Consider the following 230,686-nt stretch of genomic DNA (forward strand, 5'->3'; position numbering starts at 1 on the left):
ACGACATGTTCCACCAGGGGTCCGCCGAGGCGTACGCGCAGGGGTGGAAGGACGCGCTGGAGCGTCCGGGGCGGTAGGGGTGGTGACGTCCGGGCCGGGTGGTGCGTCCGCGTCGGGTGGTGCGCTCGGGTCGCCGCGGGACGTCGTGCTGGTGGTCGACGCCGCGAATGTCGTCGGCTCGCGCCCCGACGGTTGGTGGCGTGACCGCGCCGGGGCGGCGACGCGGCTGCTGGGCCGGCTGCCCGCGCTCGTCGGCGCGACCCTGACGGCGCCGGACGGCGCCGGCGTGCGGGTCCTGCGCGTCGACGTCGTCCTCGAGGGGAAGGCGCGAGACGCCACCGATCCCGGTGCGCCCGGCCTCGTCGTCCACCTCGCGCCGCACGACGGCGACGCGGAGGTGGTCGTCCGGGCGCGCGCGGCCGGGGCGCACGCCCTCGTCGTCACCGCGGACCGGGGCCTGCGCGCACGGCTGGACGGTGCCCCGGTCGCCGGGCCGGGGTGGCTGCTCGGTGTCCTCGACGGACCGCTCAGACCGTCGTCGGGTGCCCGTACACCAGGCGCCGGTACAGCCACTCCGCCGGACCGCGACGTCCCGCCGCCTCCAGCGACACCGCGACCGCCACCGTGACCAGCCACACGCCGACGGCCCAGGCCACGACCTGTGCCGAGCCCAGGTGCGTCCCGAGGCCACCGGCCCACGCGGCCAGCGGGAGCACGAAGAGCACGGACTGCAGCAGGTAGCACGTCAGGGACCGGGTGCCGACGGCTCGCAGCGCCCGGCCCACCGGGCCCAGGGTCGTGAGCGTCGTGCCCCGTGCGGCGACGACCCAGCCGACCAGTGCGGCGAACGCGACGCCGCCCACGACCCCGGTCATCTCGTGGAGCATCGCCGACCCGAACGCGTCGAGCGCCGACGGGTCCCGCAGCCGCGCGACGGCGGTGGCGAAGGGCACCGCGCCCAGCACGCTGACGGCCAGGCCCACCAGGGTCGTGCGGCGGAGCAGCCGGACGTGGTCCGCGGGGCGCTCGAGGATCTCGCGACGGGCGGCCCACAGGCCCAGGAGCACGAGCGGCACGGCGACGACCGCCCCGAGGGGCGCACCGACCAGGCCGCTCATCGCGCGGGTGGCCACGGCCAGCAGCGGCGACTCCTCGGCGGGGAGCACGAACTCCGCGCCCCCGAACATCTCCTTCAGCACGATCCCGCCGCCCATCGCGCCGCCGATGAGCCCGGTGACGGGCAGCACCAGCGCCGCGGTGACCAGCAGGGTGCGGTCCGACGCGCGCACGAACGCCACCGCCAGCAGGCCGGCCAGCCCGTAGGCGCCCAGGATGTCGCCCTCGAACAGCAGGAGCACGTGCGCGGCACCGAACGCGACCAGCACGGCCGCGCGCCGCAGCAGGTCGGCGCGGCACGCCGGCCACGGCACCCACGCGGCGGCGCGACGGCGGACGACGACCCCGATGCCGTACCCGTAGAGCAGCGCGAACATCGGCATCGTGCGGCGGTCGACGAACAGGGAGACGACGAGGTCGACGGCACGGTCGACCGCCGACGAGTCGACGGGCCGCAGTCCCAGGCCGACCGCACCACCGGCGAGGTGGATCACGGAGTTGGCGATCGCGATGCCGAGCAGCGCCAGGCCACGCGCGACGTCGGGCGCGACGGCGCGCTGGGCCGTCGGGACCGGGTCGACGCGCACGGACGGGTGGGGGATCTGCTGCACCGGCCGGGCGTGCGGCGGCGTAGGCCGTGGCGGCGTGTTCTGCGTGGTCATGCCGTCATCGTCGCGCGCGGCGGCCGGACGTCGCCTCGGTCGCGCGGATGGTTCCCGGGTGGCCGTCCGGTGGACCCGCCGCGGGCCGAGAGGTCGGGACCTGGCTCAGCGCGCCTTCGCCGCGGCCTTGGCCGCCTTCTTGGTCGCGCGCACCTTGCCGAGCGACTCGGCGTCGCGGACGTCGGCGATGGACCGGAACTCGTCGTCGCCGTAGGCCCCCGCCGCCTCCCGCCACCCCGCCGGCTCGACGCCGCGCTGCTTGCCGAGCAGGGCGAGGAAGATCCGGGCCTTCTGGTCACCGAAGCCGGGGAGCGCCTTGAGCCGGCGCAGCACCGTCGCGCCGTCAGGGTCACCGTCGGTCCAGATGCGGGTCACGTCGCCGTCGTGCTCGTCGACGACCGCGCGCGCGACGGCCTGGATGCGTCCGGCCATCGACCCGGGGTAGCGGTGCACCGCCGGCGGCGTCGCGCACAGCGCCGCGAACTCCTCGGGGTCGGCGTCCGCGATGCGCTGCGCGTCCCAGCCGCCCATGCGGTCGGCGATCTTCGCGGGACCCGCGAACGCGGTCTCCATGGGTACCTGCTGGTCGAGCAGCATGCCGACGAGCAGCGCGAACGGGTCGTCGTCGAGCAGTCGGTCCGCGGCGTCGTCGCCCGTCATCCACAGCCTGTCGGTCATGGCCTCATCCTGACGCACGGCCCGCCACGGGGGCAGTCCTTCGTGGTGGGCCCTCGCCCAGCCGGCGTGCGGCGAACGAGAGCATCGTGGGGATGGAGGCGAACCAGCGCTCGTCGTCGGTCCAGTCGTGCTCCGGAGCGCGGTGGTGGGGGAGCGACGGCGGCTCGTCCAGGTCGACGACGGCCAGCCCGGCGTCGCGCAGGCGCTGGACGTACCAGGCGAGGGGTCGGTGGTAGTGGCGGTGCCCGCCGAACGAGTCGATCCACCACTGCTCGTGCTCGAGGTACCCGGTCACGCGGCGGTGCCGCTCGTCGTCGTACACCGGCTGCTGGCGGAAGAACGCCGGGTGCAGGACGCTCGCGACGAGCACCCCGTCGTCGGTCAGGCTCGCCGCGACGTCGGCCAGCAGGCGGTCGAGGACCGGGAGGTCCATCAGCACCATGTGGCTCACGACCACGTCGAAGGGCCCGGCCACCTCGCGCGGGAGACCACCGGTGAGGTCGCCCACCTCGAAGCGCAGGGTGGGGTGGTCGGCCCGTGCCCGGGCGACGAGCTCCTCGCTGCCGTCCACGCCGACGACCTGCGCGCCGCGCGCGGCGCACAGCGCGGCGAGCCACCCGTGCCCGCAGCCGAGGTCCAGCACGCTGGGGCTGCCCGCCGGCAGCCACCGGGCGAGGAACGGCTCGAACCGGCGCCAGAACGAGTCGTCGGTGCTGCCCACCACCGCGGCGTAGCTCGCCGCCGCTCGGTCCCAGGCCGCCCGGTCGGCGGTGGCGTCGCCCGCGTGCCACAGCGTCATGCGGCCATCGTCGCGCACCACGGCAGGTGGGCGCGACGCCACGAACCGGGCACCTGTGGACGAACCGGACGCGGACGCGCCCGAAGTCGCTACCCTCGGCCCGTCCGGCGGGTGTGACCGCGAGCACACGGACAGGCCGACGAGCGGGGGGAGCGACGTGCGGACCCGACTGACGTACCGCCGACCCGTGCGGGACCGGGACATCGACGTGGACGTCGTGGTGACCGCCGACGCCGGCGCGAGCGTCGCGGACGTCGCGGACGCCCTCGTCCGGGCCGAGCAGGTCGCCGGACGCGTCGTGACCGGACCCGTGACGCTCGCGATCGCGCCGCCCGACGGGGGCGCCCCGCGCACCCTGCCCCGCCGTGCGGGTCTGGCCGAGGCAGGTCTGCGCGCGGGCTCGACCGTGGGGCTGACGCCCGCCGACGACGACGACACGGCCGGCGGGGGCGTCGCACCGCAGGACGCGCACGCGCGGCTCACGGTCGTCAGCGGACCGCAGGCGGGGCTCGAGGTGCACCTGCCGCGCGGCACCACCACCGTGGGTCGGGGTGCCCACAGCGACGTGCGGCTCACCGACCCGATGGTCTCGACGACGCACGCGCGCATCGTGGTGGGGGACACCGTCGAGGTGGTCGACGCCGGCTCGTCGAACGGTGTCGTGATCGGGTGGGGTCGCGTCGACCGTGCGGCCGTCGGACCCCGGGACTACGTCGTGCTCGGCGAGACGATCCTCACGCTGACGCGCGTCCGGCCCGCCGACGCCTCGGGAGACGGTGCGGCCGTCGTCGCGTTCAACCGCTCGCCACGTGTCGTGCCCGTGCACCCCGAGCGCACGGTCGAGGCACCCGCGCCGCCCGAGCCGGCGCGACCGGGACGGTTCCCGCTGGTCGCGCTCGCCGCACCGGTCGTCATGGGGGCCGTGCTGTACGCGGTCTTCCCTCGGCCGACGACGCTCGTGTTCCTCGCGCTGAGCCCGCTGCTGCTGGTTGCCGGGTGGGTCGACAAGCGGTTCTCCGAGCGGCGCCGGCTGCGGGAGGAGACGGCGACGTTCCGGGCCTCGCTCGACGCGCTCGAGCAGGACCTGGCCGCGGGCGTCGAGGAGGAGAGGCGCGTGCGGCTGGCGGAGCTGCCCTCGACCGCGCAGGCGACCCGCGGGGCACGCGACCTCGGACCGGTCCTGTGGTCGCGGCGCCCGGGTGACGCCGCGTTCCTCGTCCTGCGGACGGGCGTCGGCACGTCGGCCTCCCGCACGACGGTGCGGCTCCCGCCCCGGGGGCGGGCGAGCGCCGAGCACTGGGGGCTGGTCGAGGGTCTGCGTGACCGGTTCTCCGACGTCGACGGTGTTCCCGTCGAGGTCGGGCTGCGGGACGTCGGAGCGGTCGGCGTCGCCGGCCCGCGGGGGCACGTCGACGACGTCGCGCGCGCCCTCGTCGCGCAGCTCGTGTGCCTGCACGCCCCCTCGGAGCTCGTCCTGGCGGGCGTCGCGTCGTCGTCGAGCCGCGACCGCTGGGACTGGCTGAAGTGGCTGCCGCACGTCGCCTCGCCGCACAGCCCGCTGCAGGGCCCGCACCTGGCGGCCGACCCGGTGACGTCCACGGCGGTCGTCACGGCGCTCGAGGAGCTCGTCGCGGCGCGCCGCGCGCTCGGGCGGCACGGTGAGCACGCCGAGCCGGCGGTGCTGCTCGTCGTCGAGGACGACGCGCAGGCCGAGCGCGGACGCCTCGTGCGGCTCGCGGAGGACGGCCCCGACGTCGGCGTGCACGTGCTGTGGTGCGCCGCGCACGTCGAGTCGCTCCCCGCCGCGTGCCGCACGTTCCTCGCCGCCGACGACGCGGGCGTGCGCGTCGGCCGCACGCGAGACGGCCGCTGGGACGCCGTCACCTGCGAGCGTCTCGACGTGCCGGCCGCGACGGACCTCGCGCGCCGGCTCGCGGCCGTCGTGGACGACGGGACGCCCGTCGTCGACGAGTCGGACCTGCCGCGCAGCGTCGCGCAGCTCAGCCTGCTCGGCCCCGAGGTCGCGGACGACGCGACCGCGGTCGTCGAGCGGTGGCGCGAGACCGGGTCGTCCTCGGCGCGGCGGCCGCGTGCGTCGTCGCGGCGGCGGGACCGCCGTCGTCGGGCAGGCGGACGACCGGCTCCGCGGACGCCTGCACGCCTGGCGGGACGCGCCCGAGCGTCCGCGGCGACCGCGCAGCCGGCGGTCCTGTTCGTCGCGACCGGGTGCCGCGGGCGGGCGCACGCCGCCGCCTCGGCGCTCGCCTCGTCGCCGCGCTCGAGCGCCGGCGCACCTGCACGCAAGCGCCGGTCGACGACGACCTCGCCGCGGCCGCGGCGCCGCCGTCGAGCGATCGCGCGACGCGGGCTCGCCGCGGACGTCGGCGCGCGGCGTCGAGGCGGTCGCGCAGCGCGGGCGTCGGGGCTGGACCTGCGGCCACCCACGGCTGCGCGGCACCCCGACGCGGGTCGCGCTGCGCATGGCGGACGAGGCGGACTCCGTCGACGTGCTCGGCACACCGCTCGCGGCGGGTTTCGACCCGGCCGTCCCCGGCCGGGGGGCCGTGCGCACCGGCCCGGGTCGTCTCGCGCTGTTCCAGGCCGGGTACGCCGGCGGGCGGTCGAGCAGCACGCCGCCGCGCGCCGGCGTCGCGCTCGAGTCCCTGGAGTTCGGCCCCGGCGAGCCGTGGGACGTCCCGCTGCCCGTCGACCACACGACGCCGGACGACGACGGGCCCACGGACCTCGCCCGCACGGTCCGCACGGTGCGGGCCGCCGCCCGCGTCGAGGCGATCCCGCCCCCGCGACGCCCGTGGCTGCCCGAGCTCGGCGCCCTGCAGGCGATCGAGGAGCTCGCCGACCCGGTGCGTCCCGGGGTCGTGCTGGGCGTCGTCGACCGGCCCGCACGCCAGGAGCAGCACGCGTGGACGTGGGACCCCGACGCCGAAGGGTCGCTGGTCGTGCTCGGCACGAGCGGTGCCGGCAAGTCGACGACGCTGCGCACGCTCGCGGTCAGCGCCGCCCTCGGCGCGCTCGGCGTCGGCGGTCCCGTGCAGGTGTACGGGCTCGACCTGGGGTCCGGCGGGCTCGCGATGCTCGACGAGCTGCCGGTCGTCGGGTCCGTGGTCGACGGCGCCGACACCGAGCGCGTGCAGCGCCTCATGCGCACGCTGCGCACCGCGCTCGACGACCGGGCGACGCGCTTCGGCGCCGTGCGCGCCGGGTCGCTCACCGACTACCGCACGCTCGCCGGACGGCCCGACGAGCCGCGGCTCCTGCTCCTGCTCGACGGCCTCGCGGCGTTCCGTGAGGCGTACGAGGCCGACGCCGGCCGCACCGGCGCGTGGTCCGTGCTGCAGCGGCTGGTCGCCGAGGGGCGGCCCCTCGGCATCCACGTCGCGATGTCGGCGGAGCGGCCGGGCGCGCTGCCCACGTCCCTGGCCGGCAGCGTGGCCCGCCGTCTGGTGCTGCGGCAGGCGGACGAGAGCGCGTACGGCGTGCTCGACGTGCCGAAGGACGTGCTCGGGCCCGACTCGCCGCCGGGCCGCGGTGTCTTCGCCGGGGAGGGGGACGAGCTGCAGGTCGCCGTGCCCGGCGGGCGCGCGGCGCCGGCGGAGCAGGCCGTCGCGGTCGCGGCCCTCGCCGCACGTTTGCGCGCCGCAGGGGTGGGCGCGACGCCCCCGGTGCGACGGCTGCCGACGGTCGTGGCGGCGGCGAACCTGCCGGCCACGGTCGCCTCGCTCCCGGTGCTGGGGATCGCCGACGACACGCTCGAGCCGTGCGGGTTCGAGCCGCGCGGCACGTTCCTGCTCGCCGGCATGCCCGGGTCGGGCCGCACGACCGCCCTGGTCGCGCTCGGCACGGCGCTGCGGCGCGCGCTGCCCCGTGCCTCCCTGTACTACGTCGGCGCGCGGCGGTCCCCGGTGCGTGAGCGCGTCGCGTGGACGGGCACGGCGTCGACCCCCGACGAGATCGCGGCCCTCGCGCGTGAGCTGCTGCCGACGCTCGCGGCGCCCCCGTCGGATGACGGGCCGGTCGTGCTCGTCGTCGAGGCGCTCGCGGACCTGCTCGGCGGCCCGGCGGAGCAGGCGCTCACCGAGGCCGTGCGCACCGCACGACGCAACGACCACTTCGTGCTCGCCGAGTCCGAGACGAGCACCTGGGGCTCGTCGTGGCCGCTCGTCGCGGAGGTGCGCAACGGACGGCGCGGGTTCGTGCTGCAGCCCGACCACCTCGACGGCGACGCGCTGTTCCGCACGACCTTCCCGCGCATGGGCCGCGCGGAGTTCCCGCCGGGACGTGGCGTGCTGGTCGAGCAGGGCAGGTTGCGGCGCGTGCAGCTGCCCGTCGCGGACTGAGCCCGGCTGCGCCGCCGAGCCTGTGGACAAACCCGGACGAGCACGGACGAAACTCGCTAGCGTCGGCGCCGGTGCGCGGCACCACGGCGGGGACGGACCCCACCGCACGATCAGCAGGGGAGTGCCAGATGGCGAACATCGACGTCAGCTACCAGGAGATGCGGGACGCGGCGACGCGCCTCACCGCGGGCCAGGACGAGATCACCAACCGCCTGGGGGAGCTGCGTGCCTTCATCGAGCAGCTCGTCTCGTCGGGCTTCGTCACCGACCAGGCGTCGGTGGCGTTCGGCGAGTCGTACCGCCAGTTCACGCAGGGCGCGACCGACACGGTCTCTGCGCTGACGTCGCTGGGCGAGTACCTGCGCGCGGCGGCGGCGACCCTCGAGGACGCCGACTCCCAGCTCGCGGCCGGCCTGCGCGGCTGAGCATGACGTCCGCGCGCCTCACCGTCGACACCGACCGCCTGACCGCCGCAGGGACGCGGCTCGCCGACCTGGCGCACACGTTCTCGACCGCGAACGTCCACGCACGGAACCTGGCCGGGGCTTTGGTGCACCAGGACCTGGTGAACGTGGTCGGGGAGTTCGCGCTCGGCTGGGACGACGTGCGCGTCGGTGTGGTCAAGGACATCGGCTTCCTCGGTGAGGCGTGCGGACGGATCGGCGACACGTTCGCCGACCTGGACGCGGCTTTCGCGGTGCAGCTGCGGGGTCTGGTGTGAGCCGGCCGTCGGACTGGTACCCGCTGGCCGTGATGGACCCGGTGGCGGGGGACCCGGAGCGGGTGCGAGCTGCCGGTGAGGAGTACCGGGGCGTGGCCCGGCAGATCGAGGCGGCGGCGGACGAGCTGCGGGCGATCGCCTCGGAGATGGACGGCGGTTCTGCGGCCGTGGACGAGGTGGACGCGAAGGCCACGCGTCTGGCGGACACCATCGAGCGGGCGCACGGCCGGTACGCGGCCACGGGTGAGGCGTTGCTGACGTACGCGGGTGCGCTGGCGCACGCACAGGAGCTGTCCCTGGCGGCGCACACCACGGCGGTGACGGCCCTGCACGCGCAGGACGAGGCGCTGGCGAGCATCGCCTGGTGGACGCGCATGGCGGACGGTGCGAGCGACCCGGCCGTCCGTGACCGGTACCTCGCTCTGGCAGACGACGCGCGGACGGACCTGCGGTCGGCCGACGGGCAGCTCGACGCGGCCCGCACCGACCTGCGCGTCGCGGTCGCGCAGCGCGACGGTGCCGTCAGTGCGGCGTGCGCGGCGATCCGCGGTGCGATGGACCGCGACGACCTGCACGACACCATGTGGCAGGACCTCGGCGGGGGCGTCCAGGAGGTCGGGCTGCACCTGTGGAACGGCGTCGACGAGGTCGCGACCGTGCTGGCGATCGCCGCGGTGCTGCTGTGCTGGATGCCGGGCGTCAACGGCGTGCTGGCCGCGGCCGCCACGATCGCCGGGGTCCTGCTGCTGTTCCGGGACTCGGTGGACCTGGCCAGCGGCAACGGCAGCGGCGAGGACGTGCGGGCCTCGGCGCTGGGTGTCGTGACGTTCGGGGTGGGTCGGTTCGCGCAGCAGGGGATCCGGTTGTCGGTCGCGGCGGCACGCGGCGGGCGGACGCTGCGGCAGGTGGACATGGCGGACGACGCGGCCGGAGTGGCAGCGCACTCGGCGGCGCACTCGTCGGTGGGCGCGGCGACCAGGAGTCGTCTTGACCAGGTAGCCGGCGGCCTGCGCAATGCCGACGTGCTCAGGTCCGCCGAGCTCTGGCAGCACATGAGGCCTGGCGTCATCGCGCGTGACACCTGGAACCAGCTGCGGGGCGGAGTCGACCTCGTCGCAGCGCCGGGGCTGTATCGGCCGAGTGCGAGCGGACATGTGTCGCGTCCGGTCGACACCGTGGCCAACCCACTCAGGGAGTACGGCGTCGAGGTGGCGACGACCTGGACTCAGCACAAGGGCGCCGGCGCCTTCACCGCAGTCGGCAACGAAGCAGCAGCACGCGCACTCACGGCAACCAGCGCGGGTGGCACCGCTCATGGCTGGGTCGCCCTGAGTGGTGGTGTCCAGGTCGTGGAGAGCGCGTGCGCGCTCGCTCCGGCCGCGTCCGCGGACGCGCTTCGCGACTCGTGCTCGCTCGACGTCAAGGAGGTTAGGAGATGAACCAGAACCCGACGGAGGGGGCGACGGGGACATTCCTTGTCGAGTTCGAGCTCACGAGCCCCGCGCAATGGATGGGGTGGACAGCGGGGAGTGCCATCGAGCCCTTGGCCAGGACCATCGCCGAGCAACTGGCGGACGAGGGTGCGGCGAGAGCGGTCACTGCCCGGTCCATCGAGGTGATCAACGCGGACTCCCTACGCAAGCAGGGGATCGTCGCGCACAACGCGATCTGGGTCCCGGACAGGTCTACGGGCGAGGTCGCAGCCGTTCTCGACCTGACGGTCATGCCTGCGGCGGGTGGTGCGGCGGCACCGGAGCGGCATCTGACCCGCAACCTGCGTCGAGCCTTCGGGTGGACCACGCGGATCGTGGAGTACGCGGCGCAGACGTCAGAGGTTCCGGCGGGTCGCATGACGATCGAACAAGTGCTGCTGCGGCGGTTCGGTGAGCGACAGGTACAGGCGTACCTCTTCCTGCACGTCTTCCCGCCGGGTGCGCATGAGGCGGCCTGCCTCGTGTTCAACACCGTGCACCTGGACCTGGTGACCGAGATCGCCCGGCAGGGCCGCATGTTCGCGGAGTCACTGGAGCTGACGCTCGGCGACATCCCCGGCGGACGGCGGACACGGTGAGCGGGGGCGTCCGCGCGCGTGGGGCGTCCGACGCAGCTGCGAGGAAGTCCGCGCCTCGGCGCGTGCTTGTCCGACTGGTTCACGTTGAATGGGTGCTCCCAGACGAGTCTTGGGGTGGTTGGGTGCCTGCGCCGAGCGTCGGAACCGTCGCGAGCGGCCTGTCCAGGGAGCTCGCGGACCAGGGGCCGGCGAGAGAGGTGACGCGGCGCTCGATCGAACTGGTGAACTCAGACTCGTTGCGCAAGAGAGGCATCGTCGCCGCGAATGCGGTGTGGGTGCCCGTTCGGTCCACCGGGGAGGTCGCTGCGATCCTCGACCTGACCGTGATCCAGGCGCCGGGTGGTGAGTCCGCTCCGGAGCAGCACCTGGCGCGCAGTCTGCGCAAGGACTTCGGGTGGACGACGCGGATCGTGGAGTACGCGGCGCAGACGTCGGAGGTCCCGGCGGGTCGGTTGACGATCGAGCAGGTGCTGCTGCGGCGGTTCGGGGAGCGGCAGGTGCAGGGGTTTCTGTTCCTCAACGTGTTCCCGCCGGGTGCCGCGGAGGCGGCGTCGTTGGTGTTCAACACGGTGCACCTGGACCTGGTGACGGAGGTCGCCCGGCAGGGTCGGATGATCGCGGAGTCGCTGGATCTGACACTCGGCGACATCCCGGGTGGACGGCGCAGAGGATGAGCGGGGGCGTCCGTGCGCGTGGGGCTCCGCTGGTCAACGTGAACTACTCCTACCCAGACTGCTGGGCAGGATGGACACCTGGATGGAGCTTCGCTCGCTTTGCACGCGAGATCGCCGGAGAGCTCGCAGAGCCGGGCCCCGCATCGGAGGTCACTGCGCGCGCGGTCGGACTGGTCAATGCCGACTCGTTGCGCAAGAGGGGCATCGTCGCGCAGAACGCCGTGTGGGTGCCCGACCGGTCGACTGGTGAGGTTGCGGCAATCCTGGACGTCACGATCATTGTGGCGCCCGGCGGTGAGTCCGCTCCGGAGCGGCACCTGGCGCGCAATCTGCGCAAGGACTTCGGGTGGACGACGCGGATCGTGGACTACGCCGCGCAGACGTCAGAGGTCCCGGCGGGTCGGTTGACGATCGAGCAGGTGCTGCTGCGACGGTTCGGGGAGCGGCAGGTGCAGGGGTTTCTGTTCCTCAACGTGTTCCCGCCGGGCGCTGCGGAGGCGGCGTCGTTGGTGTTCAACACGGTGCACCTGGATCTGGTGACGGAGGTCGCCCGGCAGGGTCGGATGATCGCGGAGTCGCTGGAGCTGACGCTCGGCGACATCCCCGGCGGACGGCGGAAGGGATGAGCGGGGGCGTCCGTGCGCGTGGGACGTCCGACGGGGCCATCGGGTTGGTCCTGCCGGCGGACTGGTGGGTCGTGCCGCTCGCCGACGAGACGCAGCGCGGCCGGGTCGTCGCGGCGCTCGTCGAGCACCAGGTCGGCGGTGGGGACGCGTCCGCTGCGCTGCGACGCCAGCTCCGGGTCGACATCGGCGCAGCGGCACGGCGTGCGGCGGCGTCGGGAGGCTGGGGGATGGCGTTCATGCTGATGCGCGCCGGCGACCACCCGCTGCCCGCGACGATGACCGGCTACCGGTCGCCCGGGTCCTTCCGGGACGAGGGCGGCGTGGCCGAGGTCCGCGGGGCGCTCGAGGCGGCGACCGTCGCGGCGGGCGGGCGGCTGGACGCGGGTGCGGGCCCGTTCGGCCTCGTGCTGCGGAGCATCCGCGAACGCACCGGCACGTGGCACGACGTCGTCGACCTGCCCGTCCTCGCGTGCGACTACTGGACGGACCCCGACGACGGCCACGGCCTCGTGCACCTGTCGTTCACCACGTCGCTCGTCGCGCTGCGCGACGCCATGTGCGACCTGTTCGACACCGTCGTGGCGACCCTGCACCGCAGCGACCACCCACCCGCACCCGACGCCGGTGCGAGCGACGACGATCTCGTGGCGGCGCGGGTTGCCGCCCCTACCGGCGATCCGTCGACCCGGCCGTGAGCGCGGCCTGGGCGAGGAGCAGGCGAGTCGCGTCCGCCGCCGGCATCGGCCGCGCGAACAGGAAACCCTGGGCGAACGGGCACCCCAGCTCGGCCAGGGTCGCCGCCTCGGCCTCGGTCTCGATCCCCTCGGCGATGACGTCCAGCCCGAACCGGGCACCCATCGTCACCATCAGGCCCACGAGCTCGCGGCTGCGGCGGCTCGTCTGCATCCGCTGCACGAACGACCGGTCGATCTTGAGCGCACCGACGGGGAGCTCGTGCAGTGCCGACAGCGACGAGTGCCCGGTCCCGAAGTCGTCGACGTGCATCTCGACGCCCTCCTCCCGCAGCTGGCCGAGGAAGCTCACCGCGACGTCCTGGTAGTGCATGATCACGCCCTCGGTCACCTCGAACACGATCGAGGACGCGGGCACGTCGAACCGGTCGAGGGCCGCGCGCAGCGTCGGGCGCAGGTCCGGGTCCCAGAACTGCCGGTTGGAGAGGTTGACGCTCACGGTGCAGTCCTCGAAGCCGGGGACGGCGTCCCGCCACTCCCGGATCTGACGGCACGCCTCGGCGATCGTCCACAGGCCGATCGGCCGGGTGTGACCGGTCGCCTCGGCGACCGGCAGGAAGTCGTCCGGTGGGACGAGCCCGCGCTGCGGGTGGTGCCAGCGGATCAGCGCCTCCAGGCCGACGATCCGGCGAGTGTCCAGACGCACGATCGGCTGGTAGTACAGCTCGAACTGGTCCTCGGCGATGCCCTGGTCCAGGGCGGACTCCATCTGCAGGCGTGCCATCGCTCGCGCGTGCATCGCGGTGTCGAACAGCACCACGGAGCCCGGTCCCTGTGCCTTGGCCCGGTACATGGCGGTGTCGGCGTCCCGGAGGTACTCGTCGGCGGACTCGTACTCGACGGCACTGACGGCGATCCCGGCCGCGGCGCTGACGGTCCGGGTCCCCTCGTTGACGACCACCGGCACGGACATCACCGACAGCAGCCGCCTGATCACCTCGGGCAGCCCCGGGATGTCCTGGACGTCGTCGATCAGCAGCGCGAACTCGTCGCCGCCGAACCGCGACACGGTGTCGGTGACGCGCACCTCCGACGACAGTCGCCTGGCCACCTGGATCAGCAGCTCGTCGCCGACCTGGTGCCCCAGACTGTCGTTGACGACCTTGAACCCGTCCAGGTCCAGGAAGACCACGGCGAACTGGTAGTCGGCGTGGCGCTGGGTGCGCAGGATCGCCTGGTTGAGCCTCTCCAGGAACAGCGCCCGGTTCGGCAGGCCGGTGAGCAGGTCGTAGTGCGCGTCGTGCCGCAGCTGTTCCTCCAGCTGCTGGCGCTCGGTGACGTCCGTCATGGACCCCACGAGCCGGGTGACGGTGCCGTCGGTGTCACGGACCGACAACGCGTTGGTGATCATCCAGCGGTAGGTGCCGTCCGCGGTGCGCAGCCGGTACCCCACCTCCAGCGCGGGGTCGCGGCCGTTCAGGTGGTGGGACAGCGCCCGGTCGACGGTGACCCGGTCCGCAGGGTGGACGCGGCTGAGCCACTCGTGGGAGGTGGCACCGATCTCGTCCTCCGTGAAACCCAGCAGGGCCTTCCAGCGCGCCGAGTAGTAGACGACCCCGGTGCCGAGGTCCCAGTCCCACATGCCGTCGTTGGCGGCCTCGGCAGCCAAGGCGTAGCGCTCCTCGCTGACCCGCAGCCGCTCGACCGCGCGGTCCTGGTCCAGGGCCACGGCCAGCAGCACGGCCCAGTGGTTGAACCGTTCGAAGACCGCCTCCTCCATGACGTCGAAGGGTCCGGTGAGGGCCAGGAAGCCGTGGTCGCTGCCGTCGAAGCGGAGCGGCACCACCAGCGTGAGCGCGTCGGGACCGATCTCCTCGTGCCGGGACGCCGGGGGGAAGGCGCGGACGTCGCACGGCTCGTCGCGGCGCCCGCTCCCGCCCTCGTCGGGGTAGACGCCCACGATGCGCAGCTCGTGGTTGTCGTTCCACAGCGCGAGGCTGCCGCGCGGCACGTCCGTGCCGCTCAGCCAGGTCAGGGACCGCACGTCCCGGTCGTGGCGGCGCACCAGCTCCGTGCTGACCCGGTGGTACCGGCGCTGCACCTCGACGTGCTGGTTCACCACGGCGCCGCTCTGCTGCCGGCGGTGGGACTGCAGCGCCCGAGCGGTGACGTCGACGGCACGCCGGTCCAGCGCCGCGGCGGCCGGGGCGTCACCGGGGGCGAGCAGCGCGGTCACCGCCACGGCCAGTCCCCGGACGGCCGCGACCGCGTTCAGCGGGGACGACGAGCGGCCCATCACGTGCCGCAGCGCGTCGGTGGCGGACTTCTCCGCTGCGCCGAGGTCCGCCTCCGGCGTCCGCAGCACCTGGCCGAACAGGGTGAGGAGGTGCTGCGCGGCGACCCGCAGACCGTCCTGCCGGGTCGGCGTCAGGTCCTGCTCGCCGTACAGCACGGCCCCGAGATCGCGCACGAACGGCGCGCTCAGGCCCTCGAGACCGGAGGGTTCGCCGTCGCCGTGGGCCTCGACGGTGCGGCAGCCGCAGGACTCCCGCACGACGAACGTGACGGGCATGCGGTGCAGGCCCGGTTCGACGACGTCGCCCCGCAGGGCACGCAGGGCGAGCGCGCAGGCCATCGATCCGGCGAGGGTGAAGCTCTGGGCGACGGTGGACAGCGGCGGGTGGTGCTCCGCGGCCTCGGGAATGTCGTCGAACCCGACCACCGCGACGTCGTCCGGCACGACGACCCCGTCGGCCGCGAGGGCCTCGATGAACGCCATCGCGGTCGCGTCGGTGCACGCCACCACGGCGGTGGGCAGCTCGCCCAGCTCACGCAGGCGGCGCACGGCGAACGCGCCGTCGTAGGTCTCGTCCAGCCGCCACGGCACCGGTACCTGGTCGGTGGGCAGCAGGCCGTGGGCGAGCATGGCCTGCCGGTACGCCTCGTAGCGGATCGAGTCGTCGGCGTTGGCGGGCTGACGGCCCACGAAGGCGATCCTCGTGTGACCGTGCCCGACCAGGTGGTCCAGCGACGCACGGACGCCCTGCTCGTTGTCGGGGACGACGGTGGGGCAGTCACACCCCGACGGCGCCTCGTACACGGTCACGACCGGCTTGCCGGTGGCGGCGAAGGCCTGCACGTAGTGGGAGTCCACGGCCGCCGGGGCCACGACCAGCGCATCGAGGTGGTCCCAGCTGACCTGCGAGGCGAACCGCTCGTCCTCGAAGTCCAGCAGACCGGCGTCGTGCGTCTGGATCGCCACGATCCGTGCGCCCTGCGCGCTCGCGGTGTCGATGACCCCGGTGAGTATGCTTCCGAAGAAGTAGCCGTGCACGTTGGGCGCGATGAAACCGACCGCGGGTGGCCGCCGCTGGGAGATGCCGTCGATGGTCGCCTCCTTCGTCGCAGTCGCCATCGTCACTGCCCTGGCATCGGCAGATCGAGGCCGGACCTGGAGCGCTGGCCACCCAGTCCGGGCGTCGGCCACCCCGGATCACCCCGGTCGGACGAGCTCCGCGAAGACCACGACGTTCGCCTCGTAGTGCCGCACGGTCGGGTCCCACGCGCCCCCGCACGTGATCAGGCGTAGGCCCGCGTGGTCGATGTCGCCGTAGACGGCGTCCGTCGGGAACTCGTCCTTCGGGTGCTCCTCGACGGCCGTCACCACGAACACCGGTGCCGTCCCGTCGGTCCGGGTCACCCGGACCTCGTCGCCGACGGACACACGCGCCAGGTCGTAGAACACACCCGGCCCGGCCCAGTCGACGTGCCCGGCGATGACCGCGGGACCGAGCTCACCCGGGGTCGGCGCCCGGTCGTACCACCCGGCGGGGAACCCGGCCGGCGGCACCTCCATGGTGCCGTCCGCCTGCAGTCCCAGCGTCATCAGCTCGGAGTCGACGCCGATCGACGGGATCGTCACCCGGAGCGGGACGGAGGGCGCCATCATCAACGGACCCGCGACCCGCGACGCGGCCGCCGATGGCGCCGCGGAGGCGGTCGCAGGCGCGGCCTCGGCCCCGTTCGTCGGGTCGAGCACGCCGGGTGCGGCCGGCACGGTGCCGCACGCGGCGGTCGTCAGGACGGCCGTCGTCAGGACGAGCGCGACCGCCCACGGCGGCGCGCCCGGCCGCCTCGTCACTCCGCGCGCGACCGGCGGGTTCGCAGTCGCGACGTCCCGGCGACGATGACGGCGGCCGCGCCCAGCAGGGCGAGGACGACGGCACCTGTCGTCCCGGCGCCGACGCTGCTGCCGTCACCGGTGGAGACCCCACCGGTGGGGACCTGCGGCACCTGCGGCCCGCGCCGCGCCGCGGACCCGGAGCCCGCGCCGGAACCCGTCCCGGGACCTGCGGTCGCGCCCACGCCGGCACCAGCGCTCGGGGCCGGTGTCGCGCCCTCGCTCGGGACGACGGTCGGACTCGCGGTCGCGCTCGCGCTCGCGCTCGCGCTCGGCGTCGGCACCGCGCACAGCGGGCGGATGATCGTGTTCGAGTCCAGGGTGACCGCGCCGTTGCGGGCCAGGACGCGGCCGGCGACCGTCGCCCCCGTGGTCAGGGTGATGGACGTCAGGGCCATGACGGTGCCGACGAACGACGTCCGCGTACCCAGGGTCGTCGAGCTGCCGACCTGCCAGTAGACGTTGCACGCCTGAGCGCCGTCGATGAGCACGACCGCGCTGTCGGTCGCGGTGATGAGCGTCGACGGGGTCTGGAAGACCCAGACGGCGTTCGGGTCGCCGTCACCGTCCAGCGTGAGGGTGCCGGTCAGACCCAGGGCGTCGCCGGAGGAGTACACGCCGGACGTCAGGGTCAGACCTCCGAGCTCGTTCGGGACCGCCATCACGGGCCCCTGCCCCGCGGCGTTGTCGTACGCCGTCACGAGGTCCGTCTTGGCCTGGTCGGCGACGTCGTCCGCGGCGTGGACGGCCCCGGCGTGCGTGATCGAGCCCGCCCCGGTGAACGACGCGGTGGGGGACGTGCCGATGTCCCCGGTGACCGTCGTCGACCCGGTGTTCGTGATGCCCGCTCCCGCGAGGATCGCGAAGCTGTCCGCCGTGGCGAGGGGCACCGCGACGGGGGCGGCCTGCGCGCTCGACGCCAGGGCGACGGCCAGGGTGACCGTCGCTGCGATCGCTGCGACAGCCGCTGTGCGCGGACGAGGGTGACGACGTACGCCGGTCGTGGCCTGCATGGTGATGTCCTCCGGTGGCGGGAGTGCCTCCGAGTGAACACCCCCTGCCGCGACACTACGGCCTGCACCTGCCCCGTGCCGACGGCTGCTCGACTCACCGGCGGGTCGCGCTGGACAATCCCTCAGGATCTGCGCATTTCCGCGCGACGAGGCCCGGAGGCGGGCGTCATCCGCGCCTCGTCGTCGTGCCCAGCAGCGCGGGCGGCATCGCCACGAGGTCGCCCGGGACGTCGACGTCCTGACGCGCGCCCGACGTCGCCGGCACGTCGAGCCGCACGTGCCCGGCGGCGGCGTGCCGCGCCGAGGACCCGCGCCCGAACGCCGGGCGCAGCGCGTGCGGCGCGGTCGCCGTCAGCATCGTCGTGCCGGTCCCGGCCGCGTCCGGCACGTGCGCGCGTGGCAGCGCACCGGCCGCCTCCAGCACGGTGTCGACCTCCCGCGCCACGAGGAAGGGCAGGTCGCCGAGCACCACGACCACGGGCGCCCGGGGCGCGACCGTGCGGACGTGCGCCGCACCGGCCAGCACCGCCGCGTCCAGGCCCCGCACCTGCGCGTCGGGGCCACCGGTCGGCTCGTCCACCACCGTCGTCCGGGGCCCGCGCAGCAGCGCGGCGAGCGCCCGGTCCGGGGTGACCAGGACGACATGGTCGACGCGGTCCGCGGTCAGCAGCGCGTGCACGGTCGCGGCCGCCATCTGCCGCACCAGGTGGGCGCGGGTGTCGTCGTCGAGCGCCGGGGCGAGCCGGGACTTGCCCCGACGCGCCTCCTTGACGGGCACCACCGCCCACCAGCCGCTCACGGGGCGACACCCACCAGGTCGAGCGCTGCCGCCGCCATGCGGGCGGTCGCGGCCACGTCCGTCATGAGGGTCGGTGCGGCCGCCGCGACCCACCCCTCGGCGCGCAGCGGTGCGACGGCACCCGAGTCCACGTCGTCGACGAGCCACGCGTCGAGCACCCCGCCCGTCGCGCGCAGCCCGAGGTGGCGGGCGACGGCGGCGGCGTCCGTCGCGACGCCGGTCGCCGTCAGGCACGCGTCCGCCATGCCGCGCACGGGCGCCCCGCCGATCACCGGGCTCACGCCGACGACCGGCGCGGACGTGGCGCGCAGCGCGTCGCGGACGCCCGGCACCCCCAGGATCGTGCCGACCGAGACCACGGGGTTCGACGGCGGGACCACGACGACGTCCGCGCCTGCCAGCGCCTCCAGCACCCCCGGTGCGGGCGTCGCGTCCTGCACCCCGACCTGGACGAAACCGCGTGCCGGGACCGCGGCCCGGTGCCGCACCCACCACTCCTCGAAGTGCAGCGTGCCCTCGTCGGTGACGACGTGCGTCTCGACCTCGTCGTCGGACATGGGCAGCAGCCGGACGCCCGGCGACCAGCGCGCGGCGAGCCGCTGGGTCACCGCGGACAGCGGCAGCCCGGAGCGCAGCAGGGCGGTCCGCGCCAGGTGGGTGGCCAGGTCCAGGTCGCCGAGCGTGAACCACTCCCAGCCCAGCCCGTAGGCGACCAGGTCGTCCGCGACGTGCGTCGACTCACCGCGTCGGCCCCAGCCCTGCTGCTCGTGCACCGCACCGCCGAGCGTGTACATCAGGGTGTCGAGGTCAGGACACACGCGGACCCCGTGCAGCCACATGTCGTCGCCGGTGTTCGCCACGACCGTGACCTGCGCGGTCGTCCCGCCCTCGCCGTCCGGCAGACGCTCGCGCAGCATCGCGAGCAGCCCGCGGGTGAAGCGCGCCCCGCCGACGCCGCCCGACAGCACCGTGACCCTCATGCGTGCGACGTCCCGGTGGGGCTGTACGCGATCACGGGCCGGCCGGTCACCGGGTGCGTCAGGACGTGCGCGTCGACGCCGTACACGTCACGGACCAGCGCCGGCGTCAGCACCTCGGCCGGGGGGCCGGCGGCCGCAAGCCGACCGCCCGACAGGACGAGCACGTGCTCGCAGTACGCGGCCGCGAGGTTGAGGTCGTGCAGCGCGGCCACCGTCGTCACCCCCAGCCCGCGGACGAACCCCAGCAGCGCGAGCTGCGCGCTCACGTCCAGGTGGTTGGTCGGCTCGTCGAGGAGCAGCAGCGCAGGCTCCTGGGCGAGCGCCCGTGCGATGTGCACGCGCTGCCGTTCCCCGCCCGACAGCGTCGCCCACCCGCGGTGGGCCAGGTGGGTCGCCGACGCGGCGTCGAGGGCCCGGTCCACGGCGCCCGCGTCGGAGTCCGTGCCCCACAGCGTGCGGTACGGGATGCGGCCCAGGGCGACGACCTCGCGCACGCTCAGCGGCACCGTCGCGTCGGACGACTGCTCGAGCAGCGCGACGTGCCGGGCACGGTCGCGGCGGGGCATCGTGTGCACCGGCACCACCGGCCGCGGGTCGTCGGCGCCGGGGTCGCTCACCAGCACGGCCCCGGCCTGCGGTGCCAGCACGCCCGCGACGAGGCGCAGGAGCGTGGTCTTCCCCGCGCCGTTGGGGCCCAGCAGGCCCGTCAGCGCGCCCGCGGGGGGCGTGGCGTCGATGCCGTCGACGACCCACCGCCCACCCAGCCGGGTGCCGACACCCGCGATCGTCAGCTCCACGCGCCACCCCGCCCCCGGCGCAGCAGCACCGCGAAGACGGGGACCCCGATGAGCGCGGTGACGATGCCGACCGGCAGCTCACGCGGGTCGAACACGGTCCGGGCGAGCGTGTCCGCCCACACCAGCAGCACCGCACCGGCCAGCGCGGCCACGGGCAGCAGGCGGCGGTGCGCGGGACCGGTCACGACGGACACGGCGTGCGGCAGCACCAGGCCGACGAACCCGATGGCCCCGGACACCGCGACCATCGCGCCCGTCAGCAGGGCGACCAGCGTCATCATCGCCCAGCGCGTGCGGTCGACGTCCACGCCGAGCGCCGCCGCGGCGGTGTCGCCGAACGCGAACGCGTCGAGCCGTCCCGACGCCAGCAGCACGACCGTCCCGACGACGAGCAGCGCCGCCCCGGCGATCGCGGCGGACGACCACGTCGCGCCCGCGAGCGACCCCATGAGCCAGGACAGGATCTCGCGGTACGAGTCGCCCGTGGCCGTCCAGAAGATGACGAACGAGGTCGCCGCGGCCGCGAGCTGCGACACCGCGAGACCCGCGAGCACCGCGCGCGTCGGGGTGAGCGTGCCGCCCGTCCGCGCGAGCGTGAGCGTCGCGACGAGAGCCAGGAGCGCCCCGGCGAACGCCGCGACGGGCAGCAGCAGGCCGACGCCCAGCACCAGGACAGCCACCGCGCCGAGCGACGCACCCGACGACAGCCCCAGCAGGTACGGGTCGGCGAGGGGGTTGCGCGTGAGGGACTGCATGACGGCACCCGCGACGGCGAGGCCCGCGCCGACCGCGGCGGCCGTCACGACGCGGGGGAGCCGCAGGTCCCACACGATCGCGTCGTGCAGCCGCGGCACGTCGGGGTCGCGCAGACCCAGGTGCGCGAGCACCGACCGCACGACCTCGCCGACCGCGAGGTCCGCCGGTCCGATCGTCACCGCGACCAGCAGGGTGGCGACCAGCGCGACCGACCCGATGCCGACCAGCAGCGCGAGCGGGGGGCGCAGCGGGGCCCGCGGTCCGGCGCTCCCCACGTCGACGACGCCCGCGTCGCGGGTGCCGGGCTTGGCCGGTGGTGCGTTCGTGCTCGGCATGGGCGCGGGTCAGCCCTCGGTCGTCGCGCCGGGCGCGGGTGCTCCGGCGTCGAGCGCGCGCACGGCGTCCGCGACGTCGGAGGCGGCCTGGGCGTTGCGCACCCCGGCCTCCGTCGCCGCGAACGGCACGACGACGTACCGCTGCTCGCGCACCGCGGCGAGCTGGGAGGCGGCGGGATGCGCCGCGAGGAGGTCCTTCTTCTTCTGCGCCGAGTTCCACGCCGAGTCCACCAGGACCAGCACGTCGGGGTCGGCCGCCACGATCTGCTCCCAGCCGACGGACGTCCAGGTGTCCTGCACGTCGGCGAACACGTTGCTCAGCCCGGCCGCGTCGAGCAGCATCTGCGGTGCGCCGATGCCGGCACCCACGTACGGGGTGTCCGTGCCCGACGACCACCACACGGCGGTCTGCCCGTCGGCGGGCTCGATCGCGTCGAGGGTCGCCTGCTGGTCCGCGACGACCTGTTCCGCGGCGTCCGGCACGTCGAAGACGTCGCCGATCTCGCGGATCTCGCTGAAGACGTCGTCGAAGGTCAGCGGGTCGGGCTGGTACCCCGGCGCCTTGCACGCGCTGGGCGAGACGTACGACGCGATGCCGAGCGTCGCCAGCGTCTCCCGCTCACCCGCACCGTCCGCGCTGAGGTTCGACTCCCAGCCCGCGTAGACGAGGTCCGGCTCGACCTCGAGCACGGCCTCCTGCCCGGGCACGTTGTCCGACAGCACGGGCACGTCGGCGACGTCCTCGGCCCACTGCTCGGGGACGGGACCGTCGGCGAAGGCGGTGCCGACGAGCACGTCGGACAGGCCGAGCGCCAGCAGCATCTCGGTCGTCGAGGACTTGATGGTGACGACGCGCTCGGGCGGTGCGTCGAACATGACCTCGGTCCCGCAGTTGTCGAGGGTCACCGGCGTGGACGTCGGGGCGTCGGTGGCGGACCCGGCGGTCGGGCCGGCGGCCGGCGCCCCGGTCGCGCACGAGGCGAGCAGCAGCGCACCGACGGTCAGGGCGGCACCGCGCGCGACGCGGTGGACGGACCGGGGTGCGGTCGCAGGGGTACGGGGACGGCGGGCGTGCGGCATGGTCGCTCCGGGAGGTCGCTGCCGCGCACGCCGTCGGGCGCGGAGGGATGGGGACGGGCGCACGTCGCGCCGCGGAGGACCGTCCCAGACCAGGGCGGTGCGACCCGGCCAAGGCGGCGGCCGGGTTCCGACCCGTCACCCTAGGCGCTCTACCCCGTCGGGGTGCAAGCGGCGTCCCACGACGCACGAGCGGCGCGGACAGGGCGGGGCCCCGTCCGCGCCGCTCGTCGGCGTCACCTCCGGTGAGGGTCGGGCGTCAGGACGCCGCGCACGTCACCGTCGCACCGGCACCGTTCCCGGTGCCCTGGAAGCCGAACGTCGTGCTCCGGCCGGCGTCGACGCGCCCGTTCCAGGCGGCGTTCGTCACGGTCATGCCCGCGCCGCCCGACGACTGCCCGTTCCACACCTGCGTGGCGGTCCCCGAGGGCAGGGTCACGGTGACGCGCCAGCCGTTGATCGCGCTGCTGCCGGCCGTGACCGTCACGTCCGCGACGAACCCGTTGGGCCAGCTGTTCGCCAGCCGGTACGCGGCCGTGCACCCGGTGCCCGTGCCCTGGGTGGGCGTCGGGGTGGGGGTGGGCGTGGGGCTCACGGTCGGCGTGGGGGAGACCGTCGGCGTCGGCGTCGGGGTCGGCGTCGGGGTCGGGGTCGGGGTCACGGTCGGCGTGGGCGTGGGCGTCGGGGTGAACGTCGGCGTGGGGGTGGGGGTCGGCGTCGGCGTGGGCGTGGGCGTCGGCTCGGCGTCCGCCCACGCGTCCTTCAGGAAGGCCGCGATGGTGTCCCAGCTGGGGTTCGGCGTGCCCTGCGTGACCGTCTCCCGGCAGTCCGTGGTCGTGCGGACCGTCTGCTGCCCGTAGCGCGACGCGCTCGTGACGTCGGCGTGGCTGTGCCCGGCGCCGGGCACGGAGAAGAACCGGGTGTCGACGCACGCGGCCTTGAGCGCCTCGTAGAGGATCTCCGTCTGGGCGTGGGGGACGACGTTGTCGGCGCGGCCGTGCAGCAGCAGCATCGGCGGGTCGGAGGGGTCCGCGTAGGTCAGCGGGTTGGCCTGCCGGACCTTGTCCGGGCAGGTCGGGGTCGCGCAGCCGAGCAGCTGGCCCTCGGGGGCGTTGATGCTGTCGTGGTCGAACATCCCGCCCTGCTCCTTGATCCGCGAGAAGTCGGTGGGAGCGAAGAAGTCGACGCCCGCCTGGACGTCGCTCGAGACCCCGTAGAGGCCGACCTGCCCCTCGAGGGACTCGACGCCGCCGGTCAGGGCAGCCATCGCGGCCACCCAGCCGCCCGAGGAGTCGCCCATGGAGGCGAAGCGGTCCGGGTCCAGGCGGTACCTGTCGGCGTAGGCGCGCAGGAACCGGATCGCCGCCTTGACGTCGTGCACCTGCGCGGGGAACTTCGCCTGCGAGCTGGACCGCACGCTGACGCCGGCGACGGCGATGCCGCGGGGGTTGAGCTGCTGGGCGATGGCGCTCGCCCCGGACTTCCCGTCGTCCGACGTCCAGGCCGACCCCGTCGACCACACGACGAGCGGCCAGGGGCCCGCGCCGTCGGGCACGTACAGGTCCATGAGGTGACCGCGGCTGCCCTGCGGCTCCGCCGGGGCGTAGGCGATGTTGGTGATGGTCTGGACGGCCTGCGCGGGGGTGCTCGCCACGGCGATCGCACCCGCCGCGACCAGTGCGACCGTGGCGACCCAGGCTGCTGTCCTGCTGCGTGTCCTCGACATGGCAATCGTTCCCCTCGACGGTGGATGACGATTCACACTCTGGTGCGGACGGCCCTGTCGGGGCGACGTACGAAACCATTCGGTTGGTATACCAACCTGTTTTCGTGCGTCAGGGAGCCGCGGCCGCGGCCAGGGCGGTGGCGACCGCCTCGGTGTCCTCGGGGCGCAGCACCCCGACGGTGACGCGCACGAACCCGCCCGCCCCGGTCGGGTCGCAGAAGAACGGTCGACCGCGCGCGACCCGGACGCCCGCGGCCTCGAGCCGCACGAGCGCCGTCGGCTCGTCGTGCACCGGGACCCACATGTTGATGCCGTCCCCGGGCGGCACGTGCAGGCCGTGCCGGGCGAGGGCGGCGCTCAGCGCGCGGCGGCGACCGTGGTAGACGCGGCGGGCGTGCGCGACCGCCTCCACGGCGTGCGCGTCGGTCAGCAGGTCCGTGAGCACGCGCTGCAGCAGCCGGCTCGTCCAGCCCGGCCCCAGCATCCGACGGGCGACGAGCCCGTCCAGCACGACCGCCGGCCCGCCCACGGCCGCGATGCGCAGGTCGGGGCCGTGGGACTTGGAGTACGAGCGCACGTGCACGACGCGGTCGGGCAGCAGCGCACCGAGGCTCACGTCCCGCGACGACGCGATCTCACCCGAGTGGTCGTCCTCGACCACCCACACCTGCCCGGCGACGGGGCGCAGCACCGCCGCGAGCTCGCGCGCCCGCGTCGGCGTCGTGCTGATCCCGGTGGGGTTCTGCGCGCGGGGCTGGAGCAGCACGACGCGGGCACCGGACCGGACGGCTGCGGCCAGCGCGTCCGGCCGTGGCCCGCAGGCGTCGAGGGGCACGGGGACGCGTTCGAGGCCGAGGTGGTCGAGCAGGTCCAGGACGGGGGGGAACCCGGGATCCTCGACGGCGACGCGCCCGCCGAAACCCACGACCTGCTCCAGGACCCGGCTGATCGCGTCGACGGCGCCGTCGACGACCGTGAGGCGCTGCGGCAGGAACGGCCACGACGTGCGCAGCAGCCGCTCGAGGTCGGGGATCACGGGGTCGTCGAGGTAGCCGGTCGTCCGCGCGTCGAGCCCGCGTGCGGCCACGCGGGCCAGGGCGGGCGCCAGGTCCGGGAGCAGCTCGGGGTCGGGCGTGCCGGCGGCGAGGTCGAGGCGTGCGGCCGGGACGTCGGCCAGGTCGCGGTAGTGCGGCGGCAGCCGGCTGGCCGGGCCCGGCAGCACCGACGTCCCCGCGCGGCCGCGGGAGATCACCAGTCCGGCGGAGGCGAGCGTCTGCCACGCGGACCCGACGGTCGCCGGGCTGACGCCGAGCGCACCGGCGAGCTGACGGACGGTCGGCAGCCGCGTGCCGGGCATGAGGTCACCGGTGTGGACGAGCCGCGCGATGGTCGCGGCGATCCCGCGCGGGGACCGGTCGGAGACGAGGGCGGCCAGCTCCTGCGGGGACATGCGCGCATCGTCGCCTGCCCGTGTTGCGCCGACGTGTCGCCGTGTGTCGCCGCCGCACCGGACGCGTGTCCAGGAAGTTCACGGGCCGCCGCAGGAAGTTCCCGGACGGCAAAGGGCGCGTGACGCCGCGGAAATGTCCAAGGTCGACAGTCACATTCCATCCGGGGCACGGCGCGAGCGACCGCACCCCGGCGCCACCAGCCGTCGTCGTGACACCGGAGGACCCATGACCGTCGTGCGCGTCGCCTTCACCCAGGCCACCTGGACGGGGGACAAGGAGTCGATGATCGCGCTGCACGAGGGCTGGACCCGCGAGGCGGCGTCCGCCGGCGCCCAGGTGATCTGCTTCCAGGAGCTCTTCTACGGCCCGTACTTCGGCATCACGCAGGACACCGCGTACTACGACTACGCCGAGCCCGTCCCCGGCCCCACGACGCGGCGCTTCAGCGCGCTGGCCGCCGAGCTGGGCATCGTCGTCGTCCTGCCGATCTACGAGGAGGACCAGCCGGGCGTCCTGTACAACACGGCCGTCGTCATCGACGCGGACGGCACGGTCCTGGGCACGTACCGCAAGCACCACATCCCGCACCTGCCCAAGTTCTGGGAGAAGTTCTACTTCCGCCCCGGCAACCTCGGGTACCCCGTGTTCGACACGGCCGCGGGCCGGATCGGCGTCACCATCTGCTACGACCGGCACTTCCCCGAGGGGTGGCGCGTGCTCGCGCTGAACGGCGCGCAGATCGTGTTCAACCCCAACGCCACCGCCCCCGGCATCTCCAACAGGCTGTGGGAGATCGAGCAGCCCGCCGCCGCCGTGGCCAACGGGTACTTCGTCGTCGCCAACAACCGCGTCGGGCTCGAGGACAACGAGTACGGCGACGAGGCCGTGAGCTTCTACGGCTCGTCGTACGCCGTGGGACCGGACGGCAGGTACGTGGGCGAGGTCGGCTCCTCGACCGAGAACCAGCTGCTGCTGCGCGACCTGGACCTCGACCAGATCCGCGAGGTGCGCGAGCGCTGGCAGTTCTTCCGCGACCGTCGCCCCGACGCGTACGGCCCGATCGTCGCCCCCTGAGCCCTCTGACCTGCTGCGGCACGGAAGGACCCCCATGGCCACCACCCTGATCCGCGGCGGCACGGTCGTCTCGGCGACCGGTCGCGGCGCGGCCGACGTCCTGGTCGACGGCGAGACGATCGCCGCCGTCCTGGCGCCCGGCTCGACGCTCCTGGGCCACGACCTCGCGGCAGCGGTCGACCACGTCGTCGACGCCACGGGCCGGTACGTCGTGCCCGGCGGGGTGGACGCCCACACGCACATGGAGCTGCCCTTCGGCGGGACCGCCGCGTCCGACACGTTCGAGACCGGCACCCGCGCCGCCGCGTGGGGCGGCACGACGACGATCATCGACTTCGCGGTGCAGCGCGCCGGCGAGCGCGTCCAGGACGGGCTCGCGGCGTGGCACGCGAAGGCGGCGGGCAGCTGCGCCGTCGACTACGGGTTCCACCAGATCATCGGCGGCGTCGACGACGACTCCCTCGCGGCCATGGCGTGGCTCGTCGACGAGGGCATCTCCAGCTACAAGCTCTTCATGGCCTACCCCGGCGTCTTCTACGCCGACGACGCCCAGATCCTGCGGGCCATGCAGAGAGCCGCCGACCTCGGCCTGCTCACGATGATGCACGCCGAGAACGGGCCCGCGATCGACGTGCTCGCCGCCCAGCTCGTCGAGCAGGGGAGGACCGACCCGTACTTCCACGGAATCGCGCGCGCCTGGCAGCTCGAGGAGGAGGCCACGCACCGCGCGATCATGCTGGCCGACGTCACGCACGCACCCCTCTACGTCGTGCACGTGTCCGCCAAGCAGGCCGTCGCGCAGCTCGCCTGGGCCCGCGACGAGGGCAGGAACGTCTTCGGCGAGACCTGCCCGCAGTACCTGTACCTCTCGCTCGAGGAGCAGCTCGGGGCGCCCGGCTTCGAGGGGGCCAAGTGGGTGTGCTCGACCCCGCTGCGCTCGCGCGCCGAGGGCCACCAGGACCACATGTGGCGCGCGCTGCGCACCAACGACATCCAGATGGTCTCGACCGACCACTGCCCGTTCTGCTTCAAGGGGCAGAAGGAGCTGGGGGTCGACGACTTCCGGGCCATCCCCAACGGCATCGGCTCGGTCGAGCACCGCATGGACCTCATGTACCAGGGCGTGGTGACGGGCGAGATCACGCTGGAGCGCTGGGTGGAGATCACGTCGACCACCCCGGCCCGCATGTTCGGCCTCTACGGGCGCAAGGGCGTGATCGCGCCCGGCGCCGACGCCGACGTCGTCGTGTACGACCCGGCCGGGCATACGTCCCTCGGGTACGGCGCCACGCACCACATGAACATGGACCACTCCGCGTGGGAGGGGTTCGAGATCGACGGGCACGTCGACCTCGTGATGTCCCGCGGACGTGTCCTCGTTGACGCCGACGGCTACCACGGGCGACCCGGCCACGGGCGCTACCTGCGGCGCGACCTGTCGCAGTACCTGGTCTGAGGGGGGTCGAGGAATGGACTTCGGGGTCGTCCTGCAGACCAACCCGCCGGCGTGGCGGACCGTCGACCTGGCACGCCAGGCCGAGACCCACGGGTTCTCCCACGTGTGGACGTTCGACTCCCACCTGCTGTGGCAGGAGCCGTTCGTCATCTACTCCGCGATCCTCGCCGCGACGCGCAAGGTCGTCGTGGGGCCCATGGTCACCAACCCCGCCACGCGCGACTGGACCGTGCTGGCGTCCCTGTTCGCGACGCTCAACGAGATGTACGGCAACCGCACGATCTGCGGTATCGGCCGGGGTGACTCCGCGGTCCGGACGCTCAACGGCCGCCCGTCGAACCTCGCGACGCTGCGCGAGTCGATCGAGGTGATCCGCGAACTCGCCAACGACCGGCCCGCGAGCGTCGGTGGGCGGACCGTGCGGTTCCCGTGGTCGACGGGCTCCGCGCTCGACGTGTGGGTCGCCGCGTACGGCCCGCTCGCGCTCAGGCTCACCGGCGAGGTCGGGGACGGCTTCATCCTGCAGCTGGCCGACCCCGACATCACTGCGTGGATGGTCAAGGCCGTCCGCGACTCCGCCGAGGCGGCGGGGCGTGACCCCGACACCGTGACGATCTGCGTCGCCGCCCCCGCGTACGTGGGCGACGGGTCCTCGCCGAAGGAGCGGGCGCACATGCGCGAGCAGTGCCGCTGGTTCGGCGGCATGGTCGGCAACCACGTCGCCGACATCGTCCGCCGCTACGGCACGGACTCCGCGATCCCGAAGGCGCTCACCGACTACGTCCGGGAGCGCGAGGGGTACGACTACAACGAGCACGGGCGCGCGGGCAGCTCGCACACCACGTTCGTCCCCGACGAGATCGTCGAGCGCTTCTGCCTCCTGGGGTCCCCGCACGAGCACGTCGAGCGGCTGCGCGAGCTCGAGGCGCTCGGCTGCGACCAGTTCGCCGTCTACCTCCAGCACGACAACAAGGAGGAGACGCTGCGGCAGTACGGCGAGCGCGTCATCCCGGCGATGGCCGAGCCCGTCGTGGCGACAGCGACCACCCTGGCCCTCGACGCCGCGGCGACCCCGACGGCCGCCACGCCATGAGCGCGACGACCGCACCCGAGGAGATCAGGACGATGGCAGCACCCCCGCACGACGACGGCCTCGCGCTCGACGCCGAGACGGTCGCGCTCGACCGCGCGCACGTCTTCCACTCGTGGTCCGCGCAGGCGCACGTCGCACCGTTCGTCGTCGCGGGAGGTGCGGGGTCGACAGTGTGGGACCACGCGGGCCACACGTACCTGGACTTCTCGAGCCAGCTCGTCAACACGAACATCGGGCACCAGCACCCGCGGGTCGTCGCGGCGGTCCGCGAGCAGGCGGCGCTGCTGACGACCGTCGCGCCGTCGACGGCCAACCTCACGCGCGGCCGGGCCGCCGAGGCGATCCTGGCGCACGCACCCGACCGGCTCACCAAGGTGTTCTTCACCAACGGGGGCGCCGACGCCAACGAGAACGCCATCCGGCTGGCGCGGCTGCACACGGGCCGCGACAAGGTCGTGTCGCAGTACCGCTCGTACCACGGCAACACCGGCGCGGCCGTCGTCGCGACGGGCGACTGGCGGCGCGTGCCCAACGAGTACGCGCGCGGCCACGTGCACGTCTTCGGGCCCTACCTCTACCGCTCGGAGTTCTGGGCGACGAGCCCGGAGCAGGAGTGCGAGCGCGCCCTGCGGCACCTCGAGCGCGTCGTGCAGTGCGAGGGGCCGGACTCGGTCGCGGCGATCCTGCTCGAGACCGTGCCCGGGACCGCGGGCGTCCTGGTGCCACCACCCGGGTACCTGGCCGGCGTGCGCGCGATCGCCGACCGGTACGGGATCGTCCTGGTCCTCGACGAGGTCATGGCGGGGTTCGGACGCACCGGGTCGTGGTTCGCGTTCGACCAGCACGACGTGGTCCCCGACCTCGTGACCTTCGCCAAGGGCGTCAACTCCGGGTACGTGCCCGCCGGTGGGGTCCTCATCGGCGCGGACATCGCCGCGACGTTCGACGACCGCGTGTTCCCGGGCGGCCTGACGTACTCGGGGCACCCGCTGGCGATGGCCGCGATCGTCGCGGCGATCGGGGCGATGGAGGACGAGGAGGTCGTCGAGAACGCCGCCGCCGTGGGGCGCGACGTCCTGGCCCCGGGCCTCGCCGAGCTCGCGGAGCGGCAGCCGCTGGTGGGGGAGGTCCGCGGCACCGGCGTGTTCTGGGCCGTCGAGCTGGTGTCGGACCGGCAGGCGCGCACCCCCGCGCCGGCGTCCGTCGTCGGTGCGGTCAAGGCGGCGTGCCTCGCGCGCGGCCTGCTGCCGTTCGTCGTCGAGAACCGCGTGCACGTCGTACCGCCGTGCGTCGTGACGCCGGACGAGGCCCGCTACGGCCTGTCCCTGCTCGACGAGGCCCTCACCGAGGCCACCCCCACCTGACCCCCCACCCCCCTTCCTCCCGCGAGAGAGCAATCCAGTCGCACCCCCGCGTGCCATGCTCGTCCGACCGCCGTGCACCGTGACCGCCAGGAGCTCGCATGACCCCGTCGTCCGACCGTCCCCGCCGCGCGCTCGTCACCGGCGCGTCGTCCGGCATCGGCGCCGCCACGGTGCGCCGGCTGCGCGCCGACGGCTGGGACGTCGTCGCGACGGCCCGCCGCGCCGACCGGCTCGAGGCCCTCGCGCAGGAGACGGGCGCGGACGCGTTCGCCGCCGACGTGACCTCCGACGCCGACGTCGCGGCGCTGCTCGCGCACGTGCGGGCGACCGGCGGGCTGGACGCGGTGGTGAACAACGCGGGCGGCGCGCTCGGGCTCGACACCGTCGAGGACGCCGACCTCGACGGCTGGCGCACGATGTACGAGCTCAACGTGCTCGGCACCCTGCGCGTCACGCAGGGCGTGCTGCCCCTGCTGCGCGAGCGCGGCGCGGGCGACGTCCTCGTCGTCACGTCGACCGCCGCGCACGCGCCCTACCCGGGCGGCGCGGGCTACACGGGCGTCAAGCACGCCGAGCGGATGCTCGCGACGACGCTGCGGTGGGAGCTGGTCGGCGAGCCGATCCGCGTCATCGAGATCGCCCCCGGCAACGTCGCGACCGAGGAGTTCTCGCTCGTGCGCTTCGACGGGGACGCCGAGCGCGCGGCCAAGGTCTACGAGGGCTACCAGCCGCTGCTGGCCGACGACGTCGCCGACACGATCGCGTGGAGCCTGTCGCGCCCCGCCCACGTCAACGTCGACCTGATGGTGGTCCGGCCGCGCGCGCAGGCGAACAACACGACGATCGCGCGGACGGGGGTGTGACGGCGAACGTCCGGTGAACGCCGGACGTGCGTCGTCGGTGGCCCGATCTACTCTGGGCGGGTGCCCCCCGCCGACGTCTCCACGACGCGTGCCCTCCTGCGCCTCGTGCGCTGGGCGCGCCCCGCGCTGCCCCGGGTCATCGCCGGCGGCAGCGCGACGCTCGTCGCCAGCCTGATCGCGCTCTCCGTGCCGCAGGTGCTGCGCGGCGTCGTCAACGGCCCGCTGCTGACCGACGGCTCCCGCGTCGCTGTCGTGCAGGCGGCGCTCCTCGTCCTGGTCCTCGGGGTGATCGAGGCCGTCCTGGTGTGGGCGCGCCGCGCGCTCATCGCGACGCCCGGCACGGGCGTCGAGCGCACGATGCGGATCGACCTGTTCCGTCACCTGCTCGACCTGCCCGTCGCGTCCCACGACCGCTGGTCGGGCGGGCAGCTCCTGCAGCGCTCGATGGGCGACCTGCACACGGTGCGGCGGTGGATGGTCTTCGGGCTTGTGCAGCTGGTCGTGTCCTCGACGACCGTGCTGGTCGGCGGCGCGCTGATGATCGTGACCAGCCCGCTGCTGGGCGTCGTGTACCTGCTGGGTGCGGTGCCGGTGATCTGGCTCGGCTTCCGGTTCCGGCAGCACTACAAGGTCGTCGCGCGGCGCGCGCGGGACCAGGCCGGCGACCTCGCCACCAGCGTCGAGGAGTCCGTGCACGGCATCCGCGTGCTCAAGGCCTTCGGACGCGGGGACGACGCGCTCGAGGACTTCGTGCGGCTCGCGGACGAGCTGCGCGGGACCGAGCTCGACAAGGCGCGCGCGCAGTCGCGCATGTCCTTCGCGCTCGCGTGGATCCCCGAGACGACGCTCGCCGTCGCGCTCGGCCTCGGCGGTTGGCTCGCCGCGACCGACCGCGTGAGCGTCGGCGCGCTGGTCGCGTTCTTCGCGACGGCCGCCGTGATGACCCGACCCGTCGAGAGCCTGGGCATGCTGCTGGCGATGACGCTGGACGCCCGCGCCGGGACCGACCGCTTCTTCGAGGTGATGGACTCCGTCCCCGCGCTCGCCGACCCCGCGCAGCCGGTGCCCCTGCCGCCGGCGCCGCCCGGCGGTACGCGCGTCGAGCTGAGGGACGTCCGGTTCGCGCACCGCGCGGGGTCGCGCGAGGTGCTGCGCGGCGTCGACCTGGTGCTCGAGCCGGGGGAGACGATGGCGCTCGTCGGCCTGACGGGCAGCGGCAAGACGACGCTCCTGCAGCTCGTGCCGCGGCTGTACGACGTCACGGGCGGTGCGGTCCTCGTCGACGGGGTCGACGTGCGCGCCGTGACGCGCCACGACCTGCGCGCCGCGGTCGCGGTGGCCTTCGAGGACCCGATCCTGTTCTCGGCGTCGGTCCGCGACAACGTCCTGATGGGGGTACCCGCCGAGCGTCTCGCGACGATGAGCGAGGCGGACGTCGACGACGTCGTGCGGACCGCACTCGAGGTCTCGCGGGCGGCGTTCGTGCACCGCCTGCCGCTGGGGGTCCACACCGTCATCGGCGAGGAGGGGCTCAGCCTGTCCGGCGGGCAGCGGCAGCGCATCGCGCTCGCGCGCGCCATCGCCGGCCGTCCGCGCGTCCTCGTGCTCGACGACCCGCTCTCGGCCCTCGACGTCGCCACGGAGGCCGACGTCACCGCCGGACTGCGGCGCGTCCTGGCCACCACGACGACGCTGGTCGTCGCGCACCGGACGTCGACCGTGGCCCTGGCCGACCGGGTGGCGGTCCTCGAGGACGGGCGCGTCACCGGGGTCGGCCGCCACGCCGACCTGCTCGCGACGCACCCGCACTACCGGTACGTGCTCACCGCCGAGTGCGGGGACGACCAGCCGGTCGACCTCGACGAGACGACCCACCCGGTGCCCGAGGGGGTGCGTCGATGACCGCCACGACGAGCCCGGGCGCCGCCGCGTCGTCCCCGGACGGCCCCGCGACCGACGAGCACGGGGACGCCGCAGCGGGCGAGGTCCGTCGCCGGTCGCTGGCGCTCCTGGGCACGCTGCTGCGTCCCGTCGCCCGCCGCACCTCGCTGACGGCCCTGGTCGTCGTGGTCGCGCAGCTGGCCCTCGTCGCCGGGCCCGCGCTGGTCGCCGTCGGCATCGACCGGGGCATCCCCGCGCTGCGCGACGGCGACGCCGGTCCCCTCCTGCTCGTCTCCGGCGGCTACGCGCTGACGGCGCTGGTCGCGGGCGTCTTCACGGCCGCCACCGTGCGCATGGCCGCCACGGTCAGCCAGACCGTCCTGCTCGACCTGCGTCGCCGCGTCTTCCGGCACACGCAGCGGCTCAGCCTGGAGTTCCACGAGCGGTACACGTCGGGGCGCATCATCTCGCGGCAGACGTCCGACCTCGAGGCCCTGCGCGAGCTGCTCGACGGCGGTGTGACGACGCTCGCCGCCAGCGGCCTCGCGATGGTCTTCACGGCCGTCGGGCTGACGCTGCTCGACTGGCGCAGCGGGTTGGTGCTGCTCGTCGCCGTGGTGCCGGGCATCGTCCTGACGCGCTGGTTCCAGAAGCGCTCGCAGGCGCAGTACCGCCGGTCCCGCACGGCGGCCGCGCGCGTGATCGTGCGGTTCGTCGAGACGATGACGGGCATCCGCGCCGTGCAGGCGTTCCGCCGCGAGGGCCAGGTCGCCGACGTCTACGCCGCCGACTCCGAGGAGTACCGGGCCGCTAACGCCGAGGCCATCCGCGTGAACGGCGTGTTCGACACCGGTCTCGTGCTCATCGGCAACGTCACCGTCGCGGGCGTCCTGCTGGTCGGTGGGCTGCGCGTGCTCGACGGCGCGCTCGACGTCGGTGTGCTGGTCGCGAGCGTGCTGTACGCCCGCCGGTTCTTCGCGCCGCTCGCGCAGATCGGCATGTTCTACAACTCGTTCCAGTCCGCGACGGCGGCGCTGGAGAAGCTGTCGGGCCTGCTCGCGCAGGAGCCGACCGTGCCCGACCCGGCGCACCCCGTGCGGCTGCGCGCGCCGCGCGGCGACGTGCGCTTCGACGACGTCGAGTTCGGGTACGCCGACGGGCCGACCGTGCTGCCGCACCTCGACCTGCACATCCCGGCCGGGCAGACCGTCGCCCTCGTGGGGGAGACCGGCGCGGGCAAGTCGACGGTCGCCAAGCTGCTCGCCCGGTTCTACGACCCCCGCGCCGGGGCCGTGCGCCTGGACGGCGTCGACCTGCGCGACGCCGACCCCCGCGACCTGCGCACCGCGATGGTGATGGTCACGCAGGAGGCGTACCTGTTCTCCGGGTCCGTCGCGGCCAACATCGCACTGGGACGTCCGACCGCGTCCCGGGACGAGATCGAGCAGGCGGCGCGGGCCGTCGGCGTCCACGACCTGCTGGCGTCCCTGCCGGACGGGTACGACACGGACGTCGACACCCGCGGCGTGCGGCTGTCCGCCGGGCAGCGCCAGCTCGTGTCCTTCGCGCGCGCGTTCCTCGCCGACCCCGCCGTGCTCGTGCTCGACGAGGCGACGAGCTCGCTGGACATCCCCGGCGAGCAGCTCGTCCAGGAGGGGCTGCGCACCCTGCTGACCGGCCGGACCGCCGTCGTCATCGCCCACCGCCTGTCGACCGTCATGCACGCCGACCGCGTCCTGGTCGTCGACGACGGCCGCATCGTCGAGGACGGCAGCCCAGCCGCCCTCGTCGCCGCCGGCGGACGCTTCGCGACGCTCCACTCCCAGTGGCAGGACTCCCTGCGCAGCACGTGACCGGACGCCCGGGCCGCAGCGCGCCCTGGGTCTCGGCGCGTCGGGTACGTCCGCGGGTCGCCCCGGGCGGTCGGCCTCGTCGAGCAGCACGCGCGACTGGTCGAGGTCGGCTGCACGAGCGTGCGCGACTAGCAGCCAGCCGAATGGGCCGCGCACCCGGTGCTCGACGAGCTGCTGCGCAGGGTGCTGGTGCGCGGGGACGTCGGTCTGACACCGGCTGGCAGATGAAGTCGGCGTTGGCCGACTTCACCCAGAGCGGAACGCACGATGACCGTCCCGCTGGCACATGTGGTCGATAGCCTGCGGGCGCCGCGCGGTTCGAGCGGGTGACCAGCGCGGATAGGACACCGAGCAGGCTCCGGGCCCTGGCGTCCTTGCTCGACAAGTCGTTGGAGAACCTGATGCCGAACCTGCGCATGGCTGTTCCGATCCTGATCGCTCTGGCGCTCGGGCTCGCCGGGTGCGGCTCGGGTGAAGGTCCTGTCATGCCCGACGTCGTGGGGGCGCAGCTTGATGTTGCATTGAGCGACACCGATCGCGCGGGGATCGACCCGGACGAGGTTGAAGTGGTTGGCGGAGGGCTCCTCGGCGTCGTCGATGAGTCGAACTGGACGGTCTGCGAGCAGCTGCCTGCTGCTGGGACGGCGGTCTCGGGCAAGCCTCGCCTGGTCGTCGACCGGTCATGCGGTGATGGCATCGCGAAGGCGACGGAGTCACCGACAGAGCCGGCTGAGGCGGCCGGCGAGGAGGCAACGAAGGAGCCACCCACTGAGGCCACGCCGACGGTGCCGGCAGATGGCCCGCCGCTCACGGTGGAGTCGAACGCGGACTTCGCGGCGATCATGCAGTTGAGGGATGGCTGCAGCGCTGACCTCGGCACGTTCGCGGCCAGGTACGCCGGCGCGACGGTCGCATTCGACGGGGCGATTGTCGCGATGAACCCCCACGACGGGGCGACAACCCGATACGACATCCTCGTCAACCAGGGTGACTTCAGCGAGGACGTCGCAGCGCCTGGCCCGGATTTTCAGTTCCGCGACGTGAACACAACGTTTGACGTGCACTACTCAGGTGCCGTGTCGGACTCGATCGGCGTCGGCACGAACATCCACGTCGTCGCCACCGTCGACGAGTTCGTCGCGCAGCAGTGCCTCTTCCTCCTGGAACCTGTCGAGACCTCGTTCAGGTAGCCGCGTCCAGGCCAACGTGCGCTGGTCAGCCGGAGGCAGGGGTCGCGCGAAGGTAGCTGTAGAGCGTCTCACGGCCGATGCCGAACTCCTTGGCAAGCGCGGACTTTCTGCTCGCCGGCGGCTGCGCGCTCGCGCAGCTGCTGCGCGCGCTCGGGGGTGAGGGCAGGTCGACGCCCGGTGTACACCCCGCGCTGCTTGGCCGCGGCGATGCCCTCACGCTGGGCGCTCCAGGATCGGGGAACGCTCGAACTCGGCGAACGCGCCCATGACCGACAGCAGCAGGTTGGACATGGGGGAGTCCTCGCCGGTGAAGGTCAGGTGCTCCTTGATGAACTCGACCTGCACGCCCTTGGCGGTCAGGGTCCGCACGAGGCTCCGCAGGTCGTCGAGGTTGCGGGCCAGGCGGTCCATCGAGTGCACGACGACCGTGTCGCCTTCGCGGACGAACGCGATGAGCTCGGCGAGCTGGGGTCGGGTGGTGTCCTTGCCGGACGCCCGGTCGGTGAACACCCGCTCTACCTCGACGCCGTCGAGTTGGCGGACCGTGTTCTGGTCCAGGGTGCTCACCCGGATGTAGCCGACGCGCATCATGCCGCCTCTCCACCCACCTGTCAGGTTGGACTCTAAGAAGGCAGGCGACAAGCGTCAAGAAGCGCCGATTCAGACCCTATCCGGACGTCTCCCGTGGCGGTGCAAGGGTGTCGACTTTGGGTGTACCCCACATGGACACGCAGGCCGACCCGCGGCGCCAGGAGCCGCCGTGTCGGTAACCGCAGGGAGCCGAGCCTGGCGATCGTGATCGCGAGCGGCGCATCGGGTACAACGAGCACATCACCTCCTACCGTCGTTCCGTGGAAATCCGCCGTTGGGCGGGGCGCCACCGGGCTGCTCAGTCCTCGCTCTCGTACTCTCCCGCACCGGGGTACTCGCCCTCGGGGACGAGGTTCGCATCGAGCTCGGTGGCGAGGGTGCGCAGCGGGGTGATCAGCCGCCTCCAGGACGCCGGTGTGGGGTTCGCGGCCTCGATGTGCAGGGCGCGCAGGGCACCGTCGTGGACGATGGTCATCACCCGGGCGACCTGCTCGGGGTGGTCGAGCTCTTCACCGGTGAGCAGGACGGACGCAGTGACGTCCTCGAAGCCGCCGGCGACCAACGCCGCGGCGACGCGGTCGGCCGGCAGGGGTGTGAGCAGCCACGGTTCGTCCTCCAGGCCCAGGGCGTTGCCCTTGGCCAGGATCATGTCCTCCCAGACGTCCTCCCCGGGTGCCCAACGACGCTCGGGCGTGGGCGGCGGCGACGGGTTCTGGAACCACTGCAGCAGCGGGGAGGTGCGGGCGATGTCCGGCATCGGCGGCAGGTCCAGGTCCAGGTAGGGACGCAGGACCGAGGGCCCGCGGTCCTGGTGCTCCGGGACGAAACCCTGAGGCGCGTCGACCAGAGCAATCCGGTGCAACCATCCAGGGTCGAACGGCTTGTGCTTCTGGTGGAACGAGACGAGACCACCAGTCCGTCCGAAGAAGACGTCGCAGCCGTCCTTGTGCCGTCGCGTGCCGGGCCACCCTGGCAGGAAGACGGCCGGTTGCTGGTGGAGGTTGTCGATCATTCCCGCGTCGTACACACCCCAGTACGTTCCCGGCGCGATTCGGTCCAGGACCAGCCGCACGTAGTGGACGAGCCGGTCGGCGCCGATCTCGGACCGCAGGCGGTCCTGCAAGCGCAGCGCGTCTGATTCCTCTGCCGGCTCCCCAGCCGGCAGAACGAAAGCCGATGCGGCCATGCCGTCGGTCAGACCACGGAAGTCGGCCAGCGCCAGGTCCCAGTACCACTGCCACAGCTCGTCCAACGAGTCGACCGACGCGTCCATCGCGTCCAACGGCCCCCCGGTCACCTTCATCCACGAGGCGAGCTCGCGCAGCATGTAGGGCTCGCGAGCCGCGACGTGCTCGCAGAACCTCGCCGCCAGATCAGACGACAACTGGTGGTATTCCATGCTCACCCCGGGAGATGCACGACGTAGGGAATGTTGTACTTGGCAAGTTCATCCAGGATTTTTTGGGACGCGCCGATCTTACCAGTCGTAGCGCTGGCGTAGAAGTGCCATATTATTTGGATTTCCGAGTCGCCCAGCATGAGGGCGACGTCCTTTTTGATCTGGGCGTGGGCAAACATGTTGTATGTGTACCCCACCTTCGATTCATGAAGCACCCTAATGTTGTCGACGAGCAACTGGATGGTATCGGGGAATCGGCAGGGGACAGTCTTTGATAGGCGCAAGCATGGGTTGTATGTCTCCGGGTCCTGACCAAAGCTCCTTCGCAGCGACTTCTCCCCGGCCCTGCCTGACAGCATGAACCCATCGACTGCCTCTTCTGCCACGTTGCCCGCGGAGTTGCTGAGCCGGCTGACCGTGGCATTCGGTCGCGATAGGAGATTCTGCAGACGAGCGGCCTGGTTAGGGCCCACGAGCCGCGAGATGGTCTTCGCGCTCACGTTGAGGTCCTCGAGCTGCTGAATCAGGGCAGGGTGCTTCCCCCGGAGGACCTCGACGATCTCGGCAGGGTCGTCGTTCGAGATCTTCTTCAGGAAGGAAAGAGACGCGACCGCCTCGTCGGTGCCCTCATCGACCCTGGTGATGAACTTTGCGGTCTTCATGACCGCCTGGGAGATCTCTGTAATGGGTAGTGGGATAAAGCTGCTCGCAGCGAGCATGGCGTCGTCGCGCCGATTCTCAGAGGTTGCGGAGACGACATCACGAACGTCCCCAAAGATCAGGAAGCTCGAGGTCAGGTTTCCTGCCAGCCAAGGAATAGAGTCACGCCGACAAACATTATTGTCGCCGCAGAACATGCCAAGGTAGACGTCCTTGACGTATTGGTCATCTGACATGACCTCGTTATAGATCGTGGGTTCGAAGCCGGAGTCGGCGTTCATCGCCTCCTGACCATCCGGAAATCCGTCGTGGTCGAAATCGGCGACGTACGGGTTCGTCCCCCAGTCCACCTCACCGCCATCGAGTAGGCCGTCGTCATCGGCGTCGCCGTTCAAGGGATTGAAGTTGGTGGATTCCACCTCTTCGGTGTCCCTGATGCCGTCGTGGTCGCCGTCGACCTGGTCAGGGTCGGAGAGCATGACGTAGCTGGTGATGGGCAGGGTTGAGGACCAGCCGCCCATCTGCGCGGGGCTCATCGGAGCGCCGGCTTCCTCGCCGTCGAGCATGCCGTCGTCGTCGGTGTCGGAGTCCTGCGGGTCGCTGAAGAAGACCTTCTTCTCCACGTCGACCTCGGTGCGGACACCGCTGGCGTTGGCTGCTCGGATCCCGATCAGCTCGACCCAGTTGCTCAGACCGTCGTTGTCGTCGTCCGTGGTCATATGGGCGTCGCTCAGGTCGCCCAGGTCGACCCCTCGCGACCACGAAGGGTTGGACTGGGAGGTGGGGACGTGGGTGTAGGTGCCGCCGGTCTGGGTGGCGACCTGACGCAGCCAGTCAGCTTCCTGCCCGCCGGTGCCGACGTCGAGGATGTGCACCGGGGGCTCGGTGCGCTCGAGGAACGGCACAGGGCCGTCGCCGAAGGGATCGTCCTCGGGCTTGAGGGTGCCGTCGGTGACCAGGACGACGGTCGCGCTGCGGCACTCACCCAGCAGGGGTGCTCCGCCCGGGGGCAGGAACGGGCTGGTGGGGCGGGTGGGTGCCCCAAAGCCGAGGCCGCCGAGGGCTCGTTCGGCCATGTCCATCTGGGTGTCGCCGTCGACGTCGGAGTAGTTCTGCTGGAGAGTCAGGGCGGCCAGCTGGGCCTGGACCCGGTCGATCGGGGTACCGCCCTGGGGCACCTGGGGGCCGTCGGTGTAGGTGGCTTCCCAGAATCCTCCGAATCCGAAGCTCACCAGCGTCACACCAAAGGTGCGCATCCGGGCGTTGTCGCCCGGGGCCAGCGTGGCCAGGACGCGTGCAGCGGCGGTGTACCGCTCACCGGTCGGATCGGCCCAGCCCATGCTGGGGGTCTCGTCCATGACGACCTCGACGTCGAGTGGCGCGTTGCCGGTCGCGGCGGCGTCGCACTCACGCGCTCGCGCCGACCACTCGTTCAAGTCGACGACCGTGTAGGTGGTACCGAGCTGCGGACTGTAGACACTCACCGTGGTGCCCGACACGCTGAGCGTGTTCGACACCTGCTGCCAGGAACCTTGACCAGACTCCAAGGCGAAGACGCCCAGGTGTCGGCCGGACAGGTTCTGGACGTTCGGGGCGTCGAACGTGAGTACCCCGGTCACCGCGTCGGTGGTCGCTGTTGAGGCTCCCCGGGACAGCACTGTGGGAGGCTCCTCCCCGGCGTCCTCCTCGGTGCTCTCGTCGAGCGGGGGGCCGGTGATGATGCCGGTGCCGGTGATGGCGCCTTCGAACGGTCCGATCTCGGTGGCGGTCAGCTGCACCGCCAGGACCGCACCGGGAGTGCCGGTGACCTCGATGGCGGCAGCGCCCTGGCTGAGCTCGGTGGTGACAGGTGCGTCCGCGTCGAGCACACCGTCGTCGTCGGTGTCGCCGACCGCGGCGTCCAGTCCAAGACGCAGCTCGTCGCCGTCGTCGATCGAGTCGGCGTCGGTGTCGGCGTCGGTCGGGTCGAGGCCTTGCGCGACCTCGTCGCCATCGAAGATGCCGTCGCCGTCGGTGTCCCGGTTCGTCGGCTGAAGGCCGGCGACGACCTCCTGGGCGTTGGTCAACCCGTCGCTGTCGGAGTCGGCGTCGGCGTCTGCGATCCCGTCACCGTCGGTGTCGGCCGAGGTCGGCGAGGTGAACGAGATGAGCTGCAGGACCTCCACGACGTCGTCCAGGCCGTCGAAGTCGCTGTCGGCCAGGGCGCTGTTGGAACCGGCGCGCTCCTCGAGGATGTCGGGCAGGCCGTCGGCGTCGGCGTCGGCGGTCTCGGGTGTCGGCGCTCGGGGCGCCGACGGGGTCGAGGGGTCGCTCTCGCCGACCTCGTTGACGGCGGTGACGGTGAACGAGTACTCGACACCGTTGGTCAGCCCGTCGAAGTTCACGGACCTCGCGCCCCACAGGGCGGTCTTCTGCATGCCGCCAGGGGAGGCCGTGACGACGTAGCTGTGGGCGGGGGTGCCGCCGTCGAATCCTGGCTGCCACGACACGTCGAGCGACTCGTCGCCCAGCAGCACCGTCACGTCGGTAGGTGCGTCCGGACGTGCGACCGGCATGAAGCCGATCCCGTCACCAAGACCGGGCCCCACGGCGTTGTGCGCACGCACCAGGGCCACGTACCAGGCTCCGACCGTCAGGTCGGTCAGGGTCGCGTGGTGCTCCGTGGTCGTCTGCGTCGGGAAGTAGTCCGACCACGGGTAGATCTCGTAGTGCGTGATCGGTGCGTCGCCCTCGTCCTGCGGTGGGTCCCACGTCAGGGTCGCTGTGGTGCCGTCGAGCTCGTACTGCACGTTCTGCACTGCCGTCGGCTCGGCGGGCCACACCGTGACCGAACGGGTCGTGCTCGCAGGGCTCGAGCCACGCTGGTTACGCGCCGTGACCTCGACCGTGTAGTCGCCCGGCGGTAGATCTGTGACCTCAGCCGTGGTCTCGGTTGCCGGCACCACGACCGTGTGGTTCCCCGGGTTCACCCGAACGGTGTAGTCCAGGATCGGGTCGTCCTGGCCGGTCGACGGCGGGAACCACCGCGCACCGACGGTGTTGCGGCCGCTGTTGGACACGCTCCACAGGGTCGGTCCGGTCGACGGCGGCAGCGAGATCGTGAACGCTCGCCGCGGTGACCAGTCCGACTGAGACACGCCGTCCCAGGCCAGAACCTGCCACTCGTATTGCCCGGTCGGCAGCGCGAACGGGACGGTCCAGGACACCGACCCGTCGGCACCGACCGCCTCTGGGTAGCTCTGAACCAGGGAGACGCCGGTCCCCGCCTCAACCACGTTGAAGACCGCCTGCAGCGACTCACCGTCGCGCGGGTGTGTTGTGGCGGTCAGGGTCGGCTGGACGTGCGTCACCGCCTCGCCGGGCGCGGGGCTTGTCGGGTCAGGCACGACAGGTCCGTAGGCGACGGACAGGGGCATCGGCGCCGTCCACTCGCTGACGACGCCGTCCAGCGTCGAGCGCGCACGCACGCTGTACTGACCGCCGTCAGCCAAGCTGCCCGCAGGCAAGCGCCAAAGGGCGTACACGCACTCGGTGTCGTACTCGACCGCGTCGATGCTGCTCTGCGCCACGAGCGACGCGGCCGCGTCGCCGGTCAGGACCTGGAAGTCGAACCCGTCGACCTGCTCGCAGACGAACGCCTCGAACTCAGGGTCCGACCAGACGGCCACCGTGCCGTTCTCCGTCCAGATGTGACCTCGAGCGGGCCCCAGGTCCGGCACCACCAACGGCGTGCTCGTACTCGACGAACCAGACGGCCCCGGATCCTCTGGTTCCGATGCCGCCGCCGGCAGCGGCAGCAGCACCACCGCCGTCACCAGAGCGACCGACACCTTCCACCGAGCGACAACCCGCCCGTGAGCCGTCGTCATCGAACGCATGAGCCCCCCACTCCACAGCCAGTGCCGTACGCAGCCCTCTTCGGTCCCTTGCGCGTGAAACATGAGCCATCGCCAGAAACTGGCCGCGATCGGCCGCATACGGCACATCAGACGTCAGACGGCCGTAACGCCCAAACCAGCCATTCGGGAGATTACGTCCGGTTCTCCGGAGGCCGCGGGAGCGCCAGCACCGCGAGGTCGCACCTGTCCCGGGAGCAGGCGCTCGAGGAGCAGACGCGGTGGCCGTACGTGTCAGGGGACCGGGGTGACGGGGTCGACTGGATGTCGCGCCGGCTGGGGGAGTTCGAGGAGACGGTCGGCAAGGCGGTCGACCACGGGTTGATCGACGGCGAGATGTACGACGAGCTGGGGCGGGGCCAGGCGAAGTCGCCGCAGGCCTAATAGGCCCGGCGGCCGGTCGACCGACGAGCTGCGCCCCTGGCGCGGCGTGGTGGATCACCTGCGGTCACGGCCCTGTTCCGCCGGGCAAGGTGTACCCCCAGCCTGACGCCGCCGCCGGGCGACGGCACGCGCTGGGCACGGCAGGGTAGACCGGATCGTGCGCACGCGTCGTGACGGCCCGACCGGTCCAACGGCTCAACGAGACGCCCTTAGCCTCGGCTCAGTCTCCCGAGGGCTCGGGGAGGTGGTGCACCGAGCGCATGGCCCGGTCCGGGGTGGTGACCTTCATCTGGAGCGTGCCGTCGGGTAGAAGCCTGCGGGAGTGCACCGTTGGGTCGTCGAGCTCTATTCGTACCTCTCCTAGGCGCAGAGTGTCCGGCCCGACGACGACGTTCAGCGGAGTCACGAAGCGGATACTGCCCCCTGTGAGGCCATCAGGAGCCGCCTCGCCTGCCTGGGCGAGTTCGACGATTAGGCACTGGTCCTCGGGATAGCGGGTCGTAAGAGGCTCGCCCGTCAAGAGCTGTGCGGCCCTCTCCCACGAGTGGAACTGATTCCGGTACGTGGTCAGGTCTGGGACGCGGATCACTTGGAGTGTGTGCTGCTGGATGGTGTTCAGCGCCTCGACAGCCTTCGCGATGCGGACGAAATTGCTATGAGGGGTGGCGCCCGTAAGCGGTTGAACCCCACCGCGTACCGCCGGGACGTGCCGCAGGCTGAGGCGCAGTTGGTTCGGTTCGTGGACCTCGGCTAGGAACCGCGTCGCGGCGGCGACGGCGGCGACGGCGGCGCCGGTGAGCGGGTTCATCTTGAGTCGCATCGTCATATGCGCAGTTGGTGTGGGCGTTTCAGGGTCGGCTGTGGCGGGCCCTGCGCTCAGAGTCGCGGTCATGTTCAGGGTGAAGACGTTGTTGACCTCGCGCAGCGTGGACGACAGGCCCTTGGTTCCCGAGCCGCGGTCGACACGGTCGGCGTCCACCGTGGCAACTACCCCGCCTTCGGGATCGAGCACCTCCAGACGTAGTTCGACGTTCTCTCCCAGGTCAGCACTCGCCAAGGGGAAGACCTCGACGGTCGCGTCGGTGAGCGTCGTTGCGAGACCTCCGGGTGCGTCGAGGTCTCCGGTGAACGAGAAGGGCACGTCAGGGGGGTCCCCGTACTCGACGAACCTGCGCAGCGCGTCTTCGGCCGGCGTGCCCCTGGGCGCTGAGAGCGTGCCGGTGCTCGTGATCGGGCGCGCTTCCGCGGACGCGGCGCATCGCGCGAAGACGTCGACGGCGAACCATCCGTGCTCGTTGCCTTCGATGGCGGACATGACGAGCCAAGGGACGGGTGCCGGAGGGGGGAGGGGACCCGTCCCGAAGCGGAATTCGTAGCGGTAGTGCGGGTCTTCAGTGAGCGGCCCTTTTAGTGACTCGTTCACTCTTTCGGCGAGAGCACGTACGTCTACGCCCTCCATCTCCCGAGGTGATAGGGACGTCAGCGCCAGCATCTGCCGGTAAGCCCCCTCGATCCGCTCACGTCCGCCGTGGATGTAGTAGTCCACGACCTCCGGGTAGGCGGCGCACCACCGGTCGATGACTGTCAGCCCGTCCCAGATCACCGGTACCTGATGCTTGACACCAAGGCCCTGCAGCCAGGTCCAGGCTTCCGGCGTCGGGTCCCACGGCGTGACCAGCCGCCACTCCGTGACGTTCAGCGCGGTCCACCGCTCGTCCTTCTCGGTGCCGAGCAGCCGCGCGAGAGACGCTTCGATCTCGCCTTGCTGCTTCTTGCTCAGTGGCCGGGCGTACCGCTTGACCTGATACACGACGTCGCCGCCATTGGGGCCAGCATCAGCGTCGAGGATGTCGACCCCGCCGTCTCCACGAGAGGGTGTGACCCTCACAGAGTTCGGGTGCTCGCGGTTGACCATCATCGCGACGACCGCCTCCACGTCGTCGCCGCCGTACCGCCCCCACTCAATGCGCCTCAAAGCGTCTCCCTGGATCAGGCGGCACGCTCGCGACGCCGGGCCGACGAGCCTGCTCCTGCATAGCGCCTCTGCCACTCCTTGCGCTGTTCCTCGGGGGTCGCACGCTCCAACCACCCTTCGCGCCACGCGCGGCGTAGCTCACGCGACAGCAGCAGGCGAAGCGCACGCTCCAGCGTGGTCACCGCGATCGTGGGCTCAAGCGTCACGGCCCGATCTTGGCAGACCGGGGAGTCCAGGGGGGTGACGCGGGCGATGAGGTCGTCGCGGCTGGTGGCCGGCGGCTGGTGTCCGGCCAGTGCGGCGCTGGCGGCGACGTCGGGCAGTCGGCGTGGTGCGCGCCACCAGGGTTCGCCGTGTCGGGTGGTCGTGATGCGGTCGGCGGCGACGTTGACGTCATCGACCGTGCCCTACGACGGGCCGGTGGTCGTCCTGGCGTGCGAGCACCCCGCGACGTACGGGCACAGCCGCCGGTGGGAGCAGAGGTCAGCGGGTGGGCAACCAGGTCCGCACGGCTGCCACCAGAGCGGTGACGCCAATACTCAGCGTCGGCTCGATCACCGGTGCGTACCTCGGCGAGTGGTTGGACGGCACGGTCAGCAGCGCGGGGTCGGACATGTCGCCCGTCGTGAACAGGGCGGGATCTGCGCCGCCCAGCAGCCAGTACGACAGGGGGGCACCCGCGTTCGTGGCGATGACGCCGACGTCCTCGCTGCCCGCGCCCGCTCCGGGGTCGAACACCTTGCCCTCGCCGAGCCACTCCGTGAAGACGGAGAGGTTCCGCTGCAGGGCGTCGGCGTCGTTGACCACCACCGGGAACCGCTCGACCGGTGTGATCGTCGGCTCCTCCGGGGCGCCCGAGGCCGCCGCCTCGCTGCGGACGACGCGTTCGACGGCGGCGAGCACGCGGTTGCGCACGGCCTCGTCGTAGGTGCGGATGTTCAGGCCCAGGTCCGCGTGGTCGGGGATCACGTTGGCCGCGGTGCCGGCGTGGATCGATCCGACGGTGAGCACGACCTTCTGCTCAACCGGCACCTCGCGCGACACGATCGCCTGCAACCGCTGCACGGTCGCGGCGGCCATGACGACCGGGTCGACGGAGGCCTCCGGCCGGGAGCCGTGCGCGCCCCGGCCGACCAGACGGACGTGCAGGGTGTCGGACCCGGCGTAGGAGGCGCCCGGGTGCCCGGTGATGGTCCCGGCCGGCAGCGGGGCGACGTGCTGACCCAGGACGACGTCGGGACGGGGGAACCGGTCGAGCAGCCCGTCGTCGACGAGTGCCTGCGCACCCGCACCGAGCTCTTCGGCAGGCTGTCCGACGAGCACGAGCGTCCCGGACCAGCTCGCGCGGTCCTGCGCCAGGGCCTGCGCGGCGCCCAGGAGGCACGCGACGTGCACGTCGTGGCCGCAGGCGTGCGCCACGGGCACGGTCAGTCCGTCCGCGTCGGTCCCGGTGTCGGTGCTCGCGTAGTCGAGCCCCGTCTCCTCCTTCACGGGCAGCGCGTCCATGTCGGCCCGCAGCAGGGCGGTCGCGCCGGCCCCGTTGCGCAGGACCCCCACGACACCCGTGCCGCCGACCCCGGTGGTCACGTCGTAGCCCAGGTCCGTCAGCCGCTGCGCGATGATCCCGGCTGTCCGGTGCTCCTGGAACCCGAGCTCCGGGTGCCGGTGCAGGTCCTGGTAGAGGGCCGCCAGCCCCGGATCCACTGCGATGTCGTCGTAGACAGCCACGGTCGTCCCCCGCCCCCGAGTGTGGCCGGCCCGACGGGTGGGCTGGGCCGACCGTCTTGTCAACTCAACCCGGGTCGGGACGGATGTCACCACGTCGACCTGGATCGCCCTCTCACCGGGGGTGAGAGGGCGATCCGGCCCGGGGCAGCCGAGCGTCGACGGGGCGTGCGCCCGTCAGAGGTGGCGGGACGCGTACTCGTGGAGCGCGTCGCGGACGAACGTCGCGCCCGTCAGGTCCTCGCCGTAGTTCGCCGCGAACCGCGGGTCCGCGACGTACATGTCCGCCAGGCCCGTGACGTACTCCTTGGCCGGTCCGCCGTCGTGCCGTGGCGTGCCGGGGACCGAGCCCAGCCACTCGACGTGGCGCCGGGCCAGGTCCTGCGCCTCCGCCGAGGCCGGGTCCGTGCCGGCGGCCGCCGCCGTCGCCCAGTCACGGGCGAGGGTCGCGCTGCGCGCCTGCCACTCGCCCCGCTCGGTGTCGGACATGCCGCGCCACCACCGGTCGCCCGACGCGTACGCCTCGGCGCCCCAGCGCTCCTCCACCTCGTCCTTGTACTGCGTGTGGTCGAACCCGTCGAACATCTTCTCGGCCATGACCGAGCTCCCTTCCTGTCGTGCGGCGATCGTCCGGCGCACCGACGCGGCCTGCCGTGCGAGGCGGTCGAGCTCGCTCGCGAGCCAGCCGAGGTGTCGGCTCAGGGCCGCCACCTCGTCGGTCTCGCGGTCGAGCACGCGGCCGATGTCGGCCAGGCCGAGCCCGAGCTCGCGCAGCAGCAGGATCCGCTGGAGGCGCACGAGCGCGTCGTCGTCGTACCAGCGGTACCCGTTGTGCCCGACGCGGCTGGGGACGAGCAGCCCGATGCGGTCGTAGTGACGCAGCGTGCGGCTCGTCGTGCCGGTCAGGCGGGCGACCTCCTGGATCGACGCCTCCATCGCTCCTCCTCGTGGTGCTCCGGTGTGGACCCGACTCACGGTAGGAGTTGACGCTGCGTCAAGGTCAAGCGGTGCCGTCACGCGCCGGCGGCGTGCTCTGCAGCCACCCGGAGTCGTCGTTGACGTACGCGTAGTACAGGCCGATGAGCAGGCCACCGCCGATGAAGTTGCCGATCAGCGCGAACCCGATGTTGCCGGCCGCGAGGCCCAGGTCGATGCCCTCGCGCAGCCCCACCATGGTGAACAGCACGGTGTTGGCGACCGAGTGCTCCAGCCCGAGGAACGCGAACACGAACACGGCGACGATCATGACGAGCGACTTGGTCAGGTCGTCCTTGATGAGCCCGTTGTATACCAGCAGCATCGCCAGGTTGATGCAGAAGTTGCACAGGACGGCGCGCACCAGCAGGTCCGCCCAGCCGGTCGGCCCGTCGGCGACGAACGCGAGCTTGTGCTCCACGGAGGCGACCATCTCGGCGAGGACCGCACCCTCGGCGAGCGTCGAGAAGCGCACGAGCACCGCCACCAGCAGACCGCCGACGAGGTTGCCGAGATAGCACAGCCCGAGCAGGCGTACCGCCCGCCCCCACGAGGTGCGCCGGTGGTACGCCCCGATGGTGACGATCATCATGTTCGACGTCAGCAGCTCGGAGCGCGTGTAGTAGATGAACACGAGCGCCCAGCCGAACGTCAGCGCCCCGGCGATGCGCCCCAGCGGGCGCAGCGTCGTCCCGTCGACTGCCGCGATCTGGTCGAACGCCGCGATCACCGCGTAGTGCGCGCCGTACAGGACGCCGATGACGATGCCGGCCATGGCGGCCCGCATGAGGTACCGGCGGGCGAGCACCCCCGACATTGCGGTCTTGGTGTCGAGCGCCTCGAGCACGGTGCTGATGAAGTGCTTGCCGGGGAACAGCCCGGGCGGGGGCGCAGAGGGGGCAGGGGGAGGTGCGGGGTCCACGGCGCCAAGATCCCACATCGCGACGTGGTCGGCGCGGGACCCACGTCGTCCGCCGACACCGCGCGACGTCGTCGCCTCTCCGGGCACGGCGGTCGACCCCTCACCCGGGACGAGTGGGCAACCTCCCCGCGACGCGCGCGGGGGACGATGGGCGCATGACGACGACCGAGACAGCACCCGGCCAGGAGCTGCCGGAGGACCGCGAGGTCCTGGAGTGGGAGACGTTCGGCGCGGCCGTCCGCGAGATGGCGCAGGCCGTCGTGGACTCGGGGTTCGTGCCGGACGTGGTGGTGTCCGTGGCGCGCGGCGGGCTGCCCCCGGGCGGCGCGATCGCGTACGCGCTGGGCACCAAGGCGGTGGGGACGATGAACGTGGAGTTCTACACGGGCGTCGGCAGCACGCTGCCGGAGCCGCTGCTGCTGCCCCCGCTGCTGGACACCGCCGCGGTGCAGGGCCTGCGCGCCCTGGTCGTCGACGACGTCGCGGACTCGGGGGAGACGTTGGCGCTGGTCCAGCGGCTGCTGACCGAGCACTGCGCGCAGGTGCGCACCGCCGTGCTGTACGCCAAGCCGCGCTCGGTCGTCCACCCGGACTACGTGTGGCGCCGGACCGACCGGTGGATCACGTTCCCGTGGTCGGCGCTGCCGCCGGTCGAGGCGACGCGCTGACCCCGGCGTCACCGCGCGGGGTGAGCGCGGCCAGGACCGCGGCGGCCAGCCCCTCGACGTGGGGCACGACGGTCGTCGCAACCGCGTCCTCGAGCTCGCGCTCCCGCGCGTAGCCCCAGGCGACGCCCACGCAGTCGACGCCGTGGGCGCGCGCGCCGTGCACGTCGTGCTCGCGGTCGCCGACCATGACCACCGCACCGACCGGGGCCAGCGCCGCCAGCGCGGCCGCGACGACGGTCGCCTTGGACGACGGCACGTGGTCCAGCGGGGCACCGAACACGCCGTCGAGGTACGGGGCCAGGCCGAAGCGCTCGCAGATCGGCCCGGCGAACACCTCGGGCTTGCTCGTCGCGACCGCGAGCCGCACCCCGGCGTCGCGCAAGGTCGCGAGCTGCTCGGGGATGCCGGGGTAGACGCTGTTCTGCCACATGCCGGTCGTGCGGAAGTACGCGCGGTACGCCTCGACGGCCTCGGGGACGCGCGCCGCCGGGACGTCGAACAGCGCGAACGACTCGATCAGGGGTGGCCCGACGAACCGGCGAAGCGCGCTCGCGTCGGGCACGGGCAGGCCGAGCGCGGTGAACGCGACGCGGGCGCTCGCGGCGATGCCCGGGTAGGAGTCGGTGAGGGTGCCGTCGAGGTCGAGCAGGGCCAGGGGTGGGGGAGTCATCGCCCCCATCCTCCCAGCCGTCGGCCAGTCGGCCTGCTGTGCCCACGGCTGCTCGCCCGTCAGAGCGTGATGCGGGCCAGCACCGCGGCCGGCACGTCGGCGGGCGACGCGAGCACGTCGACGGCGCCGGCGGCACGCAGCTCGCCGTGGGCGCCGTAGCCCCACCCGGCACCGAGGCACGCGACCCCGTGCTCGGCGGCGCCGTGCACGTCGTGCTCGCGGTCGCCCAGCATGACGGCCGTGAACCCGTCGTCGCCGGTCGTCGCGCGGACCCACGCCAGCGCGCGCCCGACGATCTGCCCCTTGGACTCGGACTCGTCGTCGGGCGCACCGACCAGGTGGTCCAGCAGGGGTGTCAGCCCGACCTCGGCGCAGATCGGTTCGGCCCACCGCGTGGGCTTCGCGGTCGCGACGACGAGCAGCACGCCCGCGTCGCGCAGCGCGGCCAGCGCGGCCGGGATGCCGTCGAACACCCGGGTGTCCCAGACGCCGACGCGTCCGAAGTGCTCGCCGTACACGCGGACCGCCTCGTCGACGCGGTCGGCCGGCACCCCGTGCTCCGGGAACGACCAGCTGATCGGCGGCCCGGCGAAGGACCGCATGGCGGCGGTTCCCGGCGCCCGCAGCCCGAGGTGCTCGTAGGCGTGGCGCACCGAGGACACCACGCCGGGCGCGGAGTCCATGAGGGTGCCGTCGAGGTCCAGCAGGGCGACGGGGCGGGTCATGCGTCGATCGTGCCCCGGAGGCGGGGCGTGCGACGAATCGCGCGTGCCGCACGCCGGGCGCGTCGTTACACTGACGAGCACAGGCATCGACCCGGCCATCACCGGTGAGCCTCCGGAAGAACGGGACGTGTCGTCGCACGACGCGGCGTCCTCAGTAGAACCGGACGGGGCAGGCCCGTCACAGCCGCAGGTGAGTGGTCGGGGACCCGTCCCCGGCAAGCGAGGTGGTACCGCGGTGAGCCCCGGCCGGTCCGGGTCCGTCGTCCTCGTGGCCGTACCGCGCCCGGACCGGGTGCGCGAGACCAGGAGCACCGACCGTGGCGTACCCGCTGCACCGCACGTCCGACGGCACCCCCGCGACCGTCCCCCCGAGCCCCGACCTGCCGACGCTCGAGCAGGACGTGCTGCGGTACTGGGAGGCGGACGACACGTTCCGCGCGTCGGTCGCGCTGCGGCCCACGGGTGAGGACGGCGCGAACGAGTACGTCTTCTACGACGGCCCGCCGTTCGCCAACGGCCTGCCGCACTACGGCCACCTGCTGACCGGGTACGCCAAGGACGTCGTGCCGCGGTACCAGACGATGCGCGGGCGCCACGTCGAGCGCCGCTTCGGCTGGGACACCCACGGCCTGCCGGCCGAGCTCGAGGCCGAGCGGGTCCTGGGCATCACGGACAAGGCGCAGATCGACGAGATGGGCATCGCCGCGTTCAACGAGGCGTGCCGCCGCTCCGTGCTGACGTACACCAAGGACTGGCAGCAGTACGTCGAGCGGCAGGCCCGCTGGGTGGACTTCGAGCACGACTACAAGACGCTCGACCCGTCGTTCATGGAGTCGGTCATCTGGGCGTTCAAGCAGCTGCACGACAAGGGCCTGGCGTACGAGGGCTACCGCGTCCTGCCGTACTGCTGGCGCGACGAGACCCCGCTGTCGAACCACGAGCTGCGCATGGACGACGACGTGTACGCGTCGCGCCAGGACCCCGCGCTCACCGTCGGCTTCCGCATGGACGGCGGCGAGCTGCTGCTGATCTGGACGACGACGCCGTGGACGCTGCCGTCGAACCTGGCGGTCGCGGTCGGTCCCGGCGTCGAGTACGTCGTCGTGGAGCCCGCCGAGGGTTCGCCGTTCGCCGGCGCGCACCCCGGCGAGCGCGTCGTGCTCGCGGCGGCCCGGCTGGGCGCGTACGCCCGTGAGCTGGGCGACGAGCCGACGGTCGTCGAGCGGCTCACCGGCGCGGACCTCGTCGGCCGGCGCTACACCCCGCCGTTCGACTACTTCGCGGGCCAGGAGAACGCGCACCAGGTGCTCGCGGCCGACTTCGTCACGACCGAGGACGGCACGGGTGTCGTGCACCTCGCGCCCGCGTTCGGCGAGGACGACATGGTGGCGTGCGACGCCGCCGGCATCGCGCCCGTTGTGCCCGTCGACTCCAAGGGTCGGTTCACCGAGCAGGTCGCGGACTACGCGGGCGTGCAGGTCTTCGAGGGCAACAAGCAGGTCATCGCCGACCTCAAGGCCGGCACCGGGCCGCTCGCCCGCGTGGCCGCCGGGCAGCGGGCGCTCGTCGTGCGGCACGAGACGTACGAGCACTCCTACCCGCACTGCTGGCGGTGCCGCACGCCCCTGATCTACAAGGCCGTGTCGTCGTGGTTCGTGCGCGTCACCGCGTTCAAGGACCGCATGGTCGAGCTCAACCAGGGCATCGAGTGGATCCCGGGCCACATCAAGGACGGCCAGTTCGGCCGCTGGCTCGAGAACGCGCGCGACTGGTCGATCAGCCGCAACCGGTACTGGGGCACCCCGATCCCCGTGTGGGTGAGCGACGACCCGACGTACCCGCGCGTCGACGTGTACGGCTCGTTCGCGGAGCTCGAGGCGGACTTCGGTCGCGTGCCCACCAACGAGGCCGGCGAGCCGGACCTGCACCGACCCTTCATCGACGACCTCACGCGCCCCAACCCTGACGACCCGACGGGCCGTTCCACCATGCGGCGCATCCCCGACGTCCTGGACGTCTGGTTCGACTCCGGGTCGATGCCGTTCGCGCAGGTGCACTACCCGTTCGAGAACCGGCAGTGGTTCGAGCACCACTACCCGGGCGACTTCATCGTCGAGTACATCGGCCAGACGCGCGGCTGGTTCTACACGCTGCACGTGCTGGCGACCGCGATCTTCGACCGCGCGGCGTTCCGCAACGTCATGTGCCACGGCATCGTCCTGGGCGACGACGGGCGCAAGGCCAGCAAGTCGCTGCGCAACTACCCGGACCCGGTCGAGATGTGGGACAAGTACGGCTCCGACTCCGTGCGCTGGTCGCTGATGTCGTCGACGATCCTGCGCGGCGGCAACCTCGTCGTGCACGAGGAGGGCATCCGCGACGGCGTGCGCCAGGTGCTGCTGCCGCTGTGGAGCACGTACTACTTCTTCACGCTGTACGCGGGCGCGGCCGACGAGGGACGCGGCTACACCGCCCAGCGCGTCACGGCCGAGCGCGCCGCGGGGCTGGCGCCGATGGACCGGTACGTGCTCGCGCGCACCGCGGACCTGACGGCGACGATGACGGCCTCCCTCGACGCGTACGACATCCCCGCCGCGTGCGAGGCCGTGCGCGAGCACCTGGACCTGCTGACCAACTGGTACGTCCGCACGCAGCGCGACCGCTTCTGGTCCGAGGACCCCGCCGCGTTCGACACCCTGTGGACGTCGCTCGAGGTGCTGACGCGTCTCATGGCGCCGCTGGCACCGCTCGTGACCGAGGAGGTGTGGCGCGGGCTGACGGGTGGCCGGTCGGTGCACCTGACCGACTGGCCGGAGCTCGGCTACCGCCGCGCGGACGACTACCTCGTCGGCTCCTTCACGCTCGTCGCCGCGATGGACGAGGTCCGTGCCGTGGTCTCCGCGGCGCTCGGCCTGCGCAAGGCGCACCAGGTGCGCGTGCGGCAGCCCCTGCGCCGGCTCACGGTGGCCGTCGCGGATCCCGGCGCGCTCGCGCCGTACACCGACCTGCTGGCGGCCGAGCTCAACGTCAAGCACGTCGACGTGGTCGAGGCGGACGCGGCGACGACCGAGCGGTTCGGCATCACGCAGCGGCTCGCCGTCAACGCGCGCGCCGCGGGTCCGCGCCTGGGCCGTGCCGTGCAGCAGGTCATCAAGGGCGCCCGCAGCGGCGCCTGGCGCGTCGACGGCGGCACGGTCGTGGTGACGACCGACGACGGCGACGTCACGCTCGAGGGCGCGGAGTACGAGCTCACGACGGTGGTCGGCGACGGCACGCAGGACGACGCGGCCGCGGCGGTCCTGCCGGGTGGCACCGTCGTCGTCCTCGACCTGACGCTCGACGACGCGCTGCGCGCCGAGGGCTACGCGCGCGACGTCGTGCGCGCCGTGCAGGACGCCCGCAAGGCGGCCGGGCTGCACGTCGCCGACCGCGTCGACCTCACGCTGGCCGTGCCGACGGCGCACGTGGCCGACGTGGAGACGCACCGCGCGTTCGTGGCCGCCGAGACGCTCGCCACGTCCGTGACGCTCGAGCCGACCGACGCGGCCGAGGTCGCCGTGACCGTCGTGCGGGCCGGCGCATGAGCGCCGGACGCGGTGGCGCCGACCACCTGAAGGACGCCGCGGCCCAGGCCGCGCGGCAGGCCGCCGACGAGGTGTACCGGGGGATCCTCGAGCGCGCGCCGGAGCAGGAGATCGACCCGACGCTCGACCGTGTGCGCGCGGTCCTGGAGCTGCTGGGCGACCCGCAGCGGGCATTCCGGACCGTCCACCTGACCGGGACCAACGGCAAGACGTCGACCGCCCGCATGGTCGAGCGGCTGCTGCGGGAGCACGGGCTGCGCACGGGCAGGTTCACCAGCCCGCACCTGACGCGCGTCACCGAGCGCATCAGCATCGACGGCGAGCCGATCAGCGACGAGCGCTTCGTCGAGGTGTGGCAGGACGTCGCGCCGTACGTGCACATGGTCGACCAGCAGCACCTGGAGGCCGGGGGCCAGCGGCTGTCGTTCTTCGAGGTGTTCACCGTCATGGCGTACGCGGCGTTCGCCGACGCGCCGGTCGAGGTCGCGGTCGTCGAGGTGGGTCTCGGCGGGCGCTGGGACGCGACGAACCTCGTCGACGCCGAGGTCGCCGTGATCACCCCGGTCGCGCTGGACCACGAGCGTTACCTGGGCAACACGCTCGTGGAGATCGCGTCGGAGAAGGCGGGCATCGTCAAGGACGGCGCGACCCTGGTGCTCGCGCAGCAGACGGACGACGTCGAGGGCGTCGTGCTGGCCGCGGCGGCCGAGCGCGGCGCGCGCGTCGTCCGCGAGGACGTCGACATCGCCGTGGTGGACCGTCAGGTGGCGGTCGGTGGGCAGCTCGTCGCGCTGCGGGGGCTGGGCGGCGTCTACACCGACGTCTTTCTGCCCCTGTACGGCGAGCACCAGGCCCACAACGCGCTGCTCGCCCTCGTCGCGACCGAGGCGCTGCTCACGGGTGGCGCGGCGCTCGACGGGTCGGTCGTGGAGGCGGCCTTCGGGGACGTGACGTCACCGGGGCGCCTCGAGGTCGTCCGGTCGAGCCCGACCGTCCTGGTCGACGGCGCGCACAACCCCGCGGGTGCCGAGGCGCTGGCCGACGCCGTCGCGGAGGCGTTCGACTTCACGCGCCTGGTGGGCGTCATCGGCGTCATGGCCGACAAGGACCCCGAGGGCATCCTCGCGGCGCTCGAGCCGCTGCTGGCCGAGGTGGTCGTGACGCAGGCGTCGTCGTCGCGCGCGTTCGACGCGGACGACCTGGCCGAGATCGCGATCGACGTGTTCGGCGAGGACCGGGTGCACGTCGCCGCGCGCCTGCCCGACGCCATCGACCTGGCCGTGCAGCGCGCGGAGAGCGAGGAGGAGCGTGGCGCCGGCGTGCTGGTCACGGGCTCGATCCTGCTCGTCGCGGAGGCGCGCATCCTGCTGGGTCGTCCCTGACGGCCGGCCCGTGCGGGCGCCGGGTGCACGCATGTGCACCCGGCGCGCAGCGGCTCGCCTTGACGGCCGTCCGGGCCCGGGGTGGAGTGGCAGCACACTGGCGTGCACGTCGAAGGAGCCGAGCATGAAGAAGCTCATCAACGACCCGCAGGACGTCGTCGCCGAGTCGGTCGAGGGCTTCGGCCTCGCGCACGCCGACGTGGTCACGGTCCTCCGCGACCCGATCGTCGTCGTCCGTGCCGGCGGCGTGGTGCCGGGCAAGGTCGGGCTCGTGTCCGGCGGCGGCAGCGGCCACGAGCCGCTGCACGCCGGGTTCGTCGGCGTCGGCATGCTCGACGCGGCCGTGCCGGGCGCGGTGTTCACGTCCCCGACGCCCGACCAGATCGCGCCCGCGATCGCCGCGGCAGACGGCGGCGCGGGCGTCCTGACCATCGTGAAGAACTACACGGGCGACGTGCTGAACTTCGAGACGGCCGCCGAGCTCGCCGAGGCGGACGGCATCACCGTGCGGCAGGTGCTCGTCGTCGACGACGTGGCCGTCGAGGACTCGCTGTACACGGTGGGCCGCCGCGGCGTGGCGGGCACGCTGGCGGTCGAGAAGATCGCGGGCGCCGCCGCGGAGCGCGGGGACGACCTGGACGCCGTCGCGGCCGTCGCACAGCGGGTGGTCGACAACGTCCGCACGATGGGCCTGGCGCTGTCCGCCTGCACCGTGCCGCACGTGGGCCGGCCGAGCTTCGACCTCGCCGACGACGAGATCGAGATCGGCATCGGCATCCACGGGGAGCCCGGTCGTCACCGGGTCGGTCTGGAGAGCGCCGACGCGTTGACCGAGAAGCTGCTGACGCCCGTCGTCGACGACCTGGGGCTCACCGGCGGCGACCGGGTGCTCCTCCTCGTCAACGGGATGGGCGGGACGCCCGCCTCCGAGCTGTACGTCGTCTATCGTCGGGCACGCGCGTTGCTCTCCGAGCGCGGGGTCGAGGTGACCCGCTCGCTCGTCGGCAACTACGTGACATCGCTGGAGATGCAGGGTGCGTCGGTCACGGTCCTCCGCCTGGACGACGAGCTGACCGCCCTGTGGGACGCGCCCGTGCACACGACCGCGCTGCGGTGGTGACCGACGTCGGTATCTCGGGGAGGCTGGGCGGATGACGCTGGACGCGGCGTGGGCCGTCGACTGGGTGCGCCGCAGCGCGGCCACGGTCGTCGAGCACCGGGACGAGCTCGTCGAGCTGGACCGGCAGATCGGCGACGGCGACCACGGGGAGAACCTGGCGCGCGGCTTCCGGGCGGTCGTCGCCAAGCTCGACGCGCTCGACGCGCCGCCCGCCAGCGTGGGGGACGTCCTGCGGCTCGCCGCGACGACGCTCATGTCGACGGTCGGCGGCGCCGCCGGGCCGCTCTACGGCACGGCCTACCTGCGCGCGTCGAAGTCGGGCGCCGCGAGCGAGCTGGGCGCCGACGGCGTCGTCGCGCTCCTGGAGGCCGCGCTCGACGGCATCGTCACGCGCGGCAAGGCGCGCGTGGGGGAGAAGACGATGGTCGACGCGTGGACGCCCGCGGTGGCGGCCGCCGTCGAGGCCGCCGACCACGGGGCGCCGCCGTCGCAGGTGTTCGCCGCCGCGGCCCGGGGGGCGCAGGAGGGCGCGGCGTCCACCGTGCCGATGATCGCGACCAAGGGCCGGGCCAGCTACCTGGGGGAGCGGTCCGCGGGGCACCTCGACCCGGGGGCACGGTCCAGCGAGCTGCTCCTGGTCGCGGCGGCCGAGGCCGCGGCGGCCGCGGACTGATCGACGACCCCGTCCGCGCGGACGGGGTGAGACGCACGGCAGCGCGACGAGGACGTCGCGAGGGAGGCAGGACTTCGGTGGGGGACCAGTGGGCGCCGGTGGCGCTCGTGCTCGTGTCGCACTCGCGTGCGCTCGCGGAGGGCGCGGCGCGGGTGGCGGCGCAGATGGCGCCCGGTGTGTGCATCGTGCCGGCGGGCGGCACCGACGACGACGGCCTGGGCACGAGCTTCGACCGCGTGGACGCGGCACTGCGGCTGGCGACGGACGACCGCCGGTCGGCGGTGGTCATCGGCGACCTCGGGTCCGCCGTGCTCACGGCCGAGTCGGTGCTGGAGCTCCTCGACCCGGACGTCGTCGCTCGGGTGCGCATCGCCGACGCCCCGTTCGTCGAGGGCGCGGTCGCGGCCGCGGTGACGGCGCACGGCAAGGCGGACCTGGCGACGGTGCTGGCGTCGGCGCAGTCGGCGGGCGGCACGTTCGGTCCGCCTGCGGCGGCACTCGCGGCGGTCGCGCCGGTGGCGCCGGAGCCCGGGGTGACCGGGCGGGCGGACGTCGCGCCGCCCGTGGCGGGGGACGACGGCACGGTGCGGGCGACCGTGGTGCTGCGCAACCCGCTCGGCCTGCACGCCCGCCCGGCGGCGCTGATCGTCCGGATGCTCGCGCCGTACGACGCCAAGGTGCAGGTCAACGGTGTGAACGCGGCGAGCGTGCTCGACCTGATGAAGCTGGGGGCGGTGAAGGACGACGAGCTCCTCGTCGCCGCGCAGGGGCCGCAGGCGGCCGAGGCCGTGGCGCGCCTCGTCAGGGACGTGGAGGCGGGCTTCGGCGAGGTGTGAGGGGGTGAACCGCGTGCCCGCCTGAGAAAGTGCATTGACTGCAAGTTTGCACGGGGTGCAAGATTCAGCCGTGCCCACCGTGCCCGCTCGACCCGTGCCCGCGCCACCGGCGTCGGCCGACGGGCTGCGCGCGCGCAAGAAGGCCGCCCGGCGCACGGCGCTCGTCGACGCGAGCCACCGGCTCGTCGCGGAGCACGGGCTCGACGGCGTCACGGTCGAGATGATCTGCGCCGAGGTCGGTGTGTCGCCCCGCACGTTCTTCAACTACTTCACCACCAAGGACGACGCCGTCCTGGGTCACCCGCCCTGGGAGCTCGACGAGGCCGCGGCCGCGACCTTCGTCGCCGGGGGGCCCACCGGCGTCCTGCTGGACGACGTCGTCGAGCTCGTCGTCGGTCTGCTGTCCGCACCGCCCCTCGGGCAGGAGCGCATGCGCCGCACGCTGGACCTGGCGACGACCCACCCGCGCCTGATGGCCCACCACCTCGCGTGGATGGACCGCCAGAAAGCCCAGGTCGAGCGCCTCGTGCGGGAACGACTCGGCGACGCGCCGGCGCACCCCCCGGACACCGTGACCGCGCTGCTCGTCATGTGCGCGCACGCGACGCTCCTGCGGTGGGACCACGCAGGCGGCGTGGGCGACGTGCGCGAGCACGCCGTCGCGGTCGCGGCCGAGCTGCGCGCCGTCGTCGCCGGCTGACCACCGGCCGCCCCGAGCCGCCCCCGCACCACCATCACCGCCCCGGCACCGTCGCCGGCCACCACCCACCACCGAAGGACGAGGCACCCCCATGGCCGGCACCGGCACCACCGCGCCCCCGCGCGCCGACGACGCACCCGTCGTCGTCCTGACCCCACGCACCGTGTGGCTCATCTTCGGCGCCCTCATGGCGTCGATGTTCCTGTCCTCGCTCGACCAGTCGATCGTCGGCACCGCGATGCCGACGATCGTCGGCGAGCTCGACGGCGTCGCGCACCAGGGCTGGGTCGTCACGGCCTACATCCTGGCGATCGCGATCGTCATGCCGCTGTACGGCAAGTTCGGCGACGTGTGGGGCCGGCGCTGGCCGTTCCTCGTCGCGATCAGCCTGTTCACGGTCGCGTCGGCGGGCGCCGGGTTCGCCGGGTCCTTCGGTGAGCTCGTCCTGTGGCGCGGTGTGCAGGGCCTGGGTGGCGGCGGCCTGATGATCCTGTCGCAGGCGATCATCGCGGACATCGTCCCGGCGCGGGAGCGCGGCAAGTACATGGGTCCCATGGGTGCGCTGTTCGGCGTCGCGGCGGTCATCGGCCCGCTGCTCGGCGGCCTGTTCACCGACCACGCCGACTGGCGCTGGTGCTTCTGGATCAACATCCCCGTCGGCATCGCGGCGTTCGTCACGGCGTGGTTCACGCTCAAGCTGCCCTCGCGCCGCTCGACGCGCCGCATCGACGTGGCCGGGGTGTTCCTCGTCGTCGTCGCCACCTCCGGGCTCGTGCTCGCCACGAGCTGGGAGTCCTGGAGCGGCAACCGCGGGTACGACTGGTCCGACCCCGGCCTCCTCGCCCTGGTCATCGGCACGCTGGTCGCGGCCGTGGCCTTCGTGCGCGTCGAGCTGCGCGCGGAGGACCCGCTGCTGCCCATGCGCCTGTTCCGCAACCGCACCTTCACGATCGCGACGCTCATCGGCCTGATCCTCGGCATGGGCATGTTCTCGGCGCTCGCGTTCCTGCCGACGTTCCTGCAGATGGCGACGGGCGCGGGCGTCACGGAGTCCGGGTTCCTGCTGCTGCCCATGATGGCGGGCGTCATGATCACGGCGATCGGCTCGGGCATCGCGATCACGCGGACCGGCCGCTACAAGGTCTTCCCGGTCGTGGGTCTGGCCCTGACCGCCGCCGGCCTGGTGTGGCTCACGCGCCTGACGGGCGACATCTCCATGTGGCTGTTCGGCACGATGATCTTCGTGCTCGGCGCGGGCATGGGCCTGGTCATGCAGACGATCGTGCTCGCGGTGCAGAACTCCGTCGACCCGCACGAGATCGGGACGGCGACGAGCGCCAACAACTTCTTCCGCGAGATCGGCGCCGCCGTCGGCACGGCGATGTTCTCCACGATCTTCACCGCGCGTCTGACCGACCGGCTGGCGGACGTGTTCGCCGACGTGCCCGCCGGGACCGTGGACTCCTCGACGGCCGGGCTGACGCCCGCGATCGTGCAGGACCTGCCCGAGCCGCTGCGCTCCGGGGTCGTCGACGCGTTCGCCTCCGCGCTCGCGCCCGCGTTCTGGTACCTCGTGCCGCTCGTCGTCGTCGGCTTCCTGCTCGCCCTCGCGCTGCGGGAGGTGCGCCTGTCGGACGTCGCGGGCATGGTGGCGCGCGGCGAGGCCGTGGCCGACGTGCCCGCGGGCGCTCGTGCGGGCGTGGCGGCCGAGCCCGCGGACGGCGACCCCGTCCTCGTCGACACCCTCTCGGCACCCGCGGCACCCGTGGCGCCCGGCGACGCGCCCGGCGAGCGTCCCGTGCGCGGCTAGCCTGGTGCGATGAGCGCGCAGCAGCCGGCCCCGACGCGGCCCAAGCGACCCGCGAAGCCGCAGTTCACGCAGGCGACGCTGATGCTCGAGGCGTTCCTCGTCGGGTTCGCGACGCTGGTCGCCTACGGGCTGCGGGTCGCACCGCCCGCCACCGTGTGGACGCTCGGCGGTGTGACGTGCGTCGTCCTGATCCTGCTCTCCGGGTACGTGGGGAAGCCGGGTGGCTACGTCGCCGGGTCCGTCGCGCAGCTCGCCGTCCTGGCGTTCGGCGTCCTCGTGCCGCTGATGTTCGTGGTCGGTGGCGTGTTCGTCGTGCTGTGGGTCGTCGCGCTGCGGCTGGGCGGCCGGATCGACCGGGAGCGCGCGGAGTGGGACGCGGCGCACCCCGACGGGCCCACGCCTGCCTGACGGACGGGGCGGCGCGCGACTCCCCGCCGCCCCTAGGGTGAGCCCATGACCGACGCACCCGCCCCGCAGCGCACCCTCGTCCTCGTCAAGCCCGACGGGGTGCGGCGCGGGCACGTCGGTGAGGTGCTGCGCCGCATCGAGGCCAAGGGCTACACGCTCGTGGCCGTGGAGCTGCGCCACGCCGACGAGGCCCTGCTGACCGAGCACTACGCCGAGCACGCGGGCAAGCCGTTCGTCGGTGCCCTCGTCGACTTCATGCGCTCCGGACCGGTGCTGGCCGCCGTGGTCGAGGGGCACCGCGTCATCGAGGGCTTCCGCTCGCTCGCCGGCGTGACCGACCCGACGGTCGCGGCGCCCGGCACGATCCGCGGCGACCTCGCGCGCGACTGGGGCAAGAAGCTGATCGAGAACATCGTGCACGGCTCGGACGGCGAGGAGTCGGCCGCGCGCGAGATCGCGCTCTGGTTCCCGGCGCTCTGACACTTCCCGGCGCTCTGACACCCGCCGCAGGCGCGCCGCCCGCGCCCGCACCGGTCCCCGCGCACACGCCCGGGCACCGGTGCGTCCGCGGCCCTGCGCCCGGCGTTGCCTAGGCTGCCCTACGTGCACCTCAAGACCCTGACCCTGCGGGGCTTCAAGTCGTTCGCCTCGGCGACGACGCTGAGCTTCGAGCCGGGGATCACCTGCGTCGTCGGGCCCAACGGGTCCGGCAAGTCGAACGTCGTCGACGCGCTCGCGTGGGTCATGGGCGAGCAGGGCGCCAAGTCCCTGCGCGGCGGCAAGATGGAGGACGTCATCTTCGCCGGCACGTCCGGCCGTCCGCCGCTGGGCCGCGCCGAGGTGTCGCTGACGATCGACAACGCCGACGGTGCGCTGCCGATCGAGTACTCCGAGGTCACGATCTCGCGCACGCTGTTCCGCAGCGGCGGCTCCGAGTACGCCATCAACGGCCAGGGCTGCCGGCTGCTGGACATCCAGGACCTGCTCTCGGACACCGGCATGGGCCGCGAGATGCACGTGATCGTCGGACAGGGCCAGCTCGACGCCGTGCTGCGCGCGACGCCGGAGGAGCGGCGCGGCTTCATCGAGGAGGCGGCGGGCGTCCTCAAGCACCGCAAGCGCAAGGAGAAGGCGCTGCGCAAGCTCGACGCGATGCAGGGCAACCTGACGCGCCTGGGCGACCTCACCGCGGAGATCCGCCGCCAGCTCGGCCCCCTGGGTCGGCAGGCCGACGTGGCCCGCCGGGCCGCGGTCGTGCAGTCGGACCTGCGCGACGCCCGAGCCCGGCTGCTCGCCGACGACCTCGCCCAGCTGCGCGCCCGCCTCGAGCAGGAGATCGCCGACGAGTCCGCGGTGCGCGAGCGGCGCGACCAGGTCGAGGCCGAGGTCACCGGTGCCCGTGCGCGGCTCGCGGCGCTCGAGCGCGAGGCGGCCGAGGCGGCGCCCGCCGTGAGCGAGGCCGGCGAGGTCTGGTACCGGCTGTCGTCGCTGCGCGAGCGCGTCCGCGGCACCGCGTCGCTGGCCGCCGACCGCGCCCGGCTGCTCGGTGCCGCGTCGACCGAGCGCACCGGCGGGCAGGACCCCGACGACCTCGACGCCCAGGCGGAGCGGGTGCGGGCAGCGGAGGCCGAGCTCGCGGCCGAGGTCGAGCTCGCGCGCGCCGCCGTCGCGGCCGCCGCGACGACCCGGCAGGAGGCCGAGGCACAGGCGGTGGCGGCCGAGCGCGCGCTGGCGGACCTGCAGCGCAGCGCCGCCGACCGCCGCGAGGGTGTCGCCCGCCTCGCCGGGCAGGTCGCCGCCCGCCGCAGCCGGGTGGAGGCCACCGAGGCCGAGATCGGACGCCTGCGCGCGAGCGTCGCCGCCGCGGAGGAGCGCGCCCGCGACGCGACGACGCAGTTCACCGCGCTGGAGTCGCAGGTCGCGGGCGTCGAGGAGGGCGAGGAAGGGCTCGACGCCGAGCACGAGGCCGCCGCCGAGGCTCTGGACGCCGCGACCGCCCGGGTCGCGACCCTCGAGGACGAGCTGCGCACCGCCGAGCGCGACCGCGACCAGCAGACGTCCCGGGCCGAGACCCTGGAGATGTCCCTGAGCCGCAAGGACGGGGCGGGGGCGCTGCTCGCCGCCGACGGCCTGCCGGGCGTCGTCGGGTCGGTCGCGGCGCTGCTCAGCGTCGACCCGCGCGACGAGGAGGCGGTCGTCGCGGCGCTCGGAGCGGTCGCCGACGCCGTCGCCGTGGACTCCGTGGACGCCGCGGTCGACGCGATCCGGCACCTGCGCACCGAGGACGCGGGCCGCGCGACCCTCATGGTCGCCGCCGACGGGTCCGTGCCCGGTCCCGAGCTCCCCGCGGGCGTGGACCGCGCGGTCGACCTGGTGCAGGCTCCCGCCGCCGTGCGGGACGCCGTGCACGCGCTGCTCGCCGACGTCGTGGTCGTGGACGACCTGGCGGCGGCGCGTCCCCTGGTGGCCGCCTACCCCCACCTCGTCGTCGCGACGCGCACGGGCGACGTGCTGTCCCGCTTCCGTGCGTCGGGCGGCTCGGCGTCGGCACCCAGCGCGCTGCACCTGCAGGCGGCGCTGGACACCGCGCGCGCCGCGGCCGCCGCGGCGACGTCCGCGACCGAGCGCCTGCGGTTCGAGCTCGCCGCCGCCCGCACCGCCCGCACGGCGGCGCAGGCGGACGTCGACGCGACGCTCGACCGCCTCAACGAGTCCGACGCGGCGCTCGCCGCCGTCGCCGAGCAGCTCGGGCACCTGGGGTCGACGTCGCGCGCCGCACGCGCCGAGGCCGAGCGTGCGCAACGGTCCCTGGAGGCCGCGGGGACGACGCTCGCCGAGGACCACGCGACGCTCGCCGCGCTCACGGAGCGGCTCGCGGCGGCGCAGGACACCCCCGAGGACACCGAGGCGGCCGTCGCGGACGCCACCGCCGTCCGCGACGCGACCGCGGCGGCCGCGACGGCGTCCCGCGGACGCGAGACGGAGGCGCGGCTGACCCTGCGCACCGGCGAGGAGCGCGCGCGGGCGCTCGCCGGTCGCGCCGAGTCCTCGAGCGCGCCGCGGCGGCCGAGCGGGCGGCGCGCGAGAAGGCGGCGCGGCGCGTGCAGGAGCGCGCGCGGCTGGCCGCGGTCGCGCGCGCGGTGCACACCGGTGCCGCGCACACCGAGGGCCTGCTCGACCGCGCCCTGCGCGGGGCGTCGGAGGAGCGCGACGCCGCGGAGGCGGCGCGCGCCGAGCGGGACTCCGCCCTGAGCGCGGTCCGTGGTCGGGTGGACGTCCTGGCGCGGGACCTCGCCGAGCTGACGGACGTCGCGCACAAGGACGAGGTGGCGCGCGCCGAGCAGCGGCTGCGCGTCGAGCAGCTCGAGACGCGCGCGGTCGAGGAGCTGGGGCTCGACCCCCAGGTGCTGCTCGAGGAGTACGGACCGCACCGCGACGTGCCCGTCGTGCCCGCGCCCGGCACCGAGCCCGACCCCGGCGCGCCGACCGCCGTGCCGTACGTGCGTGCCGAGCAGGAGAAGCGCCTGCGGGCGGCCGAGCGAGGGCTCGCGCTGCTCGGCAAGGTCAACCCGCTGGCGCTCGAGGAGTTCGCGGCGCTCGAGGAGCGCCACCAGTTCCTCGTCGAGCAGCTCGCGGACCTCAAGCGCTCCCGCTCCGACCTCCTGGAGATCGTCAAGGACATCGACCAGCGGGTGGAGCAGGTCTTCACCGAGGCCTACCGCGACACCGCCGCGGCGTTCGACGTGGTGTTCCCGCGGCTGTTCCCGGGCGGCGAGGGGCGCCTGGTGCTCACCGACCCCGACGACATGCTGACGACCGGCATCGAGGTCGAGGCGCGCCCGGCCGGCAAGAAGGTCAAGCGCCTGTCGCTGCTCTCGGGCGGCGAGCGCTCGCTGACGGCCGTCGCGCTGCTCGTGGCGATCTTCAAGGCCCGCCCGAGCCCCTTCTACGTGATGGACGAGGTGGAGGCCGCGCTCGACGACGCGAACCTGGGGCGCCTGCTCGGCATCTTCCGCGAGCTGCAGGAGGACTCCCAGCTGATCGTCGTCACGCACCAGAAGCGCACGATGGAGATCGCCGACGCCCTGTACGGCGTGACGATGCGCGGGGACGGTGTGACGACCGTCATCAGCCAGCGCATGAACGAGGACGTGCCCGCCTGACCTGCGGTGTCGCACGCGGACGCGCACCGTCGCGGCGGGCGCGCCCGGCGGGCGGGTGACGCGGTGTGAAGGTTGTGCGCGGGTTCGCCCCCGGGCCCGCGGGTCGGCGAGCGGCGGGCGCGGGGGGCCGGAGAATCGTCGTGTGGCTGTCGTGATCTGGACCTTCGTTGCTCTCCTCGCCGCCGTGGCGGTGTTCGTCGTCGTCTCGGCGAGCGCCGGTGCGGGAACCTCCGTGACCGCGTTCCGACGCGGCCTGCGCGGACACCGGCACCCCGACGCCGACCAGGCCGAGGCGGCTCGTGCCGCCGCCGAGCGGCCCGTCGACCTCTCGCTGGCGGACTTCCTGCGCGCGACGGCGTCGGAGGGCGACGGCTACCTGCACCCGGACGAGCTGGCCGGCGACCTGCGCAGCGCGCGCGAGCGTGCCGCGCACGTGCTGCGCCCGCGTCGCGAGGCCGAGCCGCAGGGCGCGTCGCGCTGACGGTGCGCCGACGGTGGACTGACGGCGGACTGACGTCCGCCTGACGTCCGCAGTCGCCCACCGGCCGCGCCGCCCCTCAGACTGTCCACGTGGACCTCACCGACCTCCTGCCCTACCTGATCGGCGTGCCCGTGCTGGCCGCCGGTGCCGCCGCGGCCGTCGGGCTGCGCCGCCGTCGCACACCGCCCGCGGCCCCGCCCGCCGCCGAGCCGCCCGCGTCGGGCGCTGCCGGCGGTACGGCCGTCGCGGAGCGCCCGACGCGTGACGACGCGCCCGACGCCCCCGCCGCGGGGACCGACCTGCTGCCTGCCCCCGAGGACGTGGCGGCGGCCCCGCCGCGCGAGACCCCGGCCCCCACCGCCGGCCGGTTGCGCGGTCTGCGCGAGCGGCTGGCACGCTCGGGCTCGCCGCTCGGTACGCGCCTGCTGGGTGTGCTGACCCGCGACCACCTGACCGAGGACGACTGGGACGAGCTCGAGGAGACCCTCCTGCTCGCCGACGTCGGCGCCGGTCCCACCGACGAGCTCATCGCGGCCCTGCGCACGCGCGTGCGGGTCGACGGCCTGCGCGACGGCGACCAGGCCCGGACGGTGCTGCGCGAGCAGCTGCTCGCCCTGGTCGACCCGACGCTCGACCGGACGCTGCGCACCGCGCCGACGACGGGGGAGGACGGGCAGCCCCTGCCGGCGGTCGTGCTCGTCGTCGGCGTCAACGGGACGGGCAAGACGACGACCGTCGGCAAGCTCGCGCGGGTCCTCGTCGCGGACGGCAGCACGGTCGTGCTCGGCGCGGCCGACACGTTCCGCGCGGCGGCCGCCGACCAGCTCGAGACGTGGGGGTCGCGTGTCGGCGTGCGGACCGTGCGCTCGGACCGGGACGGCGCCGACCCCGCGGCGGTCGCGTTCGACGCCGTGCGCGCGGGCGTCACCGACGGCGCCGACGTCGTCCTCGTCGACACGGCGGGCCGGCTGCAGAACAAGGCGGGCCTGATGGACGAGCTCGGCAAGATCACCCGCGTCATCACGCGGACCGCCCCGCTGTCCGAGGTGCTGCTCGTGCTCGACGCCACGACGGGCCAGAACGGTCTCAACCAGGCGCGCGTGTTCAGCGAGGTCGCCGGGGTGACCGGCATCGTGCTCACGAAGCTCGACGGCACCGCCAAGGGCGGCATCGTGGTGGCCGTGCAGCGCGAGCTCGGCGTGCCGGTGAAGCTCGTGGGGCTCGGCGAAGGGCCGGACGACCTGGCGCCGTTCGACCCCGAGGCGTTCGTCGACGGGCTCCTGCAGGCCTGACGGTCGGGCGGTGGCGGTCGCGCAGCAGGCCCGGACGCTGGACATATGCCCAGCACGAAACCCAACGTTTACGCGGCAGTGGCGTCTGTCACACGCCCGTAACGCCCCCGCCGGTCCTGCGAAACCACCTCGCTCCACAGTTGTCCCCGACCGGCCGCCTGGCTGGCGAGGGGAGAAGCGATCCGCATGGAGCTGGACACGGGAGCAACTGCCTGGATGCTGACCTCAGCGTCCCTGGTGCTGCTCATGACGCCAGGACTGGCGTTCTTCTACGGCGGCATGGTCCGCGGCAAGTCCGTCCTCAACATGATGATGATGTCCTTCGGGGCGATCGGTGTCGTCGTCGTCGTGTACGTGCTGTGGGGCTGGTCGATGTCCTACGGTGCGGATGTCGCCGGGATCTTCGGCAACCCGTTCGACCAGTTCGGCCTCAGCGGCACGCTGTGGGACGACGCCGGTGAGTACGCCATCGACGGGTTCGGGGTGCCGACAGCGGTCGGCGTCGCCTTCCAGGTGACGTTCGCGATCATCACCGTCGCCCTCATCAGCGGGTCGCTCGCCGACCGCGTGAAGTTCGGTACGTGGCTGACGTTCGTCGCCCTGTGGGTGACGGTCGCGTACTTCCCGATGGCCCACATGGTCTGGGGCGGCGGGCAGCTGTCCGGCGCCGAGGGCTCCATCGCGGCGGCGATCTTCGGCACCACGGACGGTGTCGCGAACACGACGCCGATCGACTTCGCCGGTGGCACGGTCGTCCACATCAACGCCGGTGTGGCCGCGCTGGTCCTGGCGCTCATCATCGGCAAGCGCAAGGGCTTCGGCACCGAGGCGATGCGTCCGCACAACCTGCCGTTCGTCATGCTGGGCGCCGCCCTGCTGTGGTTCGGCTGGTTCGGGTTCAACGCCGGCTCGGCCTTCACCGCCGACGGCACCGCCGGTCTCGCCTGGGTCAACACGACGGCCGCGACGGCCGCCGCGATGCTCGCCTGGCTCGCCACGGAGAAGGTCCGTGACGGGCACGCCACGTCGCTCGGTGCCGCGTCCGGCATCGTGGCGGGCCTGGTCGCCATCACGCCGGCCGCGGGCGCGCTGCGTCCGGTCACCGCGATCATCCTGGGTGTCGTCGCGGGTGTGCTCTGCGCCCTCGCGGTGGGCCTGAAGTTCCGCTTCGGCTACGACGACTCGCTCGACGTCGTCGGCGTCCACCTGGTCGGTGGCCTCGTCGGCACCATCCTCATCGGCTTCCTGGCCGCCGACGGTGGCCTGTTCTTCGGTGGGGGTGCCGACCTGCTGCTCATCCAGGTCATCATTGCGGTGGTGGCGATCGTGTTCTCCGGCCTGGTCACTCTGGTCATCGGGCTCATCCTGAAGTCCACGCTCGGATGGCGTGTCTCGCAGGACGTCGAGGTCGGCGGCATCGACCTCGCGGTGCACGGCGAGACCGCGTACGAGACCCTTGGCGGAGCCCGTGTCGTGTCGGAGGTGAAGTGATGACGAAGCTCGTGACGGCTGTCATCCAGCCGCATCGGTTGGATGACGTGAAGTCGGCGCTCGAGGCTGCCGGGGTCCGCGGACTCACGGTCAGCGAGGCCAGCGGCTACGGCCGCCAGCGCGGCCACACCGAGGTGTACCGCGGTGCCGAGTACACGGTGGACCTGGTGCCGAAGGTGCGCATCGACGTCCTCGTCGCGGACGAGGACGTGGCCGGGGTCACCGAGGTGATCGTGCAGGCGGCGCAGACCGGCAAGATCGGCGACGGCAAGGTCTGGGTCGTCCCGGTCGAGGACGTGGCTCGCGTCCGCACCGGCGAGCACGGCGACGACGCCCTCTAGCGGGACGGTCACGCCGACGACATGACGACTGGACGGCCGCCCGCGGGGGGCGCGGCCGGGTCGCCGCAGCAGCCGCAGGTCCCGCACCCCGCCGGGGTGCGGGACCTGCGTGCTGCCCGGCTCGACCTGGCCGCACGGATGATGGGTCCGGGCAGCGACGGCGTGGCACGCCGCCGCGCGATCTCCGACCTCGTGGTCGGGGCGCTCGCACGCCTGTGGACGGAGGCGACGGAGGGGCGCGACGTGCAGGGCGTCGCGCTCGGCGTGGTCGGGAGCGTGGGTCGCGGTGACGCGAGCCCCGTGTCCGACCTCGACCTGCTGCTCGTGCACGAGGGTCGGGGGCACCCGGCCGAGGAGCTCGCCGGGCTCGCCCAGCGCCTGTGGTACCCGATCTGGGACGCGGGCCTCGACCTGGACCACTCGGTGCGCTCGCTCGCGCAGTGCCGGCAGGTCGCGTCGAAGGACCTGCCCGCCGCGGTCGGCCTCCTCGAGCTGCAGCCCGTCGCGGGCGACGGCCTGGTCATCGCGCGGGCCACGTCGGCGCTGCTCGCCGACTGGCGCTCGGCGGCACGCCGACGCCTGCCCGAGCTGCTGGCCTCCACCCGGCAGCGCGCGGACCGCCACGGCGAGCTCGCGTACCTCATCGAGCCGGACCTCAAGGAGGGCCGCGGCGGGATCCGCGACGCCGTCGTGCTGTCGGCGCTCGCGGCGACGTGGCTCACCGACCGACCCCACGGGGCGGTCGACCACGCGTACACCCACCTGCTGGACGTCCGGGACGCCGTGCAGGTCGTCACGCGCCGGCACACCAACCGCCTGCTGCAGGCCGACCAGGACGAGGTCGCCGCGCTCGTCGGCTTCGACGACCGCGACGACCTCCTCGCGTCGATCGCCGAGGCCGGCCGCGTCATCTCCTACGCCCTGGACACCACGGCGCGCAACGCGCGGCAGGCGCTGCAACGCCCCGCGCGCGCACCGATGCTGGTGCGCGGCCGACGCACCCCGCCGCGCCTGCGCGCGATCGGCGAGGGTCTCGTCGAGCACGACGGCGAGCTGGTCCTCGCGGTCGACGCGCGCCCCGCCGAGGACCCCGTGCTCTCGTTGCGGGCCGCCGCGACGGCCACCCGCACGGGGCTCGTCCTGTCGCCCGTCACCGTGGCGAGCCTGGAGGCGACGCCTCCGCTGCCGACCCCGTGGCCGCGGGCGGCCCGGCAGCAGCTGCTGCACCTGCTCGGCTCGGGCCCGGCGCAGGTGCCGGTGTGGGAGGCGCTCGACCTCGCCGGGGTCGCGACCACCTGGATCCCCGAGTGGGCGGGCGTGCGCAACCGACCCCAGCGCTCCGCGATCCACCGGCACACGGTCGACCGCCACCTCATCGAGACGGTCGCACGGGCGAGCCGGGACCGGCGCACCGTCGAGGCACCGGACACGCTCCTGCTCGCGGCGCTGCTGCACGACATCGGCAAGCGCGCCGGGGCCGGTGACCACTCGATCGAGGGTGCGCGCCTCGCCGGCCCGATCGTGGCCCGCATGGGCTTCGGCCCCCAGGTCGTCGCGGACGTGACGCGGCTGGTGCGGGAGCACCTGACGCTCTCCGAGCTGGCCACGACCGCCGACCCGGACGACCCGGCGACCGTCGAGCGGCTGCTCGACGCCGTCGACCGTCGACCGGACCTCCTCGTGCTGCTGCGCACGCTGACCGAGGCGGACGCGTCGGCGGCGGGCCCGGCGGCGTGGACGGCGTGGCGGGCGACGCTCGTCGACGACCTGACGGCCCGGGCCACCCGTGCGCTGGCGGGTACCCTGGGACGTCCGTAGCCGTCCCGCCGATCACCGCGAGGCCCAGGTTGTTCGCCACCCTCTCCGACCGTCTCACGTCGACGTTCAAGAACCTGCGTGCGAAGGGTCGCCTGTCCGAGGCGGACATCGACGCCACGATCCGCGAGATCCGGCGTGCGCTGCTCGACGCCGACGTCGCCGTCCCGGTCGTGCGGCAGTTCACCGGTGCCGTGCGCGAGCGCGCGCTGTCGGCCGAGGTGTCGGGGGCGCTCAACCCGGCGCAGCAGGTCGTCAAGATCGTCAACGAGGAGCTCGTCGCGATCCTCGGCGGGCAGACGCGCACGCTCGCCTTCGCCAAGCAGCCGCCGACCGTCATCATGCTCGCGGGCCTGCAGGGTGCGGGCAAGACGACGCTCGCGGGCAAGCTCGCGCTCTGGCTGCGCGAGCAGGGGCACACCCCGCTCCTCGTCGCCGCGGACCTGCAGCGCCCCAACGCGGTGACACAGCTGCAGGTCGTGGGCGAGCGCGCGGGAGTCCCGGTCTACGCCCCGCACCCCGGCAACCAGGGCGCGGACGACGTGCTGCCCTCCGGTGCGGACCCCGTGGCGGTCGCCCGCGCCGGGCTCGAGACGGCACGGCAGAAGCAGTACAGCGTCGTGGTCGTCGACACCGCGGGACGCCTCGGCGTCGACGCCGAGCTCATGGCGCAGGCCACGGACATCCGTGACGCCGTCGACCCGGACGAGGTCCTGTTCGTCGTCGACGCGATGATCGGCCAGGACGCCGTCACCACGGCCCAGGCCTTCGCCGACGGCGTCGGGTTCACGGGTGTCGTGCTGTCCAAGCTCGACGGCGACGCGCGCGGCGGCGCGGCCCTGTCGATCGCGAGCGTCACCGGCCGGCCGATCATGTTCGCGTCGACCGGCGAGAAGCTCACCGACTTCGAGGTGTTCCACCCCGACCGCATGGCGTCGCGGATCCTCGACATGGGCGACGTGCTGACGCTCATCGAGCAGGCCGAGAAGTCGTTCGACACCGAGCAGGCCGAGAAGATGGCCGGCAAGCTCGCGTCGGGTGAGGACTTCACGCTCGAGGACTTCCTCGTGCAGATGCAGCAGCTCAAGAACATGGGCTCGATCAAGAAGATGTTCGGCATGCTGCCGGGCATGGGCCAGATGCGCGAGGCGCTGGAGAACTTCGACGAGCGCGAGGTCGACCGCATCGAGGCGATCATCCGGTCGATGACGCCCGGGGAGCGGCAGAACCCGAAGATCATCAACGGCTCGCGGCGTTCACGCATCGCGCGCGGGTCGGGCACCACGACGAGCGAGATCAACCAGCTGCTCGAGCGCTTCGACGGTGCGCGCAAGATGATGCGTCAGATGGCCAAGGGCGGGGGCATGCCCGGCGGGATGCCCGGCATGGGCAACCTGCCCGGCATGGGGGGCAAGAAGTCGCGCGGACGCCAGGCGCCGCCGGCGAAGCGCGCCAAGGGTGCGCGGTCCGGCAACCCCGCCCGGCGCGCCGAGCAGGAGCGCGCGGCCGCCGCCCGTGCCGCGGGGGAGGCGCCCGCCGCGCCCGCGGGCTCCGCGTTCGGCCTCGGCGGCCAGCCCGCCGCGGATGCGAGCGGCACGCTCGACCCGAGCGACCTGCCGGCCGGGCTGGGTGACCTGTTCAAGGGCCGCTGAGGTCGTGATCACGCACCTGCGCGGCACGATCGTGCTCGACGACGAGCACGAGGTGGGCGAGGCCTGGATCGTGGGGGACCGGCTGACGCTCGAGCAGCCGGTCGAGCCGCCGGAGGCCGTGCTGGACGGCGTCGTGCTGCCGGGCCTGGTCGACGTGCACTGCCATGTGGGGCTCGGGGCCGACGGCCCGGTCGACGGCGCGACCGCCGAGGCGCAGGCGCGGGCCGACCGCGACTCCGGGGTGCTGCTCGTCCGCGACGCCGGCTCGCCCGCGGACACCCGGTGGATCGACGCGCGTCGGGACCTGCCGCGCCTGCTGCGCGCAGGCCACCACCTGGCGCTGCCCAAGCGGTACCTGCGTCACTACGCGCGCGAGCTCGCGGACCCCGCGCAGCTCCCGCAGGCGGTCAGCGAGGAGGCGGCGCGGGGTGACGGCTGGGTCAAGATCGTCGCCGACTGGATCGACCGGGACCTGGGCGCCGACGGCGACCTGCGCCCGCTGTGGCCCGCCGACGTCCTGGCCGAGGCGGTCGCCGCCGCCCACGCCGCCGGGGCCCGGGTCACGGCCCACACGTTCAGCCACGAGGCTCTCGACGCGCTGCTCGACGCGGGCGTGGACGGGCTGGAGCACGCGACCGGCGCGACCCCCGAGCAGGTCGCGCGCATCGCGGCCGCCGGCATCCCCGTGACGGCCACGCTGCTGCAGGTCGGCCAGTTCGACGCGATCGCCGCGCAGGGCGAGGCCCGCTACCCGCGGTTCGCGGCGCGCATGCGCCGGTTGCACGCGCGCCGTCACGACCACGTCCGTGACCTGCACGACGCGGGCGTCCCGGTGCTCGTCGGCACCGACGCGGGCGGCACCCTCGGGCACGGGCGCATCGCCGACGAGGCCGCCGAGATGGTGCTGGCTGGCATCCCGGCGCACGACGTCGTCGCGGCGGCGTCCTGGCGCACCCGCGCGTGGCTCGGGGTGCCCGGCATCGCCGAGGGCGCGAGCGCGGACGTGGTCGTGTACGCCACGGACCCGCGCACGGACATCCGCGCGCTGGCCGACCCGCGCGCGGTCGTGCTGCGCGGCGTTCGCGTGCGCTGAGCGGTCGCTCGCGTCAGCCGTCCTGGGACGCCGAGCTCAGTGCGACCGCGCCCCGCTTCGACCTGACGACGCCTGGCGGCAACGCCGCGAGGAATCGTCCCCACGGGCGCTCGGTCCGACGGAAGTGCCTCGGGTTGATGACCACCGACGCGCCTGTGCGGGTGACGAGCTCGACATCGCCGTCGTCGTCCTCTCCCACCAGGACGACGTCCTCCACCTGCACCTTGACACCCGTCGACACCAGGACGAGCTGACGTGGACCGAGGCTGATCTCGAGCCCGCGCTGCGGACCGAAGTACCGGCCCTTGTGAAACGTGCCCTTCGGCGTGACGAGCGCCGAGGCGAGGTCGTGGCGGACACCCCCACCCGCGAGATCGATCATGACCTCGCGGTGCGACATGTCGGCGTAGGTGCGCAGGGGCACACGCATCGTGAGCCCCAGCTCCTTCTCCAGGAGCTCGAACGCGTCGGGGTCGTCGACCAGGTGACGCGGGTACGTGACGAGCATCGTCGGCAGGAGGCGGGCGACGGCATCGCGGACCTCCGCGGCGTCCAGCCCGAGTCCGGTGTCGACCGGGGGAGGTGCCGGCAAGCCGCGCGCCTCCGACTCCGCAGCGGTGAACAACCAGTCCCGTCGCGTGTCGACCAGTGAGGCGTCGGCGGCGAGCGTCTCGGTCACGTGCACGAGGGCCTCGGGGTCCGGTCCGTCGGACGCGAGGGCGCGCAGGATGCGGACGGTTTCCCGGAGCACGTCGCGCGCGCCGGCGGGTGTCGGAGGGTCGGAGGCGAACGTCCAGCTGCTTGTCGAGCTGTCGACCTGGAAAGCGGCGACGTCGACGCCGTACACGCTGCCGTTCGCGCGCCGCAGCCGGCGCTCGAGGGTCTCGCGGACCACGGACCCGACCAGCCGGCGGTGCTCGGGCGGGAGGTCGACCAGGAAGGACACCGCCACCTGGGAGTCGTCGGCGTACGCGATCCCGGGCGCCGGCAGGGCCAGGGGAGCGGGATGCTCGCCGCGGACCGACGGTCCGGCAGGGAGTCGCGGGTCGAGGTCGGGCGTCGGCGGGCGGGTCAGCGCGAGCCGGCTCGCCCCGGTGACGAACGCGCGGGCGGCGAACCCGCGCACGTCGGAGGCGTCGAGGGCGAGGAGCGGGGCGTGGCCGAGGTCCGACAGCCCGAGGCCGGCCGCACCCCACCGCGCCGCGAGCGGCCCGATGCCGGCGTACAGGCCGCTCAGTCCGACCTCCGCGAGCACGGTCGCGCGGTCCACGCGGAGCTCGGCGTCGGTGATGTCGTGCAGCGAGGTCGCCGCAGCCGCGACCCGGTGGAGGAAGTCGTGGACGCGAGGTTGGTCCCCGGTGGCCCAGAACGTGATCGAGTCGGGGCTGGACACCGCGTTGTGCTCCACGGTCACGTGCCCGACACGCGACATCACGACATGCTCGACGAGGTGGTGCAGACCTGCCGTCGTCGGGGTGAGGTCTCGGGCGCCGATACCCACGACCAGTGCCGCGGTGTAGTCACCGGGCAGGTCGCACCACAGCGTGGGGATGCCAGCGATGGTCGTCCGGTCGATGGTCGTCGAGAGCGTCACAGCATCCGTCGCAGGGGTCGTGGTGGGCAGGCGTGAGCGGACGGTATCGGACCGCGGCGCGGGTCGGGAACCGCGATTGGGTGCAGGAGCGGACCGTCTGGCACAATGATCGGTTGTACTCGGTCCGTGCAGCCCCTCTACCTGCCCGGTGCCGTGTCCTTCGGCCGGACCGGCGTGCCCACCCCACGGGACGCGCCGCGAGGCCACCCCAGCAGACCTCAGGAGAACACCACCTCGTGGCCACGAAGATCCGTCTCAAGCGCATCGGCAAGATCCATGCGCCGTACTACCGCATCGTCGTCGCCGACTCGCGCACCAAGCGCGACGGTCGCGTGATCGAGGAGATCGGCAAGTACCACCCGACCGAGGAGCCCTCGTTCATCGAGGTCGCGTCCGAGCGGGCGCAGTACTGGCTCGGTGTCGGCGCGCAGCCCAGCGAGCAGGTGCTCGTGCTGCTCAAGATCACCGGTGACTGGCAGAAGTTCAAGGGCCTGCCGGGTGCCGAGGGCACGCTGCGGACCAAGGCCGCCAAGGTCGACCCGAAGGCGGCCGTCGAGGCTGCCGCGCTGGACGCCGAGAAGGTCAAGGCGAAGGCGTCGGAGAAGAAGGCTGCCGCAGCCGTGGAGGCGCCCGCCGAGCAGGCGGCTCCCGCCGAGGACGAGCAGGCCTGATGCTCGCCGACGCGCTCGAGCACCTGGTGCGCGGCATCGTCGACCACCCGGACGACGTGCACGTGCGTGCGACGTCGTTGCGCCGTGGGGAGATGCTCGAGGTGCGCGTGCACCCCGAGGACCTCGGGCGCGTCATCGGTCGCGGCGGCCGGACCGCACGTGCGCTGCGCACGGTGGTCGGGGCGCTGTCGCCCGACGGTGCCGTGCGCGTCGACGTGGTCGACGTCGACCGGCGCTGACCGCAGACACCCGACGGCCCGGTCCCTCGCGAGGGACCGGGCCGTCGTCGTCCCCGACACGTCGGGGGAGGGAGTGAGCATGCTGCTGACCGTCGCCCGGATCGGGCGCCCGCACGGGTTGCGGGGCGAGGTCGCGCTCGACGTGCGCACCGACGCCCCCGAGACGCGGTTCGTCGTCGGTGCGCGCTTCGTCACCGAGCCGGCGGGCCCAGGGCCGCTCGAGATCGAGGGCCTGCGGGAGGCCCAGGGCCGCTGGTACGCGACGTTCGTGCGGGTCCCGGACCGCTCCGCCGCCGAGGCCCTGCGCGGCGTCGCCCTGCTCGTCGAGTCCGACGACGACCCGGACGACGACGACGGCTGGTACCCGCACGAGCTCGTCGGGCTGCGCGCCGAGCACGCGCTCGACGGGCGGGTGCTGGGCGAGGTCATCGGGCTCGAGCACCTGCCGGCCCACGACGTGCTCGTGCTGCGCGAGCCGGACGGGGCGCGCACGCTCGTGCCGTTCGTGGAGGCGATGGTGCCGGTCGTCGACGTCGCCGGTGGCCGGGTCGTGCTCGACCCGCCGGGGGGCCTGCTCGCCGCGGACGCCGAGAACCTCGTGGTCAGCGACGAGACGCGCGGCGACGACTCCCCGGGCCGGGCCTGAGCCGTGCGCATCGACGTCGTCTCGATCTTCCCGGAGTACCTGGCCCCGCTCGAGCTCTCACTGGTCGGCAAGGCGCGGACCACGGGCCTGCTGGACCTGCGCGTGCACGACCTGCGCACGTGGACGGACGACCGGCACCGCACGGTCGACGACACACCCGTGGGCGGCGGCGCCGGCATGGTCATGCGACCCGACGTGTGGGGGCGTGCGCTCGACGACGTCCTGACCCCGCAGGCGCACCTGCTCGTGCCGTCGCCCGCGGGTGCCCCGTTCACGCAGCGCCTGGCCGAGCAGCTCGCGGGGGAGGCGCACCTCGTCCTGGCGTGCGGCAGGTACGAGGGCATCGACGCACGCGTCGCCGAGCACTACGCGCAGACGGGTCGCGTCACCGAGGTCTCGCTGGGCGACTACGTGCTCAACGGCGGCGAGGTGGCCGCGCTCGTCGTCGTCGAGGCCGTCGCGCGCCTGCTTCCGGGCGTGGTCGGCAACCCGGAGTCCCTCGTCGAGGAGTCGCACGGGGCGGCAGGGCTGCTCGAGTACCCCGTCTACACGCGGCCCACGTCGTGGCACGGGCACGAGGTGCCGGAGGTGCTGCTGTCGGGTCACCACGCGCGCATCGAGCGGTGGCGCCGCGACGAGGCGCTGCGGCGGACCGCGGCGCGGCGCCCCGACCTGGTCGCGGCGCTCGACGTCGCGGGGCTGGACCGCCACGACCGCGACGTCCTCGCGGCGTGCGGGTGGGAGGTCGCCGACGGGCGGCTGGTTGGGTCCACGACGGCCGCTGTGGCAGAATGACCCCTCGGTGTGCGTCCGCCGCCTCTCTGCCGCAGGGGAGAGCGCCCGTGACGCGCGGACCGGAACGGCCCTCGGCCGTCTGCCCGGTCCGGACCGAACGAGACCCGAACCACGGGCGTCCGCCCTGCCCCGGCAGCGCGTGCGCCCGTCGATCACGTACCTGACCTGCGGCAGGACGGGGAAGCGACACCACATGCAGACGCTCGACGCGGTCGACGCAGCATCGCTGCGGAACGACCACCCGGACTTCCGTCCCGGCGACACCCTCAAGGTCAACGTGAAGGTCGTCGAGGGCAACCGCTCCCGCATCCAGGCGTTCCAGGGTGTCGTCATCGCACGCCAGGGTGCCGGCGTGCGCGAGACGTTCACGATCCGCAAGATCAGCTTCGCCGTGGGCGTCGAGCGGACCTTCCCGCTGCACACCCCCTCGATCGACACGATCGAGGTCGTGACGCGCGGTGACGTGCGCCGCGCGAAGCTGTACTACCTGCGCGCGCTGCGCGGCAAGAAGGCGAAGATCAAGGAGAAGCGCGAGAACGCTCCGGCCAAGAAGGCCTGAGCACCGCACCCCCTGCACGTCGCGACGGGCGGTCACCCTCGGGTGGCCGCCCGTCGTTCGTCCCCGGTGCGGGCCTCCTGGCGGGCGCCCAGGTGCCGTCCAGGTCGGGTCTCGCGGGGTGGCTCACCCACCCGTGGGCTGCGTGTCCGTGCCAGAGTGTGACGGTGACAGAGTTCCGAGCCGACGGAACGGGGACGACGCCGTCCCCGGGCCCCGCCACCCACGCACCCTCCAGCGCCGCGCGCCCACTGTGGACCCCCACGGGCGCCCAGAGTGGCGGAGCGGGCCAGGAGTGGGCGTCGCGCGCTCGGGACGACCAGGCCGACGACGCCGACGCGTCCCACCGCCAGCGCGACCGCGACGCCGTCCGCCGCCGGCCCAGCACGGCGTGGTCCTGGGTGCGCGAGACCGGGATCATCCTCGTCAGCGCGCTGGTGCTCTCCCTGGTCGTCAAGACCTTCCTCGTGCAGGCCTTCTTCATCCCGTCGCAGTCCATGCGCGAGACGCTGGTCGAGAACGACCGGATCCTGGTCACCAAGCTGACCCCCGGCCCGTTCGACCTGCGACGCGGCGACGTCGCGGTGTTCAAGGACCCGGGGGGCTGGCTGACGCCCGAGATCGTCGAGCCGCGGAGCCCGTTCGCCCAGGCCGTGAACGACGGGCTGACCTTCATCGGCCTGCTCCCGCAGGACGCCGGCGAGCACCTCGTCAAGCGGGTCATCGGGCTGCCGGGCGACCACGTGGTCTGCGCGGGTCCGGGGCAGCCGATCACGGTCAACGGCGTCGCCCTGGACGAGCCCTACCTCGCCCCGGGCTCGCAGCCGAGCGAGCGGGCCTTCGACGTGGTCGTGCCGGCCGGCTCGCTGTGGGTGATGGGCGACAACCGCCAGCACTCAGCGGACTCGCGGTACAACCAGGGCCGGGCAGGGGGCGGGTCCGTGCCGGTGGCCAACGTCGTCGGTGTGGCGTTCGTCACCGTCTGGCCGGTCGACCGGTTCACGACGCTGCGGAACCCGACCGAGACGTTCGCGAACGTGCCCGACGCGGGATGACGGATCTGGTGACGGGCGTCGCGCCCGGCAGCACGGCCCGGTCGGCCGGGACGCCGGTCCGCCGGGGCGTGGCCCGCCCGACCCCTCACCTGCGGCACGAGCGCGCGCTGCTGCGTACGGGCCTGCGCTACGTCGCGGGCATGGACGAGGTGGGACGGGGTTCGTTGGCCGGTCCGGTGTCGGTGGGCGTGGTCGTGGTGGACGTGGCGACGCGCTCCGCACCGCGCGGCGTCGCGGACTCCAAGCTGCTGCGTCCGGCCGCCAGGGAGGCGCTGCTGCCCGCGCTCGGACGCTGGGGCGTCGCCCGCGCCGTGGGGCACGCGTCGGCCGACGAGATCGACGAGCGCGGCATCGTGGCGTCGCTCCGGCTGGCCGGGACCCGCGCCCTGCTCGCGGTCCTCGCCGTCGTCGACCGGGTGGACGCGGTGGTGCTCGACGGCTCGCACGACTGGTTGACGCCGCCCGCACCGGACCTGTTCGGGACGCAGGACGACCTGTTCTCACCGCCGCGGGACCTGCCGCGGCCGGCCGTGCACCTCAAGGTCAAGGCCGACCGGTCGTGCGCCAGCGTCGCCGCCGCCAGCGTGCTCGCCAAGTGCGAGCGGGACGCGCTCATGGTGCGGCACGCCGCGTCCCACCCGCAGTACCGGTGGGACGAGAACAAGGGGTACGCCGCGCCGGAGCACCTCGCCGCGCTGCGGGTGCACGGCCCGAGTCCGCTGCACCGCCGGTCCTGGCGCCTGCCGGGGCTCGAGGAGGCGCCCGTGGTGACGAGCGGACCGGGGTGGGAGTCGGGCACGCTGCTGCCGGACGAGGTGCTGCGCGGGCCGTCGTGACGACGCGATGGGGGATGATGGTGGCGTGAGCGCCGAGGACCTGGAGAACTACGAGACCGACATGGAGCTCGCGCTCTACCGCGAGTACCGCGACGTGGTCGGGCTCTTCTCGTACGTCGTCGAGACGGAGCGACGGTTCTACCTGGCGAACCACGTCGACCTGCAGGTGCGGTCGGCGGCGGGCGAGGTGTACTTCGAGCTGTCGCTCGTCGACGCGTGGGTGTGGGACGTCTACCGGTCCGCGCGATTCGTGAAGTCGGTGCGTGTCGTGACGTTCAAGGACGTCAACGTGGAAGAGCTCGCGAAGGCCGAGCTGGACCTCGGGTCGGGGTCGGGCTTCAGCCGCTGACGTCGTCCCGCCGCGCGGGTCGTCGTGCGTGCCGACGACGGTGCGCGCCGGCGTCGAGCCGACCACAGCCCCCGCCCGCGGACGGCCCGTCCACGGATCACGCCGCTGCCGCCCCGCGCCCGACCGCCGACCGGCAGGGTCGGTGCCGGAGGTGGTCGACGTGCGAGCGAAGGACGCGGTCGGGCGGTACGGGGAGGACGTGGCGGCGGCATTCGTCGCACGAGCGGGGTGGACGGTCCTGGCGCGCAACTGGCGCTGCTCGGAGGGGGAGCTCGACATCGTCGCCCTCGACGGCACCGAGGTCGTCGCGGTCGAGGTCAAGACGCGCCGGTCGGCGACCTACGGGCACCCGGCCGAGGCGGTGACCTACCGCAAGCTCGCACGGCTGCGACGCCTGACCGCGCGCTGGTTGCGGGAGCACGACGTGCGCGCCACCTCGGTCCGCGTCGACGTGATCGCCGTGGTCCTTCCACGGCAGGGCGCCGCCCAGGTCGAGCACCTCGTCGGGGTGGTCTGAGTGCTGGGCCGTACGCGCGCCGTGGCCCTCGTCGGGCTCGTCGGGCACGTCGTCGACGTCGAGTCGCACCTGGCACCGTCCCTGCCGGCCTTCACCCTGGTCGGCCTGCCGGACGCCTCGCTCGCGGAGGCGCGGGACCGGGTGCGGGCGGCGGTCACGTCCTCCGGGCTCGCGTGGCCGACGCGCCGCATCACGGTGAACCTGTCGCCGGCGACCCTGCCCAAGACCGGCTCGTCGTTCGACCTCGCCGTGGCCGTGGCGACCCTGGCAGGAGCCGGCCTGGTCGACACGGGCTCGGTCGCCGCCTGGGTGCACCTGGGCGAGCTCGGGCTGGACGGGCGGCTGCGGCCCGTGCGGGGCGTCCTGCCGTCCGTCGCCGCCGCGGTCGCCGCCGGCCACGCGCGGGTCGTGGTCCCGCGTGGGAACGCCGCCGAGGCGGAGCTCGTGCCCGGCGCGCAGGTGCTGGCCGCCGACAGCCTCGCGCAGGTCGCCGCGCACCACGGCGCGGACCTCGAGGTGCCGGACGTCGAGCCCGTGCGGGACGTGGTCGCCGCGCCGCCGCTGCGTGCCGTACCGGACCTGGCCGACGTGCTCGGCCAGGACGAGGCGCGGTACGGCCTGGAGGTCGCCGCCGCGGGCGGCCACCACCTGCTCATGGTCGGACCACCGGGTGCGGGCAAGACGATGCTGGCCGCGCGTCTGCCCGGCCTGCTCCCGGACCTGGAGGAGTCCGACGCCGTCGAGGTCACGGCCGTCCACTCGGTCGCCGGCACGTTCGACCCCGGGCGCGGCCTGGTGCGTCGTCCGCCGTTCGAGGACCCGCACCACACCGCGACGCCGGCGAGCATCGTCGGCGGCGGCTCCGGCCTGCCGCGGCCGGGCGCTGCGTCCCGTGCACACCGCGGCGTGCTGTTCCTCGACGAGGCCCCCGAGTTCACCTCCGCGGTCCTGCAGACCCTGCGCCAGCCCCTGGAGCACGGCGAGCTGGTGCTCCACCGAGCCGGCGGCACGGCGCGCTACCCGGCGCGGTTCCAGCTGGTCCTCGCGGCCAACCCGTGCCCGTGCGGCAACTCCGTCGGCAAGGGGCTGGCGTGCACGTGCCGCCCCGAGCAGCGGCGCCGGTACTTCGGCAAGCTGTCGGGTCCGCTGCTCGACCGCGTGGACCTGCAGCTCGAGGTCCCGGCGGCACGCGCGGCGGACATCCCCGGGGAGGGCTCCGCGGTCGTCGGGCGGCGTGTCGCGGCGGCACGCTCGGCGCAGCTCGACCGGTGGCGGGGGGCGGGGTGGCGCACGAACGCGGAGGTCCCGGGGCGTGAGCTGCACACGCGCCTGGGTGCCGACCGGCGGCTGGTGGCCGACCTGGACCGCGCCGTCGACCGCGGGACGCTGAGCCTGCGGGGCGCCGACCGCGTCCTGCGGGTGGCCTGGACCGTGGCGGACCTCGACGGGCGCCCCGCGCCGCAGCGTGCCGACGTCGCCCACGCCCTGGTGCTGCGGACGCGGGGGCACGGCGCATGAGCGGGGCACGCGACGGCGAGGTGACGCTGCCGCCCGGGGCGGCGCAGTCGGTCCCCGGCAGCGCGGAACGGCCCGGCTCGGCGCTGCACGACGACCCGCGCCGTGACGAGCGTGACGCGCGGGCGGTCTGGAGCGCCCTGGCCGAGCCCGGCGACGCCGTCGCGGGAGCCCTCGTGGATCTGTGCGGCGCGGCGGCCTCCCTGGCCTGGGTGCGGACGGCCGTCGCGGCGGGGTCCCCGGACTTCCCGGCGCTGGCGGAGCAGGTCGGGGACCTCGACGACGACCTGCGACGACGGGTCGGTGCGGCGGTGCGCCGGTGGGCCGTGCGGTTGGGTGCGCTCCAGCCGACGCGGGACCGCGAGGCGGCCGCCCGGTGCGGTGCGCGGCTCGTCGTGCCGGGCGACGACGCGTGGCCGGTCGCGCTCGACGACCTGGGTGCGCTCGCCCCGTTCGCGCTGTGGGTGCGCGGGGGCCCACCGCGCACCCACCGGTCGGTCGCACTGGTCGGGGCGCGCGCCTGCACGACCTACGGCGAGCGGGTCGCGGTGGACCTGGCCGCCGATCTCGCGCGGCGCGGGTGGACGGTCGTCTCCGGTGGGGCGTACGGGATCGACGCCGCAGCGCACCGCGGCGCGCTGCTCGGCGGCGGCGCGACCGTCGTCGTGCTCGCCGGCGGTGTCGACCGGGCCTACCCGGCGGGCAACGCCCGCCTGCTGGAGGAGGTCGTGCGGACCGGAGGGAGCCTGCTCAGCGAGGTACCACCCGGATCCACGCCCACCCGTGGTCGTTTCCTGCAGCGCAACCGGCTCATCGCCGCGGCCGCGCGGGCGACCGTCGTGGTGGAGGCGGCGTGGCGCTCCGGCGCGGCGAGCACGGCGCACCACGCCGCCCGGCTGCTGCGCCCTGTCGGTGCCGTGCCCGGGCCGGTGACGTCGGCGGCGTCGGCCGGGTGCCACCGCCTGCTGCGGGACGGGGTGGCCGTGTGCGTCACGGACGGTGCCGAGGTCGTCGAGCTGGCGGGTGACGTCGGTCCCGACACGCCCCCGGAGCGGCCGGAGGTCGACACGCGAACGGTCGACGGGCTCGACCCGCTGGCGCGCCGGGTCCACGACGGCCTGTCGCGCCGCACGCCCCACGACACGCAGCAGGTGGCCGAGCGTGCGGGGACGACGCTCGGGGAGGCCCGTGCGATGCTCGGCCTGCTCGAGCTCGAGGGTTACGCGCAACGGATCGCGTCCGGTTGGGTGGTCGGAGCCCGACATGAGCCGCAGATGGGTGAAAAAAAGCGGCGTTCGTAGGAATCCGCACCCGCGGATCGGACATTGTCGGTCAATACGTCCGGAGCCTTTGCCGGGTGAGCAGAACCACCCTTGTCCAACTGCGTGTCGCACGTCACCTTAGGGGCATGTACATGGCGGAGATCACCACAGGAGCGCACCAGCGCGTCCTCCTGTGCAGCGACTTCGCCCTGCACCTGCGCGCGCAGCGGGGTGTTTCGGAACACACGGTCCGCGCCTACCTGGGCGATCTGGACCATCTCCTGGACCATGCGGTGCGCCAGGGAGTCACCCAGCTGGCCGACGTCGACATCACAGTTCTTCGTGGTTGGCTCGCGTCGATGGCGAATGCCGACCGCAGCCGCGCGACGCTGGCGAGGCGCGCCGCCGCCGTGCGGACGTTCTTCCGGTGGGCGACCCGCACGAGCCGCGTGGGCGTCGACCCGACGCTGCGCCTCGGCACGGCGCGTGCCGCCGGCCGGCTGCCCACGGTGCTCGCGGTCGAGCCCGTCACCCGCCTGCTCGACGCGGCACGCGAGAGCGCCGCCGGTGGCGACCCCGTCCTCCTGCGGGACTGGGCCGCGGTCGAGATGCTGTACGCCACGGGCGTCCGTGTCGGCGAGCTCTGCGGCGCCGACGTCGACGACCTGGACCTGGGAGAGCTGACCCTGCGGGTCGTCGGCAAGGGCGACAAGGAGCGCGTCGTCCCCTTCGGCCGCCCCGCCGCCCGCGCGGTCGACGCCTGGCTCTCGACCGGCCGCCCCCAGCTCGCCCGCGCCGGGTCGCCCGCCGCGCTGCTGCTCGGGCGTCGCGGTGGACGTGTCGACCAGCGCCAGGTGCGCACGGTCGTCCACGACCTCGCGTCGCGGGTCGGGGTCGACGACGTCGCACCGCACGCGCTGCGCCACACCGCGGCGACGCACCTGCTCGAGGGCGGCTCCGACCTGCGCACGGTCCAGGAGATCCTCGGCCACGCGAGCCTGTCCACCACGCAGCGGTACACCCACGTATCGGCCGAGCGGTTGCGCTCGGCCTTCGAGCTCGCCCACCCACGGGCGTGACGGCATGACCAGCACCCGGGGCGGGGCCCCTACCTCCCGCCTGACGACCAGCACCACCAGCACAGAGACGGAACCGACGATGACGGCACTGCACGAAGCCCTCGCCGGCCACGACGCGCACATCGCGACACGTGGCTACCGCCCGGGCACCGCGCCTGCCGGTGTGATCCCGCAGCAGCGGACCGCACCGAGTGACACCGTCGAGGTCGTCGAGGTCGCCCCCGCGCCCGTCGCGCTCCCCGTCGAGACCCAGTCGCCGGTCGGTGCCGCGTGGACGGAGTTCACCACGACGCACTGCCAGCAGGCCCGCGAGCAGCTGATCCTGCACTACGTGCCGCTGGTGACCGCGGTCGCGGGTCGGATCGGCATGCGCCTGCCGTCGACGGTCGAGCACGCGGACCTGGTCTCGTACGGGATGTTCGGTCTCATCGACGCGATCGAGAAGTACCGCATGGACCGCGCGGTGAAGTTCGAGTCGTACGCCTCCTCGCGGATCCGCGGCGCGATCATCGACGAGCTGCGCGCGATGGACTGGGTGCCGCGCTCGGTGCGCACCAAGGCACGTGCGGTCGACCGTGCCTTCGGCGAGCTCGAGGCGACGCTGCACCGTGCGCCGACCGAGGCCGAGGTCGCGCAGCGGCTGGAGGTGCCGGTGCACGACCTGCGCGCGGTGTACTCCCAGCTGGCGTCCGTCAACATCGCCGCGCTCGACGAGCTGCTCGCCGGCAGCGACGACCGTCCCGGTGCTGCCACCCTCGCCGACACCCTGGGCGACCGCCGCGCCGAGGACCCGGCCGGGTCCGTCGACGCGCAGGAGACCAAGTACCTCCTGTCGCGCGCGATCGAGTGCCTCGGTGAGCGGGAGCGCCTCGTCGTCGTCCTGTACTACTACGAGAGCATGACGCTCGCCGAGATCGGCCGTGTCCTCGGGGTCACCGAGTCGCGCATCTCGCAGATCCACACCGCTGCCATGGCCCGCCTGCGCACGCGCCTGATGGACGCCGAGCGCGCCTGAGGGTGCTCGGCGGAGGCCCGGTCACGGGACCGGGAGCAGCACGACGGGCCCGCGCCCGGGGAGCAGCGCCCACGGATCGACGTACCGGTCGTCCGTGCGCACACCCCAGTGCAGCGCCGGGCCACCCGGCACGCCGCCGTGCGCGTCGCCGCTGAGGGTGCCCACCTCGTCGCCCGCGCCGACGCGCGTCCCCACGGTGCGCGACGGGCGCACGGGCTCGAGGCTGCTGCGGAGCCCGTCGTCGTGCAGCACCGTCACCACGCCGCGCCCGGCCACCGGGCCGGCGAAGGTCACGACGCCCGCCGCGGGTGCGCGCACGCGCGCTCCGGCGGACGCGGCGAGGTCCACGCCTCGGTGACCCGCCAGCCACGGCTGCGGCGGCGGGTCGAACGCACGCAGCACCATCACCGGTGCGTCGAGGGGCGGTCGGTAGTCGACGGCGACCGCGGCACCGTGGGCCGGCGGCGTCCCGGCGGACCCCTCGTCCGCCGAGGCGGACGAGGACGAGGCCGCCAGGACGAGCGCGGTCATCAGGACGACGCGCAGCCGCACACGTCGTGCGGTGGCATCGCGGGGCAGGATGTCCATACGTGCAGCCTGCCGCCGGCGCGGACCGGACGCAGCCGTCGCGGATTGGGTCCGTGGACGAGCCTGCCGGCCGCGGGGGCTGTGGTCGGCTGAGCTGTCGCGGGTACGCGCCGGGGCGGACCGAACCTGCTCAGGGCATGCGCGCGGTGGGCTAGACTGCCACCACGACCGGCGTCCGCTGGTCGAATTCGCGTGCCACGACCCCGGTCGTCCACGTCCGACGTCTCGCGTCGATCCCCACCCGCCTGCGGGTGCACGGGCTCGTCGGGCGGCGCCGGTGGTGGCGGTGGGGACCTCGTTCCGCAGCGGTCCGGGCCTCGTGCCCGGCGCGGGCGTCGTGTGGCACCAGGGGCGCGGCCACCGGGCCGGGCCGACAACCGAGACCGCGGGCCCCGGGGGGTCCGCACGAGTGCGTGCGCCTCACGGTGCGCGCCGGAAGGACGTGCCATGGCCGTCGTGACCATGCGCCAGCTGCTCGAGAGCGGTGTCCACTTCGGGCACCAGACCCGCCGCTGGAACCCTAAGATGAAGCGCTTCATCTTCACCGAGCGCAACGGCATCTACATCGTCGACCTGCAGCAGTCGCTGTCGTACATCGACCGCGCCTACGACTTCGTCTCGCAGACGATCGCGCACGGTGGCTCGATCCTCTTCGTGGGCACCAAGAAGCAGGCGCAGGAGCCGGTGGCCGAGCAGGCCGCCCGCGTCGGCATGCCCTACGTGAACCAGCGCTGGCTGGGCGGCATGCTCACCAACTTCTCGACCGTCCACAAGCGCCTGCAGCGCCTCAAGGAGCTCGAGCAGATCGACTTCGACGACGTCGCGGGCTCGTCCCTGACGAAGAAGGAGCTGCTCGTCCTGCGGCGCGAGAAGGACAAGCTCGCCAAGACGCTCGGCGGCATCCGCGACATGGCCAAGGTCCCCTCGGCCGTGTGGATCGTCGACACGAACAAGGAGCACCTCGCGGTCAACGAGGCGCGCAAGCTCGGCATCCCGGTCGTCGCGATCCTCGACACCAACTGCGACCCCGACGTCGTCGACTACCCGATCCCGGGCAACGACGACGCCATCCGCGCCGTGCAGCTGCTCACCCGCGTGATCGCGGACGCCGTCGCCGACGGCACGCTCAAGCGCCACTCGGGTGGTGCGGCCGCCGCACAGGGTGGCGACGCCGCCGCCGAGCCGCTCGCCGAGTGGGAGCGCGAGCTGCTCGCCGGCGCCGAGGCAGGCCTGGCCGACACGGCGCCCGCAGCCGGCGACACCGCCGCTGCGATCGCGGGTGACGCGGAGTCCGCTCCCGGAACCGCCCGTCCGGAGGAGTCCGCTGTCGCCCCCGGCGACGACGCCGCGCCCGCCGTCGAGGCTGCTGCCGCTGCCGAGGCACTCGAGGAGGCCGCGGTGGCCGAGGTCACCGAAGCCGAGCCCGCCGCCGAGGCCGAGGTCACCGAGCCGGCCGCCGAGGCAGCCGAGCCGGCCGCCGAGGTCACCGAGCCGACGGCCGAGGCAGCCGAGCCGGCCGCCGAGCCCGCCGCGACCGAGGGCTCCGACAAGGCCTGACGCCGGCGCCCCCGGGCGCCCGGCACGACCCCACGGGTGCGGCGCGGACCACCGCGCCGCACCCGGCATGCCGAGGACGTCGGCATGACGCGACTCCAGGACGGACGGAACTGATGGCGAACTACTCGCTGGCAGACATCAAGGCGCTGCGCGAGCGGACCGGTGCGGGCATGCTCGACGTGAAGAAGGCGCTCGAGGAGGCCGACGGCAACGCCGACAAGGCCCTCGAGATCATCCGCGTCAAGGGCCTCAAGGGCGTCGGCAAGCGTGAGGGCCGCTCCGCGTCCGACGGCCTCGTCGCCGCGCACGTCGGCCCGACGGCCGACGGCGAGGGCCAGACGGGCGTGCTCGTCGAGGTCAACTCGGAGACCGACTTCGTCGCGAAGAACCAGACGTTCATCTCGCTCGCGGACCGCGTCCTGGCGACCGCCGTCGCCTCGGCCGCCGCCGACGCCGACGCGCTGCTGGCCGCCGAGTCCGACGGGACGCCCGTGCAGACCGTGGTCGACGAGACCGCGGCCACGCTCGGCGAGAAGATCGTCCTCCGCCGCGTCGCGCGCCTCGCCGGCGAGCACGTCGAGGTGTACCTCCACAAGGTCAGCAAGGACCTCCCGCCGCAGGTCGGCGTGCTCGTCGCGACCGACGCGGCCGGCGCCTCGGTCGCACGGGACATCGCGACGCACATCGCCGCCTTCTCGCCGACGTACCTCACGCGCGACGAGGTCCCGGCCGACGTCGTCGAGAACGAGCGACGCATCGCCGAGGAGACGGCCCGCAACGAGGGCAAGCCCGCCGGTGCGCTGCCGAAGATCGTCGAGGGTCGACTGAACGGCTTCTTCAAGGAGTCGGTCCTGGTCGAGCAGGCCTTCGCGAAGGACAACAAGAAGACGGTCGGGCAGGTGCTCGCCGAGGTGGGTGGCACGGTCACCGGCTTCGTCCGCTACCGCGTCGGCGCCTGATCGCGTGACGACGACGGTGGTCCCGGCCCTCGCGGGTCGGGACCACCGCCGCACCGGGTGCCCGCGGTCCGCCGGGCGACCCGCGCCGACCCAGCGGTCACGCGCCAGCCGGCGCACGAGCGAGGTGGAGAACACGTGAGCCAGCAGCCGTCGTCGCAGGAGCCGCACCGCAACGCGCCGAGCAGTGCCCGTCGCGTCCTGCTCAAGCTCTCCGGGGAGAGCTTCGGGGGCGGGGCCGTCGGCCTGGCCGTGCCGGTCGTGCGCCGCATCGCGGAGGAGATCGCCGCCGCCGTGAACGCCGGCGTGCAGGTCGCGATCGTCGTCGGTGGCGGCAACTTCTTCCGTGGGGTCGAGCTGCAGGTCAGCGGCATGGACCGCGCCCGCGCCGACTACATGGGCATGCTGGGCACGGTGATGAACTGCCTCGCCCTGCAGGACTTCCTGGAGCAGGCGGGCGTCAGCACCCGCGTCCAGACCGCGATCGCGATGGGACAGGTCGCGGAGCCGTACATCCCGCTGCGCGCGATCCGGCACCTGGAGAAGGGCCGCGTCGTGATCTTCGGCGCCGGTGCCGGCATGCCGTACTTCTCGACCGACACCGTCGCCGTGCAGCGCGCCCTGGAGACCCACTGCCAGGAGGTCCTCATGGGCAAGAACGGCGTCGACGGCGTCTACACCGCCGACCCGCGCACCGATCCCGACGCGCGCAAGCTCGACCACCTGACGTACACCGAGGCCATCGTCGGCGAGCTCGGGGTCATGGACACCTCTGCCCTGAGCCTGTGCCGTGACAACGACGTGCCGATGCGGGTCTTCGGTCTCGAGGCGCACGGCAACGTCACGCGCGCGCTCGAGGGTGAGAAGATCGGGACGCTCGTCACCGCGAGCTGAAGCCCGAGCCGGGTGGAACGCACGCCCTGGTCCGTACGACATCAGACGAAGGAGCACCGGTGATCGACGACACACTCCTCGAGGCCGAGGAGAAGATGGACAAGGCCGTGGAGGTCGCGAAGGAGGACTTCTCGGCGATCCGCACCGGCCGGGCGAACGCGGCGATGTTCGCGAAGGTGTTCGTCGACTACTACGGTTCGCCGACCCCGCTCCAGCAGCTCGCGTCGTTCAACGTCGTCGAGGCGCGCACGATCCTCGTCTCGCCGTTCGACAAGTCGTCGACGACGGCCATCGAGAAGGCGTTGCGCGACTCCGACCTGGGCGTCAACCCGACCAACGACGGCAACGTCGTGCGGGTCGTCCTGCCGGCCCTCACGGCCGAGCGTCGCAAGGACTTCGTCAAGCTGGCGAAGTCGAAGGCCGAGGACGCCCGCATCTCGGTGCGCTCGGTGCGTCGTCGCGCCAAGGAGGAGCTCGACCGCATCGTCAAGGACGGCGAGGCGGGCGAGGACGAGGTGGCACGGGCCGAGAAGGAGCTGGAGTCGCTGACGAAGCGGCACGTCGAGCTCGTCGACCACCTCCTCGCCTCCAAGGAGAGCGAGCTGCTCGAGGTCTGATGACGCAGCTCGCCGCCCCGCGCAAGACCGGCGCCGGCCGGGACCTCCCCGCCGCGATGACGGTCGGCGTCGTCCTGCTCGGCATCGTCGGGGCCTCCCTGTTCGTCCGCAAGGAGGCGTTCGCGGTCTTCGCCGTGCTCGCGGTGACCGCGGCGATGTGGGAGCTCGCGCAGGCGTTCACGCGCCGCTCGATCCACGTGCCGCTCGTCCCTCTGATCGTCGGCTCCGCCGGCATCCTCGTCTCGGCGTACGTCGCGGGGACCGAGGCGCTGTTCGTCGCGTTCCTCCTCACCGTCGGGGGGGCCGTCGTGTGGCGCGTGCTCGACGGCAGCGGCGAGGCCGCGCTGCGCGACGCGTCCGCCGCGACGTTCGCCGCCGCCTACCTGCCGTTCCTCGGCGGGTTCGTCATGCTGATGCTCGCGGAGCCGGACGGGCCCGCGCGTGTCGCGCTCTTCATCCTGCTGGCCGTCGCGTGCGACACCGGGGGTTTCGTCGTCGGCACGCTGCTCGGTCGCCACCCGCTCGCGCCGTCGGTCAGTCCCAAGAAGTCGTGGGAGGGGCTCCTCGGCTCCCTCGTCCTGACCAGCGTGGTCGGCGTCGTCGGGGTGCAGACCCTCTTCCAGGGCGAACCTCTCGTGGGGGCGCTGCTGGGCATCGGCACCGTCGTCAGCGCGACGCTCGGCGACCTGGCCGAGTCGATGATCAAGCGTGACCTCGAGCTGAAGGACATGGGGCGTCTGCTGCCCGGTCACGGTGGCGTCCTCGACCGCCTCGACTCGCTCCTGCTCACCGCCCCGGCCGTGTGGGTGCTGCTCACCGTCCTGCAGCCGCCCGCCGGCTGACCGCCCCCGCCCACTCCTGGAAGGAGGCGCCGCCCGTGAACACCACCCCCGTGCGCCTGCAGCTCACCGCCACGGACCGTGGCGCCCGTGGCAAGCCGCCGCGCCACTTCGTCGACCTCTCGCCCGACGAGCGCGTCGCTGCCGTCACGGCGCTCGGCGAGAAGCCGTTCCGGGCCAAGCAGCTCGCGACGCACTACTTCACGCACCTCACGGCCGACGCGGCCGCGATGACCGACCTGCCCAAGGCGAGCCGCGACGTCCTGGTCGCGGACCTGTTCCCGCAGCTCCTGACGACCTCGCGCACGCTGACGGCCGACCACGGGACGACCGTCAAGACGCTGTACCACCTGTTCGACGGGGCGAAGGTCGAGTCGGTCCTCATGCGGTACGCGAACCGCACGACCCTGTGCGTGTCGTCGCAGGCCGGGTGCGGGCTCGCGTGCTCGTTCTGCGCGACCGGGAAGATGGGCCTGCTGCGCAACCTGTCCACGGCGGAGATCGTCGAGCAGGTCCGCCAGGCGGGACGCGCGCTGGCCGCCGGTGAGGTCCCGGGGGGCGTGACGCGCCTGAGCAACGTCGTGTTCATGGGCATGGGCGAGCCGCTGGCGAACTACAAGGCCGTGATGGCGACGGTGCGCATGCTCGTCGACCCGGCACCCGACGGGCTGGGCATGTCGGCGCGCAACGTGACGGTGTCGACCGTCGGCCTGGTCCCCGCGATGGACAAGCTCGCCGGCGAGGGCATCCCGGTGACGCTCGCGCTGTCGCTGCACGCGCCCGACGACGAGCTGCGCAGCGAGCTGGTCCCGGTCAACACGCGGTGGAGCGTCGACGAGGCGCTGGACTCGGCGCGCCGCTACTTCGACGCCACCGGCCGCCGCGTGTCCATCGAGTACGCGCTCATCAAGGACGTCAACGACCACGCCTGGCGTGCGGACCTGCTGGGGGAGAAGCTGCTCGCGCGCGGCGGGGCGGGGTGGGTGCACTGCAACCCGATCCCGCTGAACCCGACACCCGGCTCACGCTGGACGGCGAGCGATCCGCAGGTCGAGCGCGAGTTCGTGGCACGCTTGCGTGCGCACGGCATCCCGACCACCATCCGGGACACCCGCGGCAGCGACATCGACGGCGCGTGCGGCCAGCTCGCGGCGGAGGAGGACGAGTGAGCGACGGCATGTTCCGCACCGTGTCCGGCCTGCGGCGTGGCTACGACCCGGACGAGGTCGACGAGTTCTTCTCGCACGCCCGCGCGGTGTACGAGCAGGGACCGGCAGCGGCGCTGTCGGGCGCCGACGTGCGCAGGGTCGCGTTCGACCTCGTGCGCGGCGGGTACGTGACGGCGGCGGTCGACGCCGCGCTCGACCGGCTCGAGGTCGCGTTCGTCGCGCGGCACCGCACGCAGTTCGTCGCCGAGCGCGGCCAGGGCGCGTGGATGGAGCAGCTGGGGACGCAGGCGCGGTCCCTGTACGGGCGCCTGGGCCGGCCGGACGGCGACCGGTTCGCCCCGCCCGAGGGTCGGAAGGCCGGTTACGAGCCGGCCGACGTCGACGAGCTGTGCCACCGGCTCGTCGCGTACTTCGACACGGGCGCCCCGCTCACGGCGGGTGAGGTGCGCGCGACGACGTTCCGGCGCCGCAACGGGCGCAACGGCTACGCGGAGGGACCCGTCGACGCGTTCGTCGCGCGCGCGGTCGAGGTCCTGCTCGGCGTCGAGTGAGCGCCCCCGTCCCGTCCCCGGGCGACCGGCGATGAGCCGCTCGGTGACGGTCCTCGGATCGACGGGGTCGATCGGCACGCAGGCCCTCGACATCGTCGCCGCGCACCGCGACCGCTTCACCGTCGTCGGCCTCTCGGCGGGCGGTGCGCACGTCGACCTCCTGATCGAGCAGGCCCGCACGCACGCCGTGCCGGTCGTGGCGGTCGCCGACCCGGGCGTCGCCGCCGTGCTGCGCGACGCCCTGCCCGGCACGCGTGTCCTCGCGGGCCCCGACGCCGCCGCCGAGCTGGCCGGTTCCGGCGCGGACGTCGTCCTCAACGGCATCACCGGGTCCGTCGGCCTGCTGCCGACGCTCGCGGCGCTGCGCGCGGGGAGCACGCTCGCCCTGGCCAACAAGGAGTCCCTCGTCGTGGGCGGTGCGCTCGTGCACGCCGCCGCGGTCCGGGCCGAGCAGATCGTGCCGGTCGACTCCGAGCACTCCGCGATCGCGCAGGCGCTGCGCTCGGGGACCCCCCGCGAGGTGCGTCGACTCGTGCTGACGGCGTCGGGCGGCCCGTTCCGCGGCTGGACGGCCGAGCAGGTCGCGACCGCCACGCCCCAGCAGGCGCTCGCGCACCCGACGTGGTCGATGGGTCCGGTCGTCACCGTGAACTCGGCGAGCCTGATGAACAAGGGCCTGGAGCTCATCGAGGCCCACCTGCTGTTCGACGTCCCCGTCGACGACATCACGGTCGTCGTGCACCCGCAGTCGGTCGTGCACTCCATGGTCGAGTTCGCGGACGGCTCGACGATCGCGCAGGCCTCGCCGCCCGACATGCGGCTGCCCATCGCGCTGGGGCTGGCGTGGCCCGAGCGGGTGCCCGGCGCGGCGCACCCGTGCGACTGGTCGACGGCCACGTCCTGGACGTTCGAGCCCCTCGCGGAGGACGTGTTCCCGGCGGTCGGTCTGGCACGGTCGGCGGTCGCGGCGTCCGCGACGCACCCGGCCGTGTACAACGCCGCGAACGAGGAGGGCGTCGCCGCGTTCCTGGCGGGCCGGATCGGGTTCGGCCATGTCGTGGCGACGGTCGCGCGAGTGCTCGGCGAGCACGACGGGACGCCCCGGGACGCACTGACGCTCGACGCCGTGCTCGACGCCGAGCGGTGGGCGCGCGCCCGCGCGCGCGAGGTGCTCGCGGCCGGCTGACCTGCGTCCGCGTCGACCCGGCGGCCGACCCGCGTCAGCGGCAGCCCCGCGTCAGCGGCCGAGCAGCGGCGCCAGACCCTCGGCCAGCCGGCTGCTGCGGCCCGTCCGCCGCTCGACGCGGTCGGACCACGCCGTCGCCCACCGGGCGGCGGTGATCCCTGCCCAGCGCAGCGGCTCGGGCTCCCAGTCCGGTGACCGGTGGCCGACCCAGGGCAGCCGCGTCAGCGGTGTGTCCGCGCCCGTGACCAGGTCGGCCAGGGTGCGCCCGGCGAGGTTGGCGGCGCCGACCCCGTCGCCGACGTAGCCGCCGGCCCAGCCGATCCCCGTGCCCTGGTCGAGCCCGACCGACGCGTGCCAGTCGCGGGGGACGCCCAGCGGCCCGCCCCAGGCGTGCGTGACCTCGTGGTCCGCCACGGGGGGCAGCAGGTCGACGAGCGTGCGTCGCAGGTGCTCGTGCACCCGCGGGACGCGGTCGTAGGACGCGTCGACGCGGGACCCGGCGTGGTACGGCGCGCCCCGGCCTCCGAAGGCGATGCGGTCGTCGGCCGTGCGCTGGCCGTAGACGACCAGGTGCCTCGCGTCGGTGAACGTCTCGCCCCGCTCCAGGCCGATCTGCGCCCACACCGACGCCGGCAGCGGCTCCGTCGCGATCATCAGCGAGTACACGGGGGCGATGGCCCGGTGCGAGTCGGGCAGGGTCGCGGTCCACGCCTCGGTGGCGCGCACGACCCACCGGCAGCGCGCGGTCCCGTGGTCGGTCACGACGGCCCGTGGGGAGATCCGCACCGCACGGGTGCCCTCGGCGATGCGCGCACCGCGCTGCTCGACGACCCGCGCAAGCCCGCGCGCGAGCCGGGCCGGCTGGACGCGCGCGCAGTCGGGCGTCCACGAGCCGGCGAGCACGCCGGAAGCGCGAACGTGTTCCGCGACGCCGTCGGGGTCGAGCAGGTGCGCCTCGTCGCCCCAGCGACCCGCCTCGGCGACGTCCGCCGCGAGCCGGTCCACCTGCGGGGACGTGCGCGCCAGCGAGACGGTCCCGCCGAACCGGAAGTCGCAGTCGATCTGCTCCGCGGCGGTCACGCCGCCGATCTCGACGACGGTGTCGCGCAGGGCCGCGCGCATCGCGTGCGCGGCGTCCGGCCCGTGCCGGCGGGCGAGGGCGTCGGGCCCGACCGGGAACAGCGCCGAGCACCATCCGCCGTTGCGGCCGCTCGCGCCGTACCCCGCGACGTGGGCGTCGACGACGAGCACGTCGAGCGAGGGGTCTGCCTCGAGCAGGTAGTACGCGGTCCACAGGCCGGTGTAGCCCGCGCCGACGACGACCACGTCGGCCGTCGTGTCGCCGTCGAGCGGGGGCCGCGGCCGGGCCTCGTCGGGGTCGTCGGCGACGACCTGGTCCCACCACAGCGAGGCCGCGTCGTCCCTCACAGGCGCGCCCACGCCTCGGTCAGGACGCCCCGCAGGATCTGCTCGATCTCGTTGAACTCCGCCGGGCCGCACGTCAGGGGCGGCGCCAGCTGCACGACCGGGTCCCCGCGGTCGTCGGCCCGGCAGTACAGGCCGGCCTCGTAGAGCGCCGGCGTCAGGAACCCGCGGAGCAGCCGCTCGGACTCGTCGTCGTCGAACGTCGTGCGCGTCGCGGTGTCCTTGACCAGCTCGATGCCGTAGAAGAAGCCCTCCCCGCGGACGTCGCCGACGATCGGCAGGTCGAGCAGGCGTTCCAGCGTGCGGCGCAGCACCGGGGCGTTCTCGTGCACGTGCGCGACGACGCCCTCGGACTCGAACAGGTCGAGGTTCGCCATCGCGACGGCGGCCGACACCGGGTGCCCCCCGAAGGTGTAGCCGTGCGCGAAGCTCGTGGCGCCCGTCGCGAACGGCTCGTACACGCGGTCGGACACCAGGCACGCGCCGATGGGGGAGTAGCCGGACGTCATCCCCTTGGCGCACGTGATCATGTCCGGGACGTAGCCCAGGTCCTCGCAGGCGAAGATCGAGCCGATGCGCCCGAACGCGCAGATCACCTCGTCGGACACGAGGAGCACGTCGTGCTCGTCGCAGATCTCCCGCACGCGCTCGAAGTACCCGGGCGGCGGCGGGAAGCAGCCGCCGGCGTTCTGCACCGGCTCGAGGAAGACCGCGGCCACCGTGTCGGGCCCCTCGAACTCGATGGCCTCGGCGATGCGGTCGGCGGCCCAGAGCCCGAACGCCTTCGGGTCGTCGCGCAGGTGCTCCGGCGCGCGGTACGCGTTGGTGTTGGGCACCTTGTGCGCGCCGGGGACCAGGGGCTCGAACGGCGCCTTGAGCTCCGGCAGGCCGGTGATGGACAGTGCGCCCTGCGTCGTGCCGTGGTACGCGACGGCCCGCGAGATCACCTTGTGCTTGCCGTGGCGTCCCCGGAGCTTCCAGTACTGCTTGGCGAGCTTCCACGCCGTCTCGACGGCCTCACCGCCGCCCGTCGTGAAGAAGACCCGGTTGATGTCGCCCGGCGCGTGCGCGGCGAGCCGCTCCGCGAGGTCGATGGCCTGCGGGTGCGCGTACGACCACAGCGGGAAGAACGCGAGCTCGCGGGCCTGCGCCGCCGCCGCGGCGGCCAGCTCCTCGCGCCCGTGCCCCAGCTGGACGACGAACAGGCCGGACAGCCCGTCGATGAGGCGGCGCCCGTCGGCGTCCCAGATGTGGTGCCCCTCGCCGCGCACGATCGTGGGGACGCCGTGCTCCCAGGCGCTCTGGCGCGTGAAGTGCCCCCACAGGTGGTCGCGGGCGGCGGTCTGGCGGTCGGTGCCGCGCGGCGTGGTCCTCATCGGGTTCCCCAGTTGTAGAGCTGCTTGTGCAGCCGCAGGTAGACGAACGTCTCGGTGCTGCGGACCCCGGGCAGGGCGCGGATCGTGTCGTTCAAGACCGCCAGCAGGTGCTCGTCGTCCTCGCAGACCACCTCGACGAGGACGTCGAACGAGCCGGCCGTCACCACGACGTAGTCGACCTCCGGGATGGCCGCGACCTGCTCGGCCAGGACGTTGAGGTCGCCGTCGGCGCGCAGGCCGATCATGGCCTGCCGCCGGAAGCCCACCTGCAACGGGTCGGTCACCGCGACGATCTGGATCACGCCCGACTCCTGCAGGCGCTGCACCCGCTGGCGCACGGCGGCCTCGGACAGGCCGACGGCCTTGCCGATCGTCGCGTACGGCCGCCGGCCGTCCTCCTGCAGCTGCTCGATGATGCCCTTCGCGGCCGCGTCGAGCGCGACGGTGCTGCGGTCCCGCTGCGTCATGGACCCGATCGTGGCGCGCCCCGACGCACCGGGGCAAGTGATTCCGTGTTGCGATCGCGTGTCCACGCACGGATCCGCGGAACGGGTGCGCGCGGGCCGACGGATCCGGGGGTGCGGCGCGCAGGGTCCTTCCGGTGCGCGACGTCGTCCCACTAGCCTCGCGGCATCCGACCGCACGCACGCCGGGCCCCCGGTCGCCCGGGCGCCCCGAGGAGGACCGTGACCGACATCGCGCCGCTCGAGCTCACCAACGTCGTCGACGGCCGGGACACCCCGGCGCGCGAGGGCCGCACCACCGCGGTCGTCGACCCCAGCACCGGCCAGGAGTACGCGCGGGCGCCGCTCAGCGGCCCCGAGGACGTCGATGCCGCGTACGCCGCCGCGGACCGCGCCGCGGTGGGCTGGGGACGCACGACGCCGGCCGACCGGCAGACCGCGCTGCTGGCGCTCGCGGACCTCGTCGACGAGCACGCCGACGAGCTCGTCGCGGCGGAGTCGCGCAACACCGGCAAGCCCCTGCACCTGACCGCGACGGACGAGGTGCCGCCGTGCGCCGACCAGCTCCGGTTCTTCGCCGGGGCGGCGCGCGTGCTCACCGGCCTGTCCGCCGGGGAGTACCTCGAGGGCCACACGTCGTGGTTGCGCCGCGAGCCCGTCGGCGTGGTCGGCCAGGTCACGCCGTGGAACTACCCGCTGATGATGGCCGTGTGGAAGATCGCCCCGGCGCTCGCGGCCGGCAACACGATCGTCCTCAAGCCGTCGGACACCACGCCCGTCACGACCGTGCGGCTCGCGCAGCTCGCGGCACAGGTGCTGCCACCCGGCGTGCTCAACGTGGTGTGCGGCGACCGGGACACCGGACGCGCCCTCGTCGCGCACCCGCGGCCGGACCTGGTCGCGATCACCGGGTCCGTGCGGGCGGGCGCGGAGGTCGCGCGCGCGGCGGCCGACGGGCTCAAGCGCGTGCACCTGGAGCTCGGCGGCAAGGCGCCGGTCGTGGTGTTCGACGACGCGGACGTGGCGGCGGCCGCCGAGGGGATCGCGGACGCCGGCTACTACAACGCGGGGCAGGACTGCACGGCGGCCACGCGGGTCCTGGTGCACGCCCGCGTGCACGCCGACTTCGTCGCCGCCCTGGCCGACGCGGCGCGGTCGCGTCGCACGGGGCTGCCCGACGACCCCGACGTGGCGTTCGGGCCGGTGAACAACGCCGCGCAGCTCGCCCGCGTCACCGGCTTCCTGGAGCGGCTCCCCGGCCACGCCGAGGTGGTGGCCGGCGGGGCCCGTCCCGACGGGCCGGGGTTCTTCCTGGAGGCGACGGTCGTCGACGGGCTGCGTCAGCAGGACGAGGCGGTCCAGGAGGAGATCTTCGGGCCCGTGATCACAGTCCAGACCTTCACGGAGGAGGACGAGGCCGTGCGCCTGGCGAACGACGTGCGGTACGGGCTGTCCTCCTCGGTGTGGACCCGGGACCACGCACGCGCGCTGCGCGTCTCGCGCGCGCTCGACTTCGGCGTCGTGTGGATCAACACGCACATCCCGTTCGTCGCGGAGATGCCGCACGGCGGGTTCAAGCACTCCGGTCACGGCAAGGACCTGTCCCTCTACGGGCTCGAGGAGTACACGCGGCTGAAGCACGTCATGTCCTCGTTCGGGTGACAGGACGGATCAGGACGAACCGGGAGGGGTCCGACCTGTGGGCGGTCCTGTCACCCCGTCCGTGGACGCCCGTAACATGTGGCCGCCGTCACGTCACGTGCACGTTCTTCGTCGTGAATGTTCCGGTACTGGAAACTTTTCGTTGCGAGCGGTGTGCGGCGCCACGAATTCCTTGTGCGGCCACCTTCGGGTGCGCCACGATCCAGCCGGGCCGGGTCACGGTCCGCGCGAGAGGAGCGAGATGAGCAGCGACCGACGTCCGCTCCCGGGGGACCCCCGGGTGCGCGAGCTCGTGCGGCAGGCCCGCGGGGTCTCCCGCCGACGCTTCCTCGCCGGGGCGGCAGGCACTGTCGGCACCGGCGCGCTGCTCGCCGCCTGCGGCACCGGCGGCTCGGCCACCGCGGGTGGTGGGGCGGCGTCCGACGGTCCGCTGCGCTGGGCGAACTGGACGGCCTACCTCGACCAGGACGAGGACGGCACCCGCTTCCCGACGCTGGAGGCGTTCGAGGAGCAGAGCGGGATCGCGGTCGAGTACGCCGAGGACATCGAGGACAACGACACCTTCTACGGCAAGATCTCCGGCCAGCTCCGCGGCGGGCAGGACATCGGGTACGACGTCGTCACGCTCACCGACTGGATGGCGGCGCGCTGGATCCGGCAGGAGTTCGTCGCCGAGCTCGACCGGTCCCGCATGCCGAACGCCGAGAACATCCTGCCGAACCTCGCCGCGGTGGACTTCGACGACGGCCGCCACTACTCGCTGACGTGGCAGTCCGGGTTCGCGGGCATCGCGTGGGACACCGAGGCCATCCCCGGTGGGCTGCGCAGCGTCTCGGACCTGTGGAACCCCGAGTACCGCGGACGGGTCCAGGTGCTCTCGGAGATGCGGGACACGATCGGCCTCATCATGCTCGAGAACGGCACGGACCCCGCCGGCAGCTGGACCACCGACGACTGGTCCGACGCGCTCGACGTGGTGCAACGCAACCTGGACAGCGGTCAGATCCGCCAGGTGCGCGGCAACTCCTACCTGCAGGACCTCGCGTCCGGCGACGCGATCGCGTGCCTCGCGTGGTCGGGCGACATCACCTCGCTCAACTACGAGCACGACGGCCGGTTCGCGTTCGCGATCCCGGACGCCGGCGGCACGCTGTGGAGCGACAACCTCATGGTGCCCAAGGCCTCGCCGCGCCGCGCGCAGGCCGAGGACCTCTTCAACTACTACTACGACCCGGTCGTCGCCGCCGAGGTGGCTGCGTGGGTCAACTTCGTGACCCCCGTCCAGGGCGCGCAGGAGGCGATGGCCGAGGTCGACCCCGAGCTGGCCCAGGACCCGATGATCTTCCCCACCAAGGAGCTCCTCGAGCAGGTCCACGTCTTCCGCACCCTGACCGCGGAGGAGGAGGAGCAGTACAACGGCCGGTTCCTCGCCGCGATCGGCGCCTGAGATCGTGTCCGCGCTCGAGACCGGCCGTGGGCCCCTGCGAGAGGAGCAAGATGAGCAGCGTCCGACGTCCGCGACCGGCTGACCCTCGGGTGCGTGAGCTGGTCCGGCAGGCCCGGGGCTTGTCCCGGCGCCGCTTCCTCGCCGGGGCGGCAGGCACTGTCGGCACCGGTGCGCTGCTCGCCGCCTGCGGCACCGGCGGCACGGCCACCGCAGACGGTGCGGCGACGTCCGACGGTCCGCTGCGCTGGGCGAACTGGACGGCCTACCTCGACCAGGACGAGGACGGCACCCGCTTCCCGACGCTGGAGGCGTTCGAGGAGCAGAGCGGGATCGCGGTCGAGTACGCCGAGGACATCGAGGACAACGACTCCTTCTACGAGAAGGTCTCCAGCCAGCTCGGCAGCGGGCAGGACATCGGGTACGACGTCGTCACGCTCACCGACTGGATGGCGGCGCGCTGGATCCGGCAGGAGCTCGTCGCCGAGCTCGACCGGTCCCGCATGCCGAACACCGCGAACATCCTGCCCAACCTCGACGCGGTGGACTTCGACGACGGCCGCCACTACTCGCTGACGTGGCAGTCCGGGTTCGCCGGCATCGCGTGGGACACCGAGCTGATCCCGGGGGGGCTGCGCAACGTCTCCGACCTGTGGAACCCCGAGTACCGCGGACGCGTCCAGGTGCTCTCCGAGATGCGGGACACGATGGGCCTCATCATGCTCGAGAACGGCACGGACCCCGCAGGGAGCTGGACCACCGACGACTGGTTCGACGCGCTCGACGTGGTGCAACGCAACCTGGACAGCGGTCAGATCAGCCAGGTACGCGGTAACTCCTACCTGGAGGACCTCGCGTCCGGCGACGCCGTCGCGTGCCTCGCGTGGTCGGGCGACATCACCTCGCTCAACTACGAGCACGACGGCCGGTTCGCGTTCGCGATCCCGGACGCCGGCGGCATGCTGTGGAGCGACAACCTCATGGTGCCCAAGGCCTCGCCGCGCCGCGCGCAGGCCGAGGACCTCTTCAACTACTACTACGACCCGGTCGTCGCCGCCGAGGTGGCCGCGTGGGTCAACTACGTGACCCCCGTCCAGGGCGCGCAGGAGGCGATGGCCGAGGTCGACCCCGAGCTGGCCCAGGACCCGATGATCTTCCCCACCGAGGAGCTCCTCGAGCAGGTCCATGTCTTCCGCACGCTCACCCCGGCCGAGGAGGAGCGGTACTACGGCCAGTTCCTCGTAGCGATCGGAGCCTCGGGGACGTGACCGCCCTCGACGCCGACAAGAGCGAGGCGCCCGCGTCCGCGCAGGCTGGCGGCGCGGCCCTCGAGATCGTGCGGGTCACCAAGCGGTTCGGCACCTTCGCCGCCGTCGACGACCTCACGCTCACCGTGCCCTCGGGGGCCTTCTTCGCGCTGCTGGGCCCGTCGGGCTGCGGCAAGACGACGACCCTGCGGATGGTCGCAGGCCTCGAGCGGCCGTCCGCGGGGACGATCCGCCTCGCAGGGCGCGACGTGACGGGCGCACCCGCGCACCGCCGGCCGGTCAACACCGTGTTCCAGTCGTACGCGCTGTTCCCGCACCTGAACGTGCTGGAGAACGTGGCGTTCGGGCTCCGGCGGCGCGGCGTGCGCGACGTGCGGGCACGTGCGATCGACGCGCTCGCACTCGTCGAGCTCGCGCACCTCGCCGAGCGCCGCCCCGCCCAGCTCTCGGGCGGTCAGCAGCAGCGCGTCGCGCTCGCGCGGGCGGTGGTCAACCGGCCCGCGCTGCTGCTGCTGGACGAGCCCCTCGGAGCCCTCGACCTCAAGCTGCGCCGCCAGATGCAGCTCGAGCTCAAGCGCATCCAGGCGGAGGTCGGCATCACCTTCGTGCACGTCACGCACGACCAGGAGGAGGCCATGACCATGGCCGACACGGTCGCCGTGATGAACGGCGGCCGGATCGAACAGCTCGGCGCCCCCGCCGACCTGTACGAGCACCCCCGGACGTCCTTCGTCGCGAACTTCCTGGGTCAGTCGAACCTCGTCCCGGGCACCGTGGTCGAGCGGTTCGACGGGGGCGCGATGCTCGGCGTCGACGTGGCGGGCTCCCGCGTCCTGGTGCCCGCCGCCCGCAGCGTGGCCTCGGGACCGCGGGTGCTGGTCGGTGTGCGTCCGGAGAAGGTGCGGCTGGTCGACGGGCCCGTCGTCGGCAGCGGAGACAACCACCTGGGCCCCGGCACCGTCGTCGACGCGTCGTTCGCCGGGGTCAGCACGCAGTACCAGGTCGCGGTCGACGGGGTGGGCACGTTCGGGGTGTTCGCGCAGAACGCCGGCAGCGCCGCCCTGCACGCGCCCGGCAGCCGCGTCCACCTCGCCTGGTCGCCGCCCTTCACGTTCGCGCTCGACGGTCACGAGGAGCCGGCGGCCGGGACGCTCGACCTGGACGACGAGCCGTGAGCGTCGTCGCCGCCCTCGTCCGGCCGGCGACGCCTACCGGTCCCGCCGGCACCGACCGCGCCGGTGCGCCCGCGCGACCCGGGCGCGGCTACCGGGGACTGCTCGTCCCGGGGCTGCTGTACCTCGTCGCGTTCTTCGTGCTGCCCGTCGGCACGCTGCTCGCGATGTCCCTGTACGCCCCCGTGCCGGGCGGCGAGCTCGGTGACTTCACGCCCGCGCTCCGGTGGCAGAACTACCCCGACGCCCTGGCGCAGTTCTGGCCGCAGCTCGCGCGTTCCTTCGGGTTCGCCGCCGTGGCGACCCTCACCTGCCTCGCCATCGGGTACCCGATGGCGTACGTCATCGCGGTCCGGGCCCGCGGGCGTCCGGGCCTGCAGGGCCTGCTCGTCGTCCTCGTCGTGGCGCCGTTCTTCACGAGCTTCATCCTGAGGACCATCGCCTGGAAGCAGATCCTGGCCGACGACGCCGCCGTGGTGACCGCGCTGCGGTGGCTGCACGTCCTGGCCCCGGACGGGCGGCTCTCGGCGGCACCGGCCGCGGTCGTCATCGGCCTGACGTACTCCTTCCTGCCGTTCATGGTGCTGCCGCTCTACGCGGCGCTGGAACGCCTCGACCCCCGCATGCTCGAGGCCGGCGCCGACCTGTACGCGACGCCGCTGACGACCTTCCGCACGGTCACGCTGCCGCTGTCGATGCCCGGGGTGGTCGCCGGCACGCTGCTGACGTTCATCCCGGCCACGGGTGACTACGTCAACTCCTCGCTGCTGGGCAACAACACGACGACCGTCATGGTGGGGCAGGTCGTCGACGCCAGGTTCTTCCGCGTGCTGGACTACCCGACGGCCGCCGTCCTGTCGGTCGTGCTCATGGTCTCGATCCTCGTGCTCGTCACCGGGTACGTGCGGCGCGCCGGTACCGAGGAGCTCCTGTGAGCAGGGCGCGGCTGAGCGCCGCGGTCGTGCCGGTGTTCGCGTCCCTGGGGTTCGTCTTCCTGCTCGTGCCCGTCGCCTACACCGTGCTCTTCTCGTTCAACGACGCGGGCAAGACCAATCTCTCGTGGCAGGGGTTCACGCTCGACGCGTGGCGCAACCCGTGCGGGGCGCCGCGGGTGTGCGAGGCGCTGGTGGGGTCGCTGCAGGTCGGCCTGGTCTCGACACTGGTGGCCACGACGCTGGGCACGCTGCTCGCGATCGCCCTGGTGCGTGCGCGGTTCCGCGGGCGTGGGCCGGTGAACCTGCTCGTCTTCCTGCCCATGGCCACGCCGGAGGTGGTGCTGGGCGCGGCCCTGGTCTCCCAGTTCCTGTCGCTGCGGCTGCCGCTGGGCTTCTGGACCGTGGTCGTGGCGCACGTGCTTTTCTGCCTGAGCTTCGTCGTCGTCGCCGTCAAAGCCCGCGTGGCGACGCTCGACCCCGCGCTCGAGCAGGCCGCCGCCGACCTGTACGCCACCCCCTGGCAGGCGTTCTGGCGGGTGACGTTCCCCCTGCTGCTGCCCGGCATCGGGGCGGCGGCGCTGCTGGCCTTCAGCCTCAGCTTCGACGACTTCATCGTCACGAACTTCACGTCGGGCGGGTTCGCGACGTTCCCCAAGTTCGTCTACGTCTCGGCCACCCGCGGCATCCCGCCGCAGGCCAACGTCATCAGCTCGGCCATGTTCGTCCTGGCGCTGCTGGTCGTCGCGGTCGTCGCGATGGTGTCCCGGGCGCGTCGGCGCGGCTGAGGCGCCTGAGGGGCGTCACCCGCCCCGGCGGTCCGTCGCTGCGCCGACCGGGCGATCCTCCCAGCGTCCTCCCAGGTGCCCGGCCGACGATGTCGCCGCGCGGACGTACCCTGTCGGCGCAGGGACGGGCCGTCCGGCCTGCGGGAGGTGGGAGTCGTGGAGACGTTCGTCGGGGTCCTCGTCTTCGTCGTCGTGCTGCTCGGGTCGATCGCCCTGCACGAGGTCGGGCACATGGTGCCCGCCAAGCGCTTCGGTGTGCGCGTCAGCCAGTACATGGTCGGCTTCGGGCCGACCCTGTGGTCCCGCACCCGCGGTGAGACGGAGTACGGCGTCAAGGCGCTGCCGCTCGGCGGGTACGTGCGCCTGATCGGCATGTACCCCACGGACGAGGCCGTCGGGGCGCGCGAGCCGCGCGGCTGGTGGCAGCGCGTGGCCGCAGGTGCCCGCGCGGCCAGCGCGGAGGAGATCCGGCCGGGCGAGGACCACCGCGCGTTCTACCGTCTGTCGACGCCCAAGAAGCTCGTCGTCATGCTCGGCGGACCGGTCATGAACCTGCTGATCGCCGTCGTGCTGGTGCTGGTGGCGTACGTCGGCATCGGGGTGCCCGTGGCCGGGACGACGGTCGCGAGCGTGTCGGAGTGCATCGTGGCCATCGACGCCCCCGCCGGCACCACCTGCAGCGCTGACGACCCCGCCGCGCCCGCCGCCGCCGCGGGGGTGCTGCCGGGGGACCGCCTGGTGTCGTACGACGGCGTCGAGGTCACGTCGTGGGCGCAGGTCAGCGGCCTGATCCGGGAGAGCGGGGACCGCACCGTCACGATGGTCGTCGAGCGTGACGGGCAGCAGCAGGACCTGAGCGTCACCCCCGTGGTCGCCGAGCGCCCTGTGGTCGACGAGGACGGGGCGGCCGTCACCGACGAGTCCGGCGAGCTCGTGACGCGCGAGGTCGGCTTCCTCGGGGTGGGTCCCACGTCGGTGGTCGAGCGCCAGTCCGTCGGCATGGCGCTCGAGGTCGCGGCGTCCGCGACCTGGCAGACGGTGCAGGTCGTCGCGACCCTGCCGCAGCGCGTCGGGGCGCTCGTCGAGACGACGTTCACGGGCGGCGAGCGTGACCGGACCTCCATCGTGGGCCCGGTCGGGGTCGGGCGGTTCGCCGGCGAGATCGCGGCGATGGACACCGAACCCGTCGCCGTCCGCGCCGCGGGCCTGCTGACCACGCTCGCGATGCTCAACCTCGCGCTCTTCGTCTTCAACCTGCTGCCGCTGCCCCCGCTGGACGGCGGGCACGTCGTGACCGCGCTCTGGGAGGGCGCCCGTCGCCAGCTCTCGCGGCTGCGGGGCGTGGTCCGCACGCGCCCGGCGGACTCGGCGCTGCTCGTCCCGCTCGCGTACACGGTCTTCGCCGTGCTGGGCGGCGTGGGGCTCCTGCTCCTCTACGTCGACATCGTCAACCCGGTGCGGCTCGGCTGACGGTCGACACGGGCGAGACGCGCCCCGGGGCGGTCGGTCCGTGGACGTCCGGTGACGGGCCGGTGAGCATGCGGGTGCCGCCCGCCCGGGGGCGGCCTGCGGGGCCGGGGGGGTGGGATGATGGAGCGGTGAGCACCTCGATCAACCTCGGCATGCCGCAGCCTCCCGCACAGGTGCTGGCTCCCCGGCGCGTGTCCCGCAAGATCCGCGTCGGCAAGGTCGCGGTCGGCGGTGACGCCCCGGTCTCGGTGCAGTCGATGACGACGACGCCCACGACCGACATCAACCGGACGCTCCAGCAGATCGCCGAGCTCACCGCGGCGGGCTGCGACATCGTGCGCGTGGCGGTCCCGACGCAGGACGACGCGGACGCGCTGGCGACGATCGCACGCAAGTCGCAGCTCCCCGTGATCGCGGACATCCACTTCCAGCCCAAGTACGTCTTCGCGGCGATCGACGCCGGGTGCGCCGCGGTGCGGGTGAACCCGGGCAACATCCGCAAGTTCGACGACCAGATCAAGGAGATCGCGGACCGCGCGACCGCGGCCGGGGTCTCGATCCGGATCGGCGTCAACGCGGGATCGCTCGACCCGCGGCTGCTCGCCAAGTACGGCAAGGCCACCCCCGAGGCGCTCGTCGAGTCGGCCGTGTGGGAGGCGTCGCTGTTCGAGGAGCACGGCTTCCGCGACTTCAAGATCAGCGTCAAGCACAACGACCCGGTCATCATGGTGCGGGCGTACGAGCTGCTCGCCGAGCGTGGGGACTGGCCCCTGCACCTCGGCGTCACCGAGGCGGGCCCCGCCTTCCAGGGGACCATCAAGTCCGCCACCGCCTTCGGTGCCCTGCTCAGCAAGGGCATCGGCGACACCATCCGCGTGTCCCTCTCGGCCCCGCCGGTGGAGGAGGTCAAGGTCGGCCTGCAGATCCTGCAGTCCCTCAACCTGCGCCCGCGCAAGCTCGAGATCGTGTCCTGCCCGTCGTGCGGTCGCGCGCAGGTCGACGTCTACACGCTCGCCGAGAAGGTGACGGCCGGTCTGGAGGGCATGGAGGTGCCGCTGCGCGTCGCCGTCATGGGCTGCGTCGTCAACGGTCCCGGCGAGGCACGCGAGGCCGACCTGGGCGTGGCGTCGGGCAACGGCAAGGGGCAGATCTTCGTCAAGGGCGTGGTCGTCAAGACCGTGCCCGAGGCGCTCATCGTCGAGACGCTCATCGAGGAGGCCATGCGCCTGGCCGAGACGATGGACCCGGTCGAGGCCGGCGCCGGCTCGCCCGTGGTCTCGATCAGCTGAGCCCACGGGGTGAGTCCTGCCGAGCCGCACCTCTCCCCGGCGACATCGCAGTGTGACGTGGGGCACAATCGGAGGATGGCGGCACCGCACGCGACGACGCTCCCGGGACGAACCGGCGCGCTCGTCCTCGCCGATGCCGACGTCCCGGCCGCGCTGGCGCTGTGCGCCGTCGACCCCGTGGCCTCGGTGCTCGCCACCAGCCGGCTCGAGCACGCCGCCGTCGGCGGGCTGCGGCGCGCCGGCGGTGAGCTGTGGGGCTACGCCGAGGACGGCGTCCTGGTGGCGGTCTGCTGGGTCGGCGCGAACCTCGTCCCGGTCGTCGGGGCCGTCGACGCCGACGTGACCGCGCGGGCGCTGGCCGCGTTCGCCGACCTGGGACGCGCCCGCGGCCGGCGCTGCTCGTCGATCGTCGGGCCGGCCGACGCCGTGCTGGGCCTGTGGTCACGGCTGCGCGGCGCGTGGCCCGTCGAGCGCGAGGTGCGGGCGCACCAGCCGTCGATGGTGCTGGCGGGGGACCCGCTGGTCGCCCCTGACCCGCGGGTGCGGCGGTCGCGGCCCGAGGAGTACGACGTGGTGCTGCCGGCGTGCATCCGCATGTTCACGGAGGAGGTCGGGTACTCCCCGGCCAGCGGGCCGGGCGGGCCGTACGAGATCCGGGTGCGCCGCCTCCTGGAGGAGGGCCGCTCGTTCGTCCTCGTCGACCGCGAGGGCAGCTGGCGGCGCCCCCGCGTCGTGTTCAAGGCCGAGGTGCCCGCTGTCGCCGGCGGCGTCGCACAGGTGCAGGGCGTGTGGGTCGACCCGGAGCGTCGCGGCGAGCGGCTCTCGGAGGGCGGCATGGCCGCCGTCGTCCAGGCGACCCGCGCCGAGATCGCACCGGTGGTCTCGCTGTACGTCAACGGCTACAACACGCGCGCCGTGCGCGCGTACGAGGCCGTCGGCTTCCGCGAGGTCGGGACGTACGCGACCGTCCTCTTCTGACGGGCCCGTGCCACCCGAGCGCCCGTCAGACCGGGCTGAGCACCGGTCGCAGCTGCCACCAGCGCAGCAGCCCGGCCGTCGCCGCGCCGGTCGCCAGGGCGACGAGCACCGCGAGCCACGGCGCGCCGACCACCACGGCGCGCGCGCCCAGGGCTCCGACCCCGAGCAGCGCGAGGAGCGCGAGCATCACGCCGGCCGTGCCGAGCGACGTGCCGAGCGGGTGGCCGTCGACCCGCCGCCGCCAGTGCAGGTGGGACGCCACCGACAGCAGGCAGCCGGCCATCATCAGCGCCCACGCGGCGATGCCGTGGCCGAGCGTGACGAGCGCGAGCCCGCCGACCGAGCAGGCCTGCGTCGCGCCGCCCAGCACGGCGTACCTCGCGGGCAGCGCGTGGTCCCGGACCCGTGCGCGTGAGGTGCTCATGGGCGTGATGGTAGTGCTCGCCGGGGCGACGCGGGCCGGTTCGCACGACGTCCCCCAGGTCAGCGCAACAAGCGCGACATGCGCCGGTCGGCCAGCGGCTTGCCGCCCGTCTGGCACGTGGGGCAGTACTGCAGCGACGAGTCGGCGAACGACACCTCGTGCACGGTGTTGCCGCACGGCACGCCGTCCCAGCCGGGGCACGGTTCGCCGGTGCGCCCGTGGACCCGCATGCCGCGGCGCTTGGCGTCCTTCAGCTCGGCGGCCGGCTTGCCCGTCGCGGTCGTGACCGCCTCGGTCAGCACCGTGCGGATCGCGGTGTGCAGCGTGCGGGTCCGCGCCGCGTCGTACGAGCGCGTCGGCGCGAACGGGCTGGTCCGCGCAACCAGCAGGATCTCGTCGGAGTACGCGTTACCGATGCCCGCGATCGTCCCCTGGTCGCGCAGCAGGCCCTTGACCTGCTGGTTGCGCGCGGCGAGCAGCTCACCGAGGCGCTCGGGCGTGAACTCGTCGGACAACGGCTCGACGCCGAGCGAGGCGATCGGCGGCACGTCGGCCGGGTCGGCGACGACGTGCACCGCGAGACGCTTGCGCGTCCCCGCCTCCGTCAGGTCGAAGCCCGTGCCGTCGTCGAACCCGACGCGCAGCGCGATCGGTGACTTGCCGGGCCGTGCGGGGCGCTCGGGAAGCACGTCGTACCACCGCACCCAGCCGGCACGCGAGAGGTGCCAGACCAGGTGGAGCGTCCCGTCGGCGGGGGAGTCCACGACGGCGTCCACCCACTTGCCGTGCCGCGCCACGTCGGTCACCACGCCGTCGCGCAGCGCCGTCGGGGCCGGCCGGAACGTCTTGAGCGCGCTGATCGCGGCGACCTCGACGCGGGTCACGGCACGTCCGACCGTCCGCCCGCGCAGGTACTGCGCGAGCGCCTCGACCTCGGGCAGCTCCGGCACGGGCACATCCTCGCACCGCGCACCCACGGCGCGCCCGTGGCTCGTGACCTCCCGCGGCGCGCACTAGGCTCGCCCCCATGCTCCTGCGCATGTCCACGCTGTTCGTCCGCACCCTGCGCGAGGACCCCGCCGACGCCGAGGTCGCCAGCCACCGGCTCCTCGTGCGCGCGGGGTACATCCGCCGCGCCGCCCCGGGGATCTACACCTGGCTGCCGCTGGGCCTGCGGGTCCTGGCGAAGGTCGAGCGGGTCGTCCGCGAGGAGATGGCGTCGATCGGCGCGCAGGAGGTGCACTTCCCGGCGCTGCTGCCCAAGGAGCCGTACGAGGCGTCGGGACGCTGGACCGAGTACGGGCCCAACATCTTCCGGCTCCAGGACCGCAAGGGCGGCGACTACCTCCTCGCGCCCACGCACGAGGAGATGTTCACGCTTCTGGTCAAGGACCTGTACTCGTCGTACAAGGACCTCCCCCTCGCGCTCTACCAGATCCAGACGAAGTACCGGGACGAGGCACGGCCGCGCGCCGGACTCATCCGCGGTCGCGAGTTCGTCATGAAGGACGCCTACTCGTTCGACGTCGACGACGAGGGGCTCGCGGCCTCCTACGAGGCGCAGCGCGGCGCGTACCGACGGATCTTCGAGCGCCTCGGTCTCGAGTACGTCATCGTCGCCGCCACGTCGGGTGCCATGGGCGGGTCGCGGTCCGAGGAGTTCCTCACGCCGACGGCGATCGGCGAGGACACGTTCGTCCGGTCGGCCGGCGGGTACGCCGCCAACGTCGAGGCCGTGACGACCGTGGTGCCCGAGCCGCTGGACTGGACCGACGCGCCCGCCGCCCACGTCGAGGACACCCCGGACACGCCCACGATCGCCTCGCTGGTCGCTCTCGCGAACGAGCGCCTGCCCCGCGCCGACCGCGCCTGGACGGCCGCCGACACCCTGAAGAACGTCGTGCTCGCGTTGCGGCAGCCGACGGGGGAGCGCGAGCTCGTCGTCGTCGGGCTGCCCGGCGACCGCGAGGTGGACCTCAAGCGGCTCGAGGCGGCCGTCGCGCCGGCCGAGGTCGAGGCCGCGGGTGACGCCGACCTCGCAGCGCACCCCGAGCTCGTGCGCGGGTACATCGGGCCCGGCGCCCTGGGTCCGAACGTCCCGGTCGCCGACGGCGCCGAGCGGACGGCCGTGCGGTACCTGCTCGACCCGCGCGTCGTGCCCGGGACCCGCTGGATCACGGGTGCGAACGCGCCCGGTCGGCACGTGTTCGACCTCGTCGCCGGCCGCGACTTCACGGCCGACGGCGTCGTCGAGGCCGCCGAGGTGCGTGCCGGCGATCCCGCCCCCGACGGCTCGGGCCCGCTCGAGCTCGCCCGCGGCATCGAGATCGGCCACATCTTCCAGCTCGGACGCAAGTACGCGCAGGCGCTCGGGCTGACGGTCCTGGACCAGAACGGCAAGGCCCGGGTCGTCACGATGGGCTCCTACGGCATCGGGGTCACCCGCGTGCTCGCGGCGCTCGCCGAGGCCAACCACGACGAGCGTGGCCTGGCCTGGCCCGCCGACGTCGCCCCGGCGCACGTGCACGTCGTCGCGACCGGCAAGGACCCCGCCGTGTTCGAGGCGGCCGAGGCGATCGCCACGACCCTGGCCGCCCGCGGGGTCGAGGTGCTCTACGACGACCGCCCCAAGGTCTCGCCCGGCGTGAAGTTCGCCGACGCGGAGCTGCTGGGCGTCCCGCTCGTCGTCGTGGTCGGACGCGGGCTCGCCGACGGCGTGGTGGAGGTCCGTCCGCGCGTGGGCGGCACGGCCGAGCAGGTCCCCGTGGGGACGGCCGCGGACCGCGTCGCCGAGCTGGTCGACGAGCAGCTCGCCGGCTGACGGCACGTCGCCCCCGGGGCGCGCCCCGCAGGGGGCGCGCTGCCGGTGGGTCCGCTCAGCCCTCGGGGACGGCGGCGAGCTCCGGCATCCCCGGGAACGGCACCGGCGCGGCGCCCCACGCGACGGCCGCGGTCGTCGCGGCGCGCAGGCCGGCGACGGCATCGCGCCGCTGACCCTGCGCCGCGCCCGCCACGACGTTCGCGCTGGCGTCGGCGACCGCCGTCTCGAGCGTCCGCGGGAGCGCCTCGGCGGCCGCCGGGTCGTCGACGGCGGCCGGCAGCGCGTACGCCGCGCGTCGGGGGTCCGTCGGCTGGCCCACGACCCCCGCCACGTGCGCCCAGGCGTCGGAGGCCGCACGGTGACGCGCGGCCTCGCCGAGCAACGCGGCACGCCGGTCGTCGGCCACCCGCGCGGCCAGGACGGTGAACGTCCACGCGGCCTCGTCGTGCGCCAGCGCGAGCGCCGCGGCGCCCTCGGGCGCGCCGCCGGGCTCGGGCGTCGTCGCGGGTGCGGGTGTCGGCGTGCCGCCTTCCACCCCGTCCCCCGCCGCGGCCGCCGTGCTGCCGTCGTCGGCGACGTCCGGGGCGGCCCCGTCCGGGCTCGCCCCCGCATACTGGGCGGCCGCCGGCTCGGGCCGCGACTGACCCGTCGCGCTCGCAAGACGGTCGGCGAGACCGTCGCGCGCAACGGCGATCGAGGCGACCAGGCGAGCGAGCTCCGGGTCGGGCACGGCGTCCGCGTCGCCGCTCGCGCGCGCCGCGTCGTCCACGAGCTCCCGGAGCAGCCCCGTGACGTCCGTCACCGCAGGCATCGCACGGTGGGGCGTGGCTGTCGGCGTGGTCTCGGGGAGGCCGGAGTCGTACACACCCCCGAGCTCCTGCGCGTGCCGGGTCGAGAACTCCGCGACGTCGTCGAGCACCGCACGCACGGGCTCGACGACGTCCGCCGCCGACAGCGCGAACGCGGCGTCGACCAGGCCGAGCGCGTCGTCCACCGTGCGGGCGCGGACCTGCTCGACGGGGTCCGGGGACGGCTCCGCGGGCGGCGGGGTCTCGAGCCGCAGGCCGCACGCCCCCAGGGTGAGCGCGACCGCGACGAGCAGCGCGGCGGCCCGGACCACCCGCCGACCGGACGTCGTCGGTCGGGGGAGCGGCTGCGGGGCGAGGTGGTGATGCATCGGCGCGATCCTGCCATGCCCGTCCACGTCCGCCGCGCACGTCGGCGGGGGCGCCGGGAGTCGTTAGGCTGGAGGGACAACGACACAGGGTCGCCGCCTGCGCCCACCGTGCAGGAGAGCCGAGGAGGAGGCCAGGTCATGGGCTCGCCAGCTCCCGCACCTCGCGTGCGGCAGGTCGTGGAGGCCGCCGTGACGGGTGCCGGTCTGGTGCTCGACGGCCTGGAGGTCTCCGGCAGCGGGCGCAGCACGGTCGTGCGCGTGGCCGTGGACCTCGACGACGCCGACGCGGGGACGCTCGACCTCGACCGGGTCGGCGACGTCACCCGTGCCGTCTCGGACGCGCTCGACGACGCCGACGTGCTGCCCGACGCCTACACGCTCGAGGTCGGCAGCCCCGGCGCCGAGCGCCCGCTCACGGTCGCACGGCACTGGCGGCGAGCCCGGGGGCGCACGGTCGTGGTGCGGCTGACGGACGGCAGCACGCTGACGGGCAGGCTCGAGCAGGTCGCGGACGGCGACACCCCGGATCTCGTCGTGGTGCCGGTGCCCCCGCCGATCAAGGGCCGCCGCGCCAAGCCCGCGCCGCCGGTGACCCTGGCGTGGGACGCGGTGCGCGACGCACATGTGCAGGTGGACCTCGCCGCGGTGCGCGACGACGAGGCCGATGACGACGCCGGCCCGCGGGACGGCGCAAGGAGAGACTGACGTGGACATCGACATGCAGGCGCTACGGCTCATCGAGCGCGAGCGGGAGATCGGGCTCGACGTGCTCGTCGAGGCGATCGAGCAGGCACTGCTCTCGGCGTACCACCGCTCGCCCGGCGCGCAGCCGCGCGCGCGGGTCGAGCTGGACCGCCGCAGCGGTCACGTGACCGTGTGGGCGCGGGAGCCCGAGCCGGAGGACGCCGAACCGGGCACCCCCGAGCAGCCCGAGTACGACGACACCCCCGACGGGTTCGGGCGCATCGCGACCGCCACCGCGCGCCAGGTCATCGTCCAGCGGCTGCGGGACGCCGAGGACGACCAGGTGCTCGGGGCGTTCCGCAGCAAGGCCGGCGAGATCATCGGCGGCGTCATCCAGCAGGGGCGGGACCCGCGCACGGTGCTGGTCGACGTCGGCGGCGTGGAGGCCGTGCTGCCGGCGCACGAGCAGGTCCCCGGCGAGAAGTACGTGCACGGTGAGCGCCTGCGCGCGTTCGTGCTCGACGTGGCTCGCGGGCCGCGCGGCGCGCAGATCACGCTCTCGCGCACGCACCCGCACCTCGTCCGCAAGCTGTTCGCGCTCGAGGTGCCCGAGATCGCCGACGGCACCGTCGAGATCACCGCGATGGCGCGCGAGGCGGGCCACCGCACCAAGATGGCGGTGCGCTCCCACGTGGCGGGCGTCAACGCGAAGGGCGCCTGCATCGGGCCCATGGGGGGCCGCGTCCGGGCCGTCATGGCCGAGCTGCACGGCGAGAAGATCGACATCGTCGACCACTCGGACGACCCGGCGGAGATGATCGCGCACGCGTTGTCCCCGGCGCGGGTGCTCGACGTCACCATCGTGGACCCCGTGGCGCGTGCCGCGCGCGTGGTGGTGCCGGACTACCAGCTCTCGCTCGCCATCGGCAAGGAGGGGCAGAACGCCCGCCTCGCCGCGAAGCTCACGACGTGGCGCATCGACATCCGGTCGGACGCCGAGCAGGGTCCGGGGGAGGCCCCTGGACCGTCCGCCGACCCGGCGTCCCGCGGCGCCGACGACGCGGCTGCGGGGGCGTCCGGTCACGTCCGGTGAACCGGCGCGCTAGACTCAGCAAGGCTGAGCCGCGCGCTCGGCTCTCCTCGCCGAGCAGGCGGACCCCCGATCCCGTGCCTCCCGTACCCGATCCGGGTCCTGTTCGCACGTGCGTGGGGTGTCGCGCGACCGGCCGGAGATCTGCCCTGCTGAGGGTGGTGCTGACGGACGTCGGCGCGGGGGAACCCGTGCTCGTCGTCGACGAGCGCCGCCGGATGCCGGGCCGGGGTGCGTGGCTGCACCCCGACCAGCGTTGCCTCGAGCTCGCCGTCACACGGCGGGCACTCGGCAGGGCGCTGCGGTACACGGGCCCCCTGGGGACCGAGACCGTGGCCCGTGCCGTGGCGCGGCACGTCGAGCAGCAGGACCAGCCACAGCTCAGCAGCACGGTGCCGGGGATGCCCCCGGTACCGACCGTCGAGAAGGAAAGCGGGTTGGAAGCCGATGGCGACCCGATGAGCACCCACCGATGAGTACCCAGCGATGAGTACCCAGCACTAACGACGGTCCGACCCTGTCCGGGCGGACCAGGACAGGAGAGATGTGGCCAAGGTCCGCGTCTACGAGCTCGCCAAAGAGCTCGGGGTCGACAGCAAGACCATCATGACCAAGCTGAACGAGCTCGGTGAGTTCGTCCGGTCGGCGTCCTCGACCATCGAGCCGCCCGTCGTGCGCAAGCTGCGCGACACCTACCCGGCGGGGGGATCCGGCAGCGCCAGGTCCGCCGCGCCCGCACGCCCCGCAGCGCCCGCGCCGTCCGGCGGCACGACCGCACCGGCGTCCGCGCGTCCGGCGGCGCCCGCACCGGCCGCCCCCGCGCCGGCTGCTCCGCAGGCATCCGCACCGCAGGCTGCTGCTCCGCAGGCGCCCGCACCGCAGGCCGCTGCTCCGCAGGCGCCGGCACCCCAGGCTCCCGCGCCGCGGGCAGCCGCCCGTCCGCGCCTGCGGCTCCGGCGAACGCCGGCGCACGTCCGGCGCAGTCGGCGCCCGGCGCGCAGGGCGCCCGTCCCGGTGCACCTCGCCCCGCCCAGTCCGGTGGCTCGTCGGGCGGTGCCCGCCCGGGTGCGCCCCGTGCCGCGGCCCGGCCCGGCAACAACCCGTTCGCGCCCGCCCAGGGGATGCCTCGCCAGGGCGAGCGCCCCGGTGGCCCGCGCCCCGGTGGTCCGCGTCCGGGCAACAACCCGTTCGCGCCGTCCCAGGGCATGCCTCGCCCCGGCGACCGCCGCCCGGCCGAGGGTGCGCCCGCGGCTGCCGCGGGGGAGCGCCCGGGCGGTCCGCGTCCCGGCGGTCCGCGTCCGGGCGGTCCGCGCCCCAACCCGGGCATGATGCCCGGTCGCACCCAGAGCGGCGTCGGTCGTCCCGGTGAGCGTCCGGCCCCTGCCGGCCGTGGCGGTGCTGGTGGCGGTGGCGGTCGTGGCGGCTTCGGCGGCGGCGGCGCTGCCGGTCGTCCCGGTGGCGGCACCGGCCCCGGTGCCGGTGGCGGCGGTTTCGCCGGTCGTCCCGGTGGCGGCGGTGGTCGTCCCGGTGGTGCCGGTCGCGGCTCCACTCAGGGTGCGTTCGGCCGTGCCGGCGGGCGTCCCGTCCGTGGGCGCAAGTCGAAGCGGGCGAAGCGTCAGGAGTTCGAGCAGATGCAGGCGCCGTCGCTGGGCGGCGTGTCCGTCCCGCGCGGCAACGGCAAGACCGTCGTCCGGCTGCGTCACGGCTCGTCGCTCAACGACTTCGCCGACAAGATCGACGCCAACCCCGCGTCGCTCGTCACGGTGCTGTTCCACCTCGGCGAGATGGCCACGGCCACGCAGTCGCTCGACGAGGACACGTTCGGCACGCTCGCGGTCGAGCTCGGCTACATCATCGAGATGGTCTCGGCCGAGGAGGAGGACCGCGAGCTGCTCGGGGCCTTCGACATCGACCTGGACGCCGAGCTCGAGGCCGAGGGCGACGACGACCTGTCGGAGCGCCCGCCGGTCGTCACCGTCATGGGTCACGTCGACCACGGCAAGACCAAGCTCCTCGACGCCATCCGGTCCACGGACGTCGTCGCGGGCGAGGCCGGTGGCATCACGCAGCACATCGGCGCCTACCAGGTGCACGCGATGCACGAGGGTGTCGAGCGTGCGCTGACCTTCATCGACACACCGGGTCACGAGGCCTTCACGGCCATGCGTGCCCGTGGTGCCCAGGTCACCGACATCGCGATCCTCGTGGTCGCGGCCGACGACGGCGTGATGCCCCAGACGATCGAGGCGCTCAACCACGCGCAGTCGGCGAACGTGCCGATCGTCGTGGCCGTCAACAAGGTGGACCGCGAGGGTGCCAACCCCGCCAAGATCCGCCAGCAGCTCACCGAGTACAACCTCGTGGCCGAGGAGTACGGCGGCGACACGATGTTCGTCGACATCTCCGCGCTCCAGCGCACGGGTATCGACGCGCTGCTCGAGGCGGTCCTGCTCACGGCGGACGCCGCCCTGGACCTGCGTGCCAACCCGGACAAGGACGCGCGAGGGGTCGCCATCGAGGCGAACCTCGACAAGGGCCGCGGTGCCGTCGCGACGGTGCTGGTCCAGTCCGGCACGCTGCACGTCGGTGACGCCATCGTGGCGGGCACCGCCCACGGCCGCGTACGCGCCATGCTCGACGAGCACGGCGACACCCTGAGCGAGGCCGGTCCTGCCCGTCCCGTGCAGGTGCTCGGCCTGTCCTCGGTGCCCCGTGCAGGCGACACGTTCCTCGTGGCGCCCGACGAGCGCACCGCGCGGCAGATCGCCGAGAAGCGCGAGGCGGCCGAGCGTGCCGCCCTCCTGGCCAAGCGCCGCAAGCGCATCAGCCTCGAGGACTTCACGCAGGCGTTGCAGCTGGGCAAGGTCGAGACCCTCAACCTCGTCCTCAAGGGCGACGTGTCGGGTGCCGTCGAGGCGCTCGAGGACGCGCTGCTCAAGATCGACGTCGGCGAGGAGGTCGAGCTGCGCGTCATCCACCGCGGGGTGGGTGCCATCACGCAGAACGACGTCAACCTCGCCACGGTCGACAACGCGATCATCATCGGCTTCAACGTCAAGCCCGCCCCTCGTGTCGAGGAGCTGGCGGACCGCGAGGGCGTCGACGTGCGCTTCTACTCGGTCATCTACCAGGCCATCGACGACGTCGAGGCCGCCCTCAAGGGGATGCTCAAGCCTGAGTACGAGGAGGTGCAGCTCGGTTCGGCCGAGGTGCGCGAGATCTTCCGCTCCTCGAAGTTCGGCAACATCGCCGGGTCGATCGTGCGCTCGGGCGAGATCCGCAGGAACTCCAAGGCGCGCGTGCTCCGCAAGGGCAAGCTCGTCGCGGAGAACCTCACGATCGAGTCCCTCAAGCGGTTCAAGGACGACGCGACCGAGGTCCGCGAGGGCTACGAGTGCGGCATCGGCCTCGGGTCGTACAACGACCTGCAGCTCGAGGACCTCATCGAGACGTACGAGATGCGGGAGAAGCCGCGGTCGTGACGTCCGTTGCTCGGGGGTGAGTCGATCGGCTCACCCCCGGGCGGCCTCCGGGAGCGGTGCGGCGGGCCTACCGCGGGCCTGGCGGCCCGTGCCAGGCCCACCACGGCCCGCCGCACCGCTCCCTGCGGCCACCCTCGTCAGTCGTCGCGCCCTCACGCCCCCGGTGGGGGAGGGCTGGAAGAAAGGCATGACACATGGCCGACTCAGGGCGGGCGCGGAAGCTGCAGGAGCGGGTCCAGCAGGTCGTCGCGCAGATGATCGACACGCGGGTCAAGGACCCGCGGCTCGGGTTCGTGACGGTGACGGACGTGCGTGTCACCGGTGACCTGCAGCACGCGGACGTGTTCTACACGGTGCTCGGGGACGAGGACGCGCGGCTGGGGTCGGCGAAGGCGCTCGAGAGCGCCAAGGGCCTCATCCGCTCGGAGGTCGGCAAGCAGACGGGCATCCGCCTCACACCGACCTTGGCCTTCCACCTCGATGCGGTGCCGGAGACGGCAGCGCACCTCGAGGAGGCGCTCTCCGAGGCAGCCCGGCGGGACGCCGAGGTCGCCCGGCTGGCAGCCGGTGCGGCGTACGCCGGCGAGGAAGACCCGTACCGTCGTCCCGACGAGGACGACGACGCGGCGGTCTGACGCATCGCACGGACGACACGGGCCCCGTCCCGCGACCTCGGTCGCCGGACGGGGCCCGTCGTCGTACGTGGGGTGCGTCAGACGCGAGCCGGCTACGCCTGCGCGGTCGCCGACGCCGGCACGGACGTCGGCAGCGCTCGTCCGGTCGACCGCGGCATCGCGAGCGCGACGACGGCGCCGGTGGCGACGACCGCCGCTGCGACCAGCGCCGCGGGGCGCAGCCCGACCGCGAACGCGTCCGGCGTGAGCTCACCCCCACCGGCGCGGAACACCGCCACGAGCACTGCGATCCCGAGAGCGCCGCCGACCTCGCGCAGGGTGGCGTTGACGGAGCTCGCCGTCCCGTGGTCCGCACCGGCGACGTCGGCCAGGACGGCGGTCGCGGACGGTGCGAACGTCAGGCCCATGCCGACCCCGGCGAGCACGAGCCCCGGGACGAGCCCGGCATACGTCGTGGCGTCGCCGACGAGCAGCCCCAGCCACGCCAGGCCCGCGGCCTGCAGCGCGAGCCCCGTCGCCAGGAGCGGGCGCACGCCGAGACGGGGTGCGAGCGCGCCGGCGAGGGGGGCGACGAGCATCGGGGCCGCCGTCCACGGCAGCGTGCGCAAGCCGGCCTCCAGCGCGCTGTGGCCCAGGCCGATCTGGAGGTACTGCGAGAGCAGGAACACCAGCCCGAACACGCCGACCGAGAACGGCACGACGCTGGCGTTGGCGACCGCGAACGAGCGGATCCGGAACAGCCGCAGCGGCACCAGCGGGTCCGTGGTGCGGCCCTCGTGCCGCACGAAGGCCACGAGCAGCGCGACACCCAGCACGAGCCCGCCGACGACGGGGCCGGAGTCCCAGCCGTGGTCGCCGGCGCGCACGATCGCCCACACCGTGGCGAGCACGCCCGTCGCGGCCAGGGCCAGCCCGCGCAGGTCGAGGCGCTGTCGCCTGCCGTGCGACTCGGGCAGCGCGCGCAGCACGAGCGGCACCGCGACGATCGCGACGGGGACGTTGATCCAGAAGATGGCCTGCCACGACAGGCCGTCGACGACGGCACCGCCCACGACGGGGCCGAGGGCGATGCCCATGCCCGACACGGCGCCCCACACGCCGATCGCCATGGCACGACGTGCGGCGGGGACGGCGGCCGCGAGCAGCGTCAGCGACAGCGGCATGACCGCCGCGGCGCCCGCGCCCTGCACGGCGCGTGCCGCGATGAGCATCTCCGCGGTGGTGGCGAGCGCGGACGCGACGGAGGCGAGCGCGAACACCGCGATCCCGCCGACGAACACGCGACGCCGGCCCCACCGGTCACCCAGGGTGGCGGCGGCGATCATGAGCGACGCGAACGCGAGCGTGTAGGCGTTGACCATCCACTGCAGCTGCTCGAGGGACGCGGACAGCTCGGTGCGCAGGACGGGCAGCGCGGTGGTCATCACGAGGTTGTCGAGGGTCGCCATGAACATCGGCAGGGACGCGGCGACGAGGGCGAGGGCGGTGCCGACGGGTGTGCGCACCCGCGAGGCAGGCGGGCGGACGACGGGTGGCGGCAGAGGCGGGCTGACGGTCACGACGGGCTCCTCGGTTGGCATCGAATGATTACTTACTGCGAGACCGTAGGCATCCGCTGATAACATGTCAACATGTCCACCGCACCGAGCCGCGACGAGGCGGCCACCCGCATGACCGGTGACCAGCGTCGGGAGCAGATCCTGCTCGCGGCACGTCACGTCTTCGCCGAGCACGGCTACGCCGCAACGACCGACGAGATCGCCCGCGCCGCCGGCGTGTCCCAGCCGTACGTCGTGCGGCTCTTCGGGTCCAAGCGCGAGCTGTTCGTCGCCACGCACCGCCAGGCCACCCAGGAGGTGCTCGACACCCTCGGCGCCCCGGCGCCGGGACCCGACGCCGGGGGCGACATGGCCGGGGCGTACGCGGCGATGCTCGAGGACCGGGACCTGCTGCGGCTGGTGATGCACGGCTTCCTCGCCGACGACGAGGAGGTCGCCCGGCGTGCCCGGCAGACCCTCGGCGAGGCGTTCGAGCTGTTCCGTGAGCGCACGGGTGCGGGCGAGGACGAGGCGCGCACGTTCGTCGCGCAGGGCATGCTCCTCAACGTCCTGTACGCCGTGCGGACGCCCGAGCACCGGGGTGAGTCCGCGGCCGTCGACGCCCTGCTCGAGTGCGTGACGCGCGCCCTGTCGGCCGCCGGGTCGCGCGCGTGAGCGCCCCCGCGCACCGCACCGGGGAGCGCCCGGCGCCCGGTCCGCGTCGCCCGACGGCGCAGGACGGCGTGCTCGTCGTCGACAAGCCCGCCGGGTGGACCAGCCACGACGTCGTCGCGCGCGTGCGTCGCCTCGCCTCGACCCGCAAGGTCGGTCACGCCGGGACGCTCGACCCCATGGCGACGGGCGTGCTCGTCCTGGGTGTGGGGCGCGCCACCCGGCTGCTCACGTACGTGACGGGCGCCGACAAGGACTACACCGCCACGGTGCGCCTGGGCGTGGTCACGACCACCGACGACGCCGAGGGGGAGGTGCTCGAGCAGGTCGACGCCGCGCACCTGGTGCGCGGCGACCTCGAGGCCCCCGTCGCCGCGCTGACGGGCGACATCCAGCAGCGGCCCAGCGCGGTCTCCGCGATCAAGGTCGACGGGCAGCGCGCCTACGCGCGCGTCCGCGCCGGCGAGGACGTCGTCCTGGCGTCGCGCGCCGTCCACGTGGCGCGCCTGGCGGTCCTCGACGTGCGACCGGCGGTGGTCGACGGCCACGCGGTGCTCGACGTGGACGTCGAGGTGACGTGCTCCTCCGGCACGTACGTCCGCGCCCTCGCCCGGGACCTGGGAGCGGCGCTCGGTGTCGGGGGGCACCTGACCGCGCTGCGCCGCACCCGCGTCGGGGGGTTCGGGATCGCGCAGGCGCGCACGCTCGACGACCTGGCGACCACACCCGACGACGAGGCCGTGACCGTGCAGCCGCTCGCCGCCGCGGCGAGGTCCGTCCTGCCGGTGCGGGAGCTCACGGAGGCCGACGCGCGGGCGCTGTCCTACGGGCAGGGCGTGGTGCCGGCGGACGAGCCCGACGGGCCGGTCGCGGCGCTGGGGCCGGACGGCGGGCTCGTCGCGGTCGTCGAGCGGCGTGGCCCGCTGCTGCGACCGGCGGTCGTGTTCGCGCCGGCGACCTGACGGCTCCGGTGGCGACGGCACGAAACGATTCGACCCGAAGTGGGACGATCGACCTACTTCCGGTTCGTCGGGTTCGCACCTAGCCTGACGGTCGCAGGACGAGCGCACCGCACGCCGAGGTGTGGGAGCGCTCCCTAATCGACGGGGAGACGACGTGGTTTCTCGAGGGAACCGCCGCGCGCCACGCGCGGCGACAGCGATCATCAGTGCCGGTGTGCTCGTGGGTGTCGGGCTGCTGCCCGCGGCCGCGGTCGACGTCGGCTTCGACGACGGGCCGGGCGCGTGGATCGCGTACGGCACGGACGGTGACATCGACACCAGCACTGGTGCGCTGTGCGTCGACGTGCCCGCGGGCTCCGCGCAGTACGGCGTCGGCGTCGTGCTCAACGGCGTGGCCGTCGAGCAGGACGCGACCTACACCTTCTCCTACACGGCCAGCGCGTCCACCGACGTCACGATCCGTGCGCTCGTCGGCCAGAACGGCGCGCCCTACGGCACGGTCCTCGACACGAGCCCCGCCCTGACGGCCGAGCCGACCGCGGTCGAGGAGACCTTCACCGCGACCGCGTCCTACCCCGCAGCACCCACGGACGAGTCGCCCGAGGGGCAGATCGCGTTCCAGCTCGGCGGGTTCACCGCCGAGGCCTGGACCTTCTGCCTCGACGACGTGGTGCTGAGCAGCGACAGCGAGCTGCTGCCCCACACGTCGTTCGCCGAGAGCCTCGGCCCCTGGGGCCTGTACGGCACGGGCGACCCCGTCTTCGCGGACGGCGAGATGTGCGTCGAGGTGCCCGGCGGCAACGCCAACCCCTGGGACGCCGGTCTGTCGTTCACCGGTCTGCCGATCGAGGAGGGCGAGAACTACGTCCTGTCGCTGACCGGACGGACCGAGCCCGCGACGCCCGTGCGTGTCATCGTCGGCGAGGGCGGCGGGGCGTACCGCACGGTCCTCGAGCAGGCGGCCGCGCCGCTGGCGGCCGAGACCACCACCCTGACCTACCCGTTCACGTCGGCCCTGACGTTCCCCGCCGACGGTGAGGCGCCCGGTCAGGTCGCGATCCACCTCGGCAAGACCGACGGGTACACGTTCTGCCTCACGGAGGTGTCCTTGACCTCGACCGCCACACCGCCGCCCCCGTACGAGCCGGACACCGGCCCGCGGGTCCGCGTCAACCAGGTCGGCTACCTGCCGCACGCCCCCAAGCGCGCGACGCTGGTCACCGAAGCGACCGACGCCGTGGCGTGGCAGCTGCTCGACGCCGCGGGCTACGAGCTCGCCGCGGGCGAGTCGCAGCCCGTGGGCGCGGACGCGTCGTCCGGCCAGGACGTGCACGTCATCGACTTCTCCGACGTCACCACGACCGGCTCCGGGCTCACGCTCGTCGCCGACGGCGAGACGAGCCACCCGTTCGCGATCGCCGAGGACCTGTACGCGCAGCTGCGCTACGACGCGCTGAACTACTTCTACCTCGCGCGCTCGGGGATCGACATCGAGGCCTCCATCGTGGGCGAGGAGTACGCACGCGAGGCAGGGCACGTGGGCGTCGCGCCCAACCAGGGCGACACCGAGGTGCCGTGCATCGGACCGCGCGACTACTACGACGGCTGGACGTGCGACTACACGCTCGACGTCACCGGCGGCTGGTACGACGCGGGCGACCACGGCAAGTACGTCGTCAACGGCGGCATCTCGGTCGCCCAGCTGCTCTCCACCTACGAGCGCACGCTGCACGCACCCGGCGCCACCGCGGGAGCGCTCGACGACGGCACGCTGGACCTGCCCGAGCACGGCAACGGCGTGCCCGACGTGCTCGACGAGGCACGCTGGGAGCTGGAGTGGATGCTCAAGATGGTCGTGCCGTCCGGCGAGTACGCCGGCATGGTGCACCACAAGATCCACGACGAGGGCTGGACGGGGCTGCCGCTCATGCCGGCAGACGACCCGCAGGTCCGCTCGCTGCACCGGCCGTCGACCGCCGCGACCCTCAACGTCGCCGCGGCCGCTGCCCAGGGTGCCCGGCTGTTCGCCGAGTACGACGAGGAGTTCGCGGCGACGCTGCTCGAGGCGGCACGCTCGACGTACGAGGCCGCGCTCGCGCACCCCGACGTCTACGCGCCCGCCGCCGCGGGCAGCGACGGCGGCGGTCCGTACAACGACTCCGACGTGTCGGACGAGTTCTACTGGGCGGCTGCCGAGCTGTACGTGACCACCGCCGAGCAGCGCTTCGCGGACGAGCTCACGGCGAACGAGCACCACACCGGTGACGTGTTCGGCCCCGGCGGCTTCCACTGGGGTGGCACGGCGGCCCTCGGGCGCCTGACGCTCGCCACCGTGCCGAACGCCCTGCCGGACCGCGACGCGGTCCGCGCGTCGGTCGTCGCCGGTGCGGACGCCTACCTGGAGGCGCAGGCGGCCCAGCCCTGGGGCTCGGTCTACTCGCCGACGGGCGGCGCGTACGACTGGGGCTCGAACTCCTCGGTCGCCAACATCCTCGTCGTGATCGCCACGGCGTACGACCTCACGGGCGACGAGCAGTACCTGCACGGCACCCTCGAGGGCCTGGACTACCTGTTCGGGCGCAACGCGCTCAACCAGTCGTACGTGACCGGTTGGGGGACCGTGTCGTCCGAGAACCAGCACTCCCGCTGGTTCGCCGCGCAGCTCGACCCCGCGCTGCCGCACCCGCCCCCGGGATCGCTCGCCGGTGGGCCGAACTCGATGACCGGCACGTGGGACCCGACGATGCAGGCGACCCTGTCGCAGGGCTGCGCGCCGGCCATGTGCTACCTCGACGAGATCAGCTCGTGGGCGTCCAACGAGATCACGGTCAACTGGAACTCGGCGATGTCGTGGGTGGCCTCGTTCGCGGCCGACCAGAAGGACGGCGCGCTCGGCGCGGTCGCACCCGCGATCACGGCCGAGCCCACCGACGCCACCGTGGCGCTCGGTGCGACGGCGACGTTCACCGCGGCCGCGTCGGGGGCCCCGGCTCCCACCGTGCAGTGGCAGGTGCGCGACGGCGCGAAGTGGCGTGACGTGCCGGGGGCGACGTCCACGACGCTCTCGGTCGTCGCGACGTCGAAGACCGCCGGCGCGCAGTACCGCGCGGTCTTCACCAACGCGTCCGGCACGGCGACCACCCAGGTCGCGCGGCTGGTCGTCACGCAGCAGGCACCGGTGGTCGTCCGACACCCCACCGACGTGACCGGGCGGATGGGCACGTTCGTGTCCTTCACGGCCGCCGCGAGCGGGCAGCCCGCGCCGACGGTGCGCTGGCAGGTGCGCTGGGGCGGCGGCCAGTGGATCACGGTGCCGTTCGCGACGAGCACGACGCTGCGGGTGCTCGTCACACCGCTCGCGTACGGCACGCAGTACCGCGCGGTGTTCACCAACACGGTCGGGACGGTCGCGACCGACGGTGCGCGCCTGACGCCGCGGTTCCGCTGAGAGCACGCACCGCCCGTCCCCGCGCGCTCGCGTCGGGGACGGGCGGTGCCGTGCGTCGGCGCCCGGCGTGGCAGGCTTGTCCGCCGGGCCCCGCGACGGGCGGGCCGACGTGGACGGGAGCGGGTGTGCAGGTCTGGACCGACGTGTCGCAGGTGCCCATCGGGTGGGGGCCGTCCGTCGTGACGCTCGGCAACTTCGACGGCGTGCACCGCGGACACGTCGCGGTGCTCACGCGCATGGTCGAGGATGCGCGCGCCGCGGGTGCGCACGCCGTCGCGGTCACCTTCACCCCGCACCCCGCCCAGGTCCACCGCCCCGAGGAGGCACCCCCGCTGCTGCTGGGGGACGCCGACCGGCTCGACCTGCTGGCGGCCACCGGGCTGGACGCGGTCCTGCTGGTGACGTACACGCTGGACTTCGCCCGGCAGAGCCCGCAGGAGTTCGCACAGCGGTACCTCGTCGACGGGCTGGGCGCGCGCACGGTCGTCGTGGGCCGTGACGTCCGCTTCGGATGGCAGAACTCCGGCGACCTGTCGACGATGCGCACCCTGGGGGAGCGCCACGGGTTCGTCGTCGAGGTCATCGACGACGTCCGCCCCGGGGACGGCCCTGACGCTCCTGCGCACCGCCGCTGGTCGTCGACCTGGGTGCGCGAGCTGCTCGCCGCGGGCGACGTGCGGGCTGCGTCGGACGTGCTCGGCCGGCCGCACCGGGTGCGGGGGGTGGTGGTGCACGGCGACGCGCGCGGGCGCGAGCTCGGCTACCCGACCGCGAACCTGGGTCCGTCGGTCGGGATGGTGCCTGCCGACGGCGTCTACGCGGGGTGGCTGCGGCGTGGTGCGGAGCGTCCCGACGGCACACCGGTCCCCGCCGCCGACCGGCTGCTGCCCGCCGCGGTGTCGATCGGCACCAACCCGACGTTCGGCGGGCGCGTCCGCCGCGTCGAGGCCTACGTGCTCGACCGCACGGATCTCGACCTCTACGACGAGGAGGTGGTCGTCGAGCTGGTCGGTCGGCTGCGCCCGACGCTGCGGTTCGACTCGGTCGAGGGTCTGCTCGAGCAGATGGCGGCGGACGTGGACGACGTGCGACGGGAGCTGGGGCTCGCGTCGCCGGACCCGGTGTGACGGCATGAACGGCGGGCACTGGTAGGGTTGTCCACGCCGTACGACCGGCCGCGGACCGAGAGAGCCCGGGTGGACATGCCCCGGCGCACCGCGCAACGAGACACCTGAGGAGCACCGTGCCGCTCGACCTTGGCATCAAGCAGTCCATCATGACCGAGTACGCCACCCACGAGGGTGACACGGGCTCGCCCGAGGTCCAGATCGCGGTCCTGACGCATCGGATCAAGGACCTCACCGAGCACCTCAAGGTGCACAAGCACGACCACCACAGCCGGCGCGGCCTGCTGCTGCTGGTCGGGCGCCGTCGCCGTCTGCTGGGCTACCTGCAGAAGGTCGACATCAACCGCTACCGCGCCCTCATCGAGCGGCTCGGCCTGCGTCGCTGAACGACCCGCACCAGCCCGGACCGTGTCGGTCCGGGCTGGTCCTGCGTCGGGCCCGCCCCGTCGGGGCGGCCTGACGTGCACCACCGCACCACCAGCTCAACCACCGCGCCGACCCCGCTCGTCCGGTCCTCGGTAGTGGCCCTCGGAACACGTGTCCGGGTACCACGGTCGAAGACCGCCGCGGGGCAGGGCGGCGCCTTCGAGAACAAGGAGGGCACCCGTGGAGGGTCCCGAGATCCAGTTCGCCGAGGCCACGATCGACAACGGTCGCTTCGGCACCCGCACCATCCGCTTCGAGACGGGCCGCATCGCCAAGCAGGCCGCCGGCTCGGCCGTCGCCTACCTCGACGACGACACGATGCTCCTGTCGGCCACGACGGCCGGCAAGCACCCGCGTGAGCAGTTCGACTTCTTCCCCCTGACGGTCGACGTCGAGGAGCGCCAGTACGCGGCCGGCAAGATCCCCGGCTCGTTCTTCCGCCGTGAGGGCCGTCCCTCGACCGAGGCGATCCTGGCCTGCCGGCTGACCGACCGCCCCCTGCGTCCCCTGTTCGTCAAGGGCCTGCGCAACGAGGTCCAGGTCGTCGTGACGGTCCTGTCGATCAACCCCGACGACGCGTACGACGTGCTCGCGATCAACGCGGCGTCGATGTCGACGCAGCTGTCCGGCCTGCCGTTCTCCGGCCCGGTCGCCGCGACGCGCCTCGCGCTCGTCGACGGCCACTGGATCGCGTTCCCGCGCTACTCCGAGCGCGAGCGCGCCACGTTCGACCTCGTCGTGGCCGGCCGCGTCGTCGGCGACGACGTCGCCATCGCGATGATCGAGGCCGAGGCGCCCGAGGGCGCCTGGAACCTCATCCACGGCGGCGGCGGTGTCGCGCCGACCGAGGAGGTCGTCGCCCAGGGCATCGAGGCGTCCAAGCCGTTCATCCGCGCGATCTGCGAGGCGCAGCAGCAGCTCGCCGCGTCGTCGGCCAAGGAGACCAAGGTCTTCCCGACGTTCCCCGAGTACCAGCCCGACGTGTACTCCGCCGTGGAGCAGGCCGCCACGACGCGCCTGTCCGACGCGCTGACGATCGCCGACAAGCAGCAGCGCGAGACGCGCCTCGACGAGATCAAGGGCGAGGTCCAGGCCGAGCTCGCCGAGGAGTTCGAGGGTCGCGACAAGGAGGTCTCGGCGGCGTACCGGTCTCTCCAGAAGACGCTGATCCGCCACCGCATCCTCACCGACGGCTTCCGCATCGACGGTCGCGGCCTGCGGGACATCCGCACGCTCTCGGCCGAGGTCGAGGTCCTGCCCCGCGCCCACGGCTCGGCCCTGTTCGAGCGCGGCGAGACCCAGATCCTGGGTGTCACCACGCTGAACATGCTGCGCATGGAGCAGCAGATCGACTCGCTCTCCCCGGAGACGCGCAAGCGCTACATGCACCACTACAACTTCCCGCCGTACTCCACCGGGGAGACGGGCCGCGTCGGTTCGCCGAAGCGTCGCGAGATCGGCCACGGCGTGCTCGCCGAGCGTGCGATCGTCCCCGTCCTGCCGGCCCGCGAGGACTTCCCCTACGCGATCCGTCAGGTCTCCGAGGCGCTGGGCTCCAACGGCTCGACGTCGATGGGCTCGGTCTGCGCCGCGACGCTGTCGCTGCTCAACGCCGGTGTCCCGCTGCGTGCGCCCGTGGCGGGCATCGCGATGGGTCTGGTCTCCGACACGGTCGACGGTGAGACCCGCTACGCGGCCCTCACCGACATCCTCGGTGCCGAGGACGCCTTCGGCGACATGGACTTCAAGGTCGCCGGCACGCGGGAGTTCGTCACCGCGATCCAGCTCGACACCAAGCTCGACGGCATCCCGACCTCGGTCCTCGCCGGCGCGCTGACGCAGGCCAAGGAGGCGCGCCTCGCGATCCTCGACGTCATCGCCGAGGCGATCGACGTGCCCGACGAGATGAGCCCGTTCGCTCCTCGCGTCATCTCGGTGAAGGTGCCGGTCGACAAGATCGGCGAGGTCATCGGCCCGAAGGGCAAGATGATCAACCAGATCCAGGAGGAGACCGGCGCCGACATCTCCATCGAGGACGACGGCACGGTCTACATCGGCGCCACCGACGGTCCGTCGGCGGAGGCCGCGCGGGCGGCGATCAACGCGATCGCCAACCCGCACATGCCCGAGATCGGCGAGCGCTTCGTCGGGACCGTGGTCAAGACGACGACCTTCGGCGCGTTCGTGTCGCTGTCGCCGGGCAAGGACGGTCTGCTGCACATCTCGCAGATCCGCAAGCTCGTCGGTGGCAAGCGCGTCGAGAACGTCGAGGACGTCCTGGCGATCGGCCAGAAGGTCCAGGTCGAGATCGGCGAGATCGACCCGCGCGGCAAGCTGTCGCTGCACGCGGTGCTCGACGAGGCCGAGGGTGAGGGCCAGCCGGCCGCCGAGCCGGCGACCGCCGACGCCTGACGTGCCGCAGATCCTGCCGCTCGTCGCACCCGGGGCACCGGGTGCCGAGCTCGTCGTCGGGCAGGACGGTGGCGCCGCCGTGCGGCGCTCCGTCCTGCCCGGCGGGGTCCGGGTCCTGACCGAGGTCATGCCCGGGCTTCGCTCGGCCACCGTCGGTGCGTGGGTCGGCATCGGGTCCCGTGACGAGACGTCGGGGCACTTCGGCTCGACGCACTTCCTCGAGCACCTGCTGTTCAAGGGCACCGCGCGCCGGTCGGCCATGGACATCGCGGAGGCGTTCGACGCCGTCGGTGGCGAGGCCAACGCCGCGACCGGCAAGGAGCACACGTGCTACTACGCACGGGTGCTCGACACGGACGTGCCCATGGCCCTCGACGTCATCGCCGACATGGTCACGTCGGCCCGGCTCGACGTGGACGAGCTGGAGACCGAGCGCGGGGTCATCCTCGAGGAGCTCGCGATGAACGACGACGACCCGTCGGACGTCGCCCACGAGCAGTTCGCCACCGCGGTCTTCGGCGACACCCCGCTCGGCCGCCCCATCGGGGGTACCCCGCACACCATCCGCTCGGTGCCGCGCGACGCCGTGTGGGAGCACTACCGCGAGCACTACCGACCCGACACGCTCGTCGTGACCGCTGCCGGCGGCATCGACCACGACACGCTGTGCGCGCAGGTCGAGGCGGCGCTGCGTGCCGGGGGCTGGGCGCTCGACGCCGCGGCAGTCCCGGCGGGCCGTCGACCTGTCGGCGCGCCCGGTGCGGCGACGCCCGGTGTCGAGCTGACGGTCCGGCGTCCCACCGAGCAGGCCAACGTCATCGTCGGTGGCACGTGCCTGAACGCGACCGACGAACGTCGGTTCGTCCTGTCGGTGCTCAGCGCGGCGCTCGGCGGCGGGATGTCGTCCCGCCTGTTCCAGGAGATCCGCGAGAAGCGTGGTCTGGCCTACTCGACGTACTCCTTCGCCAGCGGCCACGCGGAGACGGGCATGTTCGGCCTGTACGCGGGGTGCACGCCCGGCAAGGTCGACGAGGTCACCGCGCTCATGGTCGCGGAGCTCGAGCGCATGGCCGACGAGCCGATGGGCGCCTCCGAGCTCGCGCGCAGCATCGGGCAGCTCTGCGGCGGTCTGGTGCTCGGCATGGAGGACACCGGGTCGCGGATGAGCCGCCTCGGTCGGGCCGAGCTGGTGCACGGCGAGCTGCTCGACCTCGACGAGTCGCTGGAGCGCATCCGGGCCGTCACCGCACCGCAGGTGCAGGAGCTCGCGGCCGAGCTGGCCGGGGCACCGCGCAGCGTCGTGCGGGTAGGACCGTTCGGCGACTGACCTGCCCCGTGCGGGCCCCGCGCGCGGCATGATGAGGCATGGTCGTCGCCGTGGACTCGTACCGCCGCTTCCCCGTGCCCGCCGCGCTGGCCGGCATCGCCGAGCACGCCTGGGTCGCCCGCCACGACGGTGGGAGCCCGCACACCGAGGTGCTGCTGCCCGACGGCCGGGGACTGGTGCAGGTCGTGCGCGGCACGGGAGGCCAGGTCGTCGACCCGTTGACGGGGGAGCGCACGCCCGACCGGGACGGCCTGCGCAGCGCGTGGACGCGCGTCGTGGTCGCCGAGCAGACCGGACCGGTGGCCCGGCTCGGCGTGCAGCTGCACCCCCTCGGCCTGGCGCGGCTGCGCGAGGCGCGCCCCGTCGCCGACACGTGGCTCCCGCTCGGGGAGGTGCTCGGCACCGAGGTCGTGACGTCGGCCGGTGAGGTGCTCGCCGCCGGCGACGACGACGCCGCGGTGGCCGCGGTGCTCGCCGGGCTCGCGGCGCTGCCCCGCCGCTCGGGCGCGGACCTCGACCACCTCGAGGACGCCCTGCGGTACGTCGACGAGCGGCGCGGGCTGGTCCGCGCCACGGACGTGGCCCGCGAGGTGGCCACGAGCCTGGGCGAGCTGCACCGCTGGTGCGCGCACCTGCTAGGCATGGCGCCCGCGCAGTACCTGTCCGCCGTGCGGTTCAGCACGTTCGTGCGCGAGTCGGTCGGCGCCGGGCCCGTCGACGCCGCCGCCACGGTCGCCGCGATCGAGTGGTTCGTCGGTGCCGGCTACCCGCCACGCGAGGTCGAACGGTTCAGCGGCCTGCCCCCGGTCGAGCTGCGGCGTCTCGCCGAGCACCTCGCGCAGCGTCTGGCAGCGGGCGGCCGCTAGGGTTCCGTGCCGTGAGCGAACCGATCCGCGTAGCCGTGCTGGGAGCGTCAGGGCGCATGGGCGCCACCACCGTGGACGCCGTCCGCGCGGCCGACGGCCTGGAGCTCGTCGCGGCACTCGACGTCGGTGACGACCTGCGGGCCCTCGTCGACGCGGGTGCGCAGGTCGCCGTCGACTTCACGGTGCCGTCGGTCACCGAGCAGCACGTGCACACGCTCGTCGACGCGGGCGTGCACGCCGTCGTCGGCACGACCGGGTGGGACGACGCCGCGCTGGGTCGCGTGCGCGACCACCTGACGCGCGTGCCCGGGGTCGGCGTGGTCGTCGCCCCGAACTTCGCGCTCGGCGCGGTCCTGGCCATGTCGTTCGCACGGCAGGCCGCCCGCTGGTTCGAGTCCGTCGAGGTCGTCGAGCTGCACCACCCGGACAAGGTCGACGCACCGTCGGGGACGGCACGCCACACCGCGCAGGGCATCGCGGCGGTCCGCGCCGCTGCAGGCCTGGGCCCCGTGCCGGACGCCACGACGCAGAGCCTCGACGGCGCGCGCGGCGCGGACGTCGACGGGGTGCGGGTGCACGCCGTCCGGCTGCGGGGGCTCGTCGCGCACGAGGAGATCCTGCTGGGCAACCCGGGCGAGATGCTGACGATCCGCCACGACTCGTTCGACCGCGTCAGCTTCATGCCCGGCGTGCTGCTGGCCGTGCGGCGCGTCGCGGACGTCCCGGGCCTGACGGTGGGGCTGGACGAGCTGCTGGGGCTGCAGGCGTGAACGAGCAGCGGCCCGCGCGACGCCGTCGCACCGGCCTGGTCGCCGCCCTCGCGCTGACGGCGCTGCTCGCGATCTACGTGTGGCTGGTCGCGCTGCGGGCGGTGCAGCTCGTCCGGACGGGCGAGACCATCGGGGTCGTGCTGGGCCTCGCGCTGCTCGTGGGGCCGCTGCTGGTGCTCGGGCTGATCGCACGCGAGTGGTTGCTGGCGCTCGACGTGCAGCGCATGGCCGACGTCCTGGCCGCGGCCGGTGAGCTGCCGGTGGACGACCTGCCGCGCTCACCCGGCGGACGCGTCGACCGTGCGGCCGCGCGGGCGGCGTTCGACCCGCACCGCGCACGCGTCGAGGAGGAGCCGGGGGAGTGGCGCGCCTGGTACCACCTGGCGTTCGCGTACGACGCGGCGGGGGACCGCTCACGTGCGCGGGCGGCGCTGCGCACCGCGAGCCGCCTGCACAAGGGGCGTCCCGCGAGCCCCGACCTGCCCTGACCTGCTCCGACGGGATCTGACCTGCTCGACGGGACCGCCCCGGGGTCAGATGCCCGCGTACCAGCGGTGCTCGGTGACGACGTGCGCCTCCTCGTCCGGGCCCGGACCGGTCGCGAGCCGGCGGGTGCGGCCGTCCGGCCCCAGGCCCGACCCGGACAGGAACTGCTCGCGCGCCGCGTCGCCGTCGACGACCCACGTCTGCACCTGGTCCGCCCCGTCGGCCCGCAGCAGGTCCACGGCAGCGGCCAGCAGGCGGGACCCGTGGCCGGAGCGCTGGTCCGGCGGGTCGACCTCGAGCGCGAGGACCACACCGCCCGGGGCCTGCATCGGATCGGAGGGCGCGACCGGTGCGACCGAGGCGACGCCGACGACGCGGGGCCCGTCGCACGCGACGAGCACGTGGTAGCCCGGTCCGGGCGGCGCGGTCACGGCCTGCCGCCACTGGGCGACGAACGCCTGCTCGTCGAGGGAGTCGAGAACGACCTCACCGAGGACCTCGGCGTGGGACACGCGCCAGGCCGCGAGCTGGATGCGGGCGATGCGGGTCTCGTCACCCGGGATCGCGGGACGGACCGACACGTCGGCGGTGGGCAGCACCCGGTGAGCCTAACCCGGTGCCCGCGGGCCACGTACGGACCGCGACTGCCCCCGCCCGGCCCTGCCCAGCTCGACCTTCGGCGGCATCCGCGCCACCAGGAGCCGCCGACGTGCGCGCTCGCCGGCCAGCGACGTCAGGGCATGCCGAGCAGCCGCAGCCCGGCGGCCGTCACGGCGCCGAGCAGCACGACCACGATGAACGGTGCGCGCAGCACGAGCGCCACGGCCGCGACGGCCAGCGCGGGCAGCCGCGCGTCCACGACGACCTCGCCGCCGCTCGTCGCCGTCTGCACCGCCACGAGCGCGGACAGCAGCGCGACCGTGACGAGCGCCGCGACGCGGGCCACCCGCGGCTGCGCGAGCCAGTGCTCGGGCAGCACGTGACCTGCGAGCTTGATCGCCAGGCAGGCCAGCCCCGCCAACAGGACGGCGCCCCACAGCGCGGTCATGTCGTCTCCGTCGCGGGGCGGTCGGACGTGACGAGCCCGACGACGACGGCCACGAGAGCGGCCAGCAGCACCGGGACGCCGGTCGGCAGCACGGGTGTCGTCGCGAGCGCCACCACGACGGCCGCAGCGGCGACGCCCTGCGCGGCGCGACCCGCGAGCCGCGGCCAGACGAGCGCCAGGAACGCCGCGCCCGCCGCTGCGTCGAGGCCGTAGGTGCGCGGGTCGCCCAGGCGGTCACCGGCGAGCGCCCCGAGCAGGGTGAACAGGTTCCACAGCACGAAGACGCCGACCCCGGTCCACCAGAACCCGACGCGGGCGGCGACCCGCGTCGGCTGCGCGGTGGCGACGGCCGTCGACTCGTCGATCGTCAGGTGCGCGGCCGGCCCGCGCCAGCGCCACGGCAGGTCGAGCAAGGGCGTCAGCTGCGCGCCGTACAACGCGTTGCGTGCCCCCAGCAGCGCGGCGGACGCGACGGCGGCGCCCGCGGCTCCGCCGGCGCCCACGACCCCGATGAACGCGAACTGCGACCCGCCGGAGAACATCAGCAGGCTCAGCGCCATCGTCTGGGGGACCGTCAGGCCCGCCGCCACCGACAACGCACCGAAGGAGACGCCGTACAGGCCCGTCGCGAGCGACACCGAGACCGCCTGCCGACGCACGACGGGCAGCGGGTCGGGCGGCGTCACGCGGTCACTGTCGCACACCCCCGACGCCCGCCGGTGCCCCGGACCGGGCGGTCGCGGTGGGCATCACAGGGCGACGTACACGGTCTCCAGGTACTCGTCGAGCCCGGCCTCGCCGCCCTCGCGGCCCAGCCCGGACATCTTGACCCCGCCGAAGGGTGCGCTCGCGTCCGACACCATGCCGCGGTTGATCCCCACCATCCCGGCCTCGAGCTCCTCGGCCAGCCGCATCGCCCGCCCGACGTCCCGCGTGTAGGCGTAGGCGACGAGCCCGAACGGGGTGCCGTTGGCCAGGCGCAGCGCCTCGTCCTCGTCGCCGAAGGTGACGACGGGGGCGACCGGTCCGAACGTCTCCTCGGTGACGACGCGGGCGTCCGGGGCGACGCCCGTGAGCACGGTCGGCCGGTAGAAGTAACCTTCGCGCGCCGGAGCCGAGCCACCCGTACGGACCGTCGCCCCGCCGTCGGCCGCCTGCTGGACGACCTCGGCGACCCGGTCGACCGCGCCACGCTCGATGAGCGGGCCGACGGTCACGCCCTCGTCGGCGCCGTGCCCCACGACCAGGCGGTCGAACGCCACGGTGAGGCGCACGGCGAACTCGTCGGCCACGGACGCGTGCACGAGGAACCGGTTGGCGGCCACGCACGTCTGGCCGGCGTTGCGCATCTTGGCCTGCAGCGCGCCCTCCACGGCGGCGTCGAGGTCGGCGTCGGCGAACACGAGGAACGGGGCGTTGCCACCGAGCTCCATGGACGTGCGCAGGACCGACGGCGCGGCCGCGGCGAGCAGCGCCGCCCCGACCTCGGTGGAGCCGGTGAACGACAGCTTGCGCAGCCGCGGGTCGGCGAGCAGCGGCTCGCTGATGCGCCGCGCGGACGACGAGGGCACGACGTTGAGGACGCCGACGGGCAGGTCGCGCGCCTCGAGCTCGGCGCGGATCAGCTCGGCGACGTAGATCGTCGTCAGCGGCGTCAGCTGCGCCGGCTTGACGACGCACGTGCAGCCCGCGGCCAGCGCCGGCGCCACCTTGCGCGCGATCATCGCGATGGGGAAGTTCCACGGCGCGATGAGCAGCGCGGGCCCGACCGGCCGGCGCAGGACGAGCTGGTGGTGCGTCCCTGCGGGCGCCCGCCGGGCGAGGCCCTCGACGCGGACCGCCTGCTCGCCGTACCAGCGCACGTACTCGGCCGCGTACGCCACCTCGGCACGCGACTCGGCCAGCGGCTTGCCCCCCTCGGCGGTGACGAGCGCCGCGATGTCGTCGGCGCGGGCCGTGATCGTGTCGAACACGGCGCGCAGCAGGTCGGCGCGTACGCGGGGCGCGGTGCGGCGCCACGGCTCGGACGCCGCGACGGCGGCGTCGAGCGCGTCGCGGGCGTCCGCCTCGGCACCGTCCGCGACCTCGGCGATCGGGCGGGTGGTGGCGGGGTCCTCGACCTCGAACGTCGCCCCCGAGCGTGCGGGTCGCCACCGGCCGCCGACGAGCACGCCCGTGGGCAGGTTCGCAGCGACGGTGGACGGCGGCGTCGAGGTCATCCCCCCATCCTCGTGGCCCGTTTACGATGGCGCCATGACGGACCCGGCACACGGCACTGGCGACCTCGCGCCCGACGTCCCGACGCCCTACGAGGACCTCCTGCGCCTCGTCCTGGCGTCCGGGACGCCCAAGGCCGACCGCACCGGCACGGGCACCCGCTCGCTCTTCGGCCACCAGCTGCGCTACGACCTGAGCGCCGGCTTCCCGCTCGTGACGACCAAGCGCGTGTTCTTCCGTGGCGTCGCCGAGGAGCTGTTCTGGTTCCTGCGCGGGGAGTCGAACATCGCGTCGCTCGTCGAGCGGGGCGTGCACATCTGGGACGACTGGGCCGACGACGAGGGCGAGCTCGGCCCCGTGTACGGCGTGCAGTGGCGCTCGTGGCCGACACCCGGCGGCGGCCACGTCGACCAGCTCGCGCGCCTGCTCACCGAGCTGCGGGCCGACCCCGACTCGCGCCGGCACGTCGTCTCGGCGTGGAACGTCGCGGCCCTCGACGACATGGCCCTCGTGCCGTGCCACGCGTTCTTCCAGCTGTACGTCGCCGACGGGCGCCTGTCGTGCCAGGTGTACCAGCGCTCGGCGGACCTGTTCCTCGGGGTGCCGTTCAACATCGCCTCGTACGCGCTGCTCACGCACATGATCGCGCAGCAGGTGGACCTCGAGGTGGGCGACCTGGTGTGGACCGGCGGCGACTGCCACGTCTACGACAACCACGTCGAGCAGGTGCGCGAGCAGCTCGCCCGTGACCCCTACCCGTACCCGACGCTGCGGCTGCGCCGCGCGCCCTCCCTGTTCGAGTACACGTGGGACGACGTCGAGGTGGTCGGCTACCGGCACCACCCGACGATCTCCGCCCCCGTGGCCGTCTGACCCGTGGTCGCCCTGGTCTGGGCCCAGACGCCCGACGGCGTCATCGGGGACGCCGGCACGATCCCGTGGCACGTGCCGGAGGACATGGCGCACTTCCGCGAGCTCACCGCCGGCGGGACGGTCGTCATGGGCCGCGCCACCTGGCAGTCGCTGCCGGAGCGGTTCCGACCCCTGCCGGGGCGGGCCAACGTCGTGCTGTCGCGCGACGTGTCCTTCGAGGCGCCGGGGGCCGCGGTGGTCGACGACCTCGACGCGGCGCTCACCGACCATCCCGACGCGTGGGTCATCGGCGGGGGAGCGGTCTACGCACAGGCCGTGGAGCGTGCCGACCGGCTCGAGGTGACCGTCGTGGACCTCGACGTGGCAGGCGACACGCGGGCCCCGGACGTCCCTCCCGGCTGGCGGCTCGTCACCGGCGGGCCGCAGGCCCCGTGGCTCGTCTCGCGGACCGGGACGCGGTACCGGTTCGACACCTGGCGGCGCTGAGCCGGTCCCGGCGAGCCTCCGACGCGTCCGGTGCGGACCGGGTGAAATGCCACCACGCGGGCACCGGTCAGGGCGGTACCGTGTGCCCATGCCTGCCGTGACCTCCGCCACCCACCCGTTCGGGTCGCTGCTGTCCGCGATGGTCACGCCGATGACCGCGGACGGTGCCGTCGACCTCGCGGCCACCGTCCGCCTGGCGCGGCACCTGGTCGACGCCGGCCACGACGGGCTCGTCCTGAACGGCACGACCGGCGAGGCGTCGACGACGCACGCCCCCGAGAAGGCCGAGATCGTCGCCGCCGTCGTCGAGGCGGTCGGCGACCGCGCGTACGTCGTGGCGGGCGCCGGCTCCAACGACACCGCGCACGCCGTGCGGATGGCCGAGCAGGCGGCCGAGGCGGGCGCGCACGGCCTGCTCGTCGTGACGCCCTACTACTCCCGGCCGTCGCAGGCGGGGATCGTGGCGCACGTGACGGCCGTCGCCGACGCGACGGACCTGCCGGTCATGCTCTACGACGTCCCCGGCCGCGCCTGTGTGCGCCTGGCCCCCGCCACGGTCGACCGCCTCGCCGCCGACGACCGCGTCGTCGCCATGAAGGACGCGACCGGCGACGTCGTCGCCGCCGCGGGCGCGATCGTCCGCACCGGCCTGGCCTGGTACAGCGGCGACGACAGCCTCGCCCTCTCCTTCCTCGCCCACGGTGCCGTGGGACTGGTCGGCGTCGCGACGCACGCCGCGCCCGAAGGGTTCGCTCGGCTGTTCGACGCGTGGCGCGACGGCGACGCCGCGACCGCGCTCGACGTCTACCGCTCGCTGCTGCCGGCGATCACGGCGCTGAACGACGCAGGCTTCCAGGCGACCGCCGCGAAGGCCGCGCTCGTCGAATTGGGCGTCCTCGACAGCCGCGCGTGCCGGTTGCCCCTCGTGCCCTTCACCGACGACGAGGCGGCCGACGTGCGTGCCGGTCTGGCGGCCTCCGGCCTGCTCGACGTCGTCGCGGGCACCGACCGCGCGTGACGCACCGGTCGGCCCCCACCGATCTCCCAGGAGCTCCATGAGTCACCCGCACCCGGACCTGACGCTGCCCCCGCCCCTGCCGGAGGGCGCGCTGCGCATCGTCGCGCTCGGCGGCCTCGGCGAAGTCGGACGCAACATGGCCGTCCTGGAGCACGCCGGGCGGCTGCTCGTCATCGACTGCGGCGTCCTGTTCCCCGAGGACCACCAGCCCGGCGTCGACCTCATCCTCCCGGACTTCGACTACATCCGTGACCGCCTCGACGACATCGACGCGATCGTCCTGACGCACGGCCACGAGGACCACATCGGCGCGGTCCCGTACCTGCTGCGGCTGCGGCGCGACATCCCCCTGGTGGGCTCGCGGCTGACGCTCGCGTTCGTCGAGGCCAAGCTCAAGGAGCACCGCATCGCCCCGGTGACGCTCCCGGTCAGCGAGGGGCAGGTCGAGCAGCTCGGGGCGTTCGAGTGCGAGTTCGTCGCCGTCAACCACTCGATCCCCGACGCGCTCGCGGTCGCCGTGCGCACGCCCGCCGGGACCGTGCTGCACACGGGCGACTTCAAGATGGACCAGCTGCCGCTCGACGGACGGATCACCGACCTGCGGGCGTTCGCCCGACTCGGTGAGCAGGGCGTCGACCTGTTCATGGTCGACTCCACCAACGCCGAGGTGCCGGGGTTCGTCACCCCGGAGCGTGAGATCGGCCCCGTGCTGGAGCAGGTGTTCGCCGAGTCGGTGGGGCGCGTCGTCGTGGCGTCGTTCGCCTCGCACGTGCACCGCGTCCAGCAGGTCATCGACGCGGCGGTCGCGAACGATCGCAAGGTGGCGCTCGTGGGCCGGTCGATGGTCCGCAACATGGGCATCGCCGCCGAGCTGGGCTACCTGCGGGTGCCCGACGGCGCGCTGGTCGACCAGAAGCGGATCGAGAACCTCCCCGACGAGCGCGTCGTGCTGATGTGCACCGGGTCGCAGGGCGAACCGATGGCGGCGTTGTCGCGGATCGCGAACGGTGACCACCCGGTGACCGTCGGGCCCGGCGACACCGTCGTGCTGGCGTCGAGCCTCATCCCCGGCAACGAGAACGCGGTGTTCCGCGTCATCAACGGCCTCATGCGGCTGGGGGCGCGCGTCGTGCACTCGGGCAACGCGAAGGTCCACGTCTCCGGGCACGCCAGCGCGGGCGAGCTCATCTACTGCTACAACATCCTGCGTCCGCGCAACGTGATGCCCGTGCACGGCGAGGTGCGCCACCTCATCGCCAACGCCGCGCTCGCGGTGCGCACCGGCGTGCCGGCGGACCGCGTGGTCCTCGCGGAGGACGGCGTCGTGGTCGACCTCGTCGACGGGCGCGCGCGCGTCGTCGGGGCGGTGCCGTGCGGCTACGTGTACGTCGACGGGTCGAGCGTAGGCGAGATCACCGAGGTCGAGCTCAAGGACCGTCGGATCCTCGGCGACGAGGGCTTCGTGTCGATCTTCGCGGTCGTGTCGTCCGCCGACGGCAAGGTGCTCGCGGGTCCGCAGATCCACGCGCGCGGCGTCGCGGAGCAGGACGACGTGTTCGACGAGATCCTGCCGGTGCTGACGGAGGCCCTCGAGGACGCCGTCCGCGGGGGCGCCACGGACACCCACCAGCTGCAGCAGGTGATGCGCCGCGTCGTGGGCCGCTGGGCCTCCAGCAAGCTGCGCCGCCGGCCGATGATCATCCCCGTCGTCGTGGAGGCGTGAGCCGGAGCGGAGCGGACGGTGGGGGCGCGCCGGCGCACGCGCCGGGAGCGCAGCGCAGGCTCACGCCGACCGGACGTATCGGGCGTGAGCCGGAGCGGAGCGGACGGTGGGGGCGCGCCGGCGCACGCGCCGGGAGCGCAGCGCAGGCTCACGCCGACCGGAGGTATCGGGCGTGAGCCACCGCTACGCCTGGCGGACACCGCGGAACGCGGCGAGCAGCGCGTGCTGCTCGTCGACCGCGGCGCGGAGCGCGTGGTCCCACGGCACCCAGGGGTCGAGCACGAGCGCGAGCCGACCGCCGCTGGTGCGGGGCCGCCACGTGCCGACCACCTCGCTGCCGGCGAGCACGGCGCCGGGTCGGCCGAGCACGGGCCACGTCGCGGAGCGCCGGGACTGGTCGGGGACGAGCAGGTCACGGTCGCGCGCCTGCAGGATCGGGTCGTAGGGGCCGAGCAGGCGGGCGGCGGGGCCGACCAGGGTCGCAGCGGAGACGAGCTCGTCGAGGTCCTCGGCGAGCACGTGGGACGGTCGACCGTCGACGTCGACGGCCACGGCGTCGGACGGCCACCGCGCGGTGACGTCGCGCACGGGGGAGTCGAGGTACGCGGCGACGTGCTGGGGGGTGGTCGGGCCGAGCAGGTGCAGGGTCGTGCGCACCAGGTCGAACGGCGTCCCGGGGGCGGCGGGCGTGGTGGCGCCGATGCGCGTGGACGGCCAGCCGGGGATGCGACGCAGCACGGGCGGTGACGTGCCGGCGTCGAGCTCGAGCCCTGCGTGCAGCGCGGCGAGGCGGAACGTCTGCTCGTACATGTGCGTCGTGCCGCAGGGGCGGCACGCGCGCAGGTAGGCCTCGGGCATCGCGGCGGTGAGCGCCGTCGAGAGGTCTCCCTTGACGGTGGGCTGCACGACGATCTCCCGCATCGCGCGGGCGACCTGCGCGAGCGCCTGCGTGGGCGCGATGCCGGCGGCCTTCAGGGGGCGTGCCGCGTCGAACATGCGCTTGGCCGCGTCGGCGTCGGACCAGGGGCGCACGGCGTGCTCGACCTCGCGCAGGTCGGCGCGGCGGTACGCGTGCGGGGCGCCGCGCAGCGTCCAGGCGTAGGCGAGCGTGGGGGGCCGGTCGGCAGCGGTGACCGCCACCCCGCGCAGGGCGAGGGCCCAGAGCGCGCCGTCGGGCCCGGTGTCCTGCGCACCCCCGTCGAGGACGGTGGCGTCCGTGGGGTCGGTGGCGGACCCGGGTGCCCGGTCGAGCTGCTGCACCCGGACGCGGTGCCGCAAGGCCGTCGTGCGGTCGACGGCGACCGTCGCCTTTGTCGCGGGGCTGGACGCCATCGGGGAATCGTGGGACGGGGCACCGACACCGGGCCGTGCACCGGGTGCGCCGTGGGCGTTGCGCCGCGACGCCGGGTGCCCGTGCCACCGGAGGGTGACGGAGGGCGCCGTCGGGCGACACGGGCACCGCCAGCACCGACTCGGGCCGCGGCGAGGCTAACGTGAGGACCATGGCGACCCGTACGACTCCCGGCCCCGCGCGCCCGACGCGTGCCTCCGGTGCGTCCCCCCGGTCGACCAAGGGTGCGCAGCCGCGCGGCGGTGCCCGGCCCGCGGGCCGCGCGCCGGCCCCCGCGCCGACGCGCCCCGCCCTCCCGCTGCGGATCGTGCGGGGCATCTGGATGGGTGCCGCGCACCTGGTGGGCGGCACGGCCCGGCACGTGGGCGCGGGCGCGCGCGACCTCGACCCCGCGCACCGGCGCGACGGTCTCGCGTTCACGCTCGTGGGTCTCGCGGTCGTCATCGCCGCGCGGGAGTGGTGGGACCTGTCGGGGACGGCGGGCGACGTCATCCACAACATCGTGGCCGGGACGTTCGGCGTCGTCGGCGTGGCCGTGCCCGTGGTGCTCCTCGGCCTGGGCGTGCGGCTGATGCGGCACCCGGACCGGGTCCAGGCCAACTCGCGCATCGGCATCGGCCTGACGGCGATCACGGTCGCCGTCTGCGGCATCGTGCACCTCACGCAGGGGCTGCCGGGCACGCAGGACATGGCGGCCGTGCGCGTCGCGGGGGGCATCGTCGGCTTCGGTATCGGGACCCCGCTGGCGACGTTGCTGACGACCGTGGTCGCGGGCGTCCTGCTCGGGATCCTCGCCTTCTTCGGCGTGCTCGTCGTCACGGCGACGCCCGTCCACCTCATCGGGCCGCGCCTCGCGGCCCTGTACCGGCGGCTGACCGGGCTGCACGAGAGCCCCGACGCCGAGCCGGACGCGCCGCTGGTCATCGAGGCGCTGCACAGCGCCCGCCCCGAGGCCACCACCCGGCCGACGCGCCGTCTCCTCGGTCGTCGCCGCGCCGCGGAGGTACCGCCCCCCGACGACGGCCGCCTCGACGGGTACGAGGGGGACGAGGCGTTCGAGCGCGCCGCTGTCGTGCAGCGCGAGGAGGAGGAGGCCGCGGCTGCCGCAGCCGCCGCCGTGGCCGTGACGGTGCCCATGGCGGCCGTCGAGGCCGACCTGCCCGCGCCCCCGACGAGCGGCGTGCCGCGCGGGGAGCAGCCGATGCTCGGTGGCGACGTCGTGTACATCCTGCCGACCGAGGACGTCCTGTCGAAGGGCCCGCCGCACAAGGTGCGCTCGGCGGCCAACGACCGGGTCGTCGAGTCGCTCACGTCGGTGCTCGAGCAGTTCGAGATCGATGCCCAGGTCACGGGCTTCACGCGCGGGCCCACCGTGACGCGGTACGAGGTCGAGCTGGGCCAGGCGGTCAAGGTCGAGCGGGTGACCGCCCTGAGCAAGAACATCGCGTACGCGGTCGCGAGCGCGGACGTGCGCATCCTGTCGCCGATCCCCGGCAAGTCCGCGATCGGCATCGAGATCCCGAACACGGACCGCGAGACCGTCGCGCTCGGCGACGTGCTGCGCTCCTCCGCGGCCAAGCGCAGCGAGCACCCGATGGTCATCGGCGTCGGCAAGGACGTCGAGGGCGGGTACGTCGTCGCGAACCTCGCGAAGATGCCGCACCTGCTGGTCGCGGGCGCGACCGGCGCGGGCAAGTCGTCGTTCGTCAACTCGATGATCGTCTCGATCCTCATGCGGTCGACGCCCGACGAGGTCCGCATGATCCTCGTGGACCCCAAGCGCGTCGAGCTCACCCTCTACGAGGGCATCCCGCACCTCATCACCCCGATCATCACTAACCCGAAGAAGGCCGCCGAAGCCCTCGAGTGGGTGGTGCGGGAGATGGAGGCGCGGTACGACGACCTCGCCAACTTCGGCTACAAGCACATCGACGACTTCAACGCCGCGGTGCGCTCGGGCAAGGTCAAGCCCCTGCCCGGCTCCGAGCGCAAGATCGCGACCTACCCGTACCTGCTGGTCATCGTCGACGAGCTGGCCGACCTCATGATGGTCGCCCCGCGCGACGTGGAGGCGTCGATCCAGCGCATCACGCAGCTGGCCCGCGCCGCCGGCATCCACCTGGTGCTGGCGACCCAGCGCCCGTCGGTGGACGTCGTCACCGGCCTGATCAAGGCCAACGTGCCGTCGCGACTCGCGTTCGCGACGAGCTCGCTGACGGACTCGCGCGTCGTGCTGGACCAGCCGGGAGCCGAGAAGCTCATCGGCCAGGGCGACGCGCTGTTCCTGCCGATGGGTGCCGCCAAGCCGATGCGCACGCAGGGGGCCTGGGTCTCCGAGTCGGAGATCCACGCGGTCGTCGAGCACGTCAAGACCCAGCTCAAGCCGACCTACCGTCAGGACGTCGCCGTCCAGGCCGTCAAGAAGCAGGTCGACGAGGACATCGGCGACGACCTCGACCTCCTGCTGCAGGCGGCCGAGCTCGTCGTGACGACGCAGTTCGGCTCGACGTCGATGCTGCAGCGCAAGCTGCGGGTCGGGTTCGCCAAGGCCGGCCGGCTCATGGACCTGCTCGAGTCGCGGGAGATCGTCGGGCCCTCCGAGGGGTCGAAGGCCCGCGAGGTGCTGCTGCAGCCGGACGACCTGCCCGCGACCCTCGCGATGCTGCGCGGCGAGCCCGGACCCGCGGCACCAGCGGGCGTGGACGAGGAGAGCGACGGCGTTCGCCCTCCGGTCGACGCCGACTGAGCGGCCGCGGCGTGGACGCAGGTGTCGTGGGCCCGTACGGCGTGGTCAGCACGGTCATCGCCGTGGTCGCGATCGCTGCGCTCGCCACGGTGCTGGTGCTCCTGCGCCGCGAGCGCGCGCAGGCGCGACGCAACGCCGACCTCGTCCGTGTGGCCCGTGACCTGAACCGGCGCTACGACGCGCTCCAGCGCGTCACGAGCGAGGGCGTGCTGGTGCAGTCGAGGGACGGCGTGGTGCAGGACCTGTCCGAGCGCGCGGCACAGGTGCTCGGCCTCACGCGCGAGTCGGTGGTCGGCGTCCACGTCGGACGGTTGCCGGTGGTGCTGCTCGACGACCGCGGCCTGGCCGTCAACCCCGCGCTCGTGCTCGGGCGGCGTGACGGTGAGGACGACCGCACGACGGTCGTCACCCTCGTCCCGCCGGGGCCGGGCGCCCGACCGTCGGTCGTGCAGGTGACGAGCCGTGCCATGCCCGCGGACGAGAGCGGCGAGATCGCCGTGCTGACGACCATCGTGGACATCACGGCGCGGCACGACGTCGAGGTGGCCCTGTCGCGCAGCGAGACGCAGTTCAAGGTCGCGATGGAGAACGCGCCGATCGGCATGGCCCTCGTCGACCTCGAGTGGCGCATCACCGAGGCCAACGTCGCGCTGGCCGAGCTGCTGGGGACCCACGCGACGGCGCTGCGTGGCTACCGGGTCGACGAGCTGAGCGCACCCGAGGACCGCGCCCGGCAGCGCATGGAGGTGGACAAGCTCCTCGGTGGCGGGCAGCAGCGGTTCTCGCTGGAGATGCGGTGCCGGCGCGCCGACGAGCAGCTCGTGTGGGTCGTCCTCGACGCCGCGCTGGTGCGCAGCGCCGACGGTCAGGCCGACCACTTCGTGGTGCAGGTGCGCGACGCGACGGAGTCGAAGATGCAGGCCGAGATGCTGACGCACCGGGCGATGCACGACCCGCTCACCGGTCTCGCGAACCGCACCCTGCTGCAGGAGGTGCTGCAGGCGTCGCTCTCCCAGCCGGGTGCGGTCGACCGCATCGCCGTGCTCGCGTGCGACCTCGACGGGTTCAAGGCCATCAACGACCGCTACGGTCACGCGGCCGGGGACGACATCCTCGTGCACGTCGCGGGCGTGCTGCGCGCGGCGACCCACGGTGGGGGGACGGTCGCGCGGCTCGGGGGCGACGAGTTCGTCGTGGTGCTGCAGGACGTCCACGCCGCCAAGGCGGTCTTCGAGGTCGCGAACGAGATCCATTCCGGCCTCGCGGAACCCGTGCGGGTGGGGCGCCGACGCCTCGGCGTGGGCGCCAGCGTCGGCATCGCGCTCGCCGAGCCCCACCTCGTCGAGGCGGGGGCGCCGACCCTGCTCGCCGCCGCCGACGCGGCGCTGTACCGGGCCAAGCAGTCCGGCCGGGGCCGCACCGAGGTCTACGACACGTCGATGGAGCTGGCCGCACCGTCCAACGTGCACCGCGAGCTCGTCCAGGCCATGGAGTCCGGTCAGCTCGTCGTGCACTACCAGCCGATCGTCGACCTGTCCGACGGGCACGTCGTGGGGTACGAGGCGCTGGTGCGGTGGGAGCACCCGCACCGCGGCCTGCTGCTTCCCGGCGCCTTCCTGCCGCAGATCCAGGAGGCGGGCGTCTCGGTGATGCTCGGTCAGCTCGTGGCGTCGCGGGTCGTGGAGTTCCTCGCGACCACCGCGGACGACGGCCGGTGGGTGTCGGTCAACGTGTCTGCCGACCAGCTGGGGGACTCCGAGCTCGCCACGCGCCTGCTGCAGGACCTCTCGCGCCACCGCGTGACCGCCGGGCGTCTCGTCCTGGAGCTCACCGAGTCCTCGCTCGTCGCGTCCGGCACGCGGATCCGGCACGAGCTCACGCAGCTGTCGGCTGCGGGCGTGCCCATCCTGCTCGACGACTTCGGGACGGGCGTCTCGCCGCTGTCGTACCTGCGCGACCTGCCGGTCGCGGGCGTGAAGCTCGACATGTCGTTCACGTCGGGGATCCCGCACGACCCCACGGCGGGCAAGGTGGTGCGCGCGCTGGGTGCGCTCGCGCGGGAGCTCGCGATGGTGACCATCGCGGAGGGCATCGAGAACGAGGAGCAGGCGGACTTCCTGCGCCGCAACGGGTGGCGGTACGGGCAGGGCTGGCTCTACGGGGGCGCGCGGCCGTTCGAGTGAGACGGCCGCGTCAGCGGGTGCGGGGGACCACCAGGGGCGGTGCCCCGGTCGCGGCGACGGGCGTCGTGCGCTCGGGCGCCTGCGCACCTGCCGCCGCACGGACCAGGGCGAGGCGGTCGGCGACCTGCGACGCCGTGAGCGTGGCGGTGCCGTCCGGCACGTCCGTCAGCGCGTGCACCTGGTGGCGCCCGCGCCGGTCCACGGTCACCGGCGTCCACTGCACCCCGACGACGCGCGGGGGTCCTGCCGGCGTGCCGGTCGCGGGGTCGGCGCCGGTCGCGACGACCTGGGCCGTGAGCAGCAGCCCGGACGCGGTCTCCGCGGCGCAGCACGCCTCGTCCTGGTTCGACAGGTAGTTGCCCAGCCCGTAGGCGACCCACATGCCCGCGCCGCCGGGCCCGCCGGCGAGCCGCTCGACCGGCTGCGGGACGTGCGCGTGGTGGCCGATCACGAGGTCGACGACCCCGGAGTCGGCGAGCCGCCGGGCGAGGGTGCGCTGCGTGTCCGTCGGCGCGGTGCGGTACTCGGTGCCCCAGTGCAGGCTCACGAGCACGAGGTCGGCCCCCGCGGCGCGGGCGGCGGTCGCGCGGCGCACGACGTCGTCACCGTCGAGCAGCTGGACGGACCAGGGTGCGTCGGCGGGGACCGGCATGCCGTTGGTGCCGTAGGTCGCCGCCAGGTGGGCGACCGTGACCGTCCGGCCCTCGCGCTCGAGGCGGTAGACCTGTGGCTGCGCGTCCTGCTCGGCGGACCGCGCGGTGCCCACGTGGCCGAGCCCGGCGGCGTCGAGCGCGTCCAGCGTCGCGACGACCCCGGCAGTCCCGCGGTCCACGGAGTGGTTGGACGCGGTCGAGCAGCCGTCCCATCCCTGGTCGGCGAGGCCGGCGGCGATCTGCGCGGGCGACCCGAACAGGGGGTACCCCGACGGTGCGGTGCCCGGCGGCGCGACGGGTACCTCCAGGTGGCACAGGGCCAGGTCGGCCGCCGACACCCACGGGTCGAGCGGGTCGAGCAGCCGCCCGAAGTCGTAGCCGTCGCCGTCGCGCGCCGACCGCACGACGGGCAGGTGGGGCAGGACGTCCCCCGTGGCGACGACGCTGAGCGCGACGTCCGGCTCACGGGTCGGGGCGGGTGCCGGCGAGGGCGCCGCGGAGGCGGGCGCGGGCGCCGACGTGAACGCACCCGCGACCGTCGGGGCGAGGCCCGCCGGTGTGCGCGGGACGGCGCCGAGCGCACCCGCCGCGCCCGCGGCCCCGACGACGACGAGGCCGGTCAGGGTGCACGCGATCACGGCCGGGAGCACCGGTCGGTGCAGGTCACGTGCGTGGCGGGGCACCCGGGGAGGCTAGTCGGTCATCCGTCCAGGTGACGCCGCCGGACGGGTGATGTCGCGGGCGAACGTGCCGCCGTCGGGCGTGGCCCGCCCCGGCCCGTAGGCTGGGCGCGTGGTCGACGACGCACCTTCCGCATGGAACCCGGCCAACGTCGTCACGGTCCTGCGCATCGCCGTCGTGCCCGTGTTCGCCGTGGTCCTGCTCGCCGACGGCGGGCACACCGTCACGGGCCGTCTCCTCGCGACCGGGCTCTTCGTCCTCGCCGCCGCGTCGGACCGCCTGGACGGCTGGCTCGCGCGCCGGTCGGGTCAGGTCACCGACATCGGCAAGATCCTCGACCCCATCGCCGACAAGCTGCTGATCGGGTCCGCCCTGGTCCTGCTGTCCTGGCTGGGTGACCTGTCGTGGGCGGTGACGGCGGTGGTGCTGGTCCGCGAGCTCGGCATCACCGTGATGCGGTTCTTCCTGCTGCGGTACGTGGTCCTGCCCGCCTCGCGCGGCGGCAAGCTCAAGACCGTCCTGCAAGCCGTCGCGATCTCGCTGTACCTGCTGCCGCTCGCGCACCTGCCCCCGGCCGTGGCGGTGCTCGCGGCCCTGGCGATGGCGCTCGCGGTCGTCGTCACCCTCCTGACGGGATTGGACTACGTGCGCGACGCGCTGCGCATCCGACGCGCTGCCGGGCTCCCGCCGTCAGCAGGTCGGTGAACCCGTCCCGCGGTGACGCAGCCGCGCTGCTGGACACCCTGCGGCGCCGCGGCTGGACGCTCGCGGTCGCCGAGTCGCTCACGGGCGGGCTCGTCACGGCGACGCTCGTCGACGTGCCGGGCGCCTCGGACGTCCTGCGGGGCGGTGTCGTGCCGTACGCGACCGACCTCAAGGCCACGCTGCTCGGCGTCGAGGCGGACCTGCTCGCGCAGCGTGGTGCGGTCGACCCCGACGTCGCGCTCGCGATGGCCGACGGCGTCCGACGCCGGCTCGGTGCCGACCTGGGTCTGGCGACCACGGGGGTCGCCGGGCCGGACCCGCAGGACGGTCGGGCACCCGGCACGGTGCACGTCGCGGTGAGCACCGGCACCGTGCGCGAGGTCCGCAGCCTGGAGCTGGCCGGCGACCGCGCAGCCGTGCGCGCCGCCGCGTGCGCGGCGGTGCTCGCGCTCGCCGCGGACGTGCTCGACCGGGCGGACGGGGCCCGTCCGGGAACACGCGGCACGGGTGCCGCGTTGGGTGGGGTGTGAACAGCACCCGGACGCCCGAGCGCGGGACAGGCGCACGCGTCGGCGGTGCGCGGTACGGTGGACGTCTCCCGGCTCCACGGCCGGGAGCAGCAAGTTCGACGGCCGCGCGCACCGCGGGACCGTCCGGTGACCGAGGACGTGACGTGAGGGGAGGAGCCCAGATGGTCGTTCTACGACGAGAGATCGGCGACGTCCTGCGGGACGCACGCCAGCGCCAGGGCCGGACCCTGCGCGAGGTCTCCTCAGCCGCTCGCGTGTCGCTCGGGTACCTCAGCGAGGTCGAGCGTGGGCAGAAGGAGGCGTCGTCGGAGCTGCTCAGCAGCATCTGCGACGCGCTCGACCTGCCGTTGTCCCTGGTGCTGCGCGAGGTCAGCGACCGCGTCGCCGTGGCCGAGGGCCTGCTCATCCCGGACACCGTGCCGGTCGACCTCACGGTCGGCGGGGACGCCGGTTGGGCCATGTCCCGGTCGGCGCTCGCTCCGGTCGGCTGACCAGGCGCACCCGCCTCGATCGCGCCCCGGCTCAGGTGCGTCCGCGCACCTGGCAGCCCGGGCACCAGAACACCCGGCGCTGCGTCGGTGGCTCGCCCACCTCACCGCGCGCGACGCGGGCACCGCAGCGTCCGCACGTCCGGCCCTCGCGGCCGTAGACCGTCGCCGGGGGGCGGCCCGAGGCGACCGCGGCGCGGAGCTGCGCCCGCGCCGCGCGCAGGACCTCGTCGGCGTCGGTGACCTGGTCGGCCGGTGCCCAGGGCCACCAGCCGCGCGCGAACAGCGACTCGGCCATGAAGATTGTGCCGAGTCCGGCGACCACGCGCTGGTCGAGCAGCACCTCGGCCACCGGTCGAGGACCTTGGGCGGACCAGCGGCGCAGCGCCTCGTCGATCCCCGGCGTGGGCAGGTCGAGCACCGGGGGCCCCGCCCACGGGACGCCCGGGCTGGTGTCGAAGTCGCCGTCGAGGACGTCCGGCCCCAGGTGACCCAGCAACGTGCGTTCGGCGCTCGTCGGGACCACGTCGAGCATCCCCAGCAGATACCCGACGGCCGTCCAGCGCTCGTCACCCAGCACCGCGCGGACCTGTGGTGAGCGGGCGGCGGCGCGGCGTTCCGCGGTCGGGACGATCCGCCACGTCCCGTCCATCCGCAGGTGGGTGTGCAGCGTGCGGCCGTCGTCGAACCGCGTCAGCAGGTGCTTGCCGTACGGGCGGGTGCCCAGGACCGTGCGCCCGGTGAGGTCCACGGTGGCGGCCGTCGGCCACCGCAGGTCCGCACGCACCAGCCGGTGCCCCGCCAGCGCACGGTCGAGGTGCGCGGCCGTGCGCCGCAGCACGTCACCCTCCGGCACGGCGCTCCCCGTCGCGTGTCACGACGCCTGCAGACGCAGGCCGCGGGGCGTCGTGAGGAACCCGGCAGCCGTCAGCGCGGCCGCGGCAGGCCCGGCGAGCACCTCGGACGAGAGCACCTGCACGCCGTCGATGCGCTCCACGGTCAGTCGCCCGGAGCGGCGGTCGCGAGTGGTGGTGACGAGGGCAGCGGCCGCGGCCGCCAGGACCGCCGGGTCGTCGGTGAAGGTGAGCAGCGTGCGTCCGCCGCGCTCGAGGTACAGCACGAGCGCCCCGTCGACGAGGGTGACCAGCGCCCCGGCCTTGCGCCCCGGGCGGTGGCGTGCGCCGTCGCGGCCGGCGGGCGTGTCGGGCCAGGCCAGCGCGGCACCGTAGGGGTTGGCCGGGTCGGTCGCCGCGAGCACGACCGACCACGGGAGGTCCTGCCGCGAGCCCCCGCGGTCGCTCACCCCGGGGGACCACGTGCCGGGTCCCGACGGAGCGCCCCACGCCGGGGGCGGGACGTCCTGCCAGGGCAGGGAGGGGCCGGCAGCGGGTGCCGCGTCGCGCCGGTCGGCGGCACGCTCGCGCGCCCGGTCCACGACCTCCGCGTCGGAGCGCAGACGGTCGACCGCGCCCGGAAGGGCGAACTGCGACCCACCGAGACGTTCCACGAAGTAGCCGCGCCGCACCTGCCCGGCCTGCTCGAGCGCGCTGAGGACGCGGTACACGCCCGCGAACCGCCCGCCGATGCCCTCGGCGGGTGCGACCGCGCGCGTCAGCACGCCGTGGCGGTCCAGCAGCTGTGCCGCGAGGGCGTGCGCGCGCACGGTCACGTCGGGTTCACGCGGCGGCAGCAGGGACCAGCGCCCGGCGCCCGGGCCCGACGACCGGGCCCCGCCCCGCGCGCCGGCGACGTCGAGGGACGCGCCGGGCAGGCCGAGGCGGCCACCGGCCCGCAGACCCAGACGGGGACGCAGCGGGCGACCCCGCACGGGTGCGCTGCGCGTGCGGTGCGCCGTCGCGCCGCCCGCGAGCCACGCGCGCAACGGGCCGAGCCCGTCGTTCGTCACCCGACCGGCCCACACCAGGTCCCAGAGCGCCGCCTGGACGCCGGCCGCGTCGGGTGGCGCGTCGTCGTCGAGCCAGACCGCCGCCACGCGGTCGGCCAGGGACGCGAGGAACCAGGCGCCGCCGTCCTCCAGCGCCGTGAGCACGGCACGGTGGGTGCGCTCCGCGGCCGGGGCGTCGGGGTCGTCGAGGTCGGGCACGGGAGCGAGCGTCAGGTCGGCGACGGCTGCCGGGTGCAGCGAGACGAGGCCGTCGTGCCCGGCCAGCGGCGCGTGCCCCGCCCACAGCACCTCACCCGCGGACGTCAGCTCGTCCAGCATCGCCGGCACGTAGTCGGGGACGCGTGCGGGGAGCACGTGGGTCTCCAGCGCCGACGCCGGCACGGCGAACCCGGCGAGCTGCTCGACCGCCCGGGCGACCGCGTCGACGCCGCGCAGCCCGCTCGGGCGTCGTCCGACCGCCTGCACGCCCTGCCACTGCGGCAGGAACACCCCGAGCGCCTGCGGGTCGACCGGCTCGACCTGCGCGCGCAGCGCGGCGAGCGAGCGCTGCCGCAGCCGGCGCAGCACGTCGGCATCGCAGAACTCGTCACCCGTGCCGCCGAGGACGTCCGGACGCAGGCGTCCCTGCACGAGCACGCCGGACGCCTCCAACCGGCGCAGCACCTCGGTGACCACCGCGATGCCGAGGCCGAAGCGCGCGGCGGCCTGGGCGGCCGGGAACGGGCCGTGCGTCCGCGCGTGGCGGCGCAGCAGGTCCGCCAGCGGGTCGGGGAGCACCTCGGTGAAGACCTCCGGCACGCCGACGGGCAGCGCCACGCCGAGCGCGTCCCGCAGGCGACCGGCGTCCTCGACGGCCGCCCACTGCTCCGCGCGCCCCGCGGGCTGCCCGCCGAGCCGCACGCGGATGGCCCGGCGCGCGGCGGCGAGCTCCTCGAGCCACGCGGGCACGTCGTCGCGCACCTCGGGACGCGTGCGCGCCGCCACCTCGTCGGCGGGCAGCGGACCGTGGCGACGCAGCACGTCGGCGAGCTGCTCGATCGTGCCGGCCTGCCGGTCCGGTGCCGTGCCCGCGAGCTCGGCCTCGGTGCGCTCGACCGCCTCGGGGTCCAGCAGGTCGGCGAGCTGCGACTCGCCCCCGGTGCCGAGCAGCTCGGCCAGGAGCGTGGGGTCGAGCGTGAGGGCAGCGGCGCGACGCTCCGCGAGCGGGGCGTCGCCCTCGTAGAGGAACTGCGCGGTGTACCCGAACAGCAGCGACTGCGCGAAGGGGGAGGGGTGCGGGGTCGTCACCTCGACGACCCGCACCCGGCCCGCACCGATGTCGCGCATGAGCGTGATCAGCGCACCGGTGTCGAAGTCGTCCTGCAGGCACTCGCGGACCGCCTCGAGCAGGATCGGGAAGTCCGGGTACCGCACCGCCACCTCGAGCAGCTGCGCGGCGCGCTGGCGCTGCTGCCACAGCGGTTGCCGGCGGTCCGGGCGTCGCCGGGGGAGCAGCAACGCGCGCCCGGCGGCCTCGCGGAACCGCGCCGCGAACATCGCGGACGCCCCGAGCTCGTCACGGACGGCCGTCATCACCTCGTCCGGGTCGAGCAGCAGGTCGTCCAGCGTGAGCCGCGGCCCGCGGTCCTCGCCCGACGCGTCCTGCCCCCACTCGGGGTCGACGGCGCCGTCGAGCACGTCCGGCAGGCGCAGCACGATGCCGTCGTCGGCGTGCATGGCGGCCGCGTCGACGCCGTACCGCTGCCGCAGGCGCGCCGCGAGCACGAGCGCCCACGGCGCGTGGACCCGCGCGCCGTGCGGCGAGTGCAGCACGATGCGCCAGTCGCCCAGCTCGTCACGGAACCGCTCGACGACGACGACCGTGTCGCTCGGCAGCTGACCGGTGGCTGCCTGCTGGTCGCGCAGGTACGTCAGCAGGTTGTCGGCCGCCCACGCGTCCAGCCCGGCGTCCTCCACGCGCGCGCGGGCACCGGCGTCGGGCAGGGCGCCGATCTCCCGGACCCACGCACCCACGGCCCGCCCGAGCTCGGCGGGCCGCCCCGGGGCGTCGCCCTTCCAGAACGGCAGGCGGCCCGGGACGCCGGGCGCGGGCGTGACCAGGACGCGGTCCGGCGTGATGTCCTCGATCCGCCACGTGCTCGACCCGAGCGTGAACGTGTCGCCGACCCGCGACTCGTAGACCATCTCCTCGTCGAGCTCCCCGACGCGCTTGCCCCCGCGGATCCGGCCGCCGGAGCGCTCGGCGTCGGCCGCGACGTCGCTCGACTCGCCCCCGCCGGCGAGGAACACGCCGAACAGCCCGCGGTCCGGGATCGTGCCGCCGCTCGTCACGGCGAGCCGCAGCGCGCCCGGCCGCCCGGACAGGACGTCGGCGACGCGGTCCCACACCACGCGCGGGCGCAGCTCGGCGAAGTCCTCCGACGGGTAGCGGCCGGCGAGCATGTCGAGCACCGCGCGCAGCGTTCCGTCCCCGAGCGTGGCGAAGGGCGCCGAGCGCCGCAGCACCCGCGCGAGGTCGTCGAGCGGCCAGTCGTCGACCGCCACCATCGCGACGACCTGCTGCGCGAGCACGTCGAGGGGGTTCGCGGGCACCGTCAGCGACTCGAGCTCGCCGGAGCGCATCCGCAGTGCCGTCACCGCGGCGGGCACCAGCTCGCCGCGGTACGTCGGGAACACCACCCCGCGCGAGACCGCGCCGACCTGGTGCCCCGCGCGCCCGACCCGCTGCAGGCCGCTGGCGACCGACGGCGGCGCGCCGACCTGCACCACCAGGTCGAGCGCCCCCATGTCGATCCCGAGCTCGAGCGAGCTCGTCGCGACGACGGCGGGCAGCCGGCCCGCCTTCAGCTCGGACTCCGTGCGCGTGCGCTCGGCGCGGCTCATCGAGCCGTGGTGCGCACGCGCGATCACCGACGTGGCGTCGCGCGTGTCCACGCCCGCCGACGTGCCCGACTGCCCCGGCACCGCCGCCGCACGCACCGCACCCGGGTCGGGGACGTCCGCGCCGTGCCGCTCGGCCCACACCTCGTTGATGCGCGCGGTCAGCCGCTCGGCGCCGCGCCGCGAGTTGGTGAAGACGAGCGTCGACCGGTGCGCGGCGACCAGGTCGACGACCCGTTCCTCGACGTGCGGCCAGATCGACGCGCGCGGCGGGCGCTCGCCCGGTGCGACGGACGACGGCGCCGTGCCCGGGGCCGGGGCGCCGAAGCCCGCGAGGTCCGGGTCGATGCCGGGCCCGCCGTAGCGGTCGACCGAACCCGGGACCGTCCCTGCGGCGCCGGGCCGCGCAGCGGCGGCGAGGTCGCCCAGGTCGGGGACCGGCACGACGACCTGGACCTCGATGACCTTCTGCGACGGGGGCTGCACGACGACGACCTGCCGCCCCCCGTCGGCCGGGGTGCGCGCCCCGCCGAGGAAGGCCGCGACCGCGTCGACGGGCCGCACGGTCGCCGAGAGCCCGACACGCTGCGCCGGGCCCGGACCGCCGTCGGTCTCGAGCAGGTGGTCGAGGCGCTCGAGGCTGACGGCGAGGTGCGCGCCCCGCTTGGTGCCCGCCACCGCGTGGATCTCGTCGACGATCACCGTGCGGACGCCCGCCAGGCCGCGGCGCGCACCGGACGTCAGGACGAGGTACAGGGACTCCGGCGTCGTGATGAGGACGTCGGGCGGCGACGTCGCGAACGCTCGACGCTCGGCGGGCGGGGTGTCGCCCGTCCGCAGGCCGACGCTCACCTCGGGCAGCGTCCGGCCCTGGCGCGTCGCGGCCTGCCGGATGCCGACGAGAGGTGAGCGCAGGTTCCGCTCCACGTCGGTGGCCAGGGCCTTGAGCGGGGACACGTACAGCACGCGGCACCGCTGCGTCGGCTCGGCCGGGGGCTCACCCGTGAGCAGCCCGTCGAGAGCCCACAGGAACGCGGCCAGCGTCTTGCCCGAGCCGGTGGGCGCGACCACCAGCGCGTGGTCCCCTCCGGCGACGGCCTCCCACGCACCCGTCTGTGCGGCCGTGGGCGCGTCGAAGGCACCCGTGAACCACGCACGGGTCGGCTCGGAGAAACGGTCGAGCACCACCGGGCCATTGTGTCGGCAGGCACCGACACGCGCGCGTCCCCCGTTGCCGGTGGCAGGCTGGGGGGCGTGAGGTATCGCGAGCTGACGCACCTGGTGGACGACGTGCTGGGCCCCGTCCAGGGCCGGCTGATGCTCACCGAGCTCGTGCTCGGCGAGCTGGGGGACCGCACGGGCGCGGCGGCGCTCGCGGACGGCGCCGAGCCGCGTGACGTCTGGCACGCCCTGTGCGACGCCCTCGGTGTCCCCGAGGCCGCGCGCTGGGGCAGCGACCCGCACCGCCAGGCCCCGCCGCGGCACGCAGGACGCTGATCGACGGGGTGGGCGAGCGCGTGGGGGCGGGGACGTGACACCGGACGGCACGGCGCGGACGGGGGACGACGCGCGACGTCCGGCGGCCGGCGCGCGGCGGCTGCCGCGGGGGGTCGACGTGACCGACGCGCTGCTCTCGCTCGTGGTGACCGCCCTCGGCCTGGGCGTCGCCGTCGCGGTCGTCGACGGCGTCTCCGCGAGCGCGTGGGGTGTGCTGCTGGCGGCGCTCGCCGTCGCCGTCGGCGACCTGCTCCTGCGGCTGCCGCTGCGGATCCTGGCCGGCGCCGCGGGGGCGGCCGGAGCGCTCCTGGCCGGGCTGGCCGCGCAGGTGCTCGTCGCGTGGGCCGCGCTGAGCGTGGCCCCGGGCGTGACGGTGACGTCCGGCTGGGCGGTGCTGTGGGTGCTGCTGCTCACGTCCGTGGTCATGGCCGCCGGACGCCGGTTGTGGGGCTCGAGCGACAACTCCTACGTCGTGGCCGACGTCGTGCGCCGCGCGCGGCGTCACGCCCGCGCCGCGGGTGCGTCGGGCACGGGACAGCGACCCCCCGGGCTGCTCGTCGTGCAGCTCGACGGCGTCAGCGCGCCCGTGCTGGTCCAGGCGGTCGACGCAGGGCTCGTCCCGACGATGCAGCGGTGGGTCGAGTCCGGGACGCACGTGCTCGACGCGTGGTGGGCGACGGTGCCCTGCACGACGCCCGCCGCGCACGCCGGCCTGCTGCACGGCGCGGCGGACCAGATCCCCGCGTTCCGCTGGTGGGACCGCGACCTGGGCCGTCTCGTCGTGACGAACCACCCGTCCGACGCGGCGCTGGTCGAGGAGCGCCTGAGCGACGGTGCGGGCCTGCTGTCCGGCGGGGGCACGGCGGTCGCGACGATGTTCTCCGGCGACGCCGCGTCGGCGTACGTCGTCATGAGCCGCGGACGCCGGCACGGGCTGGGTCCCGGCCCCGGCTACGCACGCTTCTTCGCGCGGCCGTTCGTGCTCGCGCGCGCCGTGACCGTCACCGTCGGCGAGGGGGTCAAGGAGCTGTACCAGGCCCGGCGCCAGGCGGTGTACGACGTGCGGCCGCGGGTGGCGCGCGGGGGCTGGTACGTGATCCTGCGGGCCGTGACCAACGTGCTCCTGCGCGACCTGGCGACGTCGCTCGTCGCGGACGCGCTCGTGCGCGGGGACCCGACCGTGTTCGTCGACCTCGTCGACTACGACGAGGTCGCGCACCACGCGGGGCCGACGCGGCCCGAGTCCCTGCGCTCGCTCGAGGGCCTCGACCAGGTGCTGCGCGTCCTGGACGAGGTCGCGCGGGTCGCCCCCCGCGACTACGACGTCGTGGTGCTGTCGGACCACGGGCAGACCCTCGGTGCGACCTTCGAGCAGGTCGAGGGCAGGTCCCTGCTGGACACGGTGCGCGCGCTCATGGCGGAGCCGGGGCTGCGCGGCGTCGAGAGTGCCGACGGCGAGGAGTGGGGTCCGCTCAACACGCTGCTCAGCAGCGTCCTGGGCCGCCCCGGGGACCCGGTCGTGCTGGGGCCGGACGCCGCCGCGGACCGGCGCCGGCGGCGCACGCGCCGGGCGGACGGCCAGCCGGGCGGCGGCGAGCGCGGGCGTGCCGCGGACGCCCGTGAGCCCGAGCAGCCCGTGCCCGACGTCGTCGTGGTGGGATCGGGCAACCTCGGGCTCGTGTGGTTCCCGGACGCTCCCGACCGGCTCCTCCTGGAGGACCTGCAGGAGCGCTGGCCGGGCCTGGTCCCGGGACTGGCCGCGCGGCCCGCCGTGGGGGTCGTGGTGGTCGACACGCAGGCCCGTGGCCTCGTCGCCGTCGGTGCCGGGGGGCTGCGCCTGCTGGAGGCCGACGGCGACGTCGTCGAGGGCGACGACCCGCTCGCGCCCTACCCGTCGCGGGCGCGTGCCGACCTCGTGCGCGCGGCCCGGCTGCCGCACACCGGCGACCTGCTGCTCGTGTCCTCCGTCGGGCCGCGGGGCCAGGTGCACGCGTTCGAGGGGCAGGTCGGCTCGCACGGGGGCCTCGGCGGCGACCAGAACCTCGCGTTCCTGCTGCACCCGGCCGACCTCGTGGTCGACGACGCGCGCTGCGAGGACGTCGACGGGCGACGCGTGCTCGTCGGGCCGGACGCCGTGCACGCCCAGCTCGTCGCGTGGCTCGTCGAGCGCGGGGTGCGTGCGGCAGCCGTCGCCGACGTGCGCCCGCGGGAGGACGCGTGAGCGTGCACGCGCGGTGGCTGGGGCACGCGACGGTCGTCCTGGACGTGGGCGGTGTGCGGATCGTGACGGACCCGCTGCTGCGCAGGCACGCGGGGGTGCTGCGGCGGCGCGGCGACCGCGCCCCGCTCCCGTCGGAGTGGCGCGGGGCCGACGCCGCGCTCGTGTCGCACCTGCACCACGACCACGCCGAGCTGGGCTCGCTGCGGATGCTCGGACCGGTGCCGGTGCTCGCGGCGCCGTCGAGCGCGCGCTGGCTCGGCGACCACGGGCTGCACGGCGTCGGTGTGGCGCAGGGGGAGTGGCACACGCTTGCTGCCGGGGACGTGCAGGTGCGCACGGTGCCCGCCGAGCACGGGCACCGGCCCATGCCGCACCGCCCCAACGCCGCGACGGGGTTCGTCGTGCGTGGCGGCGGGCTCACCGTGTGGTTCGCGGGGGACACCGGCCCGTTCCCGGGTCTGGCGCGCGTGCCGGAGCTCGCCGGTGCGCCCGTCGACCTCGCGCTGGTCCCGGTCGGGGGCTGGGGGCCGCGGCTGTCGGGCGGCCACCTCGACCCCGTCGAGGCGGCGCGGGTGTGCGCGCTGGTCGGCGCCCGCGTCGCGGTGCCCGTGCACTGGGGGACGCTGCACGCGCCGGCGTCGCGCCGCCTGCCGCCGGGTTGGATGGACCGGGCGGGCCGGGCGTTCGAGGCGGCGGTCCACCGCGTCGCGCCGCACGTGGAGCCGCGCGTGCTCGCACCCGGCGAGGTGACCGAGGTGACCGAGGTGACCGAGGTGGACGCGGGGCGACCCGGACGGACATGACGACACGCCGCGTGTCGGGTTGCGTGATCGAACACCTGTTCGGCTACCGTGGTCACTGGTGACGCGGTCGAACCGACCACAGCCCCGCCCGGCGACGAGCCGGTCCACGGGTCCGCGGGCGGTCCGGTCGAGATGTCGGTGGTCGGGCATAGCGTCGCCGCGACAAGACCAGCCCCCGCAGGAGCAGCACGACGCTGCACGAGACGACGAGGTGGACCATGCCCGCTCCGGACCGCGCGAAGGCCCTCGAGGCCGCACTCAGCCAGATCGACCGCCAGTTCGGCAAGGGGTCGGTCATGCGCCTCGGCGACGACGGCCGTGCGCCGGTCGAGGTGATCCCGACCGGCTCCATCGCGCTCGACGTCGCGCTCGGCATCGGCGGCCTGCCGCGCGGGCGCGTCGTCGAGGTGTACGGGCCGGAGTCCTCCGGCAAGTCGACCCTCGCGCTGCACGCGGTCGCCAACGCCCAGAGGGCCGGCGGCATCGCCGCGTTCATCGACGCCGAGCACGCCCTCGACCCCGAGTACGCCAAGAAGCTGGGCGTCGACACCGACGCGCTGCTCGTCTCGCAGCCGGACAACGGCGAGCAGGCGCTCGAGATCATGGACACCCTGATCCGCTCGGGCGCGATCGACATCATCGTCATCGACTCGGTCGCGGCCCTGGTGCCGAAGGCCGAGATCGAGGGCGAGATGGGGGACTCGCACGTGGGTCTGCAGGCGCGGCTCATGTCGCAGGCGCTGCGCAAGATCACCGGCGCGCTCAACGCGTCGGGGACCACGGCGATCTTCATCAACCAGCTGCGCGAGAAGATCGGCGTGTTCTTCGGCAGCCCCGAGACCACGACCGGTGGCAAGGCGCTCAAGTTCTACGCGTCGATCCGCCTGGACATCCGCCGCATCGAGACCCTCAAGGAGGGCACCGAGGCGGTCGGCAACCGCACGCGCGTCAAGGTCGTCAAGAACAAGATGGCCCCGCCGTTCAAGCAGGCCGAGTTCGACATCCTCTACGGCGTCGGGATCTCCCGCGAGGGCTCGCTCATCGACATGGGCGTCGAGCACGGCTTCGTCCGCAAGTCGGGTGCGTGGTTCACGTACGAGGGCGACCAGCTGGGCCAGGGCAAGGAGAACGCGCGCAAGTTCCTGCGCGACAACCCGGACCTGGCCAACGAGCTGGACAAGAAGATCCTCGAGAAGCTCGGCATCGGCGCGAAGGTCGACGCCCCCGCCGACGCCCCGGTCGCCGTCGACTTCTGACCGGCATGGGAGAGCTCACCGGCCGGCCCGCGGCACGTCGCCGCGGCCGGCCGGTCTCCGAGCCACCGGAGGACGGCCCGACGGCGCAGGACGCCGAGCCTGATCCGGAGTCCGTCGCGCGGGCGATCGTGCTGCGGCGCCTCACGGGCGCGCCACAGTCGCGGGCACAGCTCGCGGACGCTCTCGCGCGGCGCGACGTCCCGGAGGGCGTCGCCTCCCGCGTGCTCGACCGGTTCACGGCCGTCGGCCTGATCGACGACCAGGAGTACGCGCGCATCCTCGTGCGATCGCGGCACACCGAGCGTGGCCTGTCGCGACGGGCACTCGGTGTCGAGCTGCGACGCAAGGGCATCGACGACGAGATCGCGGCGGTCGCCCTCGAGGACGTCGACGACGCCGACGAGGAGCGAGCCGCGCGCGACCTGGTGCAGCGACGGCTGCGCTCCACCGCCGGGCTCGAGACGGCGGTGCGCATCCGGCGCACCTACGGCGCCCTGGGCCGCCGCGGGTACGCCTCCGGGCTCGTGGCACGGCTGGTGCGCGAGGAGCTCGCGCGCGAAGGCGCCGACGTCGATCCGGAAGGCGCCGACGACGGACGCGGGTGACATCCGGACCGGACCTGCCGGGATCACCCTGTGCGTGCGACCGTCCCCGACGTGAGCGGACCGGCGATCTCCGAGGTCGGCGTCACGCGTGCCCACCTGGCCCAGGAGGTCGTCGCGGGGGAGCAGGCGCGGTGCAGGTGCGGCCCGGTGGGGGACCCGCCAGGGGGACCGTCGACGCCTGACCGGGCGCGGCGGCACGGGACGGACGGGCCGACCACCCACAATGGGGGTGACGGCACCCAGCGCGGGCGCCACGTCGGGAGGTGCTGTGGAGCCGGGTGCGTTCGCGATCGTCGTCGGGCTGCTCGGCGCCTGCCTGGTGGCGCTGATCCTCGTGCTCACCGCTCGGCGCGAGGCCGACCAGCAGCGCCGCCACGCGACGGACGAGGTCGCCCGCATCCGCGACGACGCACGGGCGATGCTCGCCGACGCCGAGCGCCGCGAGCGCCGGGCGGCGGACCGTGAGCGGGAGCTGGCCACGGAGCGCACCCAGCTCAACGAGCTCGAGCGCCGCGTGCGCGCCGACGCGGACGCCCTGGCCGACCAGCAGCGGTCGGGTGCGCGAGCGCTGGACAAGGCGGAGCGAGCGGCCGCTCGGACGCTGGCCGACGCGGACCGCGCGGCGGCGGAGCGGCTCAACGACGCCCGGGCGCAGGCCCGGTCCGAGCTGGAGTCGGTCGGCGGGCTGACGCAGGAAGAGGCGCTCGCCGAGCTCACGCGGCGGATCGCCGACCAGGCCACGAACGACGCCGCCGGTCAGGTGCGGCGTGCGGAGGCCCAGGCCCGTCGCACGGCCGACGGCCGCGCCCGGCGCATCGTGGCCTCCGCGGTGCAGCGCCTCGCGGTGCCGACCAGCGCCCAGGTCGTCGTCTCGATCCTGCCGCTGCCGTCGGACGAGCTCAAGGGGCGGATCATCGGCAAGGAGGGCCGCAACATCCGGCACTTCGAGGCGCTCACGGGCGTCAACGTGCTGGTCGACGAGACCCCGGACGCGGTCGTGCTCTCGTGCTTCGACGCCGAGCGGCGCGAGGTCGCGCAGGTCACGCTCGAGGCCCTGATGGCCGACGGGCGCATCCATCCGCAGCGGATCGAGGCGGCGTACGCGGAGGCGCTGGAGGGAGCGGACGAGCGGCACGACGCCGCGGGCCACGACGCCGCTGAGCGCGCGGGCGTCGACCGGCTGCACCCGGAGCTGGTACGGACCATGGGGCGCCTGCGTCTGCGCTCGTCGTACGGGCAGAACGTGCTCGAGCACCTCGTGGAGTGCGCCCAGCTGGCTGCCGGCATGGCGGCCGAGGTCGGCGCGGACGTCGCGGTCGCCCGCCGCGGCGCGTTCCTGCACGACATCGGCAAGGCCCTGACGGGGCAGGTCGCCGGGACGCACGCGGCGGTGGGTGCCGAGCTCGCGCACCGGCACGGCGAGTCGGTGGCCGTGGTCAACGCCATCGCGGCGCACCACGACGAGGTGCCCCCGGCGACCGTCGAGGCGGTGCTGGTGCAGGCCGCCGACGCGGTGTCGGCCGCCCGGCCTGGTGCCCGCCGGCAGGAGATCGACGTCTACGTCGAGCGGATGGGCGAGCTCGAGGCGCTCGTCGCGGCGCACCAGGGCGTGCGACGTGCGCTCGCGATGTCGGCGGGCCGCGAGGTCCGCGTCGTCGTCGAGCCGGACGAGGTCGACGACCGTGCGCTGCCGCAGCTCGCCACCGCGATCGCGAAGCACATCGAGGCGGACCTGACCTACCCGGGGGAGATCCGGGTCACCGTGGTGCGCGAGCTCCGGGCGAGCGCGACCGCAGGCTGACCCGCCGCCACCCGGCGGCTCACCGCGAGCTGCCGGTGCCCCCCGTCGGGAGGACCCCTGCCGTGACGTCGACCGCAGGCGCCGCGGTGCGTCGCGAGCGTCCGCGGAGCCGGAGCGCCAGGCGTGACAAGGAGATGTTGACGACGAGGTAGATGCCGGCGCCCACCGCGAAGAGGGCGACGAGGTAGGAGTTGCCGAAGTACTGGCTGTTGTTCTGGATGGCCTTGAGCAGCTCCGCGTACCCGACGATGAAGCCCAGCGACGAGTCCTTGAGCAGGACCACGAGCTGGGCGACGAGGCTCGGCGCCATGGTGCGCAAGGCCTGCGGGAGCAGCACGAGGCGCAGCGTCTGGGACCGCGACAGCCCGACCGCGTAAGCGGCCTCCGTCTGGCCCTTGGGCAGCGAGGCGAGGCCCGCACGCACGATCTCCGCGATGATCGCCATGTTGTAGACCGTCAGCCCGAACACGACGGCCGCGAACGCGCTCCAGCCGAACGCGAGCAGCGCGAAGAACATCATGAGCAGTACGGGCAGGCCGCGGAACAGCTCGATGACGGCCGTGGCGGTGAGGCGCACGGGGGCGATGCGCGTCGTGCGGAACACCGCCAGCACCAGGCCGAGGACGAAGGCGAGAGGTGCGGCGACGGCGGCGGCGCGCAGCGTGGCCCCGAGGCCCACGACCAGCAGGGAGCGCCACACGTCGGCGGCGGACTGGTCCTTGGGCGGGTCCCACAGGACGTCCCAGCGGTCGAGCGCGAACACCCCGCGCCCGGCGGCGTACCAGACGCCCAGGCCGAGGAGCGCGAGCACGACGAGGGCGGCGATGCCGGAGCCGATGCGTTCGCGCCGCCGCGCCAGAGGTCCGGGGGCGTCGTACAGGATGGAGATCGGGGAGGTCATCGTGCGAACGCCACCTTCCGCTCGAGCAGGTTGGCGAGCTGGCCCGCGGGGATCGTCACGACGAGGTAGAACAGCGCGACGCCGACGAGGACCAGGACGACGTCGGAGGGGTTCTGCTGCGCCACGCGTCGGCCGGTCGCCATCAGCTCCACGACGGCGAACCCGGCGGCCACCGACGTGTTCTTGGCCAGGGCGATGATGACGTTGATGAGCGGCGGGATGACCGACCGGACGGCCTGCGGGAGGATCACGCTCGTCAACGACTGGCCGAACGTCAGCCCGATCGCCCGCGCGGCCTCGGCCTGGCCGATCCCCACCGCGTTGATGCCCGACCGCACGGCCTCGGCGACGAACGCCGACGTGTACGCGGTGAGGCAGATGACGGCCGTCCAGTACCCGAAGGGGAGGATGACGCCGAACTGCGGGAGGACCAGGACGGCGAAGAAGAAGATGAGCGTCAGCGGCATGTTGCGCAGCAGCTCGGTGTAGACCGCGCCGAAGGCGCGCAGCGAGCCCAGCGGTGACACGCGCATGGCCGCGATGGCCAGTCCGATGACCAGCGCACCGGCACCCGCGACGAGGGTGAGCTGCGCGGTCATGCGGAAACCCGCCAGGTAGGCCGGCATGTTGTCGGCGATGACCATGAGGTCCACGCGTGTCCTCCGGAACGTGCGACGGGCGGTCGGCACGCCACCGGGCCGCCCCTGACGGGTGCGGCCCGGTGGCGGGGTGGCTCAGTAGCGGTCGACCGTGGGGGGCTCGGGCGTCGGCAGCACCGTGCCGGCCGTGGACTCCCACGCCTCGACCCAGCTGCCGTCCTCGAAGCTCTCCTCGAGCACGTCGTTGATCCACATCCGGAAGTCGGTGTCGTCGAGCGCGAGGCCGATGCCGTACGGCTCCTCGGTGAACGGCTCGCCGCGCACCTCCAGGTCGTCGTACTGGTCCGCGAAGCCCGCGAGGATCACGTTGTCGGTGCTGATCGCGTCGACCTGGCCGTTGCGCAGCGGCTCGATGCAGTCGGAGTACGCCCCGAGCGCCTGGACCTTCGCCTCCGGGAAGTTCGCCAGCAGGTTCGCCTCGGGCGTGGAGCCCGACACGGTGCAGACGTTCTTGCCCGCCAGGTCGTCCGGCCCCTGGATGTCGGAGTTCGACGCCAGGGTGAGGATCGACTGGCCCGCCAGGTAGTACGGCCCGGCGAACGAGACGACCTCCTTGCGCTTGTCGTTGATCGTGTACGTCGCGACGACGATGTCGACCTCGGCGTTCTGGATGAACGGCTCGCGGTTGGCCGAGATCGATTCCTTCCACTCGATGTCCTCGGGCGCGATGCCGAGCTTGTCGGCGATCATCGTGCCGATCTCGACGTCGAAGCCCTCGGGCACACCGTCGGGGCCGACCAGGCCGAACAGCGGCTGGTCGAACTTGGTGCCGATCGTGATCGATCCGGCCTCGGCGAGGCGGGCCATCGTCGACCCCTCGGGGAACTCCGCCATCTCCTCCTCGACGGCCGTGGCGTCGTCGGCCGGCTCGGCGGTCTCCGCGGGGTCGGCGTCGCCCGCGCAGGCGGTGAGCACGAGCACGGTGGCGGACATCAGGGCGATGAGCCCGGTGCGGACGGGTCGCATGGTGCGTCTCCTTCGATGGCGTCGGCGCGGGTGGCGCCTGGGTGAGGGTCGGAGCGTCGGCTCAGTGGGTGAGGATCTTCGACAGGAAGTCCTGCGCCCGGTCGCTCGTGGGCGCGGTGAAGAACGTCTCGGGGTCGGCCTCCTCGACGATCTGACCGGCGTCCATGAACACCACGCGGTGGGCCGCGCGACGCGCAAAGCCCATCTCGTGCGTGACCACGACCATCGTCATGCCGTCGCGGGCGAGGCCGACCATGACGTCGAGGACCTCGTTGATCATCTCGGGGTCGAGCGCCGACGTCGGCTCGTCGAACAGCATGGCCTTCGGGCGCATCGCCAGCGCCCGCGCGATCGCGACGCGCTGCTGCTGCCCGCCGGACAGCTGCGCGGGCAGCTTGTCCGCCTGGTCGGCGACCCCGACCCGCTCGAGGATCTCCATGGCCGTGGTGCGCGCGTCGGCCGGCTTGACCCGCTTGGCCTTGATCTGGCCGAGCGTGACGTTCTCGAGCACGGTCTTGTGCGCGAAGAGGTTGAACGACTGGAACACCATGCCGACGTCGGCGCGCAGGCGCGCGAGCTCACGCCCCTCGGCGGGCAGCGGCTTGCCGTCGAGCGTGATGGTCCCGGAGTCGATCGTCTCGAGCCGGTTGATCGTGCGGCACAGCGTCGACTTGCCCGACCCGGACGGTCCGATCACCACCACGACCTCGCCCCGGTGGACGGTGAGGTTGACGTCCTTGAGCACGTGGAGCGCGCCGAAGTGCTTGTCGACGTGGTCGAGGACGATGAGGGGCTCGCCTGTCGGACGCGTGTCCACGTCCGCGGGTCCGGGCTCCGCCGTGATGCTGTCGGCCATGTGCCGAACCTACGGGTGCGATGTTGCGAGCGCCATGGATGCGCGTCACGGACCGGTAACACCCTGTTCACATGATGGGCAGACCCCCTGCCTCGTCCGGGCCGCGACGGGCCCGACGTACCCTGGGGGCGATGTCCACGACGCTCCCCGCTCCCCTCGACGCCCTCGCGCCCGCGCGCGCAACGGGCGCCTCGGCCGGTGCGCCCCTGCCGGTCGACGAGCGTGCCCGCACGTACCTCGTCAAGACGCTCGGCTGCCAGATGAACGTGCACGACTCCGAGCACATGGCCGGCATGCTCGAGCAGGCGGGGTACGTGCCCGCGGCACCGGCGGACGCCGCGGCCGAGGACGTCGACGTCCTGGTCATCAACACGTGCGCGGTCCGCGAGAACGCGTCCGACAAGCTGTACGGCAACCTCGGGCGCCTCGCCGGCACCAAGCGGGCCCGCCCCGGTGGCATGCAGATCGCGGTCGGCGGGTGCCTCGCGCAGAAGGACCGGGCGGGCATCGTCGAGCGCGCACCCTGGGTCGACGTGGTGTTCGGGACGCACAACCTCGACGTGCTGCCCACGCTGCTGGAGCGGGCGCGGCACAACGAGGCCGCCCAGGTGGAGATCGCGGAGTCGTTGCAGGTCTTCCCGAGCACGCTGCCCACCCGTCGTGAGTCGGTCTACGCGGGCTGGGTGTCGATCTCCGTGGGCTGCAACAACACGTGCACGTTCTGCATCGTGCCCCACCTGCGAGGCAAGGAGCGCGACCGGCGACCCGCCGACGTGCTGGCCGAGGTCGAGGCGCTGGTGGCGACCGGCGCGATCGAGGTCACGCTGCTCGGGCAGAACGTCAACTCCTACGGCGTGGGGTTCGGCGACCGGCACGCCTTCGGCAAGCTGCTGCGCGCCGTCGGCGCGGTCCCGGGGCTCGAGCGCGTGCGCTTCACGTCGCCCCACCCGGCGGCGTTCACCGACGACGTCATCGCGGCGATGGCGGACACGCCGACCGTCATGCCGCAGCTGCACATGCCGCTGCAGTCCGGTTCGGACCGGGTGCTGCGCGCGATGCGCCGCTCGTACCGGGCGGACCGCTTCCTCGGGATCCTCGACCGGGTGCGGGCCGCGATCCCGCAGGCCGCGATCACGACGGACGTCATCGTCGGGTTCCCGGGGGAGACGGAGGACGACTTCGCGCAGACACTGGACGTCGTGGAACGGTCGCGGTTCGCGTCCGCGTACACGTTCCAGTACTCGCCGCGGCCGGGCACGCCCGCGGCCGACCTGCCCGGTCAGGTGCCGAAGGCCGTCGTGCAGGAGCGGTACGAGCGCCTGGCCGCGCTGCAGGAGCGCATCTCCGGGGAGGAGAACGCCGCGCAGGTCGGCCGCACGCTGGACGTGCTCGTCGCGCAGGGCGAGGGTCGCAAGGACGGTGCGACGGCCCGCATCTCTGGTCGCGCGCAGGACAACCGCCTCGTGCACCTGGCGCTGCCGGCGGGTCTCGGCCCGACCGACGCCCCACGCCCCGGTGACCTCGTCACCGTCGAGGTCACCCGCAGCGCCCCGTACCACCTGGTCGCCGACTCGGCGCTCGTCCCGGGCGGCACGTTCCGGGTGCGCCGGACCCGCGCGGGCGACGCGTGGCAGGCGCGCGCCGAGGGTCACGACGAGCACGCGGGCACCGGTGCCGGCGGTGGCTGCGGCACGGGAGCGGCCGCACCCGCCGGGCCGGTCGTGCTGGGTCTGCCACGCCTGGGACGACCACCCGGGTCCTAGGGACCAGGCCGGCGCGGAGTGCCGGGGCTTCAATGGGTCCGGCAGGGTTGCCGTCCCGCGGCGCCCGCAGCACCCGTGGAGCCCCCCGTGCCCGACGTCTTCCTCTTCCTCGCCCAGCAGCCCGTGCTGCTCCTGTTCGCCGTCATCGGCGTGGGCTCCGCCATCGGCCACGTCAAGGTCCGCGGCGTCGGGCTCGGCGCAGCGGCCGTCCTGTTCCTCGCGATCGGGCTGTCGGCCTGGGCTTCGTCGTACGGCGTCGACCTGGAGATCACCGAGGCGCTCGGCACCCTCGGGCTCACGCTGTTCACGTTCTGCGTCGGCATCGTCTCGGGTGCGACGTTCTTCTCGTCGCTGCGCCGCAGCCTCGCGCCGATCCTCGCCATGGCGGGGGTGCTCGTGCTCGGCGCCGTGGTCGCGGTGGGCGCGGGACGCGTGCTGGGGCTCGACAGCGCCGTCGTCGCCGGCGCCTGGGCCGGCGCCGTGACCAACACGCCCGCCCTCGCGGCCGCGCGCGACGCCGCGGGCGACGACGCCGGCCCGACCATCGGGTACGCGGTGACCTACCTGTTCGGCGTCGTGGGCATGCTGGTGGCCGTGTCCGCCGCGCTGCGCCACCGGGACCGCGACACCGACGCGCCGCCGGTGCTGGTCAACCGCACGGTCCGGGTCGAGGTCACCGGCAACCCCAGCGTGCAGGACCTCGAGCACCGGCATGCCGATCGCATCAAGTTCTCGCGCGTCCGCCGCGGCGAGGAGTCGCCGATCCGCACGGCGGACGACGCGGACCTCCTGCTCCTCGACGACCTCGTGACCGTCGTCGGCCCGGCCGAGGACGTCGACGCGGTCACGCGCGAGCTGGGCCACACGTCGTCGCACCGGCTGGAGGCCGACCGTCTCTACCTCGACGTGCGTCGGGTCACGGTGTCCACGCAGCAGGCCGCGGGCCACACGATCGCCGAGCTGGACCTGCTGCACCGCTTTGGGGCGACGATCTCCCGCGTGCGCCGGGGTGACGTCGACGTCGTCGCCACGGACGACTTCCAGCTGCAGCTCGGGGACCGGGTCCGCGTCATCGCACCGCGCGAGCGCATGGTCGAGGTCTCGACGTGGTTCGGCGACTCGTCGCGCGGGCTCTCGGACATCACGCCCGTCGTGCTGGGGCTCGGCATGGCCGCCGGGATCCTCGTGGGGTCCGTCGCGTTCCCCGTGCCGGGCCGGCTCTTCTCGATCGGCTCGGCCGCGGGCACCCTGCTGGTGGGCCTGGTCCTGGGTCGGGTGGGACGGATCGGCCCCGTGGTCACGGCGATGCCCTACACGGCAGCCCAGGCGATCGCCGAGCTCGGCCTGCTCATGTTCCTCGCGCAGGCGGGTACGCGTGCGGGCGCGCAGATCGGGGCCGCCTTCACCTCGGGGGACTGGCTGCGCATCCTCGCGCTCGGCGTGCTCGTCACGGGCGTCGTCGCGACCGGCCTGTACGTCGTCATGCGCCGCATGTTCCACATCGGCGGCACGCGGCTGTCCGGCCTCATGGGCGGCGCGCAGACGCAGCCGGCCGTCCTGGCGTTCGCGAACGCGCGCACCGGGTACGACGCGCGCGTGGCGCTGGGCTACGCGCTGGTCTACCCGGCGGCGATGATCACCAAGATCGTGCTGGGCCAGGTGCTCGGCGGCCTGTGAGGCGTCAGTTGTCGGGCACGTCCGGCGGCGGCGCGCCGTCGCCCGGCACGATCGGGTCGAGCGCGGCGAACAGCTGCACCCCGGTCCCCAGCCCGCACGCCAGGAGCTGCGCGAGCTGCACGTCGGTCACGCCGGGCTCCAGGTCCGCCGACACCTCGGCGTACACCGCGAGTGCGCCCTCCTCCTCGCGGACGTAGGCCTTCGGCCAGATGCGCTCGCGGTTCCAGTCGTTGACGGCGAGCGCGAGCGCGCGCCGCTGCGCGATCGGCATCGACCGGTGCCAGCGACCGCGGACCTGCAGGATCTCCTGCTGGTCACCCAGGAGCAGGAACCAGAAACGGCTGCCGTCCCAGGTGCCGGTGAGGTCCCCGTCGTCGTCGACGACGAACCGGTAGCCCCGTCCCAGCAGGTAGTCCGCGACGCGGTCGCGCGTCAGGGGGCGCGGCGGCTCGTCGTCCAGGGGGCGGCCCTTGGTCGGCTTCGGCAGCCCCCCGAGGACGCGCAGGAGCCACCCCGGGGTGCTCACGGTGCCGCTCCCGCCGGGTCGGGGTACCGCTCGTCGAGGGCGTCGAACAGCATGCTGCCGGTCGACAGGCCGCAGAACAGGATCTGGCTGAGCTGGGCGTCGGTCGCACCGTGCTCGAGGTCGGTCGCGACCTCCGCGACGACGTGGACGCGCCCGTTGTCACGCACGCGCACGTAGGCCTTGGGCCAGATGCGCTCGGCGTTCCACTCGTTGCACAGGTCGAGCACCTCCTCCAGCCGTTCGATCGCCAGCTCGCGGTGCCACTGCCCGCGGACCTGCAGGATCTCGGCCTGCTCCCCGAACAGGAAGAAGTAGAACAGGCGTCCGCGCCACAGCCCGCCGAGGTCCCCGTCGTTGTCGATGAAGTACGAGAACTGGTTCTCCGACATCCACGACGCGATCCGGGCGGGGGACACGCCGGTCGGGAACGTCGTCGCGTGCTCCGCCGTGCCGAGCTCGCGGACCAGCAGCTCGGCGACGCGGTCGTGCAGCTCGAGGTCGTCGACGGGGGTGCCGGCGGCCTCGGGCGCCGGGCGAGCGGTGGACCACCACCGGTGCGCACGTCGACGGAGCCAGCCCATGGGCCGACCCTACCCGCCGGGACCGACGCTCCGCCGAGCCGGACGGGCGACCCCCGCCGCTCGGGTTACCGTCGGTCCGTGCTCGCCGCCGCTGCTCTGGTCCCGGACACCGTCCTGCTGCTGCCCGGCGTCGCGGGTGCCGCGTCGGGTGCTCCGGCGCTCGTCGCGCTGCGGTCGGCGGCGGCCGACGCGGTGGTGCGCGCCATGACGTCCGCCGACCGGGTGGTGGTCGTCGCACCGGTCCGCGCGGGCGGGGCGGACCGGGCGGTGGTCGGCGTGCTGCACCTCGGTGCCGCCGCGGTCGGCGCCCCTGACCACCTGCTGGGAGCGCGAGTGCCCGACGTGCGGCTCCTTCCCGCGCCCGGTGCGCCCGCCCCGGTCGCGGGGTCACCGGCGGCCGGGGGCGTGGTCGGCGTGCGCCTCGCGCTCGACGCCGGTGTGCCGCCCGACCACCTGCACCTCGTCGAGGTGGGCCCTGGCCCCGTGGCGGCCCTGCGGGCGGTGGGCGCGTCGACGACGGCCGCCGGGCGGACCGCGCTGGTCGTCGTCGGCTCGGGGTCGGCCCGGCACGGCGCGGCCGCCCCACAACCGCCCGACGACCGCGCCGCCGCGTTCGACGCGGACCTGCAGGCCGCCCTGGCGACGGGGGGCGCTGCGGCACGTGACGCGCTCGCGGGGCTCGACCCGACGCTCGCCGCCGCGCTCGCCGTCACGGGCTGGGCGCCGTGGCAGGTCCTCGTCGGGGCGGTCGACGCGGCCGGCCCCCGCGAGGCCCTGGGGGCCCCGGACGTGCGGCACGCGACCGTGTGGCACGGCGCCGCCCACGCGGTCGTCGAGTGGTGGGTCGCGTCGTGAGCCTCGTCGTCGCGCTCGTCGGCCCCACGGCGACCGGCAAGTCGGACCTCGCGCTCGCGCTCGCCGCGGCGCTGGGCGCCGAGGTCGTCAACACCGACGCGATGCAGCTGTACCGGGGCATGGACGTCGGCACCGCCAAGCTCGCGCCGGCCGAGCGCCGCGGCGTGCCCCACCACCTGCTCGACGTGCTCGACCCGCAGCAGGAGGCCTCGGTCGCCGACTACCAGGAGCTCGGGCGCGCCGTGCTCGCCGAGCTCGCCTCGCGTGACGTGCGGGCCGTCGCGGTGGGCGGCTCGGGGCTCTACGTGCGCGCGCTGCTCGACCGCATGGAGTTCCCGGGCACCGACCCGCAGCTGCGGGCCGCGCTCGAGGAGCGTGTGGAGGCCGAGGGTGCGCGTGCCCTGCACGCCGAGCTCGCGGCGGTCGACCCCGTCGCTGCCGAGGGCATCGGACCGCGCAACGCGCGACGTGTCGTGCGTGCCCTGGAGGTCGTCGCGCTCACCGGTCGCCCGTACTCTGCGAGCCTGCCGAGCCACGTGTACGAGGTGCCGGCGCTGCAGATCGGGCTGGACTGCGACCGCGGCGTGCTCGACGAGCGGATCGAGCTCCGCGTCGCACGGATGTGGGACGGCGGCCTGCTCGACGAGGTCGCGCGGCTCGCGACGTCCGGGCTGGGGCGCACGGCGTCCCGCGCCGTCGGGTACGCGCAGGCGCTCGCGCAGCTGGGGGGCGAGCTCGACGCCGAGGCGGCACGCGCCGCCACGGCCGCCGGGACGCGCCGGCTCGCGCGCAAGCAGATGGGCTGGTTCGGCCGCGACCCCCGCGTGCACTGGCTCGACGCGCAGGACCCGGACCTCGTCGCGCGCGCGCTCGACCTCGTGGCCGCCGCCGACGCCGACCGGCTCCCGCCACCCGACGTGCGCGGCCCCGTCCGCCGTACGCTGGGGTCGTGACCGCGCCGACCGCCCCGACGTCCGCGACGACCGCCGCCCCGACCCCGGCGACCCCCGCTCCCGAGCCCCGCGCCGGGCTGCTCGCCGTCACCAAGGGCCACGGCACGCAGAACGACTTCGTGCTCGTCGACGACCGCTCCGGCGACCTCGACCTGACCCCCGGCCTCGTGCAGCTGCTGTGCGACCGCCGCGCGGGCGTCGGCGGGGACGGCGTGATCCGCCTCGTGGCGACGGTCCTGGTCCCCGACGCGCCGGACGACGCGCGGTCGAGCACGTGGTTCATGGACTACCGCAACGCCGACGGCTCGACCGCGCAGATGTGCGGCAACGGCGTCCGGGTCTTCGCGCGGTACGCGCAGCGGCTGGGGCTGTGGGACCCGACGGCCGGGCCCCTCGTCGTCGGCACCCGCGCAGGCGTGCGCACCGTGACGACCACCACCCCCGACGTCGGTCACGGCCCCTGGTTCTCCGTCGGCATGGGGACCGTCCTGCTGCCCGCCGGGACGGCCGCGCTCGCCGACGGCGGCGACGCGCAGGTCGACGTCACGGGCCTGACCGTCACGCGCCCGGGGCTGTCCGTCGACGTCGGCAACCCGCACACCGTCGTCGTGCTCGCGCAGGAGGCCGACCTCGAGCGCGCCGACCTCACGGTCGCGCCCGACGTCCGGCCCGTGCCCGTGGACGGCACCAACGTCGAGCTGGTCGTGCCGCTCGGCGAGCAGGTCTCCGCGGACGGGACCGTCGTCGGCCGGCTGCGGATGCGCGTGCACGAGCGCGGCGTGGGGGAGACCCGGTCGTGCGGCACGGGTGCGGTCGCCGCGGCCGCTGCCGTGCGTGCCTGGGGCGGCGCCCAGGCACCCGGCGTGTGGCTGGTGGACGTCCCCGGCGGCACCGTGCGCGTCACGCTGCGCCCCGACGGGCACGCCGAGCTGGCCGGCCCGGCGGTCCTGGTCGCCGACGTGCGTGTCGACGTCGACGCGCTGACGGCGTGAACGCCGCCCTCACCCTCACGCACCACGACCTCGGTGCGCCGCTGGGCGAGCGCGCCACCCTGCTGCAGGTCTCGACCGCCTTCTGCGCCCCCTGCCGCACCACGCGCCGCGTCCTGGCCCGGGTCGCCGACGCGGTGCCGGGGGTCAGCCACGTCGAGGTCGACGTGGCCGACGCCCCGGAGCTGGCGGCGACGCTCGAGATCGTCGCGACGCCGACGGTCGTCGTGCTCGACGCGGCCGGCGTCGTCGTGGTGCGGGCGCAGGGCGTGCCGACGGCCCGTCAGGTGGTCGGCGCGCTCGCCGGCGTGGTGCCCGTGGACCCCGCGACGGGTGCGACCGCGGCGGGGGTCGCGGGTCGGTCCTCGTCCGCCGACGGCACGCGGGGACGCTCGGTCGGCGGGACACCGACGCGCGCTGCCACGAGCGCGGCGCCGAGCGCGAGGACGGCCGTGAGCGTGAACGCGGCGACGAACGGGCCCGCACCGCGGTAGCCCTCGGCGCCGCCCGCGGCGACGAACACGACGCCGGTCAGCGCGAGCGCGAGGGCTGCGCCCACCGAGTCGGCGATCGAGTTGGCGGCGCTGTTGCGGCCCTGGTCCTGCGGGGCCGACCAGCCCAGGAGCAGGACGTTGAGGCGCGACGAGCCCAGGCCCATGCCGGCGCCGCACGCGGTCCAGGCGGTCACGACGACCCACGCGGGCAGGCCGAGCGCGGTGGCGGCCGCGGACCCCGAGACGCCGAGCAGGACGAGCGCCGTGCCCGTGCGCACCGCCGTCCGGCTGCGCAGCCGCGGGCCGAGGCGCCCCTGGACGACGGAGGCGGCCGACCACGCGAGCGCGGCGGTCGACAGCCCGAGCCCGCTGGCGGTGGTGCCCCAGCCGTCGCGGTCGACGAGCAGGTACGGCACGTAGACCTGCGCCCCGAAGAAGGCACCGGAGAGCAGCGCACGGGTCGTGATGACGCTCGGCAGGCCCGGCCGGGCGCGCAGCGAGCCGCGCGGCAGCAGCGGGCGCGCGGCGGCCACGGCCCCGAGGGCGGCCGCGACGGCGAGCAGGTGCGACCAGGGCGCGGGCAGCGGGGCCGCGAGGTTGAGCGCGAGGACCGCTGCGGCGACGAGCACCGCCCACGCGACGCGTCGGCGGGCGTCGTCGGGACGCGGGTCGTCCGGGGCGGCGGGGGCCGGTGCCGCGTCGTCGGTGCGCTCGCCGGGGTCGCGGCGCGCCGCCGGGCCGAGCCCGCGGACCGCGCCCAGCAGCGGGACGGCCGCGGGCACCACGAGCACCGCGACCCCGAGGAACACCCACCGCCACCCGGCCAGGTCGGCGACGAGACCGGCGACGGCCGGGCCGACGATCGACGGCAGCACCCACGCCGTCGAGAACCAGGCGAAGACCCGCGGGTGGAGCACCGCGGGGTAGGTGCGCGCGACCGTGACGAGGAGCGTCACGTTGACGACCCCGCCGCCGAGCCCCTGCGCCAGCCGCCCGGCGACGAGCACGGGCATCGTCGTCGCGAGACCCGCGACGACGAGCCCCACGACGAACAGCACGGTCCCGGCGGCGAACGGTGCGCCCGGGCCCCGGCGGTCGGACCACGCGCCGGCCACCACCATGCCGACGACGCCCGTGGCGAGCGGGCCGGCGAACGCGAACGCGTACAGCGCGCGCCCGTCCAGCAGGTCGGCGACCCCGGGCATGACCGTCGTCACCGCGAACGACTCGAAGGCGACGAGCACGACGAGCGCGAACATCGCGAGCGCGATCGTGCGGCGCGCCCGCCACATGGCGTCCGGTGAGGCGTCCTGCGGCGTGGCGAGGGTCACGGCGCGACCCGCAGCACGCGGAACCCCTTGGCGCTCGCCTCGCGCACCGCGCGGTGCCCGGCCTGGTCGGTCAGCCAGCGCTGCAGCGGGTCGGCGCCGAGGTGCCGACCCACGACGAGCCACGCCTCGCCGTCAGGGGTCAGGCGCGGCAGCCAGTGCGTCAGGAGCGCCTGCAGGGCGGGCTTGCCGATCCGGACGGGCGGGTTCGACCACGCGGTGGCGAACCGCACGTCGTCGGGGACGTCGTCGGGGGTGGCCGCGACGACGTTGGTCAGGCCGAGGCGCGCGGCGTTGCGACGCACGAGGTCCAGCGCACGCTCGTTGACGTCGACGGCCCAGACCCGCGCGTCGGGCGAGAGCAGGGCGAGCGTCAGCGCGACCGGCCCCCAGCCGCAGCCCAGGTCCAGCAGGTCGCCCGCGGCGGGCGGCGCGGGGACGGTGCGGAGCAGCACCTGCGTGCCGAGGTCGACGTGGTCGGGGGAGAACACCCCGCCGGCCGTCTCGACCTGCACGTCGCGGCCCGCGAGGTGCACGCGCAGCGTCCGCCGCTGCTCCGCGGAGGCCGGACGGGCCGTGAAGTAGTGCTCGCCGTGCTGCTCGTCGGTGCCGCTCACCCGCCGAGGTTAACGGTGCGCGCGCCGTGAGCCCGCAGCGAAATCCTTCGCGGGTGTCGTACGTGCGTGCGATCCTGGGCGGAGCAGACCGGCCGACGAGAGGACCCGCGTGGACGACCGACAGCACACCACCGACGAGGCGCCCGCGGCGCCGGTGCGCAGCGCGCAGGAGGTGGCCGACGACGTCGTCGCGCGCGTGCTCGCCCGGGCGGGGACCGCGGTGCAGGCCGGGGGGACGTCCCACACGGCGTTCGACGGCGACCAGCTCGACCTGGAGGAGCGCACGTCGCTGCGCCGGATCAGCGGTCTGTCGACCGAGCTCCAGGACGTCACCGAGGTCGAGTACCGCCAGCTGCGCCTGGAGCGGGTCGTGCTCGTCGGCCTGTGGGGCTCGGGCACGGCCGACGACGCGGAGAACTCCCTGCGTGAGCTGGCCGCGCTCGCCGAGACGGCGGGCTCCGAGGTGCTCGACGGGCTCCTGCAGCGTCGCCGCACACCGGACCCGGGCACATTCCTCGGCTCGGGCAAGGCCGCCGAGCTCGCGACGGTCGTGGCGGCCGTCGGGGCGGACACCGTCGTGGTCGACGGGGAGCTCGCGCCGTCCCAGCGCCGCTCGCTGGAGGACATCGTCAAGGTCAAGGTCGTCGACCGGACCGCACTGATCCTCGACATCTTCGCTCAGCACGCCAAGTCCCGTGAGGGCAAGGCCCAGGTCGAGCTCGCCCAGCTCGAGTACCTGCTGCCGCGCCTGCGCGGGTGGGGCGAGTCGATGAGCCGCCAGGCCGGTGGCCAGGTCGGCGGCGCGGGTGCGGGCATGGGCTCGCGCGGACCCGGTGAGACGAAGATCGAGCTCGACCGGCGCCGCATCCGCAACCGGATGGCCAAGCTGCGCCGCGAGATCGCGGCGATGGCGCCCGCCCGGGCGACCAAGCGCGCGTCACGGGAGCGCCACGCGATCCCGTCGGTCGCGATCGCCGGGTACACCAACGCGGGCAAGTCCTCGCTGCTCAACCGGCTCACGCACGCGGGGGTGCTGGTCGAGAACGCGCTGTTCGCGACCCTCGACCCCACCGTGCGTCGCGCCGAGGCGGCCGACGGTCGCGTCTACACGCTCGCCGACACGGTCGGGTTCGTGCGCCACCTGCCGCACCAGCTGGTCGAGGCCTTCCGCTCCACCCTCGAGGAGGTGGCCGCCGCCGACCTCATCCTGCACGTGGTCGACGCCGCGCACCCCGACCCCGAGGGTCAGATCGCGGCCGTGCGCCACGTCTTCGCCGACATCCCGGGGGCGATGGACGTCCCCGAGATCATCGTGCTGAACAAGGCCGACCTGGCCTCCCCGGAGGCGGTGGCACGCCTGCGCTCGCGCGAGGTGCACTCGATCGTCGTGTCCGCCCGCACCGGCGAGGGCATCGCGGAGCTGAGCGCGCTCATCGCGGACCAGCTGCCGCGGCCCGGGGTCGAGGTCGACGTCCTGGTGCCCTACGACCGCGGCGACCTCGTCAGCCGGGTGCACGAGCACGGCGACATCGACCACGAGGAGCACACGGCCACGGGCACGCTGCTGCGCGCACGCGTCGACGCGGGTCTCGCAGCCGAGCTCGAGGCGGCCGCCGACGCGTCCTGACGCCCGGGGGCCCGACTACGCTGTCGCGGTGCCTGAGCCCGATGCCCCGACGTCCCAGGACGTCGACGCCGGCGCCCGCGGGGCCCACGCAGCGGCCGAGGTCGACGAGCTGCTCGACCTCGCGGTCGGGGCGCTCGGCGGGGGGCGGCGCGACGGGCAGCACACGATGGCCCAGGCGGTCGCCGACGCGTTGCGCACCGGTGAGCACCTGCTGGTCCAGGCGGGCACCGGCACCGGCAAGTCGCTCGGTTACCTCGTGCCGGCCGTCCGGCACGCCGTGCAGACGGACGAGCGCGTGGTCGTCTCGACGGCGACGCTGGCCCTGCAGCGCCAGGTCCTGACGCGCGACCTGCCGCTGGTGACGACCGCGCTCGCCTCGCGCCTGCCGCGGCAGGCGAAGATCGCGCTGCTCAAGGGCTGGCACAACTACCTGTGCGTGCACAAGGTCGCCGGCGGCTACCCGTCCGACGACCAGGGCACGCTGTTCGACGTGCCGGAGCGGCCTGGTGCGGCCGAGCACCCGCCCGTCGCCGAGGACGGCGACTCCGTCCGCGAGTCGCTCGGCGAGCAGGTCGTGCGGGCACGGGAGTGGGCCGCGGAGACGTCGTCGGGCGACCGCGACGACCTCGTCCCCGGAGTCACCGACCGCGCGTGGCGGCAGGTGTCCGTGACGGCCATGGAGTGCCTGGGCGGGGTGTGCCCCATGCTCGCCGAGTGCTTCCCCGAGGCGGCCCGGGCGCGCTCGCGCGAGGCGGACGTCGTCGTCACCAACCACGCGATGCTCGGCATCGCCGCGGCCGGCTCGCCGGGGGTGCTGCCCGAGCACCAGGTGCTCGTGGTGGACGAGGCGCACGAGCTGGCCGACCGCGTCACCGCCCAGGCGACCGCCGAGCTGTCCCTCCCGACGGTCGAGCAGGCCGCCCGGCTCGCCCGGCGCCACGGCGGCGTGCCGACCACCGACCTCGACACGGCGGGCCAGCACCTCGTGAGCGTCATCGTGCCGTTGCCCGAGGGCCGGTTCCCGCGCGGCCTGCCGCAGGACGTGCGCCTGGCCGTCGCGGCCGTCCGGGACGCGGCCAGGACCCTGCTGACGGCCCTGAAGCCCGAGTCCGGGTCCCGCGACGGCGGGGACGGCGGCCGCAAGATGGCCATGTCGGCGATGCTCGCGCTGTTCGAGGTCGCGGAGCGGATGGCCGCCGACCCCGAGCAGAACGCCTCGACGGTCCTGTGGTGCGCGCGTGGGGAGGACCGGCGCGGCATGACCACGACGCGGCTGCACGCGGCGCCCCTCGCCGTCGCCGGCCTGGTGCGCACCCACCTGCTCACCGGGCGCACCGCGGTGCTGACGTCGGCCACGTTGGCGCTGGGCGGGTCGTTCGACCCCGCGGCGCGCTCGGTCGGGCTCGCGGTGCGGCCGGACGCGGCACCCGTCGGACCGACGGCGCTCGCCGCCACGAGCTTCCCCGACGCCGACGCCGCCGGACCAGGTGCGGGTGGCACGGTGAGCCCGGCCGCCACGACGACGCCCGCCGGTCGGGCGGTCTCCCGCGACGAGCCCCCGCGCTGGCGCGGGCTCGACGTCGGGAGCCCGTTCGACTACCCGCGGCAGGGGATCTGCTACGTCGCCCGTCGCCTGCCACCCCCGGGCCGCGAGCCAGCGACCGAGGCCCAGCTGGACGAGATCGCGACCCTCGTCGAGGCCGCCGGCGGACGCACCCTCGGGCTGTTCACGTCCCGCCGCGCGGCGACCGTCGCTGCGGAGGCGATGCGTGAGCGGCTCGACGTGCCGGTGCTCCTGCAGGGCGACGACCAGCTGCCGACGCTCGTCGCGCAGTTCGCCGCCGACGAGCCGACCTGCCTGTTCGGGACCCTCTCCCTGTGGCAGGGCGTCGACGTCCCGGGTGCGGCGTGCCGGCTGGTCGTCATCGACCGGATCCCGTTCCCGCGCCCGGACGACCCGGTGCGCTCGGCGCGGTCGGACGCCGTGGCGGCCGCCGGGGGCAACGGGTTCATGTCGGTGTCGGCGACGCACGCGGCGCTCCTCCTGGCCCAGGGCGCAGGACGCCTCGTGCGCTCGGGCGAGGACCGCGGCGTCGTCGCCGTGCTGGACCCGCGCCTGGCCACTGCGCGCTACGGCGAGTACCTGCAGCGCTCGATGCCGCCGCTGTGGCGCACCACGGACCGCGACGTCGTGGTGGCCGCGCTGCGCCGCCTCGCCGGTTCGGACTAGCCTCAGGGCGGGCGCGCCGGACCGGGCAGGCGCTCCCGCGCCTGCACGTCCATGCCCGTGACGAGGGGAAACGACCATGGTCGATGCCACCGGGGGGGACGGCCTGCCTGCCGTCCCGACGCCTTCCGTACCGCGCCGCACGTCGAAGCTGGGGATCGTCGGGGCGGGCGCCGTGGGGTCGACGATGGCCTACGCCGCGCTGATGCGCGGTGCCGCGCGCACGGTCGCGCTCCTCGACGTCAACCGCGCCAAGGTCGACGCCGAGGTGCTCGACCTGTCGCACGGCATCCAGTTCATGTCGATGGCGGAGGTGGTCGGCTCCGACGACGTGTCGGTCATGGCCGACTGCGACGTCGTGATGTTCACCGCGGGTGCCAAGCAGAAGCCGGGTCAGTCGCGCGTGGACCTCGCCGAGGCGACGATCTCGCTCGTGCGCAAGGTCCTGCCCGGCATCGTCGAGGTCGCGCCGAACGCCGTGTACGTCATGGTGACGAATCCCGTCGACGTCGTCACGTACGCCGCCCTGAAGATCTCCGGGCTCGCGCCGTCCCAGCTGTTCGGGTCCGGCACGGTGCTGGACTCCTCGCGCCTGCGGTACCTCATCGCGCGGCACACCGGCGTCGCGGTGCAGAACGTCCACGCGTACATCGCGGGCGAGCACGGGGACACCGAGCTGCCGCTGTGGAGCTCGGCGACGATCGGTGCGGTCCCGGTGCTCGAGTGGGAGGGGACCGGGGGCAGCGGCGCGCTGACGCGCGAGGTGCGCGACTCGATCGCCCGGGAGGTCGTCGAGTCGGCGTACCGCATCATCGAGGGCAAGGGCGCGACCAACTACGCGATCGCGCTGGCGGGGTCGCGCATCATCGAGGCCGTGCTCAAGGACGAGCGGCGCATCCTGCCGGTGTCCTCGCTCCTCGACGGCTACCTCGGGATGTCCGACGTGTGCCTGAGCGTGCCCTCGATCGTCGGGTCGTCGGGCGTGCTGGAGCGGCTGGAGGTGCCGATGTCGTCCGACGAGATCGCCGGCATGCGGCGCTCGGCGGACGCGGTGCGCTCGGTCGCCCGCCGCTTCGGCTTCTGACGGGCGACGTCGTCGGCGTCCTGCGGCCTACAGGCTGCGCAGGACGCTGACGACCCGACCCAGCACGGTCGCCTCGTCGCCGTCGATGGGCGCGTACGCCGCGTTGTGGGGCAGGAGCCACACGTGCCCGTCGGTGCGCTTGAGCGTCTTGACCGTGGCCTCGCCGTCGATCATCGCCGCGACGATCTGACCGTTCTCCGCCACCGGCTGGCGACGCACGACCACCCAGTCGCCGTCGCAGATGGCGGCGTCGATCATCGAGTCGCCGACGACCTTGAGCAGGAAGAGCTCGCCCTCGCCGACGAGCTGCCGGGGGAGCGGGAAGACGTCCTCGACGACCTGGTCGGCGAGGATGGGCCCACCGGCGGCGATGCGGCCGACGACGGGCACGTAGGACGGCGTCGGGGCGCTGTCGCGCTCGGGCGCGTCCGGGTCGAACGACGACGCGGCGGGCCCGCCGGCCCAGGGTGAGACGGTGCGGGCGTCGTCGGGCTGCACGACCTCGATCGCCCGGGGGCGGTGGGGGTCGCGGCGCAGGTAGCCCTTGCGCTCGAGCGCGGTGAGCTGGTGCTTGACGCTGGACGGGCTCGTGAGCCCGACCGCGTCGCCGATCTCCCGCATGCTCGGCGGGTAGCCACGCTGCTCGACCGACGCGCGGACCGTCTCCAGGATGAGCCGCTGGCGGGTCGTCAGCCCGTCGCCCGGGACCTCGTCGACCGCGACGGGCGCGGTCGGCGCGGGCGCGGGCCGTCGGGGGGCCTGCGTCGTCGAGCCGTCGTGCACGTCCACTGCGCCTCCTGCTGTCGGTCCGGCACCGGCCCCGCTGCGGGGCCCGCGCACGACGGTCCCCCTGCCGCCCACACCCCCGGGAGGGCTCCGACGCGGACGTCCGGCCTGGTCAGGCCGATGTCACGCGTCGAGCACCGGTGCGCCGCGGACGGCGTGGCCGGTGCGATGTCAGTGGTCGGTGGTGCACTCGTCGCAGGGCTCACCCTAGGGGCGCAGGGTGGTCGGATCAAACATCTGTTCGAGCGTGTCTCGACGGATGTCGGTGGCGTCTGATAGAAATCGTACAGACGTTCGACGAACACACGTTCGACTGACGCGGTCCCGACGAGCACCAGGTCGGGCAGGGTCGGGCGACGACGAGGAGAGGGACGCGACATGAGCGCGATGGCGATCGCACCGGCGATGCCCGGTGCCGCACGAGCCGGTTCGGCACGCACCGTGGCGCCGCGGCCCCGGTCGGGGCGCTCCGGCGAGGCATCGCCGCAGCCCGCTCGATCGGAGGCGCCCTTGCGGCTGACGGCCCGTGGCCGGGTGGTCGTCTGGGCCCTCGGGCTCGTGCTCGCCGGTGGCGCGGCCGCGGCTGCGCAGGCGGACGGTCCGGCAGCGGGGACGCAGGTGCAGCGGGTGGTCGTGGCGCCCGGCGACACCCTGTGGGGCATCGCGGCGGACGTCGCATCGCCGCACGAGGACGTGCGTGACGTCGTGCTGCAGCTCATCGCGCTCAACGAGCTGCCGTCGGGCGGGTTGCAGGCGGGTCAGACGATCGTCGTGCCCGCGGCGTGAGCGAGCGGCGACGCGTTGTTGCGGCGACGCGCGTGGAGGCCTAGCGTCACGTGCGTCCGGGCGGCGCCGCTGCCGAGGGCGCCATCCCAGGCATGCCGAGAGGTCCGCTGTGCACTGTCCCTTCTGCCGGCATCCCGACTCCCGCGTCGTCGACTCGCGCACCTCCGACGACGGCTCCTCGATCCGGCGCCGGCGCCAGTGCCCGAGCTGCCAGCGGAGGTTCACCACCGTCGAGACCGCGAGCCTGTCGGTCGTCAAGCGGTCCGGGGCCACCGAGCCGTTCAGCCGCGAGAAGATCGCCAACGGCGTCCGCAAGGCCTGCCAGGGGCGTCCGGTGAGCGAGGACGACCTGGCGCTCCTGGCGCAGAAGGTCGAGGAGAGCCTGCGCACCGCCGGCTCGGCCGAGATCGACGCCTACGAGATCGGCCTGGCGATCCTGGGTCCGCTGCGCGAGCTCGACGAGGTGGCCTACCTCCGCTTCGCGAGCGTCTACCAGGCGTTCGACTCGCTCGAGGACTTCGAGAGCGCGATCTCCGGGCTGCGCGCCGGACACGCCGACGGCGAGGGCGCCGCGGGCGGTCCCGACGCGGCACCCGCCCCGGCGCCCTGACGCCTGCCCGACGCGCCCGGGAGGCTATGGGCTGGCTTTCGCGGCCCGCGTCGACCACGCTGGTGGGGCTCGGCGACCACGTCGGGCGAGCGGAGGACGATCACATGACGCAGGACGACCAGCCGTCGGCGGTGAGCGACGAGGCCAAGGAGAAGTTCCGGGCCGCGCTCGAGCGCAAGAAGGCACAGGCGCACCCCACGGCAGACGGCAGCCGCAACACCGGTGCGGTCCACGGTGCGGAGACGGCGGGGCCGACCCAGCGCCGGTTCCAGCGCAAGTCGGGCTCGGCCTGACAGGCACGAGCAGGGAGCACGCACGCGGGGCCGGGCAGCAGCGCTGCCCGGCCCCGCGCGTGCGTCCGGCGTCCTAGTCGAGCAGGCGCAGGCGCAGCGACTCGGGACGCCCGGCGAGGACGTCGACGACCGCCGCGTCGACCTGGGCCGAGACGTCGGTGACGACGTAGCCCAGCTCGCCGCGCGTCGCGAGGAGCTGGCCCTCGATGTTGACGCCGTGCTCCGCGAGGGTGGCGTTGATCGTCGCCAGCACGCCGGGCACGTTGCGGTGCAGGTAGGCGATGCGGTGGGCGTCGGGACGCTGGGCCAGGGCCAGGTTCGGCAGGTTGACCGACAGGTTGGTCGACCCGGTCGCCAGGTAGTCGCGCACCTTGTTCGCGACGAACTGGCCGATCGCCTCCTGCGCCTCCTCGGTCGAGCCGCCGGTGTGGGGCGTGAGGATGACGTTCGGCAGCCCGCGCAGCTCGGACTCGAACGGGTCGCCCTTGCGCTTGGGCTCCACGGGGAAGACGTCGACGGCGGCGCCCGCGACCTGGCCGGACAGCACCGCGTCCCGCAGCGCGGCGTAGTCGACGACGAACCCGCGCGACAGGTTGAGGAAGATCGAGCCGGGCCGCATCCGGGCGATCTGCTTCGCACCGAACATGCCGGCGTTCCCGGCGCGGCCGTCCACGTGCAGGGTGACGATGTCCGCGGTCTCCAGCAGCTCGTCCAGCGTGCTCATGCGGCGCGCGTTGCCCAGCGCCAGCTTCTCGGAGGAGTCGTAGAACACGACCGACATGCCCAGGTTCTCGGCCAGGACCGACAGCTGCGTCCCGATGTTGCCGTAGCCGATGATGCCGAGCGTGCGGCCGCGCACCTCGTGGGCGCCCGTGGCCGACTTGTTCCACACGCCCGCGTGCATCTCCTGGTCGAACACCGTCAGCCGGCGCGTCAGGGAGATGATCTCGGCGATGGCGATCTCGACGACCGAGCGGGTGTTGGAGAACGGCGCGTTGAACACGGCGATGCCACGGCTGGCGGCGGCGTGCAGGTCGACCTGGTTGGTCCCGATGCAGAACGCGCCGATGACCTCCAGGTCGCCGGCGGCGTCGAGCACGTCAGCGGGCACGGTCGTCTTGGAGCGGATCCCCAGCACCTGGACCCCGGCGAGCGCCTCGACCAGCTCGGACTCGTCGAGCGCGCCGGTGCGCGTCACGACGTCGTAGCCGGCGGTCTCGAGGATCGTCCGGGCGTGGGGGTGCAGGTTCTCGAGGAGCAGGGCGGTGGGCACGCCCCATGGTGCTCCCGTCCCGCCCGGTGGACCAAAGCCGTCCCGAGGGACGGGACGGGGCCGTCCGAGCCGCGCGTCGCGGTCCGGACGGCCCCGTGGACCGGCGGGATCAGCCGGCAGCGCAGCCGAGCGTCGGGGTCCCCGGCGTCCCGGCCGACGACCCGATGAACCCGAAGGTCGTGCTGGCGCCGGCGCCGAGGGATCCGTTCCAGGCGGCGTTGCGCGCGGTCACCGCCGAGCCGCTCCCGCTGACCGTGGCGCTCCACGCCTGGTTGATGCTCACGCCCGTCGGCAGGCCCAGGGACACGACCCACCCGGAGAGGGCGGACGCCCCCGCCGTCACGGTGACCTCGCCCTGGAACCCGCCGGGCCAGGTCGACACGGCCCGGAAGGCCGCGGTGCACGCCTGTCCCGGGTTGCCCGTGGGAGTCGGCGTCGGCGTGGCGCTGGGCGTCGGCGTGACGCTGGGCGTGGCGGTCGGCGTGGGCGTGACGCTCGGCGTCGGGGTGGGCGTGGGGGACGCCGTGGGCGTGGGGGACGCGGTGGGCGTGGGCGTGGCGCTGGGCGTCGGCACGGGGGTCGTCGGCCCGCCCCACGCCGCCGTCGTGTCGAGCCACGCGGCGCGGCGCAGCATCCAGTCCTGCAGGTGGCCGACCTGACCGCTCCACGTCGCGTTCGTCGGGGTGATGAACGGTCCGATGGTGCGCGTCGTCAGGTTGGGCCAGCGCTGGAAGTTGCGTGCGGCCGCACCGGAGAGCGGGGTCGTCAGGGTCGTGACCGTGGTGCGCAGCGATGCGTCGGCGAGCGGGCCGCGGCGCAGGTCCTGCCACCGCACCTTGACGCGGTTGACGAACGCCGGGTCGTTCATGAGCACGGTGAACCAGTCGGTCGGAGCCGGCGACTGCCGGGACTGCTGGTACTGCCAGCCCGAGACCTGGTCGTTCTGGAAGTACCCGCCGACGCCGAACGTGAGGTCGAAGTCCCACAGCGGCCCCGCGGTCAGCAGCCCGCCGCGGTCCTTGTAGAAGTACTGGCTGCGGTAGTAGGCGTCCATGTCGCGGCTGAGCTCGTTGACGATCACGAGGTCGACGAACGAGTCGACGTCGATGAGCGACGGGTAGCCGGTCGTCGGGTTCGCGCGGTCCGGCGAGTGGAGGGCGTCGTTGACACGTCCGACGTAGCTCGCGATGTAGTCGAGCTGTGCGGGTGCCAGGTCGTCCGGGTCGTGGACCTCGAGGTCGGACCAGCACGTGGACGAGCCCCGGCAGGGGATCAGCGGCTGCTCGGCCGCCAGCCACTCGAACTTGATGATGTACCCGCCCTCGACCCGGGGAGACGTGACGTCCTCGGGGTTGAGCTTCTTGAGGTCGAGGCGGTCCTTCTGGTTCTTGATGGTCTCCTCGAGCATGTAGACGCCGCGGTAGTCGTTCGCCGCCACCGGCTGCGCGTCGTCGTTGACGTACACCTCGACGAGTCGGTACCGCGGCGTGTGCAGGCCCATCGCGCGCCCCAGGTCGTAGACCAGGGCCTCGCGGACGAGCGACTTGTCGGCGAAGGGCCCCCGCAGGACCCAGTCGGACTCCGCCGGCATGCCGAAGAACGGCAGGTCGTTGTCCCCGCCCTCGTTGTCCCAGAGCTCGAGCCGGTAGGGCTTCTTGTCGAACATGCGGCTCGACTGGCCGCGCAGCCGGTACCCCGCGCGGGTGACGAGCGCCGGCTCGGCCGTCAGGGTCGTCGCGCCGCCCTGCGGCTGCAGCTCGACGATGGCCGCCGCGTGGTAGTCGTCGCCGACGGCGCCCTTGCCGAACGAGTCGAGCAGCAGCACGGGGAGGTCGTGGCTCGTCGTCACGGACGTCGCGACGTACTGCGCGGACCCGGGCTCCCCGCTGGCGGCGCCGCCGACGTAGGCCTGCGCGCGCACCTCGGTGCTGCGGGTCAGGCTCAGCGGGCCGGACGCCACGGGGGAGGACGCCGTCGGTGCCGAGCCGTCCGTGGTGTACCTGACCTGGGCGCCGGCCACGGACGTGCCGAGGGTGACCTGCAGGGTCCCGCGGAACGCCTGCCCGGGGGCGGAGAAGGTCACGTCGCCGGTGAGCCCGGAGTCCGTGGCGGCCGCGACCGCGGCGCTGGGTGCCGGTGCGGCCGTCGCGGCGGTCGGCGCGAGCAGGGGCACCGCGAGCGCGCAGGCCAGCGCCCCCGCCGCGAGCGTGCGGGTCGTCCGTCGTGACATCGTCGTCTCCTTCGGTGGCGGTGCTCGGTCAGCCGTGCGCGTACGCCTCGACGGCGGCCACGCTGTGCGGCAGGAGGTGGCGGCGCAGCGTGCGCTGCCACCGGGTGGCGGGCAGCGTCGGTTGCAGCGCCGCCAGGCCCGTCGCGTACTTCGAGATGCGCAGGGGTCGGTGGCCGTGCGCCCACAGGAGCCGGTCGGCGGCCGACGCGGTCGACCCGGTCTTCGTCTCGACGACCGCCAGGCGGTCCAGCGCGAGCGCTTCGTGACCGTCGCGCCAGGTCAGGTCGACGTCGACGGTGAGCCGGCTGTCCGTGTCCGGCAGCAGGACGGTGGCGCGGCGGTACCGGGTCACCAGCGTCGGGACCCAGCGCATCTCGGCGGCGCCGGGGATGCCGTGCGCCGCGAGCGTCGCGGTGACGAACGGCAGCGCGCCTCCCACGGTGCCGCGGTCGTCGAGCAGGTGGGGGACGCGGTCCTTCACCGTCGTGCCGCGTGCACCGCGCGTCTTGACCTCGATCCAGCACTGCGCGGAGTCGACGTACGTGCGCGTGCGCACCTTGAAGCGCCGCCGCCGCCGCCGTGCCGCGAGGTGGTACGCGAGCAGGTCCGGGGTGTCGAAGTACACGGACTCGTAGTCGAACAGCCGTCGTGACCCGATCTCGAGCACCTGCGAGTCCGGGGGGAGGCGCCGGAGCAGGGCGTGCACGTCCGCGACCGGCACCAGGTACTTGCGGTCGACGCGGGTGAGCAGGCCGGCGCGTTCCACGAGCTCGTCGAGCCCGACGGGCACGAGACCCGCGACCGGGGACTCCAGCAGGTCCACGTCGGTCGTCACGAGCCCACACCCGTCGCCGTCGCGCGTTCTCCCGTGCGCCCGGTCTGCGCGTGGCCGCGGCGGCGCGTCGGGGGCACGGTCTCGTAGCGCACGTCGACCCAGGTCGTGTCGTTGACGAGGTCGACGCGCTGGACGGCGACCTGGTGCACCCGGGCGCCCAGCAGGCCCTCGAGCCGGGCGACGAGCGCCACCTGGTCGAGCACCGCGCCGTCGAGGACGAGCTCCTGCCGCTGGTGGCGGCGCATGACGCGCGGGTGGTCACCGAGGAGCACCGCCACCAGCAGGAGCGCCATGAACGCGCCCGAGTGCCACAGCGTCGGCCCCGGAAGCGCTCCCAGGATGCCCAGGGCGAGCGCCGCGAAGTAGTACGCGACCTCGCGCTGGTCGATCTCCGTGGACCGCAGGCGGATGATCGACAGGACCCCGAACAGGCCGAGCCCGAGGCCCGCACCGATCGAGGCGGACCCGAGGGTCGAGGCGACGGCGAGGACGCCGACGTTGACGCCCAGGAAGGCGACGACGAGGTCGCGTCGACGGTGGCGGCGGAAGTACGTCCACGTCAGCAGGCCGATGGCCGCGAGGTCGGCGCCGATGAGCACGAGCTGGTCCATACGGTGTGTCCCCCTGGTGGTCCCCCTGTGCTGCGGTGACGCCCCGGTGAACAGGCGGTGAACACTCGGGGCAGGGCAGGACCATGCGGGCGTCGGCGACGCGCCGTCAATCGTGCTAAACGTTTGCCATGACGTTGTGACGTGAATGCATGACAGTGCGTCGAAGCGCCTGCGCGGCCGGGCTCATGCAGGGTCGGAGAAGCCTTCGGGCAGGTCAGCGGCGTGCAGCACGTGCAGGCGGTGCGTCGGTCGTGTCATCGCGACGTACAGGTCGCCGGCCGAGGCCGCGAGGACCTGCGCCGGCTCCACGAGGACCACGACGTCGAACTCCAGGCCCTTGGCCTGCCCCGGGGTGAGCACGACGAGCGGGGCGTGCAGGTCCACCGCGTCGCCCGTCGGCACGGTGCGGCCCGTCGCCTCCAGCGCCGCCCGCACCTGCGCGGCGCGGTCGCGCGTCGCGACCACCGCGACCCGACCGCCCCCCGCGGCGTCCTGGACGTCGCCGACCAGCTTCTCGGCGGCGTCCGCCGCCGCGACGGCGAGCAGCGCGTCGTCGACCACGTGCTCGTGGGTGAGCGCGTCGGGGACGTCCCGGGCCGACGTCTGCGGGCTGACGGGCAGCCGGGCGGCGAGGGCGACGCGCCGCGCCGCCTGCGCGACGACCGCGGGCGTGCGGTAGTTCACCGTGAGCTCGGCGAGCCGCCACGAGCCGCGCAGCAGCGGGTCGAGCATGGCCGCCCAGTCGTGCGCCCCGCCGGCGGCGGAGGTCTGGGCGACGTCGCCCACGATCGTCAGCGAGCGTGTCGGCACCCGGCGCAGCAGCGTCCGCCACGCCATCGGCGTCAGCTCCTGCGCCTCGTCGACGACGACGTGCCCGTACGTCCACGACCGGTCGGCCGCGGCGCGCTCCGCGGTGGTCAACGACGGCCCGCTGCTCGCGAACCGCTCGGCCAGCGCCTCCGCCGACACGAGGTCGCCCGCACCGGTGCTGCTCAGCACCTGGCGTGCGTACTCGACCTCGGAGGCGTGCCGCTCGGCGTCCGCGCGTGCCTGCGCCTGCGCGGCCTGGTCGTCCTCGCCGAGCAGCTCCGCCGCCTCGTCGAGCAGCGGGACGTCGGCCGGCGTCCAGGGGGCGTCGGCGGGCCGCGCGAGCAGCGCGCGCTCCTGCGCCGTCAGCTCCGGCGCCGCCGCCTCCAGCCGGTGCGGCCGTGTCCACAGGTCGGTGAGCAGCCCCTGCGGCGTCAGCGGCATCCAGGCCAGGTTCAGCGCGATCCGGATCTCGCGGGTCGTGCGCAGGTCCTCGACGATCTCGGCGCGGTCCTCCGGCGGCACGTCCCAGCCCAGCTGCTGGACGTACTGCTCCGCGAGGCGCCCGAGCATGTCGCGGACGAACGTCACGCGCGCCTGGTTGTGCGGGCGGTGCAGACGCCGGGCGCGCCCGATGGCCGCGGCGACGTCCTGCGGGCGGACCACGACCGTGCGCCCGTCGACCCGCACCCGGGTGGCCTGCGCGGGCACCCGCTGGCGCTGCCGCACGGCGCGCGCGACGACGCGGGCCATCACGGCCCGGCCCTTGATCCGGGCGACCTCGTCGGTCTCGATCCCGCGGGCCTCGACCCCGGGGTACAGGTCGGCGACCGTCGCGGTCACGACACCCGTCTCGCCCAGGGACGGCAGCACCTGGTCGATGTAGCGCAGGAACGTGCGCGACGGGCCCACGAGCAGCACGCCCGAGCGCTCCAGCAGGCGCCGGTGCGCGTACAGCAGGTAGGCGGCACGGTGCAGCGCGACCGCGGTCTTGCCCGTGCCCGGCCCGCCCTGCACGACCAGCGCGCCGATGAGCGGGGACCGGATGACGGCGTCCTGCTCCGACTGGATGGTCGCGACGATGTCGCCCATCCGGCCCGTGCGGGCGGCCCCGAGCGCGGCCAGCAGCGCCCCCTCGCCGGAGACGCCGGCGAGGGAGGCCGGGTCCACCCCGGCCGCCTCGAGCGCGCCGAGGTCCAGGACGTCGTCCTCCAGGCCCGTCACGCGTCGTCCGGCGGTCACCAGGTGGCGGCGGCGCACGACGCCGTCGGGGTGCGCGGCGGTGGCCCGGTAGAACGCCTGGGCGGCAGGCGCGCGCCAGTCCGTCAGCAGGGGGGTCTGCTCCTCGTCCGTCAGGCCGATGCGGCCGATGTAGCGCCGCTCACCGTCGCGCAGGTCGAGGCGACCGAACGCCAGGCGGTCCTCGACGGCCTCCAGCTGGGCGACCCGGTCCTCGTACAGCGTGGCGAACGCGTCGCGCTCGGACCGGTTCTGCGGTGAGCCGGACGGCCCGGCGCGCCGCACCGCCGTGAGACGCCGGCGGGACTGCGCGCGCAGCTCGTCGAGGCGCGCGTAGAGCCCGTCGACGACCTGCTGCTCGCCGGTCAGCTCGCTGTCCGCTGCCACCCGCACACCCCCGTCACGCCGGGCCCGGCGCCCGGTCGGCGCGCACCCGTCCGACCTCGGGGCGCCGCCGCCCTCGCGGGCGGCCGTCCATTATCCGCTGACGACCCGGGTGCGGCGCACCGTCGCGGCGCACTCACCCGTCCGGGCGTCGGGGCGCAGCGCGCGACCGACCTGGCCTACAGTGCCTCCCACACCGACGGAAGGACGCCAGTGCACGGATCGACGGCCCGCGAGACGGTCGTGCACTCCGGCGCACCCGGCGACGAGGACGCGCCCCTGCGGATCCTCGTGGTGGAGGACGACGAGGGTGACGCGCTGCTCGTCCGCGAGCACCTGGCGGACGGCGGGCTCGCGCACGAGACCGTCTGGGTGCGCACGGTGGACGACGCGCTGCTGCACCTCGACGCCGACTGCGTCCTGCTCGACCTCGGCCTGCCCGACGCGATGGGCCTGGGGGCGCTGCAGCGCGTGCTCGCCGCCGGTGCGCCGCCGGTCGTCGTGCTCACCGGCCTGACTGACACCGACGCGGGCGTCGAGGCGGTCGCGGCAGGTGCCCAGGACTTCCTCGTCAAGGGCGACGTCGACGCCGACCTGCTGGCCCGGGCCGTGCGGTACGCCGTGCAGCGCCGCCGGCTGGAGGACACGGGCAAGGCCCTGTACCGCAGCCTCGTGCGCGCGGCGGAGACCACCCGGCTCGAGCGGGCGCTGCTGCCCACGCCGGTCGTCGCCGACGAGCGCATCGAGGTGCGCGTCGGGTACCGCGCGGGTCGCGACGGGCTGCTGGGCGGTGACTTCTACGACGTCGTCGAGCGGCCGGACGGGACGCTGCTCGCGATGGTCGGCGACGTGTGCGGTCACGGGCCCGACGAGGCCGCCCTGGGCGCCACGCTGCGCACGGCCTGGCGCACGCTCGTCCTCGCGGACATCCCCGCCGACGACGTCCTGGGGCTGCTCGAGCGCGTGCTCGTCGCGGAGCGTGCCCGCCCGGAGGTCTTCACGACCGCGTCGATGCTCGCCGTGCACCCGGACCGTCGCACCGCCGACCTCTACCTCGCCGGGCACCCGGTGCCGGTGCGCGTCGGGCCCCCGTCCGCGCTGCTGCCGTCCGACTGCCGGGGCCGCGCCCTGGGCATCCCCGTCGGGGGCGGCTGGCCGGCGCAGCGCCTCGACCTCGGGGCGTCCTGGCGCATCCTGCTCTACACGGACGGCCTGCTGGAGGCGACCGTGGGCGACGGCGCGCAGCGCCTCGGCAAGGCCGGCCTGCTCGACGTGGCCGACAGCACGATGCTGGGCACCGCGCAGACCGACGGGTCGATCACCCCGGAGGAGGACCCGCTGCTGGGGCGGATGCTGTCCGCCGTGCGCGTGCGTCACGGCGGGGACCTCGTCGACGACGCGGCCGTGGTGCTCATCGGGTGGGGGGCGTGAGCCTCCTGGCGCCGACCGCGCGACGGTCGGGCGCCATGACGCTGCGCCGGCGCCTCACGGTGCTCCTGACGACCGCCGGCGCGCTCGTGGGCGTCGTGCTGGTCGTCGCCGGCTTCGTGCTGTCGCGGGCGCTGACGGCGCAGTACGAGGTCACCGAGGTCTACTTCGACGCGGTCACCCGTGCCGACGCCGCCTACGTGCACCTCGTCGACGCCGAGACCGCCGTCCGCGGCTTCGCGTTGACGGGGGACGAGGTCACGCTCGAGCCGTACGACCGGTCACGGTCGGCCGACTCCACGTTCTCCGTCCTCGCCGACGAGCTCGAGGAGACCGCACCCGACGCGGTCCTGGTGGCGAAGGCGCGAGCGGCGGCCGCGGCGGCCGAGCGGTGGCACGCCGGGTTCGCGGAGCCGACGATCGCGCTGGTGCGGGCCGAGGGCGGCCAGGCGGTGACCGCCGAGGACGTCGAGTCCGGTCGCGTGCTGTTCGACGAGGCGCGGACCGCCGTCGAGGCCTACGTCAGCCAGCTGCGGGCCGAACGCGCCGTGGCGGTCGACGAGCTCGCCGGGTGGACGTCGGCGACCGGGGGCCTCGTCCTCGTCCTCGTCCTCGCCGCCGTCGCGACCGGGGTCGCGCTGTGGTTCGCGCTGCGCCGCTGGGTGCTGGTGCCGGTGACGGCGCTCGGGCAGGCCAGCCGGGCCGTCAGCCAGGGAGACCTGAGCCACGTCGTGCGGGTCGACGGCCCGGGGGAGCTCGAGGAGCTCGCGGCCGACGTCGAGCGCATGCGGCTCGGCCTGGTGACGCAGCTGGCCGAGCTGCGGACGTCGCGCGAGGAGATCAGCGAGGCGCACCAGCGGCTGACCGAGCAGGCGGAGGAGCTGCGCCGCTCGAACCGCGACCTCGAGCAGTTTGCGTACGTCGCGTCGCACGACCTGCAGGAGCCGCTGCGCAAGGTCGCGAGCTTCACGCAGCTGCTGCAGAAGCGGTACGGGGGCCAGCTCGACGAGCGGGCCGACCAGTACATCGAGTTCGCGGTCGACGGCGCGAAGCGCATGCAGCGCCTCATCCAGGACCTGTTGGGCTTCTCGCGCGTCGGCCGGGTGGCCGGTGACGTCGTCGACGTGGACCTGGCTGCCGCGCTCGCGGTCGCGCAGGATCAGCTCTCGGAGCGCATCGAGGACGCGGGCGCGGTCGTCACGCACGACGACCTGCCGGTGGTGCAGGGCGAGGAGCCGCTGCTCGTGCAGCTGTTCCAGAACCTCATCGGCAACGCCGTGAAGTTCCGGGACCCCGACCGTCCCCCGCGGGTGCACGTGAGCGCGCGCCGGGTGGCAGACTCCTGGGAGCTCGAGTGCCGGGACAACGGGATCGGCATCGACCCGCAGTACGTGGAGCGCGTGTTCGTGATCTTCCAGCGTCTGCATGCCAAGGACGCGTACGAGGGCACGGGGATCGGGCTCTCGCTGTGCAAGAAGATCGTCGAGTACCACGGCGGTCGCATCTGGATCCCGGAGACCGACGGGGACGGCACCAGCATCCGCTGGACGCTCCCCGCCCCCCCCGAGCAGGCGCCCGACGACGGGCACGAGACGAGCGCCGACGGGGTCCCGACCCCCGACGCGGACGACATCCCCGGTGACGGGGACGAGACCCCCGGTGACGGGGACGACGGACGGAGCTGACGTGCCGGAGCAGAAGGTGATCGACGTGCTGCTGGTCGAGGACGACCCGGGCGACGTCCTGATGACGCGCGAGGCGTTCGAGCACAACAAGGTGCGCAACCGGCTGTCGGTCGTCGCCGACGGCGTCAGCGCCCTGCAGTTCCTGCGCAAGGAGGGCGAGCACGCCGACGCCCCGACGCCGGACCTCGTGCTCCTGGACCTCAACCTGCCGCGCATGGACGGGCGCGAGGTGCTCGAGGCCATGAAGTCGGACGAGCGGATGCGCGCCATCCCGGTCGTGGTCCTCACGACGTCCGAGGCCGAGGAGGACGTCGTGCGCAGCTACTCCCTGCACGCCAACGCGTACGTCACCAAGCCCGTCGACTTCGACCGGTTCATCGACGTCGTCCGCCAGATCGACGAGTTCTTCGTCGAGGTCGTGCGGCTGCCCGGCCGCTGAGGGGGCGTCCCGCCGGGAAGAGACGGCACCGGCGCCGCGTTGTACCGCTCGACGGCACGACGAGAGGCGAGTGGAGCGCGCATGTTGGACCCCCGGGACATCTACGACGTCGACGCCGACGTGGCCGAGCGCGTCGACGCGGCAGCGGTGCGCGGCGCCGGACCTGTGCTGGTGCACGCGGTCCGGGGGTTCGTCGACGCCGGGCACGCCGGGCAGGTCGCGGTGGACCACCTCGTCGGCGCCGGTCCGAGCGAGCGTCTGGTGACGTTCGACGTCGACCAGCTCGTCGACTACCGGTCGCGCCGGCCGGCCATGACGTTCGACTCGGGCTGGACGCACTACGACGCCCCCGAGCTCGTCGTCGACCTGCTCGCCGACGCCCACGGCGTGCCCTACCTGCTGCTGCACGGCGTGGAGCCGGACACGCAGTGGGAGCGGTGGGTCGCGGCGGTGCAGCAGGTCGTCGAGCGCTTCGAGGTCCCGCTCGTCGTCGGCATGCACGGCATCCCCATGGGGGTCCCGCACACGCGCCCGGTCTCCGTGACGGCCCACGCGACGCGCGACGACCTGGTGATCGACCACACGTCCTTCTTCGGCACCGTCCAGGTGCCGGGCAGCGCGTCGGCGCTGCTGGAGCTGCGGCTGGGGGAGTCCGGCCACGACGCGATGGGCTTCGCCGTGCACGTGCCGCACTACCTCGCGCAGGCGCCCTTCCCGGCGGCGGGTCTGGCGGGCCTGCGGCACGTCGAGCGCGCGACGGGGCTGGACCTGGGTCTGGCGGCGCTGGAGCCGGCCGCCGCCGACGTCCTGCACGAGGTCGACCGGCAGGTCGAGGGCTCGTCGGACGTCGCCGCCGTGGTGCAGGCCCTCGAGGAGCAGTACGACGCCTTCACGCGCAGCGTCGGTCGGACGAGCCTGCTGGCCCAGGCGAGCGACCTGCCGACGGCCGACGAGATCGGCGCCGAGCTCGAGCAGTTCCTCGCCGAGCAGAGCGAGGGCGGCGACGCGACCGGCTGACGTGCCGCGCGTGGCAGTGCCGTGACCTGATCGTTGTCGAGGCGAGCGGGACGAACGTCCGGGTTTCGTGGCGCATGCCACATCGCCGTGCAAGGATGCAGCCGTTGCAGTGGCATACGGACGATCGACCGGTCCGCGGCAGGCAGCCCCACGGGGCTGCCGGCGTGAAGGACGTCAGGTCCCGGAGCATCGGGACCGGACCACCCGGTGCAGGACGTGAGGCACTGCGGCGCATCGCGGGCAGCGTGCCCGCGGTGGTCACCGGTGGGACAGAAGGATGCGGGACATGGCACAGGGCGCGGTCAAGTGGTTCAACGCCGAGAAGGGCTTCGGGTTCATCGCCCAGGACGACGGCGGCGCCGACGTCTTCGTCCACTACTCGGCCATCGCGACGCAGGGCTACCGCTCGCTCGACGAGGGTCAGCGCGTGGAGTTCGACATCACGCAGGGGCAGAAGGGTCCGCAGGCGGAGAACGTCCGCCCGCTGTGATCCGGAGCCCGGCCACGGCCGGGCGCCTGCGCACGCACGGGGCCGCACCCGCCGAGGGTGCGGCCCCGTGCTGCGTCCGGGAGGTCTCAGGCGCCGGCGGGCTCGCGCAGCGGCGCAGCGGGCGGTAGGTCGGGCGGCGGGTCGTGCCGTGGGCTCGTGGCGCCGGCCAGGGTGCGCGACTCGGGACCGGTCAGGAGGCGCGCGGGTACCGGGAGCGTGCGCAGCGTCCGTGCCAGCCGCGGGTCGTCGAGCAGGTCCGGGTCGTCGGTCCCGATGAGCAGCAGGTTGCCGTACCGGCGGCCACGGAGCTGTGCGGGCTCGGCGACGACCCCGACGTGGGCGAACGCCGCGCCGAGGGTGGCCACCTCGGTGCGGGCGAGCGCGAGCGGGGGACGGTCGGCGCAGTTCGCGACGTAGACGCCGCCGGCCCGCAGGACGCGCCGCACCTCGCGCGTGAACTCGAGCGTCGTCAGGTGGTCCGGTGTGCGGTCGCCCGCGAACACGTCCCGCACGACGACGTCGTACGTCGCGTCGGCCAGGCGCGTCAGCTCGGCGCGCGCCTCTCCCGTCCGCAGCCGCAGCTGCGGTGCGCGCGGCAGGTCGAACCAGTCGCGCGCGAGGCGTGCGAGGTCGCCGTCGAGCTCGACCGCGAGCTGACGGGCACCGGGGTGGCGGTGCGCCAGCGCACGCGCGAGCGCGCACCCGCCGGCCCCGAGGTGCAGCACCGTGAGGTCCGGCCGACGCGCCGCGACGACCTCGACCACGGCCCCCGCCTGCTGCATGTACTCGAAGTCGAGGAGCCCGGGGTCGTCGAGGTCGACGAACGAGCTGGGCACGCCGTTGACGAGCAGCGTCGCCGCGCGCGGCCGGCCGGGCTCCGGGAGCACCTCGACCGTCCCGGTCGCGACCGGGACAGGGCCGGTCGGCCACGTGGGTGCGACCGGTGCCGACCGCGATGTCGGTGGTCGGCGGGAGGATGTGTCACGACGGCGGGCGGCCACCGGACCACGCTACGTGGTGGCGGTGGCGGGTCCTCGCGTCGACCGGTGCCCTTCGGGTCGCCGGCCCGGCAGGTTCGGGGTTGACGTGTTCGAACATGTGTTCGAAGATGAGTGCGGCGGACGGGCCGCGCGGACGGAGGTGGGACCGATGATCGGACGCGCAGACGTGCTGGAGTCGACCGTGATCCCGCCCCAGTCCGCCCAGCTGCTGGGCCGCGCCGACGCCGAGCTGCTCGCGGCCCAGTTCTCGGGGGAGCCGTGGGAGATGTTCTCGCACGCGCACCTCGCGGCCCTGCGTGCCGGTGCGGCGCTCGTCGCGGCGCGGGGACGTCCCTCGGGGCGCGGTGCACCCCGCACGGTCTGGGGCATGCTCGACGCCGTCGCACCCGAGCTGCACACGCTGTCGGCGCTGTTCGCGCAGTCGGCGACGCTGCGTGCGGCCGTCGACGCGGGGCGCTTCGAGCTCGTCACGACGGCGCGTGCGGAGCGTGCGCTGTGCGCCGCGGAGGACCTCGTGGACGCCGTGCGTGACCTGCTCGCGGGGGTCGCGACGGGGCTCACCGACCTCCGCGCCGTCGCGAGCAGGTGAATACTCGGGCGAACACCCGCGCGGCGGTGGCGGTCGGGGGGCTGCGTGCCGCATGATGATCGCCCTGCCGACGGTTACTCGACTACCACCTTGGTGCCAGCCGATCTATCCTGAGGTCACATTGTCCACCGGAGTGCGACGGGGGTCGGGATGCCACTCTCCGAGTACGAGCAGCGCGTGCTCGAGCAGATGGAGCGCCAGCTGACGTCTGACGACCCTCGGCTCGCCAACACGCTCACCCGGCGCGGCGGCCGACGGCCCGTCACGCGGTACGTCATCGCCGGCGTCGGAGCCGTCGTCGGCCTCCTGCTGCTCGTGATCGGCGCTGCGACCTCACGTCCGTGGGTCGGAGCGATCGGGTTCGTCGTCATGTTCGCCGCGGTCGCCTACGCGTTCGCCGTGCCCCGCACGGAGCACACGGGCCCGCAGGGCACGGTCGCCCCTGACGGCACCGTCCGCCCGGGTCCGGCACCCGCGAAGAAGCAGGGCTTCATGGCCCGCTTCGAGGAGCGCTGGGACCGCCGCCGCGAGGGTGACGGCCGCTGAGCCCGATGGCTGAGCCGTTCTGACCGGCTGAGCCGTCTCGGCCGTCCGCCGCGGGCTCGCGCTTCACCGGCGAGCGCTCGCGCCTCACCGGCGAGCGGCTGAGCAGCTCAGCCGACCGTGGCCGGCTCGCGCCTCGACGCTCGCGTGAGTCCCTCGCGCACGCCCCCGCGCACCTGCTGCACCCACTCCTCCAGCTCCTCGGGTGCGTGCTCCACCGGGCTGGGGGCGTAGCGCGCCCGCTCCACCGCCCCGGCAAGCTGTTCGAGCGCGTCGCGCGCCGGCCCCTGGAGCTCCTGGCCCGTGCGGGCGGCGAGGCCGGCCTGCACCTGGAGCACCGCCCCGCGCGGGCTCGTCGCGTCCGACCACCGCACGTCGGCACGCGCCAGCTCGCGTCGGACGGCCGCCCACGCCTGCTCGGGCGTCGTCGCGTGCTGCCGACGTCGCCGCAGGAGGAACGCCGCCAGACCCGCGCCGGCGAGCAGCAGCACGACACCCGCGCCGATCGTCACGAGCAGGCCGGTCGAGGAGTCGTCGTCGCCGGCGGCCGGTACCCCGGTGGGTGCGGTGGCCGCGGCGCTCGGCAGCGCCCCGGCCTGGCCCTCGGGGATCGCGCCCGGGATCGAGCCCGGGGCGGTGATGCCGGAGAACGGGTCGGCCCACGTCGGCGGGGGACCGCTCTGGGACGCGGGGGTCGGCTCGAACCGGACCCACCCCTGCCCCTCGAAGTACAGCTCGGGCCAGGCGTGGGCGAGCCTGCCCGTGACGACGTACACGCCGTCGTCGTCCCGTTCGCCCGGCAGGAAGCCGACGCCGACGCGGGACGGGATGTCGAGCGTGCGGGCCATCATGGCCATCGCGGTCGCGAACTGGACGCAGTAGCCGCGGCGGTCCTCCAGGAAGTCCCACACCGCGTCCGACGTCCGGGCCGGCGGCACGCGGGTGTCGTACGTGAAGTTGGCGGCGGACCGGAGCCACGACTGCAGGTCGACGGCCTGCTCGTAGGCACCCTCGGAGTCGGCGGTGATCTCGGCGGCGAGGGCCGCGATGTCCTCGACGTGGTCCGTCTCGGGCACGGCGGTGTGCAGCGCCGTGTCCGGGGGTGTGCCGGCAGGGGCGGCGCGCAGGTCGTCGTCGGTGAGCGTCGGCACCTGCACGAGCATCGAGTACGTGAGGCCGTCGCCGGTGGACCGCTCGCCGACCACCTCGTCGCGCAACCCGTCGTACCCCCACTCGCCTCCCACCTCCACGGTGCGTGGGAACGTGGCGACCGGGAGCCGGCGCTCGCGCAGCGCGCCGACCTCGACGTCGACCCGCGCCAGGCTCCCGGCGGTCGCGTCCGGCGCGGTGCCCTGCAGCTGCGGGTCGGACGACAGCAGCAGGCCGGCGTCCCAGGGCTCGAGCTGCTCGTTGTCGGTGCGCTGCCACAGGCGGCCGTCGAAGGTCGAGAGCGTGAAGGCGCGCAACGGTCCGACCAGGCGCGCGTTCACGGCGGGCGTCGCAGGCTCGCTGGGCGTCGCGCCCGGGGTGGCGGGCGACGTGCCGTCGGCGCCCTCCGTGCTGCCGTCGTCCTGCCCCGCCCCCTCCTGCTCGTCCGCGGGGGCCGCGGGGTCCGTCACGCGGTACCGGAGCACGACCTGCGCCGAGCGGGTGCCGAGGCTGTCGCGCAGGTCGAGGTCGTCGCTGAGCTCGAGCGGGCCGACCGGCCCGTCGCCGAAGGTCGGCAGGTCGACGCTGGCCCAGCCCGGAACGTCCATCAGCACAGGGCCGGACAGGAGGCTCACGCCGGCCAGCGCGACGGCCGCCACGGCCGCGGTGCACGCCCGCCGCAGCCGACCGGCGTGCGCGTGCAGGGGCGCCGCGCCGTACGCGAGCAGGGCCAGGTAGGCGCCGGCCGTCCAGAAGACCGGCGCGGCGCCGGCGGGGAAGCCGAGCACGACGGCCGGGACCCACAGCGCGAGCAGCGGCAGGCCGGCGACGGCCGGCACGCGCAGGGCCAGGACCGCGACGTCGACGAGCAGGTAGACCGCCAGCGCACCGACGACGAGCAGCATCTCGCCCGGACGTACGTCGGGCATGGGCACGAACGAGTCGTTGACGACGAGCACACCCTGCCGGGCGGTCGCCCACGCGCGGCCGACGGCGTCGAGGTCGGGCAGGAACTGCGGGCGTCCCGGGGGAGCCCCGTACCGCAGCACGAGGCCCACGAGGCCGACGACCGCACCGACGGCGGTCGGCGCCCACCACCGGCGTGTCATGGCGCGCGCCAGGGCCGTGGCCGTGGCGACGACCAGCACCGCGACGCAGCCCACGACGAGCCAGCGGCGGCCGGCGACGAGGCCGGTGAGCGCGAGCAGGCTCGCCCACGTCGCGAGCACGCACAGCGCGGTGCCGAGGACGGCGCGCACGCCCTGCTCCGGTGCGTGGGTCATCGGGCACCGCCCAGCAGCCGGAGCCAGCACTCGACGGCGTCCTCGCCCGTGGTGACCTGGGCGACGCGCCAGCCCGAGCGGCGCAGCGCGGTGGCCGTGTGGTGGGCGTCCCGGGCGTCGCCCGCGCTGCGCCCGTCCGCGCGGACCATCGCCCAGCCCTGCGCGACGTCGCCGACGTGGGCCAGCGCGGCCCGCCCCGGCGCGGACAGCGGCCCGATCACCGCGACGACGATCTCGCCCGCGGCCTGCGACGTGTCGAGCAGGCGGACCGCGTCGAGCAGCTGCGTCTCCGACTCCGCGGAGGTCCGGGCCGGTGCGAGGTCGAGCGTCAGGTCGAGCAGCGCGGCGCGCGCCTCGAGACCGCTGCGCGCGTGGACGTAGGGCGAGGCGCCGCGCGCGGGGCCGGCCGCGGTGCCCGTCGCGATGCCGGCGCCGGCGAGCCGCACGGGGTGCCCGGTGTCGAGCATCGCCAGCGCGATCGACGCCGCGAGCGAGATCGTCCACTCGGCGGCGCTCGCCCGCACGGGCAGGTCGAGCAGCACCGACACCGGGCGCATCCCGGCGCGCTCGTCGGAGCGCACCAGGAGCGTGCCGCGGCGGGCGCTGGAGGTCCAGTGCACGCGGCGCAGGTCGTCGCCCTCGCGGTAGTCGCGCAGGTTCGCGTCGTCCGTCGACGGGCTCCGCGCACCGAGCGCGACCCGGTCGGGCTCGCCGACGAGCACGTCGGACGGCGCGGGCAGTGCGACGACCGTCGGCCACACCGCCACCTGGGACTCGGTGCCGAGCGTGGTGCGGGACCGCACGACGCCGAACATGTCCGTCCGGGTCACGACGAGCGGTCCCAACGGCCAGCGGCCCCGCTGCGTGGCACGCACGGGGTAGCGCACGAGCGCGTGGTCGGCGCGGCGCGTGACGCGTGCGCGCAGCGCCCGCCCGCCCGACAGCTCGACGGCGGCCTGCTCGGAGAAGCGCAGGCCCGCGAGCCGGGCACGGCCGGCCCGGTCGGTCGCGCGGATGTCGACGCGGACCTCGGCCTCCTGGCCGGCGTGGACGGGGTCGGGCCGCACCTCGCGGTGGACGACGATCCCGCGTCGGCCCCGCACGGCGTCGACGACCATCACGGAGACCAGCGCGGTGACGGGGACGGCGAGCAGCAGGACGCCGATGCGCACGAGGTCGAGGGAGCCGAGCCCGATTCCGGCCTGGAGCGCGACGAGGCCGACCGCGGCCAGCGCCCAGCCGCGGGGGGTCGGGCGGCGGCGCATCAGCCCAGCGCGCGCCGTGCCCGGGCGATGGGCTCGGCGGCCGGCAGGGGCGTGCGCGCGACGATGTCCGCGACGACGTCCTGCGTCGTGCGGCCCGACAGCCGTGACTCGGTGCTGGGCAGCAGGCGGTGGGCCAGCACGGGCACGGCCAGCTCCTGCACGTCGTCGGGGAGCACGTGGTCGCGACCCGACATCGCGGCGAGCGACCGGGCGGCGCGCAGCAGCTGGATCGTCGCGCGCGGCGACGCCCCCAGACGCAGCCCGGCGTCCGCGCGGGACGCCGTGGTGAGGTCGACGACGTAGCGCTTGACCGCCGGCGCGGCGTACAGGCGACGGGCGATGTCGATCAGCTCCTGCACCTCGGCCGCGTCGGTGACGGGCCGCATGCGGGCCAGGGGGTCGGAGTCCTCCTGCTTGTCGAGCATCTCCAGCTCGGACTCCACGCTCGGGTAGCCCACGGTCAGGCGCGCCATGAACCGGTCGCGCTGGGCCTCGGGCAGCGGGTAGGTCCCTTCCATCTCGACGGGGTTCTGCGTCGCGACGACGAGGAACGGCCGTGGGAGCGGGTACGTGCGCCCGTCGACCGTGGCCTGCGCCTCCTGCATGCACTCCAGCAGCGCCGACTGGGTCTTGGGGGACGCGCGGTTGATCTCGTCGCCGATGACGACGTGCGCGAAGACCGGCCCGGGGCGGAACTCGAACTCGTGCGTCTGCGCACGGAAGATGTTCACGCCCGTCAGGTCGCTCGGCAGCAGGTCGGGCGTGAACTGGATGCGGCCGACCTGCGCGTCGATGCTGCGGCCGATGGCCTTGGCGAGCGTGGTCTTGCCGACCCCGGGCACGTCCTCGAGGAGCAGGTGCCCCTCGGCGAGCAGCACGGCCAGCGCGACCCGGACGAGCTCCGGTCGACCGGTGACGACCGACTCGATCCCGGTGCGCAGGCGGTCGACGGTGTCGACGAGCCTGTCCAGATCGTGCGGTGACGGCAGTGCCTGCATGTGTTCGACTCCCTCGGCGGACTGGGACGAGCGTACGCACGCATCCGACCTCCTGGTGCGAGGTTCACCCGTGCCGTGCCCGTTGCGTGGCGGTCCGCCTCGATCCTCCCGGACGCTGGTCCGGTTCGCGCAGTCCACGACGGCTCCCGACCCGTCGGCCCCGTGGCCCTCCACTTCCCTCCCCGCCGACCGGGATCCCGGGCGCGGCGGTCCCGCGGGCGTCCGACCAGGGTGCCGGATTGCCGCCTTCCCCCTGGTTCGTCCTGGGATCGCCGTCGCCCCGTCGTTGACGTTCGTCACGTGACGCGCCGGGCCCTCCACTTCACTCCACCGCTCTGACCTGCACGAACGCGCATCGGATGGGTGAACTTGGCCTCTTGACAAGTCGCGTGTGGAGGGAAGTGGAGTACCGTGGAGGCACGTGGAGAGGGCGGGAGCGGTCCCGTCCTCGGGGTCGTCCGGGAGCACCCGGGCGGGCCACCACACGGGGGGTTTGACCGACGCGGTGCCGACCAGGAGAGGAGTGAGGTGTCGCATGAACCGTTGGGCGCCTACGGCTCCTTCGCGCCGTTCCTGGGGACGTACACACCGCGTCTCGACGACAAGGGTCGCCTCATCCTCCCGGCGAAGTTCCGGCCGCAGCTGGCCGGCGGTCTCGTCATGACCCGGGGGCAGGAGCGCTGCCTGTTCGTGCTGCCGATGGACGAGTTCCGCCGGATGCACGACCAGCTGCGGACCGCTCCGGTCACGAGCAAGCAGGCGCGTGACTACCTGCGCGTGTTCCTGTCCGGGGCCAGCGACGAGCTGCCCGACAAGCAGGGCCGCATCTCCATCCCGCCGATGCTGCGCACGTATGCCGGCCTCGACCGGGACGTCGCCGTCATCGGCACCGGCACCCGCGTCGAGATCTGGGATCTCACGGCGTGGGAGACCTACCTGTCCGAGCAGGAGGCGGGTTACGCCGACACGACCGAGGAGGTCTTCCCGAACGGCCCGTTCTGAGCCGTCGGCCGGCCTCCGGGCCAGCGCGTACCACCCCCGCACCCCTCGCCACCGTCCCGCCGTCCGCCGCACCACCGCGGTCGGTGCGCAGCCGTCCACCCCGACCCGTTCCCTGGCTCCGCCCGTCGAGACCTCCCCCCGTCCGTTCTGACGCCACTTCCCCGGCGCCAGAGGGTCGGTGGGGGATCTGGCCGGACGGTGGAGGGACCGTTCGGCCATTCACATGTATCACCAGCCCCATCAGCCTCATCTGTCACATCTGCACCACCAGCGACGACCGGCCGACCAGCGAGGAGGGGTGATGAGCGAACAGACCGACGCCGGTGCCGCGTCGCGGCACACGCCCGTCCTCCTGCAGCGCTGCCTCGACCTGCTGGCACCCGCGCTCGCCGTCCCCGGCGCCGTGCTCGTCGACTCGACGCTCGGCATGGGAGGTCACACCGAGGGTGTGCTGCGGGCGTTCGACCACGTGCGCGTCGTCGGCATCGACCGCGACCCGCAGGCGCTCGCGCTGGCCGGTGCGCGGCTCGCGCCCTTCGGCGACCGGTTCACGGGCGTGCACGCCGTGTACGACGAGATCGCCGACGTGCTCGAGGACCTCGGCATCACGTCCGTGCAGGGCGTGCTCATGGACCTCGGCGTGTCCTCGTTGCAGCTCGACGAGGCCGAGCGCGGCTTCGCGTACGCGCACGACGCCCCGCTCGACATGCGCATGGACCCGACGACCGGCCCGACCGCGGCCGACGTGCTCAACACCTACGACGAGCGGGACATCGCACGCGTGCTGCGCGTGTACGGCGAGGAGAAGTTCGCGGGCCGGATCGCGCGCGGCGTCGTGCGGCGGCGCGAGCGGGCGCCGTTGACCCGCACGTCCGAGCTCGTCGACATCGTGCGGGCCGGCGTGCCGGCCGCGACGCGACGCACGGGCGGGCACCCGGCCAAGCGCACGTTCCAGGCCTTGCGCATCGAGGTGAACGGTGAGCTCGCCGCGCTCGAGCGGGCGCTGCCCGCGTCGCTCGAGGCGCTCGCGGTCGGCGGCCGGATCGTCGTCGAGGCCTACCAGTCGCTCGAGGACCGGCTCGTCAAGCGCGCGCTCGCCGCGGGCGCCACGTCGAGCGCACCACCCGACCTGCCGGTCGAGCCCGTGACGCACACGCCCTACCTTCGGCTCCTCACGCGTGGCGCCGAGGAGGCCGACGCGCAGGAGCTCGCGCGCAACCCCCGGTCGCAGTCCGTCCGCCTGCGCGCCGCCGAGCGACTGCGTCCCACCCCTGACCACCTGCGCACCCCGAGGAGAGCCGCATGAGCGCCCAGGCCGCCGCCCGCACCGGCGCTGCACGCGCCTACCCGCTGCCGTCCCGTCCGGCAGCGGCCCCCCCGCCGCGCCTGCGGGTCGTCCGCGCACCCGCGCAGTCGCGCTCGCGCGTCCCCTTCGTGCTGGCCTGCATGGCCGTCCTCGGCGGTGCCCTGCTCACGGCGCTCCTGCTGAACACGCAGATGGCGTCGCTCGCGTTCGAGCGCTACGAGCTGTCGAACGACCTCGGCCGGCTGCGGCAGGACCGCATGGACCTCGTGGCGCAGCACGACGCGCGCTCGTCGCCGTCGCAGCTCGCCGCGGCGGCCCGTGCCCTGGGCATGGTCGAGGCCAACGGCACGGGCTGGCTGCGGCTCGCGGACGGCAGCGTCCAGGGGGCCCCCGCACCCGCAGGCGGATGAGCACGCGGACGACGGGCGGGGGAGCGCCGACGGCGCGCCCCGCCCGGCGACAGCCCGCACCGCGGGCAGCGGCCACTGCGCGGGCAGCGGCCGCTCCGCGCGTCGCCCCGGCCCGCGCCGGGGCGCGTGGCACGGTGGGCCGCGTGAGCGAGCGGACCGGCACGGTCCCGCGCCGGCGACCCGCGCAGGACGCCGCCGCGCGGCGCGCCGACGTGCCCGCCCGCCCGCGCACGCCGGCCACGCGCACGTCGGCCGCGCGCACCCGTACGCCCGCGCCGCCGCCTCGACGCGCTGTCGTCGCGTCACGCCCGCGGATGATCACGCTCGTCGTCGCGCTGGTGCTCGTGCTCGTGACGTTCGCGGCGCGGCTCGTGTACGTCCAGGTGGTCGCCGGCCCGGAGCTCGCCCGCGAGGCGCGCGAGGCGCGGATGACGACGGTGCAGGTCATCGGTGCGCGGGGGGAGATCACCGACGTCAACGGCGTGGTGCTCGCGACGTCTGTCGAGCGGTACGACATCGGCGTCAACCAGAACAAGATCGCGCGCTACGAGGCGACGGGCGGTGCGGGCGCGCTGGGCGGTGCCGCCGGCGTCGCGCAGCGGCTGGCCCCGCTGCTCGACATGAACGCCGCCGAGCTCGGCGGTCTGCTGGTCGGCGAGCGCACCTTCGTCTACGTCAAGAAGAACGTGCTCCCGGACGTCGCGCGCGAGATCTTCGAGATGCGGATCGACGGGGTCATGGTCGACAAGGTCGCGGAGCGCGTCTACCCCAAGGGAGCGGTCGCGGGGAACATCCTCGGGTTCGTGAACTCCAGAGGGCTCGGCCTGCAGGGCCTGGAGTCGTCCCTCGACGAGCGGCTGCAGGGCACGGCCGGCCACGACCGCTTCGAGCGGGGCAAGGGCGGGCAGGCCATCCCGGGCGGCGTCAGCGAGGGCACGCCGGCCGAGCAGGGCGACTCGGTGCGCCTGACCCTCGACTCGGACCTGCAGTTCCGCGCGCAGGAGGAGCTCGACGAGCAGGTCGCGGCCACGGGCGCGAGCGGCGGCGCGATCGTCGTCATGCGCCCGGACACGGGCGAGGTCCTGGCGCTCGCGGACTCCGCGACGATCGACCCCAACGAACCCGGTGCGCAGGCGGGCGAGCGGCTGTCCGCGGCCGTCAGCGACGTCTTCGAGCCGGGCTCGACGGGCAAGGTCGTGACGATGGCCGCCGCCGTCGAGTCGGGCGTGGTCCAGCCGACCGAGCAGTTCGAGGTCGCGGACCGCTGGCGGACGCCGCAGGGCGAGACGATCAAGGACTCCCACGACCACCCGGTCCTCAAGCTGACGGCGACGGGGATCTTCGCGGAGTCGTCGAACGTCGGGACGATCCTCATCGGCGAGCGGCTGTCCAAGGAGCAGCGCCACCACTACCTCTCGGCGTTCGGCTTCGGCACCCGCACGGGCATCGAGATGCCGGGGGAGTCGCCCGGCATCCTGCACCCCGCCGAGGACTGGCAGGGTCGCGACGAGTACGCCGTGCTGTTCGGCCAGGCCGTGTCGGTGAACGCGCTGCAGGCCGCGAGCGTCTTCGCGACGATCGCCAACGGTGGGGTCCGCGTGCAGCCGCACCTCATCGCGGGCTGGACGTCGGCCGACGGGCAGTACACGCCGGTGGCGCAGGAGCCCGGCACGCGCGTCGTGTCCGAGCAGACCGCGCAGACGGTGCTGTCGATGATGGAGAGCGCCGTCGACGAGGGCACGGGCGGCAACGCGGCCATCGCGGGGTACCGCGTCGCCGGCAAGACGGGGACCGCGCAGAAGTTCGACCCGAGCGGCTACACGGCGTCCTTCATCGGCGTCGCGCCGGTCGACGACCCGCAGGTGGTGACCGCGGTGATCCTCCACGACCCGCGGACGTCGATCTACGGCGGTGCGGTCGCCGCACCGGTCTTCTCGACCGTGACGGGCTTCGCGCTGCAGCAGCTCGGGATCGCGCCGTCGGGTGCGCCCGCGACGCTCTTCCCGGCGACGTGGGAGTGAGCGAGCGGGGTAGATTCCTCCCCATGACGTCCCCCCTGGGCCGGCTCCGCCCCGAGCACCCGCCGGTCCGCAGGGTCGACGACCTCGTCGCGGCCTTCGGCCTGCGCGACGCGCGGACCGCGACCGCCGGACGGACCTTCACCGGCGTGACCATGTCGAGCGCGGACGTCGAGCCCGGGGACCTGTTCGTCGCCGTTCCCGGCCTGCGCGTCCACGGTGCGCGCTTCGCCGCCGACGCGCTGGCGCGCGGTGCGGTCGCGGTGCTCACGGACGCGGACGGTGCCGCGCTGGTCCCGGCCGACGACGACGCCGTGCCCGTGCTCCTCGCGGACGACCCGCGGGCCCTGGCAGGACCGGTCGCGTCGTGGGCGTTGGACGACCCCGCCTCGCGCCTCGTGACCGTCGGTGTGACGGGGACCAACGGCAAGACCACCACGACGTACTTCGTCGACGCGGCGCTGCGGGCGCACCACGCGCGCACGGCCGTGCTCGGCACCGTCGAGCTGCGGATCGGGGACGACGCCGTCGAGAGCCCGCGGACCACGGTCGAGGCGCCGGTGCTGCAGGCGCTGCTCGCGCTCGCGCACGAGCGGGGCGCGGGTGCGCTGACGACCGAGGTGTCGTCGCACGCGCTCGCGCTGGGCCGCGTCCGCGGGGTGCGCTTCGACGTCGTCGGGTTCACCAACCTGCAGCGCGACCACCTCGACTTCCACGGCGACATGGAGGGCTACTTCCGTGACAAGTCGCGGCTGTTCGCCGCCGACCAGGCGCGCCGCGGCGTCGTCGTCGTCGACGACGACTGGGGCCGACGCCTCGCCGCGGAGTCGCCGATCCCGGTCGAGACGGTGAGCACGCACGTGGGCGCACCGCACGCCGCGGACGCGGACTGGGCGGTCGTCGAGGCGGACATCGGCCTCGACGGCGTCGGGTCGCGGTTCGTGCTGCGCGGGCCCGGCGACGTCCGGCTCGAGGCGCACAGCCCGCTGCCCGGGCTCGTCAACGTGTCCAACGCGGCGCTGGCGATCGTGCTGGCGCACGCGGCGGGCGTGCCGCTGGACGCCGCCGTCGACGCGGTCGCGCTGGCAAACGCCATCCCCGGACGCATGGAGCGCGTCGTCGAGCGCGGGGACGGCTGGCCGCTGTGCCTCGTCGACTACGCGCACACGCCGGACGCCCTGGTCCTCGCGCTGGAGGCCGTCCGGCCGATCACGCCGGGCCGCCTCGTGCTCGTCTACGGCTCCGACGGCGACCGCGACCGCGGCAAGCGTCCGATCATGGGCGAGATCGGTGCCCGCCTCGCCGACGTGCTCGTCGTCACCGACGAGAACCCGCGCTCGGAGGACCCGGCCGCCGTCCGCGCGGCCATCCTCGCGGGGGTGCGCGACGTGCGCCCGGACCTCACCGACGTGCACGAGGCGACCAGCCGCCCGCAGGCCATCCGCGACGCGCTGCGCCTGGCCGGGCCGGACGACACCGTGATCGTCACGGGCAAGGGCCACGAACCGACCCAGGAGATCGCCGGGGTCTTCCACCGCTACAACGACCGTGACGTGTTCCTGGCCGCGCACGCCGAGATCCGGGAGCAGCTCGCGTGATCGCCCTCACCACCGCCGAGGTCGCGGCCGCGACCGGCGGGACGCTCAGCTCGGTCGCACCCGGGCACGTCGTGACCGGGCCGGTCGTCACGGACTCCCGTGAGGTGCTGCCGGGGGGCGTGTTCGTCGCGCTGCCCGGGGAGCACGTCGACGGGCACGACTTCGCCGCGGGGGCGGTCGCCTCCGGCGCGGGGCTCGTGCTCGCGGCGCGTCCCCTGGACGGGCTCCCGTGCGTCGTGGTGCCCGACGTCGAGCGCGCCCTGGGTGACCTGGCCCGTGTCGTGCTGCAGCGGCTGCGCGACGTCGCGTCGGTCCCGGGTGGCAGCGGCCTGCAGGTGATCGGCGTCACCGGCTCGGTGGGCAAGACGACCACCAAGGACGTCCTCGCGCAGGTGTGCGGCGCCGCCGGGCCGACGATCGCGCCCGTGCGGTCCTTCAACAACGAGATCGGGCTGCCGCTGACGGTGCTGCGCGCCGACGAGCACACCCGCTTCCTCGTCCTGGAGATGGGCGCCAGCGGCCCCGGGCACCTGACGTACCTCACCGGCATCGCGCCGCCGGACGTCGCGGTCGTGCTGGTCGTCGGGCAGGCGCACCTCGGCGGGTTCGGCGGTGGCGTCGACGCCGTGGCGCGCGCCAAGGCCGAGATCGTCGCCGGCCTCGTGCCCGGCGGCACGGCCGTGCTCAACGGGGACGACCCGCGCGTGCGTGCGATGGCGGCCGACGCGCCCGGACCCGTCGTGCTGTTCGGTGCCGCGCCCGACGCGCAGGTCCGCGTCGAGGACGTCCGGCTCGACGGGCACGGCCGGGCGCGCTTCCGGCTCGTGCGCGTCGTCGACGGGGAGCGCGACGGGCGCGACGTCGAGCTCCGGCTCGTCGGCGAGCACCACGTGCACAACGCGCTCGCCGCGGCAGCCGCGGCGCTCGCGGTGGGCCTCGACCTGGACGAGATCGCCGCGGGGCTGTCGGCCGCCGACGCGCTGTCCCCGCACCGCATGCACGTCGTCGAGCGGGCGGACGGCGTCACCGTCGTGGACGACTCCTACAACGCGAACCCGGACTCGATGCGGGCGGCGCTGAAGGCGCTGGCCGTGATCGCCGGTCGGCAACGCCGGTCGGTCGCCGTGCTGGGCGAGATGCTCGAGCTCGGTGACGAGTCGCGCACCGCGCACGACGCGATCGGACGCCTGGTCGTGCGCCTCAACATCGACCTGACGGTCGTCGTGGGCTCCGGTGCGCGCGCGATCCGCGACGGCGCCAACCACGAGGGCTCCTGGGGCGACGAGGTCGTGCTCGTCGACGACGTGGACACCGCGGCAGCGTTCCTCGCGGACGAGCTGCGTGCCGGGGACGTCGTGCTCGTGAAGTCGTCGTTCGGCGCCGGACTGTGGCAGCTGGGGGACCGGCTCGTGGCGGCCGACGCATGAGGGCGGTCCTCATCTCGGGCGGCATCGCGATGCTCGTCGCGCTGCTCGGCACGCCGCTGTTCATCCGCTTCCTCGTCCGTCGGCAGTACGGCCAGTTCATCCGGCAGGACGGGCCCACCGCGCACTTCACCAAGCGCGGCACGCCCACGATGGGCGGCGTCGTCATCATCGGGGCGACCCTCATCGGGTGGGTGTTCGGCCTGCTCCTGACGGGCACGCGGCCGAGCGCGTCGGCGCTGCTCGCGCTGTTCCTCATGACCGGGCTGGGGGTCGTCGGGTTCCTCGACGACTTCATCAAGATCTCGCGGCAGCGTTCCCTCGGCCTGAGCCCGCTGTGGAAGATCGTGGGCCAGGGCGTGGTCGGTGTCGGGTTCTCGGTGCTCGCGCTGCAGTTCCCCAACGAGCAGTTCCGGACGCCGGCCTCGACGCGCATCTCGTTCATCCGCGACACGAACCTCGACCTGGCGTTCGCGGGCGTGACCGTGGGGCTCGTGCTGTTCGTCGTGTGGGCGAACTTCCTCATCACGGCATGGTCGAACGCGGTCAACCTGACCGACGGCCTCGACGGGCTCGCGACGGGCGTGTCGCTCATCGTGTTCGGCGCGTACGTCCTGGTCGGCGTCTGGCAGTTCAACCAGACGTGCCAGTCGATCCTGTCCGCCGGGCCCCGCTGCTACGAGACCCGCGACCCCCTCGACCTCGCGGTCGTCGCGGCCGCGATCACCGGTGCGCTGTTCGGGTTCCTGTGGTGGAACGCGAGCCCCGCCAAGATCTTCATGGGGGACACCGGGTCGCTCGCGCTCGGCGGCGCCCTCGCGGCGCTGACGATCCTCACGCGCACCGAGATCCTCGGCGCCATCATCGGCGGCCTGTTCGTCGTCATCGTGCTGTCGGACGTCATCCAGATCGGCTTCTTCAAGATGACCGGCAAACGCGTCTTCAAGATGGCGCCGCTGCACCACCACTTCGAGCTGTCGGGGTGGGGCGAGGTCACCATCGTCATCCGGTTCTGGATCATCGCCGGCCTCTTCGTGGCGCTCGGGGTCGGGATCTTCTACGCGGAGTGGGTGGCGCAGTAGGTGGACGCACGGTTCGACGGTCGCACGGTCCTGGTGACCGGGCTGGGGGTCTCGGGGCGCGCCGCCGCGCAGGTGCTCGCCGACCGCGGCGCCCGGGTCGTGACGTTCGACGACCGGGCGCCCGACGCGGACGTGTCCGACGCCGCGACCCTGGTCGGCGACGGCCTGGCCGGTGCCGACCTCGTGGTCACGTCACCGGGGCTGCCCCCGGCGCACCCGGTCCTCGTCGCCGCCCGCGAGCGGGACGTCCCGGTGTGGAGCGAGGTCGAGCTCGCCTGGCAGGTCCGCGTCCCGCGGCTCGGCGGTGACGGCACGCCCGCGCCCTGGCTCGCGGTGACCGGCACCAACGGCAAGACGACGACGGTCGGCATGCTCGAGTCGGTCCTGCGCGCCGCGGGTCGGCACACGCTCGCGGTCGGCAACGTCGGGACCCCGGTGGTGCTCGCCGCGGTCGACTCGACGCTCGACGTGCTCGCGGTCGAGCTGTCGAGCTTCCAGCTGCACCACACGCACTCGATGTCCGCCCAGGCCGCGGCCGTCCTCAACGTCGCACCCGACCACCTGGACTGGCACGGGTCCCTGGAGGCGTACGCGGCCGCCAAGGGCCGCATCTACGCGCGGGCGCAGGTCGCGTGCGTGTACGACGCGACGGACCCGGTGACCGAGGACCTGGTGCGCGAGGCCGACGTGGTCGACGGCTGCGTCGCCGTCGGGGTGACCCTGGGCACGCCGGGCGTCGGCCAGGTCGGTCTGGTCGAGGACGTGCTCGTCGACCGCGGCTTCGCCCGCCTGCGGCACTCCCACGCCGCCGAGCTGGGCACGCTCGCGGACCTGGCGCAGCTCGCCGGGCCGGGCGGCGTCGTGCCGCCGCACGTCGTGCGCGACGCCCTGGCGGCCGCGGCGCTGGCGCTCGCGCACGGCGTCGACCCTGCGCACGTGCGCGACGGGCTGCGGGCGTTCACGCCCGGCGCCCACCGCATCGTCACGGTCGGCACCGTCGACGGCGTCGCGTACGTCGACGACTCCAAGGCGACCAACGCCCACGCCGCCGCGGCCTCGCTGGCCGCGTTCGCCCCCGGCTCGGTCGTGTGGGTCGCCGGCGGGCTCGCCAAGGGCGCGCAGTTCGACGACCTCGTCCGCACGCGACGCGACCGGTTGCGGGGGGTGGTGCTCATCGGCGTGGACCGCGCGCCGCTGCGGGACGCCCTCGCCCGACACGCACCGGATGTCCCGGTGATCGAGGTGGGCGCCGGTGAGACTGAGCCGGTGATGACGCGCGCCCTGGATCGCGCGCGCCGGCTCGCCGCCGGCGCGCCGGACGGCGAGCCCACGACCGTCCTGCTCGCCCCGGCGTGCGCGTCGATGGACCAGTTCACGTCCTACGCGGCCCGCGGTGACGCCTTCGCGGCGGCCGTGCACGCCCTGGGCGGTGCCGCCGACGCCGGGCAGGAGCGGCGCGCGGACGGTCGCTCGTGAGCGCCGGCTCCCCGGTGCGACCGCGGACCGCGCCGACGCGCGCGGTGACGCCCGCCGGCGGCACTCCCGGTGTGCGCGAGCCCGCGTTCCTCGGCACCTGGAACTCCACCGTCACGAGCTACTACGTGCTGCTCGGGGCGACGCTGCTGCTCGTCGCGATCGGCCTGGTCATGGTCCTGTCGAGCTCGAGCGTCGAGTCCCTGGCGGCCGGTGACTCGCCGTACGCGGTGTTCCTCAACCAGGCGCGCTACGCGCTCATCGGGGTCCCCGTGCTCGTCGTGATGTCGCGGCTGCCGGTCCGCGTCCTGCGGGCCGCCGCCTGGCCGCTGCTCGGCGGTGCGATCGCGTTCCAACTGCTGGTCTTCACGCCGCTGGGCTGCGGCGCGGGCGGCAACCGCAACTGGGTCTGCCTGCCGGGCGTCACCGCGCAGCCGTCCGAGGCGGTCAAGCTCGCGCTCGCGGTCTGGCTGGGTGCTGTCCTCGCGCGCAAGCTGCCGCTGATCCACGAGTGGAAGCACGCGCTCGTCCCCGCCGCGCCGATCGCGCTCGTCGCGATCGGCGTCGTCCTCGCGGGTCACGACCTGGGCACAGCGATGGTGCTGGTCCTGCTCGTCGCCGGCGCGATGTTCGTCGCCGGCGTGCCGTTGCGGATCTTCGCGGTCGCGGGCGTGTTCGCCGCCGCAGGCATCGCCGCGCTCGCGATCGGCAGCCGCAACCGCGTCGCCCGCATCACGTCCTGGTTGTCGGCCGACTGCGACGTGACGAACGAGTGCTACCAGACGCTGCACGCCGGCTGGGGACTGGCGACCGGCGGGGTGAGCGGCGTCGGCCTGGGCCAGAGCGCCGAGAAGTGGTCCTACCTGCCGGCGGCGCACAACGACTTCATCTACGCGATCCTGGGGGAGGAGCTCGGCCTCGTGGGCACCCTGCTCGTGCTCGGCCTGTTCGCGCTCCTCGCGTTCGCGATGGTGCGCATCATGCGCCGGCACACCGACCCGTTCGTCCGGATCACCACGGCCGCGATCTTCGCGTGGGTGATCGGCCAGGCGATCGTCAACATCGGCGTGGTGATCGGGCTCCTGCCGGTCATCGGCGTACCGCTGCCGCTGGTCTCGGCCGGCGGGTCCGCGCTCATCATGACGATGGCGGCGCTGGGCCTGCTGCTGTCCTTCGCGCGGACCGAGCCGGGTGCGACCGAGGCGCTCGCCGCCCGTGCCTCCGTGGTGCGCCGGTCGCTCGCCGTGATCGGGCGGACCCGTGGCTGACGCGACCTCGGTGCTCCTGGCCGGCGGCGGCACGGCCGGGCACGTCAACCCGCTGCTCGCGGTCGCCGACGAGCTGCGCCGACGCCACCCCCACGGCCGGTTCGCGGTGCTCGGCACGGCCGAGGGCCTGGAGGCGCGGCTCGTGCCGGAGCACGGCTACGACCTGGCCGTCGTGCCGCGGGTGCCCCTGCCGCGCCGCCCCACCCTCGACTGGCTGCGCCTGCCGGGCCGGCTGCGCGCGGCGGTCCGCGCCGCGGGCGACGCCATCGACGCGATCGACGCCCAGGTCGTCGTCGGCTTCGGTGGCTACGTCGCGACGCCCGCGTACCTCGCCGCCCGGCGACGGGGCGTGCCCGTCGTCGTGCACGAGCAGAACGCCCGCGCCGGCCTGGCCAACCGGCTCGGCGCGCGGTGGGCTGCCGCCGTCGCGGTGACGTTCGAGGGCACCGCGCTGCCGGGCGCGCAGGTCACGGGTCTGCCGCTGCGGACGGCCGTGGCGGACCTGCTGACCGCGCGTGCCGCCGACCCGGCCGCCACGCGCCGCGCCGGGGCGCAGGCGCTCGGCCTCGACCCCGCGCTGCCGACCCTGCTCGTCACCGGCGGCTCGCTCGGCGCCGCCAGCGTGAACCGTGCGGTCGTGGGTGCCGCAGCCGCGCTGCTGGCGACGGGCGCCCAGGTGCTGCACCTGACCGGCCGCGGCAAGGCCGACGACGTGCACGCCGCGCTCGTCGGGGTGCCGGGCGCGGACCGCTACCACGTCGTGGAGTACCTCACGGCGATGGACCGCGCGCTCGCCGTCGCCGACGTGGTCGTCGGTCGCGCCGGTGCCGGCACGGTGTGCGAGCTCGCCGCGCTGGGCATCCCCGCCGTCTACGTCCCGCTGCCGATCGGCAACGGGGAGCAGCGCCTCAACGCGGCGGGCGTCGTGGCCGCGGGCGGTGGCGTCCTCGTCGAGGACCGCGACCTCACGTCCGGCTGGGTGGCGGCGCACGTGCCCGTGCTGCTCGGCACGGGCGACGCGGCCCTGGTCCGTGCCCGCATGGGCGAGGCTGCCGCCCGCGTCGGGGTGCGCGACGCCGCGGCCCGCGTCGCGCAGCTCGTCGAGGCGCAGCTCCCGGCGCACGTGCAGGCGGTCTCCCCGCCGCACACCCCGTCACCGCCGCACACCCCGTCCCCGTCGCACGCGCCGGCCGTCGCCGACCCCGGCGAGCGGGGCCCGGTGGCGCTCGCCGACCTCGGTCGGGTCCACCTGGTCGGCGTCGGCGGCGCCGGGATGTCCGCGATCGCCCCTCTGCTCGCCGCGCGAGGGCTGCGCGTCAGCGGGTCCGACGCCCAGGACGGCGCGGCGCTCGCGGTGCTGCGGTCGGCGGGCGTCGAGGTGCACGTGGGGCACGACGCCGCGCACGTCGAGGACGTCGACTCGCTCGTGGTGTCGTCCGCCGTCCGGGCCTCGAACCCCGAGGTCCACCGTGCGCGCGAGCGCGGGATCCCGGTGCTGCACCGCTCGGAGGCGCTCGCGGCGCTGATGGCGGACCGCGACGCGGTCGCCGTCGCGGGCGCGCACGGCAAGACGACGACCTCCGGGATGATCGCGGCTGCCCTGGTGCACGCGGGCACGGACCCGTCGTTCGCGATCGGTGGCGTGGTCCGCGCGACGGCCGGGACCCTGGGCGGCGCGCGGCACGGGGACGGACCGTTCGTCGCCGAGGCCGACGAGTCCGACGGGTCGTTCCTCGCCTACGCGCCGCTGGTCGCGGTCGTGACGAACGTCGAGCCCGACCACCTGGACCACTACGGCACGCGCGAGCGCTTCGAGGCCGCGTTCGAGCGGTTCGCCGACCGCGTCCGCGACGGCGGGCTGCTGGTCGCGTGCGCCGACGACCCCGGCGCGGTGCGGCTCGTCGCCGCGGTGCGCGAGCAGCTCGCGGAGCGGGGCGTCGCCGTCCGCACGTACGGGACGGGTCCGGACGCCGACGTGCGCGTCGGGGAGAGCGCCCGCGCGCCCGACGGCCGGTGGCAGGTGGTCCTGACGCCGTCGGACGAGCCGCCGGTCACGCTGCGCCTGCAGCTCGCGGGCGCCCACAACGCGCTGGACGCCGCGGCCGCGTGGTGCGCGCTGCGCCGGCTCGGCGTGCCGTCGGACCGGGCAGCAGCAGGGCTCGACGACTTCGTCGGGACGGGCAGGCGGTTCGAGGAGCGCGGCACGGCGGGCGGGGTGCGCGTCGTGGACGACTACGCGCACCACCCGACCGAGGTCGCCGCGCTGCTGCGTGCCGCGCGGCAGGTCGCGGGGGACGGCCGCGTCCTGGCCCTCTTCCAGCCGCACCTGTTCTCCCGGACGCGGACGTTCGCTGCCGAGTTCGGCGAGGCGTTCGACCTGGCGGACGCGGTCGTCGTCATGGACGTGTACGCGGCGCGCGAGGACCCGGACCCGACGGTCACGGGCGCGCTGGTCGTCGACCGGGTGCCCACGCCGGGCAAGGCGGTCCACGTCGCCGACCGCGAGGACGCGGCGCGGGCCGTCGCCGCCCTCGCCCGGCCGGGCGACCTCCTGCTGACCGTGGGTGCCGGCGACGTGACCGAGCTCGCGGGCGTGGTCCTGGCCGAGCTCGCGGCCCGCGCCGTCTCGTCGGCCCGGCAGGCGCCGACGACGCGCGACCCGGGCGGTGCGCTGCCGTGAGCCCGCAGCGTCCGCCGGCCCCGCGCCCGGGACGCCCGTCGGCCGCACGCCCCGCCGCGCCGCGCCGCGCGGCACGGCCGCCCGCGGCGCCGCCCGTCGCACCGCCGCCCGTCGCACCACCCAGCGCTCCCACGCCGGCCGCCCCGCGCCCCGCCGCGCGCCCCGCACGGGGCGCCGGGCCGGACGGTGCCCCGCTGCGACCCGTGCGATCGCCCCGGACAGGGCCGGTGCCCCAGGTCGACGGTCGGGCGGCCGCGACGTCGCGCAACGTCACGACGTACACGGTCGGCCGGTTCAGCGGCCCCGTGCGCCCCGCCGTGGTCTCGACCACGTCCCGCGACCGGTTCGCCGAGCGTGCTCGTGCCCGTCGCAACCTGGCGCGCCGTCAGGTGCTCGCCGTCGCCGGGGGGCTGCTGGGCACCGGCCTGCTGGGCTGGCTCCTGCTCGTCTCGCCGGTGCTCGCGCTGGATCCTGCGGAGGTCGAGGTGTCGGGCGCGGGCACCGTGGTCGCGGTCGACCAGGTGCTGGCGGTCGTCGCGGAGCGCGCCGGGACGCCGCTGCCGCGCCTCGACACGGTGACGCTGCGGGACCGGGTCCTGCAGGTGCCCGGCGTCCGCGAGGCGCGCGTGGTGCGCGAGTGGCCCCACGGCCTGGCCGTCCAGCTCGTGTCGCGCGAACCTGTGGCCGCGGTCCCGGAGGACGCGCCGGCCACCGGGCTCGTGCTGCTCGACGAGCAGGGCGTGCAGGTGGGTCGCGCCGAGACGGCACCCGAGGGGCTGCCGGTCGTGGACGTCCCGGTGGGGGACCAGCGCACGCTGTCGGCGGTCCTGCGGGTGCTCGAGCAGCTGCCGGCCGACCTGCTGGCGCAGGTGGAGTCGGTGTCGGCCGCCACGCAGGACACCGTCGCGATGCAGCTGCGCGGCGGCGGGCCACGTATCGAGTGGGGGAGCGCGGACGAGACCCCGCTGAAGATCGCGGTGCTCGCGGCGCTGCGGGCGGCGCCGTCCGCCGGTGGCGCGAGCGTCTTCGACGTCTCCGCGCCGCGCATGCCCATCACGCGATGAGCGCGTCCGGGGCGTGCGCGTCAGATCTCCACATGGTGAACCCGCCGACACGCGCACGGAGGTCGTTGATACCGCGGGGGTCGGCACCTACCGTCACGACACGACAGGACATCTGACATAACTCTCACCTTCAACCTGAAGGTGAAGGTTGACAGCACGACCCGCGTCCCGCGAGTCGGGACGAGCACCAGCGGCCCGGCACGCCGCGACCCGCGAACGAGAGGTACCCACCGTGGCAGCTCCGCAGAACTACCTGGCGGTCATCAAGGTCGTCGGCATCGGCGGGGGTGGCGTCAACGCCGTGAACCGCATGATCGAGGTCGGCCTCAAGGGTGTCGAGTTCATCGCCGTCAACACCGACGCCCAGGCGCTGCTGATGTCCGACGCCGACGTCAAGCTCGACGTCGGGCGTGAGCTCACGCGCGGTCTCGGCGCCGGCGCCGACCCCGAGGTCGGCAAGAGGGCGGCCGAGGACCACTCCGAGGAGATCGAGGACGTCCTGCGTGGCGCCGACATGGTCTTCGTCACGGCGGGCGAGGGCGGTGGCACCGGCACCGGCGGCGCACCCGTGGTCGCGCGCATCGCACGGGCGCTCGGCGCACTGACGATCGGTGTCGTCACGCGCCCGTTCACCTTCGAGGGGCGTCGCCGCTCGGTCCAGGCAGACGCCGGCATCGAGGCCCTGCGGGCCGAGGTGGACACGCTCATCGTGATCCCGAACGACCGGCTGCTGTCGATCTCCGACCGCTCGGTGTCCGTGCTCGACGCGTTCCACTCGGCGGACCAGGTGCTGCTGTCCGGCGTCCAGGGCATCACCGACCTCATCACCACCCCGGGCCTCATCAACCTCGACTTCGCCGACGTGAAGTCCGTCATGCAGGGTGCGGGGTCCGCACTCATGGGCATCGGCTTCGCCCGGGGCGAGGACCGCGCCGTGCAGGCCGCCGAGATGGCGATCTCCTCGCCCCTGCTCGAGGCCAGCATCGACGGGGCGCACGGCGTGCTGCTGTCGATCCAGGGCGGGTCCGACCTCGGCCTGTTCGAGATCAACGAGGCGGCACGCCTGGTGCAGGAGGCCGCGCACGCCGAGGCGAACATCATCTTCGGTGCCGTCATCGACGACGCCCTCGGCGACGAGGTGCGCGTCACGGTCATCGCCGCGGGTTTCGACAACGGCGGCCCGGTCGTCCGGCACGACGCGCGTGCGCTCGGTCAGGTCAGCGGTGCGACCGCCCGGCAGGTGCCGGCCGTCGCCCCCGTGACGAGCCTGCCGGGTGCGTCCGCGGCCCCGACGCTGCGGCCCGTGCACGTGCCGGACGAGGACCTCGTCCCCGTCGGCACGCTGCGCAGCACCGGCAGGCCCGGCGACCCGCGCCCCGACATGCCGGCGTTCCTGTCGTCGCACGGCGAGCCCGCCCCTGTCACGGGGTCGCTCGAGGTGCCCCGGGTGCTGTCCGAGGAGCCCGCACGGCGCGAGCGCGACGAGCTCGACGTGCCCGACTTCCTCAAGTAGTCGGGCGATGCCCGGGCACCCCGCGCCGGAGCACGACGTCGAGCTCGACGTCGTGCCGCTCGGCGCCGGGGTGCTCGGGGGGTTCACGTCCCGCCGTGGCGGCCGCAGCGCCCCGCCCTGGGAAGGCCTGAACCTCGGTGACGCGGTCGGCGACGACCCCGGCGTGGTCACCGCCCACCGGGGTGCGCTCGAGCGCCGGGTGGGGGTACCGGTGGTCTTCGCGACCCAGGTGCACGGCGCCGACGTCGTCGTGGTGCGACCCGGTCGCGGCACGGGCGGGTCGCGCGCCGACGGCCTCGTGACGACGTCGGCCGACGTCGCGCTCGGCGTGTACGTCGCGGACTGCGCCCCCGTGCTCCTCGCCGACCCGCGCGCACGGGTCGTCGCGGCCGCCCACGCCGGGCGGCCCGGTCTCGTCGCCGGGGTCCTGCAGGCGACCGTCGGGGCGATGGTCCGCGCCGGCGCGGACCCGGCACGCATCGTCGCCGCAGTCGGCCCCTGCATCGCCGGCGCGTCCTACGAGGTACCCGCCGCGATGCGCGACGACGTCGCCGCGGTCGTGCCGGAGGCCGCGGCCCGCACCGCCGCCGGCACGCCGGCGGTCGATCTCACGGCGGGCGTGCGTGCCGTGCTGCTGCGCTGCGGGGTCGGCACGGTGCACGTCGACGGCCGTGACACCTACGCCGACCCGCAGCTGTACTCCCACCGCCGCGCCGTGCACGAGGGCGCGGCGGCCACCGGGCGGTTCGCGGGCGTGGTGCGGCTGCTCGGCACCGACGGTCCCCTGGCCGGGTGACGTCGACGAGCCCGTCGCGACACGCCCGCGTGTCGGCGGGGCCGTCGCGCCCGCCCGTTGCTAGCGTCACCTGCGCAGGGACGTCCGACACCGGACCGGGCCGGTCCACGGCCAGGCCCCGGTCGTGCGGGGCGCAGGAGTCGGGGAGGCCCGGCGGATGGGAGACGACGCGATGGCCGGAGCGCTGCGCAAGACGATGCTGTACCTCGGCCTGGCCGACGACCGGTCCGACCACGAGGACTACCTCGAGGAGTACGAGGAGGCGGAGGCCGCCGTGCCCGAGGACACCTACGAGGCGCAGGTGATGCCGCTGCACCGCTCGCCGCGCGTGCAGGCCGCACCCGCCCCGCGCGACGGGGGTGACCTTCGTCGCATCACGACGATCCACCCGCGGTCGTACAACGACGCGCGCAAGATCGGCGAGGCGTTCCGCGAGGGCACGCCCGTCATCATGAACCTCACCGACATGGACGACGCGGACGCCAAGCGTCTCGTCGACTTCTCCGCCGGCCTGATCTTCGGCCTGCACGGCGCGATCGAGCGCGTGACGAGCAAGGTCTTCCTGCTCTCACCCGCGCACGTCGAGCTCGCGGGTGACACGACCGCTCCGGCGCCGGAGCCCTCGACACGCTCCGGCTTCTACAACCAGAGTTGACGCGTGCGCCTCATCGCCAGCCTGCTCTACCTGGTCGTCCTCGTCTTCTTCCTGCTGCTGCTCGTGCGCCTCGTGCTGGACTGGGTCCAGTTCTTCGCGCGGGAGTGGCGGCCCTCGGGCATCGCGCTCGTGGTGGCCGAGGTGACGTACTCGGTGACCGACCCGCCGCTGCGGCTCCTGCGCCGTTTCCTGCCGCCGATCGGCATCGGCTCGGTGCGTCTGGACCTCGCGTTCCTGGTCCTGGCGCTGGGCTGCTCGCTGCTGCTCCAGGTCCTCGGACGGGTCTCGTGAGCGCCCCGGCACGCCGTGCCGCGGGCCCCGGAACCCGGGGAACGGCTCACGGCACGGGAGTGTCGCGAGGCGTGCCCCGCCCGGATTCTCCGCTACCGTGGCCCGAGGCGGTCGGTGGACTGACTGCCGCCGGCCAGAGCCAGTACGACCGACAGAGGTGACGACGATGGCACTGCTCACCGCAGACGACGTCCTGAACAAGAAGTTCCAGGCGACGAAGTTCAGGGAGGGCTACGACCAGGACGAGGTCGACGACTTCCTGGACGAGGTCGTCAACACCCTGCGCGACGTCCAGGGCGAGAACGACGACCTCAAGACGAAGCTGGCCGCCGCCGAGCGCCGCATCGCCGAGCTGAGCCGCGCCGGTGCGCAGCAGGCCGCGCCCGCGCCGAAGCCCGAGCCCACGCCGGAGCCGACGCCGCCGCCCGCACCCGTCCAGGCAGCACCGGTGCCCGCGCTCGCGCAGCCGCCGGTCGCGTCCTCGTCGGCCCAGGTCCGGGGCAACGAGCCCGAGTCGGCCACCGGCATGCTCGCCCTGGCGCAGAAGCTGCACGACGACTACGTGCGCAGCGGCCAGGAGGAGTCCGACCGCCTCATCAACGAGGCGAAGACCCGGGCGAACCGCATCGTGCGCGAGGCGGAGGAGACGTCGCAGCGCACGCTCGGCCAGCTCGAGCAGGAGCGTTCGCTCCTCGAGCGCAAGATCGACGAGCTGCGCGTGTTCGAGCGGGACTACCGCACGCGCCTCAAGAGCTACCTCGAGAACCTCCTCGGCGACCTGGAAAACCGGGGCAACGCGCTGCCGCCGCGGTCCGGCCAGGGACAGCCGGTGCCGGAGAGCCAGAGCATCTGACCGTCGTCCGCCGCCGGGGGCCTGTGCCTGCCCCCGGCGGCGTCGTCGTGCCACGGACAGGCATGCGCGCCCCCCTGGCCGGCCCTGTCGGCCGCGGGGCCGGGCGAGCTGCTCGTCGGGGCGCCGGTGCTGGTCGCCGCGGCGTGTCGCCGCCGACGCGTGCCCGTCTCGTGGTGTTGTGCGCGGACGCAGACGCGCATACAGTCGCGGGACTCGAGACGGGGGGAACGTCCGTGACCATGAACGACGCACTGAGCACACTGACGATGGGGTCCGACGAGGGACGGGACGCACTGGTGGCACTGCTGCCGGTACGGGACGGCGAGGATCCGTGGACCCGGGCCGAGATCGACGAGGTGGCCCACGACCTGACGGCCGAGCGCATCCGGCTCACCGAGGAGCTCGTCGCAGCCGATGCCGAGCTGTCCGACCTGCTCCGCAACTCCGGCGACGGCGCCGGTGACGACCAGGCCGACTCCGGCTCGTCCGCGCTGGAGCGCGAGCACGAGCTCACGCTCGTCAACAACACGCGCGACCTGCTCGAGCAGACGTCCCACGCGCTCGACCGCCTGGCGGCCGGCACGTTCGGCGTGTGCGAGTCGTGCGGGCAGGGCATCGGCAAGGCGCGCCTGCAGGCGTTCCCGCGCGCGATGCTGTGCGTGACCTGCAAGCAGCGCGAGGAGCGCCGCTGAGCCGCCCGTAGACTCCAGCGGTGCCCACGACCGACGACGAGACCGCCCTGCCCGACGAGCGATCCCGACCTGCTGCGATCCCCGGCGACGCCGCGAGCGTCGCCGGGGTCGCGGCGGTGGACCCGGCCCGGCGGCGTCGGCTCCTGCGGGCGCTGATCGCGCTCACCCTCGTCGTCCTGGTCGTCGACCAGCTCACCAAGGCCTGGGCCGTCGCGACGCTCGAGCCCGGGGACCGCACGCCGTTGCTGGGTGACCTGTTCGGCCTGCAGCTGGTCCGCAACCCCGGTGCCGCGCTCTCGATCGCGACCGGCATGACGTGGGTCCTGACCATCGTCGCCACGGTCGTCGTCGTCGTCATCGTGCGGGTCTCGCGACGCATCGGGTCGCGCGGGTGGGCGGTCGCGCTCGGGCTGCTGCTCGGGGGTGCGCTCGGTAACCTCGTCGACCGGATGGTCCGCGAGCCCGGTCCGCTGGAGGGCCACGTCATCGACTTCCTCGCCTACGGACGACTGTTCGTCGGCAACGTCGCCGACATCGCGATCGTCGTGGCCGCGGTGCTGATCGTGGGGCTGACGGCGCGGGGCGTGCACGTCGACGGCACCCGGGACCCGGCCCACGACCAGGCGCCCGACGCCGGGCCCGACGACCCCCGCGCGGACGACACGTCCCCGCCCGCCGCGGACGTCCGGGACGGTGCCGCGTGAGCGGCACCCGTGCCCTGCCCGTGCCGGAGGGGCTGGCGGGGGAGCGGGTCGACGCCGCGCTCGCACGGCTGCTCGGGCTGTCGCGCACGCGCGCGGCGGAGCTGACGGCCGAGGGCGCCGTCCGGGTCGACGGGCGACCGGTGGGCAAGTCCGACCGGCTCGTCGCCGGCACCTACCTCGAGGTCGACCTCGCGCCGGCGGCGGCGGAGGTGCCCGTCGTGGTACCCGAGCCGGTCCCGGGCATGCGGATCGTCCACGACGACGACGACCTCGTGGTCGTCGACAAGCCGGTCGGGGTGGCGGCCCACCCGTCGCCGGGGTGGTCCGGGCCCACCGTGGTCGGTGCGCTCGCCGCGACCGGCTACCGCATCTCGACGTCGGGGTCGGCGGAACGGCAGGGGATCGTGCACCGGCTCGACGCCGGCACGTCGGGCCTCATGGTCGTCGCCAAGAGCGAGCACGCCTACACGGTCCTCAAGCGCGCGTTCAAGGAGCGCACGGTCGAGAAGGTCTACCACGCGCTCGCGCAGGGGCACCCGTCGCCGACCACGGGCACCATCGACGCGCCGATCGGCCGCCACCCGTCGTCGGACTGGAAGTTCGCGGTCGTCGCGGACGGCAAGCCGTCGATCACGCACTACGAGGTCCTCGAGATGCTGCCGGGTGCCTCGCTCGTCGAGATCCACCTGGAGACGGGCCGGACGCACCAGATCCGCGTGCACTTCGCGGCGCTGCGGCACAGCCTCGTCGGCGACCTCACCTACGGGGCCGACCCGGCGCTCGCGACGCGCCTCGGCGTGTCGCGGCAGTGGCTGCACGCGATGCGGCTCGGATTCGAGCACCCCGGCACCGGGCAGTGGTTCCAGGCGACCAGCGAGTACCCCGACGACCTCGTCGCGGGACTCGAGACGCTCCGGGGCGCGTACTCCTGAGCGTCGGTGGGGCGACGTAGGATCGCCCGCATGGCTGCTGGAGGATCCCCGGACCCGTCCTTCGTCCACCTCCACGTGCACAGCGAGTACTCGATGCTCGACGGCGCGGCGCGCATCGGCGAGATGCTCGACGAGGCCGCACGTCTGGGTCAGACGGCGATGGCGATCACCGACCACGGGTACCTGTTCGGTGCCTACGAGTTCTGGCAGAAGGCGACCGACCGCGGCATCAAGCCGATCATCGGGGTCGAGGCGTACGTCACCCCCGGCACGAGCCGGTTCGACCAGAACCGTGTGCGCTGGGGCGAGGCGCACCAGGCCGCGGACGACGTCTCGGCCCGCGGCGCCTACACGCACCTGACGCTGCTGAGCCGCACCACCGAGGGCATGCACAACCTGTTCCGGATGGGGTCGCTGGCCTCGGTCGAGGGGCAGATGGGCAAGTGGCCGCGCATGGACCGCGAGCTGCTCACGCGGTACGCGGACGGCCTGATCGCCTCGACCGGGTGCCCGTCGGGCGAGGTGCAGACCCGCCTGCGGCTGGGGCACTACGACGAGGCCGTGCGGGCGGCGGGCGAGCTGCAGGACATCTTCGGCAAGGAGTACTTCTACGTCGAGCTGATGGACCACGGGCTCGACATCGAGCGTCGTGTCCTCAAGGACCTGCTGCGCGTCGCCGAGGCCATCGACGCACCGCTCATCGCGACGAACGACCTGCACTACACGCGCGAGGAGGACGCGCACGCGCACGAGGTCCTGCTCGCGGTGCAGTCCGGGTCGACGCTCGACGAGCCCACGAGCGACAACGGCGGTTCGCGGTTCGCGTTCGGCGGCACGGGCTACTACGTGCAGTCCGCCGCCGAGATGCGTCGCACGTGGGCGGAGCTGCCCGAGGCGTGCGACAACACGCTCCTGGTCGCCGAGCAGTGCGAGGTGAAGTTCAACACCGGCGCCAACTACATGCCGCGCTTTCCCGTGCCCGCGGGCGAGAACGAGGACTCCTGGTTCGTCAAGGAGGTCCAGAACGGCCTGCTGCGGCGGTACCACGGCGCGATCCCGGACGCCGTGCGCGCGCAGGCCGACTACGAGACGGGGGTCATCACGCAGCTGGGGTTCTCCGGCTACTTCCTCGTCGTCGCCGACTTCATCAACTGGGCCAAGAAGCAGGGCATCCGCGTCGGGCCGGGCCGCGGGTCGGCGGCCGGGTCGATGGCGTCGTACGCGATGGGCATCACCGAGCTCGACCCGCTCGAGCACGGCCTGATCTTCGAGCGGTTCCTCAACCCCGAGCGCGTGTCCTGGCCCGACGTCGACGTCGACTTCGACGAGCGGCGGCGCGGCGAGGTCATCCGGTACGTCACCGACAAGTACGGCGACGACCGGGTCTGCCAGATCGTCACCTACGGCACCATCAAGGCCAAGCAGGCGCTGAAGGACGCGTCGCGCGTGCTCGGCTTCCCCTTCGCGATGGGGGAGAAGCTGACCAAGGCGATGCCGCCGGCGGTCATGGGCAAGGACATCCCGCTGTCGGGGATGTACGACCCCGAGCACCCGCGGTACGCGGAGGCGGACGAGTTCCGGCAGGTCGTCGCGGCGGACCCGGAGGCGCAGCGCGTCCTGGAGACCGCGCGCGGCCTGGAGAACCTCAAGCGGCAGTGGGGCGTGCACGCGGCCGGCGTCATCATGTCCAGCGAGCCGCTGCTCGACATCATCCCGATCATGAAGCGCCCACAGGACGGCGCGATCATCACGCAGTTCGACCAGCCCGCGTCCGAGGCCCTCGGCCTGATCAAGATGGACTTCCTGGGCCTGCGCAACCTCACGATCCTCGACGACGCGCTCGAGAACATCGTGATGAACGGCAAGCCGGCGATCCTCATCGAGGAGGTCCCGCTCGACGACCCGCCGACGTACGAGCTGTTGGGACGCGGCGACACGCTCGGGGTGTTCCAGCTCGACGGCGGGCCGATGCGCTCGCTGCTGCGCCAGATGCGCCCCGACAACTTCGAGGACATCTCGGCCGTCATCGCGCTGTACCGCCCGGGGCCGATGGGCATGAGCTCGCACGTGAACTACGCGCTGCGCAAGAACGGGCTGCAGGCGGTCGAGCCGATCCACCCCGAGCTCGTCGAGCCGCTCGAGGACGTCGTCGGCGTGACGCACGGCCTGATCGTGTACCAGGAGCAGGTGCAGAAGGCCGCGCAGGTGCTGGCCGGGTACTCGCTCGGACAGGCCGACCTGCTGCGCCGCGCGATGGGCAAGAAGAAGCAGGAGGTGCTCGACAAGGAGTTCGTGCCCTTCCAGGCGGGCATGCGGGAGCGCGGCTACTCGGACGCCGCCATCAAGGCCGTCTGGGACGTGCTGGTCCCGTTCGCGGGGTACGCGTTCAACAAGGCGCACTCGGCCGCGTACGGCGTCGTGTCCTACTGGACGGGCTACCTCAAGGCGAACTACCCGACCGAGTACATGGCGGCGCTCCTCACGAGCGTGCGCGACGACAAGGACAAGTCGGCGCTGTACCTGGGCGAGTGCCGGCACATGGGCATCACGGTGCTGCCGCCGGACGTCAACTCGTCGTCGGCGAACTTCACGGCCGTCGGCTCCGACATCCGGTTCGGGCTCACGGCCGTGCGCAACGTGGGCGCCAACGTCGTGGACGCGATCGTGGCGTCCCGGGAGGAGAAGGGCGCGTTCACGTCGTTCACCGACTTCCTCGACAAGGTGCCCGCGGTGGTCTGCAACAAGCGGACCATCGAGTCCCTCGTCAAGGCGGGGGCGTTCGACTCCCTGGGCCACCCGCGGCGGGCGCTGCTGCTCGTGCACGAGCAGGCGGTCGACGCGGTCATCGACGTCAAGCGCAAGGAGGCCACGGGCCAGTTCGACCTGTTCGCGGACCTGGCGGGCGACGACGAGACGGGCACGGGCATCGCGGTGTCGATCCCCGACCTGCCCGACTGGGACAAGAAGCAGCGGCTCGCGTTCGAGCGCGAGATGCTCGGCCTGTACGTCTCCGACCACCCGCTGTCGGGGCTCGAGCACGTCCTGTCGGCGCAGGCGGACGTCTCGATCGCGACGCTGCTGGCCGACGAGGCGCGCCCCGACGGGTCGACGGTCGTCGTCGCGGGCCTCGTGACGAGCCTGCAGCGCAAGATGTCGAAGCAGGGCAACCCGTGGGCAGCGGTGACGCTGGAGGACATGGCGGGCTCGGTCGAGATCATGTTCTTCGGCGAGACGTACCTCGCCTACTCGACGGTCCTGGCGGAGGACGCGGTGCTCGTCGTGCGCGGGCGGGTGCGGCAGCGCGACGACACCCTGCAGCTGCAGGCCATGGAGGTGTCGATCCCCGACACGTCGCAGGCCGCGGACTCGCCGGTGGTGGTCTCGCTCGCCGAGGGCCGCTGCACGCCGCCCGTCGTGGAGCGGCTGCGGGAGGTGCTCTCGACGCACCCGGGGGTGACCGAGGTGCACCTGCGGCTGACGAGCCCGGGCCGGGCGATCCTCATGCGGCTCGACGACGGCCTGCGGGTCGAGCGCTCGCCGTCGCTCTTCGGGGACCTCAAGGCCCTGCTCGGGCCGAGCTGCCTGGCGTCCTGAGGCGGGCGTCAGGCCTGGACGGTCGCCTGCCTGACGCCGCTCGGGAGGTCGACCTCGACGACGTCGCCGGGGCGTAGCTGCCGGCCGCGGCGGGACTCGGGCTCGCCGTTCACGGTGACCGCGCCGTCGTCGAGCAGCGCGCGGGCCTGGCCGCCGGTCTCAGCGATGCCGCCGAGCTTGAGGAACTGGCCGAGGCGGATGGGCTCGTCGTCGTGGGGCACGGCACCAGTGTGGCAGGAGCCCGCTAACCGTTGCGTTATATAACGCAACCTGGAAAGATGGGCGCCGTGCACCCGATGGACTCCCTGGGCGACCCCGTCCGCCGCCGCCTCGTCGAGCTCATCGGCGCCGGCGAACGGCCCGCGGGCGAGCTCGCCGCCGCTGCCGGCGCCGAGTTCGGCATCAGCCAGCCGGCCGTCTCGCGGCACCTGCGCGTGCTGCGCGAAGCGGGAGTGGTCGTCGCCCGGCCGCTCGGGACGGTCCGGCTGTACGCCCTGCGGACCGAGGCGCTGGACGAGGTGGGGCAGTGGGCCGCGTCCGTCGTGCGCGCGTGGTCGCCGCGCCTCGACGCGCTCGGCACGGAGGTCGCACGTGGACGTCGCACGGTCAGGACGCACGGTGGGCACGACACCCCGACCGGGGCCCCCGCACGGCACGAGGAGGACGCATGAGCACCCGCACCCCGCAGGACGGCACCGTCGCGATCGGCGACGACGGCGCCCGGGTCACCTTCCGCCGCGCGTTCCCGACGAGCCCGGAGGACCTCTGGCAGGCCCTCACCACACCGGACCGCGCGCGCCGCTGGATCGGCGCGCTGCACGGCGACCTGCGCCCGGCCGGCACCTACGAGCTGCGCATGGGGGACGACGACCCCGACGCCGCTGACGTCGCGCGGGGCGAGATCCTCGCCTGCGAGCCGCCGGAGGCCCTCGAGCTCACCTGGCGGTTCCCCGGGGAGCCGGTCTCGCGCGTGCGGGTGACCGTCACGCCGGAGGCCGGCGGTGCTGTGCTGGTGCTCGCGCACACCGCGCTCGACGCGTCCGCCGCCCGCGGGTACGGCGGCGGCTGGCACGTGATCCTCGACCAGCTCGACGACCACTGCGCCGGACGGCCGGTCCGCCCCTGGGACGAGCTGTTCCCGGACCGCGCGGCCCGCTACGACGACGCCGGCTGATCGCCGTCCGGACCGCGCGGCGGGGACCGGCGGTCGCGGCCTAGACTCGACGCCGTGATCTCCCGCATCGACCTGCGCGGTCGTCGTCCCTCACGTCGTGAGCTGCTCGCCGAGCTGCCCCGGGCCGAGCTCGACGTCGAGCACGCGACCGAGGTCGTCGCCCCGATCCTCGAGGCCGTCCGCACCCGGGGCGCCGCCGCGCTGCGCGAGCTGTCCGAACGCCTCGACGGCGTGCGGCCCGTGCACCTGCGGGTGCCGGCCGACGTCGTCGCCGACGCCGCCGCCGCGCTCGACCCGCAGGTGCGGGCCGCGCTCGAGGAGACGATCGTGCGCGTGCGCCGCGTGCACGCCGCGCAGCGCCCGCAGGACTTCACGGTCGACGTGGCGCCCGGCGCGCAGGTGCGGCAGCGCTGGCTGCCCGTCCGGCGCGTGGGGCTCTACGTGCCCGGCGGGCTCGCGGTCTACCCGTCGTCGGTCGTCATGAACGTCGTCGCGGCGCAGGAGGCCGGGGTCACCTCGCTCGCGGTCGTCTCGCCGCCGCAGAAGGACCGTGGCGGCCTGCCCGACCCGGTCGTGCTGGCGACGTGCGCGCTGCTCGGCGTCGACGAGGTCTACGCGGTCGGCGGCGCGCAGGCCGTCGCGATGCTCGCGTACGGGGCCGCGGGCAGCGACGACGTGGACGGCGAGACGCTGTGCGAGTCCGTCGACGTCATCACCGGCCCCGGCAACGTGTACGTCACGGCCGCCAAGCGGATGGTGCGCGGGCTCGTCGGCATCGACTCCGAGGCCGGGCCGACCGAGATCGCGATCCTTGCCGACGCGACGGCCGACCCCGTGCACGTCGCCGCGGACCTCGTGTCCCAGGCCGAGCACGACCCGCTGGCCGCGGCCGTGCTGGTCACGCCGTCGGTCGAGCTGGCCGGCGCCGTCGAGGCCAAGCTCATCGACCGCGTGGAGATCACGGCGAACCGCGAGCGGGTCGTCACCGCGCTGCGGGGCTCGCAGTCGGCGATCGTGCTGGTCGACGACCTCGAGGCGGGCCTGGACGTCGTCAACGCGTACGGCGCCGAGCACCTCGAGATCCAGACGGTCGACGCCGCGGCGTGGGCCGACCGCGTCACGAGCGCCGGGGCGATCTTCGTCGGCCCGTGGTCACCCGTCTCGCTCGGCGACTACATGGCCGGATCGAACCACGTCCTGCCCACGGGCGGCTGCGCGCACTTCGCCAGCGGGCTCGGTGTGCACTCGTTCCTGCGTGCCGTGCAGGTCATCGAGTACGACGCGGACGCGCTCGCGGCCGTCGCCGACCGCGTCGTCGCGCTCGCCGAGGCGGAGCGCCTGCCGGCGCACGGCGAGGCGATCCGCGCACGGTTCTGAGCGCCGGCGGGCGCCCGCGCTCAGCCGACGCCGAGCACGAACGGCAGCACCTCGGTCGCACCCGCGCGCCGCAGCAGGCGACCGGCGACCGTGAGCGTCCACCCGGTGTCGGTGCGGTCGTCGACGAGCAGCACGCGCTGCCCGGCGACGCCCGCGGCGACCTCGGGCGGCAGATCCAGGTGCCGTAGCACGTCGGCGAGGCGCTGGGCCGAGTTGACGTCGTGCCGCGACGGCGACCCGGTCGGGACCAGTGCGCCGAGCAGCGGCACCCCGAGCAGGCGCGCCGTGCCCGCGGCCAGGTGCTCGACCAGCGCAGCACGGGTCTGCGACGCGACCGCGACGACCACGTCGACCTGCGGCTCCCAGGCCTCGAGCACGGTGCGGACCGCAGGACGGAGCGAGCCCGGCAGCTCCGTCGGCACCTGCTCGCGCAGGGCCTCGCGCAGCG

At 74.2% G+C, this 230,686-nt stretch carries 197 protein-coding genes and 3 pseudogenes (2 of these 200 cut by a window edge); 141 read left to right on the forward strand and 59 right to left on the reverse strand.

What is annotated here, in order from left to right:
* Together cofE and OKX07_RS07690 are read left to right on the forward strand one after the other, a co-directional pair.
* Nucleotides 1-77, forward strand: partial view of a coenzyme F420-0:L-glutamate ligase gene (cofE, locus tag OKX07_RS07685; RefSeq protein WP_265631234.1) — the 3' portion only. 718 nt of this gene lie to the left of the window's left edge; only the last 77 of its 795 coding nucleotides appear in the window; its start codon lies beyond the left edge, outside the window; its stop codon occupies nucleotides 75-77.
* Nucleotides 78-82: 5 nt separating this feature from the next.
* Complete coding sequence (locus OKX07_RS07690) at nucleotides 83-628, forward strand: hypothetical protein (RefSeq protein ID WP_265631235.1); 546 nt, start codon at nucleotides 83-85, stop codon at nucleotides 626-628.
* On the opposite strand, the gene OKX07_RS07695 is transcribed toward OKX07_RS07690, so the two are convergent.
* The 3 genes from OKX07_RS07695 to OKX07_RS07705 form a co-directional block, all read right to left on the reverse strand.
* The gene (locus OKX07_RS07695) at nucleotides 528-1,778 is read right to left on the reverse strand and encodes a DUF418 domain-containing protein (protein WP_265631236.1); all 1,251 of its coding nucleotides are present in this window, start codon (nucleotides 1,776-1,778) and stop codon (nucleotides 528-530) included. The genes OKX07_RS07690 and OKX07_RS07695 overlap by 101 nt on opposite strands.
* Before the next feature lie 105 nt (nucleotides 1,779-1,883).
* Nucleotides 1,884-2,456, reverse strand: coding sequence for an HhH-GPD-type base excision DNA repair protein (locus tag OKX07_RS07700; protein WP_265631237.1), 573 nt, complete (start codon nucleotides 2,454-2,456; stop codon nucleotides 1,884-1,886).
* Between the two features lie 4 nt (nucleotides 2,457-2,460).
* On the reverse strand, nucleotides 2,461-3,255 hold the full coding sequence (locus OKX07_RS07705; protein WP_265631238.1) for a class I SAM-dependent methyltransferase: 795 nt from the start codon (nucleotides 3,253-3,255) through the stop codon (nucleotides 2,461-2,463).
* On the opposite strand from OKX07_RS07705, the pseudogene OKX07_RS20460 reads away from it, so the two are divergent.
* The 9 genes and pseudogenes from OKX07_RS20460 to OKX07_RS07745 all read left to right on the forward strand — a co-directional run.
* A pseudogene (locus tag OKX07_RS20460) lies at nucleotides 3,254-3,991 on the forward strand (FHA domain-containing protein); the annotation flags it as partial. The gene OKX07_RS07705 and the pseudogene OKX07_RS20460 sit on opposite strands and share 2 nt — an antisense overlap.
* 1,744 nt (nucleotides 3,992-5,735) lie before the next feature.
* Nucleotides 5,736-7,613, forward strand: coding sequence for an FtsK/SpoIIIE domain-containing protein (locus OKX07_RS07710; RefSeq protein WP_265631239.1), 1,878 nt, complete (start codon nucleotides 5,736-5,738; stop codon nucleotides 7,611-7,613).
* 128 nt (nucleotides 7,614-7,741) lie between these two features.
* A complete protein-coding gene (locus OKX07_RS07715; protein WP_265631240.1) occupies nucleotides 7,742-8,038 on the forward strand; it encodes a WXG100 family type VII secretion target in 297 nt (98 codons plus the stop codon).
* A 2-nt stretch (nucleotides 8,039-8,040) separates the two neighbouring features.
* Nucleotides 8,041-8,334 (forward strand): hypothetical protein, encoded by a 294-nt coding sequence (locus OKX07_RS07720; RefSeq protein WP_265631241.1) that lies wholly within the window; start codon nucleotides 8,041-8,043, stop codon nucleotides 8,332-8,334.
* Nucleotides 8,331-9,773 carry a hypothetical protein gene (locus OKX07_RS07725; RefSeq protein WP_265631242.1) on the forward strand — a complete coding sequence of 481 codons (1,443 nt, stop codon included), beginning with the start codon at nucleotides 8,331-8,333 and terminating at the stop codon, nucleotides 9,771-9,773. Before OKX07_RS07720 ends, OKX07_RS07725 begins: the two co-directional genes overlap by 4 nt.
* Entirely contained in the window at nucleotides 9,770-10,405 is a 636-nt protein-coding gene (locus tag OKX07_RS07730) for a hypothetical protein (protein ID WP_265631243.1), read from the forward strand. The genes OKX07_RS07725 and OKX07_RS07730 overlap by 4 nt, the downstream gene beginning before the upstream one ends.
* Nucleotides 10,406-10,497: 92 nt before the next feature.
* Entirely contained in the window at nucleotides 10,498-11,079 is a 582-nt protein-coding gene (locus tag OKX07_RS07735) for a hypothetical protein (protein WP_265631244.1), read from the forward strand.
* Nucleotides 11,080-11,117: 38 nt separating this feature from the next.
* Nucleotides 11,118-11,705 (forward strand): hypothetical protein, encoded by a 588-nt coding sequence (locus OKX07_RS07740; RefSeq protein WP_265631245.1) that lies wholly within the window; start codon nucleotides 11,118-11,120, stop codon nucleotides 11,703-11,705.
* Complete coding sequence (locus tag OKX07_RS07745; protein ID WP_265631246.1) at nucleotides 11,702-12,400, forward strand: hypothetical protein; 699 nt, start codon at nucleotides 11,702-11,704, stop codon at nucleotides 12,398-12,400. The genes OKX07_RS07740 and OKX07_RS07745 overlap by 4 nt, the downstream gene beginning before the upstream one ends.
* On the opposite strand, the gene OKX07_RS07750 is transcribed toward OKX07_RS07745, so the two are convergent.
* From OKX07_RS07750 to OKX07_RS07795, 10 genes are all read right to left on the reverse strand, one after another.
* A complete protein-coding gene (locus tag OKX07_RS07750) occupies nucleotides 12,372-15,812 on the reverse strand; it encodes an EAL domain-containing protein (protein WP_265631247.1) in 3,441 nt (1,146 codons plus the stop codon). The two genes, OKX07_RS07745 and OKX07_RS07750, sit on opposite strands and share 29 nt — an antisense overlap.
* Nucleotides 15,813-15,890: 78 nt before the next feature.
* The gene (locus OKX07_RS07755; protein WP_265631248.1) at nucleotides 15,891-16,538 is read right to left on the reverse strand and encodes a class F sortase; all 648 of its coding nucleotides are present in this window, start codon (nucleotides 16,536-16,538) and stop codon (nucleotides 15,891-15,893) included.
* On the reverse strand, nucleotides 16,535-17,590 hold the full coding sequence (locus tag OKX07_RS07760) for an ice-binding family protein (protein WP_265631249.1): 1,056 nt from the start codon (nucleotides 17,588-17,590) through the stop codon (nucleotides 16,535-16,537). Before OKX07_RS07760 ends, OKX07_RS07755 begins: the two co-directional genes overlap by 4 nt.
* A gap of 166 nt (nucleotides 17,591-17,756) precedes the next feature.
* Entirely contained in the window at nucleotides 17,757-18,389 is a 633-nt protein-coding gene (gene cofC, locus OKX07_RS07765; protein WP_265631250.1) for a 2-phospho-L-lactate guanylyltransferase, read from the reverse strand.
* Nucleotides 18,386-19,369, reverse strand: coding sequence for a 2-phospho-L-lactate transferase (gene cofD, locus OKX07_RS07770; RefSeq protein WP_265631251.1), 984 nt, complete (start codon nucleotides 19,367-19,369; stop codon nucleotides 18,386-18,388). The genes cofC and cofD overlap by 4 nt, the downstream gene beginning before the upstream one ends.
* Nucleotides 19,366-20,166 carry a putative F420-0 ABC transporter ATP-binding protein gene (locus OKX07_RS07775; RefSeq protein WP_265631252.1) on the reverse strand — a complete coding sequence of 267 codons (801 nt, stop codon included), beginning with the start codon at nucleotides 20,164-20,166 and terminating at the stop codon, nucleotides 19,366-19,368. The genes cofD and OKX07_RS07775 overlap by 4 nt, the downstream gene beginning before the upstream one ends.
* Entirely contained in the window at nucleotides 20,157-21,257 is a 1,101-nt protein-coding gene (locus tag OKX07_RS07780) for a putative F420-0 ABC transporter permease subunit (RefSeq protein WP_265631253.1), read from the reverse strand. Before OKX07_RS07780 ends, OKX07_RS07775 begins: the two co-directional genes overlap by 10 nt.
* 9 nt (nucleotides 21,258-21,266) lie before the next feature.
* Complete coding sequence (locus tag OKX07_RS07785; RefSeq protein WP_265631254.1) at nucleotides 21,267-22,337, reverse strand: putative F420-0 ABC transporter substrate-binding protein; 1,071 nt, start codon at nucleotides 22,335-22,337, stop codon at nucleotides 21,267-21,269.
* Nucleotides 22,338-22,593: 256 nt separating this feature from the next.
* Nucleotides 22,594-24,060, reverse strand: coding sequence for a cellulose binding domain-containing protein (locus tag OKX07_RS07790; protein WP_265631255.1), 1,467 nt, complete (start codon nucleotides 24,058-24,060; stop codon nucleotides 22,594-22,596).
* 109 nt (nucleotides 24,061-24,169) lie between these two features.
* Nucleotides 24,170-25,510: an aminotransferase class I/II-fold pyridoxal phosphate-dependent enzyme gene (locus OKX07_RS07795; RefSeq protein WP_265631256.1), complete on the reverse strand. Its 1,341-nt coding sequence runs from the start codon at nucleotides 25,508-25,510 to the stop codon at nucleotides 24,170-24,172.
* A 226-nt stretch (nucleotides 25,511-25,736) separates the two neighbouring features.
* Here OKX07_RS07795 and OKX07_RS07800 point away from each other — a divergent pair, with 226 nt between their 5' ends.
* The 8 genes from OKX07_RS07800 to OKX07_RS07835 all read left to right on the forward strand — a co-directional run bounded on the left by OKX07_RS07800 (nucleotide 25,737) and on the right by OKX07_RS07835 (nucleotide 36,285).
* Nucleotides 25,737-26,585, forward strand: coding sequence for a nitrilase-related carbon-nitrogen hydrolase (locus OKX07_RS07800; protein WP_265631257.1), 849 nt, complete (start codon nucleotides 25,737-25,739; stop codon nucleotides 26,583-26,585).
* 34 nt (nucleotides 26,586-26,619) lie between these two features.
* The gene (hydA, locus tag OKX07_RS07805) at nucleotides 26,620-28,041 is read left to right on the forward strand and encodes a dihydropyrimidinase (protein ID WP_265631258.1); all 1,422 of its coding nucleotides are present in this window, start codon (nucleotides 26,620-26,622) and stop codon (nucleotides 28,039-28,041) included.
* Nucleotides 28,042-28,054: 13 nt separating this feature from the next.
* The gene (locus OKX07_RS07810; RefSeq protein WP_265631259.1) at nucleotides 28,055-29,134 is read left to right on the forward strand and encodes a TIGR03842 family LLM class F420-dependent oxidoreductase; all 1,080 of its coding nucleotides are present in this window, start codon (nucleotides 28,055-28,057) and stop codon (nucleotides 29,132-29,134) included.
* A gap of 32 nt (nucleotides 29,135-29,166) precedes the next feature.
* Nucleotides 29,167-30,498 carry an aspartate aminotransferase family protein gene (locus OKX07_RS07815; RefSeq protein WP_265631260.1) on the forward strand — a complete coding sequence of 444 codons (1,332 nt, stop codon included), beginning with the start codon at nucleotides 29,167-29,169 and terminating at the stop codon, nucleotides 30,496-30,498.
* Nucleotides 30,499-30,596: 98 nt separating this feature from the next.
* Nucleotides 30,597-31,361, forward strand: a complete 765-nt coding sequence (locus OKX07_RS07820; RefSeq protein ID WP_265631261.1) for an SDR family oxidoreductase — start codon at nucleotides 30,597-30,599, stop codon at nucleotides 31,359-31,361.
* Between the two features lie 60 nt (nucleotides 31,362-31,421).
* Nucleotides 31,422-33,263, forward strand: coding sequence for an ABC transporter ATP-binding protein (locus tag OKX07_RS07825; RefSeq protein ID WP_265631262.1), 1,842 nt, complete (start codon nucleotides 31,422-31,424; stop codon nucleotides 33,261-33,263).
* Nucleotides 33,260-35,095 (forward strand): ABC transporter ATP-binding protein, encoded by a 1,836-nt coding sequence (locus OKX07_RS07830; RefSeq protein WP_265631263.1) that lies wholly within the window; start codon nucleotides 33,260-33,262, stop codon nucleotides 35,093-35,095. Before OKX07_RS07825 ends, OKX07_RS07830 begins: the two co-directional genes overlap by 4 nt.
* Before the next feature lie 374 nt (nucleotides 35,096-35,469).
* Complete coding sequence (locus OKX07_RS07835; RefSeq protein WP_265631264.1) at nucleotides 35,470-36,285, forward strand: DUF4839 domain-containing protein; 816 nt, start codon at nucleotides 35,470-35,472, stop codon at nucleotides 36,283-36,285.
* A gap of 25 nt (nucleotides 36,286-36,310) precedes the next feature.
* Here OKX07_RS07835 and OKX07_RS07840 read toward each other — a convergent pair.
* The 3 genes and pseudogenes from OKX07_RS07840 to OKX07_RS07850 form a co-directional block, all read right to left on the reverse strand.
* Nucleotides 36,311-36,876 (reverse strand): annotated as a pseudogene (locus OKX07_RS07840) (recombinase family protein).
* Between the two features lie 298 nt (nucleotides 36,877-37,174).
* On the reverse strand, nucleotides 37,175-38,275 hold the full coding sequence (locus OKX07_RS07845) for a hypothetical protein (RefSeq protein WP_265631265.1): 1,101 nt from the start codon (nucleotides 38,273-38,275) through the stop codon (nucleotides 37,175-37,177).
* Between the two features lie 2 nt (nucleotides 38,276-38,277).
* Nucleotides 38,278-42,750 carry a fibronectin type III domain-containing protein gene (locus OKX07_RS07850; RefSeq protein ID WP_265631266.1) on the reverse strand — a complete coding sequence of 1,491 codons (4,473 nt, stop codon included), beginning with the start codon at nucleotides 42,748-42,750 and terminating at the stop codon, nucleotides 38,278-38,280.
* Nucleotides 42,751-43,062: 312 nt separating this feature from the next.
* Between OKX07_RS07850 and OKX07_RS07855 the strand changes: the two genes are divergently transcribed.
* On the forward strand, nucleotides 43,063-43,215 hold the full coding sequence (locus tag OKX07_RS07855) for a hypothetical protein (RefSeq protein WP_265631267.1): 153 nt from the start codon (nucleotides 43,063-43,065) through the stop codon (nucleotides 43,213-43,215).
* Between the two features lie 220 nt (nucleotides 43,216-43,435).
* On the opposite strand, the gene OKX07_RS07860 is transcribed toward OKX07_RS07855, so the two are convergent.
* The 4 genes from OKX07_RS07860 to OKX07_RS07875 all read right to left on the reverse strand — a co-directional run bounded on the left by OKX07_RS07860 (nucleotide 43,436) and on the right by OKX07_RS07875 (nucleotide 48,812).
* The gene (locus OKX07_RS07860; RefSeq protein ID WP_265631268.1) at nucleotides 43,436-45,190 is read right to left on the reverse strand and encodes a restriction endonuclease; all 1,755 of its coding nucleotides are present in this window, start codon (nucleotides 45,188-45,190) and stop codon (nucleotides 43,436-43,438) included.
* A 483-nt stretch (nucleotides 45,191-45,673) separates the two neighbouring features.
* Complete coding sequence (locus tag OKX07_RS07865; protein ID WP_265631269.1) at nucleotides 45,674-46,918, reverse strand: amidohydrolase; 1,245 nt, start codon at nucleotides 46,916-46,918, stop codon at nucleotides 45,674-45,676.
* Between the two features lie 174 nt (nucleotides 46,919-47,092).
* On the reverse strand, nucleotides 47,093-47,851 hold the full coding sequence (locus tag OKX07_RS07870; RefSeq protein ID WP_265631270.1) for a MerR family transcriptional regulator: 759 nt from the start codon (nucleotides 47,849-47,851) through the stop codon (nucleotides 47,093-47,095).
* Between the two features lie 64 nt (nucleotides 47,852-47,915).
* Nucleotides 47,916-48,812: a formate/nitrite transporter family protein gene (locus OKX07_RS07875; RefSeq protein WP_265631271.1), complete on the reverse strand. Its 897-nt coding sequence runs from the start codon at nucleotides 48,810-48,812 to the stop codon at nucleotides 47,916-47,918.
* 155 nt (nucleotides 48,813-48,967) lie between these two features.
* On the opposite strand from OKX07_RS07875, the gene OKX07_RS07880 reads away from it, so the two are divergent.
* A complete protein-coding gene (locus tag OKX07_RS07880) occupies nucleotides 48,968-49,480 on the forward strand; it encodes a phosphoribosyltransferase (RefSeq protein WP_265631272.1) in 513 nt (170 codons plus the stop codon).
* On the opposite strand, the gene OKX07_RS07885 is transcribed toward OKX07_RS07880, so the two are convergent.
* On the reverse strand, nucleotides 49,434-50,150 hold the full coding sequence (locus OKX07_RS07885; RefSeq protein ID WP_265631273.1) for an HAD hydrolase-like protein: 717 nt from the start codon (nucleotides 50,148-50,150) through the stop codon (nucleotides 49,434-49,436). The two genes, OKX07_RS07880 and OKX07_RS07885, sit on opposite strands and share 47 nt — an antisense overlap.
* 59 nt (nucleotides 50,151-50,209) lie before the next feature.
* Nucleotides 50,210-50,875, reverse strand: a complete 666-nt coding sequence (locus tag OKX07_RS07890) for an HAD hydrolase-like protein (protein WP_265631274.1) — start codon at nucleotides 50,873-50,875, stop codon at nucleotides 50,210-50,212.
* Nucleotides 50,876-51,192: 317 nt separating this feature from the next.
* Here OKX07_RS07890 and ileS point away from each other — a divergent pair, with 317 nt between their 5' ends.
* From ileS to OKX07_RS07975, 18 genes are all read left to right on the forward strand, one after another.
* Nucleotides 51,193-54,459, forward strand: a complete 3,267-nt coding sequence (gene ileS / locus OKX07_RS07895; protein WP_265631275.1) for an isoleucine--tRNA ligase — start codon at nucleotides 51,193-51,195, stop codon at nucleotides 54,457-54,459.
* Nucleotides 54,456-55,841 (forward strand): bifunctional folylpolyglutamate synthase/dihydrofolate synthase, encoded by a 1,386-nt coding sequence (locus OKX07_RS07900; protein ID WP_265631276.1) that lies wholly within the window; start codon nucleotides 54,456-54,458, stop codon nucleotides 55,839-55,841. The genes ileS and OKX07_RS07900 overlap by 4 nt, the downstream gene beginning before the upstream one ends.
* A gap of 124 nt (nucleotides 55,842-55,965) precedes the next feature.
* Nucleotides 55,966-56,961, forward strand: coding sequence for a dihydroxyacetone kinase subunit DhaK (dhaK, locus tag OKX07_RS07905; protein ID WP_265631277.1), 996 nt, complete (start codon nucleotides 55,966-55,968; stop codon nucleotides 56,959-56,961).
* A 31-nt stretch (nucleotides 56,962-56,992) separates the two neighbouring features.
* On the forward strand, nucleotides 56,993-57,634 hold the full coding sequence (gene dhaL, locus OKX07_RS07910) for a dihydroxyacetone kinase subunit DhaL (protein WP_265631278.1): 642 nt from the start codon (nucleotides 56,993-56,995) through the stop codon (nucleotides 57,632-57,634).
* Between the two features lie 77 nt (nucleotides 57,635-57,711).
* Nucleotides 57,712-58,470 carry a dihydroxyacetone kinase phosphoryl donor subunit DhaM gene (gene dhaM / locus OKX07_RS07915; protein WP_265631279.1) on the forward strand — a complete coding sequence of 253 codons (759 nt, stop codon included), beginning with the start codon at nucleotides 57,712-57,714 and terminating at the stop codon, nucleotides 58,468-58,470.
* A gap of 70 nt (nucleotides 58,471-58,540) precedes the next feature.
* The gene (locus OKX07_RS07920; RefSeq protein WP_265631280.1) at nucleotides 58,541-59,170 is read left to right on the forward strand and encodes a TetR/AcrR family transcriptional regulator; all 630 of its coding nucleotides are present in this window, start codon (nucleotides 58,541-58,543) and stop codon (nucleotides 59,168-59,170) included.
* A gap of 91 nt (nucleotides 59,171-59,261) precedes the next feature.
* Nucleotides 59,262-60,980 (forward strand): MDR family MFS transporter, encoded by a 1,719-nt coding sequence (locus tag OKX07_RS07925; RefSeq protein ID WP_265631281.1) that lies wholly within the window; start codon nucleotides 59,262-59,264, stop codon nucleotides 60,978-60,980.
* Nucleotides 60,981-60,989: 9 nt separating this feature from the next.
* Nucleotides 60,990-61,388 carry a DUF4233 domain-containing protein gene (locus OKX07_RS07930; protein ID WP_265631282.1) on the forward strand — a complete coding sequence of 133 codons (399 nt, stop codon included), beginning with the start codon at nucleotides 60,990-60,992 and terminating at the stop codon, nucleotides 61,386-61,388.
* 45 nt (nucleotides 61,389-61,433) lie between these two features.
* The gene (gene ndk / locus OKX07_RS07935) at nucleotides 61,434-61,868 is read left to right on the forward strand and encodes a nucleoside-diphosphate kinase (RefSeq protein ID WP_265631283.1); all 435 of its coding nucleotides are present in this window, start codon (nucleotides 61,434-61,436) and stop codon (nucleotides 61,866-61,868) included.
* 123 nt (nucleotides 61,869-61,991) lie between these two features.
* A complete protein-coding gene (gene smc, locus OKX07_RS07940; RefSeq protein ID WP_416220844.1) occupies nucleotides 61,992-64,640 on the forward strand; it encodes a chromosome segregation protein SMC in 2,649 nt (882 codons plus the stop codon).
* 185 nt (nucleotides 64,641-64,825) lie between these two features.
* Nucleotides 64,826-65,551 (forward strand): AAA family ATPase, encoded by a 726-nt coding sequence (locus OKX07_RS20465; RefSeq protein WP_416220866.1) that lies wholly within the window; start codon nucleotides 64,826-64,828, stop codon nucleotides 65,549-65,551.
* A gap of 142 nt (nucleotides 65,552-65,693) precedes the next feature.
* Entirely contained in the window at nucleotides 65,694-66,032 is a 339-nt protein-coding gene (locus tag OKX07_RS07945; RefSeq protein WP_265631284.1) for a hypothetical protein, read from the forward strand.
* Nucleotides 66,033-66,121: 89 nt separating this feature from the next.
* Nucleotides 66,122-67,324 carry a signal recognition particle-docking protein FtsY gene (gene ftsY / locus OKX07_RS07950; RefSeq protein ID WP_265631285.1) on the forward strand — a complete coding sequence of 401 codons (1,203 nt, stop codon included), beginning with the start codon at nucleotides 66,122-66,124 and terminating at the stop codon, nucleotides 67,322-67,324.
* A 186-nt stretch (nucleotides 67,325-67,510) separates the two neighbouring features.
* Entirely contained in the window at nucleotides 67,511-68,815 is a 1,305-nt protein-coding gene (locus OKX07_RS07955) for an ammonium transporter (protein WP_265631286.1), read from the forward strand.
* Nucleotides 68,815-69,156 carry a P-II family nitrogen regulator gene (locus OKX07_RS07960; protein ID WP_265631287.1) on the forward strand — a complete coding sequence of 114 codons (342 nt, stop codon included), beginning with the start codon at nucleotides 68,815-68,817 and terminating at the stop codon, nucleotides 69,154-69,156. Before OKX07_RS07955 ends, OKX07_RS07960 begins: the two co-directional genes overlap by 1 nt.
* 21 nt (nucleotides 69,157-69,177) lie before the next feature.
* A complete protein-coding gene (locus OKX07_RS07965) occupies nucleotides 69,178-70,974 on the forward strand; it encodes a [protein-PII] uridylyltransferase (protein WP_265631288.1) in 1,797 nt (598 codons plus the stop codon).
* Nucleotides 70,975-71,003: 29 nt separating this feature from the next.
* The gene (ffh, locus tag OKX07_RS07970) at nucleotides 71,004-72,623 is read left to right on the forward strand and encodes a signal recognition particle protein (protein ID WP_265631289.1); all 1,620 of its coding nucleotides are present in this window, start codon (nucleotides 71,004-71,006) and stop codon (nucleotides 72,621-72,623) included.
* A 4-nt stretch (nucleotides 72,624-72,627) separates the two neighbouring features.
* Nucleotides 72,628-73,716, forward strand: coding sequence for an amidohydrolase family protein (locus OKX07_RS07975; RefSeq protein WP_265631290.1), 1,089 nt, complete (start codon nucleotides 72,628-72,630; stop codon nucleotides 73,714-73,716).
* Between the two features lie 13 nt (nucleotides 73,717-73,729).
* On the opposite strand, the gene OKX07_RS07980 is transcribed toward OKX07_RS07975, so the two are convergent.
* The gene (locus tag OKX07_RS07980; RefSeq protein ID WP_265631291.1) at nucleotides 73,730-75,310 is read right to left on the reverse strand and encodes a hypothetical protein; all 1,581 of its coding nucleotides are present in this window, start codon (nucleotides 75,308-75,310) and stop codon (nucleotides 73,730-73,732) included.
* A 236-nt stretch (nucleotides 75,311-75,546) separates the two neighbouring features.
* On the opposite strand from OKX07_RS07980, the gene rpsP reads away from it, so the two are divergent.
* From rpsP to OKX07_RS08045, 13 genes are all read left to right on the forward strand, one after another.
* Nucleotides 75,547-75,981 carry a 30S ribosomal protein S16 gene (gene rpsP / locus OKX07_RS07985; protein WP_265631292.1) on the forward strand — a complete coding sequence of 145 codons (435 nt, stop codon included), beginning with the start codon at nucleotides 75,547-75,549 and terminating at the stop codon, nucleotides 75,979-75,981.
* Complete coding sequence (locus tag OKX07_RS07990; RefSeq protein WP_265631293.1) at nucleotides 75,981-76,220, forward strand: RNA-binding protein; 240 nt, start codon at nucleotides 75,981-75,983, stop codon at nucleotides 76,218-76,220. The genes rpsP and OKX07_RS07990 overlap by 1 nt, the downstream gene beginning before the upstream one ends.
* A gap of 79 nt (nucleotides 76,221-76,299) precedes the next feature.
* Nucleotides 76,300-76,866, forward strand: coding sequence for a ribosome maturation factor RimM (gene rimM / locus OKX07_RS07995; protein WP_265631294.1), 567 nt, complete (start codon nucleotides 76,300-76,302; stop codon nucleotides 76,864-76,866).
* Nucleotides 76,867-76,869: 3 nt separating this feature from the next.
* Complete coding sequence (trmD, locus tag OKX07_RS08000) at nucleotides 76,870-77,661, forward strand: tRNA (guanosine(37)-N1)-methyltransferase TrmD (RefSeq protein ID WP_265631295.1); 792 nt, start codon at nucleotides 76,870-76,872, stop codon at nucleotides 77,659-77,661.
* A gap of 193 nt (nucleotides 77,662-77,854) precedes the next feature.
* A complete protein-coding gene (gene rplS, locus OKX07_RS08005) occupies nucleotides 77,855-78,220 on the forward strand; it encodes a 50S ribosomal protein L19 (protein ID WP_265631296.1) in 366 nt (121 codons plus the stop codon).
* 164 nt (nucleotides 78,221-78,384) lie between these two features.
* Nucleotides 78,385-79,272, forward strand: a complete 888-nt coding sequence (lepB, locus tag OKX07_RS08010) for a signal peptidase I (protein WP_265631297.1) — start codon at nucleotides 78,385-78,387, stop codon at nucleotides 79,270-79,272.
* Complete coding sequence (locus OKX07_RS08015; RefSeq protein ID WP_265631298.1) at nucleotides 79,269-80,108, forward strand: ribonuclease HII; 840 nt, start codon at nucleotides 79,269-79,271, stop codon at nucleotides 80,106-80,108. Before lepB ends, OKX07_RS08015 begins: the two co-directional genes overlap by 4 nt.
* A gap of 25 nt (nucleotides 80,109-80,133) precedes the next feature.
* Nucleotides 80,134-80,457: a DUF2469 domain-containing protein gene (locus tag OKX07_RS08020; RefSeq protein ID WP_265631299.1), complete on the forward strand. Its 324-nt coding sequence runs from the start codon at nucleotides 80,134-80,136 to the stop codon at nucleotides 80,455-80,457.
* A 160-nt stretch (nucleotides 80,458-80,617) separates the two neighbouring features.
* Complete coding sequence (locus tag OKX07_RS08025) at nucleotides 80,618-80,974, forward strand: YraN family protein (RefSeq protein ID WP_265631300.1); 357 nt, start codon at nucleotides 80,618-80,620, stop codon at nucleotides 80,972-80,974.
* Nucleotides 80,975-82,492, forward strand: coding sequence for a YifB family Mg chelatase-like AAA ATPase (locus OKX07_RS08030; RefSeq protein WP_265631301.1), 1,518 nt, complete (start codon nucleotides 80,975-80,977; stop codon nucleotides 82,490-82,492). It begins immediately after the preceding gene.
* A complete protein-coding gene (gene dprA / locus OKX07_RS08035) occupies nucleotides 82,489-83,790 on the forward strand; it encodes a DNA-processing protein DprA (protein WP_265631302.1) in 1,302 nt (433 codons plus the stop codon). Before OKX07_RS08030 ends, dprA begins: the two co-directional genes overlap by 4 nt.
* A 113-nt stretch (nucleotides 83,791-83,903) precedes the next feature.
* On the forward strand, nucleotides 83,904-84,830 hold the full coding sequence (locus OKX07_RS08040) for a tyrosine recombinase XerC (protein ID WP_265631855.1): 927 nt from the start codon (nucleotides 83,904-83,906) through the stop codon (nucleotides 84,828-84,830).
* A gap of 4 nt (nucleotides 84,831-84,834) precedes the next feature.
* A complete protein-coding gene (locus tag OKX07_RS08045) occupies nucleotides 84,835-85,845 on the forward strand; it encodes a FliA/WhiG family RNA polymerase sigma factor (RefSeq protein WP_416220845.1) in 1,011 nt (336 codons plus the stop codon).
* A gap of 21 nt (nucleotides 85,846-85,866) precedes the next feature.
* On the opposite strand, the gene OKX07_RS08050 is transcribed toward OKX07_RS08045, so the two are convergent.
* Nucleotides 85,867-86,433: a murein hydrolase activator EnvC family protein gene (locus tag OKX07_RS08050; protein WP_265631304.1), complete on the reverse strand. Its 567-nt coding sequence runs from the start codon at nucleotides 86,431-86,433 to the stop codon at nucleotides 85,867-85,869.
* Nucleotides 86,434-86,880: 447 nt separating this feature from the next.
* Here OKX07_RS08050 and rpsB point away from each other — a divergent pair, with 447 nt between their 5' ends.
* The 8 genes from rpsB (at nucleotide 86,881) to dxr (ending at nucleotide 94,202) form a co-directional block, all read left to right on the forward strand.
* Nucleotides 86,881-87,990: a 30S ribosomal protein S2 gene (gene rpsB, locus OKX07_RS08055; protein WP_265631305.1), complete on the forward strand. Its 1,110-nt coding sequence runs from the start codon at nucleotides 86,881-86,883 to the stop codon at nucleotides 87,988-87,990.
* 113 nt (nucleotides 87,991-88,103) lie between these two features.
* Complete coding sequence (tsf, locus tag OKX07_RS08060; RefSeq protein ID WP_265631306.1) at nucleotides 88,104-88,949, forward strand: translation elongation factor Ts; 846 nt, start codon at nucleotides 88,104-88,106, stop codon at nucleotides 88,947-88,949.
* 135 nt (nucleotides 88,950-89,084) lie between these two features.
* Nucleotides 89,085-89,840, forward strand: a complete 756-nt coding sequence (pyrH, locus tag OKX07_RS08065; protein WP_265631307.1) for a UMP kinase — start codon at nucleotides 89,085-89,087, stop codon at nucleotides 89,838-89,840.
* 59 nt (nucleotides 89,841-89,899) lie between these two features.
* The gene (gene frr, locus OKX07_RS08070; protein WP_265631308.1) at nucleotides 89,900-90,457 is read left to right on the forward strand and encodes a ribosome recycling factor; all 558 of its coding nucleotides are present in this window, start codon (nucleotides 89,900-89,902) and stop codon (nucleotides 90,455-90,457) included.
* A complete protein-coding gene (locus OKX07_RS08075; RefSeq protein ID WP_265631309.1) occupies nucleotides 90,457-91,299 on the forward strand; it encodes a phosphatidate cytidylyltransferase in 843 nt (280 codons plus the stop codon). The genes frr and OKX07_RS08075 overlap by 1 nt, the downstream gene beginning before the upstream one ends.
* A gap of 35 nt (nucleotides 91,300-91,334) precedes the next feature.
* Complete coding sequence (gene rlmN, locus OKX07_RS08080) at nucleotides 91,335-92,465, forward strand: 23S rRNA (adenine(2503)-C(2))-methyltransferase RlmN (protein ID WP_265631310.1); 1,131 nt, start codon at nucleotides 91,335-91,337, stop codon at nucleotides 92,463-92,465.
* Nucleotides 92,462-93,016 (forward strand): DivIVA domain-containing protein, encoded by a 555-nt coding sequence (locus OKX07_RS08085; RefSeq protein WP_265631311.1) that lies wholly within the window; start codon nucleotides 92,462-92,464, stop codon nucleotides 93,014-93,016. Before rlmN ends, OKX07_RS08085 begins: the two co-directional genes overlap by 4 nt.
* Nucleotides 93,017-93,047: 31 nt before the next feature.
* Complete coding sequence (gene dxr / locus OKX07_RS08090) at nucleotides 93,048-94,202, forward strand: 1-deoxy-D-xylulose-5-phosphate reductoisomerase (RefSeq protein ID WP_265631312.1); 1,155 nt, start codon at nucleotides 93,048-93,050, stop codon at nucleotides 94,200-94,202.
* A gap of 51 nt (nucleotides 94,203-94,253) precedes the next feature.
* Here dxr and OKX07_RS08095 read toward each other — a convergent pair whose 3' ends face one another.
* From OKX07_RS08095 to OKX07_RS08105, 3 genes are read right to left on the reverse strand one after another with little or no spacing between them, the layout of a single operon-like run.
* A complete protein-coding gene (locus OKX07_RS08095; protein ID WP_265631313.1) occupies nucleotides 94,254-95,630 on the reverse strand; it encodes an NAD(P)/FAD-dependent oxidoreductase in 1,377 nt (458 codons plus the stop codon).
* Complete coding sequence (locus OKX07_RS08100) at nucleotides 95,627-97,003, reverse strand: aspartate aminotransferase family protein (protein WP_265631314.1); 1,377 nt, start codon at nucleotides 97,001-97,003, stop codon at nucleotides 95,627-95,629. The genes OKX07_RS08095 and OKX07_RS08100 overlap by 4 nt, the downstream gene beginning before the upstream one ends.
* Nucleotides 97,000-97,470, reverse strand: a complete 471-nt coding sequence (locus OKX07_RS08105) for an Lrp/AsnC family transcriptional regulator (protein ID WP_265631315.1) — start codon at nucleotides 97,468-97,470, stop codon at nucleotides 97,000-97,002. The genes OKX07_RS08100 and OKX07_RS08105 overlap by 4 nt, the downstream gene beginning before the upstream one ends.
* 219 nt (nucleotides 97,471-97,689) lie before the next feature.
* On the opposite strand from OKX07_RS08105, the gene OKX07_RS08110 reads away from it, so the two are divergent.
* The 9 genes from OKX07_RS08110 to OKX07_RS08150 all read left to right on the forward strand — a co-directional run bounded on the left by OKX07_RS08110 (nucleotide 97,690) and on the right by OKX07_RS08150 (nucleotide 108,470).
* On the forward strand, nucleotides 97,690-99,129 hold the full coding sequence (locus OKX07_RS08110) for an aminobutyraldehyde dehydrogenase (protein ID WP_265631316.1): 1,440 nt from the start codon (nucleotides 97,690-97,692) through the stop codon (nucleotides 99,127-99,129).
* 241 nt (nucleotides 99,130-99,370) lie between these two features.
* Entirely contained in the window at nucleotides 99,371-100,576 is a 1,206-nt protein-coding gene (locus tag OKX07_RS08115) for an ABC transporter substrate-binding protein (RefSeq protein WP_265631317.1), read from the forward strand.
* An 89-nt stretch (nucleotides 100,577-100,665) separates the two neighbouring features.
* Nucleotides 100,666-101,841, forward strand: a complete 1,176-nt coding sequence (locus tag OKX07_RS08120; protein ID WP_265631318.1) for an ABC transporter substrate-binding protein — start codon at nucleotides 100,666-100,668, stop codon at nucleotides 101,839-101,841.
* Nucleotides 101,838-103,016 carry an ABC transporter ATP-binding protein gene (locus OKX07_RS08125; protein ID WP_265631319.1) on the forward strand — a complete coding sequence of 393 codons (1,179 nt, stop codon included), beginning with the start codon at nucleotides 101,838-101,840 and terminating at the stop codon, nucleotides 103,014-103,016. The genes OKX07_RS08120 and OKX07_RS08125 overlap by 4 nt, the downstream gene beginning before the upstream one ends.
* Nucleotides 103,013-103,948: an ABC transporter permease gene (locus OKX07_RS08130; protein WP_265631320.1), complete on the forward strand. Its 936-nt coding sequence runs from the start codon at nucleotides 103,013-103,015 to the stop codon at nucleotides 103,946-103,948. The genes OKX07_RS08125 and OKX07_RS08130 overlap by 4 nt, the downstream gene beginning before the upstream one ends.
* Nucleotides 103,945-104,733, forward strand: a complete 789-nt coding sequence (locus OKX07_RS08135) for an ABC transporter permease (protein WP_265631321.1) — start codon at nucleotides 103,945-103,947, stop codon at nucleotides 104,731-104,733. The genes OKX07_RS08130 and OKX07_RS08135 overlap by 4 nt, the downstream gene beginning before the upstream one ends.
* 156 nt (nucleotides 104,734-104,889) lie before the next feature.
* Entirely contained in the window at nucleotides 104,890-106,203 is a 1,314-nt protein-coding gene (locus OKX07_RS08140) for a M50 family metallopeptidase (RefSeq protein WP_265631322.1), read from the forward strand.
* A gap of 152 nt (nucleotides 106,204-106,355) precedes the next feature.
* Nucleotides 106,356-107,492, forward strand: coding sequence for a flavodoxin-dependent (E)-4-hydroxy-3-methylbut-2-enyl-diphosphate synthase (ispG, locus tag OKX07_RS08145; RefSeq protein ID WP_416220867.1), 1,137 nt, complete (start codon nucleotides 106,356-106,358; stop codon nucleotides 107,490-107,492).
* A gap of 75 nt (nucleotides 107,493-107,567) precedes the next feature.
* Nucleotides 107,568-108,470 (forward strand): DUF4081 domain-containing GNAT family N-acetyltransferase, encoded by a 903-nt coding sequence (locus tag OKX07_RS08150; protein ID WP_265631324.1) that lies wholly within the window; start codon nucleotides 107,568-107,570, stop codon nucleotides 108,468-108,470.
* Between the two features lie 25 nt (nucleotides 108,471-108,495).
* Here OKX07_RS08150 and OKX07_RS08155 read toward each other — a convergent pair whose 3' ends face one another.
* Nucleotides 108,496-108,894, reverse strand: a complete 399-nt coding sequence (locus tag OKX07_RS08155; RefSeq protein ID WP_265631325.1) for a hypothetical protein — start codon at nucleotides 108,892-108,894, stop codon at nucleotides 108,496-108,498.
* A gap of 59 nt (nucleotides 108,895-108,953) precedes the next feature.
* Nucleotides 108,954-109,844, reverse strand: a complete 891-nt coding sequence (locus OKX07_RS08160; RefSeq protein WP_265631326.1) for an Fpg/Nei family DNA glycosylase — start codon at nucleotides 109,842-109,844, stop codon at nucleotides 108,954-108,956.
* A 77-nt stretch (nucleotides 109,845-109,921) separates the two neighbouring features.
* Between OKX07_RS08160 and OKX07_RS08165 the strand changes: the two genes are divergently transcribed.
* The gene (locus OKX07_RS08165) at nucleotides 109,922-111,715 is read left to right on the forward strand and encodes a proline--tRNA ligase (RefSeq protein ID WP_265631327.1); all 1,794 of its coding nucleotides are present in this window, start codon (nucleotides 109,922-109,924) and stop codon (nucleotides 111,713-111,715) included.
* 55 nt (nucleotides 111,716-111,770) lie between these two features.
* Here OKX07_RS08165 and OKX07_RS08170 read toward each other — a convergent pair whose 3' ends face one another.
* Nucleotides 111,771-112,892: a DUF4439 domain-containing protein gene (locus tag OKX07_RS08170; protein WP_265631328.1), complete on the reverse strand. Its 1,122-nt coding sequence runs from the start codon at nucleotides 112,890-112,892 to the stop codon at nucleotides 111,771-111,773.
* 138 nt (nucleotides 112,893-113,030) lie between these two features.
* On the opposite strand from OKX07_RS08170, the gene rimP reads away from it, so the two are divergent.
* The 5 genes and pseudogenes from rimP to rbfA all read left to right on the forward strand — a co-directional run bounded on the left by rimP (nucleotide 113,031) and on the right by rbfA (nucleotide 118,783).
* Entirely contained in the window at nucleotides 113,031-113,597 is a 567-nt protein-coding gene (rimP, locus tag OKX07_RS08175) for a ribosome maturation factor RimP (RefSeq protein WP_265631329.1), read from the forward strand.
* 1 nt (nucleotide 113,598) lies between these two features.
* Nucleotides 113,599-114,669: a transcription termination factor NusA gene (gene nusA, locus OKX07_RS08180; protein ID WP_265631330.1), complete on the forward strand. Its 1,071-nt coding sequence runs from the start codon at nucleotides 113,599-113,601 to the stop codon at nucleotides 114,667-114,669.
* Between the two features lie 155 nt (nucleotides 114,670-114,824).
* Nucleotides 114,825-115,142 (forward strand): YlxR family protein, encoded by a 318-nt coding sequence (locus OKX07_RS08185; RefSeq protein WP_416220846.1) that lies wholly within the window; start codon nucleotides 114,825-114,827, stop codon nucleotides 115,140-115,142.
* A 70-nt stretch (nucleotides 115,143-115,212) separates the two neighbouring features.
* Nucleotides 115,213-118,148: pseudogene (gene infB, locus OKX07_RS08190) on the forward strand (translation initiation factor IF-2).
* Between the two features lie 194 nt (nucleotides 118,149-118,342).
* The gene (rbfA, locus tag OKX07_RS08195; protein ID WP_265631332.1) at nucleotides 118,343-118,783 is read left to right on the forward strand and encodes a 30S ribosome-binding factor RbfA; all 441 of its coding nucleotides are present in this window, start codon (nucleotides 118,343-118,345) and stop codon (nucleotides 118,781-118,783) included.
* A gap of 92 nt (nucleotides 118,784-118,875) precedes the next feature.
* Here the strand turns inward: rbfA and OKX07_RS08200 are convergent, their stop codons facing one another.
* Nucleotides 118,876-120,408: a DHA2 family efflux MFS transporter permease subunit gene (locus tag OKX07_RS08200; protein ID WP_265631333.1), complete on the reverse strand. Its 1,533-nt coding sequence runs from the start codon at nucleotides 120,406-120,408 to the stop codon at nucleotides 118,876-118,878.
* Between the two features lie 6 nt (nucleotides 120,409-120,414).
* Here OKX07_RS08200 and OKX07_RS08205 point away from each other — a divergent pair, with 6 nt between their 5' ends.
* The 10 genes from OKX07_RS08205 to OKX07_RS08250 all read left to right on the forward strand — a co-directional run bounded on the left by OKX07_RS08205 (nucleotide 120,415) and on the right by OKX07_RS08250 (nucleotide 132,819).
* Nucleotides 120,415-120,996, forward strand: a complete 582-nt coding sequence (locus OKX07_RS08205; RefSeq protein WP_265631334.1) for a TetR/AcrR family transcriptional regulator — start codon at nucleotides 120,415-120,417, stop codon at nucleotides 120,994-120,996.
* Nucleotides 120,993-121,955 (forward strand): tRNA pseudouridine(55) synthase TruB, encoded by a 963-nt coding sequence (gene truB, locus OKX07_RS08210; RefSeq protein ID WP_265631335.1) that lies wholly within the window; start codon nucleotides 120,993-120,995, stop codon nucleotides 121,953-121,955. Before OKX07_RS08205 ends, truB begins: the two co-directional genes overlap by 4 nt.
* A gap of 154 nt (nucleotides 121,956-122,109) precedes the next feature.
* Entirely contained in the window at nucleotides 122,110-125,403 is a 3,294-nt protein-coding gene (locus OKX07_RS08215; RefSeq protein ID WP_265631336.1) for a glycoside hydrolase family 9 protein, read from the forward strand.
* Nucleotides 125,404-125,528: 125 nt separating this feature from the next.
* A complete protein-coding gene (locus OKX07_RS08220; protein WP_265631337.1) occupies nucleotides 125,529-126,530 on the forward strand; it encodes a bifunctional riboflavin kinase/FAD synthetase in 1,002 nt (333 codons plus the stop codon).
* 149 nt (nucleotides 126,531-126,679) lie between these two features.
* Nucleotides 126,680-126,916 carry a 30S ribosomal protein S15 gene (gene rpsO / locus OKX07_RS08225; protein ID WP_416220868.1) on the forward strand — a complete coding sequence of 79 codons (237 nt, stop codon included), beginning with the start codon at nucleotides 126,680-126,682 and terminating at the stop codon, nucleotides 126,914-126,916.
* Between the two features lie 220 nt (nucleotides 126,917-127,136).
* On the forward strand, nucleotides 127,137-129,368 hold the full coding sequence (locus tag OKX07_RS08230) for a polyribonucleotide nucleotidyltransferase (RefSeq protein ID WP_265631339.1): 2,232 nt from the start codon (nucleotides 127,137-127,139) through the stop codon (nucleotides 129,366-129,368).
* Nucleotide 129,369: 1 nt separating this feature from the next.
* Nucleotides 129,370-130,695, forward strand: a complete 1,326-nt coding sequence (locus OKX07_RS08235) for a M16 family metallopeptidase (RefSeq protein WP_265631340.1) — start codon at nucleotides 129,370-129,372, stop codon at nucleotides 130,693-130,695.
* A 38-nt stretch (nucleotides 130,696-130,733) separates the two neighbouring features.
* Complete coding sequence (locus OKX07_RS08240; protein WP_265631341.1) at nucleotides 130,734-131,561, forward strand: hypothetical protein; 828 nt, start codon at nucleotides 130,734-130,736, stop codon at nucleotides 131,559-131,561.
* Nucleotides 131,562-131,572: 11 nt separating this feature from the next.
* A complete protein-coding gene (gene dapB, locus OKX07_RS08245; protein ID WP_265631342.1) occupies nucleotides 131,573-132,331 on the forward strand; it encodes a 4-hydroxy-tetrahydrodipicolinate reductase in 759 nt (252 codons plus the stop codon).
* Nucleotides 132,328-132,819 carry a hypothetical protein gene (locus OKX07_RS08250; protein WP_265631343.1) on the forward strand — a complete coding sequence of 164 codons (492 nt, stop codon included), beginning with the start codon at nucleotides 132,328-132,330 and terminating at the stop codon, nucleotides 132,817-132,819. The genes dapB and OKX07_RS08250 overlap by 4 nt, the downstream gene beginning before the upstream one ends.
* 45 nt (nucleotides 132,820-132,864) lie before the next feature.
* Here OKX07_RS08250 and OKX07_RS08255 read toward each other — a convergent pair whose 3' ends face one another.
* The 4 genes from OKX07_RS08255 to OKX07_RS08270 form a co-directional block, all read right to left on the reverse strand.
* Complete coding sequence (locus tag OKX07_RS08255; RefSeq protein WP_265631344.1) at nucleotides 132,865-133,416, reverse strand: GNAT family N-acetyltransferase; 552 nt, start codon at nucleotides 133,414-133,416, stop codon at nucleotides 132,865-132,867.
* Between the two features lie 134 nt (nucleotides 133,417-133,550).
* Entirely contained in the window at nucleotides 133,551-133,865 is a 315-nt protein-coding gene (locus OKX07_RS08260) for an AzlD domain-containing protein (RefSeq protein WP_265631345.1), read from the reverse strand.
* Nucleotides 133,862-134,551 (reverse strand): AzlC family ABC transporter permease, encoded by a 690-nt coding sequence (locus tag OKX07_RS08265; RefSeq protein ID WP_265631346.1) that lies wholly within the window; start codon nucleotides 134,549-134,551, stop codon nucleotides 133,862-133,864. The genes OKX07_RS08260 and OKX07_RS08265 overlap by 4 nt, the downstream gene beginning before the upstream one ends.
* Before the next feature lie 63 nt (nucleotides 134,552-134,614).
* Complete coding sequence (locus OKX07_RS08270) at nucleotides 134,615-136,084, reverse strand: NAD-dependent succinate-semialdehyde dehydrogenase (protein ID WP_265631347.1); 1,470 nt, start codon at nucleotides 136,082-136,084, stop codon at nucleotides 134,615-134,617.
* 34 nt (nucleotides 136,085-136,118) lie between these two features.
* Between OKX07_RS08270 and OKX07_RS08275 the strand changes: the two genes are divergently transcribed.
* The 4 genes from OKX07_RS08275 (at nucleotide 136,119) to OKX07_RS08290 (ending at nucleotide 140,182) form a co-directional block, all read left to right on the forward strand.
* The gene (locus tag OKX07_RS08275) at nucleotides 136,119-136,955 is read left to right on the forward strand and encodes a thymidylate synthase (RefSeq protein ID WP_265631348.1); all 837 of its coding nucleotides are present in this window, start codon (nucleotides 136,119-136,121) and stop codon (nucleotides 136,953-136,955) included.
* Between the two features lie 3 nt (nucleotides 136,956-136,958).
* A complete protein-coding gene (locus tag OKX07_RS08280) occupies nucleotides 136,959-137,441 on the forward strand; it encodes a dihydrofolate reductase (protein WP_265631349.1) in 483 nt (160 codons plus the stop codon).
* A gap of 88 nt (nucleotides 137,442-137,529) precedes the next feature.
* Nucleotides 137,530-138,459, forward strand: a complete 930-nt coding sequence (dapA, locus tag OKX07_RS08285; RefSeq protein ID WP_265631350.1) for a 4-hydroxy-tetrahydrodipicolinate synthase — start codon at nucleotides 137,530-137,532, stop codon at nucleotides 138,457-138,459.
* Between the two features lie 37 nt (nucleotides 138,460-138,496).
* The gene (locus OKX07_RS08290; RefSeq protein WP_265631351.1) at nucleotides 138,497-140,182 is read left to right on the forward strand and encodes a ribonuclease J; all 1,686 of its coding nucleotides are present in this window, start codon (nucleotides 138,497-138,499) and stop codon (nucleotides 140,180-140,182) included.
* 183 nt (nucleotides 140,183-140,365) lie between these two features.
* On the opposite strand, the gene OKX07_RS08295 is transcribed toward OKX07_RS08290, so the two are convergent.
* Entirely contained in the window at nucleotides 140,366-141,514 is a 1,149-nt protein-coding gene (locus tag OKX07_RS08295; RefSeq protein WP_265631352.1) for a winged helix DNA-binding domain-containing protein, read from the reverse strand.
* Between the two features lie 170 nt (nucleotides 141,515-141,684).
* Here OKX07_RS08295 and OKX07_RS08300 point away from each other — a divergent pair, with 170 nt between their 5' ends.
* Nucleotides 141,685-144,279, forward strand: a complete 2,595-nt coding sequence (locus OKX07_RS08300; RefSeq protein WP_265631353.1) for an FtsK/SpoIIIE family DNA translocase — start codon at nucleotides 141,685-141,687, stop codon at nucleotides 144,277-144,279.
* An 11-nt stretch (nucleotides 144,280-144,290) separates the two neighbouring features.
* Nucleotides 144,291-146,462, forward strand: a complete 2,172-nt coding sequence (locus OKX07_RS08305) for a putative bifunctional diguanylate cyclase/phosphodiesterase (protein ID WP_265631354.1) — start codon at nucleotides 144,291-144,293, stop codon at nucleotides 146,460-146,462.
* 10 nt (nucleotides 146,463-146,472) lie between these two features.
* Here OKX07_RS08305 and OKX07_RS08310 read toward each other — a convergent pair whose 3' ends face one another.
* Nucleotides 146,473-147,798, reverse strand: coding sequence for a CapA family protein (locus tag OKX07_RS08310; protein WP_265631355.1), 1,326 nt, complete (start codon nucleotides 147,796-147,798; stop codon nucleotides 146,473-146,475).
* A gap of 109 nt (nucleotides 147,799-147,907) precedes the next feature.
* Between OKX07_RS08310 and pgsA the strand changes: the two genes are divergently transcribed.
* The 3 genes from pgsA to OKX07_RS08325 all read left to right on the forward strand — a co-directional run bounded on the left by pgsA (nucleotide 147,908) and on the right by OKX07_RS08325 (nucleotide 149,522).
* On the forward strand, nucleotides 147,908-148,501 hold the full coding sequence (gene pgsA / locus OKX07_RS08315) for a CDP-diacylglycerol--glycerol-3-phosphate 3-phosphatidyltransferase (RefSeq protein ID WP_265631356.1): 594 nt from the start codon (nucleotides 147,908-147,910) through the stop codon (nucleotides 148,499-148,501).
* Nucleotides 148,498-149,031 carry a CinA family protein gene (locus OKX07_RS08320; protein WP_265631357.1) on the forward strand — a complete coding sequence of 178 codons (534 nt, stop codon included), beginning with the start codon at nucleotides 148,498-148,500 and terminating at the stop codon, nucleotides 149,029-149,031. The genes pgsA and OKX07_RS08320 overlap by 4 nt, the downstream gene beginning before the upstream one ends.
* A gap of 161 nt (nucleotides 149,032-149,192) precedes the next feature.
* Nucleotides 149,193-149,522: a helix-turn-helix domain-containing protein gene (locus OKX07_RS08325; protein WP_265631358.1), complete on the forward strand. Its 330-nt coding sequence runs from the start codon at nucleotides 149,193-149,195 to the stop codon at nucleotides 149,520-149,522.
* Nucleotides 149,523-149,553: 31 nt separating this feature from the next.
* On the opposite strand, the gene OKX07_RS08330 is transcribed toward OKX07_RS08325, so the two are convergent.
* Both OKX07_RS08330 and OKX07_RS08335 read right to left on the reverse strand, forming a co-directional pair.
* Nucleotides 149,554-150,375 carry a DNA-formamidopyrimidine glycosylase family protein gene (locus tag OKX07_RS08330; protein ID WP_265631359.1) on the reverse strand — a complete coding sequence of 274 codons (822 nt, stop codon included), beginning with the start codon at nucleotides 150,373-150,375 and terminating at the stop codon, nucleotides 149,554-149,556.
* A gap of 18 nt (nucleotides 150,376-150,393) precedes the next feature.
* The gene (locus OKX07_RS08335; protein ID WP_265631360.1) at nucleotides 150,394-155,493 is read right to left on the reverse strand and encodes a DEAD/DEAH box helicase; all 5,100 of its coding nucleotides are present in this window, start codon (nucleotides 155,491-155,493) and stop codon (nucleotides 150,394-150,396) included.
* Nucleotides 155,494-155,559: 66 nt separating this feature from the next.
* Here OKX07_RS08335 and OKX07_RS08340 point away from each other — a divergent pair, with 66 nt between their 5' ends.
* From OKX07_RS08340 to rny, 6 genes are all read left to right on the forward strand, one after another.
* Nucleotides 155,560-155,802 carry a DUF3046 domain-containing protein gene (locus tag OKX07_RS08340; protein ID WP_265631361.1) on the forward strand — a complete coding sequence of 81 codons (243 nt, stop codon included), beginning with the start codon at nucleotides 155,560-155,562 and terminating at the stop codon, nucleotides 155,800-155,802.
* A 118-nt stretch (nucleotides 155,803-155,920) separates the two neighbouring features.
* Nucleotides 155,921-158,023: an alkaline phosphatase family protein gene (locus OKX07_RS08345; protein ID WP_265631362.1), complete on the forward strand. Its 2,103-nt coding sequence runs from the start codon at nucleotides 155,921-155,923 to the stop codon at nucleotides 158,021-158,023.
* A complete protein-coding gene (locus tag OKX07_RS08350; protein ID WP_265631363.1) occupies nucleotides 158,020-158,826 on the forward strand; it encodes an MBL fold metallo-hydrolase in 807 nt (268 codons plus the stop codon). The genes OKX07_RS08345 and OKX07_RS08350 overlap by 4 nt, the downstream gene beginning before the upstream one ends.
* Before the next feature lie 218 nt (nucleotides 158,827-159,044).
* Nucleotides 159,045-160,082, forward strand: a complete 1,038-nt coding sequence (gene recA, locus OKX07_RS08355; RefSeq protein ID WP_265631364.1) for a recombinase RecA — start codon at nucleotides 159,045-159,047, stop codon at nucleotides 160,080-160,082.
* A gap of 5 nt (nucleotides 160,083-160,087) precedes the next feature.
* Nucleotides 160,088-160,687: a regulatory protein RecX gene (locus tag OKX07_RS08360; RefSeq protein ID WP_265631365.1), complete on the forward strand. Its 600-nt coding sequence runs from the start codon at nucleotides 160,088-160,090 to the stop codon at nucleotides 160,685-160,687.
* Between the two features lie 268 nt (nucleotides 160,688-160,955).
* The gene (rny, locus tag OKX07_RS08365; protein ID WP_265631366.1) at nucleotides 160,956-162,488 is read left to right on the forward strand and encodes a ribonuclease Y; all 1,533 of its coding nucleotides are present in this window, start codon (nucleotides 160,956-160,958) and stop codon (nucleotides 162,486-162,488) included.
* 19 nt (nucleotides 162,489-162,507) lie between these two features.
* Here rny and OKX07_RS08370 read toward each other — a convergent pair whose 3' ends face one another.
* The 4 genes from OKX07_RS08370 to OKX07_RS08385 form a co-directional block, all read right to left on the reverse strand.
* Nucleotides 162,508-163,389 carry an amino acid ABC transporter permease gene (locus tag OKX07_RS08370; protein ID WP_265631367.1) on the reverse strand — a complete coding sequence of 294 codons (882 nt, stop codon included), beginning with the start codon at nucleotides 163,387-163,389 and terminating at the stop codon, nucleotides 162,508-162,510.
* Entirely contained in the window at nucleotides 163,386-164,033 is a 648-nt protein-coding gene (locus OKX07_RS08375; protein ID WP_265631856.1) for an amino acid ABC transporter permease, read from the reverse strand. The genes OKX07_RS08370 and OKX07_RS08375 overlap by 4 nt, the downstream gene beginning before the upstream one ends.
* 90 nt (nucleotides 164,034-164,123) lie before the next feature.
* Entirely contained in the window at nucleotides 164,124-165,014 is an 891-nt protein-coding gene (locus tag OKX07_RS08380; RefSeq protein ID WP_265631368.1) for a glutamate ABC transporter substrate-binding protein, read from the reverse strand.
* Between the two features lie 61 nt (nucleotides 165,015-165,075).
* Entirely contained in the window at nucleotides 165,076-165,870 is a 795-nt protein-coding gene (locus OKX07_RS08385; protein WP_265631369.1) for an amino acid ABC transporter ATP-binding protein, read from the reverse strand.
* A 131-nt stretch (nucleotides 165,871-166,001) separates the two neighbouring features.
* On the opposite strand from OKX07_RS08385, the gene miaB reads away from it, so the two are divergent.
* Both miaB and OKX07_RS08395 read left to right on the forward strand, forming a co-directional pair.
* Nucleotides 166,002-167,633, forward strand: a complete 1,632-nt coding sequence (gene miaB / locus OKX07_RS08390; RefSeq protein WP_265631370.1) for a tRNA (N6-isopentenyl adenosine(37)-C2)-methylthiotransferase MiaB — start codon at nucleotides 166,002-166,004, stop codon at nucleotides 167,631-167,633.
* 87 nt (nucleotides 167,634-167,720) lie between these two features.
* A complete protein-coding gene (locus OKX07_RS08395; RefSeq protein ID WP_265631371.1) occupies nucleotides 167,721-169,310 on the forward strand; it encodes an aspartate:alanine exchanger family transporter in 1,590 nt (529 codons plus the stop codon).
* A gap of 4 nt (nucleotides 169,311-169,314) precedes the next feature.
* Here the strand turns inward: OKX07_RS08395 and OKX07_RS08400 are convergent, their stop codons facing one another.
* Complete coding sequence (locus OKX07_RS08400; protein WP_265631372.1) at nucleotides 169,315-169,836, reverse strand: YbjN domain-containing protein; 522 nt, start codon at nucleotides 169,834-169,836, stop codon at nucleotides 169,315-169,317.
* Nucleotides 169,833-170,417, reverse strand: a complete 585-nt coding sequence (locus OKX07_RS08405; protein WP_265631373.1) for a YbjN domain-containing protein — start codon at nucleotides 170,415-170,417, stop codon at nucleotides 169,833-169,835. Before OKX07_RS08405 ends, OKX07_RS08400 begins: the two co-directional genes overlap by 4 nt.
* A gap of 78 nt (nucleotides 170,418-170,495) precedes the next feature.
* Here OKX07_RS08405 and OKX07_RS08410 point away from each other — a divergent pair, with 78 nt between their 5' ends.
* The 3 genes from OKX07_RS08410 to dapF are packed head-to-tail and all read left to right on the forward strand — an operon-like array spanning nucleotide 170,496 to nucleotide 173,217.
* Complete coding sequence (locus OKX07_RS08410; protein ID WP_265631374.1) at nucleotides 170,496-171,272, forward strand: hypothetical protein; 777 nt, start codon at nucleotides 170,496-170,498, stop codon at nucleotides 171,270-171,272.
* Nucleotides 171,269-172,225 carry a tRNA (adenosine(37)-N6)-dimethylallyltransferase MiaA gene (miaA, locus tag OKX07_RS08415; RefSeq protein WP_265631375.1) on the forward strand — a complete coding sequence of 319 codons (957 nt, stop codon included), beginning with the start codon at nucleotides 171,269-171,271 and terminating at the stop codon, nucleotides 172,223-172,225. The genes OKX07_RS08410 and miaA overlap by 4 nt, the downstream gene beginning before the upstream one ends.
* Nucleotides 172,222-173,217: a diaminopimelate epimerase gene (gene dapF, locus OKX07_RS08420; protein ID WP_265631376.1), complete on the forward strand. Its 996-nt coding sequence runs from the start codon at nucleotides 172,222-172,224 to the stop codon at nucleotides 173,215-173,217. Before miaA ends, dapF begins: the two co-directional genes overlap by 4 nt.
* A 280-nt stretch (nucleotides 173,218-173,497) precedes the next feature.
* Here the strand turns inward: dapF and OKX07_RS08425 are convergent, their stop codons facing one another.
* Nucleotides 173,498-175,039, reverse strand: coding sequence for an MFS transporter (locus OKX07_RS08425; RefSeq protein WP_265631377.1), 1,542 nt, complete (start codon nucleotides 175,037-175,039; stop codon nucleotides 173,498-173,500).
* Nucleotides 175,036-175,653 carry a class I SAM-dependent methyltransferase gene (locus OKX07_RS08430; RefSeq protein ID WP_265631378.1) on the reverse strand — a complete coding sequence of 206 codons (618 nt, stop codon included), beginning with the start codon at nucleotides 175,651-175,653 and terminating at the stop codon, nucleotides 175,036-175,038. Before OKX07_RS08430 ends, OKX07_RS08425 begins: the two co-directional genes overlap by 4 nt.
* A gap of 109 nt (nucleotides 175,654-175,762) precedes the next feature.
* Here OKX07_RS08430 and hflX point away from each other — a divergent pair, with 109 nt between their 5' ends.
* The 3 genes from hflX to OKX07_RS08445 all read left to right on the forward strand — a co-directional run bounded on the left by hflX (nucleotide 175,763) and on the right by OKX07_RS08445 (nucleotide 180,591).
* Nucleotides 175,763-177,280, forward strand: coding sequence for a GTPase HflX (gene hflX / locus OKX07_RS08435; RefSeq protein ID WP_265631379.1), 1,518 nt, complete (start codon nucleotides 175,763-175,765; stop codon nucleotides 177,278-177,280).
* Between the two features lie 28 nt (nucleotides 177,281-177,308).
* A complete protein-coding gene (locus OKX07_RS08440) occupies nucleotides 177,309-179,510 on the forward strand; it encodes an ATP-dependent DNA helicase (RefSeq protein ID WP_416220847.1) in 2,202 nt (733 codons plus the stop codon).
* Nucleotides 179,511-179,586: 76 nt separating this feature from the next.
* On the forward strand, nucleotides 179,587-180,591 hold the full coding sequence (locus tag OKX07_RS08445) for an L-lactate dehydrogenase (RefSeq protein WP_265631380.1): 1,005 nt from the start codon (nucleotides 179,587-179,589) through the stop codon (nucleotides 180,589-180,591).
* A gap of 27 nt (nucleotides 180,592-180,618) precedes the next feature.
* On the opposite strand, the gene lexA is transcribed toward OKX07_RS08445, so the two are convergent.
* The gene (gene lexA / locus OKX07_RS08450; RefSeq protein ID WP_265631858.1) at nucleotides 180,619-181,284 is read right to left on the reverse strand and encodes a transcriptional repressor LexA; all 666 of its coding nucleotides are present in this window, start codon (nucleotides 181,282-181,284) and stop codon (nucleotides 180,619-180,621) included.
* A gap of 471 nt (nucleotides 181,285-181,755) precedes the next feature.
* Here lexA and OKX07_RS08455 point away from each other — a divergent pair, with 471 nt between their 5' ends.
* The 3 genes from OKX07_RS08455 (at nucleotide 181,756) to OKX07_RS08465 (ending at nucleotide 183,066) form a co-directional block, all read left to right on the forward strand.
* Nucleotides 181,756-182,163 carry a LysM peptidoglycan-binding domain-containing protein gene (locus OKX07_RS08455; protein ID WP_265631381.1) on the forward strand — a complete coding sequence of 136 codons (408 nt, stop codon included), beginning with the start codon at nucleotides 181,756-181,758 and terminating at the stop codon, nucleotides 182,161-182,163.
* Nucleotides 182,164-182,272: 109 nt separating this feature from the next.
* Nucleotides 182,273-182,773 (forward strand): transcriptional regulator NrdR, encoded by a 501-nt coding sequence (gene nrdR / locus OKX07_RS08460; protein ID WP_265631382.1) that lies wholly within the window; start codon nucleotides 182,273-182,275, stop codon nucleotides 182,771-182,773.
* Between the two features lie 104 nt (nucleotides 182,774-182,877).
* Entirely contained in the window at nucleotides 182,878-183,066 is a 189-nt protein-coding gene (locus OKX07_RS08465) for a DUF5302 domain-containing protein (protein WP_265631383.1), read from the forward strand.
* A gap of 73 nt (nucleotides 183,067-183,139) precedes the next feature.
* On the opposite strand, the gene serA is transcribed toward OKX07_RS08465, so the two are convergent.
* The 5 genes from serA to OKX07_RS08490 all read right to left on the reverse strand — a co-directional run bounded on the left by serA (nucleotide 183,140) and on the right by OKX07_RS08490 (nucleotide 190,448).
* Nucleotides 183,140-184,339: a phosphoglycerate dehydrogenase gene (gene serA / locus OKX07_RS08470; protein WP_265631384.1), complete on the reverse strand. Its 1,200-nt coding sequence runs from the start codon at nucleotides 184,337-184,339 to the stop codon at nucleotides 183,140-183,142.
* Between the two features lie 109 nt (nucleotides 184,340-184,448).
* Nucleotides 184,449-186,569, reverse strand: coding sequence for a CotH kinase family protein (locus tag OKX07_RS08475; RefSeq protein WP_265631385.1), 2,121 nt, complete (start codon nucleotides 186,567-186,569; stop codon nucleotides 184,449-184,451).
* A 28-nt stretch (nucleotides 186,570-186,597) separates the two neighbouring features.
* Complete coding sequence (locus OKX07_RS08480; RefSeq protein ID WP_322746836.1) at nucleotides 186,598-187,404, reverse strand: polyphosphate polymerase domain-containing protein; 807 nt, start codon at nucleotides 187,402-187,404, stop codon at nucleotides 186,598-186,600.
* Nucleotides 187,401-188,015, reverse strand: a complete 615-nt coding sequence (locus OKX07_RS08485) for a DUF4956 domain-containing protein (RefSeq protein ID WP_265631386.1) — start codon at nucleotides 188,013-188,015, stop codon at nucleotides 187,401-187,403. The genes OKX07_RS08480 and OKX07_RS08485 overlap by 4 nt, the downstream gene beginning before the upstream one ends.
* Before the next feature lie 183 nt (nucleotides 188,016-188,198).
* The gene (locus OKX07_RS08490; RefSeq protein WP_265631387.1) at nucleotides 188,199-190,448 is read right to left on the reverse strand and encodes a HelD family protein; all 2,250 of its coding nucleotides are present in this window, start codon (nucleotides 190,446-190,448) and stop codon (nucleotides 188,199-188,201) included.
* A 210-nt stretch (nucleotides 190,449-190,658) separates the two neighbouring features.
* On the opposite strand from OKX07_RS08490, the gene OKX07_RS08495 reads away from it, so the two are divergent.
* The 5 genes from OKX07_RS08495 to OKX07_RS08515 all read left to right on the forward strand — a co-directional run bounded on the left by OKX07_RS08495 (nucleotide 190,659) and on the right by OKX07_RS08515 (nucleotide 195,504).
* Nucleotides 190,659-191,876, forward strand: a complete 1,218-nt coding sequence (locus OKX07_RS08495; protein WP_265631388.1) for a PP2C family protein-serine/threonine phosphatase — start codon at nucleotides 190,659-190,661, stop codon at nucleotides 191,874-191,876.
* Entirely contained in the window at nucleotides 191,873-193,558 is a 1,686-nt protein-coding gene (locus tag OKX07_RS08500; protein ID WP_265631389.1) for a sensor histidine kinase, read from the forward strand. Before OKX07_RS08495 ends, OKX07_RS08500 begins: the two co-directional genes overlap by 4 nt.
* Nucleotide 193,559: 1 nt before the next feature.
* Complete coding sequence (locus OKX07_RS08505) at nucleotides 193,560-193,997, forward strand: response regulator (protein WP_265631390.1); 438 nt, start codon at nucleotides 193,560-193,562, stop codon at nucleotides 193,995-193,997.
* A gap of 81 nt (nucleotides 193,998-194,078) precedes the next feature.
* Entirely contained in the window at nucleotides 194,079-195,014 is a 936-nt protein-coding gene (locus OKX07_RS08510; RefSeq protein WP_265631391.1) for a proteasome assembly chaperone family protein, read from the forward strand.
* A 286-nt stretch (nucleotides 195,015-195,300) separates the two neighbouring features.
* Nucleotides 195,301-195,504, forward strand: coding sequence for a cold-shock protein (locus OKX07_RS08515; RefSeq protein ID WP_265631392.1), 204 nt, complete (start codon nucleotides 195,301-195,303; stop codon nucleotides 195,502-195,504).
* 86 nt (nucleotides 195,505-195,590) lie between these two features.
* Here the strand turns inward: OKX07_RS08515 and OKX07_RS08520 are convergent, their stop codons facing one another.
* On the reverse strand, nucleotides 195,591-196,505 hold the full coding sequence (locus OKX07_RS08520) for a spermidine synthase (protein WP_416220848.1): 915 nt from the start codon (nucleotides 196,503-196,505) through the stop codon (nucleotides 195,591-195,593).
* A gap of 148 nt (nucleotides 196,506-196,653) precedes the next feature.
* Here OKX07_RS08520 and OKX07_RS08525 point away from each other — a divergent pair, with 148 nt between their 5' ends.
* Nucleotides 196,654-197,094: an SAV_6107 family HEPN domain-containing protein gene (locus tag OKX07_RS08525; RefSeq protein ID WP_265631394.1), complete on the forward strand. Its 441-nt coding sequence runs from the start codon at nucleotides 196,654-196,656 to the stop codon at nucleotides 197,092-197,094.
* Between the two features lie 150 nt (nucleotides 197,095-197,244).
* Nucleotides 197,245-197,640: a DUF3040 domain-containing protein gene (locus tag OKX07_RS08530; protein WP_265631395.1), complete on the forward strand. Its 396-nt coding sequence runs from the start codon at nucleotides 197,245-197,247 to the stop codon at nucleotides 197,638-197,640.
* Nucleotides 197,641-197,747: 107 nt separating this feature from the next.
* On the opposite strand, the gene OKX07_RS08535 is transcribed toward OKX07_RS08530, so the two are convergent.
* Genes OKX07_RS08535 through OKX07_RS08545 form a run of 3 tightly spaced genes read right to left on the reverse strand, consistent with a single transcriptional unit; the run spans nucleotide 197,748 to nucleotide 202,332 of the window.
* Nucleotides 197,748-200,069 (reverse strand): DUF3488 and transglutaminase-like domain-containing protein, encoded by a 2,322-nt coding sequence (locus OKX07_RS08535; RefSeq protein WP_265631396.1) that lies wholly within the window; start codon nucleotides 200,067-200,069, stop codon nucleotides 197,748-197,750.
* Nucleotides 200,066-201,334: a DUF58 domain-containing protein gene (locus OKX07_RS08540; RefSeq protein ID WP_265631398.1), complete on the reverse strand. Its 1,269-nt coding sequence runs from the start codon at nucleotides 201,332-201,334 to the stop codon at nucleotides 200,066-200,068. Before OKX07_RS08540 ends, OKX07_RS08535 begins: the two co-directional genes overlap by 4 nt.
* A complete protein-coding gene (locus OKX07_RS08545) occupies nucleotides 201,334-202,332 on the reverse strand; it encodes an AAA family ATPase (protein ID WP_265631399.1) in 999 nt (332 codons plus the stop codon). Before OKX07_RS08545 ends, OKX07_RS08540 begins: the two co-directional genes overlap by 1 nt.
* Nucleotides 202,333-202,860: 528 nt before the next feature.
* Between OKX07_RS08545 and mraZ the strand changes: the two genes are divergently transcribed.
* The 20 genes from mraZ to dnaE all read left to right on the forward strand — a co-directional run bounded on the left by mraZ (nucleotide 202,861) and on the right by dnaE (nucleotide 227,687).
* Complete coding sequence (gene mraZ / locus OKX07_RS08550) at nucleotides 202,861-203,334, forward strand: division/cell wall cluster transcriptional repressor MraZ (protein WP_265631400.1); 474 nt, start codon at nucleotides 202,861-202,863, stop codon at nucleotides 203,332-203,334.
* 301 nt (nucleotides 203,335-203,635) lie between these two features.
* The gene (gene rsmH, locus OKX07_RS08555) at nucleotides 203,636-204,640 is read left to right on the forward strand and encodes a 16S rRNA (cytosine(1402)-N(4))-methyltransferase RsmH (protein ID WP_265631401.1); all 1,005 of its coding nucleotides are present in this window, start codon (nucleotides 203,636-203,638) and stop codon (nucleotides 204,638-204,640) included.
* Nucleotides 204,637-205,050: a hypothetical protein gene (locus tag OKX07_RS08560; protein WP_265631402.1), complete on the forward strand. Its 414-nt coding sequence runs from the start codon at nucleotides 204,637-204,639 to the stop codon at nucleotides 205,048-205,050. Before rsmH ends, OKX07_RS08560 begins: the two co-directional genes overlap by 4 nt.
* A 143-nt stretch (nucleotides 205,051-205,193) precedes the next feature.
* A complete protein-coding gene (locus OKX07_RS08565; protein ID WP_265631403.1) occupies nucleotides 205,194-207,071 on the forward strand; it encodes a peptidoglycan D,D-transpeptidase FtsI family protein in 1,878 nt (625 codons plus the stop codon).
* A 23-nt stretch (nucleotides 207,072-207,094) separates the two neighbouring features.
* Entirely contained in the window at nucleotides 207,095-208,666 is a 1,572-nt protein-coding gene (locus OKX07_RS08570) for a UDP-N-acetylmuramoyl-L-alanyl-D-glutamate--2,6-diaminopimelate ligase (protein ID WP_265631404.1), read from the forward strand.
* On the forward strand, nucleotides 208,663-210,093 hold the full coding sequence (locus tag OKX07_RS08575; protein WP_265631405.1) for a UDP-N-acetylmuramoyl-tripeptide--D-alanyl-D-alanine ligase: 1,431 nt from the start codon (nucleotides 208,663-208,665) through the stop codon (nucleotides 210,091-210,093). Before OKX07_RS08570 ends, OKX07_RS08575 begins: the two co-directional genes overlap by 4 nt.
* Nucleotides 210,090-211,172 (forward strand): phospho-N-acetylmuramoyl-pentapeptide-transferase, encoded by a 1,083-nt coding sequence (gene mraY, locus OKX07_RS08580; protein WP_265631406.1) that lies wholly within the window; start codon nucleotides 210,090-210,092, stop codon nucleotides 211,170-211,172. The genes OKX07_RS08575 and mraY overlap by 4 nt, the downstream gene beginning before the upstream one ends.
* A complete protein-coding gene (murD, locus tag OKX07_RS08585; protein WP_265631407.1) occupies nucleotides 211,173-212,648 on the forward strand; it encodes a UDP-N-acetylmuramoyl-L-alanine--D-glutamate ligase in 1,476 nt (491 codons plus the stop codon).
* Nucleotides 212,645-213,913 carry a putative lipid II flippase FtsW gene (gene ftsW / locus OKX07_RS08590; protein WP_416220849.1) on the forward strand — a complete coding sequence of 423 codons (1,269 nt, stop codon included), beginning with the start codon at nucleotides 212,645-212,647 and terminating at the stop codon, nucleotides 213,911-213,913. Before murD ends, ftsW begins: the two co-directional genes overlap by 4 nt.
* The gene (murC, locus tag OKX07_RS20405; RefSeq protein ID WP_322746837.1) at nucleotides 213,906-216,593 is read left to right on the forward strand and encodes a UDP-N-acetylmuramate--L-alanine ligase; all 2,688 of its coding nucleotides are present in this window, start codon (nucleotides 213,906-213,908) and stop codon (nucleotides 216,591-216,593) included. The genes ftsW and murC overlap by 8 nt, the downstream gene beginning before the upstream one ends.
* A 227-nt stretch (nucleotides 216,594-216,820) precedes the next feature.
* Entirely contained in the window at nucleotides 216,821-217,657 is an 837-nt protein-coding gene (locus OKX07_RS08605) for a cell division protein FtsQ/DivIB (RefSeq protein WP_265631408.1), read from the forward strand.
* A 232-nt stretch (nucleotides 217,658-217,889) separates the two neighbouring features.
* Nucleotides 217,890-219,170, forward strand: a complete 1,281-nt coding sequence (gene ftsZ, locus OKX07_RS08610) for a cell division protein FtsZ (protein WP_265631409.1) — start codon at nucleotides 217,890-217,892, stop codon at nucleotides 219,168-219,170.
* Between the two features lie 7 nt (nucleotides 219,171-219,177).
* Complete coding sequence (pgeF, locus tag OKX07_RS08615) at nucleotides 219,178-219,966, forward strand: peptidoglycan editing factor PgeF (RefSeq protein WP_265631410.1); 789 nt, start codon at nucleotides 219,178-219,180, stop codon at nucleotides 219,964-219,966.
* A gap of 172 nt (nucleotides 219,967-220,138) precedes the next feature.
* A complete protein-coding gene (locus OKX07_RS08620; protein ID WP_265631862.1) occupies nucleotides 220,139-220,621 on the forward strand; it encodes a cell division protein SepF in 483 nt (160 codons plus the stop codon).
* Between the two features lie 3 nt (nucleotides 220,622-220,624).
* Nucleotides 220,625-220,912 (forward strand): YggT family protein, encoded by a 288-nt coding sequence (locus tag OKX07_RS08625; protein ID WP_265631411.1) that lies wholly within the window; start codon nucleotides 220,625-220,627, stop codon nucleotides 220,910-220,912.
* 166 nt (nucleotides 220,913-221,078) lie between these two features.
* Nucleotides 221,079-221,765 carry a DivIVA domain-containing protein gene (locus tag OKX07_RS08630; protein WP_265631413.1) on the forward strand — a complete coding sequence of 229 codons (687 nt, stop codon included), beginning with the start codon at nucleotides 221,079-221,081 and terminating at the stop codon, nucleotides 221,763-221,765.
* 239 nt (nucleotides 221,766-222,004) lie between these two features.
* On the forward strand, nucleotides 222,005-222,457 hold the full coding sequence (locus OKX07_RS08635) for a TraR/DksA family transcriptional regulator (RefSeq protein WP_416220850.1): 453 nt from the start codon (nucleotides 222,005-222,007) through the stop codon (nucleotides 222,455-222,457).
* Nucleotides 222,458-222,477: 20 nt separating this feature from the next.
* Entirely contained in the window at nucleotides 222,478-223,161 is a 684-nt protein-coding gene (gene lspA / locus OKX07_RS08640) for a signal peptidase II (protein WP_265631414.1), read from the forward strand.
* A complete protein-coding gene (locus OKX07_RS08645; protein WP_265631415.1) occupies nucleotides 223,158-224,093 on the forward strand; it encodes an RluA family pseudouridine synthase in 936 nt (311 codons plus the stop codon). The genes lspA and OKX07_RS08645 overlap by 4 nt, the downstream gene beginning before the upstream one ends.
* Nucleotides 224,094-224,123: 30 nt before the next feature.
* The gene (gene dnaE, locus OKX07_RS08650) at nucleotides 224,124-227,687 is read left to right on the forward strand and encodes a DNA polymerase III subunit alpha (protein WP_265631417.1); all 3,564 of its coding nucleotides are present in this window, start codon (nucleotides 224,124-224,126) and stop codon (nucleotides 227,685-227,687) included.
* Nucleotides 227,688-227,695: 8 nt separating this feature from the next.
* On the opposite strand, the gene OKX07_RS08655 is transcribed toward dnaE, so the two are convergent.
* Complete coding sequence (locus OKX07_RS08655; RefSeq protein WP_265631418.1) at nucleotides 227,696-227,908, reverse strand: RNA-binding S4 domain-containing protein; 213 nt, start codon at nucleotides 227,906-227,908, stop codon at nucleotides 227,696-227,698.
* 57 nt (nucleotides 227,909-227,965) lie between these two features.
* On the opposite strand from OKX07_RS08655, the gene OKX07_RS08660 reads away from it, so the two are divergent.
* The 3 genes from OKX07_RS08660 to hisD are packed head-to-tail and all read left to right on the forward strand — an operon-like array spanning nucleotide 227,966 to nucleotide 230,238.
* Nucleotides 227,966-228,358 carry a metalloregulator ArsR/SmtB family transcription factor gene (locus OKX07_RS08660; protein WP_322746838.1) on the forward strand — a complete coding sequence of 131 codons (393 nt, stop codon included), beginning with the start codon at nucleotides 227,966-227,968 and terminating at the stop codon, nucleotides 228,356-228,358.
* Complete coding sequence (locus OKX07_RS08665) at nucleotides 228,355-228,861, forward strand: SRPBCC family protein (RefSeq protein WP_265631419.1); 507 nt, start codon at nucleotides 228,355-228,357, stop codon at nucleotides 228,859-228,861. Before OKX07_RS08660 ends, OKX07_RS08665 begins: the two co-directional genes overlap by 4 nt.
* Nucleotides 228,862-228,915: 54 nt before the next feature.
* A complete protein-coding gene (gene hisD / locus OKX07_RS08670; RefSeq protein ID WP_265631421.1) occupies nucleotides 228,916-230,238 on the forward strand; it encodes a histidinol dehydrogenase in 1,323 nt (440 codons plus the stop codon).
* Nucleotides 230,239-230,258: 20 nt separating this feature from the next.
* On the opposite strand, the gene OKX07_RS08675 is transcribed toward hisD, so the two are convergent.
* Nucleotides 230,259-230,686, reverse strand: partial view of a DEAD/DEAH box helicase gene (locus OKX07_RS08675; RefSeq protein WP_265631422.1) — the 3' end only. 1,789 nt of this gene lie beyond the right edge of the window; 428 of the gene's 2,217 nt are visible here — the last part of the coding sequence; the start codon falls outside the window, past its right edge — the gene reads right to left on this strand; its stop codon occupies nucleotides 230,259-230,261.

The sequence above is a fragment of the Cellulomonas sp. S1-8 genome (assembly GCF_026184235.1).
Classification (GTDB): domain Bacteria; phylum Actinomycetota; class Actinomycetes; order Actinomycetales; family Cellulomonadaceae; genus Cellulomonas.

Coding starts and splice junctions, on each gene's coding strand:
- OKX07_RS08445 (WP_265631380.1), top strand. CDS start 179,587: ATGGTCGATGCCACCGGGGGGGACGGCCTGCCTGCCGTCCCGACGCCT.
- OKX07_RS08620 (WP_265631862.1), top strand. CDS start 220,139: ATGGCCGGAGCGCTGCGCAAGACGATGCTGTACCTCGGCCTGGCCGAC.
- OKX07_RS07955 (WP_265631286.1), top strand. CDS start 67,511: ATGGAGCTGGACACGGGAGCAACTGCCTGGATGCTGACCTCAGCGTCC.
- OKX07_RS07715 (WP_265631240.1), top strand. CDS start 7,742: ATGGCGAACATCGACGTCAGCTACCAGGAGATGCGGGACGCGGCGACG.
- OKX07_RS08290 (WP_265631351.1), top strand. CDS start 138,497: ATGAGTCACCCGCACCCGGACCTGACGCTGCCCCCGCCCCTGCCGGAG.
- OKX07_RS08050 (WP_265631304.1), bottom strand. CDS start 86,433: ATGGACATCCTGCCCCGCGATGCCACCGCACGACGTGTGCGGCTGCGC.
- OKX07_RS07870 (WP_265631270.1), bottom strand. CDS start 47,851: ATGGAGGCGTCGATCCAGGAGGTCGCCCGCCTGACCGGCACGACGAGC.
- OKX07_RS07845 (WP_265631265.1), bottom strand. CDS start 38,275: ATGGAATACCACCAGTTGTCGTCTGATCTGGCGGCGAGGTTCTGCGAG.
- OKX07_RS07795 (WP_265631256.1), bottom strand. CDS start 25,510: ATGTCCCCGCAGGAGCTGGCCGCCCTCGTCTCCGACCGGTCCCCGCGC.
- OKX07_RS08665 (WP_265631419.1), top strand. CDS start 228,355: ATGAGCACCCGCACCCCGCAGGACGGCACCGTCGCGATCGGCGACGAC.
- OKX07_RS08370 (WP_265631367.1), bottom strand. CDS start 163,389: ATGACCTCCCCGATCTCCATCCTGTACGACGCCCCCGGACCTCTGGCG.
- OKX07_RS08015 (WP_265631298.1), top strand. CDS start 79,269: ATGACGGATCTGGTGACGGGCGTCGCGCCCGGCAGCACGGCCCGGTCG.
- OKX07_RS08385 (WP_265631369.1), bottom strand. CDS start 165,870: ATGGCCGACAGCATCACGGCGGAGCCCGGACCCGCGGACGTGGACACG.
- OKX07_RS07700 (WP_265631237.1), bottom strand. CDS start 2,456: ATGACCGACAGGCTGTGGATGACGGGCGACGACGCCGCGGACCGACTG.
- OKX07_RS07710 (WP_265631239.1), top strand. CDS start 5,736: ATGGCGGACGAGGCGGACTCCGTCGACGTGCTCGGCACACCGCTCGCG.
- OKX07_RS08465 (WP_265631383.1), top strand. CDS start 182,878: ATGACGCAGGACGACCAGCCGTCGGCGGTGAGCGACGAGGCCAAGGAG.
- OKX07_RS08300 (WP_265631353.1), top strand. CDS start 141,685: ATGGCGACCCGTACGACTCCCGGCCCCGCGCGCCCGACGCGTGCCTCC.
- OKX07_RS08270 (WP_265631347.1), bottom strand. CDS start 136,084: ATGACCTCGACGCCGCCGTCCACCGTCGCTGCGAACCTGCCCACGGGC.
- OKX07_RS07800 (WP_265631257.1), top strand. CDS start 25,737: ATGACCGTCGTGCGCGTCGCCTTCACCCAGGCCACCTGGACGGGGGAC.
- OKX07_RS08510 (WP_265631391.1), top strand. CDS start 194,079: ATGTTGGACCCCCGGGACATCTACGACGTCGACGCCGACGTGGCCGAG.
- OKX07_RS08075 (WP_265631309.1), top strand. CDS start 90,457: ATGACGCAGCTCGCCGCCCCGCGCAAGACCGGCGCCGGCCGGGACCTC.
- OKX07_RS08040 (WP_265631855.1), top strand. CDS start 83,904: ATGGCGGAGATCACCACAGGAGCGCACCAGCGCGTCCTCCTGTGCAGC.
- ispG (WP_416220867.1), top strand. CDS start 106,356: ATGCCGCAGCCTCCCGCACAGGTGCTGGCTCCCCGGCGCGTGTCCCGC.
- OKX07_RS07815 (WP_265631260.1), top strand. CDS start 29,167: ATGGCAGCACCCCCGCACGACGACGGCCTCGCGCTCGACGCCGAGACG.
- OKX07_RS08515 (WP_265631392.1), top strand. CDS start 195,301: ATGGCACAGGGCGCGGTCAAGTGGTTCAACGCCGAGAAGGGCTTCGGG.
- OKX07_RS08635 (WP_416220850.1), top strand. CDS start 222,005: ATGAACGACGCACTGAGCACACTGACGATGGGGTCCGACGAGGGACGG.
- tsf (WP_265631306.1), top strand. CDS start 88,104: ATGGCGAACTACTCGCTGGCAGACATCAAGGCGCTGCGCGAGCGGACC.
- OKX07_RS07705 (WP_265631238.1), bottom strand. CDS start 3,255: ATGACGCTGTGGCACGCGGGCGACGCCACCGCCGACCGGGCGGCCTGG.
- OKX07_RS08525 (WP_265631394.1), top strand. CDS start 196,654: ATGATCGGACGCGCAGACGTGCTGGAGTCGACCGTGATCCCGCCCCAG.
- OKX07_RS07890 (WP_265631274.1), bottom strand. CDS start 50,875: ATGACCCGCCCCGTCGCCCTGCTGGACCTCGACGGCACCCTCATGGAC.
- OKX07_RS07760 (WP_265631249.1), bottom strand. CDS start 17,590: ATGCAGGCCACGACCGGCGTACGTCGTCACCCTCGTCCGCGCACAGCG.
- OKX07_RS08535 (WP_265631396.1), bottom strand. CDS start 200,069: ATGACCCACGCACCGGAGCAGGGCGTGCGCGCCGTCCTCGGCACCGCG.
- hydA (WP_265631258.1), top strand. CDS start 26,620: ATGGCCACCACCCTGATCCGCGGCGGCACGGTCGTCTCGGCGACCGGT.
- OKX07_RS07820 (WP_265631261.1), top strand. CDS start 30,597: ATGACCCCGTCGTCCGACCGTCCCCGCCGCGCGCTCGTCACCGGCGCG.
- OKX07_RS07830 (WP_265631263.1), top strand. CDS start 33,260: ATGACCGCCACGACGAGCCCGGGCGCCGCCGCGTCGTCCCCGGACGGC.
- OKX07_RS08545 (WP_265631399.1), bottom strand. CDS start 202,332: ATGCAGGCACTGCCGTCACCGCACGATCTGGACAGGCTCGTCGACACC.
- OKX07_RS07730 (WP_265631243.1), top strand. CDS start 9,770: ATGAACCAGAACCCGACGGAGGGGGCGACGGGGACATTCCTTGTCGAG.
- OKX07_RS07925 (WP_265631281.1), top strand. CDS start 59,262: ATGGCCGGCACCGGCACCACCGCGCCCCCGCGCGCCGACGACGCACCC.
- OKX07_RS08045 (WP_416220845.1), top strand. CDS start 84,835: ATGACCAGCACCCGGGGCGGGGCCCCTACCTCCCGCCTGACGACCAGC.
- OKX07_RS07810 (WP_265631259.1), top strand. CDS start 28,055: ATGGACTTCGGGGTCGTCCTGCAGACCAACCCGCCGGCGTGGCGGACC.
- OKX07_RS08360 (WP_265631365.1), top strand. CDS start 160,088: ATGGGAGAGCTCACCGGCCGGCCCGCGGCACGTCGCCGCGGCCGGCCG.
- rimP (WP_265631329.1), top strand. CDS start 113,031: ATGGGCTCGCCAGCTCCCGCACCTCGCGTGCGGCAGGTCGTGGAGGCC.
- OKX07_RS07930 (WP_265631282.1), top strand. CDS start 60,990: ATGAGCGCGCAGCAGCCGGCCCCGACGCGGCCCAAGCGACCCGCGAAG.
- OKX07_RS08275 (WP_265631348.1), top strand. CDS start 136,119: ATGACGGACCCGGCACACGGCACTGGCGACCTCGCGCCCGACGTCCCG.
- OKX07_RS07885 (WP_265631273.1), bottom strand. CDS start 50,150: ATGACTCCCCCACCCCTGGCCCTGCTCGACCTCGACGGCACCCTCACC.
- OKX07_RS08485 (WP_265631386.1), bottom strand. CDS start 188,015: ATGGACCAGCTCGTGCTCATCGGCGCCGACCTCGCGGCCATCGGCCTG.
- OKX07_RS07790 (WP_265631255.1), bottom strand. CDS start 24,060: ATGTCGAGGACACGCAGCAGGACAGCAGCCTGGGTCGCCACGGTCGCA.
- OKX07_RS08660 (WP_322746838.1), top strand. CDS start 227,966: ATGGGCGCCGTGCACCCGATGGACTCCCTGGGCGACCCCGTCCGCCGC.
- OKX07_RS07785 (WP_265631254.1), bottom strand. CDS start 22,337: ATGCCGCACGCCCGCCGTCCCCGTACCCCTGCGACCGCACCCCGGTCC.
- OKX07_RS08115 (WP_265631317.1), top strand. CDS start 99,371: ATGAGCAGCGACCGACGTCCGCTCCCGGGGGACCCCCGGGTGCGCGAG.
- dapA (WP_265631350.1), top strand. CDS start 137,530: ATGCCTGCCGTGACCTCCGCCACCCACCCGTTCGGGTCGCTGCTGTCC.
- dhaL (WP_265631278.1), top strand. CDS start 56,993: ATGACGCTGGACGCGGCGTGGGCCGTCGACTGGGTGCGCCGCAGCGCG.
- OKX07_RS08405 (WP_265631373.1), bottom strand. CDS start 170,417: ATGGGCTGGCTCCGTCGACGTGCGCACCGGTGGTGGTCCACCGCTCGC.
- rsmH (WP_265631401.1), top strand. CDS start 203,636: ATGAGCGAACAGACCGACGCCGGTGCCGCGTCGCGGCACACGCCCGTC.
- OKX07_RS08200 (WP_265631333.1), bottom strand. CDS start 120,408: ATGTTATCAGCGGATGCCTACGGTCTCGCAGTAAGTAATCATTCGATG.
- OKX07_RS07990 (WP_265631293.1), top strand. CDS start 75,981: ATGCTCGCCGACGCGCTCGAGCACCTGGTGCGCGGCATCGTCGACCAC.
- OKX07_RS08475 (WP_265631385.1), bottom strand. CDS start 186,569: ATGTCACGACGGACGACCCGCACGCTCGCGGCGGGGGCGCTGGCCTGC.
- OKX07_RS07720 (WP_265631241.1), top strand. CDS start 8,041: ATGACGTCCGCGCGCCTCACCGTCGACACCGACCGCCTGACCGCCGCA.
- cofD (WP_265631251.1), bottom strand. CDS start 19,369: ATGAGGGTCACGGTGCTGTCGGGCGGCGTCGGCGGGGCGCGCTTCACC.
- OKX07_RS08205 (WP_265631334.1), top strand. CDS start 120,415: ATGTCCACCGCACCGAGCCGCGACGAGGCGGCCACCCGCATGACCGGT.
- OKX07_RS08530 (WP_265631395.1), top strand. CDS start 197,245: ATGCCACTCTCCGAGTACGAGCAGCGCGTGCTCGAGCAGATGGAGCGC.
- rpsO (WP_416220868.1), top strand. CDS start 126,680: ATGACCGAGTACGCCACCCACGAGGGTGACACGGGCTCGCCCGAGGTC.
- OKX07_RS07780 (WP_265631253.1), bottom strand. CDS start 21,257: ATGCCGAGCACGAACGCACCACCGGCCAAGCCCGGCACCCGCGACGCG.
- OKX07_RS08170 (WP_265631328.1), bottom strand. CDS start 112,892: ATGCATCACCACCTCGCCCCGCAGCCGCTCCCCCGACCGACGACGTCC.
- OKX07_RS08560 (WP_265631402.1), top strand. CDS start 204,637: ATGAGCGCCCAGGCCGCCGCCCGCACCGGCGCTGCACGCGCCTACCCG.
- OKX07_RS07745 (WP_265631246.1), top strand. CDS start 11,702: ATGAGCGGGGGCGTCCGTGCGCGTGGGACGTCCGACGGGGCCATCGGG.
- OKX07_RS07900 (WP_265631276.1), top strand. CDS start 54,456: ATGAGCGCCGGACGCGGTGGCGCCGACCACCTGAAGGACGCCGCGGCC.
- dprA (WP_265631302.1), top strand. CDS start 82,489: ATGAGCGGGGCACGCGACGGCGAGGTGACGCTGCCGCCCGGGGCGGCG.
- OKX07_RS07695 (WP_265631236.1), bottom strand. CDS start 1,778: ATGACCACGCAGAACACGCCGCCACGGCCTACGCCGCCGCACGCCCGG.
- dhaK (WP_265631277.1), top strand. CDS start 55,966: ATGAAGAAGCTCATCAACGACCCGCAGGACGTCGTCGCCGAGTCGGTC.
- OKX07_RS07960 (WP_265631287.1), top strand. CDS start 68,815: ATGACGAAGCTCGTGACGGCTGTCATCCAGCCGCATCGGTTGGATGAC.
- rpsB (WP_265631305.1), top strand. CDS start 86,881: ATGGCCGTCGTGACCATGCGCCAGCTGCTCGAGAGCGGTGTCCACTTC.
- OKX07_RS08630 (WP_265631413.1), top strand. CDS start 221,079: ATGGCACTGCTCACCGCAGACGACGTCCTGAACAAGAAGTTCCAGGCG.
- OKX07_RS07880 (WP_265631272.1), top strand. CDS start 48,968: ATGACGACGACCGAGACAGCACCCGGCCAGGAGCTGCCGGAGGACCGC.
- OKX07_RS08570 (WP_265631404.1), top strand. CDS start 207,095: ATGACGTCCCCCCTGGGCCGGCTCCGCCCCGAGCACCCGCCGGTCCGC.
- OKX07_RS07965 (WP_265631288.1), top strand. CDS start 69,178: ATGACGACTGGACGGCCGCCCGCGGGGGGCGCGGCCGGGTCGCCGCAG.
- miaB (WP_265631370.1), top strand. CDS start 166,002: ATGTCCACGACGCTCCCCGCTCCCCTCGACGCCCTCGCGCCCGCGCGC.
- mraY (WP_265631406.1), top strand. CDS start 210,090: ATGAGGGCGGTCCTCATCTCGGGCGGCATCGCGATGCTCGTCGCGCTG.
- rbfA (WP_265631332.1), top strand. CDS start 118,343: ATGGCCGACTCAGGGCGGGCGCGGAAGCTGCAGGAGCGGGTCCAGCAG.
- OKX07_RS08100 (WP_265631314.1), bottom strand. CDS start 97,003: ATGAGGACCACGCCGCGCGGCACCGACCGCCAGACCGCCGCCCGCGAC.
- rimM (WP_265631294.1), top strand. CDS start 76,300: ATGCTGCTGACCGTCGCCCGGATCGGGCGCCCGCACGGGTTGCGGGGC.
- pgeF (WP_265631410.1), top strand. CDS start 219,178: ATGCCCGGGCACCCCGCGCCGGAGCACGACGTCGAGCTCGACGTCGTG.
- rplS (WP_265631296.1), top strand. CDS start 77,855: ATGCAGACGCTCGACGCGGTCGACGCAGCATCGCTGCGGAACGACCAC.
- dnaE (WP_265631417.1), top strand. CDS start 224,124: ATGGCTGCTGGAGGATCCCCGGACCCGTCCTTCGTCCACCTCCACGTG.
- OKX07_RS08455 (WP_265631381.1), top strand. CDS start 181,756: ATGAGCGCGATGGCGATCGCACCGGCGATGCCCGGTGCCGCACGAGCC.
- OKX07_RS08375 (WP_265631856.1), bottom strand. CDS start 164,033: ATGGTCATCGCCGACAACATGCCGGCCTACCTGGCGGGTTTCCGCATG.
- OKX07_RS08155 (WP_265631325.1), bottom strand. CDS start 108,894: ATGAGCACCTCACGCGCACGGGTCCGGGACCACGCGCTGCCCGCGAGG.
- OKX07_RS08325 (WP_265631358.1), top strand. CDS start 149,193: ATGGTCGTTCTACGACGAGAGATCGGCGACGTCCTGCGGGACGCACGC.
- OKX07_RS08240 (WP_265631341.1), top strand. CDS start 130,734: ATGGTCGTCGCCGTGGACTCGTACCGCCGCTTCCCCGTGCCCGCCGCG.
- ndk (WP_265631283.1), top strand. CDS start 61,434: ATGACCGACGCACCCGCCCCGCAGCGCACCCTCGTCCTCGTCAAGCCC.
- OKX07_RS07750 (WP_265631247.1), bottom strand. CDS start 15,812: ATGGCGACTGCGACGAAGGAGGCGACCATCGACGGCATCTCCCAGCGG.
- dxr (WP_265631312.1), top strand. CDS start 93,048: ATGAGCCGCTCGGTGACGGTCCTCGGATCGACGGGGTCGATCGGCACG.
- OKX07_RS08295 (WP_265631352.1), bottom strand. CDS start 141,514: ATGGCGTCCAGCCCCGCGACAAAGGCGACGGTCGCCGTCGACCGCACG.
- OKX07_RS08540 (WP_265631398.1), bottom strand. CDS start 201,334: ATGCGCCGCCGCCCGACCCCCCGCGGCTGGGCGCTGGCCGCGGTCGGC.
- OKX07_RS08165 (WP_265631327.1), top strand. CDS start 109,922: ATGCTCCTGCGCATGTCCACGCTGTTCGTCCGCACCCTGCGCGAGGAC.
- OKX07_RS08150 (WP_265631324.1), top strand. CDS start 107,568: ATGGCGGCACCGCACGCGACGACGCTCCCGGGACGAACCGGCGCGCTC.
- OKX07_RS08105 (WP_265631315.1), bottom strand. CDS start 97,470: ATGACGCAGCGGGACCGCAGCACCGTCGCGCTCGACGCGGCCGCGAAG.
- OKX07_RS08260 (WP_265631345.1), bottom strand. CDS start 133,865: ATGACCGCGCTGTGGGGCGCCGTCCTGTTGGCGGGGCTGGCCTGCCTG.
- OKX07_RS08380 (WP_265631368.1), bottom strand. CDS start 165,014: ATGCGACCCGTCCGCACCGGGCTCATCGCCCTGATGTCCGCCACCGTG.
- recA (WP_265631364.1), top strand. CDS start 159,045: ATGCCCGCTCCGGACCGCGCGAAGGCCCTCGAGGCCGCACTCAGCCAG.